This window comes from Bradyrhizobium sp. USDA 4472 (assembly GCF_054058595.1).
In genome coordinates, this window is sequence record NZ_JBSSAM010000001.1 from 3,227,499 (window position 1) to 3,451,915 (window position 224,417).

At 64.3% G+C, this 224,417-nt stretch carries 213 protein-coding genes, 1 tRNA gene, 5 pseudogenes and 1 riboswitch (1 of these 220 only partly in view); of the genes and pseudogenes, 114 read left to right on the forward strand and 105 right to left on the reverse strand.

The window, feature by feature from the left end; translation table 11 throughout:
* Positions 1–1,518: the 5' portion of an ATP-dependent DNA ligase gene (locus ACVWZ4_RS14825; RefSeq protein WP_456700046.1), read on the reverse strand. It extends 144 nt beyond the left edge of the window; the window shows 1,518 of its 1,662 coding nt (coding positions 1–1,518); it begins with the start codon at positions 1,516–1,518; its stop codon lies off the left edge, out of view.
* Positions 1,515–2,552, reverse strand: coding sequence for a ligase-associated DNA damage response exonuclease (locus tag ACVWZ4_RS14830; RefSeq protein WP_456742224.1), 1,038 nt, complete (start codon positions 2,550–2,552; stop codon positions 1,515–1,517). The genes ACVWZ4_RS14825 and ACVWZ4_RS14830 overlap by 4 nt, the downstream gene beginning before the upstream one ends.
* A gap of 54 nt (positions 2,553–2,606) precedes the next feature.
* On the opposite strand from ACVWZ4_RS14830, the gene ACVWZ4_RS14835 reads away from it, so the two are divergent.
* The 5 genes and pseudogenes from ACVWZ4_RS14835 to ACVWZ4_RS14855 all read left to right on the forward strand — a co-directional run.
* Positions 2,607–3,533 carry a methyltransferase domain-containing protein gene (locus ACVWZ4_RS14835; RefSeq protein ID WP_456740628.1) on the forward strand — a complete coding sequence of 309 codons (927 nt, stop codon included), beginning with the start codon at positions 2,607–2,609 and terminating at the stop codon, positions 3,531–3,533.
* Between the two features lie 115 nt (positions 3,534–3,648).
* A complete protein-coding gene (locus tag ACVWZ4_RS14840) occupies positions 3,649–4,878 on the forward strand; it encodes an ABC transporter substrate-binding protein (protein WP_456740629.1) in 1,230 nt (409 codons plus the stop codon).
* A 117-nt stretch (positions 4,879–4,995) separates the two neighbouring features.
* On the forward strand, positions 4,996–7,665 hold the full coding sequence (locus ACVWZ4_RS14845; protein ID WP_456740630.1) for a ligase-associated DNA damage response DEXH box helicase: 2,670 nt from the start codon (positions 4,996–4,998) through the stop codon (positions 7,663–7,665).
* A 53-nt stretch (positions 7,666–7,718) separates the two neighbouring features.
* A complete protein-coding gene (gene pdeM, locus ACVWZ4_RS14850; protein ID WP_456740631.1) occupies positions 7,719–8,390 on the forward strand; it encodes a ligase-associated DNA damage response endonuclease PdeM in 672 nt (223 codons plus the stop codon).
* Between the two features lie 152 nt (positions 8,391–8,542).
* Positions 8,543–8,653: pseudogene (locus ACVWZ4_RS14855) on the forward strand (ligase-associated DNA damage response endonuclease PdeM); the annotation flags it as partial.
* 137 nt (positions 8,654–8,790) lie between these two features.
* Here ACVWZ4_RS14855 and ACVWZ4_RS14860 read toward each other — a convergent pair.
* Complete coding sequence (locus ACVWZ4_RS14860) at positions 8,791–9,651, reverse strand: LysR family transcriptional regulator (RefSeq protein ID WP_456705095.1); 861 nt, start codon at positions 9,649–9,651, stop codon at positions 8,791–8,793.
* Positions 9,652–9,746: 95 nt separating this feature from the next.
* Here ACVWZ4_RS14860 and ACVWZ4_RS14865 point away from each other — a divergent pair, with 95 nt between their 5' ends.
* Positions 9,747–10,655, forward strand: a complete 909-nt coding sequence (locus ACVWZ4_RS14865; protein WP_456740632.1) for a DMT family transporter — start codon at positions 9,747–9,749, stop codon at positions 10,653–10,655.
* A gap of 12 nt (positions 10,656–10,667) precedes the next feature.
* The gene (locus ACVWZ4_RS14870; RefSeq protein WP_456740633.1) at positions 10,668–11,441 is read left to right on the forward strand and encodes an MBL fold metallo-hydrolase; all 774 of its coding nucleotides are present in this window, start codon (positions 10,668–10,670) and stop codon (positions 11,439–11,441) included.
* A gap of 109 nt (positions 11,442–11,550) precedes the next feature.
* Here the strand turns inward: ACVWZ4_RS14870 and ACVWZ4_RS14875 are convergent, their stop codons facing one another.
* Complete coding sequence (locus tag ACVWZ4_RS14875) at positions 11,551–15,057, reverse strand: hypothetical protein (RefSeq protein WP_456740634.1); 3,507 nt, start codon at positions 15,055–15,057, stop codon at positions 11,551–11,553.
* A gap of 375 nt (positions 15,058–15,432) precedes the next feature.
* Entirely contained in the window at positions 15,433–16,032 is a 600-nt protein-coding gene (locus ACVWZ4_RS14880; protein ID WP_456740635.1) for a PadR family transcriptional regulator, read from the reverse strand.
* Positions 16,033–16,208: 176 nt separating this feature from the next.
* On the opposite strand from ACVWZ4_RS14880, the gene ACVWZ4_RS14885 reads away from it, so the two are divergent.
* From ACVWZ4_RS14885 to ACVWZ4_RS14900, 4 genes are read left to right on the forward strand one after another with little or no spacing between them, the layout of a single operon-like run.
* Positions 16,209–16,592 carry a nuclear transport factor 2 family protein gene (locus ACVWZ4_RS14885; RefSeq protein ID WP_456700037.1) on the forward strand — a complete coding sequence of 128 codons (384 nt, stop codon included), beginning with the start codon at positions 16,209–16,211 and terminating at the stop codon, positions 16,590–16,592.
* A 19-nt stretch (positions 16,593–16,611) separates the two neighbouring features.
* Positions 16,612–18,402 (forward strand): acyl-CoA dehydrogenase C-terminal domain-containing protein, encoded by a 1,791-nt coding sequence (locus ACVWZ4_RS14890; protein ID WP_456740636.1) that lies wholly within the window; start codon positions 16,612–16,614, stop codon positions 18,400–18,402.
* Between the two features lie 48 nt (positions 18,403–18,450).
* Complete coding sequence (locus ACVWZ4_RS14895; protein ID WP_456700035.1) at positions 18,451–19,659, forward strand: acetyl-CoA C-acetyltransferase; 1,209 nt, start codon at positions 18,451–18,453, stop codon at positions 19,657–19,659.
* 18 nt (positions 19,660–19,677) lie between these two features.
* Positions 19,678–21,891: an FAD-dependent oxidoreductase gene (locus ACVWZ4_RS14900; protein WP_456740637.1), complete on the forward strand. Its 2,214-nt coding sequence runs from the start codon at positions 19,678–19,680 to the stop codon at positions 21,889–21,891.
* A 104-nt stretch (positions 21,892–21,995) separates the two neighbouring features.
* On the opposite strand, the gene gstA is transcribed toward ACVWZ4_RS14900, so the two are convergent.
* On the reverse strand, positions 21,996–22,610 hold the full coding sequence (gstA, locus tag ACVWZ4_RS14905) for a glutathione transferase GstA (RefSeq protein WP_456740638.1): 615 nt from the start codon (positions 22,608–22,610) through the stop codon (positions 21,996–21,998).
* Between the two features lie 126 nt (positions 22,611–22,736).
* Here gstA and ACVWZ4_RS14910 point away from each other — a divergent pair, with 126 nt between their 5' ends.
* The 3 genes from ACVWZ4_RS14910 to ACVWZ4_RS14920 all read left to right on the forward strand — a co-directional run bounded on the left by ACVWZ4_RS14910 (position 22,737) and on the right by ACVWZ4_RS14920 (position 25,415).
* Positions 22,737–23,234: a MarR family winged helix-turn-helix transcriptional regulator gene (locus tag ACVWZ4_RS14910; RefSeq protein ID WP_092238175.1), complete on the forward strand. Its 498-nt coding sequence runs from the start codon at positions 22,737–22,739 to the stop codon at positions 23,232–23,234.
* A 99-nt stretch (positions 23,235–23,333) separates the two neighbouring features.
* Positions 23,334–24,704: a glutamate--cysteine ligase gene (locus ACVWZ4_RS14915; protein WP_456763388.1), complete on the forward strand. Its 1,371-nt coding sequence runs from the start codon at positions 23,334–23,336 to the stop codon at positions 24,702–24,704.
* A gap of 132 nt (positions 24,705–24,836) precedes the next feature.
* Positions 24,837–25,415 carry a PAN domain-containing protein gene (locus ACVWZ4_RS14920; protein WP_456740639.1) on the forward strand — a complete coding sequence of 193 codons (579 nt, stop codon included), beginning with the start codon at positions 24,837–24,839 and terminating at the stop codon, positions 25,413–25,415.
* A gap of 7 nt (positions 25,416–25,422) precedes the next feature.
* Here the strand turns inward: ACVWZ4_RS14920 and ACVWZ4_RS14925 are convergent, their stop codons facing one another.
* From ACVWZ4_RS14925 to ACVWZ4_RS14945, 5 genes are all read right to left on the reverse strand, one after another.
* Positions 25,423–25,989 (reverse strand): nucleotidyltransferase family protein, encoded by a 567-nt coding sequence (locus ACVWZ4_RS14925; RefSeq protein ID WP_456740640.1) that lies wholly within the window; start codon positions 25,987–25,989, stop codon positions 25,423–25,425.
* A gap of 8 nt (positions 25,990–25,997) precedes the next feature.
* On the reverse strand, positions 25,998–26,345 hold the full coding sequence (locus ACVWZ4_RS14930; protein WP_456740641.1) for an MmcQ/YjbR family DNA-binding protein: 348 nt from the start codon (positions 26,343–26,345) through the stop codon (positions 25,998–26,000).
* A 10-nt stretch (positions 26,346–26,355) separates the two neighbouring features.
* Entirely contained in the window at positions 26,356–27,135 is a 780-nt protein-coding gene (gene lepB, locus ACVWZ4_RS14935) for a signal peptidase I (protein WP_456700028.1), read from the reverse strand.
* On the reverse strand, positions 27,132–28,559 hold the full coding sequence (gene tldD, locus ACVWZ4_RS14940) for a metalloprotease TldD (RefSeq protein ID WP_456700027.1): 1,428 nt from the start codon (positions 28,557–28,559) through the stop codon (positions 27,132–27,134). Before tldD ends, lepB begins: the two co-directional genes overlap by 4 nt.
* A 110-nt stretch (positions 28,560–28,669) precedes the next feature.
* The gene (locus ACVWZ4_RS14945; protein WP_456700026.1) at positions 28,670–29,230 is read right to left on the reverse strand and encodes an invasion associated locus B family protein; all 561 of its coding nucleotides are present in this window, start codon (positions 29,228–29,230) and stop codon (positions 28,670–28,672) included.
* 432 nt (positions 29,231–29,662) lie between these two features.
* On the opposite strand from ACVWZ4_RS14945, the gene coxB reads away from it, so the two are divergent.
* The 9 genes from coxB (at position 29,663) to ACVWZ4_RS14990 (ending at position 36,784) form a co-directional block, all read left to right on the forward strand.
* Positions 29,663–30,517, forward strand: a complete 855-nt coding sequence (gene coxB / locus ACVWZ4_RS14950) for a cytochrome c oxidase subunit II (protein ID WP_456700025.1) — start codon at positions 29,663–29,665, stop codon at positions 30,515–30,517.
* An 86-nt stretch (positions 30,518–30,603) separates the two neighbouring features.
* Positions 30,604–32,232 (forward strand): cytochrome c oxidase subunit I, encoded by a 1,629-nt coding sequence (gene ctaD / locus ACVWZ4_RS14955; protein ID WP_456700024.1) that lies wholly within the window; start codon positions 30,604–30,606, stop codon positions 32,230–32,232.
* A 64-nt stretch (positions 32,233–32,296) separates the two neighbouring features.
* Entirely contained in the window at positions 32,297–33,241 is a 945-nt protein-coding gene (locus ACVWZ4_RS14960; RefSeq protein ID WP_456737049.1) for a heme o synthase, read from the forward strand.
* A gap of 7 nt (positions 33,242–33,248) precedes the next feature.
* Positions 33,249–33,413, forward strand: coding sequence for a CoxF protein (locus ACVWZ4_RS14965; protein ID WP_148754405.1), 165 nt, complete (start codon positions 33,249–33,251; stop codon positions 33,411–33,413).
* A gap of 5 nt (positions 33,414–33,418) precedes the next feature.
* Positions 33,419–34,075: a cytochrome c oxidase assembly protein gene (locus tag ACVWZ4_RS14970; RefSeq protein ID WP_456700022.1), complete on the forward strand. Its 657-nt coding sequence runs from the start codon at positions 33,419–33,421 to the stop codon at positions 34,073–34,075.
* A gap of 64 nt (positions 34,076–34,139) precedes the next feature.
* On the forward strand, positions 34,140–35,036 hold the full coding sequence (locus ACVWZ4_RS14975; protein WP_092238211.1) for a cytochrome c oxidase subunit 3: 897 nt from the start codon (positions 34,140–34,142) through the stop codon (positions 35,034–35,036).
* Between the two features lie 98 nt (positions 35,037–35,134).
* Entirely contained in the window at positions 35,135–35,548 is a 414-nt protein-coding gene (locus ACVWZ4_RS14980; RefSeq protein WP_456700021.1) for a DUF983 domain-containing protein, read from the forward strand.
* Positions 35,545–36,309 carry an SURF1 family protein gene (locus ACVWZ4_RS14985; RefSeq protein WP_456700020.1) on the forward strand — a complete coding sequence of 255 codons (765 nt, stop codon included), beginning with the start codon at positions 35,545–35,547 and terminating at the stop codon, positions 36,307–36,309. Before ACVWZ4_RS14980 ends, ACVWZ4_RS14985 begins: the two co-directional genes overlap by 4 nt.
* Before the next feature lie 109 nt (positions 36,310–36,418).
* Positions 36,419–36,784 (forward strand): nuclear transport factor 2 family protein, encoded by a 366-nt coding sequence (locus ACVWZ4_RS14990; protein WP_456700019.1) that lies wholly within the window; start codon positions 36,419–36,421, stop codon positions 36,782–36,784.
* Here ACVWZ4_RS14990 and ACVWZ4_RS14995 read toward each other — a convergent pair.
* Positions 36,781–38,118, reverse strand: coding sequence for a histidine kinase (locus ACVWZ4_RS14995; RefSeq protein WP_456740642.1), 1,338 nt, complete (start codon positions 38,116–38,118; stop codon positions 36,781–36,783). The genes ACVWZ4_RS14990 and ACVWZ4_RS14995 overlap by 4 nt on opposite strands.
* 86 nt (positions 38,119–38,204) lie before the next feature.
* On the opposite strand from ACVWZ4_RS14995, the gene ACVWZ4_RS15000 reads away from it, so the two are divergent.
* The 5 genes from ACVWZ4_RS15000 (at position 38,205) to ACVWZ4_RS15020 (ending at position 43,488) form a co-directional block, all read left to right on the forward strand.
* A complete protein-coding gene (locus tag ACVWZ4_RS15000; protein ID WP_456700017.1) occupies positions 38,205–38,849 on the forward strand; it encodes a response regulator transcription factor in 645 nt (214 codons plus the stop codon).
* Positions 38,850–39,380: 531 nt separating this feature from the next.
* Positions 39,381–40,799: a threonine synthase gene (gene thrC / locus ACVWZ4_RS15005; protein WP_456700016.1), complete on the forward strand. Its 1,419-nt coding sequence runs from the start codon at positions 39,381–39,383 to the stop codon at positions 40,797–40,799.
* On the forward strand, positions 40,796–42,085 hold the full coding sequence (locus tag ACVWZ4_RS15010; protein ID WP_456737053.1) for a M16 family metallopeptidase: 1,290 nt from the start codon (positions 40,796–40,798) through the stop codon (positions 42,083–42,085). Before thrC ends, ACVWZ4_RS15010 begins: the two co-directional genes overlap by 4 nt.
* Before the next feature lie 36 nt (positions 42,086–42,121).
* Positions 42,122–42,709, forward strand: a complete 588-nt coding sequence (locus ACVWZ4_RS15015; protein ID WP_092238235.1) for a GNAT family N-acetyltransferase — start codon at positions 42,122–42,124, stop codon at positions 42,707–42,709.
* 131 nt (positions 42,710–42,840) lie between these two features.
* Positions 42,841–43,488 (forward strand): hypothetical protein, encoded by a 648-nt coding sequence (locus ACVWZ4_RS15020; protein ID WP_456700014.1) that lies wholly within the window; start codon positions 42,841–42,843, stop codon positions 43,486–43,488.
* A 121-nt stretch (positions 43,489–43,609) separates the two neighbouring features.
* Here the strand turns inward: ACVWZ4_RS15020 and ACVWZ4_RS15025 are convergent, their stop codons facing one another.
* From ACVWZ4_RS15025 to ACVWZ4_RS15045, 5 genes are all read right to left on the reverse strand, one after another.
* Complete coding sequence (locus tag ACVWZ4_RS15025) at positions 43,610–44,095, reverse strand: F0F1 ATP synthase subunit B family protein (RefSeq protein ID WP_456700013.1); 486 nt, start codon at positions 44,093–44,095, stop codon at positions 43,610–43,612.
* A 5-nt stretch (positions 44,096–44,100) separates the two neighbouring features.
* Positions 44,101–44,667, reverse strand: a complete 567-nt coding sequence (locus tag ACVWZ4_RS15030; protein WP_456700012.1) for a F0F1 ATP synthase subunit B — start codon at positions 44,665–44,667, stop codon at positions 44,101–44,103.
* Positions 44,668–44,728: 61 nt separating this feature from the next.
* Complete coding sequence (locus ACVWZ4_RS15035; RefSeq protein WP_092238250.1) at positions 44,729–44,956, reverse strand: F0F1 ATP synthase subunit C; 228 nt, start codon at positions 44,954–44,956, stop codon at positions 44,729–44,731.
* 53 nt (positions 44,957–45,009) lie between these two features.
* A complete protein-coding gene (locus ACVWZ4_RS15040; RefSeq protein WP_092238255.1) occupies positions 45,010–45,759 on the reverse strand; it encodes a F0F1 ATP synthase subunit A in 750 nt (249 codons plus the stop codon).
* Positions 45,760–45,871: 112 nt separating this feature from the next.
* Positions 45,872–46,246: an AtpZ/AtpI family protein gene (locus ACVWZ4_RS15045; RefSeq protein WP_456700011.1), complete on the reverse strand. Its 375-nt coding sequence runs from the start codon at positions 46,244–46,246 to the stop codon at positions 45,872–45,874.
* Between the two features lie 284 nt (positions 46,247–46,530).
* Here ACVWZ4_RS15045 and ACVWZ4_RS15050 point away from each other — a divergent pair, with 284 nt between their 5' ends.
* Both ACVWZ4_RS15050 and ACVWZ4_RS15055 read left to right on the forward strand, forming a co-directional pair.
* Positions 46,531–47,064: a hypothetical protein gene (locus tag ACVWZ4_RS15050; RefSeq protein WP_456700010.1), complete on the forward strand. Its 534-nt coding sequence runs from the start codon at positions 46,531–46,533 to the stop codon at positions 47,062–47,064.
* Between the two features lie 18 nt (positions 47,065–47,082).
* Entirely contained in the window at positions 47,083–47,556 is a 474-nt protein-coding gene (locus ACVWZ4_RS15055) for a secondary thiamine-phosphate synthase enzyme YjbQ (RefSeq protein WP_456700009.1), read from the forward strand.
* A gap of 66 nt (positions 47,557–47,622) precedes the next feature.
* Here the strand turns inward: ACVWZ4_RS15055 and ACVWZ4_RS15060 are convergent, their stop codons facing one another.
* Complete coding sequence (locus ACVWZ4_RS15060) at positions 47,623–49,308, reverse strand: MFS transporter (protein ID WP_456700008.1); 1,686 nt, start codon at positions 49,306–49,308, stop codon at positions 47,623–47,625.
* 302 nt (positions 49,309–49,610) lie between these two features.
* Between ACVWZ4_RS15060 and ACVWZ4_RS15065 the strand changes: the two genes are divergently transcribed.
* Both ACVWZ4_RS15065 and ACVWZ4_RS15070 read left to right on the forward strand, forming a co-directional pair.
* On the forward strand, positions 49,611–50,282 hold the full coding sequence (locus ACVWZ4_RS15065) for a response regulator transcription factor (RefSeq protein WP_456700007.1): 672 nt from the start codon (positions 49,611–49,613) through the stop codon (positions 50,280–50,282).
* Positions 50,283–50,680: 398 nt separating this feature from the next.
* The gene (locus ACVWZ4_RS15070; protein WP_456740643.1) at positions 50,681–51,709 is read left to right on the forward strand and encodes an alpha/beta fold hydrolase; all 1,029 of its coding nucleotides are present in this window, start codon (positions 50,681–50,683) and stop codon (positions 51,707–51,709) included.
* A gap of 4 nt (positions 51,710–51,713) precedes the next feature.
* Here the strand turns inward: ACVWZ4_RS15070 and ACVWZ4_RS15075 are convergent, their stop codons facing one another.
* From ACVWZ4_RS15075 to ACVWZ4_RS15100, 6 genes are all read right to left on the reverse strand, one after another.
* Positions 51,714–55,220 (reverse strand): PAS domain-containing hybrid sensor histidine kinase/response regulator, encoded by a 3,507-nt coding sequence (locus tag ACVWZ4_RS15075; protein ID WP_456737059.1) that lies wholly within the window; start codon positions 55,218–55,220, stop codon positions 51,714–51,716.
* A gap of 221 nt (positions 55,221–55,441) precedes the next feature.
* Positions 55,442–56,671 carry a 5-aminolevulinate synthase gene (hemA, locus tag ACVWZ4_RS15080; RefSeq protein WP_456740644.1) on the reverse strand — a complete coding sequence of 410 codons (1,230 nt, stop codon included), beginning with the start codon at positions 56,669–56,671 and terminating at the stop codon, positions 55,442–55,444.
* Positions 56,672–56,872: 201 nt separating this feature from the next.
* The gene (locus ACVWZ4_RS15085; RefSeq protein WP_456700003.1) at positions 56,873–57,934 is read right to left on the reverse strand and encodes an MBL fold metallo-hydrolase; all 1,062 of its coding nucleotides are present in this window, start codon (positions 57,932–57,934) and stop codon (positions 56,873–56,875) included.
* A gap of 112 nt (positions 57,935–58,046) precedes the next feature.
* Entirely contained in the window at positions 58,047–60,188 is a 2,142-nt protein-coding gene (locus ACVWZ4_RS15090) for a methyl-accepting chemotaxis protein (RefSeq protein ID WP_456700002.1), read from the reverse strand.
* Between the two features lie 166 nt (positions 60,189–60,354).
* Positions 60,355–61,074 (reverse strand): outer membrane protein, encoded by a 720-nt coding sequence (locus ACVWZ4_RS15095; RefSeq protein WP_456700001.1) that lies wholly within the window; start codon positions 61,072–61,074, stop codon positions 60,355–60,357.
* 222 nt (positions 61,075–61,296) lie between these two features.
* Positions 61,297–61,617: a hypothetical protein gene (locus ACVWZ4_RS15100; RefSeq protein WP_456700000.1), complete on the reverse strand. Its 321-nt coding sequence runs from the start codon at positions 61,615–61,617 to the stop codon at positions 61,297–61,299.
* Positions 61,618–61,832: 215 nt separating this feature from the next.
* Between ACVWZ4_RS15100 and ACVWZ4_RS15105 the strand changes: the two genes are divergently transcribed.
* The 3 genes from ACVWZ4_RS15105 to ACVWZ4_RS15115 all read left to right on the forward strand — a co-directional run bounded on the left by ACVWZ4_RS15105 (position 61,833) and on the right by ACVWZ4_RS15115 (position 65,315).
* On the forward strand, positions 61,833–62,123 hold the full coding sequence (locus ACVWZ4_RS15105; RefSeq protein WP_456699999.1) for a hypothetical protein: 291 nt from the start codon (positions 61,833–61,835) through the stop codon (positions 62,121–62,123).
* A gap of 461 nt (positions 62,124–62,584) precedes the next feature.
* On the forward strand, positions 62,585–63,946 hold the full coding sequence (gene pcaB / locus ACVWZ4_RS15110; RefSeq protein ID WP_456699998.1) for a 3-carboxy-cis,cis-muconate cycloisomerase: 1,362 nt from the start codon (positions 62,585–62,587) through the stop codon (positions 63,944–63,946).
* Between the two features lie 112 nt (positions 63,947–64,058).
* Positions 64,059–65,315 (forward strand): aminopeptidase, encoded by a 1,257-nt coding sequence (locus tag ACVWZ4_RS15115; protein ID WP_456699997.1) that lies wholly within the window; start codon positions 64,059–64,061, stop codon positions 65,313–65,315.
* Positions 65,316–65,339: 24 nt separating this feature from the next.
* Here ACVWZ4_RS15115 and ACVWZ4_RS15120 read toward each other — a convergent pair whose 3' ends face one another.
* On the reverse strand, positions 65,340–65,570 hold the full coding sequence (locus ACVWZ4_RS15120; protein ID WP_456740645.1) for a hypothetical protein: 231 nt from the start codon (positions 65,568–65,570) through the stop codon (positions 65,340–65,342).
* Positions 65,571–65,773: 203 nt separating this feature from the next.
* On the opposite strand from ACVWZ4_RS15120, the gene ACVWZ4_RS15125 reads away from it, so the two are divergent.
* Positions 65,774–66,229 (forward strand): cupin domain-containing protein, encoded by a 456-nt coding sequence (locus ACVWZ4_RS15125; protein WP_456740646.1) that lies wholly within the window; start codon positions 65,774–65,776, stop codon positions 66,227–66,229.
* Positions 66,230–66,347: 118 nt separating this feature from the next.
* On the opposite strand, the gene ACVWZ4_RS15130 is transcribed toward ACVWZ4_RS15125, so the two are convergent.
* The 5 genes from ACVWZ4_RS15130 to ACVWZ4_RS15150 all read right to left on the reverse strand — a co-directional run bounded on the left by ACVWZ4_RS15130 (position 66,348) and on the right by ACVWZ4_RS15150 (position 71,145).
* Positions 66,348–66,869, reverse strand: coding sequence for a hypothetical protein (locus ACVWZ4_RS15130; RefSeq protein WP_456699995.1), 522 nt, complete (start codon positions 66,867–66,869; stop codon positions 66,348–66,350).
* A 74-nt stretch (positions 66,870–66,943) separates the two neighbouring features.
* The gene (locus ACVWZ4_RS15135; protein ID WP_456740647.1) at positions 66,944–67,888 is read right to left on the reverse strand and encodes an EamA family transporter; all 945 of its coding nucleotides are present in this window, start codon (positions 67,886–67,888) and stop codon (positions 66,944–66,946) included.
* Between the two features lie 71 nt (positions 67,889–67,959).
* Positions 67,960–68,775 (reverse strand): MBL fold metallo-hydrolase, encoded by an 816-nt coding sequence (locus ACVWZ4_RS15140; protein ID WP_456699993.1) that lies wholly within the window; start codon positions 68,773–68,775, stop codon positions 67,960–67,962.
* Positions 68,776–68,872: 97 nt separating this feature from the next.
* Complete coding sequence (locus tag ACVWZ4_RS15145) at positions 68,873–70,399, reverse strand: permease (protein ID WP_456740648.1); 1,527 nt, start codon at positions 70,397–70,399, stop codon at positions 68,873–68,875.
* A complete protein-coding gene (locus ACVWZ4_RS15150; protein WP_456699991.1) occupies positions 70,396–71,145 on the reverse strand; it encodes an ABC transporter ATP-binding protein in 750 nt (249 codons plus the stop codon). Before ACVWZ4_RS15150 ends, ACVWZ4_RS15145 begins: the two co-directional genes overlap by 4 nt.
* 269 nt (positions 71,146–71,414) lie before the next feature.
* On the opposite strand from ACVWZ4_RS15150, the gene ACVWZ4_RS15155 reads away from it, so the two are divergent.
* The 6 genes from ACVWZ4_RS15155 to ACVWZ4_RS15180 all read left to right on the forward strand — a co-directional run bounded on the left by ACVWZ4_RS15155 (position 71,415) and on the right by ACVWZ4_RS15180 (position 78,128).
* On the forward strand, positions 71,415–72,290 hold the full coding sequence (locus ACVWZ4_RS15155; protein ID WP_456699990.1) for a branched-chain amino acid ABC transporter permease: 876 nt from the start codon (positions 71,415–71,417) through the stop codon (positions 72,288–72,290).
* Between the two features lie 4 nt (positions 72,291–72,294).
* Positions 72,295–73,446, forward strand: a complete 1,152-nt coding sequence (locus ACVWZ4_RS15160) for a branched-chain amino acid ABC transporter permease (RefSeq protein ID WP_456740649.1) — start codon at positions 72,295–72,297, stop codon at positions 73,444–73,446.
* A complete protein-coding gene (locus ACVWZ4_RS15165; protein ID WP_456699988.1) occupies positions 73,443–74,201 on the forward strand; it encodes an ABC transporter ATP-binding protein in 759 nt (252 codons plus the stop codon). The genes ACVWZ4_RS15160 and ACVWZ4_RS15165 overlap by 4 nt, the downstream gene beginning before the upstream one ends.
* A gap of 3 nt (positions 74,202–74,204) precedes the next feature.
* A complete protein-coding gene (locus tag ACVWZ4_RS15170; RefSeq protein WP_456699987.1) occupies positions 74,205–74,993 on the forward strand; it encodes an ABC transporter ATP-binding protein in 789 nt (262 codons plus the stop codon).
* A gap of 27 nt (positions 74,994–75,020) precedes the next feature.
* Positions 75,021–76,856: an AMP-dependent synthetase/ligase gene (locus ACVWZ4_RS15175; RefSeq protein WP_456740650.1), complete on the forward strand. Its 1,836-nt coding sequence runs from the start codon at positions 75,021–75,023 to the stop codon at positions 76,854–76,856.
* 72 nt (positions 76,857–76,928) lie between these two features.
* Entirely contained in the window at positions 76,929–78,128 is a 1,200-nt protein-coding gene (locus tag ACVWZ4_RS15180; RefSeq protein WP_456699985.1) for an ABC transporter substrate-binding protein, read from the forward strand.
* A 36-nt stretch (positions 78,129–78,164) separates the two neighbouring features.
* Here ACVWZ4_RS15180 and ACVWZ4_RS15185 read toward each other — a convergent pair whose 3' ends face one another.
* Both ACVWZ4_RS15185 and ACVWZ4_RS15190 read right to left on the reverse strand, forming a co-directional pair.
* A complete protein-coding gene (locus ACVWZ4_RS15185) occupies positions 78,165–79,289 on the reverse strand; it encodes a lysozyme inhibitor LprI family protein (protein ID WP_456740651.1) in 1,125 nt (374 codons plus the stop codon).
* A 91-nt stretch (positions 79,290–79,380) separates the two neighbouring features.
* Complete coding sequence (locus ACVWZ4_RS15190; RefSeq protein WP_456699983.1) at positions 79,381–80,112, reverse strand: transglutaminase-like cysteine peptidase; 732 nt, start codon at positions 80,110–80,112, stop codon at positions 79,381–79,383.
* A 626-nt stretch (positions 80,113–80,738) separates the two neighbouring features.
* On the opposite strand from ACVWZ4_RS15190, the gene ACVWZ4_RS15195 reads away from it, so the two are divergent.
* Both ACVWZ4_RS15195 and ACVWZ4_RS15200 read left to right on the forward strand, forming a co-directional pair.
* Complete coding sequence (locus ACVWZ4_RS15195) at positions 80,739–87,332, forward strand: VCBS domain-containing protein (protein ID WP_456740652.1); 6,594 nt, start codon at positions 80,739–80,741, stop codon at positions 87,330–87,332.
* 151 nt (positions 87,333–87,483) lie between these two features.
* Complete coding sequence (locus ACVWZ4_RS15200; RefSeq protein WP_456699981.1) at positions 87,484–89,718, forward strand: CHASE2 domain-containing protein; 2,235 nt, start codon at positions 87,484–87,486, stop codon at positions 89,716–89,718.
* A 154-nt stretch (positions 89,719–89,872) separates the two neighbouring features.
* Here the strand turns inward: ACVWZ4_RS15200 and ACVWZ4_RS15205 are convergent.
* Positions 89,873–91,469, reverse strand: a pseudogene (locus ACVWZ4_RS15205) (ABC transporter substrate-binding protein).
* Between the two features lie 199 nt (positions 91,470–91,668).
* Between ACVWZ4_RS15205 and ACVWZ4_RS15210 the strand changes: the two are divergent.
* From ACVWZ4_RS15210 to ACVWZ4_RS15270, 13 genes are all read left to right on the forward strand, one after another.
* Positions 91,669–93,324 (forward strand): ABC transporter substrate-binding protein, encoded by a 1,656-nt coding sequence (locus ACVWZ4_RS15210; RefSeq protein ID WP_456699979.1) that lies wholly within the window; start codon positions 91,669–91,671, stop codon positions 93,322–93,324.
* Between the two features lie 198 nt (positions 93,325–93,522).
* On the forward strand, positions 93,523–94,476 hold the full coding sequence (locus tag ACVWZ4_RS15215) for an ABC transporter permease (protein ID WP_456699978.1): 954 nt from the start codon (positions 93,523–93,525) through the stop codon (positions 94,474–94,476).
* Positions 94,477–94,722: 246 nt separating this feature from the next.
* Positions 94,723–95,625, forward strand: coding sequence for an ABC transporter permease (locus tag ACVWZ4_RS15220; RefSeq protein ID WP_456699977.1), 903 nt, complete (start codon positions 94,723–94,725; stop codon positions 95,623–95,625).
* A 183-nt stretch (positions 95,626–95,808) separates the two neighbouring features.
* Positions 95,809–96,870 (forward strand): ABC transporter ATP-binding protein, encoded by a 1,062-nt coding sequence (locus tag ACVWZ4_RS15225; protein ID WP_456740654.1) that lies wholly within the window; start codon positions 95,809–95,811, stop codon positions 96,868–96,870.
* Positions 96,867–97,064, forward strand: a complete 198-nt coding sequence (locus ACVWZ4_RS15230) for a hypothetical protein (RefSeq protein ID WP_456699975.1) — start codon at positions 96,867–96,869, stop codon at positions 97,062–97,064. Before ACVWZ4_RS15225 ends, ACVWZ4_RS15230 begins: the two co-directional genes overlap by 4 nt.
* Positions 97,061–98,476: an amidase gene (locus tag ACVWZ4_RS15235; protein WP_456740655.1), complete on the forward strand. Its 1,416-nt coding sequence runs from the start codon at positions 97,061–97,063 to the stop codon at positions 98,474–98,476. Before ACVWZ4_RS15230 ends, ACVWZ4_RS15235 begins: the two co-directional genes overlap by 4 nt.
* Positions 98,473–99,447 carry an ABC transporter ATP-binding protein gene (locus ACVWZ4_RS15240; RefSeq protein ID WP_456740656.1) on the forward strand — a complete coding sequence of 325 codons (975 nt, stop codon included), beginning with the start codon at positions 98,473–98,475 and terminating at the stop codon, positions 99,445–99,447. Before ACVWZ4_RS15235 ends, ACVWZ4_RS15240 begins: the two co-directional genes overlap by 4 nt.
* A gap of 222 nt (positions 99,448–99,669) precedes the next feature.
* Entirely contained in the window at positions 99,670–99,939 is a 270-nt protein-coding gene (locus tag ACVWZ4_RS15245; RefSeq protein ID WP_456737075.1) for a GlsB/YeaQ/YmgE family stress response membrane protein, read from the forward strand.
* Positions 99,940–100,191: 252 nt separating this feature from the next.
* Positions 100,192–101,940 carry a type I secretion system permease/ATPase gene (locus ACVWZ4_RS15250; RefSeq protein ID WP_456740657.1) on the forward strand — a complete coding sequence of 583 codons (1,749 nt, stop codon included), beginning with the start codon at positions 100,192–100,194 and terminating at the stop codon, positions 101,938–101,940.
* A complete protein-coding gene (locus ACVWZ4_RS15255) occupies positions 101,937–103,271 on the forward strand; it encodes an HlyD family type I secretion periplasmic adaptor subunit (RefSeq protein WP_456699970.1) in 1,335 nt (444 codons plus the stop codon). Before ACVWZ4_RS15250 ends, ACVWZ4_RS15255 begins: the two co-directional genes overlap by 4 nt.
* Before the next feature lie 122 nt (positions 103,272–103,393).
* Positions 103,394–104,863 carry an AMP nucleosidase gene (locus ACVWZ4_RS15260; protein ID WP_456740658.1) on the forward strand — a complete coding sequence of 490 codons (1,470 nt, stop codon included), beginning with the start codon at positions 103,394–103,396 and terminating at the stop codon, positions 104,861–104,863.
* 119 nt (positions 104,864–104,982) lie between these two features.
* On the forward strand, positions 104,983–105,603 hold the full coding sequence (locus ACVWZ4_RS15265; RefSeq protein ID WP_456740659.1) for a tetratricopeptide repeat protein: 621 nt from the start codon (positions 104,983–104,985) through the stop codon (positions 105,601–105,603).
* 103 nt (positions 105,604–105,706) lie between these two features.
* A complete protein-coding gene (locus tag ACVWZ4_RS15270) occupies positions 105,707–105,982 on the forward strand; it encodes a DUF1488 family protein (protein WP_456699967.1) in 276 nt (91 codons plus the stop codon).
* 21 nt (positions 105,983–106,003) lie between these two features.
* On the opposite strand, the gene ACVWZ4_RS15275 is transcribed toward ACVWZ4_RS15270, so the two are convergent.
* A complete protein-coding gene (locus ACVWZ4_RS15275; RefSeq protein WP_456737077.1) occupies positions 106,004–106,486 on the reverse strand; it encodes a CinA family protein in 483 nt (160 codons plus the stop codon).
* 138 nt (positions 106,487–106,624) lie between these two features.
* Here ACVWZ4_RS15275 and ACVWZ4_RS15280 point away from each other — a divergent pair, with 138 nt between their 5' ends.
* Genes ACVWZ4_RS15280 through ACVWZ4_RS15290 form a run of 3 tightly spaced genes read left to right on the forward strand, consistent with a single transcriptional unit; the run spans position 106,625 to position 109,231 of the window.
* A complete protein-coding gene (locus ACVWZ4_RS15280) occupies positions 106,625–107,683 on the forward strand; it encodes an amidohydrolase family protein (RefSeq protein WP_456740660.1) in 1,059 nt (352 codons plus the stop codon).
* A gap of 25 nt (positions 107,684–107,708) precedes the next feature.
* Positions 107,709–108,818 carry an amidohydrolase family protein gene (locus tag ACVWZ4_RS15285; RefSeq protein WP_456699964.1) on the forward strand — a complete coding sequence of 370 codons (1,110 nt, stop codon included), beginning with the start codon at positions 107,709–107,711 and terminating at the stop codon, positions 108,816–108,818.
* Positions 108,818–109,231, forward strand: a complete 414-nt coding sequence (locus tag ACVWZ4_RS15290; protein ID WP_456699963.1) for a Rieske (2Fe-2S) protein — start codon at positions 108,818–108,820, stop codon at positions 109,229–109,231. The genes ACVWZ4_RS15285 and ACVWZ4_RS15290 overlap by 1 nt, the downstream gene beginning before the upstream one ends.
* A 2-nt stretch (positions 109,232–109,233) precedes the next feature.
* Here ACVWZ4_RS15290 and tcuC read toward each other — a convergent pair whose 3' ends face one another.
* Positions 109,234–110,580, reverse strand: a complete 1,347-nt coding sequence (gene tcuC / locus ACVWZ4_RS15295) for a tricarballylate/proton symporter TcuC (RefSeq protein ID WP_456699962.1) — start codon at positions 110,578–110,580, stop codon at positions 109,234–109,236.
* Positions 110,581–110,686: 106 nt separating this feature from the next.
* On the reverse strand, positions 110,687–111,613 hold the full coding sequence (locus ACVWZ4_RS15300) for a transcriptional regulator GcvA (protein WP_456740661.1): 927 nt from the start codon (positions 111,611–111,613) through the stop codon (positions 110,687–110,689).
* Between the two features lie 110 nt (positions 111,614–111,723).
* On the opposite strand from ACVWZ4_RS15300, the gene ACVWZ4_RS15305 reads away from it, so the two are divergent.
* A complete protein-coding gene (locus ACVWZ4_RS15305; RefSeq protein ID WP_456699960.1) occupies positions 111,724–111,927 on the forward strand; it encodes a DUF1127 domain-containing protein in 204 nt (67 codons plus the stop codon).
* Positions 111,928–112,008: 81 nt separating this feature from the next.
* A complete protein-coding gene (locus tag ACVWZ4_RS15310) occupies positions 112,009–112,632 on the forward strand; it encodes an N-acetyltransferase family protein (protein ID WP_456737081.1) in 624 nt (207 codons plus the stop codon).
* Between the two features lie 66 nt (positions 112,633–112,698).
* Here the strand turns inward: ACVWZ4_RS15310 and ACVWZ4_RS15315 are convergent, their stop codons facing one another.
* Entirely contained in the window at positions 112,699–113,529 is an 831-nt protein-coding gene (locus tag ACVWZ4_RS15315; protein ID WP_456699958.1) for an enoyl-CoA hydratase, read from the reverse strand.
* A gap of 10 nt (positions 113,530–113,539) precedes the next feature.
* Complete coding sequence (locus ACVWZ4_RS15320) at positions 113,540–114,241, reverse strand: SDR family NAD(P)-dependent oxidoreductase (RefSeq protein WP_456699957.1); 702 nt, start codon at positions 114,239–114,241, stop codon at positions 113,540–113,542.
* Positions 114,242–114,485: 244 nt separating this feature from the next.
* Here ACVWZ4_RS15320 and ACVWZ4_RS15325 point away from each other — a divergent pair, with 244 nt between their 5' ends.
* Positions 114,486–116,270, forward strand: a complete 1,785-nt coding sequence (locus ACVWZ4_RS15325; RefSeq protein ID WP_456740662.1) for an acyl-CoA dehydrogenase family protein — start codon at positions 114,486–114,488, stop codon at positions 116,268–116,270.
* Between the two features lie 43 nt (positions 116,271–116,313).
* On the forward strand, positions 116,314–117,402 hold the full coding sequence (locus ACVWZ4_RS15330) for a Zn-dependent alcohol dehydrogenase (RefSeq protein WP_456699955.1): 1,089 nt from the start codon (positions 116,314–116,316) through the stop codon (positions 117,400–117,402).
* 53 nt (positions 117,403–117,455) lie between these two features.
* On the opposite strand, the gene ACVWZ4_RS15335 is transcribed toward ACVWZ4_RS15330, so the two are convergent.
* From ACVWZ4_RS15335 to mbfA, 4 genes are all read right to left on the reverse strand, one after another.
* The gene (locus ACVWZ4_RS15335; protein ID WP_456740663.1) at positions 117,456–118,928 is read right to left on the reverse strand and encodes an amidase; all 1,473 of its coding nucleotides are present in this window, start codon (positions 118,926–118,928) and stop codon (positions 117,456–117,458) included.
* Positions 118,929–119,017: 89 nt separating this feature from the next.
* Positions 119,018–119,548, reverse strand: a complete 531-nt coding sequence (locus tag ACVWZ4_RS15340) for a cytochrome b (protein ID WP_456737085.1) — start codon at positions 119,546–119,548, stop codon at positions 119,018–119,020.
* A gap of 29 nt (positions 119,549–119,577) precedes the next feature.
* The gene (locus ACVWZ4_RS15345) at positions 119,578–120,435 is read right to left on the reverse strand and encodes a hypothetical protein (RefSeq protein WP_456740664.1); all 858 of its coding nucleotides are present in this window, start codon (positions 120,433–120,435) and stop codon (positions 119,578–119,580) included.
* A 10-nt stretch (positions 120,436–120,445) separates the two neighbouring features.
* Positions 120,446–121,417: an iron exporter MbfA gene (gene mbfA / locus ACVWZ4_RS15350; RefSeq protein WP_092230623.1), complete on the reverse strand. Its 972-nt coding sequence runs from the start codon at positions 121,415–121,417 to the stop codon at positions 120,446–120,448.
* A 189-nt stretch (positions 121,418–121,606) separates the two neighbouring features.
* Here mbfA and ACVWZ4_RS15355 point away from each other — a divergent pair, with 189 nt between their 5' ends.
* Positions 121,607–122,338 (forward strand): hypothetical protein, encoded by a 732-nt coding sequence (locus tag ACVWZ4_RS15355; RefSeq protein ID WP_456699950.1) that lies wholly within the window; start codon positions 121,607–121,609, stop codon positions 122,336–122,338.
* 143 nt (positions 122,339–122,481) lie between these two features.
* Here the strand turns inward: ACVWZ4_RS15355 and ACVWZ4_RS15360 are convergent, their stop codons facing one another.
* The 7 genes from ACVWZ4_RS15360 to ACVWZ4_RS15390 form a co-directional block, all read right to left on the reverse strand.
* A complete protein-coding gene (locus tag ACVWZ4_RS15360) occupies positions 122,482–122,850 on the reverse strand; it encodes a hypothetical protein (protein WP_456699949.1) in 369 nt (122 codons plus the stop codon).
* A 111-nt stretch (positions 122,851–122,961) separates the two neighbouring features.
* On the reverse strand, positions 122,962–124,119 hold the full coding sequence (locus ACVWZ4_RS15365; RefSeq protein WP_456740665.1) for an alpha/beta hydrolase: 1,158 nt from the start codon (positions 124,117–124,119) through the stop codon (positions 122,962–122,964).
* Positions 124,120–124,145: 26 nt separating this feature from the next.
* Positions 124,146–125,015 carry an MBL fold metallo-hydrolase gene (locus ACVWZ4_RS15370; protein ID WP_456737088.1) on the reverse strand — a complete coding sequence of 290 codons (870 nt, stop codon included), beginning with the start codon at positions 125,013–125,015 and terminating at the stop codon, positions 124,146–124,148.
* Positions 125,012–125,641, reverse strand: a complete 630-nt coding sequence (locus ACVWZ4_RS15375) for a serine hydrolase (protein ID WP_456740666.1) — start codon at positions 125,639–125,641, stop codon at positions 125,012–125,014. Before ACVWZ4_RS15375 ends, ACVWZ4_RS15370 begins: the two co-directional genes overlap by 4 nt.
* Before the next feature lie 18 nt (positions 125,642–125,659).
* A complete protein-coding gene (locus ACVWZ4_RS15380; protein WP_456740667.1) occupies positions 125,660–126,271 on the reverse strand; it encodes a glutathione S-transferase family protein in 612 nt (203 codons plus the stop codon).
* A 161-nt stretch (positions 126,272–126,432) separates the two neighbouring features.
* Positions 126,433–127,275: a fumarylacetoacetate hydrolase family protein gene (locus tag ACVWZ4_RS15385; protein ID WP_456740668.1), complete on the reverse strand. Its 843-nt coding sequence runs from the start codon at positions 127,273–127,275 to the stop codon at positions 126,433–126,435.
* Positions 127,276–127,398: 123 nt separating this feature from the next.
* Entirely contained in the window at positions 127,399–128,250 is an 852-nt protein-coding gene (locus tag ACVWZ4_RS15390; RefSeq protein WP_456737092.1) for an MBL fold metallo-hydrolase, read from the reverse strand.
* 131 nt (positions 128,251–128,381) lie between these two features.
* Here ACVWZ4_RS15390 and ACVWZ4_RS15395 point away from each other — a divergent pair.
* Positions 128,382–128,813 (forward strand): annotated as a pseudogene (locus tag ACVWZ4_RS15395) (DUF3775 domain-containing protein).
* Between the two features lie 53 nt (positions 128,814–128,866).
* Here ACVWZ4_RS15395 and ACVWZ4_RS15400 read toward each other — a convergent pair.
* The 3 genes from ACVWZ4_RS15400 to ACVWZ4_RS15410 all read right to left on the reverse strand — a co-directional run bounded on the left by ACVWZ4_RS15400 (position 128,867) and on the right by ACVWZ4_RS15410 (position 132,234).
* The gene (locus tag ACVWZ4_RS15400; protein ID WP_092230649.1) at positions 128,867–129,649 is read right to left on the reverse strand and encodes an SDR family oxidoreductase; all 783 of its coding nucleotides are present in this window, start codon (positions 129,647–129,649) and stop codon (positions 128,867–128,869) included.
* A gap of 178 nt (positions 129,650–129,827) precedes the next feature.
* The gene (locus tag ACVWZ4_RS15405) at positions 129,828–130,340 is read right to left on the reverse strand and encodes a CvpA family protein (protein WP_456740669.1); all 513 of its coding nucleotides are present in this window, start codon (positions 130,338–130,340) and stop codon (positions 129,828–129,830) included.
* 301 nt (positions 130,341–130,641) lie between these two features.
* Positions 130,642–132,234 carry a GMC family oxidoreductase gene (locus ACVWZ4_RS15410; protein WP_456740670.1) on the reverse strand — a complete coding sequence of 531 codons (1,593 nt, stop codon included), beginning with the start codon at positions 132,232–132,234 and terminating at the stop codon, positions 130,642–130,644.
* Positions 132,235–132,604: 370 nt separating this feature from the next.
* On the opposite strand from ACVWZ4_RS15410, the gene ACVWZ4_RS15415 reads away from it, so the two are divergent.
* The 5 genes from ACVWZ4_RS15415 (at position 132,605) to ACVWZ4_RS15435 (ending at position 135,316) form a co-directional block, all read left to right on the forward strand.
* Positions 132,605–132,681, forward strand: a tRNA-Met gene (locus tag ACVWZ4_RS15415).
* A 199-nt stretch (positions 132,682–132,880) separates the two neighbouring features.
* The gene (locus ACVWZ4_RS15420; RefSeq protein WP_456740671.1) at positions 132,881–133,282 is read left to right on the forward strand and encodes a thioredoxin family protein; all 402 of its coding nucleotides are present in this window, start codon (positions 132,881–132,883) and stop codon (positions 133,280–133,282) included.
* 80 nt (positions 133,283–133,362) lie between these two features.
* On the forward strand, positions 133,363–134,091 hold the full coding sequence (locus ACVWZ4_RS15425; RefSeq protein WP_456699939.1) for a cytochrome c biogenesis CcdA family protein: 729 nt from the start codon (positions 133,363–133,365) through the stop codon (positions 134,089–134,091).
* Position 134,092: 1 nt separating this feature from the next.
* Entirely contained in the window at positions 134,093–134,656 is a 564-nt protein-coding gene (locus ACVWZ4_RS15430) for a sigma-70 family RNA polymerase sigma factor (protein WP_456737096.1), read from the forward strand.
* Positions 134,657–135,316, forward strand: coding sequence for an NrsF family protein (locus tag ACVWZ4_RS15435; RefSeq protein ID WP_456737097.1), 660 nt, complete (start codon positions 134,657–134,659; stop codon positions 135,314–135,316).
* Positions 135,317–135,450: 134 nt separating this feature from the next.
* Here ACVWZ4_RS15435 and ACVWZ4_RS15440 read toward each other — a convergent pair whose 3' ends face one another.
* The 4 genes from ACVWZ4_RS15440 to ACVWZ4_RS15455 form a co-directional block, all read right to left on the reverse strand.
* Positions 135,451–136,044 (reverse strand): DUF1349 domain-containing protein, encoded by a 594-nt coding sequence (locus ACVWZ4_RS15440; protein ID WP_456740673.1) that lies wholly within the window; start codon positions 136,042–136,044, stop codon positions 135,451–135,453.
* A gap of 126 nt (positions 136,045–136,170) precedes the next feature.
* Positions 136,171–137,094, reverse strand: coding sequence for a substrate-binding domain-containing protein (locus ACVWZ4_RS15445; protein ID WP_456738279.1), 924 nt, complete (start codon positions 137,092–137,094; stop codon positions 136,171–136,173).
* 37 nt (positions 137,095–137,131) lie between these two features.
* A complete protein-coding gene (locus ACVWZ4_RS15450) occupies positions 137,132–138,469 on the reverse strand; it encodes an ABC transporter permease (protein ID WP_456740674.1) in 1,338 nt (445 codons plus the stop codon).
* Complete coding sequence (locus ACVWZ4_RS15455; RefSeq protein ID WP_456740675.1) at positions 138,466–140,106, reverse strand: sugar ABC transporter ATP-binding protein; 1,641 nt, start codon at positions 140,104–140,106, stop codon at positions 138,466–138,468. Before ACVWZ4_RS15455 ends, ACVWZ4_RS15450 begins: the two co-directional genes overlap by 4 nt.
* 169 nt (positions 140,107–140,275) lie before the next feature.
* On the opposite strand from ACVWZ4_RS15455, the gene ACVWZ4_RS15460 reads away from it, so the two are divergent.
* On the forward strand, positions 140,276–140,989 hold the full coding sequence (locus tag ACVWZ4_RS15460; protein ID WP_456740676.1) for a GntR family transcriptional regulator: 714 nt from the start codon (positions 140,276–140,278) through the stop codon (positions 140,987–140,989).
* Between the two features lie 29 nt (positions 140,990–141,018).
* Here the strand turns inward: ACVWZ4_RS15460 and ACVWZ4_RS15465 are convergent, their stop codons facing one another.
* The 5 genes from ACVWZ4_RS15465 to ACVWZ4_RS15485 are packed head-to-tail and all read right to left on the reverse strand — an operon-like array spanning position 141,019 to position 144,999.
* Complete coding sequence (locus tag ACVWZ4_RS15465) at positions 141,019–141,786, reverse strand: ABC transporter permease (RefSeq protein ID WP_456740677.1); 768 nt, start codon at positions 141,784–141,786, stop codon at positions 141,019–141,021.
* Positions 141,783–142,547, reverse strand: coding sequence for an ABC transporter permease (locus ACVWZ4_RS15470; protein ID WP_456740678.1), 765 nt, complete (start codon positions 142,545–142,547; stop codon positions 141,783–141,785). Before ACVWZ4_RS15470 ends, ACVWZ4_RS15465 begins: the two co-directional genes overlap by 4 nt.
* Positions 142,544–143,350 carry an ABC transporter ATP-binding protein gene (locus tag ACVWZ4_RS15475; RefSeq protein WP_456699930.1) on the reverse strand — a complete coding sequence of 269 codons (807 nt, stop codon included), beginning with the start codon at positions 143,348–143,350 and terminating at the stop codon, positions 142,544–142,546. The genes ACVWZ4_RS15470 and ACVWZ4_RS15475 overlap by 4 nt, the downstream gene beginning before the upstream one ends.
* Positions 143,347–144,051: a GntR family transcriptional regulator gene (locus ACVWZ4_RS15480; RefSeq protein WP_456699929.1), complete on the reverse strand. Its 705-nt coding sequence runs from the start codon at positions 144,049–144,051 to the stop codon at positions 143,347–143,349. Before ACVWZ4_RS15480 ends, ACVWZ4_RS15475 begins: the two co-directional genes overlap by 4 nt.
* 12 nt (positions 144,052–144,063) lie before the next feature.
* Positions 144,064–144,999, reverse strand: coding sequence for an ABC transporter substrate-binding protein (locus tag ACVWZ4_RS15485; protein WP_456740679.1), 936 nt, complete (start codon positions 144,997–144,999; stop codon positions 144,064–144,066).
* Positions 145,000–145,099: 100 nt separating this feature from the next.
* On the opposite strand from ACVWZ4_RS15485, the gene ACVWZ4_RS15490 reads away from it, so the two are divergent.
* Entirely contained in the window at positions 145,100–146,089 is a 990-nt protein-coding gene (locus ACVWZ4_RS15490) for a fumarylacetoacetate hydrolase family protein (protein WP_456699927.1), read from the forward strand.
* Positions 146,090–146,136: 47 nt separating this feature from the next.
* On the forward strand, positions 146,137–146,913 hold the full coding sequence (locus tag ACVWZ4_RS15495) for a cyclase family protein (protein WP_456740680.1): 777 nt from the start codon (positions 146,137–146,139) through the stop codon (positions 146,911–146,913).
* 98 nt (positions 146,914–147,011) lie between these two features.
* On the opposite strand, the gene ACVWZ4_RS15500 is transcribed toward ACVWZ4_RS15495, so the two are convergent.
* Entirely contained in the window at positions 147,012–148,205 is a 1,194-nt protein-coding gene (locus ACVWZ4_RS15500) for an MFS transporter (RefSeq protein ID WP_456699925.1), read from the reverse strand.
* A 182-nt stretch (positions 148,206–148,387) separates the two neighbouring features.
* On the opposite strand from ACVWZ4_RS15500, the gene ACVWZ4_RS15505 reads away from it, so the two are divergent.
* From ACVWZ4_RS15505 to ACVWZ4_RS15515, 3 genes are all read left to right on the forward strand, one after another.
* Complete coding sequence (locus tag ACVWZ4_RS15505; RefSeq protein WP_456699924.1) at positions 148,388–149,191, forward strand: MBL fold metallo-hydrolase; 804 nt, start codon at positions 148,388–148,390, stop codon at positions 149,189–149,191.
* Between the two features lie 159 nt (positions 149,192–149,350).
* Complete coding sequence (locus ACVWZ4_RS15510; protein ID WP_456740681.1) at positions 149,351–150,370, forward strand: alpha/beta fold hydrolase; 1,020 nt, start codon at positions 149,351–149,353, stop codon at positions 150,368–150,370.
* Positions 150,371–150,385: 15 nt separating this feature from the next.
* Positions 150,386–151,339 carry a fatty acid desaturase gene (locus tag ACVWZ4_RS15515; RefSeq protein WP_456740682.1) on the forward strand — a complete coding sequence of 318 codons (954 nt, stop codon included), beginning with the start codon at positions 150,386–150,388 and terminating at the stop codon, positions 151,337–151,339.
* A 49-nt stretch (positions 151,340–151,388) separates the two neighbouring features.
* On the opposite strand, the gene ACVWZ4_RS15520 is transcribed toward ACVWZ4_RS15515, so the two are convergent.
* Together ACVWZ4_RS15520 and ACVWZ4_RS15525 are read right to left on the reverse strand one after the other, a co-directional pair.
* The gene (locus ACVWZ4_RS15520; RefSeq protein ID WP_456699921.1) at positions 151,389–151,622 is read right to left on the reverse strand and encodes a hypothetical protein; all 234 of its coding nucleotides are present in this window, start codon (positions 151,620–151,622) and stop codon (positions 151,389–151,391) included.
* Positions 151,623–151,720: 98 nt separating this feature from the next.
* Complete coding sequence (locus tag ACVWZ4_RS15525; RefSeq protein WP_456699920.1) at positions 151,721–152,740, reverse strand: helix-turn-helix transcriptional regulator; 1,020 nt, start codon at positions 152,738–152,740, stop codon at positions 151,721–151,723.
* An 83-nt stretch (positions 152,741–152,823) separates the two neighbouring features.
* Between ACVWZ4_RS15525 and ACVWZ4_RS15530 the strand changes: the two genes are divergently transcribed.
* On the forward strand, positions 152,824–153,468 hold the full coding sequence (locus ACVWZ4_RS15530) for a glutathione S-transferase family protein (protein ID WP_456740683.1): 645 nt from the start codon (positions 152,824–152,826) through the stop codon (positions 153,466–153,468).
* Positions 153,469–153,485: 17 nt separating this feature from the next.
* Here the strand turns inward: ACVWZ4_RS15530 and ACVWZ4_RS15535 are convergent, their stop codons facing one another.
* The 4 genes from ACVWZ4_RS15535 to ACVWZ4_RS15550 form a co-directional block, all read right to left on the reverse strand.
* The gene (locus ACVWZ4_RS15535; RefSeq protein WP_456740684.1) at positions 153,486–154,271 is read right to left on the reverse strand and encodes an enoyl-CoA hydratase/isomerase family protein; all 786 of its coding nucleotides are present in this window, start codon (positions 154,269–154,271) and stop codon (positions 153,486–153,488) included.
* A 12-nt stretch (positions 154,272–154,283) separates the two neighbouring features.
* The gene (locus ACVWZ4_RS15540) at positions 154,284–155,393 is read right to left on the reverse strand and encodes a cyclic nucleotide-gated ion channel (RefSeq protein ID WP_456740685.1); all 1,110 of its coding nucleotides are present in this window, start codon (positions 155,391–155,393) and stop codon (positions 154,284–154,286) included.
* Between the two features lie 167 nt (positions 155,394–155,560).
* Entirely contained in the window at positions 155,561–155,779 is a 219-nt protein-coding gene (locus ACVWZ4_RS15545) for a hypothetical protein (protein WP_456699916.1), read from the reverse strand.
* Between the two features lie 115 nt (positions 155,780–155,894).
* Positions 155,895–157,340: a TAXI family TRAP transporter solute-binding subunit gene (locus tag ACVWZ4_RS15550; protein ID WP_456699915.1), complete on the reverse strand. Its 1,446-nt coding sequence runs from the start codon at positions 157,338–157,340 to the stop codon at positions 155,895–155,897.
* Between the two features lie 405 nt (positions 157,341–157,745).
* On the opposite strand from ACVWZ4_RS15550, the gene ACVWZ4_RS15555 reads away from it, so the two are divergent.
* Together ACVWZ4_RS15555 and ACVWZ4_RS15560 are read left to right on the forward strand one after the other, a co-directional pair.
* Positions 157,746–158,093 (forward strand): DUF3307 domain-containing protein, encoded by a 348-nt coding sequence (locus ACVWZ4_RS15555; RefSeq protein WP_456705094.1) that lies wholly within the window; start codon positions 157,746–157,748, stop codon positions 158,091–158,093.
* 193 nt (positions 158,094–158,286) lie between these two features.
* Complete coding sequence (locus ACVWZ4_RS15560) at positions 158,287–158,685, forward strand: hypothetical protein (RefSeq protein ID WP_456737111.1); 399 nt, start codon at positions 158,287–158,289, stop codon at positions 158,683–158,685.
* A 54-nt stretch (positions 158,686–158,739) separates the two neighbouring features.
* On the opposite strand, the gene ACVWZ4_RS15565 is transcribed toward ACVWZ4_RS15560, so the two are convergent.
* Together ACVWZ4_RS15565 and ACVWZ4_RS15570 are read right to left on the reverse strand one after the other, a co-directional pair.
* Positions 158,740–159,063 carry a YkgJ family cysteine cluster protein gene (locus ACVWZ4_RS15565; protein WP_456699913.1) on the reverse strand — a complete coding sequence of 108 codons (324 nt, stop codon included), beginning with the start codon at positions 159,061–159,063 and terminating at the stop codon, positions 158,740–158,742.
* Between the two features lie 5 nt (positions 159,064–159,068).
* Positions 159,069–159,767, reverse strand: coding sequence for a helix-turn-helix transcriptional regulator (locus ACVWZ4_RS15570; protein WP_456699912.1), 699 nt, complete (start codon positions 159,765–159,767; stop codon positions 159,069–159,071).
* A 112-nt stretch (positions 159,768–159,879) separates the two neighbouring features.
* Here ACVWZ4_RS15570 and ACVWZ4_RS15575 point away from each other — a divergent pair, with 112 nt between their 5' ends.
* Together ACVWZ4_RS15575 and ACVWZ4_RS15580 are read left to right on the forward strand one after the other, a co-directional pair.
* Complete coding sequence (locus ACVWZ4_RS15575; RefSeq protein ID WP_456740687.1) at positions 159,880–160,155, forward strand: hypothetical protein; 276 nt, start codon at positions 159,880–159,882, stop codon at positions 160,153–160,155.
* A gap of 37 nt (positions 160,156–160,192) precedes the next feature.
* A complete protein-coding gene (locus ACVWZ4_RS15580; RefSeq protein WP_456699910.1) occupies positions 160,193–160,921 on the forward strand; it encodes a glutathione S-transferase family protein in 729 nt (242 codons plus the stop codon).
* An 81-nt stretch (positions 160,922–161,002) separates the two neighbouring features.
* On the opposite strand, the gene ACVWZ4_RS15585 is transcribed toward ACVWZ4_RS15580, so the two are convergent.
* From ACVWZ4_RS15585 to ACVWZ4_RS15625, 9 genes are all read right to left on the reverse strand, one after another.
* Positions 161,003–162,154 carry an ABC transporter substrate-binding protein gene (locus tag ACVWZ4_RS15585; protein ID WP_456737114.1) on the reverse strand — a complete coding sequence of 384 codons (1,152 nt, stop codon included), beginning with the start codon at positions 162,152–162,154 and terminating at the stop codon, positions 161,003–161,005.
* 89 nt (positions 162,155–162,243) lie between these two features.
* On the reverse strand, positions 162,244–162,663 hold the full coding sequence (locus ACVWZ4_RS15590; protein WP_092230816.1) for an acyl-CoA thioesterase: 420 nt from the start codon (positions 162,661–162,663) through the stop codon (positions 162,244–162,246).
* 11 nt (positions 162,664–162,674) lie between these two features.
* Complete coding sequence (locus ACVWZ4_RS15595; RefSeq protein ID WP_092230819.1) at positions 162,675–163,436, reverse strand: SDR family NAD(P)-dependent oxidoreductase; 762 nt, start codon at positions 163,434–163,436, stop codon at positions 162,675–162,677.
* A gap of 22 nt (positions 163,437–163,458) precedes the next feature.
* Complete coding sequence (locus ACVWZ4_RS15600) at positions 163,459–165,342, reverse strand: feruloyl-CoA synthase (RefSeq protein ID WP_456740688.1); 1,884 nt, start codon at positions 165,340–165,342, stop codon at positions 163,459–163,461.
* On the reverse strand, positions 165,339–166,148 hold the full coding sequence (locus ACVWZ4_RS15605; RefSeq protein WP_456740689.1) for a crotonase/enoyl-CoA hydratase family protein: 810 nt from the start codon (positions 166,146–166,148) through the stop codon (positions 165,339–165,341). Before ACVWZ4_RS15605 ends, ACVWZ4_RS15600 begins: the two co-directional genes overlap by 4 nt.
* A gap of 100 nt (positions 166,149–166,248) precedes the next feature.
* Positions 166,249–166,710 carry a DUF3237 domain-containing protein gene (locus ACVWZ4_RS15610; protein ID WP_456737117.1) on the reverse strand — a complete coding sequence of 154 codons (462 nt, stop codon included), beginning with the start codon at positions 166,708–166,710 and terminating at the stop codon, positions 166,249–166,251.
* A 12-nt stretch (positions 166,711–166,722) separates the two neighbouring features.
* Entirely contained in the window at positions 166,723–168,042 is a 1,320-nt protein-coding gene (locus ACVWZ4_RS15615; protein WP_456740690.1) for a TRAP transporter large permease, read from the reverse strand.
* 2 nt (positions 168,043–168,044) lie between these two features.
* A complete protein-coding gene (locus ACVWZ4_RS15620; RefSeq protein ID WP_456737118.1) occupies positions 168,045–168,581 on the reverse strand; it encodes a TRAP transporter small permease in 537 nt (178 codons plus the stop codon).
* A gap of 205 nt (positions 168,582–168,786) precedes the next feature.
* On the reverse strand, positions 168,787–169,803 hold the full coding sequence (locus ACVWZ4_RS15625; RefSeq protein ID WP_456699902.1) for a TRAP transporter substrate-binding protein: 1,017 nt from the start codon (positions 169,801–169,803) through the stop codon (positions 168,787–168,789).
* Positions 169,804–170,054: 251 nt separating this feature from the next.
* Between ACVWZ4_RS15625 and pobA the strand changes: the two are divergent.
* Together pobA and ACVWZ4_RS15635 are read left to right on the forward strand one after the other, a co-directional pair.
* Positions 170,055–171,225, forward strand: a pseudogene (pobA, locus tag ACVWZ4_RS15630) (4-hydroxybenzoate 3-monooxygenase).
* A 193-nt stretch (positions 171,226–171,418) separates the two neighbouring features.
* On the forward strand, positions 171,419–171,832 hold the full coding sequence (locus ACVWZ4_RS15635) for a PaaI family thioesterase (protein ID WP_456740692.1): 414 nt from the start codon (positions 171,419–171,421) through the stop codon (positions 171,830–171,832).
* 2 nt (positions 171,833–171,834) lie between these two features.
* On the opposite strand, the gene ACVWZ4_RS15640 is transcribed toward ACVWZ4_RS15635, so the two are convergent.
* On the reverse strand, positions 171,835–172,719 hold the full coding sequence (locus tag ACVWZ4_RS15640; RefSeq protein ID WP_456740693.1) for a LysR family transcriptional regulator: 885 nt from the start codon (positions 172,717–172,719) through the stop codon (positions 171,835–171,837).
* 122 nt (positions 172,720–172,841) lie between these two features.
* Between ACVWZ4_RS15640 and ACVWZ4_RS15645 the strand changes: the two genes are divergently transcribed.
* Positions 172,842–173,471, forward strand: coding sequence for a pyridoxamine 5'-phosphate oxidase family protein (locus ACVWZ4_RS15645; protein ID WP_456699898.1), 630 nt, complete (start codon positions 172,842–172,844; stop codon positions 173,469–173,471).
* Here ACVWZ4_RS15645 and ACVWZ4_RS15650 read toward each other — a convergent pair.
* Both ACVWZ4_RS15650 and ACVWZ4_RS15655 read right to left on the reverse strand, forming a co-directional pair.
* Positions 173,468–174,553 (reverse strand): AbrB family transcriptional regulator, encoded by a 1,086-nt coding sequence (locus tag ACVWZ4_RS15650; protein WP_456740694.1) that lies wholly within the window; start codon positions 174,551–174,553, stop codon positions 173,468–173,470. The two genes, ACVWZ4_RS15645 and ACVWZ4_RS15650, sit on opposite strands and share 4 nt — an antisense overlap.
* Positions 174,554–174,653: 100 nt before the next feature.
* Complete coding sequence (locus tag ACVWZ4_RS15655) at positions 174,654–174,929, reverse strand: PsiF family protein (RefSeq protein ID WP_456699896.1); 276 nt, start codon at positions 174,927–174,929, stop codon at positions 174,654–174,656.
* A 188-nt stretch (positions 174,930–175,117) separates the two neighbouring features.
* On the opposite strand from ACVWZ4_RS15655, the gene ACVWZ4_RS15660 reads away from it, so the two are divergent.
* Entirely contained in the window at positions 175,118–175,606 is a 489-nt protein-coding gene (locus ACVWZ4_RS15660; RefSeq protein WP_456699895.1) for a hypothetical protein, read from the forward strand.
* A 45-nt stretch (positions 175,607–175,651) separates the two neighbouring features.
* Here ACVWZ4_RS15660 and ACVWZ4_RS15665 read toward each other — a convergent pair whose 3' ends face one another.
* Entirely contained in the window at positions 175,652–175,843 is a 192-nt protein-coding gene (locus tag ACVWZ4_RS15665; RefSeq protein WP_456740695.1) for a hypothetical protein, read from the reverse strand.
* Between the two features lie 102 nt (positions 175,844–175,945).
* Here ACVWZ4_RS15665 and ACVWZ4_RS15670 point away from each other — a divergent pair, with 102 nt between their 5' ends.
* The gene (locus tag ACVWZ4_RS15670; RefSeq protein WP_456699893.1) at positions 175,946–176,617 is read left to right on the forward strand and encodes a DsbA family protein; all 672 of its coding nucleotides are present in this window, start codon (positions 175,946–175,948) and stop codon (positions 176,615–176,617) included.
* A gap of 72 nt (positions 176,618–176,689) precedes the next feature.
* Here ACVWZ4_RS15670 and ACVWZ4_RS15675 read toward each other — a convergent pair whose 3' ends face one another.
* The 3 genes from ACVWZ4_RS15675 to ACVWZ4_RS15685 all read right to left on the reverse strand — a co-directional run bounded on the left by ACVWZ4_RS15675 (position 176,690) and on the right by ACVWZ4_RS15685 (position 179,056).
* Positions 176,690–176,896 (reverse strand): hypothetical protein, encoded by a 207-nt coding sequence (locus tag ACVWZ4_RS15675; RefSeq protein ID WP_456699892.1) that lies wholly within the window; start codon positions 176,894–176,896, stop codon positions 176,690–176,692.
* An 82-nt stretch (positions 176,897–176,978) separates the two neighbouring features.
* Positions 176,979–178,049: a carboxylesterase family protein gene (locus tag ACVWZ4_RS15680; RefSeq protein ID WP_456699891.1), complete on the reverse strand. Its 1,071-nt coding sequence runs from the start codon at positions 178,047–178,049 to the stop codon at positions 176,979–176,981.
* A 35-nt stretch (positions 178,050–178,084) separates the two neighbouring features.
* Positions 178,085–179,056, reverse strand: coding sequence for a S1C family serine protease (locus ACVWZ4_RS15685; protein ID WP_456740696.1), 972 nt, complete (start codon positions 179,054–179,056; stop codon positions 178,085–178,087).
* Positions 179,057–179,341: 285 nt separating this feature from the next.
* Here ACVWZ4_RS15685 and ACVWZ4_RS15690 point away from each other — a divergent pair, with 285 nt between their 5' ends.
* The 7 genes from ACVWZ4_RS15690 to ACVWZ4_RS15720 all read left to right on the forward strand — a co-directional run bounded on the left by ACVWZ4_RS15690 (position 179,342) and on the right by ACVWZ4_RS15720 (position 187,957).
* Positions 179,342–180,760, forward strand: a complete 1,419-nt coding sequence (locus tag ACVWZ4_RS15690; RefSeq protein WP_456737126.1) for a M20 family metallopeptidase — start codon at positions 179,342–179,344, stop codon at positions 180,758–180,760.
* 259 nt (positions 180,761–181,019) lie between these two features.
* Positions 181,020–182,810: a peptide ABC transporter substrate-binding protein gene (locus tag ACVWZ4_RS15695; RefSeq protein ID WP_456699889.1), complete on the forward strand. Its 1,791-nt coding sequence runs from the start codon at positions 181,020–181,022 to the stop codon at positions 182,808–182,810.
* A gap of 29 nt (positions 182,811–182,839) precedes the next feature.
* Positions 182,840–183,799 (forward strand): ABC transporter permease, encoded by a 960-nt coding sequence (locus ACVWZ4_RS15700; RefSeq protein ID WP_456699888.1) that lies wholly within the window; start codon positions 182,840–182,842, stop codon positions 183,797–183,799.
* Entirely contained in the window at positions 183,765–184,682 is a 918-nt protein-coding gene (locus tag ACVWZ4_RS15705) for an ABC transporter permease (RefSeq protein WP_456699887.1), read from the forward strand. The genes ACVWZ4_RS15700 and ACVWZ4_RS15705 overlap by 35 nt, the downstream gene beginning before the upstream one ends.
* Positions 184,682–185,677, forward strand: coding sequence for an ABC transporter ATP-binding protein (locus tag ACVWZ4_RS15710; RefSeq protein ID WP_456740697.1), 996 nt, complete (start codon positions 184,682–184,684; stop codon positions 185,675–185,677). The genes ACVWZ4_RS15705 and ACVWZ4_RS15710 overlap by 1 nt, the downstream gene beginning before the upstream one ends.
* On the forward strand, positions 185,674–186,642 hold the full coding sequence (locus ACVWZ4_RS15715) for an ABC transporter ATP-binding protein (protein ID WP_456699885.1): 969 nt from the start codon (positions 185,674–185,676) through the stop codon (positions 186,640–186,642). Before ACVWZ4_RS15710 ends, ACVWZ4_RS15715 begins: the two co-directional genes overlap by 4 nt.
* Positions 186,643–186,769: 127 nt before the next feature.
* Positions 186,770–187,957 carry an MFS transporter gene (locus tag ACVWZ4_RS15720; RefSeq protein ID WP_456740698.1) on the forward strand — a complete coding sequence of 396 codons (1,188 nt, stop codon included), beginning with the start codon at positions 186,770–186,772 and terminating at the stop codon, positions 187,955–187,957.
* Between the two features lie 12 nt (positions 187,958–187,969).
* Here the strand turns inward: ACVWZ4_RS15720 and ACVWZ4_RS15725 are convergent, their stop codons facing one another.
* From ACVWZ4_RS15725 to ACVWZ4_RS15750, 6 genes are all read right to left on the reverse strand, one after another.
* Positions 187,970–188,620, reverse strand: a complete 651-nt coding sequence (locus ACVWZ4_RS15725) for an HAD family hydrolase (RefSeq protein ID WP_456699883.1) — start codon at positions 188,618–188,620, stop codon at positions 187,970–187,972.
* 49 nt (positions 188,621–188,669) lie between these two features.
* Positions 188,670–190,571, reverse strand: coding sequence for a sensor domain-containing diguanylate cyclase (locus ACVWZ4_RS15730; RefSeq protein ID WP_456740699.1), 1,902 nt, complete (start codon positions 190,569–190,571; stop codon positions 188,670–188,672).
* Between the two features lie 178 nt (positions 190,572–190,749).
* The gene (locus tag ACVWZ4_RS15735; RefSeq protein WP_456699881.1) at positions 190,750–190,971 is read right to left on the reverse strand and encodes a dodecin; all 222 of its coding nucleotides are present in this window, start codon (positions 190,969–190,971) and stop codon (positions 190,750–190,752) included.
* Positions 190,972–191,074: 103 nt separating this feature from the next.
* Positions 191,075–192,325, reverse strand: a complete 1,251-nt coding sequence (locus ACVWZ4_RS15740) for a glycosyltransferase family 87 protein (RefSeq protein ID WP_456740700.1) — start codon at positions 192,323–192,325, stop codon at positions 191,075–191,077.
* Between the two features lie 167 nt (positions 192,326–192,492).
* Positions 192,493–193,050: an HNH endonuclease gene (locus ACVWZ4_RS15745; protein WP_008142962.1), complete on the reverse strand. Its 558-nt coding sequence runs from the start codon at positions 193,048–193,050 to the stop codon at positions 192,493–192,495.
* A gap of 392 nt (positions 193,051–193,442) precedes the next feature.
* Positions 193,443–194,183 (reverse strand): DNA-3-methyladenine glycosylase family protein, encoded by a 741-nt coding sequence (locus ACVWZ4_RS15750; protein WP_456740701.1) that lies wholly within the window; start codon positions 194,181–194,183, stop codon positions 193,443–193,445.
* A gap of 185 nt (positions 194,184–194,368) precedes the next feature.
* Between ACVWZ4_RS15750 and gluQRS the strand changes: the two genes are divergently transcribed.
* Both gluQRS and ACVWZ4_RS15760 read left to right on the forward strand, forming a co-directional pair.
* Positions 194,369–195,241, forward strand: a complete 873-nt coding sequence (gluQRS, locus tag ACVWZ4_RS15755) for a tRNA glutamyl-Q(34) synthetase GluQRS (RefSeq protein WP_456740702.1) — start codon at positions 194,369–194,371, stop codon at positions 195,239–195,241.
* A 103-nt stretch (positions 195,242–195,344) separates the two neighbouring features.
* A complete protein-coding gene (locus ACVWZ4_RS15760; protein WP_456699877.1) occupies positions 195,345–196,610 on the forward strand; it encodes an ATP-binding protein in 1,266 nt (421 codons plus the stop codon).
* On the opposite strand, the gene ACVWZ4_RS15765 is transcribed toward ACVWZ4_RS15760, so the two are convergent.
* Positions 196,537–197,430 (reverse strand): YihY/virulence factor BrkB family protein, encoded by an 894-nt coding sequence (locus ACVWZ4_RS15765; protein ID WP_456699876.1) that lies wholly within the window; start codon positions 197,428–197,430, stop codon positions 196,537–196,539. The two genes, ACVWZ4_RS15760 and ACVWZ4_RS15765, sit on opposite strands and share 74 nt — an antisense overlap.
* A gap of 296 nt (positions 197,431–197,726) precedes the next feature.
* On the opposite strand from ACVWZ4_RS15765, the gene ACVWZ4_RS15770 reads away from it, so the two are divergent.
* From ACVWZ4_RS15770 to ACVWZ4_RS15795, 6 genes are all read left to right on the forward strand, one after another.
* The gene (locus tag ACVWZ4_RS15770) at positions 197,727–197,921 is read left to right on the forward strand and encodes a twin transmembrane helix small protein (protein WP_092230919.1); all 195 of its coding nucleotides are present in this window, start codon (positions 197,727–197,729) and stop codon (positions 197,919–197,921) included.
* 2 nt (positions 197,922–197,923) lie between these two features.
* A complete protein-coding gene (locus ACVWZ4_RS15775) occupies positions 197,924–198,496 on the forward strand; it encodes a cob(I)yrinic acid a,c-diamide adenosyltransferase (protein ID WP_456740703.1) in 573 nt (190 codons plus the stop codon).
* A 124-nt stretch (positions 198,497–198,620) separates the two neighbouring features.
* Positions 198,621–199,370 carry an electron transfer flavoprotein subunit beta/FixA family protein gene (locus ACVWZ4_RS15780; RefSeq protein ID WP_456699874.1) on the forward strand — a complete coding sequence of 250 codons (750 nt, stop codon included), beginning with the start codon at positions 198,621–198,623 and terminating at the stop codon, positions 199,368–199,370.
* Positions 199,370–200,314, forward strand: coding sequence for an electron transfer flavoprotein subunit alpha/FixB family protein (locus ACVWZ4_RS15785; protein ID WP_456740704.1), 945 nt, complete (start codon positions 199,370–199,372; stop codon positions 200,312–200,314). Before ACVWZ4_RS15780 ends, ACVWZ4_RS15785 begins: the two co-directional genes overlap by 1 nt.
* A gap of 209 nt (positions 200,315–200,523) precedes the next feature.
* Complete coding sequence (locus tag ACVWZ4_RS15790; RefSeq protein ID WP_456699873.1) at positions 200,524–201,405, forward strand: 3-hydroxybutyryl-CoA dehydrogenase; 882 nt, start codon at positions 200,524–200,526, stop codon at positions 201,403–201,405.
* A gap of 79 nt (positions 201,406–201,484) precedes the next feature.
* Positions 201,485–201,679 carry a hypothetical protein gene (locus ACVWZ4_RS15795; RefSeq protein WP_092230929.1) on the forward strand — a complete coding sequence of 65 codons (195 nt, stop codon included), beginning with the start codon at positions 201,485–201,487 and terminating at the stop codon, positions 201,677–201,679.
* Here ACVWZ4_RS15795 and tlpA read toward each other — a convergent pair.
* On the reverse strand, positions 201,676–202,341 hold the full coding sequence (gene tlpA / locus ACVWZ4_RS15800; RefSeq protein ID WP_456699872.1) for a thiol:disulfide interchange protein TlpA: 666 nt from the start codon (positions 202,339–202,341) through the stop codon (positions 201,676–201,678). The two genes, ACVWZ4_RS15795 and tlpA, sit on opposite strands and share 4 nt — an antisense overlap.
* Positions 202,342–202,438: 97 nt before the next feature.
* Between tlpA and argH the strand changes: the two genes are divergently transcribed.
* The 3 genes from argH to lysA all read left to right on the forward strand — a co-directional run bounded on the left by argH (position 202,439) and on the right by lysA (position 205,509).
* Complete coding sequence (gene argH / locus ACVWZ4_RS15805) at positions 202,439–203,836, forward strand: argininosuccinate lyase (protein ID WP_456740705.1); 1,398 nt, start codon at positions 202,439–202,441, stop codon at positions 203,834–203,836.
* Between the two features lie 93 nt (positions 203,837–203,929).
* Positions 203,930–204,220, forward strand: coding sequence for an LPS translocon maturation chaperone LptM (gene lptM, locus ACVWZ4_RS15810; RefSeq protein ID WP_456737139.1), 291 nt, complete (start codon positions 203,930–203,932; stop codon positions 204,218–204,220).
* 23 nt (positions 204,221–204,243) lie between these two features.
* Positions 204,244–205,509, forward strand: a complete 1,266-nt coding sequence (gene lysA, locus ACVWZ4_RS15815) for a diaminopimelate decarboxylase (protein WP_456699869.1) — start codon at positions 204,244–204,246, stop codon at positions 205,507–205,509.
* 28 nt (positions 205,510–205,537) lie between these two features.
* Here lysA and ACVWZ4_RS15820 read toward each other — a convergent pair whose 3' ends face one another.
* From ACVWZ4_RS15820 to ACVWZ4_RS15830, 3 genes are all read right to left on the reverse strand, one after another.
* Entirely contained in the window at positions 205,538–205,831 is a 294-nt protein-coding gene (locus tag ACVWZ4_RS15820; RefSeq protein WP_456740706.1) for a hypothetical protein, read from the reverse strand.
* A 48-nt stretch (positions 205,832–205,879) separates the two neighbouring features.
* Positions 205,880–206,797 carry an NAD(P)-dependent oxidoreductase gene (locus tag ACVWZ4_RS15825; RefSeq protein WP_456740707.1) on the reverse strand — a complete coding sequence of 306 codons (918 nt, stop codon included), beginning with the start codon at positions 206,795–206,797 and terminating at the stop codon, positions 205,880–205,882.
* Between the two features lie 139 nt (positions 206,798–206,936).
* Positions 206,937–207,320, reverse strand: coding sequence for a carboxymuconolactone decarboxylase family protein (locus tag ACVWZ4_RS15830; protein ID WP_456699867.1), 384 nt, complete (start codon positions 207,318–207,320; stop codon positions 206,937–206,939).
* 177 nt (positions 207,321–207,497) lie between these two features.
* Between ACVWZ4_RS15830 and ACVWZ4_RS15835 the strand changes: the two genes are divergently transcribed.
* A complete protein-coding gene (locus ACVWZ4_RS15835) occupies positions 207,498–210,116 on the forward strand; it encodes a TIGR02302 family protein (protein WP_456790264.1) in 2,619 nt (872 codons plus the stop codon).
* Positions 210,117–210,299: 183 nt separating this feature from the next.
* Here ACVWZ4_RS15835 and ACVWZ4_RS15840 read toward each other — a convergent pair whose 3' ends face one another.
* Together ACVWZ4_RS15840 and ACVWZ4_RS15845 are read right to left on the reverse strand one after the other, a co-directional pair.
* Positions 210,300–210,674, reverse strand: coding sequence for a response regulator (locus ACVWZ4_RS15840; protein WP_456699865.1), 375 nt, complete (start codon positions 210,672–210,674; stop codon positions 210,300–210,302).
* A 35-nt stretch (positions 210,675–210,709) separates the two neighbouring features.
* Complete coding sequence (locus tag ACVWZ4_RS15845) at positions 210,710–211,579, reverse strand: MJ0042-type zinc finger domain-containing protein (RefSeq protein ID WP_456699864.1); 870 nt, start codon at positions 211,577–211,579, stop codon at positions 210,710–210,712.
* A gap of 217 nt (positions 211,580–211,796) precedes the next feature.
* Between ACVWZ4_RS15845 and ftsE the strand changes: the two genes are divergently transcribed.
* The 4 genes from ftsE (at position 211,797) to ACVWZ4_RS15865 (ending at position 214,979) form a co-directional block, all read left to right on the forward strand.
* Positions 211,797–212,456: a cell division ATP-binding protein FtsE gene (gene ftsE, locus ACVWZ4_RS15850; protein ID WP_057746699.1), complete on the forward strand. Its 660-nt coding sequence runs from the start codon at positions 211,797–211,799 to the stop codon at positions 212,454–212,456.
* On the forward strand, positions 212,449–213,417 hold the full coding sequence (locus ACVWZ4_RS15855; RefSeq protein ID WP_456699863.1) for a cell division protein FtsX: 969 nt from the start codon (positions 212,449–212,451) through the stop codon (positions 213,415–213,417). Before ftsE ends, ACVWZ4_RS15855 begins: the two co-directional genes overlap by 8 nt.
* Before the next feature lie 72 nt (positions 213,418–213,489).
* The gene (locus tag ACVWZ4_RS15860) at positions 213,490–214,194 is read left to right on the forward strand and encodes a YdcF family protein (RefSeq protein ID WP_456699862.1); all 705 of its coding nucleotides are present in this window, start codon (positions 213,490–213,492) and stop codon (positions 214,192–214,194) included.
* Between the two features lie 11 nt (positions 214,195–214,205).
* Entirely contained in the window at positions 214,206–214,979 is a 774-nt protein-coding gene (locus tag ACVWZ4_RS15865; protein WP_456699861.1) for a lysophospholipid acyltransferase family protein, read from the forward strand.
* Here the strand turns inward: ACVWZ4_RS15865 and ACVWZ4_RS15870 are convergent.
* Positions 214,976–215,587, reverse strand: coding sequence for a gamma-glutamylcyclotransferase (locus ACVWZ4_RS15870; protein WP_456737144.1), 612 nt, complete (start codon positions 215,585–215,587; stop codon positions 214,976–214,978). The two genes, ACVWZ4_RS15865 and ACVWZ4_RS15870, sit on opposite strands and share 4 nt — an antisense overlap.
* Before the next feature lie 111 nt (positions 215,588–215,698).
* Here ACVWZ4_RS15870 and ACVWZ4_RS15875 point away from each other — a divergent pair, with 111 nt between their 5' ends.
* Entirely contained in the window at positions 215,699–216,883 is a 1,185-nt protein-coding gene (locus tag ACVWZ4_RS15875; RefSeq protein WP_456740708.1) for a DUF2125 domain-containing protein, read from the forward strand.
* A gap of 78 nt (positions 216,884–216,961) precedes the next feature.
* Here the strand turns inward: ACVWZ4_RS15875 and ACVWZ4_RS15880 are convergent, their stop codons facing one another.
* From ACVWZ4_RS15880 to ACVWZ4_RS15890, 3 genes are read right to left on the reverse strand one after another with little or no spacing between them, the layout of a single operon-like run.
* Positions 216,962–217,903 carry a prephenate/arogenate dehydrogenase family protein gene (locus ACVWZ4_RS15880; RefSeq protein ID WP_456699858.1) on the reverse strand — a complete coding sequence of 314 codons (942 nt, stop codon included), beginning with the start codon at positions 217,901–217,903 and terminating at the stop codon, positions 216,962–216,964.
* Complete coding sequence (hisC, locus tag ACVWZ4_RS15885; RefSeq protein ID WP_456737146.1) at positions 217,900–218,994, reverse strand: histidinol-phosphate transaminase; 1,095 nt, start codon at positions 218,992–218,994, stop codon at positions 217,900–217,902. The genes ACVWZ4_RS15880 and hisC overlap by 4 nt, the downstream gene beginning before the upstream one ends.
* A 37-nt stretch (positions 218,995–219,031) precedes the next feature.
* The gene (locus tag ACVWZ4_RS15890; RefSeq protein ID WP_456699856.1) at positions 219,032–219,880 is read right to left on the reverse strand and encodes a chorismate mutase; all 849 of its coding nucleotides are present in this window, start codon (positions 219,878–219,880) and stop codon (positions 219,032–219,034) included.
* Between the two features lie 160 nt (positions 219,881–220,040).
* Positions 220,041–220,120: riboswitch (SAM riboswitch) on the forward strand.
* Positions 220,121–220,213: 93 nt separating this feature from the next.
* On the opposite strand from ACVWZ4_RS15890, the gene metX reads away from it, so the two are divergent.
* Both metX and metW read left to right on the forward strand, forming a co-directional pair.
* Complete coding sequence (gene metX / locus ACVWZ4_RS15895) at positions 220,214–221,416, forward strand: homoserine O-acetyltransferase MetX (RefSeq protein WP_456699855.1); 1,203 nt, start codon at positions 220,214–220,216, stop codon at positions 221,414–221,416.
* Positions 221,417–221,431: 15 nt separating this feature from the next.
* Entirely contained in the window at positions 221,432–222,094 is a 663-nt protein-coding gene (gene metW / locus ACVWZ4_RS15900; protein ID WP_456699854.1) for a methionine biosynthesis protein MetW, read from the forward strand.
* Positions 222,095–222,219: 125 nt separating this feature from the next.
* Here metW and ACVWZ4_RS15905 read toward each other — a convergent pair.
* Positions 222,220–222,579 (reverse strand): annotated as a pseudogene (locus tag ACVWZ4_RS15905) (hypothetical protein); the annotation flags it as partial.
* 218 nt (positions 222,580–222,797) lie between these two features.
* Here ACVWZ4_RS15905 and ACVWZ4_RS15910 point away from each other — a divergent pair.
* A complete protein-coding gene (locus ACVWZ4_RS15910; protein ID WP_456699853.1) occupies positions 222,798–223,442 on the forward strand; it encodes a TIGR02594 family protein in 645 nt (214 codons plus the stop codon).
* 75 nt (positions 223,443–223,517) lie between these two features.
* Here the strand turns inward: ACVWZ4_RS15910 and ACVWZ4_RS15915 are convergent, their stop codons facing one another.
* Positions 223,518–224,306 carry an MOSC domain-containing protein gene (locus ACVWZ4_RS15915; protein ID WP_456699852.1) on the reverse strand — a complete coding sequence of 263 codons (789 nt, stop codon included), beginning with the start codon at positions 224,304–224,306 and terminating at the stop codon, positions 223,518–223,520.
* Positions 224,307–224,417: the final 111 nt, after the last annotated feature.

Below are 224,417 nucleotides of genomic sequence, written 5' to 3' on the forward strand. Positions count from 1 at the left end.
TTGCAATCCCTCGAACGCAACCTCCAGCACCAGCCCCTTGTCCGCTTCGTGCACGACATGGCGGACGGGGCCGAACTTTTCAGTGGTGTTGCGGCGGACGAAGCGGTCGATCTGCAGCAGCTCCTCGTCGGTGAAGCCGAAATAAGCCTTGCCGACCGGCACCAGCTCCTCGCCGTTATCGGTCCCGGTCCAGACGCCAAACGTGTAGTCGGAATAATAGGACGAGCGCTTGCCGTGGCCGCGCTGCGCATACATCAGCACGGCATCGATGATGTGCGGATCGCGCTTCCACTTCCACCACTGGCCCTTCGGCCGTCCCGGCAGATAGGGCGCATCGCGCCGCTTCAGCATCACGCCCTCGACGGCGTCGGCATCCTCGCCAGCGCCGGCACTCGCGGGATCGGCGCGCGCGGCGGCCAGCGCGTCCCAGCTTGCGAAGGCAACGGTGGGTGAGAGGTCGATGCGGGGATCGCCAAGCTTTGCGATGAACGCCTCGAGCCGTTCGCGCCGCTCGGCGAACGGCAGCTCCCGCAGATCGTTCTCGATATCGCCGAGCAGATCATAGGCACGCAAATGGATCGGAAAATCCTTGATCAGCTTCGGCGACACGACCTTGCGGTTCAGCCGCTGTTGCAGGACGTTGAAACTCTGCACGCGGCCTTCGCGCAGGATCAAAAGCTCGCCGTCGATCGCGCCGGGCAGGCGCAGCGACGGGACCAGGTCCGGAAAGCTGCCCGTGATGTCCTCGCCGGTGCGCGAATAAAGCCGCGCGGTGATCTGCCCGCGGTCGTCGCGGCCGGCGACCGCCTGCACGCGGATGCCGTCCCATTTCCATTCGGCGATGTAGTCGGCGGGATCGAGCGACGCGAAATCGCTGTCCTCGATCGCATGCGCCAGCATCACGGGGCGGAACGGCGCGGGATCGCGATTGACCGGCTTCTCGCCGCGGCCTTCCAGCCAGGCGAACAGGTCGAGATAGGGTGGCGCAAGTCCCGGCCAGATCAGCTCCACCTCATGCGGGTCCTTGTCGCCGAGCGCGGCGGCCGCGGTCTTCGCCAGCCGCGCGGAGATACCGATGCGCATCGCGCCGGTGACGAGTTTGAGGAGTGCCCAACGGCCGGTCTCATCGAGCTCATCGAGCCAGCGCTCCAGCTGCTTCGGCAGCTCGGTCTTGCCGAGGGTCCGGAGGGTGGTGACGACCTCGGTGAGGGTGGGGGGAGGTGGGTTGTTGTGGGCGGTCATTGCGGCTTTCGGCCACATCAGCGCGACCGTCTCCGAGAGATCGCCGACATAGTCGTAACTCAATCCGAACAGCACTTCGTCCGTGCGCGAGGCGATGAGGTCGCGGATCAGCGCCGGCTTGGCGTGCTTGAAGCTGAGCGCGCCGGTGAGGGCGGCCAGCGCGTAGCCGCGGTCGGGATCGCCGACCTCGCGGAAATAGCCGGTGAGCAGCCGCAGCTTGTTGTTGCGGCCGGGCTCGTAGGCGAGGCGGTCGAGAAGTTCGGCGAAGCGGTTCATGCTTCGGCCTCTTTGGTGGGCGGCGGCTCGCCTTCCTCCTCCTCGCCATAGCCGACGAGATCGAGCGGCCGCGCCCGCAGGCCGCGGCTCTTGCACCAATGCACCAGCGCATCCTCCTGGCCGTGGGTAACCCAGATCTCGCCGGCGCCGGTTGCGGCGATGGTCGCGGTGAGGCCGTCCCAATCGGCATGGTCGGAGATGACCAGCGGCAGCTCGATGCCACGCTGCCGCGCGCGGGCGCGCACGCGCATCCAGCCCGACGCGAACGCGGTGACGGGATCGGGGAAACGCCGCGTCCAGACATCTGAAGTCGCCGAGGGCGGCGCCAGCGTGATGGTGCCCGCGAGCGCCGCCTTCTTCACGCCCATCGCCGGCCTGAGTTCGCCGAGGTCGATGCCGCGGCCCTGATAGTAATGCGTGATCGTCTCCATCGCGCCATGCAGATAGATCGGCGCGTCGTAGCCCGCCTGTCGCAGCAGTGCGATCACGCGTTGCGCCTTGCCGAGCGAATAGGCGCCGACGAGATGGGCGCGCTCCGGAAACAGCGCGACCGAGGCCAGCAGCTTCTTCACCTGGTCCGCGGCATCGCCATGGCGAAACAGCGGCAGGCCGAACGTCGCCTCGGTGATGAAGACGTCGCATTGCACCAGCTCGAACGGGACGCAGGTCGGGTCGGGCGCGTCCTTGTAGTCGCCGGAGGCGACGATGCAGGTGTCCCTGGCGGTCACCGCGATCTGCGCCGAGCCCAGCACATGCCCCGCCGGATGAAACTTGACCTTGACGTCGCCGAGCCTGATCTCCTCGCCATAGCTGACGACTTGGGTCGATCCGGCAAAGTTCTCGCCATAGCGCAGCCGCATCATGTCGAGCGTTTCCTCCGTCGCCAGCACGGCGCCATGGCCGGCGCGGGCGTGGTCGGAATGGCCGTGGGTGATGACGGCACGCTCCACGGGACGCACAGGGTCGATATGGAAGCCGCCGGACTTGCAGCACAGGCCGTCAGCAGTTGGCAGCAGGATGTCTTGCGGGCGCATTTCTATCATATAGGCTGCGCCGCCAATTCTTCGAGTCATCCGTCCTGGTTCCCAATGCCGCTCCGCCTGTTCCTGACCTCCGGCGATCTCATGGCCGACCGCCGCTTCGAGTTCGCGCGCGACCTCCAGCTCAAGGGCGATCTGCCCGCTGCCGCTGACCTGATCGAGCAGGCGATCGAGCTCGCGCCAAACTTCACCTCGGCCTGGTTCACGCTCGGCGAGATCCGTCAGCAGCTCGGCGAGCGCGACAAGGCGATCGCGGCGTTCCGCAAAGCGCGCGAGTCCGATCCGGAGGATCAGCACGGCGCCGGCCTGCATCTGATGCGGCTCGGCGACGCCGAGATGGCGGAGATGCCCAAGGCCTATGTCCAGGCGCTGTTCGATCAATATGCGCCGCGCTTCGAGCACGCGCTCATCAACGATCTCGGCTATCGCGCCCCCGCGCTGATCTTCAAGGCCGTGCTGGCTGCCCGCGTCGCGGCGAAGAAGCCGGCGTTCTTCAAGCGCACCATCGATCTCGGCTGCGGCACCGGGCTTGCGGCGGCGGCCTTCGCCCGACAAGTCGACCATTTCATCGGTATCGACCTGTCATCAGGCATGATCAAGGAGGCGCGCGCCACCGGGCTTTATGCCGAGCTCGAAGTCGCCGAAATGATCGAGGGCCTGCGGGCCAGGGCAGACGGATGCGCGAACCTCGTCGTCGCCGCGGACGCGTTCGTCTATCTCTCGGAGCTCGCGCCCGTTCTCACCGAGGCGAGGCGCGTGCTCGCGTCAGGCGGCGTGCTCGCCTTCACGCTGGAGACGCATGACGGCGACGGCATCGTGCTCGGCGAAGGCCTGCGCTATGCCCACTCGGCGGAATATGTGCGCGGCGCAATCGCGAAGGCAGGGCTCAAGCTGCTGACGATGGAGCCGGCCTCGCCGCGCAACGAGAACAACGAGCCGGTGCGCGGTCTCGTCGTCGTCGCCGAGAAAACTTGAGTCCAGGCGCTAAACCCCCTGCAATCCAGGCGTCATTGCGTCGCAAAGCGACGACTTCCCACTTGCGAGCCGCTGCGTAGCCAGCACAATGCGCGCATTAGGGAGAGAGACAACAATGACCAAGAATCCATCGCGGCGCGATGTCAGCGCCGCCGCGCTCGCCACCATCGCCGCATCCGTTCTGCCCGCGCCTTACGTCTGGGCCGCGGAGAAAAAATACGATGCCGGCGCCAGCGACACCGAGATCAAGATCGGCCAGACCGTGCCGCATTCCGGCCCTGGCTCGCTCTACGGCGTGCTCGGGCGCATTGGTGAGGCCTATTTCCAGATGCTGAACGAGAAGGGCGGCATCAACGGGCGCAAGATCAAGTTCCTCACGATGGACGACGCCTACAGCGCGCCGAAATGCGTCGAGGCGACGCGGCGCCTGGTCGAGCAGGAGGAGGTGCTCGCGCTGTACGGCTCGCTCGGCACCGCGCCGCAGACCGCCGTGCACAAATACCTGAATTCCAGGGGCGTGCCGCAGCTGCTGCTCAACACCGGCGCGTCGAAGTGGAATAACCCGAAGGATTTCAAATGGACGATGGCGGGCCTGCCGCTTTATCCGACCGAAGCGCGCATCCTGGCGCGGCACGTCGTGACCGTGAAGCCGAATGCCAAGATCGGCATCCTCTACCAGAACGATGATTTCGGCCGCGACTTCCTCGCTCCGTTCAAGAAGGTCCTGGCTGATGCCGGCGGCACCGCATCGGTGATCATGGAGCAGACCTACGATCTCACCGATCCCACCGTCGATTCCCAGCTCATCAATCTCTCGAAATCGGGCGCGGATGTTTTCTACAACATCACGACAGGTAAGGCGACGTCGCAGTCGATCCGCAAGGTCGCCGAGCTCGGCTGGAAGCCGCTGCAGCTGCTCTCGGCCGGCTCGACCGGCCGCTCGATCCTCAACGCTGCGGGCCTCGAGAACGCCGCCGGCATCGTCGCGATCAGGTACAACAAGGAGGTCGGCCTGCCGAAATGGGAGAAGGACCCCGATGTGATGGCGTTCGAGGCGCTGCGCAAGACGTACATCCCGACCATCGATCCCGACAACACAATCGCCTTCGCCGGCTATGGCCAGGCCGTGACCATGGGCGAGATCTTGCGCCGCTGCGGCGACGATCTCACCCGCGCCAACGTGCTGAAGCAGGCCTCCACGCTGAAGGGCTTCCACTCGCCCTATTTCCTCGACGGCGTCACCTACGACTACACGCCCGACGACTACACGCCGATGAAGACGCTCTACATCTCGATCTTCAGCGGCACGGATTGGGACATCTCCGACAAGCCGATGTCGGAGTAGGGAGGTCTCTTACCCTCCTCCTCCAGGGGAGGGTAAAACGACGCGCCATCTCGCTCATCCATCCACAGCCTCGGCCCACCCCTCGACGAACCCATCCCCACGGCTTACCTCTACGCCGTGCCGCCCCGCATCCTCAAAATCCCGGCCGAGCCGGCCGCACTGCTGCCCGACCGCTTCCAGCAATGGTTTGCGGCGCGCGGCTGGGCGCCGCGCGCGCATCAACTCGCGCTGCTGCAGAAGGCAAGCGACGACGCCAGCGCGCTGCTGATCGCGCCGACCGGCGCCGGCAAGACGCTGGCGGGATTTTTGCCGACCCTGGTGGAGCTGTCGTCTTCTCCCTCCCCCCTTGTGGGGGAGGGGCAGGGAGGGGGGTGGCCACAAGCACCGCTCGCGGGGCTACCCCCCTCCGGGCAGCCTGCGGCCAACGACCTCCCCCACAAGGGGGCAGATAACAGCAACAAGCTCGTCTCTACCGGCCGCGATGTTCGCCGCAGCGGCGGCTTGCATACGCTCTATATCTCGCCGCTGAAGGCACTCGCCGTCGACATCGCGCGCAATCTGGAACGGCCGATCGCGGAGATGGCGCTGCCGATCAAGGTCGAGACCCGCACCGGCGACACGCCGGTGTCGCGGCGGCAGCGGCAGCGGCGCTATCCACCCGACATTCTGCTGACGACGCCGGAGCAGCTTGCGCTTTTGCTCTCGTCCGACGACGCGCCGTTCCTGTTCTCCTCGCTCAAGCGCATCGTGCTCGACGAGTTGCATGCGTTGGTGACGTCGAAGCGCGGCGATCTGCTCTCGCTGGGCCTTGCGCGCTTGTGGCGGCTGGCGCCGCAGATCCGCGCCATCGGTCTGTCGGCGACGGTGGCCGAGCCGGATCAGCTCGCGCGCTTTCTGGTGCCGCCGCCCGGGGGCAAGGAGCGCGCTGCTGATATCGTCGTCGCCGGCGGCGCGGCGCCGCCGGAGGTCGAGATGCTCGACACGCGCGAACGGTTGCCCTGGGCGGGGCATAGCGCGCGGCATGCGCTTCCGGAAATCTACCAGCTGATCAAGGCGAACAAGACGACGCTTGTGTTCGTCAACACTCGCAGCCAGGCCGAGATGCTGTTCCAGAACCTCTGGAGCATGAACGACGACAACCTCGCCATCGCATTGCATCACGGCTCGCTCGACGTCGCCCAGCGACGCAAGGTCGAGGATGCGATGTCGGCAGGCAAATTGCGCGGCGTGGTCTGCACCTCCTCGCTCGATCTCGGCGTCGATTGGGGCGACGTCGATCTCGTCGTCAATATCGGCGCGCCCAAGGGCTCGTCGCGGCTGATGCAGCGGATCGGCCGCGCCAACCATCGGCTCGACGAAGCCTCGCGCGCCGTGCTGGTGCCGGCGAACCGTTTCGAGGTGCTGGAATGCCGCGTCGCCATCGACGCCATCGCCGAGAATGCGCAGGATACGCCGCCGCTTCGCCTGGGTGCGCTCGACGTGCTGGCCCAGCATGTGCTCGGCTGCGCTTGCGGCGAGCCGTTTCTCTCGGATGAGCTCTATGCCGAGGTCCGCACCGCCGCGCCCTACGCGGGTCTGTCGCGTCAGGATTTCGACGACGTCGTCGATTTCGTCGCCTCCGGCGGCTACGCCTTGAAGACCTATGAGCGCTTCGCCCGCATCAAGCAGGACAAGGAAGGACGCTGGCGCGTCGCCAATCCGAAGGTGCGGCAGAGCTACCGGATGAATGTCGGCACCATCGTCGAGGACGACATGCTGAAGGTGCGGCTGGTGCGCTCGCGCGGTGGCGGTGCCGGCTCGACCGGCGTCATTGCGCGCGGTGGTCGGTTGCTCGGCGAGATCGAGGAGGCCTTCATCGAAGGCCTCTCGCCCGGCGATACGTTCGTCTTCAGCGGCGAGGTGGTGCGCTACGAAACCCTGGTCGAGGACCAGGTCTATGTCTCGCGCGCCAATGACAAGGATCCGAAAGTGCCCTCCTATATGGGCGGTAAATTCCCGCTCTCGACCTATCTCGCCGAACGTGTCCGCCGCCTCCTTGACGATGGGCGTGCGTGGAAGGCTCTGCCGGAACAGGTGCGCGACTGGCTGTCGCTGCAGAAGGATGTGTCGCGCGTGCCTGGGGTTCGTGAATTGCTCGTCGAGAGCTTTCCGCGCGCCAACAAGCACTACATCGTCTGCTACCCCTTCGAAGGCCGCCTCGCGCACCAGACCCTGGGCATGCTGCTGACGCGCCGGCTGGAACGGGCCCGCGCCCGGCCGCTCGGCTTCGTCGCCAACGAATACGCCGTCGCGATCTGGGCGCTCGGCGATCTCTCCTTCATGATCAGGGATGGCCGCATCGATCTCAACGCGCTGTTCGATCCCGACATGCTCGGTGACGATTTGGAGGCGTGGCTCGCCGAATCCGCGTTGATGAAACGCACCTTCCGCAATTGCGCGATCATCTCCGGCCTGATCGCGCGACGCCATACCGGCGAAGAGAAGAGCCGCCGCCAGGTGCTGTTCTCGACCGACCTCGTCTACGACGTCTTGCGCAAGCATCAGGCCGATCACGTCCTGCTGCGCGCCGCGCGCGCCGACGCCGCCACCGGCCTGCTCGACCTGCGCCGGCTGAGCGACATGCTGATGCGTATCCAGGGCCGCATCACCCACCGGGAACTCGACCACGTCTCCCCGCTCGCGGTGCCCGTGATGCTGGAAATCGGCCGCGAGTCAGTTTATGGCGAAGCTGCAGACGAGCTGTTGGCGGAAGCCGCCGACGAGCTGGTCAAAGAGGCGACGGGATAGAAGCAGGTTGTGACGTGACGTGGGGCGCGCTGGTTTCAGGGGATGACGAGGACATGCGCGTTTCCAGGGTCACCATCAGCGATGTGACCTTCTCGGCCGATCTCTCCGGCGCGCTGTTCTGGGACGAGCAGGGCCTGCTGGTCGTATCCGATCTGCATCTCGAAAAGGGCTCCAGCTTCGCCATGCACGGCGTGCTGCTGCCGCCCTACGACACGCTGGCGACGCTCAGCCGCCTCGCTGCTGTCATCTCCCGCCATAATCCAAAAACGGTCATCGCGCTCGGCGACAGCTTTCACGATCGCTCCGCGCATGAGCGGCTTTCCGCGGACGATCGCGACGCCGTCGCCGCGCTCCAGAGCGGTCGCGACTGGATCTGGATCTCGGGCAATCACGATCCGATGCTGCCCCGCGATCTCGGCGGCACCATCGCCGACGAAGTCGCTGTTGGACCGATCACCTTTCGCCACGAGCCATCAGGCGCGGCCGGCGAGATCGCCGGGCATCTCCATCCCAAGGCCCGCGTCTCCGCGCGCGGCCGTTCGATGGAGCGGCGTTGTTTCGCCAGCGACGGCCTACGCGCCGTGATGCCCGCCTTCGGCGCCTATGCCGGCGGCCTCAGCATCCGCGATGCCGCGTTCGCAAGGATCTTTCCGGAGACCGGCTTTGTCGCGCATCTGCTCGGCGACCGCCGCGTCCACGCGATCGCCGCGTCAAGGTGTTATTGAAGCGACGCTGCGTAGGGTGGGTTAGCGAAGCGTAACCCACCACGGTCCATCTCCGCGGAAACCAAAGAGGTGGGTTACGCCGAGCGATGCGTTGCGCAATCGCAGGGCTAACCGACCCTACGCATCTCGCGAGTTCACGCCGCCTTCGCCTGCTCAGCATCCGCGATGCCGCGTTCGCAAGGATCTTTCCGGAGACCGGCTTTGTCGCGCATCTGCTCGGCGACCGCCGCGTCCACGCGATCGCCGCGTCAAGGTGTTATTGAGGCGACGCTGCGTAGGGTGGGTTAGCGAAGCGTAACCCACCACGGTCCATCTCCGCGGAAACCAAAGAGGTGGGTTACGCCGAGCGATTGCGCGTTGCGCAATCGCAGGGCTAACCCACCCTCCGCATCTCGCGAGTTCACGCCGCCTTCGCCTGCACGTCCTCGCAGAACTCCGCCAGCCGATCCGCCAGCCGCAGCGTCGCCGAGCTCGCATTCGGCGCGGCCATCAGCGCCACCTCGGTGCGGTTGATCGGCGCAAATCCATCCTTCGCCGTCAGCACGCGATGATCTGGCTGGATCGACATCTCCGACAGAATGCTCAGGCCCATGCCGGCGGCAACGGCGGCCTGGATGCCGGCGAGGCTCGATGACGAATAGGACATGTGCCAGGCGCGGCCGGCGCTTTCCAGTGCATGGATCGCGCCGGCGCGGTAGAGGCAGCCGAGCGGAAATCCGATCAACGGCAGCGACGACGCGTTGACATCGATGGGATGGCTCTTGCTGGTGACCCAGTGCACCTCCTCGGGCCACACGGCAATCGCGTCCTTGCCACCGGCCTCGCGCTTGTAGAGCGCGAGATCGAGCTCGCCGCGTTCGAGATCGCGGGCGAGGTTCTTGCTCTGGTCGGCGCGCACATCGAGCCGCAGGTTCGGATGCGAGCGCGAGAAGGCGCCCAGCAGTTTCGCCAGGCGATACGCTGCAAAGTCCTCGGGAATGCCGAGCCGGACCGCGCCGCCGTCGGGCTCGCGCAGCACGTCGCGGGCCTCTTCGGCCAGCGTCAGCAGCCGCCGCGCATAGGAGAGCAGCCGCTCCCCGGCCTCGGTCGGGCGCACATCCTTGCCGTCCCGATGCAGCAGAACCTGGCCGACATCCTCCTCCAGCCGCTTGATCTGCTGGCTGACCGTCGATTGCGTGCGGTGAACGCGCTCGCTGGCGCGGGTGAAGCCGCCGGCCTCGACCACCGAGACGAAGCTGCGCAAGAGCTCCAGATCGAGCATCTCAGCCTCCATTCGAAAATCCACTGATTTGGAGTTAATCATTTAATTTCCAAATGGCAACCCGCCTCCCTAGATCGAGGGTTCAGGAGAATGCCATGTCCCTCGCCACTTCGCTTCCCGCCCCCCGCACCCGTTTCAACACGCTGCCGCTCGCGATCGGCCTGTTTTGCCTGCTCTGGAGCTATGCCTTCGTTGCCGGCAAGATCGGCGTCACCCATTGCCCGCCGCTGATCCTGCTCGCCGCGCGCTTCTCGCTCGCCGGCATCCTGATCCTCGGTGCTACTGCGATCCGCGGCGACTGGTCGCTGTCGTGGCGCGATGCCCTGATTTTCGCCGTGCTCGGCATCGCCAACAACGCACTCTATCTCGGGCTCGGCTACACCGGCCTGCAATCGGTCTCCGCCGGCCTCGGCGGCCTCATCGTCTCGGCCAATCCGGTGTTCACGGCCGCGCTCGCCGCACTCTTGCTTGGCGAGGGCATGACCTGGCGCAAGGCGAGCGGCCTGCTGCTGGGAATCATCGGCGTGACGCTGATCGTCTGGCACCGGCTCACGGTCGGAACCGACTCGTTGCACGGCATCATGTTCACGCTGGCCTCGCTCGCCTCCATCGTCGCGGGCACCATCCTGTTCAAGCTGTTCGCCCCGAAGGGCAGCTTGTGGATCGGCAACGGCGTGCAGAATCTCGCCGCCGGCATCGTGCTGACGCCGGTCGCATTCACCTTCGCCGATGGTCATGCCATCGATGTCACGCCCCGCCTGATCGGCGCCTTTGCGTTCCTCGTGCTCGGCGGCTCGATCCTCGCCTACTGGCTCTGGTTTCATCTCCTGAAAGTGTGTGGTGCGACCGCGGCCAGTGCCTATCATTTCCTGATGCCGCCGCTCGGCATGCTGTTCGCCTTCCTCGTGCTCGGCGAGCATGTCGAGGCGCGCGACTTGCTGGGGATCATTCCGGTGGCGCTCGGCATTTACCTGGTGACGCGCCCCGCAAAGCCGGCCGCGTAAGAGGAGTTCCTCATGCCTGTTTCCATCACCCTGATCGGCGGCCCCACCGCACTGATCGAAATCGACGGCTTTCGCCTGCTCACCGATCCCACCTTCGATGCACCCGGTGCTTACGAGTTACCGCACGTGAAGCTGGAGAAGACGGTCGGACCGGCGATGAAGGCCGACGCGATCGGTCCGATCGACGCCGTGCTGCTCAGCCACGACCAGCATTCGGACAATCTCGACAAATCCGGCCGCGACTATCTGCTGAAAGCGCCGCGCGCGCTGACCACGGAGGCCGGCGCAAAGCGCCTCGGCGGCCATGTCGAAGGTCTTGCGCCCTGGGCGACCGCGCAGTTGAGAGACGATGACGGTAACACGCTGACCATCACGGCCACACCGGCGCGTCATGGCCCTGCCGGTATCGAGCCGCTGTCGGGCGATGTCATCGGCTTCGTGGTGCAGTCGAGCCGCAAGGACACACGTCCCGTCTATATCAGCGGCGACACCACCTGGTTCGACGGCGTCGCCGAGGTCGCGCGCCGTTTCAAATGCGGCGTGGTGCTGCCGTTCGCGGGCGCGGCGCAAACGCGCGGGCCGTTCCATCTCACCATGAATACCAACGACACCATCGAGACCGCGCGCGCCTTCCCCGACGCGATGATCGTCCCCGTGCACACCGAAGGCTGGGCGCATTTCCGCCAGAACGGCGAAGACCTGCGCAAGACCTTCGACGTGCTGGGTTTCGGACCGCGGCTGCGGCTATTGGAGCCCGGCGTGCCGACGGTGATCGAGGCGCCCTAGTCGCCACATCGGTCATTGCGAGCGCAGCGGAGCAATCCAGACCATTTCCGCGGAGGGGATTCTGGATTGCGCAATGACGCGTGGAGAGATCGTGTTTGCCTGAGGCGCCTTAATGTGCCGCTGACGCCGACCTCTTCACCGCGACCGGCTTCGGCGCGGGCTTGGCGGCCGCTTGCGGGGCGCTGTCCCAGCCGCCGGCGGGCGCCGGGACGTTGACGGCGTCGTCGGGTTGCGGCTCGGCGCTGAAGGTCTGGATCGCGAGTTTGGCGGCGGCGAGCGATTGCGGGTCGAGGCGCTTGGCGACATCGTCGCGCTTGCCGGCCGAATCCGCGTCGCCCTGTGCAGCGGCGAGGCTGAACCATTTGTAGGACTCGGCGAGGTTCTGTTCGACGCCGATGCCGCGGGCATAGAGGATGCCGAGGTTGAACTGGCTGTCGGCGACGCCGCGATCGGCGGCTTTCCGGAACCACTGCGCCGCGCTCTGGTAGTTGGCCCCACGTCCGCCGCCATCGGCATCGAGCACCGCGAGATTGTGCATCGCCTTGGCGTTGCCGCGCTCGGCGGCCTGCGTGTAGTAGCGGCGGGCGATATCGGCGTCCCTTTTCACGCCCAAGCCCTTTTCGTAGAGCGTGCCGAGGCGGAAGGTGGCGGGCACCACGCCGGCCTGCGCCGCGCGGTCGTACCACTTCGCCGCTTCATCGTAATTCGCAGCCACGCCCTTGCCCTCGGCAAAGCGCAGGCCGATCTCGTAGGCCGCCGTCGCATCGCCCTTCATCGCGGCGGTGCGCAGGGCGGGGCCGGCGATGCCCTCAGGCAGCTTCTCGCTCGGCGGGATCTGGATGAGGCTCAGCCGGGTGCGGCTCGCGCCCGACAAGGCGCCGGTCACGTCGCTGTTCGGCGCGGGCGGCGTCGGCGCCGCCGTGACGGGCGCGGGCGGAATTTCGACCGAAGCCGTGCTGCCGGAACTCGTCGCTTGTGCCGGCGCGGCATTGTTCAGGGACTGCTTGCCGATCGGCGTCGGCGAGGTCATCGACGGTGTGACCTGTTCGGGCGCGGCGGGCTTGCTCTCGACCGGTGGCGGCGCCTGCGGCGCGGGCCGGCTCGACGTGTCTTCCATGGCCTGCGGCGCCGGCGGCGCGCTGCCGCCTTCGAGCAGGTTCATGGCCATCTTGAAAGTGCCGAGCACGATCACGACCACGCTCGCGCCGACCAGCAGCGAGCGGATTTTCGACGTGATGGTCGAGCCGCCTTCCTGACCCGTGGCCTGCGCTTTTGCCTGGCTCTTGTCCTTGACGCGGCCCGCGATCGCGGCCTTGGCGCCGCGGGCGGGCTTCTCCGGCGGTTGCGCGGCGGCAGCCTGCGCGGCGCGGCGCGCGGCAGCGATGAAGCTCGACGACGACACCGGCTCCTTCGGCGGGGCGGGGATTTCGCTGATCGCGCTTTCGGAGGCGGCAATGCGCTCGGACGGGGTGGCGAGGCGGCCGCCCGGACGCGTGCCGGGTTCGAGGGGATGATCCGGCGGCAGTTCGGGCGCGATCGCGGCACGCGCCGTGTGCGGCTCCAGGATCTCGCTGATCGCGCGCGGCGGCAAAGGCGGTGCGGCTTGCGCGGCCATCGGCATCGGCGGCGGTGCTGCTGCATGGAATTCGCGCGGCGCGGCAACGAACGCAGAATGCGACGGCTGCTGCGCGGCGGCCGGATTCGGCAGCTCGGGCTTCGGATCGTATTTCGGCTGCGGCGGCTGTGGCTGCCATTGCTCGCGCGCCATCGGCGCCGGCTCGACCGGAGCCGGCATCTGCATGGGCGCAGCCATCGGCACCGGGGCGGGGGCCGGAGGAGCCGTGCGCACCGCGCGCAGATCGCCCTCGATCATGGCAAGGCGATCGACGACATGGCCGAGCGTGTTGTGCACGGCCTCCAGCGAATCCTGCGTGCTGCGGTTGGTCTCGGCCTGGCTGTAGCGGATATCGGAGAGTTCGCGCTTGACGAGATCGACCACGCCGGAATCCGGCGACGGTGCCGAATTGCGGCTCTCGGCCAGTGCGGAATAGGTCGCCTGCTGCCGCTCCAGATGCCTGAGGATGTCGTGCAGCCCGTCCTCGACACGGCCCAGATTGCCGCCGCGCTGGTCGGAGGCGGCCTCTAACCGCTCCAAGAGATAGGAGACGCGTTGCTCGACATGCGCGAAGGTCGACGCCGAATCGTTGCCGACCTGCATGCGGTCGAAACGGTCGGACAGCGCGCGGATCGCGGCTTCCAGATGCTCGGTGCTCTCGGCGGGTTGCGGCCGCTCGCGGGTTTCCAGTGCGGCGGTGAGCGCAGCGATGCGCTGCTCCAGCACGGCAAAGCTGTCGCTGCGGTCCGAGGCGCGATCGATCTGGTCGACCTTGGACGACAGCAGCTGCACGTCCTCGGAGAGGCGTGCCAGCGCTTCATTGGAGGCGACGTTCGAGACGATGCCGCGCAGCGCCGAGATCGCGCCCTCGAGCTGGCGCACCGTCGAGGGATCGTCATTGGCGCGCAGGATCAGATCGAGCTTGGCGCCGAGATTGCGGATCGCCTCGTCATAGCCGGCGAGCTGCTCGGCCGGCGTCAGCGTGCGCAGCACCTGCTTGATGTCGGAGAGCGCGCGCTCGATGCCTGACAGCACCTGGCCGTCGGTGCCGTTGGAGCGGGTTTCGTCGATGCGACGATGCAGCGAGCGGATCTCGTTCTCGATCGATTCGATCGCGCGGCGCGGCATCGCCTCGGTGATGGCGTTGCGGATCTCGGCGAGCTCGGAGCGGAAGCCGTTGATCGCCTGCTCGGTATTATCTGGCCGCTGCAGCGACTCGATCTGGCTCGTGATCTTGAGCAGATGGCGCTCGAGCGACGAGAAGTCCGGCCCCGGGGGCGGCGGAGCGTAGGCAGCCGCCGGTTGTGCCATCGGCGGCGCCATCGGGGGGGCGTAGGGAGCCGCAGAGGGGGCGATCGAGGGCGCAGCGCGCGGCGGGATTTGCCGCGGTGCCAATCCGTCGAGCTCGCTCTGCCGCGCGGTGATCTCGGCGACGGCGACGTCGAACGAGGCGGGGCTCAAGGGAGGTGAGCTGCGATACACCTGCGCTGCCGCGCGCTCGACCGCATCGGCCTGGCGTTGGCGTGATTCGACGGGGCTCGGTGCCGATGGTGCTGGTGCGGGTCGCGGCTGAAGCTGCTGCGCTTGCGGCTGCGGCTGCTGTGGCCGCGAGATCTGCGACAAGCGGGCATCGAGCCGCGAGATCGCATCGTTGAGCTGGCGCGCGACGCCCTGCTCGCGTGACATGTCCGGACGCGGTGCCGCGGGCTTTGAAATCCGTTCGATCTGCTGGGTGATCGCGTCGAGCCGCTGATGGATGTCGGCGACCTCGCGGCTCGCCTGACCAGCTCCCTGGCTCAGCGCCTGCGCCGAGCGCGGATCGGGGCGCGGCTCTTGACGCGGCTGCTCGTAAGGCCCGCGAAAATTCGGCGGAGCAGTCTCGCCGAGCGTTGAATTCAGCCAGTCGTTGAGCGACATGCCGGCGCGGCGCGCAGCAGCTTCGGCCCGCTCCCGGACGGATGGATCGATCCCGTCAACACTCCACGATACGCGCGAATTCATGACTCTGTCCGGTTCCGACCCGCGCCCCACCCCGGCGCCTCCAGACTCCCCACGCGTGCCGGTTGTAAAGACAATCGGATTTGGCGCGGGTCGTCTGCCTCGAATTCCGACTTTTGTCCGTCACGGTAAATAACGCGTTAAGGAACGCCTCGCCGGTGTCTTAAAGTTGGGCGGCGGGAGGCCGGGGGACGCTCATACGCCCTCGGTGCGCTCCCGCCCCGCTTGTGGGGAGGGCCGGGGAGAGGGTGTCTCGGCAACGAAGACTCCCCCAGAGGAGAAAGCCCTCACCCGCGCGCGGGACGATGCTGCGCATCGCCCGGGACGCGCGACCTCTCCCCGCAAGCGAGAGAGGTGAGGGCCAATGCCGATGCCGATCTAACCCTTCTCGCGCTTGCCGTCATCCAGCGGCACCACCGTGCCGGTCCCCTTATCCTTGCCTGACATCGCCGACAACGCCTCGAGCGCCTCCTCGCAGAAATCGGCAACCAACTGCTCATGCCGCGCGCCGAGGCGAAGCAGCAGCAGGTTGCCGAGGTCGAGCACGCTCGATGCCGTGCCGTCGGGGAAACGCTTTTTCAGAATACGGACGTAGTTCTCGTGCCGGTCGCGGTGGTGCTCCAGGCGGTCCATCAGATCGGTGCGGATCGGCTCGATGTCGATGCTGTCGAGCGCATGCAGCCGCACCAGCAGATCGTCCTTGATCGAAGGTGGCGTGCTCGGTCGCGCGGCCCAGTGCTGCAGCGCTGTTCGGCCTTCGGGAGTGAGCGTATAGATGAGCTTGTTGGGTTTGCCTGATTGCACGACCTCGCGGCCCTGGATGTAGCCGCGGTCGCGCAGCTTGGACAGCTCGCGGTAGATTTGCTGGTGGTCGGCCTTCCAGAAGAAGCCGACGGAGGAGTCGAACGTCTTGGCGAGCTCGTAGCCCGTCATCGGACGTTCGGTGAGGCATGCGAGGATCGCGTCGCCCAGTGCCATGTGACCTTCCTCCCTGACCTTCTCGCCAAGCCGGCTTGACTTTATGCAAATCGGCGCATATGCGTCAATGTGCATATGAGGTGGGCGAGAGACCCCCCCGCGAAACAGGCCCTTCGCGCTACTGTGCATGGGGTTGTTTCCGCGTTTTGCCAAAGCTGTTTGGGAGGCACCTGACAATGACCGGCCTCGACTCCTGGTACGCTTACATGAAGTCCCACGATCGCACGGCACTGTGGGACCTGCTGCATCCCGAGGCCGTGTTCGAGAGCCCCGTCGTGCACTCGCCGCAGCGCGGGCGCGACATCACCTTCAAATATCTCGCCAGCGCCGACAAGGTGCTCGGCGGTCCCGGGTTCACCTATGTCGGCGAGTGGACCAGCGCCAACGGCGCCGTGCTCGAATTCAAGACCATGATCGACGGCATCGAGATCAACGGCGTCGACATCATCAGCTTCGATGCCGAGGGACGCATCACCAACTTCAAGGTGATGGTGCGTCCGCTCAAGGCCATCAACATGCTGCACCGCCTGATGGCGGAGCAGCTCGCCGCCCAATCCTAGAGAACTCCGGGAGACCGCCATGCCGATCTACAAAGCCCCCGTCGAAGACGTGAACTTCCTGCTCAACGACGTCTTCCAGATCGACCGCTACGACAATCTCGCCGGCTTCTCCGATGCCTCGAGCGACGTGCGCGAGGCGATCCTGGGCGAAGCCGCCAAGCTCGCAGAGGAGGTTCTGCAGCCGCTCAACCGGGTCGGCGATCTCGAAGGCTGCAAGCGCGCCGATGACGGCAGCGTCACCACGCCGAAGGGTTTCAAGGACGCCTTCAGGCAGGTCGCCGAGGGCGGCTGGCTCGGTCTGTCGGCACCGACCGAGTTCGGCGGCCAGGGCCTTCCGGTGACGCTCTCGCAGGCGGTCAACGAATTCCAGATCTCCGCCAACATGGCGTTCTCGATGTATGGCGGTCTCACCATGGGCGCGACCGCGGCGCTGATCGTTCATGGCTCGCCGGAGCAGAAGCAGACCTACGTGCCGAAGATGGTCGCCGGCGAATGGACCGGCACCATGAACCTGACCGAGCCGCATTGCGGCACCGATCTCGGCATGCTTCGCACCAAGGCCGTGCGCCAGGCCGACGGCAGCTTCCGGATCACCGGCACCAAGATCTTCATCTCCGCCGGCGAGCATGACCTGGCTTCCAACATCATCCACCTCGTGCTCGCCCGCATCGAGGGCGCGCCTGCCGGCATCAAGGGTGTGTCGCTGTTCGTGGTGCCGAAATTCCTGGTCAACGCCGATGGTTCGGTCGGTGCCCGCAATGGCGTCGTCTGTGGTTCGATCGAGCACAAGATGGGCATCCACGGCAACTCCACTTGCGTGATGAACTACGACAACGCGACCGGGTGGCTGATCGGCGAAGAGAACAAGGGCATGCAGGGCATGTTCGTGATGATGAACGAGGCCCGCCTCGGCGTCGCCGTGCAGGGCCTCGCGCAATCGGAGGTCGCCTACCAGAACGCGGTTGCCTATGCCCGCGAACGCATCCAGGGCCGTTCGCTCACCGGCGTGAAGGCGCCGGACAAGCCGGCCGATCCGATCATCGTGCATCCCGACGTGCGCCGCACGCTGCTCTCGATCCGCGCCTTCAACGAGGCCGCGCGCGCCTTCGTGATGTGGACCGCCCTGAAGAGCGACGTCGCCCATCGCTCCGACGATCCGAAGGACAGGCAGGCCGCGGACGATCACATGGGCCTGATGACGCCGGTGCTGAAGGGCTTCCTCACCGACCACGGCTTCGCCAACGCGGTGCAGGCGCAGCAGATGTACGGCGGCCACGGCTACATCGCCGAGCAAGGCATGGAGCAGTTCGTGCGTGATGCGCGCATCGCGATGATCTACGAGGGCGCCAACGGCATCCAGGCGCTCGACCTCGTCGGCCGCAAGCTGCCGCGCGACGGCGGCCGCGCCATCATGGCGTTCTTCGGCGAGGTCATGACCTTCGCCAAGGAAAACGGCGGCGACGAGGCGCTCAAGCCCTTCATCACCCCGCTCTCGACCTCGCTCGGCCATCTCCAGCAGGCCACGACGTGGCTGATGCAGAACGCGATGGCGAAGCCCGACAATGCCGGCGCTGCCGCGACCGATTACCTGCATCTTTTCGGTTTCGTCGCCCTCGGCTACATGTGGGCGAAGATGGCCAAGGTGACCCAAGCCAAGATTGCCGCCAGCGGCGCGACGCCCTATCTCTCCACCAAGCTCGTCACCGGCCGCTTCTTCATGGAGCGGATGCTGCCGGAGACCGCGGCCAATCTCGCGCGCATTCAGTCCGGCTGCGCCACCATCATGGAATTGCCTGCGGAAGCGTTCTGAGCCAGCTTCCGCGCTAACGAAATTCGACCAACAGATCAGGAGGGCATCATGCCTGAGGCATTCATCTACGATCACGTTCGCACCCCGCGCGGCCGCGGCAAGTCGGACGGCGCCCTGCACGAAGTCACCGCGCTCGCGCTCGCCACCGTGCCGCTGAAGGCGCTGAAGGACCGCAATCATTTGCCGGAAGATTCCGTCGACGACGTCGTGCTCGGCGTGGTCGATCCGGTCGGCGAAGCCGGCAGCGACATCGCTCGCTTCGCCGCGCTGAAGGCGGGTCTCGGTGAAGCCGTGCCCGGCGTGCAGATCAGCCGTTTCTGCGCCTCTGGCCTCGATGCCGTGAATTTTGCCGCCGCGCAGGTGATGAGCGGCCAGCATGAGTTGGTGATCGGCGGCGGCGCCGAATCGATGAGCCGCGTCGGCATCGGCGCCTCCGGCGGTGCCTGGCCGATGGATCCGTCGATGGCGGTCCCCGCTTACTTCATGCCGCAGGGCGTCTCGGCCGATCTGATCGCCACCAAATACGGCTTCTCGCGCGACGACGTCGATGCCTATGCGGTGCAGAGCCAGCAGCGCGCGGGCAAGGCGTGGGACGAAGGTCGCTTCAACAAGTCGGTCGTGCCGGTGAAGGACATCAACGGCCTCACCATTCTCGCCAAGGACGAGCATATGCGGCCCTCGACGACGATGCAGTCGCTGGCGCAGCTGCAGCCGTCGTTCACGATGATGGCGCAGATGGGCGGCTTCGACGGCGTCGCCGTGCAGTCGCATCCGGAGATCGAGCGCATCAACTACGTGCACCACGCCGGCAACTCCTCGGGCATCGTCGACGGTGCCGGCGCGGTGCTGCTCGGCAGCAAGGAGGCGGGCGCGAAGTACGGCCTGAAGCCGCGCGCAAAGATCCGCGCGTTTGCCAATGTCGGCTCGGAGCCGGCGATGATGCTGACCGGCCCGGTCGACGTCACCGAAAAGCTGTTCGCCCGCTCGGGCATGAAGAAGTCGGACATCGACCTGTTCGAGCTCAACGAGGCCTTCGCCTCGGTCGTGCTGCGCTACATCCAGGCCTTCGACATCGACAACGCCAAGATCAACGTCAATGGCGGCGCGATCGCGCTCGGCCATCCGCTCGGCGCGACCGGCGCGATGATCCTCGGCACCGTGCTCGACGAGCTGGAGCGCACCAACAAGTCCACCGCTCTGGTCACGCTGTGCATCGGCGGCGGCATGGGCACCGCGACCATCATCGAGCGCGTCTAAGGGTAGGGAGCAACCAACATGGCTTACAAGAACTTTGCGGTTGAGACCGATTCCGACGGCATCGCGCTCGTCACCTGGGATATCCCGGGACGTTCGATGAACGTGCTCGACGAGACCTCGACCAGCGAGCTCGACGCGATCGTCAAGGAGACCACGGCCGACGCCGCGGTCAAGGGCGTCGTCATCACCTCGGCGAAGGAAGCGTTCTGCGCCGGTGCTGACCTCTCCATGCTCGAAGGCATGAACCAGGCCTACGCAAAGGTCTTCAAGGAGCAGGGTGAGACCGCCGCGAACCAGATGCTGTTCGAGCAGAGCCGCCGCTTCTCGCAGGTGCTGCGCTCGATCGAGACCTCAGGCAAGCCGTGGGCGGCCGCGATCAACGGGCTCGCGCTGGGCGGCGGTTTCGAGATCACGCTGTGCTGCCACTATCGCGTGGCCGCGGAGAACCCCAAGACGCGTCTCGGCCTGCCCGAGGTCAAGGTCGGCCTGTTCCCGGGCGCGGGCGGCACGCAGCGCGTGCCGCGCCTGGTGCCACCGCAGGACGCGATGACGATCCTGCTCAAGGGCGATCCCGTTACGATCGAGAAGGCGAAGGCGCTGAATTTGATCCACGCCGTCGTTCCGGCTGCCGAGTTGATCAAGGCCGCCAAGGACTGGATCAAGGGCGGCGGCAGGGCCGTCGCGCCCTGGGACGAGAAGGGCTTCAAGCTCCCGGGCGGCCCGGTGTTCTCCAAGGCCGGCATGATGATGTTCCCGGCCGGCAACGCGATCTACCGCCGCGAGACCTACGACAACTATCCGGCCGCACGGGCGATCATGAGCTGCGTCTATGAAGGCTTGCAGTTGCCGATCGACGCGGCGCTGCGCGTCGAATCGCGCTACTTCACCTCGGTGCTGCGTTCGAAGGAAGCGGCCGCGATGATCCGCAGCCTGTTCCTCTCGATGCAGGAGCTGAACAAGGGCGCGCGCCGTCCGAAGGACGTGCCGCCGACGAAGGTCAAGAAGATCGCCGTGATCGGTGCCGGCTTCATGGGCGCGAGCGTCGGCTACGTCTCGGCCCGCGCCGGCCTCGACGTCGTGCTGATCGATCGCGACCAGGAGAGCGCGGACAAGGGCAAGGCCCATGCGCGGAAGGTGATCGAGGACCAGATCAAGAAGGGCCGCGCCAAGCCAGATGATGCCGAGAAGCTGCTTGCGCACATCACCCCGACCGCGGACTACGCCGCGCTCAAGGACGTCGACCTCGTGATCGAGGCCGTGTTCGAGGACCGCAGGGTCAAGGCCGACACCTTCGCCAAGGCCCAGGAATACCTGAAACCGGACGTGATCTTCGCGTCGAACACCTCGACGCTGCCGATCACGTCGCTGGCGGAGAGCTTCAAGGATCAGGGCAAGTTCGTCGGCATCCACTTCTTCTCACCGGTCGAGAAGATGATGCTGGTCGAGATCATCAAGGGCAAGAACACCGGCGATCTCGCGCTCGCGACCGCGCTCGACTACGTCCGCCACATCGGCAAGACGCCGATCGTGGTGAACGATAGCCGCGGCTTCTTCGCCAACCGCTGCGTCGGCCGCTACGTCGCCGAGGGCAACGAGATGTTCCTCGAAGGCGTGCCGCCCGCGATGATCGAGAACTGCGCCAAGATGGCCGGTATGCCCGTCGGTCCGCTCTCGCTGTCGGATGAAGTCGCGCTCGACCTCGGTCTGAAGATCATGAAGGCGACGGAAGCCGATCTCGGCCCCAACGCCGTCAATCCCGATCAGAAGAAGCTGATGGTCGAGATGGTCGAGAACCAGGGCCGCCTCGGCCGCAAGAACAGCAAGGGTTTTTACGACTATCCGGAGAAGGGCAAGGGCTCGAAGAGCCTGTGGCCGGGCCTGTCGGCCTTGCAGCCGAAGCAGCTCGATCCGGACACGCTCGACGTCGAGGAGCTGAAGCAACGCTTCCTGGTGGTGCAGGCCGTGGAAGCCGCGCGCACGGTTGAGGATCACGTCATCACCGATCCGCGCGAGGCGGATGTCGGCTCGATCCTCGGCTTCGGCTTCGCGCCGTTCACCGGTGGCACGCTGTCCTACATCGACTTCATGGGCACGAAGAAGTTCGTCGAGCTCTGCCACAAGCTCGAAGCCAAGTACGGCTCGCGCTTCACGCCGCCGAAGCTGCTGGAGGAGATGGCGGCGAAGGGCGAGACCTTCTACGGCCGCTTCGCGCCGAAGAAGGCGGCAGCTTAAGGCACTTGCAGCCCGGATTTCGCTGCGCTCCATCCGGGCTGCGCAGAAAACCAAAAAGGCCGGATCGTCGATCCGGCCTTTCGCATCTTCCGTCCGAGACGGGCTTACTTCGCCTGCGCCAGCCCTTCCTTCGTCAACGCCTCCTGCACCTTCGGCCGGGCCGCCACGCGGGCCTTATAGGCGGTGAGGTTCGGCATCGCGGAGAGGTCGAACTTCATCCGGTCGGCCCAGGTCAGCATCGTGAAGAGATAACCGTCGGCGACCGAGAACTGCTTGCCCATGAGGTAGTCCTTGCCGGCGAGCTGGCTGTCGATGTGCTTCAGCTTGCCCACGACGCGGTCCTTGAAGAACGCCTTGGCGTCGTCGTTCAGGGCCGGCGCGAACAGCGGGCCAAAGCTCTTGTGCACCTCGGAGGTCAGGAAGTTCAGCCATTCGAGCAGCTTGTAGCGCTCGGAACTGTCGCGCGCGGGGGCGAGTGCCTTGGCCGGGGCCTTGTCGGCGATCATCTGGACAATGACCGGGCCTTCGGTCACGATCTCGCCGCTGTCGAGGCCCAGCGCGGGGACCTGACCCTTGGGATTGACCTTCAGATAGTCTTCGCCGTTCTCGAGCTTCTTGGCCCGGAGATCGACCTTGACCAGCTCATACGGCAAGTCGGCCTCCAGGAGCGCGATATGGGGGGACAGCGAGCACGCACCGGGCGCGTAATACAGTTTCATGGAATTTTCTCCTCTTGACGCTTGGTTAGGGCGAAAGAACGCCTACATGCATCTGCATGCAATAGTCAAGATTGATGCAGGTGCATTGAGTAGGGTAAGAAGCGGACGACGACTTTGAGCGGGACCATGAAACGCAAACCATCGACTGAGGCAACCAGTGCCTGGATCCGTCTGATGCGGGTGCAGAGCCGTGTGCTTGACTGTGTCGAACAGGACCTGAAGAAGGCCGGGTTCCCGCCGCTGGCATGGTACGATGCGCTGCTCGAATTGTCGCGCGCGCCGAGCGGAGAGCTGCGCCCGGTGGAGCTCGAGCGGCAAATGCTGATCCCGCAATACTCCACCTCGCGCCTGATCGACCGCCTGGTCGACGAGGGGCTCGCATGCCGGCGCGAATGCAAGATCGACAAGCGTGGTCAATTCGTCGAGATCACGGAGGCCGGCCGCGAGTTGCAGAAGCGGATGTGGGGCGCCTACTCGGCTGCGATCGAGAAATACGTCGGCTCGAAACTCTCCGATGCCGATGCGGTCAAGCTCAGCGGTCTGCTCGACCGGCTGGGCTGCTCGTGCGGCGAGATGAAGCTGCCGCCCGTAGTCAACGTCACCGAACCTTCGCCGTCGCGATGATCGCGCGGCAAACCAGCACGTCTGCGCGCCCGGTGGGTTCGCGGACCATCCCCGCCACCCGCGCGCATTCGATCGAAGCGCTTTTGATTAGAGTTTGATATGGCGCGAGACCAGATCGATATGACGCCGCTGCAATCGCGCGACGAGCTCGTGGCGTGGTTCGAGGCCGGCAGCAAGGACCCGTCGGAATTCCGCATGGGTACCGAGCACGAGAAGACGCCGTTCACGCTCGAAGGCCATCGGCCGGTGCCCTACGAGGGCGCACGCGGCATCGGCGCGCTGCTCGAGGGCATGAAGCTCCTGCTCGGCTGGGAGCCGATCATGGAGAAGGGCAACATCATCGGGCTCTACGACGTCACCGGCGGCGGTGCGATTTCGCTCGAGCCAGGTGGACAGTTCGAACTGTCCGGCGCGCCGGTCGAGAACGTGCACCAGACCCAGAGCGAGCTGATGGCGCACCTGGCGCAGGTGCGCGAGATCGCGACCCCGCTGGGCATCGGCTTCCTTGGTCTCGGCATGACGCCCTCCTGGTCGCGCGCCGACATCCCTGTCATGCCCAAGGGCCGCTACAAGATCATGAGCAATTACATGCCGAAGGTCGGCCAATACGGCCTCGACATGATGTACCGGACCTGCACGGTGCAGACCAATCTCGACTTCTCCTCCGAAGCCGACATGGTCAAGAAGCTGCGCGTCTCGCTGGCGCTGCAGCCCGTCGCGACCGCATTGTTTGCCAATTCGCCGTTCACCGAGGGCAAGCCGAACGGCTTCCTGTCCTTCCGCTCGGAGATCTGGCGCGACACCGACAATGCGCGCGCCGGCATGATGCCCTGGGCATTCGAGGACGGCATGGGTTTCGAGCGTTATGTCGACTACGCGCTCGACGTGCCCATGTATTTCGTCAAACGCGGTGAAGACTACATTGATGTGTCGGGCTCCTCGTTCCGCGCCTTCTTCGAGGGCCGCAACAACAACCTTCCCGGCGAGCGTCCGACGTTGTCGGACTGGGCCAACCATCTCTCCACGATCTTCCCCGAGGTACGGCTGAAGCGCTATCTCGAGATGCGTGGCGCCGATGGCGGGCCATGGGGCCGGCTCCCGGCGCTGTCGGCGTTCTGGGTCGGACTGCTCTATGACGACGTGTCGCTCGATGCTGCCTGGGACATCGTGAAGCACTGGACCGCGCCTGAGCGTCAGGCGTTACGCGACGACGTGCCTCGCTTTGGCTTCAAGGCGCGGATCAAGGACCGCTATCTGTTCGAGATCGCCAAGGAGTGCCTCGTTCTCGCACATGCAGGCTTGCGCCGTCGGGGCCGCATCGACGCGATCGGCCGCGACGAAACGCGGCATCTGGAGCCGCTCGATCGCATCATCGATTGCGGCCGGACTCCGGCCGAAGAGATGCTCGAGAAGTTCAACGGCGCCTGGCAAGGCTCGGTGGAACCTGCCTACGCCGAATATGCGTTCTAGAACCATTTCCGTTCCGACAGGAACGGAGGCCAATGATCGGGATTTCGGCCGTTCATCGCCCGTACAGGTTTGCGGCGATCAAATGTCCGGCCGAAAAACCTGAGCGCCGTCAATAACTCGAAAGCTGTTCCGATGGGGAAGGGCCGCCTGTCCAGGGCCGTCATGGCCAAGGTCTTGGCAAGCGTCGTGGCCTGCGTCACGCTGCTGTCGCTCGTATTTGCGCGCGTACCCGCGCACGCCCAGACGGCGTTCGACCGGCCCGGCGGCGATTATTTCAACACACCCGTCACGTCGGGCGATCCCGAGGATTGCGCGCTGCTCTGCGAGCGCGATCGCCGCTGCCGTGCGTGGAGCTTCAGCTATCCTGATATCGACGGCGCCGCGGCGGTGTGCTGGCTCAAGAACACCGTGCCGCCGCGACAGCCCGCCAATTGCTGCATCTCCGGGGTGCGCGGTGCCGGTGTGATCGAGCCACGCGTCGAGGGCGTCGAGACCTCGATCGACCGTCCGGGGGGCGATTTGCGCAATTTCGACCTGAAGGACGGCGAAGGCGAGGAAGCCTGCAAGGCCGCCTGCACCGCCGACAACAAGTGCCGGGCCTTCACCTATGCCCGTCCCGGCTATACCGGGCGCGAGGCGCGCTGCTTTCTGAAAAAGGAAATCAAGCCGCCGCGGCGGAAAGCCGGGTTCACGTCTGGCGTGGTGAGGTAGGCCAGGATCACGGCGTCGCAATCACCGTGAGCTCCGGCCACAGCGCTTTCCATCGCTCGGCTTTCAAGGCGTAATTCGCGGCGGAGAAATTCGGGCCCGGATTGGGACGCACAATCAGCCCTGCGACGTCATTCAAGCCGTGCGGTGCATAGACGTCGAAACCGTCGTCCGTGCGCCTCACGCCCACTTGCGTATTCTGCGTCAGGAAGCGGTCGATGCCGTCAGTCGAGCGCGACAGGGGCGGATAGGGCAGGCCGTGCTTGGCTGGATACCACAGATGCACGCGTGCCTGATTGCGGGTCTCGATTTTGGCGTCGACATGATCGAGCCGTCCTTGCAACTGGCGGATCACAACGTCCTCCGCGTCCCAGGACGTGTCAGGGTCGAAATAGAAGACGTCGTAATCGGCAATGCCGTGATCGACGGCGCGCTTCGTGAGTACGTTCCACACGGTTTGCACCAGGCATCCCGAGACCAGCCAAGCGTCGGGGAGCGCGAGCCGGTGGAGTTCATCGATGATTGCGAGGTTGACCGGGTTCTTCAGAGCCAGCGCGAGGAAGCGAGCCTCGTCCATGGCATCAGTCACGCGCCGATACGCGCATCATAATCCGCTCGCGCGGCCTTCGACGCGAGAGCGCGCCAGCGCCGGCGGAGAAGCGGCTCTACGATCGCGCGCTTCGCCTTGGACAGGCGGATCAGCACGATCGGATGGTCGGCGTAATGATCGGTGAAATAGAAAATCTGCGGCTGGCTCCCGACCAGCATCGCGCGCTCGTCGATCGGGACATCAGGCACGACCAGGCTGTCGCCATCCTCCTTCAGGCGCGTCAGCATCGTCTTGCGCACCTTCAGCGCGGGCGTGCCGTAGGACGTGCCGTCGTCGACCTCCGGCCACGTCAGCGCAAATTTTCTGACGTCGTCGAAGGTCATGGCAGCACGCTCAGTGCACGGCAGTGAAGAACCGCGCGAGGCGGAAGCCGGAAAGCCAGGTCCAGACCGGCTGGCTGCGCATGCCGAGATCCCAGGAGCCGAGCACGGCGTCGGCACGGCCGACCAGATTGTCGACAGGCAGCAGGCCGACGCCGCCGGAGCGCAGCGGCACGCGGCTGTCAGCCGAGTTGTCCCTGTTATCGCCGAGCACGAACAGATGCCCTGGAGGCACGGTCACTTCCGGCGTGTTGTCCAGCGGCCCGTTGTCGCGCATCTTGAAGATCAGATGCTTGACGCCGTTCGGCAATGTCTCGACGTAGCGGTAGGCAGGCTCGCTGCTGCCATTGTCGTCCTCGGCGGCGCCAACGCCATCCGGCTTCAATTCGGCAGGACGATCGTTGATGAAGAGCTGACCCTGTCGCATCTGGATGCGGTCACCGGGCAAGCCCACGACGCGCTTGACCCAGGCCTGCGAGCGATCGCCGGGCCAGCGGAACACCACGACATCGCCTTGCTTCGGCATCTCCGCGAACACACGGCCGGTTTCCGGCAGGTTGATCTGGATTGGCAGCGACGAGGTGCCGTAGCCATAGGGGAATTTCGAGGCGAGCAGCGCGTCGCCGATCAGCAGCGTCGGCTCCATCGAGCCCGACGGCACGTAGAACGGCTCGGCCAGCGCGCCCTTGGCGATAAAGACGGCGGCGACGATGCCGGCGAGCTGCATGAGCTGTCCGGCCCAGCCGCTGCTCTTCCGCTTGGTGCTGACGGTTGCTTTGTCTTCCACGCTCATGCGCCTGTTCCACCCACCGTAATGCGTTCCATCAGAAGCGACGGCTGGCCGACGCCGACAGGCACGCCCTGACCGTTCTTGCCACAGGTGCCGATGCCGCTATCGAGCGCGAGATCGGTGCCGATCATGCGGATGCGATGCAGGTCGGTCGGCCCGTTGCCGATCAGCATGGCGCCCTTCAGGGGCGCACCGATCTTGCCGTTCTCGATCTTGTAGGCCTCGGTGCACTGGAACACGTATTTGCCCGAGGTAATGTCGACCTGTCCGCCGCCGAAATTCGCGGCAAACACGCCGTTCTTCACCGACGCGAGAATCTCGGCCGGGTCGCGGTCGCCCGCGAGCATGTAGGTGTTGGTCATGCGCGGCATCGGCACATGGGCATAGCCCTGGCGGCGGCCGTTGCCGGTCGGCTTCATGTTCATCAACCGCGCGTTCTGACGGTCCTGCATGTAGCCGACCAGGATGCCGTCCTCGATCAGCACGGTGCGATTGGTCGGGGTGCCCTCGTCGTCGATCGAGAGCGAGCCGCGGCGCGAGGCAATGGTGCCGTCGTCGACCACGGTGACGCCCTTGGCCGCGACCTGCTGGCCCATCAGGCCGGCAAACGCAGAGGTCTTCTTGCGGTTGAAGTCGCCCTCGAGACCGTGGCCGACCGCTTCATGCAGCATTACGCCGGGCCAGCCGGCGCCGAGCACGACGTCCATCTCGCCCGCAGGGGCGGGTATCGATTCGAGATTGACCAGCGCCTCGCGCAGCGCGCCGTCGGCGGCGTCGCGCCAGTTCTTGCTTTCGATGAATTCGGCATAGCCGGCGCGGCCGCCATAGCCCTTGCTGCCGCTCTCCTGGCGGTCACCCTGGCCGGCCACGACGGAGATGTTGACGCGCACCAGCGGGCGGATGTCGCGATAGCTCTCGCCGTCGGGCCGCAGGATCTCGACCACCTGCCAGGTCGCTCCCAGGCTGACGCTGACCTGCCGCACCCGCGGATCCTTGTCGCGCAAATACGCGTCGATCTCGGCGAGCAGCTTGACTTTGGTCTCGAAGCCCGGGGCATCGAGCGGGTTGTCGTCACCATAAAGCCGAACGTTGGTATGCGCTGGCGGCGCCGCGAAGCTGCCGGAATAACCGCCGCGCACGGCCGCGACCGCATCGGCCGCGCGAATCAGCGCCGGCAGCGACACGTCGGAGGAATGCGCATAGCCGACCGCATCGTCCTTGACGGCGCGCAGGCCGAACCCTTGCGAGGTGTCGTAGGTCGCCTGCTTCAGTCGCCCATTGTCGAACATCAGCGCTTCGGTCTGGCTGTATTCCAGAAACAATTCGCCGTCGTCGGCGCCGGCAAGGCCGCGCGCGACCTCGTTGCGAACCTGGTCACGGTCGAGATTGGCGCGGTCGAGCAGGGAGGTCGTGGCGGGGTTGGTCATGCGTCCGTCCATTATCGGGGGATGTGAGGCAAGATAATGGTTTCAGACCCGTTCCGCGAGAGCGCGACGCCTCACATTACGGAAACAATAGGTTCGCCGCGGGCCTGACCCTACGGCAGCTTGTCGTAGCCCTCGCCGAGGCCGTTCAGGCTGAGCGGGAAGCCGATGCCCTCTTCGGGCGTCTCGAAGATGATGAAGGTTGCGGTCTTGGCGCTGCGGAGCTGGCCCAGCAACTTGTCGTCCATGACGACCTCGGCGACGCAGCCATTGGGCAGGCAGCGGACGAAGCCGGCGCGGCCGACGTCCTGGTTGTCGAGCTTCAAGCCAAGGCCGGAGGGCAGCAGGACGCCCAGGGGAGCGACCACCCGCATCAGGCGGCTCTTCTGGTCGGCGGTCTTGAGCACGATCACGGTGAGGCCGGCATTGGAGCGGTCTTCCGCCACCACGCTCTGGATCAGGGCGCATTGCTCGGCCTGGGCACCCGGCGGGGTGTCGCAGCGGATCTGCCAGTCGCCATGGACGGAGCGCACCGCGCCCTGCGCATGGGCGAGGCTTGGCAGGAAAAGGCCGGGCAAGGCAAGGAAAACTGCGACAGCCAGGAGGCCGACCAGGTTCCTGAGGCGGTCAGCCGGCCCTAGAACCGATCCTGCCATGCATCTCGAATGCCCCATCGGGGTCGGTCCCTCCGCTCGCTCGCGCTGGACTGATACGGGAATGACGGCGTCTTGAAGGCAATTCACTAGCAAATTCCGCGCGGCCTTGGCTGCATGGTCGCCACGAATCAGGTTCCTGCGCGGCCCTGCGCCTGTGCCTACAGCGGGCAATCCGGCTGTCAAGCGGCGGCATCCCGGGAAGCGGTATTTTTGTCTGATGTTGCTTGGAGATATGTTGCGGGTCATGGCTCACAGAGGGGCCGAAGACTGCATTGCGATAGATCAAGAATTATGATTTGAGAGGCTTGATTTCGGCGTTCTAGCGATCCGGCCCGAATTCCTCCTTGAGGTATTCTTGCGCGGCGGTTGTCAGGCGGGCGGATCGAATAAGCGTTTCCCGCAAACAGGGGGGCGCACTTGGGGTGATTTCGTAAGGGGAGCGCGAACGGCATGAGGATGTCGATGAGTCGGGTGGGCCGGCAATTGCTGGGATTGGCCACCATCGCCTTGGTGGCGACTGGCATCACGCTGGTGACGGGCGGCACGGCATTCGCCGAGCTCGGGCAGCCGGCGCCGTGGGAATGGCACCTGCAGGGCTCGGGTTCCCCGGTGATGGACAACATCGTCTCGTTCCACAATTTCCTGTCCTACCTGATCATCGCGATCACGCTGTTCGTCCTGGCGCTGCTCGTGATCGTCGTCGTGAAATTCAACGCGAGGGCCAATCCGGTGCCGTCGCGGACCACCCACAACACGCTGATCGAGGTGGTGTGGACCTTGGTGCCGGTGCTGATCCTGGTCGGCATCGCGGTGCCGTCGTTCCGGCTGCTGTTCCTCGAGCTCGACGTGCCGAAAGCGGATCTGACCATCAAGGCGACCGGCAAGCAGTGGTATTGGTCCTACGCCTATCCCGACAACGGCAAGTTCGAGTTCGACTCGCTGATGGCCCAGGACAAGCAGCCCCGCCTGCTCGGCGTCGACAACGAGATGGTGGTGCCGGTCAACAAGGTGATTCGCGTTCAGGTCACCGGCGCCGACGTCATCCATGCGTTCGCGCTGCCGGCCTTCGGCGTCAAGATCGACGCCATTCCGGGGCGTCTGAACGAGACCTGGTTCAAGGCCACCAAGACCGGCATGTTCTACGGCCAGTGCTCGGAGCTCTGCGGCAAGGACCACGCCTTCATGCCGATCGCGATTCGCGTCGTGAACGACCAGGAGTTCGCCTCCTGGGTTGAATCGGCGAAGAAGAAATATGCGAGCGGCGGCACCAGCACCTTCGCCTCCGCGGCCGGCCCGACGCAGTAAGCGCCGGGCGACGGCTCAAGGGACTGAAAGCGACATAAAGGGCGGGACCTCCAGGGGTCCGAACGGACGCAAGGCAGGATTTGAAAATGGCAACCAGCGCAGCGGCACACGGCGATCACGCGCAAGACCACGGACATGATCACGAGCACGCCCATCCGACCGGATGGCGGCGTTACGTCTATTCGACCAATCACAAGGACATCGGCACGATGTACCTGATCTTCGCGGTCATCGCCGGCATCATCGGTGCCGCGATGTCGATCGCGATCCGTGCCGAGTTGATGTATCCGGGCGTGCAGATTTTCCACGAAACGCACACCTATAACGTGTTCGTGACGTCTCACGGCCTGATCATGATCTTCTTCATGGTCATGCCGGCGATGATCGGCGGCTTCGGCAACTGGTTCGTGCCGCTGATGATCGGCGCGCCGGACATGGCGTTCCCGCGCATGAACAACATCTCGTTCTGGCTGCTGCCGGCTTCCTTCGCGCTGCTCCTGCTGTCGTCCTTCGTCGAGGGCGAGCCGGGAGCCAACGGCGTCGGCACCGGCTGGACCATGTATGTGCCGCTGTCGAGCTCGGGCCATCCCGGTCCCGCGGTCGACTTCGCGATTCTCTCGCTCCATCTGGCGGGTGCCTCGTCGATCCTCGGCGCCATCAACTTCATCACCACGATCTTCAACATGCGCGCGCCGGGCATGACCCTGCACAAGATGCCGCTGTTCGTGTGGTCGATCCTGGTGACGGTGTTCCTGCTGCTCTTGTCGCTGCCGGTGCTCGCCGGTGCGATCACCATGCTGCTCACCGACCGTAATTTCGGCACCACCTTCTTCGCCCCCGACGGCGGCGGCGACCCGGTGCTGTTCCAGCATCTGTTCTGGTTCTTCGGTCACCCCGAGGTGTACATCCTGATCCTGCCGGGCTTCGGCATGGTCAGCCAGATCGTCTCGACCTTCTCGCGCAAGCCCGTGTTCGGCTATCTCGGCATGGCCTACGCCATGGTCGCGATCGGCGGCATCGGCTTCGTGGTGTGGGCGCACCACATGTACACGGTCGGCATGTCGAGCGCGACGCAGGCCTATTTCGTCGCCGCGACGATGGTCATTGCTGTGCCGACCGGCGTGAAGATCTTCTCCTGGATCGCCACGATGTGGGGCGGCTCGATTGAATTCCGCGCGCCGATGATCTGGGCGGTGGGCTTCATCTTCCTGTTCACCGTCGGTGGCGTCACCGGCGTCGTGCTGGCGAACGCCGGTGTCGACCGCGTGCTGCAGGAGACCTACTACGTCGTCGCGCACTTCCACTACGTGCTGTCGCTCGGCGCCGTGTTCGCGATCTTCGCCGGCTGGTACTACTGGTTCCCGAAGATGACGGGCTATATGTACAACGAGACGCTGGCCAAGGCGCATTTCTGGGTCACCTTCATCGGCGTCAACCTGGTGTTCTTCCCGCAGCACTTCCTCGGCCTGTCGGGCATGCCGCGCCGCTATGTCGACTATCCGGATGCGTTCGCCGGCTGGAACCTGATCTCGTCGATCGGCTCCTACATCTCCGGCTTCGGCGTGCTGATCTTCCTGTACTGCGTGCTCGATGCCTTCATGAAGAAGGTGCCCGCGGGCGACAATCCCTGGGGTGCGGGTGCCACCACGCTGGAATGGACGCTGTCCTCGCCGCCGCCCTTCCACCAGTTCGAAGTGCTGCCTCGCGTGCAGTAAGCAAGGAGACTCCGCGGCGTCCGAGACGGGCGCCGCGGCTCTGCAACGAAACGAGTAGGTTTAAGTGTCCGTCCTCGATCAGAACGCCATCGACATCAATCCCCGCATCTCCGAGGCGGAGGTTGGCGACTATCTCGCGCTGCTCAAGCCGCGGGTGATGTCGCTGGTGATCTTCACCGCGCTGGTCGGGATGGCGATGGCGCCGGGGCACTTCCACTGGGTTCTGGCGATCACCTCACTGCTCTGCATCGCCGTCGGCGCCGGCGCCTCGGGCGCGCTCAACATGGCGCTCGAGGGCGATATCGACTCCAAAATGTCGCGAACCGCGAACCGTCCGATCCCGCGCGGCCGCATCACCCGTCCCGAGGCGATGGCGTTCGGCATGACCCTCGCCTTCTTCTCGGTGATGACGCTCGGCATTCTCGTGAACTGGATCGCGGGCGCGCTGCTTGCCTTCACCATCTTCTTCTACGTCGTGATCTACACGATCGGCCTGAAGCGCTGGACCGCGCAGAACATCGTAATCGGCGGCGCTGCCGGCGCGCTGCCGCCGGTGGTCGCCTGGGCTGCCGTGACAGGCACGGTCGACGTCGAGCCGCTGCTGTTGTTCGCGATCATCTTCTTCTGGACGCCGCCGCACTTCTGGGCGCTGGCGCTGTTCCGCTCCGACGACTATGCCCGCGCCGGCATTCCGATGCTGCCCAACGTCGCCGGCCCGGACGCGACCCGTCTCCAGATCCTGCTGTACACCATCGTGCTGATCGCGGTCGCCGCTGCGCCCTGGGCGCTCGGTTATTTCGATGCCCTCTACGGCATCGTCTCGCTGATCCTCGGTGCCGGCATGCTTGTGCTCGCGATCAACGTCTATATCCGTCGCGAACGCAGCCAGTCGCTGCGCGCGACGCGAAAGCTGTTTGCCTTCTCGATCCTGTATCTGTTCGCGCTGTTCGCGACCTTGCTGGCCGAGGTCGTGTTCCGGGCGGTTGCTCCGATGGCATGGGGCGCATGAGGCAGGGATGGCTGACAAACCCGAGCCAGATGGAATCGTCCTCACCGAGGCGCAGAAGAAGAGCCGTCGTCAGCGCTCGATCGCAATCGCGCTCGCCCTCGGCGTCCTCGTCATCCTTTTCTTCGCCGTCACCATGGTCAAGGGCCCGGCGGTTCTAGTTCGCCCGATGTGACAGAGATGGATCAGAAGCCGACCATATCGCAGGATCAGAGCCGAACCGACGGGAAGGGCCGTTCAGGGGGCTTGGGCCGCGATGTGCTGGTCGCCTCGATCTGCGGCGGCGTGGTCGCGTTGATGGTCGGCGCGTCCTACGCCGCGGTGCCGTTCTACAACTGGTTCTGCCGCGCCACCGGCTTCAACGGAACGACCCAGGTCGCAACCTCGGCGCCTGCCACCGGTCCGATCGCCCGCAAGATCGCGGTCCGTTTCGATTCCAACGTCGCGCCGGGCCTGCCCTGGAAGTTCGTGCCTGAGCAGACCGAGATCGAGGTCAATATCGGCCAGGTCACGACCATCTATTATACCGTGACCAACCAGGCCGCCCGCACCACCTCCGGCCAGGCCGCCTATAACGTCGCACCGCTGACGGTCGGGTCCTATTTCGAGAAGATCAACTGCTTCTGCTTCTCCGAGCAGACCATGGCGCCCGGCGAGAAGCGCGAGATGCCCGTGGTGTTCTATGTCGATCCGTCGATCGTCGACGATCACGACAATGACGGGCTGAGCACGATCACGCTGTCCTACACGTTCTATCCGGTGAAGGATCCGGTGGTGAAGCCGCTCGCATCCGGTGACGACGACAAACGCAAGGGTAATCTCCAGCCGCCGGGTTGACGCTCAGGGGCTGGAATAAGGGGATAAGTGCCTGACAGGCACGGGATTGAGGAGACAGACCGCAATGGCTACCGCGCAAGGCAAGCATCACGACTACCATCTGGTCGATCCCTCCCCGTGGCCGGCGGTCGGCTCCGTCTCGGCCTTCATCATGGCGCTCGGTGCGATCTCCTGGATGCACCACATGTACGCGGCCGCGCCGATCGTGTTCGGTGTCGGCACCGTCGGCGTGCTGTACACCATGGCGAGCTGGTGGGGCGACGTGATCAAGGAAGCCCAATACAAGGGCGATCACACCCGCGTCGTGCAGCTGCATCACCGCTATGGCATGATCCTGTTCATCGCCTCCGAGGTGATGTTCTTCGTCGCCTGGTTCTGGGCCTATTTCAACGCAGCGCTGTTCCCGGCCGATGCCGTCCATGCCACCCGGGATGCCGTGTTCGGCTGCGGCCTCGGCACCGCGCCCGGCGCCTGCTCGGTGCCCGGCACCTGGCCTCCTCACGGCATCGAAACCTTCGATCCCTGGCATCTGCCGCTGCTCAACACGCTGATCCTGCTCACGTCGGGCACCACCGTCACCTGGGCACATCACGCCCTGCTCGAGAATGACCGTCAGGGCCTGAAATACGGCCTGATCCTCACCATCCTGCTGGGGGCGACCTTCACCTGCGTGCAGGCCTATGAGTACAGCCACGCTGCTTTCTCGTTCGCCGGCAACGTCTATGGCGGGACCTTCTTCATGGCGACCGGCTTCCACGGCTTCCACGTGCTGGTCGGCACCATCTTCCTGATCGTCTGCCTGGCGCGCGCCTATGCCGGCCACTTCACGCCGAAGCAGCACCTCGGCTTCGAATTCGCCGCCTGGTATTGGCACTTCGTCGACGTGGTCTGGCTGTTCCTGTTCCTGTGCATCTATGTCTGGGGACATGGTGCCGAGACCATGGCCCACGGCGCGCACTAGGGTCGCGACGGATCGATCTGGAAAGGGCGGCCGCAGGGCCGCCCTTTCGCTTTCCAGCGCCAGAGGCCCCGGCCAAAACTGTGATAGAAGTGTGCGTCATGAGCGAAACTGCCGGCCCCCCTGAACCAAAGCCGACTGCCGAGCCAACTGTCCTGCAAAGCGCGCTGCGCGGGCTCGCCTGCAAATGCCCGCGCTGCGGCGCGGGCAAGCTCTATGCGGGCTTCTTGACTCTCGCGCCGTCCTGCGACCGCTGCGGTCTCGACTACGCCTTCATCGATGCCGGCGACGGCCCGGCGATCTTCATCATCATGCTGGCCGGCGCGATCGTGGTCGGCTGCGCGCTCGTCGTCGAGGTCAAATATCAGCCGCCGTTCTGGCTGCACGCCGTGCTGTGGTTGCCGCTGATTCTCGCGACGACGCTGCTGCCGCTACGCGCCATGAAATCGCTGCTGATCGCGCTGCAATTCCATCACAAGGCGGCACCCGGCCGGCTGGTCGACCGCGCGAAATGAACGAGGCTGCGCGCACGCCCCGCGTGGCCGGCTTCGCGCTGTTCACGCTCCTGCTGACCGCGACTTTCGTGGCGCTCGGAGTCTGGCAATTGCAGCGCCGCACCGCCAAGCACGAGCTGGTCGCCGCGCTCACCGAGCGCCTCGCGGAACCGCCGGTCGCGCTGCCGCCGCCTGCGCAATGGGCCACGCTGACGCCTGCGCGCGACGAATTTCGCCGTGTCAGCTTCACCGCAACCTATGCAGCGATGCCGGATGCGATGGTCTATTCCTCCGGCTCCGCCGTGCGCAAGGATGCATCCACTCCGGGCACCTGGGCCTTCCTGCCGGCGCGGCTGCCGAGCGGCGAGATGGTCGTGATCGATGCGGGTTTCGTCGAGAACACGATGCAGGATCGCAGCGTCGAGGATCGCGCGGTGAAGAAGCTCGTCACCGGCGCCCCCGTCGTGCTCACCGGCTATCTTCGTTTTCCCGAAGCACCAAGCTGGCTCACGCCGGCGGCGAACCGGGACAAGCGGCTGTGGTTCGTGCGCGATCATCCGGCGATCGCAAGCGCGCTGGGCTGGGGTGCGGTGGCGCCGTTCTACGTCGATCTCGAGCAGCCGGTGCCCGAGAACGGCATTCCGCGTCCGGGGCCGCTCGATGTGCATCTGAAGGACGATCATCTGCAATATGCCGTCACGTGGTTCTTGCTTGCCGGCGCTGTGCTGGTCGCATTCGGCGTCTGGCTGAAGGGACGTCGGCACACGTACGCAAATCGGTAGGTTCCGGGCAGGACCCGGAATCGCCCGGGGTTTATTATTCAGTCCATATTCACGAGGGTGGCCTTAAGCCGCCTCTCGCCTTGTTCTCGCGGCAACAGGATTGCTGGCCTTGCGCGATTTCGATCAGATGGGACTCGTCGTCGATTGGGTGGATGCCTGCCGCAAAGGCGCCCTCGCGACGCTGCTCGACCTCTATGCCGATGACGGCGAGGTGGAATGCATGTGCAACGGCACGCATCTCTATCGTGGCCGGCGCGAGCTCGAGACGTATTGGGGACCGAAGCTCAGCGCCTTCTCCTCGGTGGGCTTCGGCCTCGAGGAAATCCATCCTGCGCAGAACGGCATCGATCTCGAATATTCGGTCGCCGGCGCGTTGCGCGTCCGCGCCTCGTTTCGCTTCAGTGCGGAAGGCAAAATCTACAGCACGGTGTGCGAGCCGGCCGAGCAGGGATCGCACGATTGCGCGGCGTGCTAGCCGGATATCGGGTTCCGGGCTTCGCCGAGCGGAAGGCTACAGCGCACGTAGGTCCGTTCTTCCGCGCGCAGAAGTGATAGCGATCCGCTCAGCGCGCGCACACGTTCATGCATGCCGGTCAGGCCGCGGCCAAAGACATTGTCGGCCGGAAAGCCGCCACCGTCGTCGGAAACCTCCACCGCAACCGCATCGCCTGATATCGCCGCCGCCACATGGACGTTCCGTGCTCCCGCGTGACGCAGCACGTTGGTCAAGCCCTCCTGGATCACGCGGTAGATGGTCTGGGCCAGCGGCCCCTCGATCTCGTCGATTGCCGGATCGATCGTCGCGGTGAGGCCGATATGCGGCGCCTGCCTGCGAAAATTGCTGAGCAGCGTCTGCACGCTCCCCTCGAGCCCCAATTCCGCGATGTAGAGCGGCCGCAACCGGTCGAGAATGCGACGGTTGGTCGACTGCAGGGTCTCGATCGATCGCATCACCTCCTGCGCGGAATTGCCGAGATGTCCTGCTTGCGCCGAGCCTTCGCTCAACGCGATCGTGCCGGCGCGGATGCTGAACAATAAAGGTCCGAGCTCGTCATGCAGCTCGCGCGCGAGATCGCGCCGCTCATCGTCCTGGAGCGACACAAGTCGGTGCAAGAGATTGCGATTGTCCTGGCTCAATTGCGCGAGCGTCATGGCCAGCGCATTGGCCTCCTCGCAGGCTTGCCGGATTTCCGGCGGCCCCGCGACAGGAATCGGCGTCGTATAATCGCCACGCCGGATGCGGGTCAGGCCTGCGCCGAGATTCTGCAGGGGGCCCAGCGCCGATGTCGCAAACAGATACGCGATCGTTCCGGTCAGCAGCATCAGCAGGGCGATCAGGCTCATCAGCGCCAGAAAGCCGATCCATTTCTCGAACAGGTCGGCCGACAGGTCGGGGATGAACACGATGTCGCCGACGGGCTTGTCATCGATGAGGACCGGAGACGCCGCCTCCATGGCGGGGATGCCGATCAGGTCCACGAACCATCGGGGCACGCCATGCACCTCGTGCAGGCCCTCCTTCATCGAAGGCGGGGGACCCGCTTGTAAGGGACGGAATTGGATATCGGAGGAGGTGCTCAAGGAACTGACGAATGCGTCGAGCATCTTCCGTGGATTGTCTGACGTCCTCAGAGTGCTGTTGAGCGCGACAGCGACGGCCCGCGCCGAACGTCCGCCAGGTTCGCTCTCGTCTGCCAGCTGGCCTGTCGCAAACGCTTGCAACAGCACGCCGCCCATGGCCAGCGCGGCCAGAAAGCTGAGGCCGAGCGGAAGAAACAGCCGGGTTCTGAACGAGAGTCGTTGCCACATTAGGTCAATTCTAACGTGCATTGGCGGATTTCTCTCTTTCCATTTGTTCCCGTCGGTCTATGAGTGCCACAACAAGAGAGTGCACGATGCAAGATACCGCCAAGCCGGGGACCCGGATCCTGATTGTTGACGACCATCCCGTGGTGCTGTCAGGTTGTCGCACCCTGTTTTCGTCCGACCATTCGATCCGGATCGACGAGGCGAGCGACGCCAAGTCCGGCCACCGGGCCTATGTCAGCAGGCGTCCTGACGTGACCGTTATCGACGTCAACCTGCCTGATGTCTCCGGCTTCGAGCTGATGCGCCGGATCCGCAAGGACGACCCGGATGCCAAGATCATCATGTTCAGCATGAACGACGATCCGGCTTTCGTGGTGCGCGCGGTCGAGCTCGGGGCGCAGGGCTATGTCTCCAAGGGCGACGATCCCCGGATCCTGCTCAAGGCGGTGCGCAGGGTGGCCGCAGGCGACCATTTCATTTCGCCACAGCTTGCTGAGGCCGTGACGTTCTCGGGCGCCGCGATCAAGGCCAATCCAGCCTCGCAGATGACGCCGCGGGAGCTCGAGATTCTCCGCCTGCTTGGACGCGGCAACAAGATCGTCGAGGTCGCCGAGGCGCTCGGCATCTCCTACAAGACCGTTGCCAACACCACCTCCCTGCTCAAGCAGAAATTAGGGGCCAAGAACCATTCCGACCTGATCAGGATAGCGGTGGAAATCGGGATGAACTGACATAGGGTCAGGGATCGAACCGGCTGCTCCAGGATGCTGCCGGTTCGGCCGACGGATCAATGCCGCCGCGCGTTCGGGCCATGTGTGGACGGCGGCTCGGTACGCTTCCACCGACACAATGGACGGATGCAGTGCTTGTTCCTGGTCCCACGCGGCGGGACAGGAAAAACGGTCATGGGGCGAGACTCCGGGGCGACCTGATCATCGGCTCTGCTGTGGCGCATCGGGAAAAACAGGAACATTTGGCGTCGCGCACCGTTTTTGCCCTTGACGATTCCGTGACGGCTGACGATAGCTCGAACGAGCAGTTTTTGGGGCAGGCGCCCCAGCGACGAAAACCGGTCTGCACATATCAACGACAGACCTTCCAAGAGAGGGCTGTGGCATCGCCGCAGCCCTTTTTCCTTGGGCATGGTGTGGCCCCGCAAAACACTCTATGGTGCCGGAAGCCTCTGGCTGAAGAACTAGGAACATCGTGAAATCAAAGGCTTAAGGCCAGAATTCGGCTCGGGCCGGCCTTTGGAGGGCAGTTTGACTCGTTATATCTCGACCCGGGGCGAGGCCCCTGAGCTTGGCTTCTGCGACGTGATGCTGACCGGGCTTGCCCGCGACGGCGGTCTCTATGTGCCGGTGACCTGGCCGCAGCTGTCGGCCGAGACCATCGCAAGCTTCTTCGGCCGGCCCTATTGGGAAGTCGCGGTCGAAATCATCCGTCCCTTCGTCGGCGGTGAGATTTCCGACGCCGAGCTCGGCCGCATGGCGAACGAGGCCTATGCCACCTTCCGACATCCGGCCGTGGTGCCGCTGCGCCAGATGTCGCCGCATCAATTCGTGCTGGAGCTGTTTCACGGTCCGACGCTCGCCTTCAAGGACGTCGCGATGCAGCTGCTCTCGCGGCTGATGGATCATGTGCTCGCCAAGCGAGGCCAGCGCACCACCATCGTGGTCGCAACCTCCGGCGACACCGGTGGCGCTGCAGTCGATGCGTTTGCGGGCCTGGAGAATGTCGATCTCGCCGTGCTGTTTCCGCAGGGCCGTGTCTCCGAGGTCCAGCAGCGCATGATGACGACGACGGGCGCGGCCAACGTGCATGCGCTCGCCATCGAGGGCAATTTCGACGACTGCCAGGCGCTCGTGAAGGGGATGTTCAACAACCACCGCTTCCGCGATGCGACGTCGCTGTCCGGCGTCAATTCCATCAACTGGGCGCGCATCGTCGCGCAAGTGGTCTACTATTTCACCTCGGCGGTCGCCGTCGGCGCGCCGGCGCGTGCGGTGGACTTCATCGTGCCGACAGGCAATTTCGGCGATATTTTTGCAGGTTACGTCGCCAAGCGCATGGGCCTTCCCGTGCGCACGCTGCGGATTGCGGCCAACGTCAACGACATTCTCGCTCGCACGCTCAAGACCGGCATCTACGAGGTGCGCGAGGTGCACGCCACCGCATCGCCCTCGATGGACATCCAGATCTCCTCGAATTTCGAGCGGCTGCTGTTCGAGGCGAGCAAGCGCGATGCGGCGAGCGTCCGCCGCCTGATGGACTCGCTGAAGCAGTCGGGCCGCTTCGTGCTGCCGGATGTGACGCTCGCCGCGATCCGCGAAGAATTCGACGCCGGCCGCGCCGATGAGACCGAGACGGCGGCTGCGATCCGCGCCGCCTGGCGTGAGGCCGGCGAGCTTGTCGATCCGCACACCGCCGTGGCGCTCGCGGTCGCCGATCGCGACACCACCGACACGACCGTCCCCAATATCGTGCTCTCGACCGCGCATCCCGCCAAATTCCCCGACGCCGTGGATGCGGCTTGCGGTCAGCGGCCGCTGCTGCCGGCCTGGCTCGACGGTCTCATGACCAGATCCGAGCACATGCAGGTGATGAAGAACGACCAGGGCGAAGTTGAGCGGTTCGTGCTGTCGGTCAGCCGCGCCGCAAAGCAGGGAGTTGCCGGATGAGCGTCGAGATTTCCAAGCTTGCGTCCGGCCTGACCGTCGTCACCGACAACATGCCTCACCTCGAGACCGCCGCGCTCGGCGTCTGGGCCGGCGTCGGCGGCCGCGACGAGAAGCCCAACGAGCATGGCATCTCCCATCTCCTGGAACATATGGCGTTCAAAGGCACCACCGGGCGATCCTCGCGCGAGATCGTGGAGGAGATCGAGGCGGTCGGCGGCGACCTCAACGCGGGCACCTCGACCGAGACGACGTCCTATTATGCCCGGGTGATGAAGGCCGACGTGCCGCTGGCGCTCGACGTGCTGGCCGACATCCTCGCCAATCCGGCCTTCGAACCCGACGAGCTCGAGCGCGAGAAGAATGTGATCGTGCAAGAGATCGGCGCGGCCCAGGACACGCCTGATGACGTCGTGTTCGAGCACCTCAACGAGCTCTGCTATCCCGACCAGCCGATGGGCCGCTCGCTGCTCGGCACTGCCAAGACGCTAAAGAGCTTCAACCGGGACTCGCTGCGCGATTATCTCTCGACGCATTACCGTGGCCCCGACATGGTGGTGGCGGCGGCCGGCGCCGTCGATCACAAGCAGGTGGTGGCCGAGGTCGAGAAGCGCTTTGCAAGCTTCGAGGCGACGCCAGGGCCGAAACCGCAGGCGGCCAAATTCGGCCAGGGCGGCACCAAGGTGGTGCATCGCGAACTCGAGCAAGCGCATCTGACGCTGGCGCTGGAAGGCGTGCCCCAAACCGATCTGTCGCTGTTCTCGCTCCAGGTGTTCACCAACGTCCTCGGCGGCGGAATGTCGTCGCGCCTGTTCCAGGAGGTGCGCGAGAAGCGCGGCCTCTGCTACTCCATCTACTCTTTCCACGCGCCCTATACCGACACCGGTTTCTTCGGCCTCTACACCGGGACCGATCCCGCCGACGCGCCTGAAATGATGGAGGTCGTGGTCGACATCATGAATGATTCGGTCGAGACCCTGACCGAGGCCGAGATCGCCCGCGCCAAGGCGCAGATGAAGGCGGGTCTGCTGATGGCGCTGGAGAGCTGCTCCTCGCGTGCCGAGCAACTGGCCCGGCACGTACTGGCCTACGGGCGGCCGCAAACGGTGCAGGAGCTGGTGGCCAGGATCGATGCCGTCAGCGTCGAATCGACCCGCGATGCGGCGCGTGCACTGCTTTCGCGCAGCCGCCCTGCAGTCGTCGCATTGGGCAGTGGGAGGGGTCTGGACACGGCGGTGTCTTTTGCGGAAGGATTGACCAAGGCGCGTGCCAAGGCGCGGCTGCACTAGGGAGCCGCGCACGACCCGCCTCCGGGAAGCATCACTATGGCCCTCTTTCGTTTGCCATCCAGTGGACCTGCTGCTCTCGCGCCGCGTGGCAACGGGTTGCTGCTGCGCGCGCCGCAGATGTCGGACTTTCTGCAATGGGCGCATTTGCGCGAGACCAGCCGCGATTACTTGACGCCCTGGGAGCCGATCTGGCCGTCGGACGATCTGACCCGGTCCGGTTTCCGCCGCCGCCTGCGCCGCTATTCCGAGGATATCGCCTCGGATCGCTCCTATCCCTTTCTGATTTTCCGCGAACTCGACGGCGCCATGGTCGGCGGCATCACGCTCGCCAATGTCCGGCGTGGCATCGTCCAGGCCGGTACCATCGGCTACTGGGTCGGCCAGCCCCATGCCCATCGCGGCTACATGACCGCGGCGCTCCGGGTGCTGCTGCCGACGCTGTTCGGCGAGATCAATTTGCATCGGGTCGAGGCCGCCTGCATCCCCACCAACGCGCCGTCGATCCGGGTGCTGGAGAAGTGCGGCTTCTCCCGTGAAGGGCTGGCCCGCCGCTATCTCTGCATCAACGGGGTGTGGCAGGACCACCTGCTGTACGGCTTGCTGCATGAGGATTTCCGCGGCTGAGCCGCGCTTGCTCGCGTGCCGAGATCACCCTCTTCCGACCTGGATTTCCCGCCTTGGGATCGCCGATTTTGGCGATATAACCCGCACGAGCCGGCGACAGGCCGGGATGTTGTCATGGAGTACTGGCGTTCATGAAGGAGCTTCGATCATTGCGGAATGCGCTGCGGCGGGGTCCGATGATCGCGCTGGCGCTGTCGGTGTTGTCGGCGACGGTCTCGCCGGTCGCGGCGCAATCGCTGACGGACCGCTTCAAGAGCCTGTTCGGCGGCAAATCCGACGAGCCTGCCCAGCCGACGCCTGCGCCGGGCCAGCCGGCCGCGGATGACGATCTCGATTGCCCGCAGGTCACGGTGCGCGCGGGAGCCTCTACCTATGGGGTCGGGGCGACGGGCAAGCCGGCCGTCGGCAACGACGTGCGCTTCCAGGCCTCGATCACCAAGATGGCGCGCGAATGTGTCCGCAACGGCGGCGAGATCACTGCGCGGGTCGGCATCCAGGGCCGCGTCATCGCAGGCCCCGCCGGCGCGCCTGCCACGGTCGAGGTGCCCCTGCGCGTTGCCGTGGTCCAGGGCGGGGTCGGCGAGAAGGTGATCGCCTCGAAGGCCTACCGGACCACGGTCGCGATGTCCGAAGGCGGGAGCGTGCCGTTCACCTTCGTCGCGGAGGATCTGTCGTATCCGGTGCCCTCGGCTGCGGTCGCCGATTCCTACATCTTCTACGTCGGGTTCGATCCCCAGGCACTGGCGCCCGAGCCGAAGGCGCGCGGGAAGAGGAAGTAGGTCTCAACCCCGGCTCTGCGGCGCAGCGTTGCACCGCACCGCGTCCGGGACACCACAGACCACCCAAACAAAAAAGCCGGCGCTCATCGCGCCGGCTTTTTGATGGGTGAGGCGTCTGCCCTCAGTTCAGCTTCTGGCGAACTTCGGTGATGCCTTTGGCGAGCAGATCGTCGGCGACCTGGCCCTTGACCGACTGCGACAGGATCGTCGAGGCGGCCTGGACGGCGGCTTCCGCGGCTGCGGCGCGGACATCGGCCAGCGCCTGAGCTTCGGCCAGAGCGATCTTGCTCTCCGCGGTCTTGGTGCGGCGGGCGACGAAGTCTTCCATCTTCGCCTTGGCCTCGGTCGCGATGCGCTCGGCTTCGGACCTGGCATTGGCGATGATGTCGGCGGCCTCGCGTTCGGCCGAGGCACTGCGCGCCTTGTAGTCGGCGAGCACCTTGGCCGCTTCCTGCTTCAGGCGCGTCGCGTCGTCGAGCTCGGCCTTGATGCGGTCGGCGCGATGGTCGAGCGCAGCCATCGCCTTCTTGAAGACCCCGAGATAGCCGAACACGACCATCAGGATCAGGAAGGCGACGGCGACCCAGGTTTCTGGTTCGAAGAACATATCGACTAACCCTTCAAGGACGCATCGACGGCGGCATTGACCGACGCCGTGTCAGGAACGACCCCGGTAAGCTGCTGCACGATGGTGCCTGCCGCATCGGCCGCGATGCCGCGGACGTTGCTCATGGCGGTCGCACGGGTCGAGGCGATGGTCTTTTCCGCCTCGGCGAGCTTGGCCGCCAGCTGCGCCTCCAGGCTCTTGCGCTCGGCTTCCGCCTGCGCATTCGCCTTGTCGCGGGATTCGTTGCCGATCGCCTGTGCCCGCGAACGCGCCGAAGCGAGCTCGCCCTCATAGGCCTTCAGCGCAGCCTCGGACTGATCCTTCAGCTTCTGCGCCTCGGCGAGGTCACCCTCGATCTTGTTCTGACGCGCTTCGATCGCGCCGCCGACCTTCGGCAGAGCGAGCTTGGACACGATCACGTAAAGCAAGACGAAGAAGATCGCGAGCGACACCAGCTGCGAAGCGAAAGTGCTGCTCTCGAACGGCGGAAACGCGCCGGCGTGATGACCGCCGTCGGCTTCGCTGTGGGCGTCAGTCGCCGGTGCTTTCGCTCCGCCAGGACTCTCGGCCATGGAGTACTCCTGTTGCTGTCACGCGCCGCTCCGGATGAAGCGGCGCGGAAGAAGTCGTCCTTTAGAAAACGAACAGCAGAAGCAGCGCGATCAGCAGCGAGAAGATACCGAGCGCTTCGGTCACGGCGAAGCCGAAGATCAGGTTGCCGAACTGGCCCTGGGCAGCCGACGGGTTGCGGACGGCTGCGGCGAGGTAGTTGCCGAAGATCACGCCCACGCCGACGCCAGCGCCGCCCATGCCGATGCACGCGATGCCCGCGCCGATAAGTTTTGCTGCTGTCGGATCCATTTTAGACTCCTTGGAAGAAAGATTGGGTTTTGGGTGGAAATTCCCCGGACCGCTTAGTGTCCCGGATGAATGGCGTCGTTGAGGTAGATGCAGGTCAGGATCGCAAACACATAGGCCTGCAGGAACGCGACCAGGATCTCGAGGGCGTACAGCGAGATCGTGAGCGCCAGCGGCAGCACGCCGCCGACCCAGCCGATGGCGCCGAGCGAGAAGCCCAGCATGGCGACGAAGCCCGCGAACACCTTCAGCGCGATGTGGCCGGCCAGCATGTTGGCGAACAGACGGACGCTGTGGGAGACAGGCCGCAGGAAGAAGGACAGGATCTCGATGAACATCACCAGCGGCAGGATGTAGCCGGGGACGCCGTGAGGAATGAAGATCTTGAAGAACTTCAGGCCGTTCTTGGCGACGCCGTAGATCAGCACCGTGAAGAAGACCAGCAGCGCCAGCGCCACCGTGACGATCAGATGGCTCGCGATCGTGAAGGTATAGGGGATGACGCCGACGAGATTCGACACGCAGAGGAACATGAAGATCGAGAAGACCAGCGGGAAGAACTTCATGCCTTCCGAGCCGGCGGTCGAACGGATGGTCGAGGCGACGAACTCGTAGGAAATCTCGGCGACCGACTGCAGGCGGCCCGGAACGAGCTGCGTGCCGCTGGCAAGCATCAGGATCGAGATGATCGCCACCGCCACCAGCATGTAGAGCGATGAATTGGTGAAGGCGATCGTGTGATTGCCGATATGGCCCAGCGTGAAGAGCGGCTCGATGTTGAACTGGTGGATCGGATCGATTTTCATCGGCGCGGCATCTCTTGGTCTGCCGGGCTAGCCGGCGTGTCTCGGTCTGCCGGCCGGGCCGGCCCGCACCGGCGAAACCGGCGCGATCAATTCCTCTCTTGTTCGGATTCGCTCAAGACCCGCCGCGCCTGTCCTGACCCGCGCCCGCCGTTCTCACCACATTCACCACGCCGGCTACGAAGCCCAGCAGCGTGAACACGATAAATCCGAAAGGCGATGTCGACAGCAAGCGGTCGAAACCCCAGCCAATCCCCGCCCCGACGACGACCCCGGCGATCAACTCGGAGGATAACCGGAAACCAAGCGCCATCGCCGAGGCTCTGGCCGCTCCGTCTTCACCGTCACCTGCGGGTTGCTCGGTCTTGATGTGGCGGCCGCGAATTTCGGACAACCGCTGATCAAGACTTCCGAGCCGTTCGGAAAGCGCAGCTTCCTCGGGCGATCTATCGCGATCTCCATTCCCGTTGTGTCCCGTGTCCTGAGCCATGCCACGAAGACCCGAAACGCCGCGGTTGAATGGAAATTACGCTCGCCACCCTCAAAAGCCGCGCGGACCATACTGACCGCACATAATCAAGTCAAGCCAAGTCACGATCGCGTCGTGATCCTTTATCCGTCTGATTTCATTGAGGATATTTCCTTGTACGCCAGCGCTGCACACAGCGTGACGCCGCACCGCAGCAGCTCTCCGCGCGATCCGCCGATGCGTCGTCGCCCGCCGGGGTGTAGAATTTGGCGGTGTGGCACCTGCGCGGCGTGGCGGAGAGCGCGATGAGACCTGCGAAATCATCCACAACATCAAGGCTTGCGGCCGTGGTCGTTGCGCTGACGGCGGTCAGCGGCACCCTGGCTGCGGCGCAATCGGCGCCCGACGGCGAAAACGGCCGGTACAGCATGACGCCGATCCCGGACGGCGTGCTGCGGCTCGACACCCGCACCGGCACGGTCTCGACCTGCACCAGGAATGATGCCGGCTGGGCCTGCTACGCCGTGCCCGACGAGCGCGCGGCGCTCGATGCCGAGATCGGCCGTCTCCAGGCCGAGGTCGAAAAGCTCAAGGGGCAGCTCGCGGCAGGGCCGGCGGTCCCCGGCAAGATTGAGGAGGCGCTGCCGAAATCCGATTCCTTGAAGAAGGCCGAGCCGCAAGCACGAGAACCAAAGTCCGCCGAGGGCGACCGCAAGCTCGAGATCCCGCTGCCGAGCGACCAGGACCTCGATCGCGCGATGTCGTTCCTGGAAAAGGCCTGGCGGCGGCTGATCGACATGGCCAATCGCGTGCAGAGGGACGTGTCGGGGAAGATATGACGTGACGCGAGACATGTCATGACATCGGCCAAATCAATCACACGCTCGGCGCCATCGTCGGTGCAGGCCACGACGATCGTCTCGTCGCAGCTCGCCGTGCAGACGAAGGGCCGCGGCTTCACCGATCTCACCAGCGAGCTCGTGAAATTCATCGCCGAGGCTCGCGCCCGCGATGGCGCGCTGACGCTGTTCATCCGCCACACCTCGGCATCACTGACGATCCAGGAGAATGCTGATCCCTCCGTCCTCGTCGATCTCACCACCGCGCTCTCTCGGCTCGCGCCGGAAAACCTGCCGTGGACACACGACACCGAAGGACCCGACGACATGCCCGCGCATATCAAGACGATGCTGACGCAGACGTCGTTGCACGTGCCGGTGCTGGGCGGCGGGCTTGCGCTCGGCACCTGGCAGGCGATCTATCTGGTCGAGCATCGCGCGCGCCCGCACCGCCGCGAAATCGTGCTGCAATTCATCGGCTGCAATCAATAGGCCTCAAAAGCAGACCGGCCGCGGATCGCTCCGCGGCCGGTCGTTTGTCGGTGTCGCGCGAGGCGATCAGGTCTTGGTGATGTCGACGTCCTTGGTCTCGGGCACGAAGATCAGGCCGACGATGAAGGTCATCGACGCGATCGCAATCGGGTACCAGAGACCTGCATAGATATTACCCGTCGCGGCAACCAGCGCGACCGCGATCGGGGGCAGCAGGCCTCCGAACCAGCCGTTGCCGATATGATAGGGCAACGACATGGAGGTGTAGCGGATCCGCGTCGGGAACAGCTCGACGAGAGCGGCCGCGATCGGGCCGTACACCATGGTCACGAGGATCGCGAGGTAGGTCAGCACGACGATCAGCAGCGGCATGTTGATCGCCGACGGATCAGCTCCCTTGATCGGGTAGCCGGCTTCGCCGACCGCGGCCGTCACGGCGGTCGTGAACGCGGCGCGGGCGGCCGCGAAGGCCTTGGGATCGGCGCCCGTTCCGTTCACGGACTCGAACGACTTGGTGCCGACGACGACCTTGGCGAGGCTGCCGGGCGCGGCGGGCTCCAGCCTGAAGTTCACCGATGATGCGATCAGCGCGTTGCGGGCGACGTCGCAGGAGCTGGTGAACGCCCTGCCGCCGACCGGGTCGAACAGCACATTGCAGTCCTTTGGATCGGCGACCACGGAGACCGGCGCAGTTGCCAGCGCCTTCTCGAGCGCCGGATTTGCAGCTGATGTCAGCAGGCTGAAGGCGTAGTGATAGGTCACCGCGCCGAGCAGACAACCGGCCAGGATGATTGGCTTGCGGCCGATCTTGTCCGAAAGCCAGCCGAAGAACAGGAAGCCGACGGTCGCGATCGCAAGCGCAATGATGAGCGCGATGTCAGCCGAGTTCGCCGGGACCTTGAGCGTATTGACGAGGAACACGCGCGCATAGAATTGCCCGCCATACCAGATCACGGCCTGACCGGCGGTGAGGCCGAGCAGGGCGATCAGCGCAACCTTCCCGTTCTGCCAATTGCCGAAGGCTTCCGACAGCGGAGCCTTGGAAGCCTTGCCTTCCTCCTTCATCTTCTGGAACAGCGGCGACTCCGAGAGCTGCATGCGGATCCAGATCGAGATGCCGAGCAGCAGGATCGAGAGCAGATAGGGGATGCGCCAGCCGCCCGAGAGGCCCGAATCGGCGAATGAGTCGGCGCTCATGCTGTTGCGGACGACGTAGACAACGAGCAGCGACAGGAAGAGCCCGATCGTTGCGGTGGTCTGAATCCAGGAAGTGTAGAATCCGCGGCGGCCCTGCGGTGCATGCTCGGCAACGTAAGTGGCGGCGCCACCATACTCGCCGCCGAGCGCGAGCCCTTGCAGGAGGCGCAAGCCGATCAGGATCGTCGGCGCCAGCCAGCCGATCGTCTGGTAGCCGGGCGTCAGGCCCACCAGGAAGGTCGACAGACCCATGATCGAGATGGTGACGAGGAAGGTATATTTGCGGCCGACGAGATCGCCGACCCGGCCGAACACCAGCGCGCCGAGGGGGCGAACCAGGAAGCCTGCCGAGAACGTCAGGAGCGCAAAGATGAACTGTGTGTTGGCGTCGAACGCCGAGTAGAACGCCTTGCCGATCTGGGCCGCAGTCCATCCGTAGAGATAGAAATCATACCATTCGAACACGGTACCGAGTGAAGATGCGAAGATGACCTTCTTCTCTTCGCCGGTCATTCCCCGCGTCCCGACGCCGCCGGCGGCCGCTGCCATTGTCATAGTTGGACTCCCCGAAGTTCGTTTCCTCGCGTCCCGGCTGTCCGGACATGCCGGATCACCCCAGGTCTTGCCCCCAAGGTAACATCGGCGTGAAACACGCCCATATACGACTTTCGGCCTTGCGCACTGACACCCAACTGACGGCGCCGAGTTATAGTGCAGCGCGCCGGCACGGTTTGAGGATTAACCCCTTTTCCAGCGCAGGAATAATGTGCCCTTGCATGCCACGGCCGACCGGGAAAGAATTGACCATCGCTCCGGTCCGGATTACTGGCGCTGATGTGAACGACAGCAAGAGAACGATGAACGCTCCCTCAACCCACCTCGTCATTGCCGACGATCACCCGCTGTTCCGTGATGCGCTGCGGCAGGCGGTGGCGGGCGTCCTGAGCACGGCGAAGATCGATGAGGCCGGGTCGTTCGAAGACCTGACGAAACTGCTGGAACAGTCCTCCGACGTCGACCTGGTCCTGCTCGACCTCTCGATGCCCGGCATCTCCGGTTTTTCCGGGCTGATCTATCTGCGTGCGCAATATCCGGCGATTCCGGTGGTGATCGTCTCGGCCTCCGACGACAGCGCCACGATCCGCCGTTCGCTGGATTTCGGCGCCTCCGGCTTCATCCCGAAGCGCTTCGGCGTCGAGACGCTGCGTGATGCCATCCTCAAGGTCATGGAGGGCGACGTCTGGGTTCCCGCCGACACCGACCTGACGACCGCCTCCGACCCCGACATGACCAAGCTGCGCGACCGCCTGGTGACGCTGACGCCGCAGCAGGTGCGGGTGTTGATGATGCTGTCGGAGGGACTGCTGAACAAGCAGATCGCCTATGAGCTCGGTGTCTCCGAGGCGACCATCAAGGCCCACGTCTCGGCCATCCTGCAAAAGCTCGGCGTCGAGAGCCGCACCCAGGCCGTGATCGCCGCGGCGAAAATCTCCGGCGGCCAGTGGAAGCAGGGCACGCCGACGGGGTAGGGCGCTTCCTCGCGATTTCGCGGATGTCCGTGGGGCACCTGATGGATCGCACGTGAACCGGACACGTGCGAATTGATCGGCGCCACGCGCGAGCGCACTCAGTTGTTGACGTTTTCCCAGAGCAGAAGAACCAAGCGCCATCCTCTGAGGATGGATGCGGACAAACCTCGCTGCGGCCGGAATTGACCCGCTCGGCCGTTCGACGATGTCAGCCTCCCCGGCAAGCTTTGTTGCAGAGTTTTGCAAACGAGTTCTGTGCCGGCCTCACAACGTCTTTTCACTCCAGACGTGCGTCCTGCGTCGCACGCTGATAGTCACTTACGTAGCTGCAGCGAGGCTCTCATAAGCCAAAAATGGATGCCCGGCAGCGACGTCAGTGACATCAAAGGACCAAGACCATGACAGAGATCATCGACCAGCATCGCCGCCGCTTCCTCGGCATCGCAGCCGGCACTGCCGCCGTCGGCTTTGGCGTGATCGACCTCGCGCGGGCCGAAACGGCAGCCGCGCCGTCTTCGGCAACGGCTTCGTTCGGCGCGATCAAGCAGATCAATGCGGGTGTGCTCGACATCGGCTACGCCGAAGCCGGTCCAGCGACCGGTCCGGTCGCCATCCTGCTGCACGGCTGGCCTTACGACATTCACAGCTTCGTCGACGTCGCGCCGATCCTGGCGCAGGCCGGCTATCGCGTGATCGTCCCCTATTTGCGCGGCTATGGGTCGACGAACTTCCTCTCCAGCGAGACGCCGCGCAACGGCGAGCCGGCCGCGCTGGCCGTCGACGTCATCGCGCTGATGGATGCGCTCGACATCAAGAAGGCGGTTCTTGCCGGCTTCGACTGGGGCGCGCGCACCTGCGATATCATTGCCGCGCTGTGGCCGGAGCGCTGCCGCGCGCTGGTCTCTGTCAGCGGCTATCTGATCTCCGGCCAGGCATCGGGAAGCGCGCCGCTGCCGCCTGCGGCCGAACTGCAATGGTGGTACCAGTTCTACTTCGCGACCGAGCGCGGCCGCGCCGGCTACGAGAAGTACACGCATGACTTCGCAAAGCTGATCTGGAAGCTGGCCTCGCCCCAGTGGAGGTTTGACGACGCCACCTTCGATCGCAGCGCCAAGGCGTTCGAGAACAAGGATCACGTCGCGATCTCGATCCACAATTATCGCTGGCGGCTCGGGCTCGAGAAGGGCGAGACGAAGTACGAGGAGATTGAAAACAAGCTCGCGGCGGCTCCCATCATCAGCGTGCCTGCGATCACGATGGAAGGCGACGCCAACGGCGCGCCGCATCCCGATCCTGGCGCCTACGCCAAGAAGTTTTCGGGCCGCTACGATCATCGCCTGATCACGGGCGGCATCGGCCACAATCTTCCGCAGGAAGCTCCGCAGGCCTTTGCCAAGGCGGTCATCGATGCCGACGGCAGCACCTGAGCCGTTACTCCGCCGCAACCATCTGCTGCGTGCGCCACTGCCCGAGCAGGGCACGCAGCGAAGCCGGCTTCACCGGCTTGTTGAGCACCGCGATCTTCTCGTCGCGCGCAGCCATCTGCACGGCGGGGCTGCGATCGGCCGTGATCAGGATCGCGGGGATGCTGTCGCCGAAGCGGCGGCGGATCTCGCGGATGGCGGCGATGCCGTTGCCGCGGTCGAGGTGATAGTCGACGAGCAGTCCGGTGACGCGCTTGCCGGCGGCCTCGATCGCCGATATCGCGCCTTCGGGATCTGCGACCGCGATCACCTCGGCGTGCCAGGCCTTCAACAGCGTCCGCATGCCGTCGAGGATCGCCGCGTCGTTCTCGATGCAGACGATCAGAGCGCCCGATATCGGCGCGCGCGCCAGCGGCGTTGCGCTTGTTAACGCCGCCGTCAGCGTCACGGCCTTGGCCGTCGGCACGATCACGGTGAACAACGAGCCGCCGCTTGCATTGGCGTCGATGGCGATGCCGTGGTTGAGCACGCGCGCCAGCCGTTCGACGATCGAGAGTCCCAGCCCCAGCCCGCGCGCGATCCGCGCACCCTGCTCGAGGCGGTGGAATTCCTTGAAGATCTCGCCGCGCTTGAGCGCGGGAATGCCGACGCCGGTATCGTAGACGCAGATCTTGAGCGAGGCGCCATGGCGCCGGCAGCCGACCAGCACGCGGCCGCGCGGGGTGTATTTGATCGCGTTCGAGATCAGGTTCTGCAACAGCCGCCGCAACAGCAAGCGGTCCGACTCGACCGGCAGCGAGCAGGGCACGAAGGTGAGCCCGAGGCCCTTGGCGCGCGCGATCGGCGCGAACTCGATCTCCAGCGAGCGCATCAGATCGGCCATCTTGAAGCTCGAGATCGAGGTCGTCATCGCGCCGGCGTCGAGCCTGGAGATGTCGAGCAGCGCGCCGAGGATTTCCTCGATCGCTTGCAGCGATTCGTCGATGTTCTCGACCAGCCGCATCTCCTCGCCATCGTGCTGGCGCTCCACCAGGCTCGTGACATAGAGCCGCGCCGCGTTCAGCGGCTGAAGAATGTCGTGGCTGGCGGCCGCGAGGAAGCGCGTCTTGGAGATGCTGGCGTCCTCGGCGATGCTCTTGGCTCGCGCAAGCTCCGAGTTCAGTCGCGTCAGCTCCTCGGTGCGGTCGCGCACACGCTTTTCCAGCGTCGCATTGGCGCGCTCCAGCGCTTCCGCCGCCTCGAAGGTCGGCGTGACGTCGGTGAAGGTGATGACGAAGCCGCCGCCGGGCATGCGATTGGTGAGCACCTCGATGACCATGTGGCGTTCCGGCAGGCGCTCCAGATAGGGTTCGCTGTCGGTGGTGTAGGCCACCAGCCGCTGCTCGATCATCGCTTCGCGGTCACCCTGGGAGGGATCGCTCACGCCCATGAATTCCAGGATTTCGCGCAAGGGCGTGCCGAACTGGATGAAATGCGGTGGCACGTTGAGGAGATCGCCGAACTGCCTGTTCGAGCAGATCAGCTGCAAATCGGCATCGAACACCGCGATGCCCTGGCGCACATGGTTGAGGGCTGTCTGCAGGATCTCGCGGTTGAAATGCAGCGCTGCGTGCGAATCGTCGAGCAATTTCAGCGCGGCTTTCGCGGACACCGTGCGCTTGCGCAGCAGCAGCGACATCACAAGGCGCGAGGACGCGGCCCCGATCGAGGAGGCGATCAGGTGCTCGGCATGCTGCAGCAGCTCGAAATCGGCGGGTGCTCCGGCCTCGAGCCGCATATTGCGCCGTGCCGAGAACGCATCGAACGACTGCCGGGCGCGATCGGGCCCGAGATATTGCGCGACGGTGCTCTGGATGTCCTGCACCGTGATGGTGGTGCGCCAGCGGCGGAAGTTCGGAGCGATCGGGGCGAGCGTGTTGGGGACGAACAGATCGGCCTGCACCAGCTCGATCGACGAGGGTTGACGTGCCAGCGACAGCAGCACGTAAGTGAGGATGTTGAGCGACAGAGACCAGACCACGCCATGCATCAACGGCGACAGGTCGGCGCCGAACAGCGCCTGCGGCCGCAGCGCCTCGATGCCGAACGGCCCATGCTGGAGCAGCAGGATGCCCGATGTCGAGGTGTCCATGAAGCTTGGGATGAACAGTGTGTAGAGCCACACCGCGAAGCCGACCAGCATGCCGCCGATGGCGCCGCGCGCGGTCGCGCGCCGCCACAACAGGCCGCCGAAGAAGGCAGGCGCGAGCTGCGCGATGGCTGCAAAGGACAAGAGGCCGATGGCCGCCAGCTGGGCGTTGCCGAGCGCGCGATAGTAGAAATAGGCCATCACCATGATGGCGAAGATGGCGAGTCGCCGCGAGCGCAGCAGGAAGTCGCCGAAGCCGGTGGCGGCTGCGCGTCCCTCGGGCCGTCGCTGCAGCACCAGCGGCACCACGAGGTCGTTGGAGACCATGATGGAGAGCGCGACGCATTCCACGATCACCATCGCGGTCGCCGCCGAGAGGCCGCCGACGAAGACTGCGACGCTGAGAAGTCCCGCACCGCCCTCCATCGGCAGGGCCAGCACGTACATGTCGGGGTTGACAGCGCCGAACGGGAAGATGACGAGGCCGGCGAGCGCGATCGGGATCACGAACACGTTGATCGCGACGAGATAAAGCGGAAACAGCCAGCGCGCGCGGCTGACCTCGGCATCCGAGGAGTTCTCCACGACGCTGACGTGAAACTGGCGCGGCAGCAGCATGATCGCGCACAGCGACAGCAGCGTCATGGTCAGGAAATTGCCGATCGACGGCGAATAGTCGATGGCGCGCACCGCCTCCGGGGTCCTCATCGCGCGCTCGATCAGTTCGTGCGGCGAAAACATCCAGAAGGTGACGAAGATGCCGGCGGTGAGGAAGGCGACCAGCTTGATGATGGACTCGGTCGCGACCGCGAGCATCAGGCCGTGCTGATGCTCGGTCGCGTCGGTCTGCCGCGTGCCGAACAGCACCGCGAAGGCCGCCATCGCCAGCGTCACCATCAGCGCCATGTCGCCGAGGATCGGGATGTGGGAGAACGCCTGGTCCTCGCTCAGGATGACTTCGAGCGAGGAGGCCACCGCCTTGAGCTGGAGCGCGATGTAGGGCACCGAGCCGATGATGGCGATCAGCGCTACGGTCGCCGCCACGGCCTGGCTCTTGCCGTAACGCGCACCGATGAAGTCCGCGATCGAGGTGATGTTGTGGGCTTTGGCAAGCTGGATCACGCGGCGGAGCACGCCGGCGCCGAGCCCGATCATCAGAATCGGACCGACATAGATCGCGAGGAAGTCGGTCGAGGTGCGGGTGGCAAAGCCCACCGAGCCGAAGAAGGTCCAGGACGTGCAGTAGATCGCCAGGGACAGCGGGTAGATCATCCCGGACGCGCGGCCGGGCCCGGCCTGCGAGCGGCGATCACCGTGGCTCGCCACCAGGAACAGGAACCCGATATAGCCGAAGGCGGCTGCGATCACGCCCCAGTCGTGCAGCATGGCGAGCGTGCTTCTCCCTGGGCGCAAAGGCGCCCGATCTCATTTTCCCTGCAAATCTAGCGCGTTGGCAGGGTAGAGGCGACAGCGAAATACCTGATAGAGGCGGGAACTGGGGGGCGTCGTTAAAGAGATATGGGCACGCTTCTGCGCTCCCTCCCCCTTGTGGGGAGGGGGTAGCTCAGGGGACGGTGCGGGTTGGATTCAAAGAGCAGCGAACACGCCTACTCCGCGGCCAGCGACTTCTCGCTCAGCGGTAGACCCAGACGATCCCACACCTGCAGCAGCGCTTCGGCGAGCTGATCGATCAGGCCGTCGTCGTGATAGGGCGAGGGCGTGATGCGCAGGCGCTCGGTGCCCTTGGCGACGGTCGGATAGTTGATCGGCTGGATGTAGATGCCGTGGTCCTCGAGCAGGATATCCGAGGCCTGCTTGCACTTCTCGGGATCGCCGACGAACAGCGGCACGATGTGCGTGTCGTTCGACATCACCGGGAGACCTGCGGCATTGAGGATCGCCTTGACGCGCGCGGCGCGGTCCTGGTGGCGCTCGCGCTCCCAGTTCGAGGTCTTCAGATGCTTGATCGCGGCGGTCGCGGCCGAGCAGATCGCCGGCGGCAGTGCGGTGGTGAAGATGAAGCCGGGCGCATAGGAGCGCACGGCGTCGACGATATGGCCGTTGCCGGCGATGTAGCCGCCGAGGCAGCCGAACGCTTTCGCCAGCGTGCCTTCGAGAATGTCGATGCGATGCATGACACCGTCACGCTCGGCAATGCCGCCGCCGCGCGGGCCGTACATGCCGACGGCGTGGACCTCGTCCACATAGGTCATCGCGTTGTACTTCTCGGCGAGATCGCAGATCCTGGCGAGCGGCGCGACGTCGCCGTCCATGGAATAGAGGCTCTCGCAGGCGATCAGTTTCGGCCGGTTCGCACCCGCAGCGTTCAGCAGCGCTTCGAGATCGGCGAGATCGTTGTGGCGGAACACCTGCCGCTCGCAGCCGGACTGGCGGATGCCCTCGATCATCGAATTATGGTTGAGCTCGTCCGACAGGATCAGGCAGTTCGGAATGAGCTTGGCGATGGTCGCGATGCCGGTCTGGTTCGAGACGTAACCGGAAGTGAACAGCAGCGCGGCTTCCTTGCCGTGGAGGTCGGCGAGCTCGGCCTCGAGCTGCACCAGCGGATGATGCGTGCCGGCGATGTTGCGGGTTCCGCCTGCGCCGGTGCCGACGCGGGTCGCGGTTTCGACCATGGCGCCGACCACCTTCGGGTGCTGGCCCATGCCGAGATAATCGTTGGAGCACCAGATCACGACGTCGCGCTTGCCCTTGGGCGAGTGCCAGACTGCATGCGGGAACCGGCCGGCCGTGCGCTCCAGATCGGCGAACACGCGATAGCGGCGCTCGCTGTGGAGGCGATCAAGGGCGGAATTGAAGAACTCGGCGTAATCCATCGGTGCAACCTGAGACGGAACTGACCAAAAGGGCGCATCTGTTTAGAGCTTTTCCAGCTCTAATGTCCATGCGCTATCGCCTATAGGGCCGTGAGGGGCATTGGGCAAAATGCCCTATCCGACCCGACCCAACTTGATCCCGATCAAGTTCGCGCGGGACATGATGCTGCCCTGCACCATCGGTCCAAGGGCTGGACGCCCTCACGTCGTCCTGAACTGCAGCACGCCGTCCTTGGTCTCGGCGGTCAGCCGGCCCTCGACGATCATGTAATTGACGTGAGCGACGAGCTCGCCGGCGGCAAAGCCCATCTGGTGCTCGTCAAGCACGTGCTTGTTGAACACGACAGGCACCAATGCGCGCGAGGTCTGCGGCACCTCGCGGCAGGCTTCCGCGATCAGGCGGCAGCGCTCCTCGTGGTGATCGGCGAGCTGCTTGATGCGGGTCTTCAGCCCGTAGAACGGTACGCCGTGACCCGGCAGCACCAGGAGATCATAGGGCAGGGTGGTGGTGAGGCTCGCGAGTGAGGCCAGATATTCGCCGAGCGAGTTCTGGTCGGGCTCGACCGCCCACACGCTGACGTTCGGCGAGATCTTGCTCAACACCTGGTCGGCGGAGAGAAACAGCTTGTCGTCGGCGCAGTACAGCATCACCTGGTCGAGCGCATGCCCGCCACCGGTGATCACCTTGAAGCGGCGCGGGCCGATCACGACCTCGTCGCCATGCGAGATACGGCGGTAGGACGGCGGCAGCACCGAGACGCGTTTGAGATAATCCTGGCCGCGGCCGAGCAGCTTCTCGGTGAGAGACTCGTCCATGCCGTGGCGGCGGAAGAACAGCCGCTGCGCCTCGCGCCGCTCCTCGGTGCCGCGGTTCTGGTGATAGACCGATTGCAGATATTCGACCTGCGACATCACCAGCGGACAGTTGAACCGCTCGACGATCCAGCCGGCGAGGCCGACGTGATCGGGATGCGAATGGGTGACGATCAGGCGCGTGATATTGACGCCCTTGAGCGGACCTTCGAACAGCTTGGTCCAGGCCTCGATCGTCTCCTCGTTGCCGAAGCCGGCATCGACCATCGCATAGCCGTCGCCGTCGGCGAGCAGGTAGATGTTCACATGGTTGAGGCGGAACGGCAGCTTCAGCCGGGCCCACAACACGCCGGGCCTGACCTCCACGACCTCTTCCGGGCCGGGATGCTGCTCCCAGGGGTAGCGCAGCGCCTCGGCGGAGGACTGCACGGTATCGGTTTTTGCGTTCATGCCACCGGCTTAAACCCAGCGCGGGCAGGGCGCCAGCCGAAAAAGAAGGCCGGCCGGTCGCCGCATGGCGGTCATTCCGGCCGTATTCCGTAGCCCGGATGGAATCGGCGTCCTACGCAGCCCGCATGTTGTTGAGGAACGCGTCGATCTCTCCGCGCAGCAAGTCGGCTTCGCGGCGGAGTGCATCCGATGCGCTGAGCACCTCCGTGGCCGCGGCACCCGCTTCGGCTGAAGCGGTGGAGACGCCGACGATATTGCTGGAGACTTCGCTGGTGCCGCCGGCCGCGTGCTGGATGTTGCGGGCGATCTCGCGGGTCGCTGCGCCCTGTTCCTCGACCGCGGCGGCAATGGTCGTGGTGACGTCGTTGATCTCGCCGATGATCCGGCCGATGCCCTGGATGGCGCCGACGGCCGAGGTCGTGACCTGCTGCATGCTGGCGATCTGGGTGCGGATCTCCTCGGTCGCCTTCGCGGTCTGGCTCGCGAGGCTCTTCACCTCGGAGGCAACCACCGCAAAGCCGCGGCCGGCCTCGCCCGCCCGCGCCGCCTCGATGGTGGCGTTGAGTGCGAGCAGGTTGGTCTGCGAGGCGATGGTCTGGATCAGGTCGACCACGACGCTGATGCGGCTTGCGCTCTCGGCGAGGCTCTGCACCGTGGCGTCGGTGGCGCCGGCTTCGTCGACTGCCTTCTTGGCGATCGCGGCCGAAGTGACGACCTGCTTGCTGATCTCCTCGATCGAGGACGAGAGCTGTTCGGTGCCGGACGATACGGTCTGCACATTGACCGAGGTCTCTTCGGCGGCGGACGCAACCGCGTTGACCAGTGCGTTGGACTGGTCGGCGGTGGTCGACATGCTCTGCGCCGTCGACTGCATCGAATTGGCCGATTGCGCGAGGTTATCGAGCGCGGTGCGCACGGTGCCCTCGAATTCGGCGATCTTGGCTTCCATTTGCGCGGCGCGCTCGGCCTTGGCGGTGCGATCCTTGTCCTGCTCGCTCGCGAGCGCGCGGGCCTCGATCATGCTGTCGCGGAACACCGTCAGCGTTTCCTTCATCGCGCCGATCTCGTCGTTCTGGCGGGAGCGGACGATCTCGGTGTCGAGGTCGCCGGCCGAGAGCAGCTGCATGGCGCGCTGAAGCTCGCGGATGCGGCGCAGGATGTTGCGGCCGACATAGAGCCAGACGAACAGCGCCGAGCCGATCAGGGTGAGCCCGCCGAGTGCCAGCATTGCGGTCGTGGCGAGCGAGATCTCGTGACGCGCCTGGAAGGTCGACGCGTTGGTCTCCTTCTGCACGCCGTCGACGAGCGCCTGCACGCTGATTCCGAGCCCGACATTGAGCTTGCGCGTCTCGTCCAGGATGGTCTGGCCATAGTCGATCGCGTCGAGCTCCTTCTGGCGGATCTTGAATACGCCGGTCTTGCCTTCACCGAAGACGAACAGCTTCTCGACGGCATCGCGCACGGCTTGCATCGAGGGGAAGTTCGGGAGGTCCTCGAGGTTGGACTTGACGCGGTCGCGGGTCGTCTTGAATTCCTTCTCGATCGCCTCGAGCGTGTCGCTGCTGTTGGCGGAGAGCGCCGCCATCATGTCGGCGGCCATCAGATTGCCGTTGGCGGAGATCGTCGAGATCTGGGCGACCGTGCGGGCGGCTTCGGTGGCATCGTCGGCCGACACCTCCGCCGCACCGAGGATCGCATTGAGGCGCGTCTGTGCATCGAGCATGGCCGGGCCGGCAGCGCCGACAAAGGAACGCTGGACCTTCCGGAGCGCTTCATACTGCTTGTCGTGCAGCGCGCCGGTGTCGAGCCGCTCACGGGCCGCCGACACCAGGCTCTGCGTGGCCTCATCGATGCTCTTGGTGGTGTCGCGCAGCGCGTTCGCGGTCTGCTGGTCCGCGCCGAGTTCGATGATCTCGCCGAGCTTGGCCATCGCGAGCTGCTGGATGTCCTTTACGTTCCTGGTGCGCTCGTTCAGCGCATCATCGGTGGGCGAGGCGAGCAGGCCCGGGCCCTGTGCTGCGAGCGTCGCACTCTGCGAGGCGAGCTGAAGGCTGGCGGCGAGGCGCGGGATGTCGCGGCCGCTCAAATCCATCATGGTCGAGCCGAGATGCTTGAACACGAAGCCGGCGCCGGCTGCGATCACGAGGGCCATGCCCGCGATCACGGCGAAGGCCGCGAACAGGCTGCCGCGCAGGCCCCATTTCGGCATTTTGAAACGAGGTTTGATACGGCCAACGCTCAGACGGATCGCCATCGAAATTCCCCCACACGCGTAATCTTTGTCATTTCGCTGCGGAGTATCCTTGGCCCGGGTTAAAAAATCGCAAGTTGCCCAAATGCTTGGCAGTTCCGCAGGGCGAAAAAAGAAAGGGCCGGCATCACGCCGGCCCTTGATCGTGGCGAGAGTTTTTCAGGCGCGATCAGTAGGACGCGACCGGGCTCGCCCAGTTGAAGCGGTAGTTGAGGCCGGCCTTGAAGGTGTGGTCGTCGGTGGTGAAGTTGCCGGTGCCGACCAGCGGCCCCGCGGTGAAGTGCGCATCGCCGAAATTGTAATACTGGTACTCGGCCTTGGCCGACCAGTTCGGGGCAAACATGTATTCGAGGCCGGCGCCGATGGTGTAGCCGCTGCTGTGATTGCCGTCGATGACGAAGGCTGCCGGCACGCCGCCGACCGTCACCTTCTCGTTGTTGTCGGAATAGGCGTAGCCGCCCTTCACGTAGAGCAGGCCCGGGCCCCAGGTGTAGCCGACGCGGCCGGTGATCGAGCCGAGGCCGCGCTGGTCGTTGGTGTAGGCCACGCCGCCCGGGAACACCGCGCCGACATTGCCGGAGAGCCAGGAATACTGGGCTTCGGCGCCGACCACGAAGTTCGGATTGAGCTGCCAGTCTGCTCCGGCCTGCAAACCCCCGAGGAAACGGCCGTTGCCGTTGTTGCCGGTGGAGAGGCCGTTGAAATTGCTGTCGCTGGAGAACGCGCCGCCGATGTGGCCGCCGATGTAGAAACCGGTCCAGTTGTAGATCGGCGCGGCGTAGGCCGGCGCCTTGTTGTAATAGGGGCGGGCGCCGAGATCGGCACCGAACGCCGGAACAGCCGCGCCCACCGCGAGCAGCGCAACCGTCGCAAACAGAATCTTCTTCATCGTCCTAACTCCAACACTAAGGTCCCCGGCAGGCGCGCAGTTCGCGCCGCTTTGGTTATGCAGATAGCTCGCTTTTGACGAAAATGCTGTCACATGCGTGGCATAACGGTGCCCAACCTAAGTTATTGGGCCACAAATGATTTTCGTGCTTAATGGCGGCTTAAGAAGTGGTGAAGGAAGGTTTAATTCGCGCTGACTGCGGTAACTTGCGCGCGTGTCCCGTTAACCAAGACGCCGCCGCACCTCCTCGCGCATCTGCGCACGGAACGCCGCGCGCTTCGCGGGCCGGTCTTCCTCGCGTATGTCGTGGCGATCGAAGATGTCGAACTTGTCCAGGATCGGATAGCGATCGCTCGCCATTGCGAGCACGCGCAGCACCTTGGTCGCGGCCAGCGTCGGGCCGCGCACCTCCCAGCGCCGGATCGTGTCCGCGCCGCCGTTCTCCGGCAACGCACACAACTTCGCCATGTCGGCCGCATTGAGCTTGCGCCCGAGCGCGTCGGAGAGATCGTCGCGCAGTTGCTTCAATTCGGGGCCGGTCATGCTGTTCGTTCCGAGAGTCTCTGAAAGCCTTGCACTAGCGCTGATTCGGGTCGATCCGAAGGCGACACGTTCGTGATAGTGTGTCCGCGCCGATCGTGCCATATCGCAGCGTTCCGGCACATTTGCGCGCACGGAATTATGAACGGCGACCTATGGGAATTCTCCGCCGGATGAACACATGACTTACCAGCCCGCAGCGAACGAAGGGAATGGTCATGACAACGATGAGAATCGCCGTAGCCGCGCTCGTCGCGGCCGGGTTGGTGGTGGCGCCTTTCGCGGCTGAAGCGAAGAAGCATCGGTCGAGCAGGCATTACAGCACGGACGTGATGGTCCCTACCTACGGAAGCTCCGTCGTGACCGCGACGCCGCCAAGGACCTATGGGTCGTCCGGTCCGTCGATTGGAACCGTCACGGCGCCCTCGATCGGAACCTATAATTGGCCGTCGGTCGGCGTCACCAATGCGGTGCCGACCTGGAGCAACACCAATCCGCCGCTCAGGTGATCAAAAAGCCCGTGACTGCTGCCTTCCCGAAGCGGAGCGGGATGCCGAAGGAAAGCGGCCTGCTCGGGCGAAAAACATACCGTGCGACGTCGCCGGATTCCGCGGCGCTGGCCGATCGGCGCAGCGGTCAATGTCGCAGCCGACAGGACCGGCAGACGAGCCCCGGCAAGCGGAACGATTTCAACATTGAGGTCTCCTCGTCATGCGAAGGCGTTCGCGCCGCGCGACAGTCGATAGTGCCATCGGAGCAGCGCGCTGATGTCTGGAGCTGCATCTGGGCCGTGATCCTTCGAGGCTCCGCGCACGCTGCTTCGCATCGTGCGTCTCGCACCTGCGGATGACGGGGCAGGCGAGGTGCTCGCAAGCCATCGAACGTGCGTTAAACAGCGAATGTCCGTTGCCCAACGTCCCGGCCCGCGTAAGCTATCCTCATACAAAACAACAGCCACAAAGAAGCGCCCATGCCCGCCTTTACCGCCTCGACCACCGTGCTCGATTCCATGCTGTTCCGCGATGCCTTCGGCACGCCGGAAATGCGCGAGGTGTTTTCCGATGTCGCGCTGGTGGCGCGTTACGCCGAGATCGAGGTGGCGCTCGCGAAAGCGGAGGCGCGATGCGGTGTGATTCCGCAACAGGCTGCCGACCAGATCGCGGCGAGGACCGATGTTGCCGCGTTCGATTTTGATCTGTTGCGGCAGGAGACCGACATCGTCGGCTATCCGATCCTGCCGCTGGTGCAGCAGATGGCGAAGCAATGCGGCGAGGCCGGCCGCTACGTGCATTGGGGTGCGACCACGCAGGACATCATGGACACCGCCGTGGTGCTGCAATTGCGCGCCGGGCTCGGGATCATCGAGCGCGATATCGCGGACTTGCGGAAAATTCTCGCCGACCTCTCGCGGCGCCATCGCGACACGCCGATGGCCGGACGTACCCATCTCCAGCAAGCGCTGCCGGTGACGTTCGGCTACAAGGCCGCGATCTGGCTTGCGATGTTCGACCGCCACGCCGAGCGCCTCGCGCAACTGAAGCCGCGTGTGCTGGTCGGGCAGTTCGCCGGCGCGGCCGGCACGCTGGCTTCGCTCGGCGACAAGGGCTTCGAGGTGCAGGAGGCGCTTTGCGCCGAGCTGAAGCTGGGTGTGCCCGCTTCGACATGGCATGTCGCACGCGACGGCTTCGCCGAGGCGGTGAATTTCCTTGCGCTCCTCACCGGATCGCTCGGCAAGATCGCGCTCGACATCATGATCATGGCCTCGACCGAATTCGCCGAAGTCTACGAGCCCTTCGTCAAGGGCCGCGGCGCCTCCTCGACCATGCCGCAGAAACGCAATCCGATCTCGTCGGAACTGATGCTTGCCGCATCGAAGGCGGTGCGGCAGCAGGCTGGTCTGATGCTGGACGCCCTGGTGCAGGATTTCGAGCGCGCGACCGGTCCGTGGCACGCCGAATGGATGGCGATCCCCGAAAGCTTCGTGCTGACCGCCGGCGCACTGCACCAGGCCAGGTTCGCGCTCGCGGGTCTCATCGTGGACGAGAAGAAGATGGACGACAACCTCGCCCTTAGTCGCGGTCTGATCGTGGCCGAAGCGGTCATGATGGGGCTCGCGCCGCAGATCGGCCGGCAAGACGCGCACGACGTGGTTTACGATGCCTGCAGGCTCGCCAACGAGAAGGGCATCAGCCTTGCCGATGCGCTGTCGGCCGATCAGCGCGTCGCGACCCGAATCGATCGCGCCAGCATCGAGGCCCTCACTTCACCGAAAAATTACCTTGGCCTTGCGCCTGCCATGGTCGATCGGGTGCTCAAATCGGCAACGCGTTGAAAACCAAACTGCACGAAACTCCGTATCTTTCACGTCGCGCAAGACGCTCGCGCACTTGTGCCTCGTGATGCTAGACTTAGATTGTACGTGAGAATTCGACAGAGGACCCGGCATGACCGATCAACGCAATTTCGCCTCTTCCATCGATCCCGCGAAGCTCGACCGGCTGGCCGAGGTCGCGGTGAAGGTTGGATTGGGTTTGCGGCCGGGACAGGACCTTCTGTTGACGGCGCCCGCGATCGCGCTGCCGCTGGTGCGCCGAATCGCCGCGCACGCCTACAAGGCCGGCGCCGGCATCGTGACGCCGATTCTTTCCGACGAGGAGACGACGCTGGCGCGCTATCGCCACGGCCATGACAATAGCTTTGATCGCGCCGCCGACTGGCTCTACGAAGGGATGGCGAAAGCGTTCTCGGACAACACCGCGCGCCTCGCCATCGTCGGCGACAACCCGATGCTGTTGTCGAACGAGGATCCGTCCAAGGTGGCGCGCGCCAGCAAGGCCAATTCCATGGCCTATCAGCCGGCGCTGGAAAAGATCGTCAATTTCGACACCAACTGGAACATCATCGCCTATCCGAGCCCGACCTGGGCGAAGCAGGTTTTCCCTGATGATTCCGAAGAGGTGGCGATCGGCAAGCTCGCGGATGCGATCTTTGCGGCCTCCCGCGTCGACCGCGAGGATGCGATGGCGAATTGGGCGGGCCACAACGCGGTGCTGCGCGAGCGCACCAACTGGCTGAACGGCCAGCGATTCCGCGCACTGCAATATTCGGGTCCCGGCACCGACCTCACCATCGGGCTTGCCGACGGCCATGAATGGGAAGGCGGTGCCTCGCTCGCCAAGAACGGCATCAGCTGCAACGCCAACATTCCGACCGAGGAGGTCTTCACGACTCCGCATTGCCGCCGGGTCTACGGCCATGTCGTGAGCTCGAAGCCGCTGTCCTACCAGGGCACGCTGATCGACAACATCGCGGTGCGCTTCGAGGACGGCAGGATCGTCGACGCAAAGGCCTCGCGCGGCGCGGAGGTGCTGAACAAGGTGCTCGACACCGACGAGGGCGCGCGGCGTCTCGGCGAGGTGGCGCTGGTGCCGCATTCCTCGCCGATCTCGCAGAGCGGGCTGCTGTTCTACAACACGCTGTTCGACGAGAACGCGGCGTCCCACATCGCGCTCGGGCAATGCTATTCGAAATGCTTCATCAACGGCGCGCAGCTCACGCCGCAGCAGATCGCAGCCCAAGGCGGCAATCAAAGCCTGATCCATATCGACTGGATGATCGGCTCGGGCGAGACCGACATCGACGGCATTTTGGCCGACGGCAGCAAGGTGCCGGTGTTCCGCAAGGGCGAGTGGGCGAAGTAACCGACGCGCGTGCGCGCGGGTTCTTCACCTCTCCCGTAGGGAGAGGTCGGGTCGCATCGCACCGCCGCGCAGCATCGGGCCGTAGTCATTGCTGAAGCGGTTGAACGGTGCCGTGAACGGGCTGCCGTCGGTGGCCGCACTGATGCCGTCGCAGGCCGCGACCGCCTCGCAGGGGCGTACCCACGGGAATCGCCCGCCTCGGGCAGGTCGAGGCCGGGCGCGGATTTCCTGTTTCGCCTCGTTGACGTCGCGCACTTTGTCGCACCCCTGAAAAGAAGGGTTCATGTGTGCGAATTTGCAGGAAATTGGGGCGCTAACAATTTCGCATCTGCAACTTGCGGCTGATTGTCGGGGCTCGTGTAAGAAAGAATTAAAAACAGGCTACTAGCGTTCCCCCATCTTTCGAAACAATCCGGGCCGAGACCCGGTCATACTTAATATATGCCCTGGGGAAACAGATGTCGGCCGCATTGATTGAAATCGCTAGTTGCAACGTGGACCTGGAGCTGCGGCCGATCGAGCCGGCCTGGATCATCGAGGGCAATCCGGTCTCCCGTTCGCACATCCTGTCGACCAGCTCGGACGGCACATCCTCGACCATTATCTGGTCCTGCACCGAAGGCCGCTTCAACTGGTACTACGATTTCGACGAGACCATCATGATCCTGGAAGGATCGATCGTTTTGGAAAGCGAAGGGCTCCCGCCCAAGCGGTATGGAGCCGGCGACGTCATTTTCTTTCGCGATGGCGCGCATGCCAAATGGCATGTCGAAGGCCACGTCAAGAAGATCGCTTTCTGCCGCAAGACAAATCCCGCCGTCATCGGCTTCATGATCCGCGTGGTCAACAAGCTGAAGCGGATGTTCCTCTCGCCCGGCGAACGCAGCCCCGCGCCCCTCATGGGCGCCGGCTAATCCTTTTGAAGGACGCTTCCCAGCGGCCACGACGGAAGAGGGGGCGGGACCAACATCCCGTCCCCTCTTTCGCGTCGTGACGGCGCTTGGCTCCGTGGCGAGCGCGGCGGTGTTCTCCTCAGCCCTTCCGCCGCGTCGCCCTCACATCGACCACCAGCCGCCAATCGGTTGTCGTGGCGGGCTTGACCTCGCCGAGCCAGTGGAACGAATCATGTGTGATGTCGACGAAGTTCCAGCGCGTGAGCTCGCCGGTTTCGGTCGTGCCTTCCTGCACGATGTCCTCACCACGCGCGCGGCCGATCTGCTGGCGGAATACCGATCGGGCCGGATCGAACCAGGAAATCCGCCACGCCGAAATGCCGGGATCGTAGACCCGAAGCGTCGTGCCGTACCAATTGCCTGCGACCGGAAAGGCGGGCGCGCCCGCAGGCCGCGGAATGATCCAGACGTCCTGAACGGCGCGTCCTTCCAGCACCCAGCCGAAATGAATTTCGCCGGGTGCGGTGTGCGTCGCGCCGTCAGGCCCGTGGGCGGTGATCTCGGCGTCCCAATCCCCGACGAAGCGGCCGTAGAGCTGCAGCTCCGCGGCGTGCTCGGGGTTGGGTCCGTCAGCGTGCAGCAATCTCTTGAAGTCGGTCATGTCGATCTCCTCTTGCCCGGAGATCAGCACGATCGGCCGATAGCCGACTTGGAGAAAATTGCCGTCCGACGTCGTCAGGTCTTGTGCAGGGAGAGATGTCCTACGCCCTGCCGGGTCTTGTCGATCGTCGGGCGGCTCTCCGAGCGTTCAGCGCGCCAGATGACGATGACGGAGATGATGACGAGACCTGCGCCAAGCAGCATCATGCGCGAGAACGGCTCGCCCAGCACGAGGGTGCCGAGCAGCACGGCGATGACAGGGTTGACGAAGGTGTAGGTCGACACCAGCGAGGTCGAGACATTTTCCAGCAGCCAATTATAGGCGACGAATCCGATCACGCTTCCGGAAACGATCAACCAGAGTGCGGCTGCAAGCGAGACCGGGGAGACATCCCGTGGCCTGAAGCTTGCGATCTCGCCCGTCAGCCAGCTGATCGCGAACAACACGAGGCCACCGATCGAAAGCTGCATGCCGGAAAGCAGAATGGCGGACGCTTGTTTCGACATGCTCCGGGACAGGACGGTGCCGACCGACCATGACAGCGCCGCAGCCAGCAGCAAGACGACCGGCAGGATGCTGATGCCGGCCTCCTCGACATTTTGCCATGCCACCAGCCCGACGCCGAAGAAGCCCGGCACGAGTGCGAGCAGGGCAAGGGGCCTTGGCCGCTGCGCGCCGGGGAACAACGAATCAATCAACAGGATCCAGAACGGAATGGTGGCGAGCACGATCGCGGCCACCCCTGAAGGAACCGATTGCTGTGCGAAGGCGAGCACACCATGGCAACCCGCAAAGAACAGCAGTCCGCACAGGCTCGCGCCGATCCAGGCCCGAGCGGGCACGCTGCCGATCTGCCGGCCGCTCATCGCCAGCAAAACGACTCCGCCGCAAAACGAGCGAAGCGCCATCAGCAGAAATGGCGGAAGCGATTTCAGTCCCAGCGTGATCGCGAAATAGGTGGAACCCCACAACAGATAAATGGCTGCGAATGCTCCGACAACCAGGAACCTTCTACTCATGATTGCTCCGATCCGAAGATGATCTCGAAGCCATCAAGTCGGAGCAGGTTCATGCGTTCCGGTTTTGCAGATCAGACGCCTTCGAGGATGATCACCGTCGGTGTCGACGGCAGCGTATCGCGCGAGATCCGCAACGAGCGCTCGGTGCGCCGATCGATCTCGAACTGCTGGCCGATGCGGCGCATGAACTCCTCGAGCGGGGTCGCGAAGCGGTGCATCGGCAGCACCACCGAAGCGCGCAAGCGTTTGGTGATCTCAGAGACGCCATCGAGCGACATCGTGTAGGTGCCATCGATCGGCACCATCACGATGTCGAGGCGCCCGATCTGGGCGAAATGGCTGTCGTCGAGCTTGTGGTGCAAATGGCCGAGATGACCGATGCAGAGCCCGGCGACCTCGAAGATGAAGATCGAATTGCCGTCGCGGATCATGTCCGTGCCGGAATCGTCGCCGAAGTAGCGGCGGATATCGGTCGTGACGTTGCGAATGAAAGTGTCGCCGATGCGCTCCGACACGACGGCCGGCTTGCCGTCCTCGCCCCAGCCATGCAGCACATGCGGAATGCGCTTGTCCGGATTGAGCGTGTAGTGCGTGCTGTGGGCCCGGTTCATGGTGACGACGTCAGGCAAACGCCCGACCTGATAGGCGCCGCTGTAATCGGTCGCGATCCGCACGCCACCGGGCGTGTCGATGAAATAGGTGGAGTGGCCGGCATAGGTGATCTCGACCTCCGGCGCCACGGCCGCCTGCCGCAAGGCGACCGGCATGGCGCGAGGTGCGGCATTCGCCAACGCCAGGCATTCGCCGCGCTGGGGCGGCTGCTGGGCGAGGGCGGGTGAGAGACATGCGCTCAACAGCGCAAATGCCGCCGAAACAAGTCGCCGCATGAATTCATCCCCGATGACTTCGAGGGAAAGTCTAGCGTGCAGAACGGCGTGTCGCCAACAGGACGCGATCAACAGCGCGTCAATGCCGCACCTGCCTTTACTCCCGCCTCGGGCTGAACTTCCAGGTCGTCGCAACCAGGCCCGCCGTGATCAGGCCGCTGACGATGCCGGCGGTCGGCAGCGTGAGCAGCAGCGCGGCGGTCGCGGCCCAGCCGATCGAGGAGAAGGCCTCGGCAATGGTCGCAAGCCGCGACGAGGTCTGACGGCGGCGGAACTGGCTGCGCCGGGCCTGGACGCGGAACCAGAGCTGGATCGCGGTCGCAGAGGCCGCACTGACGAGGATGATGGCGGCGGTGATCGCAGCCTGGGATGGTGAAGCGAAAATCAGCACCGCAACCAGCGGACTGAAGATGGCGGCGATCGCGATCAGCACCACCTCGATCTTGGCGCGGATGACGCTCGAGGACGTCAGGGGCGCGGTCGCGACCAGGTCGGGCGCGTCCTCGCCTGAGATCGTCAGCCAGGCGAGCCCGCCGGCGAGCTGTCCTGCCGCCATCACGATGACAGGCGTGATCAGCGTCAGGGCCGCGGAACTGTCGCCAAAACTGCGCCAGAGCAACAACGCCGGGGGCACCAGATAGAGCAGCTGCATCAGGGTCTGCGAGATCAGCCAGGGATCGCGCCAGAGCAGCATGAACTCCTTGCGCCGCAGCGAGTGTTGTCGGGAGCCGCCCCGGAACGGGCGCTCCTTTGTGCGCTTGCGGCTGGATGTGCCGTAAGCCGCAGCCTCGATCGCGGTGTCGGCGAAGCGGCCCGAGAACACGGCCATCACGCATCCGAGCAGCACCAGCCCGAGCGCGAGGAGCAGCAGCAGCGCCTCGCCGTCGCCCATGGCCGCCCGTGCCGGCCACCACCAGATGCTGTCGACGTCGGGCGCGTGGGCGGCGAGGGTGCTTGAGGTCAGGACGGTGAAGCGCGACAGCGTGCCATAGGAGATGATCGCGGCGACCTGGAGCGCGATCACGAAACCGGCGCCGATGATCGCGGCCAGGATCTGGGCGACGAAGCGCGTCCGCGACGGGCCGATCAGGCGGAACAGCAGAATGGTCACCCCGATCGCGATCGCCGCCGCCGACAGGCCCATCGCCACGACGACGCCGAACGCCGCAAGCCACCGTGCGCCGCCGCCGATGACAAGCACGTCGATGAAGGGCGTCGCGAACAGCAGCGCCATCACCGTCACGGTGAGTGCGATCGCGGCGATGCGCACGGAGAACAGATTGGCGAGCGTTGCGGGGGAGGACATGATCAGGTCGAGATCGGCGCGGGCGTAAAACACCCGCGTCACCGATTCGATCGCCTGCGACAGCATCAAGGTCCAGGCGAGCAAGATCGTCGCCGAGACCACGATCAGCGAGGATTTGTCGAGCGGCAATTGGAGATTGGCGAAGCGGCCGATCACCGCCCATGCCGGCACGTGCAGCAGTGCGGCGAAGAACAGCAGACCGATCACGGCTGCGCGGGCCCGCCGGCGCCGCCCGCCCGTCATCATGGCGAACCATTCGCGCCAGGCGAGCCGGAGCTCGTGACGGGCAAACCAGGAGAGCGCGGTTGCCGAGCTCATGCGGCTTCCGGAAGCGTGACCAGCGCAATGAAGAGATCTTCCAGGCTGGTGTCGGCATGGCCGTTCTGCTGGCGCAGCTCGGTCAGCGTACCCTCTGCAACCAGGCGTCCCGCGGCGATCACCCCGATGCGGTCGGCCATGCGCTCGGCGACCTCGAGAATGTGCGTCGTCATGATGACGGTGCAGCCGGCGCGCACGCGCTCGCCGAGCAGCCCCTTCACATGCCGCGCCGAGACGGCATCGAGTCCCGTCAGCGGCTCGTCGAGAATGATGAGGCGGGGATCGTGCACCAGCGCGCCGGCCAGCGCCACTTTCTGGCGCATGCCCTTGGAGAAGCCTTCGCAGCGCTCGTGCCGGTGCGGCTCGAGCCCGAGCGAAGTCAGAAGCTCCTCGGCGACCGGTTTCGAGACCGGCGGCGCAATGCCCCAGAGGCCGGCGACGAATTCGAGGTACTCAAGCGGCGTCAGCTTGTCGTAGATCATGGGCTCGTCGGAGACCCACGCCATGACCTGCTTGGCCGCCACGGGGTTTTGAAGCGCATCGATGCCGAAGATCGAGACGCCGCCGTCATCGGGCCGCAACAGGCCGGCTACCATGCGCAAAGTGGTGGTCTTGCCGGCGCCGTTCGGGCCGACCAGCGCATAGAACTCGCCGGCATGGATGGTGAGATCGAGGCTATCGACCGCCAAACGGTCAAAACGCTTCGTTAACCCTCGGACTTCCAGCGCCGAGCTGTCCCGCTTCATCACGGCTACCCCATCCGGTTCTGCATCGGTCGCGACCCTGACCTGAAGATGTTTCGGCCCGTGAATCGGGCCGACCCAATTCCGGCATCCACCTTGGACTAAAGGCAAGACACCTAGCAAGCCACCGTTTGTTGACAGCACTCGGGGGTTCAGGCTGAATTGGCGCCGGGACGAATGGCGCTCGCGGCCGAGCGACTGCGTAGCGGCTGGACACAAGATGCGGCAGGGCGGTCGTCAAGAACCGCTGGTTGCATCGGGAGGACGCGGCGATGCTGGATTTTGTTCAGCAGCTGGTCAGCGGTGTTGCGCTCGGCTGTGTCTACGGCCTGATCGCACTCGGCTTCGTGCTCGTCTACAAGGCCACCGAGGTCGTCAACTTCGCCCAGGGCGATCTGATGATGCTGGGCGGCTTCTTCGCTTTCACCTTCATCGGCATGATGGGCCTGAACTACTGGGTTGGCTTTGCCGGCGCGGTGGTCGCAATGGCGCTGTTCGGCATGCTGGCGGAACGGATCGTGGTGCGGCCGATCCTCGGCTATCCGCAATTCTCCATCATCATGGCCACGATCGGGCTTGGCTATTTCCTGCGCTCGGTCGCCGGCATGATCTGGGGCACCGACGATTTCAAGATCGAGACGCCCTTCAGCCAGGGCGTGCTGCGCATCGGCTCGCTGGTGCTCGCTCATGACAAGCTGTCGGTGATCGCGGCGACGATCATCCTCTGTGCGCTGCTCTGGCTGTTCTTCAACAAGACCACGCTCGGCACCGCGATGCGCGCCAGTTCCGAGAACATGCTGGCGGCCTACTACATGGGCATCCCGGTCAAGCGCGTGGTGTCCATCGTCTGGGCGATCAGCGCGGCGGTTGCGACCTGCGCCGGCGTGCTGCTGGCGCCGATCACCTTCATTCACTCCAATGTCGGCCTCGTGCTCGGCCTGAAGGCCTTCCCTGCCGCCGTGCTCGGCGGTTTCGGCTCGATCCCCGGCGCGGTCGTCGGCGGCGTCCTGATCGGGGTCATCGAGAGCATGGCCGGCTTCTATCTGCCCGAGGGCTGGAAGGACGTCGCGCCCTACGTCGTGCTGCTCGCGGTCCTGCTGCTGAAGCCCGAAGGCCTGTTCGGCCTTCATGCCCGCAAGAAGGTCTGAACGCATGCGCTTCCTGTTCAAGACCGACTATGATGACGACATCAGGCTGTTCCCGCATTCGGGCCATGTCGTCTCCTATGGTCTCCTGTTCGCGGCGCTGCTGATCGCGCCTTACATGCTTTCCAGCTATCTGATGAGCCAGCTCGTCTTCGTCTGCATCTATGCGACGGTCGGCGTGGCGCTGCTGATCCTGACCGGCTTTACCGGGCAGGCCTCGCTGGGACATGCGGCGTTCCTGGCGATCGGCGCCTACACGGCCGCCTACCTGCAGAAATACAACGTGCCGTTTCCGGTCTATTTCCTCGCCGCCGGCGTCCTGACCGGCTGCGTCGGCGCGCTGGTCGGCTTTCCCGCACTGCGGCTCCAGGGCATCTATCTCGTCATCGCAACCATCGCCTTCGCCTTCATCGTCGAGGAGATCCTGGCGCGCTGGGAGAGCGTCACCAACGGGAATGAGGGCCTGCGGGTCAAGGCGCTGTCGCTGCTCGGCGTGACGGTCTCACGGGACAGCCCGACCTTCTATTTCCTTTGTCTTGCGGTGCTGGTGCTGACCATCGTCGGCACGCTCAACCTGCTGCGATCGCCGACGGGCCGCGCCTTCGTCGCGATCCGCGACAGCGAGACGGCGGCGCGCAGCATGGGCGTCAATGTCGCGCTCTACAAGGTGAAGTCGTTTGCGATCTCGGCGGCGATAACAGGCTTTGCCGGCGTGCTGTTCGCGCACAAGCTCTCCTTCATCTCGCCGGAGATGTTCACGCTGCAGCTCTCGATCGAATTCATCATCGTGATCCTGATCGGCGGCATCTTCAGCCTGCACGGGGCCGTGCTGGGTGCGATCTTCATCGTGATGATCGATCCGTTCCTGACCTACCTCAAGGACGATATGCCCGGCATCATCGCCGGCATTGCCGCGACCTTCGGCGCAGGCCCGGCGACGGCAGGCAATGTCCAGTCCAAGGTCGCGGCCTTTGCCTCGCTCAACGGGCTGAAGGGCGCGATCTACGGCATCATCATCATGGTGTTCGTGCTGTTCGAGCCGCTCGGCCTCTATGGCCGCTGGCTGAAGATAAAACTCTTCTTCCAGCTGTTCCCGCTCTACAAGCGCGCGACCTTCAAGCGACAGAAGATCTACGTGAAGTCGGAGCGGAACCGATGAGCTATTTCCGCGCCGAGAACCTGTCGCTGCATTTCGGGGGCCTCAAGGCGGTCGACGCGGTGTCGTTCGCGGTCGAGAAGGGCGAGATCCTGTCGATCATCGGCCCCAACGGGGCGGGCAAAAGCTCGATCTTCAATCTGATCTCGCGGATCTACCGGCCGACCTCGGGCCGCATCTTCTTCGAGGATCAGGACATCACGGAACAGCCGCCCTACGACATCGCAAGGCTCGGCATCGCCCGCACCTTCCAGAACATCGAGCTGTTCGAGAACGCCACGGTGCTGTCGAACCTCCTGGTCGGGCGCCACCGGCACTCGACCACGCAGCTCTGGCAGGAATTGCTGTTTCTGCCCAGCGTGCGCGCCAACGAGAAGGTGCATCGCCGCCGGGTCGAGCAGGTGATCGAATTCCTCGATCTCGAGCCATACCGTGATAAATTGATCTCGGGCCTGCCTTACGGCGTCCGCAAGGTGATCGAGCTCGCACGTGCGCTCTGCTCGGAGCCGAAGCTGATCCTGCTCGACGAGCCGTCGTCGGGGCTCAACGTGGAGGAGACCGACGACATGTCGTTCTGGATCCGCGACATGAAGAGCGAGCTCGGCGTCACCGTGCTGATGGTCGAGCACGACATGTCGCTGGTCAACCGCGTCTCCGACCGCGTCATTGCGCTCAACTACGGCCGCGTGCTGGCGACGGGCTCCCCGGCCGAGGTGCAGCAGCATCCCGACGTCGTCGCCGCGTATCTGGGAGCCTGACGCATGGATGCGACCATGGCCCCGGATATCATCCTGAAACTCTCCAACGTCGAGAGCTATTACGGGCCGATCATGGCGATCCGCGGCATCTCGCTGGAGGTGCCGCGCGGCCGTATCGTCACGCTGCTCGGCGCCAACGGCGCCGGCAAGACCACGGTGCTGAAGACCATCTCGGGCATTCTCGATCCGCAGAAGGGCTCGATCGAGTTCATGGGCAAGCCGATCCAGCGCATGGAGGCCGACCGCATCGTGCGTTTGGGGCTTAGTCATGTCCCCGAGGGGCGCGAGGTGTTCCCGTTCCTCTCGGTGCGCGAAAACCTGATGATGGGCGCCTATCCGCGCAGCGATCGCGACGGCGTCGCGGAGGATCTGGAGCGGGTCTATGGCTACTTCCCGCGATTGAAAGAGCGCATCGACCAGCCGGCCGGCCAGCTCTCCGGCGGCGAGCAGCAGATGCTCGCGATCGGGCGCGCACTGATGAACCGGCCGACGCTCCTGCTGCTCGACGAGCCCTCGCTCGGCCTGTCGCCAATCCTGGTGAAGGAGATCTTCAACATCATCCGCCGCGTCAACGAGGAGCAGGGCATGTCGATCCTGCTGGTCGAGCAGAATGCCCGCGTGGCGCTGGAGACGGCGCATTACGGCTATGTCCTCGAGATTGGCCGCGTGGTCATGAATGACAGCTGCGACCGCTTGATGCATTCGAAGGACATCCAGGAGTTCTACCTCGGCGCCAAGGAGCAAGGCGCGCGAGGCGAGCGGCGCTGGAAAAAGAAGAAGACGTGGCGATGAACTGAAGATGACAAGGAGGAGACGTGCATGGCCCGACCGGTGCTGACGGTCGCCGATACGATCGCGAAGAGCTTCTTGCGCGCCGCGGAGGTACGCGGCGACAGGCCTGCGATCCGCGAGAAGACGTTCGGCATCTGGCAGCCGACCAGCTGGCGCGAATGGCTGCAGATCTCCAAGGAAATCGCCTACGGCCTTCGTGCCAGCGGCTTCATGCCCGGCGACGTCGCCTCGATCATCGCCAACGCCGTGCCGGAGTGGATCTACGCCGACATGGGTATATTGTGTGCCGGCGGCGTTTCGTCAGGCATCTATCCGACCGATGCGTCGGCCCAGGTCGAATATCTTCTCAATGATTCCGCGACGCGGGTGATCTTCGCCGAAGACGAGGAGCAGCTCGACAAGATTCTTGCGTGCCGGGCGCGCTGTCCCCGCCTGCAGCGGATCGTCGTCTTCGACATGGAGGGTCTCAGCGCCTTTTCCGACGCCATGGTGATGTCGATCGACGAGTTTCGCGCGCTCGGGCGTGACCACATGGTCGGCCGCGAGGCGCTGTGGCGGGAGATGATCGACAGCCGCAGCGCCGGCGATCTCGCCGTTCTCGTCTACACCTCGGGCACGACAGGGCCGCCCAAGGGCGCGATGCATTCCAATCGCAGCGTCACGCATCAGATGCGGCACGCCAACGATTTCATCCCGGCGCGCGAGGAGGAGGACCGGCTGATCTTCCTGCCGCTCTGTCATGTCGCCGAGCGCATCGGCGGCTACTACATCTCCGTTGCACTTGGCTCGATCATGAACTTCGCCGAGAGCCCGGAGACGGTGCCCGATAATCTGCGCGAGGTGCAGCCGACGGTCTTTCTCGCGGTGCCGCGGATCTGGGAGAAATTCTATTCCGCCATCACCATCGCGCTGAAGGACGCGACGGCATTCCAGCAATGGGCCTACCGCCGTGCCATCAAGATCGGCTATCGCATGGTCGATTGCCGCCTGCAGGGCCGGACGCCGTCGCTGGGCTTGCGCATCGCCAACCGCATCGCCTATCAGCTCGTTTTCCGCAACATCCGCCGCATGATCGGGCTCGACCGTTGCCACATCGCCTTCACGGGAGCAGCACCGATCGCGCCGGATCTGATCCGCTGGTACCTCGCGCTCGGCATCGACATGCACGAGGTCTACGGCCAGACCGAGAATTGCGGCGTCGCGACCATGATGCCGGCCGAACGCATCAGGCTCGGCTCGGTCGGCACGGCGGTGCCCTGGGGCGAGGTCGCGCTCTCTCCCGACGGCGAGATCCTGATCAAGGGCGACTTCCTGTTCATGGGCTACCTCAATCAGCCGGAGAAGACGGCGGAGACCATCGATGTCGGCGGCTGGCTGCACACCGGCGATATCGGCACCATCGATAACGAGGGGTTTGTCCGCGTCACCGACCGGATGAAGGACATCATCATCACCTCGGGCGGCAAGAACATCACGCCGTCGGAGATCGAGAACCAGCTCAAATTCTCGCCCTACATTTCCGATGCTGTCGTGATCGGCGACAGGCGGCCGTACCTGACCTGCCTGGTGATGATCGACCAGGAGAATGTCGAGAAGTTCGCGCAGGATCACGACATTCCCTTCACAAACTACGCCAGCCTGTGCCGTGCCGGCGAAATCCGGGACCTGATCTGGCGCGAGATCGAAGCCGTCAACGCCAGCTTCGCGCGCGTCGAGTCCATCAAGACGTTCGACCTGATCGAGCGCCAGCTCACGCCGGAGGACGAGGAGCTGACCCCGACCATGAAGCTGAAACGTAATTTCGTGAACAAGCGCTACGCCGCTGAAATCGACGCGATGTATCGCGAGCGGGCGGTCGCCTGACCCGCAAATCAACAGCGAGCGGTGATGGCCCCGCCGCTCGCGCAATACGGGCCTTAAGGAGAGGAGACGTCAATGTCGAAGTCGTTGAAAGCGTTCGGCCTTGCTGTGAGTGCGTTCGCACTCACCTGTCAGCCGTCCCTGGCGCAAACCAAAGTCACCAATGAGGGCATTTCGGCCAACGAGATCGTCATCGGTACCCATCAGGATCTGTCGGGTCCGATCAAGGTCTGGGGCGTGCCTGTTTCCAACGGCATGAAGATGGCAGTCGAGGAGATCAACGCCGCCGGCGGCATCCAGGGCCGCAAGATCAAGATGGTCCTGGAGGACAATGGCTATGATCCGAAGAAGGCGGTGCTGGCCTCGCAAAAGATGGTCGAGCGCGACAAGATCTTCGCGATGATCGGTCCAATGGGCTCGCCGACGGTGCTGGCCGCCCAGGACATCCTGTTCGATGCCGGTGTGCTCCAGCTGTTTCCGCTGACGGCGGCCGAGTTCACCTTCAAGTTCGATCCGGCCAAGCCGCAGGAGCGGCTCAAGTTCAACAATCTGCTGCCTTACGTCGAGAGCACGCGCGCCGCCCTGAAATACATGATGGAGTGGAAGAATTTCCAGAAGCCCTGCATCATGCATCAGGACGACGAGTACGGAAAAAACGTGCTCGACGGCTTCAACCAGCAGCTCGCGGCAATGAAGCTGCAGCCCGCCTCGATCACGAGCTACAAGCGCGGCGCGTCCGATTTCAGTGCGCAGGTCGCCAAGATGAAGTCGGACGGCTGCGACCTCGTCGTGCTCGGCACCGTGATCCGCGAGACCATCGGCGCGATGACCGAGGCGAAGAAGCTCGGCTGGGACGTCACTTTCCTGGGCGCCACGCCGACCAACGTGCTGGAGGTGCCGACGCTCGGCAAGGAGGCGGTCGAGGGCCTCTATGCGGCTTCGGGCTTCGAGATTCCCTATGAGGACACCGCCAAGGGCAAGGTCCACGACTGGCTGATCAACTACAAGAAGATGTTCGGTGCCGACGCCAACACCCAGGCGATCATCGGCTACAACGCGGTGATGACGTTTGCGTTCTACGCCGACAAGGCCGGCAAGGATCTGACCGGACAGAAGATGCTCGATTCACTGGAATCAGGCGAAAAGTTCCTCGACATCTTCAATTCGCCGCCGACCAAGTTCTCCAAGACCGACCATCTCGCCAACACCATCACCCAGGTGCAGCAGGTCAAGGGCGGCCGCTGGGTGCTGGTCAAGGACAATCTGATGTTTTGATCTTCGCCGACCCTCCCCTCCAGGGGAGGGTTAGCGCTACGACCCCCCGCCCGCCGTCCCCGAATTCACCGGCGCCAGCTCGTCTTCGCGGCAGCGCCAGCCGTCGGCCGCTTTGACGAAGGCAAAGGTGCGCTGGATGCGAAGGCGGCGCGTGACATTGAAAGCCGCTGCGGAGCGATCCTTGTTGGCGGCGGCCGGTTGCGGACGGCCGGTGCTGGCGTCCCAACAGGTGCCGGTGCACGCGGACGCGACCTTGCTGCAGGTGGTGAATGGCGCCAGAACCACCATCTCGATCTCGCCGGTGACCTGCGCCTCCTGATCGGTCATTTGGCTGTCGAGTGCGTAGACGCGATTGATGCGGAGAAAATTGCCGCAGGAATTGGCGGCGTGGATGCGCGCGGCGCAGAAGTCGACGGCGTCGGCGTCGGGCTCGCGGGCCGAGACCTGCCGGCCGAACACCTTCTTCGGATCGCCCCCGGCTGCGGCGATCTCGTCGGTCTTGCGCTTCAGATATTCGGCCAGGCAATCTTCCGCGGTGCCAATCTCCTGCGGCGGCACGTTCTCCTTGCCGATCAGATTGCATTTGCGATCGCGCTCGCGGGTCCAGCGGCCGTATTCTGCGAAAGCAAACCGTGCCGCGGTCGGGTCCAGCTTGCCGATCAGGCCGAGCACCTGGCTGTTGAGCTCGGTCTCGGTCAGCGCCAGCGACGGGTCCGCGCAGATCAGTGCGCCGGCCGCGGTGTTGGCGGCCAGACAGTCGAAATTCGTATCCCGCACGATGGTGGCGCGATCCTCGGTCACCTTGAGCAGGCAGGCCTTCACGCGGTCGAAATCTTCGACGCGAACGGCGGTCTGGCCGACGATGCCGCAGCCGAGATTGCGCTGGCGATTCCAGATCGCATTCTCCTCGATCGCAGGCAGACGATCGGGCAGGCGGGCGAGCCGCGCCTCGATGGCCGTGGAGAGCTTCTCGGCGGCTGCGGCAAGCTCGGCATCGCCGCAGAACAATTGATTGCCGGGATCGCGGATCTGCTGGCAGTTGTTCCTGGCGAATTGCGGCAGCCTGTCGGACAGGGAAGAAGCGGATGGACCGGATTGTGCGAAGCCTGATGCCGCCGGCAACGCCAGCAGCGCAAGTATGGTCAGTACGATCAACCGCATTCCGCTCGCCCCGCAGAGAATGCGCCATGCTAGCGCCGGGGATCACGCGGCGAAACGGGTTTGTGGCGGGCAGGTTCGGGCTGCGAGGCGATCAGTGCACCCCGGGGATCACCATCGAGAACTGGACGGGCTCGCCGACATATCTCAGCACGGCAGACTGGTAGAGCACGAACAGCGGCTGGTAGCTGCGTGCCTCGTCATCCGCGACCATGGCCATGCGGCGGTTGTCGAGCATCAGCCAGTGTCCGTCGAGCCTTGCGGCGACAACCGCATGCTCTCCCCCGGCCCTGGCATCGCGCACCACGACGATGCGGAGGTCCTCATCGGCAACGCCGGCGAGCCGCAGCGCGGCGACCTTGGCGATGGCATAGTCTTCGCAATCGCCGGCGCCGCGCGCAAAGGTCGCGAGCGGCGAGCTCCAGATATCTTCGGCGCCGTCACTTTCGGCGCGGATGGCGAGGTTGATGGCACGGTTGGTCTCGCCCAGCCGCGCGCGACCGTCGCGGGTGCGGACCTGGTCGACGATGGCCAGCAGCTTCAGCGCCGCGGGCGAGGCGCAATGGTCGCGATCGCCGTCGCACAGCGCGAGCTGCACCATGTCGTCGTCGAGCTGCTCCTTCAGTGCGAACCATTTCTGCCGCAGGCCGCCGCTGGAAACGGCGAAGGCGAACAGGCCGAATGGCTCGGCGGATTTGCGCACGAGCACGCCTGCGCCCGGCGACAGCAATGTGCCGGCACGAAGATCGGCCGCGGATCCGAGCAGCATCAACCCGCATAGAGCAATGACTGCGCGCCAGGCGCGCAGGCGAGCGGCGGACTCCATCTGACATCCCCTTCCGGCTTCGCAAGATGATGAGGAAGGATTCCCCTCGACCTCGACGTGCCGGCTTTGTTGCTTTCGCGGAGATGGTGCGGGACGGCCCGTTTTGTTCCGCTTAACGCGCGGCGGCGGGCTCCCAAAACCGCGGGACAGGCTGAAGCGGGCCTGCCCGAATTGCATAAAACTTTACGAATCGGGAGGTAGGAGAGGCTCGGCTGCCGCGAAATGGCATCGAATGCAGGCAAAAGTTGTGGTCGGTCAATTCTGCGCTTGTGGCTAATGACCCGCTACTTCACGGATTCTGTTAGTTGGTCGCAGATTGGGCCCCGTAATTGCCGCAGTATGCGGCGGCGCATCATGATGCAAAGATTGAGGTGAGCATTCATAGTTGAAATTATACTGCAGAGTACATGGAATGACCGGAAATGGGCTCCAATACCGACGCTTTACTCGCAAATCTCACAATGATGACTTCAGTTCATCTTTGAGTGTCGCCGCAGGCATAGTCGCGGGCCGCCAAGTCGTGCAAATCACACAAGCAATAGGTGGTTTCGCTAAGGACTTGGTAATGATATGCGAGCTTAGGCGATCGATTCTTTCATAAATATTAACCTTTTTTCGGTGCCCCGTTGAATTACGCTGGCAAATTTGACGCCGCGCTCTCCTTGGATGGACAGGGTTTCCGCTCGCCCGCATCCGGCCACGTCGTTCCCTTTACGGCCAATTCCTTTACCGCCAACTCCCATACCGCGGGCTCCTATACCGCCAAGGCACATGGCCACGTGCCCGATGGTGCGGTCGTCGTTGCCGACCCCAATCTGATCTTCCATGGCGATTTCAAGCGCACGGGGCTTGATCTCGTGCTGTCTCATGACGGCCACGCGTTCGTCGTTCACGATTATTTCAGGGGCGACAAGCGCGCGGCGATCGCCTCGGCGGACGGTGCGCATCTCACCGGCGATATCGTCAGCGCGCTCACGGGTTACGTTCAATATGCGCAGGCGGCGCCCGGCGCCGCTGCGGCACAGGTCATCGGCCATGTCACCAAGCTGACCGGGAGCGCCACCGCGATCCGCAACGGCGTCTCGGTCGTCCTGAACAACGGCGACAACGTCGAGAAGGGCGACGTGGTCTCGACCGGCTCGGATTCGACACTCGGCGTGACCTTCATCGACGGCACCGTGTTCGGCCTGTCCTCCAACGCGCGGATGGTGCTGAACGAGATGGTCTACGACCCGAACGGGTCGAACAATTCCTCGCTGCTCAGCCTGGTCGCGGGCACCATCACCTTCGTCGCCGGCGAGACCGCCAAGCACGGCGACATGAAGATCGACACGCCGGTCGCCACCATGGGTATCCGTGGCACGGCGGTGCTGACCGAGATCAACTTCGTCGTTCCCGCAGGTGGCGGCGATCCGCAGCCTCAGGCGAACTTCCAGGTGCTGGTCGAGCCGAATGGCACCACCGGCTCCTACATCCTGTTCGACAAGCTGACCTTGCTGCCGATCGCGACGGTCAACCAGGCCGGACAGATGATCCAGATCAGCGGTGGCAACGTCTCGGTCACCAATGCGCTGTTGTCACCCGATGTGCAGAAGCTGATCACGGACGTGTTCACGCTGAAGTTCACGGACAACAATACCAACACCAAGCTGACCACGAACTTCACCGACACCGTCACGCAGACCAGCGACGGCCTCACGATCAAGACGCCAGCCGGCTACGTCGCGATTCCGGTCTTCGTCAATCTCAGCCAGCAGAACGCTGCGCTGCAGGGGCCGACCGACCACGCGACCGCGGGCAGCCGTGTTCCGAACGCGCTGTCGCTGTTTTTGCAGAGCCTCGACCTCGCCAACAACGTCAAGCTCGCATTCAACCTGACCGAGGTCGCAGGTCAGACCGGCGTGTCGACGGCCGATCTGGTGATCGCCAAGGCCTCCTTTGTCGACTTCAATCTTGGCGACCGTCCGACCGTGAAGGTGGTGCTCACCGACGGCACCTATGTCTACCAGGACTCGGGCCAGCACGACGTGACGGCAGGCCTTTCGGCGCTCCAGAAGCAGGATATCCTGGCCACCGAGGTCAAGATCACCGTCGTTCCCGGCGCCGGCAACGACAGCAATGGAACCGCGGCCTGGACCTTCAGCGTCCCCGATAGCGCCTTCGATTTCCTCGCCGCAGGCGAGACGCTGACGCTGAAATACACCATCGTCCTCAACAACAACTTCGCCGACGATCCAGGGATCGTCACCAAAGACATCACCATCACCATCACCGGCACCAACGACAAGCCGGTGATCACCTCGGCCGTGCCGACCATCACCTTCTCGGGCGGCACCAGCGTGCCGGGTGGCCCGCTCACCACCGACGTCCCCACCTCGGGCACGCTGAGCTTCAGCGATGTCGATCTCACCGACACGCACACGGTGGCGGTATCCAAGTTCAGCGCGGTCCTGCCCGGCGGCACCGTGCCCCAGAGCATCTACGACTTCCTCGCCAAGGACCTCTCGGTCTCGATCGCGCCCGGTCACGACAGCACGGGGTCCGGCACGGGAACGGTGAATTGGTCGCTCGGAGATATCCCGGTCTACCTCGCCGACTTCATCCCGAAGGGCGAGGTGCTGACGCTGACCTACACCGTGACGGTCACGGACTCGCAGGGCGCCACGTCAGACCAGACCATCACGGTCACGATCACGGGCACCGATGCGCCTGCCGTGGTGTGGATCGCGACGAACAAGCCGGGAGCTCCGTCAGGCGGCTTCTGGGGGGACGGCGCCAACTGGGAAACCGGCACCGTGCCGACCAGCAGCGACGACGTCATCGTCATCACCGACCAGCTGCACGGCCTGACGCCGTCCTATCCGGTCACGATCGACACAGCCGCGTTCGCCAATTCGCTGACGATGAACGATTTCGACACCAAGGCGGACCACACAGCCCCCGAGGTGATCAACAAGAGCACACTGACGATCACCGGGACGCTCACGCTCGAGGCCGATTCGAGATTCACCAATCAGGCGACGGGCATCGTCTCGATTGGCGGCAAGGCCGAGTTTTCGGGGGCGAGCCTCCTGGCGAATGCCGGGGGGATGACGCTTGCAGGCGGTGGCGACTTCGCCGAGGCTACGTCGATCACCAACTCCGGCACGATCGAACTGTCCGGCGGCACGCTGACGACGCTCGCCGAGATTCACAATGCAGGCGGCATCCTCCAAGCGGATGTCGGTACGAGGCTGATCGTTGGTGCCGCGACGGTCGATGGCGGTGCCGTGACCATTTACGGCACGCTGGAGCTCGACGGCACCAGCCTGATCGAGAACGGCACGCTGAGCAATTGCGGTGTGGTCAACGTCAGGGGTGCAGCAGAGTTCAGCAGCGAAACCGTTGCCAACAAGGCCGGCGGCCTGATCGAGGTGTGGAGCGACAGCGCGCTGACGATCGACCATGGCTCCGTCGTCAAAAATTCCGGCAACCTCACGGTCGATGCCGACGGCAAACTGATCGTCAACGGCGCGACGATCGACGGCGGCACGCTGACCATATCAGGTACGCTGGAATCGACCGGCAGCAGCGCCATCACCGGCGTGGATATCACCAGCACCGGCACGGTCACGGTCGACGGAATGTCGAAGCTCCATTTGACCGACGTCTCGATCAACGGCGGCAGCCTGAACAATTTCGGCAATCTCTACGCCGTGTCGGGCGGCAACAATGTCACGGGTGCCGTGACCAACACCGGGATCATCGAGGTGCAGGCCGGCACCCTGAACCTGTCCGGCAAGCTCACCGGCGCCGGCCAGTTGATCATCGACGACGAGGCGACGCTGGAACTCGGCGGAGCCGATGCGCAGACCGTCACCTTCAGCGGTGGTTCCGATACGCTGCAGCTTGACAACACCAGCCATGGCTTCACCGGGACCATCACCGGCCAGGCGACGAGTGGTGGCAGCTTCGCGATCACCGGTAACGCCGACATCACGGCGTCTGAAGGCGATGCGCTCGACTTCACGGCATCGGGCGGGTCGAGCGACAGCCGCGGCGACATCGTGCTGACGCCATCAGGCACGCTGACCGGCGCGAACAATGGCATTGCCGTCAGCCAGAACGGCATCGGTACTATCTCGCTGATCACGGTTGGCGATGTCACCGGAACTGCCGGCGACGGCATCACGCTGCGGGACGGGGCGACCGGGGCGGGCGACATCGCCGCGACGATCGGCGGCACGGCGTCCGGTGCTGTCGGTCTCGACGTGCTCGCCAACCGCGATGGCGATGTCACCATCACCAATCACGGGCATATCATAGGCACGGGTTCGTACGGCATCAGTGTCGTCCAGGACGGCGACGAGGCGACGGGTTCGACGCACATCACCAATACCGGATCTGTGGCCGGTGCCGGCGACGTCGCCGCGATCTCCATTCACGAGAGCGCGACCGGCACCGCGACGATCGACAATTCCGGCACCATCGGCCGCGACGACGCCGGAAGCGTGACCGCGACCGCCTACGCGATCGTCGAGACCGGCGGCGCGGTCGCGATCAACAATAGCGGCCACATCAACGGCAACATCTCGGCTGCAAGCGCCACCTTCGACAACGAATCCGCCGGCACCTGGATCGTTTCCGGCACCAACGCGTTCGGCCCCTCGTCCACGATCGATAATGCCGGCGAAATCGATCTCCACGACGGCGCCTCTGTCGCGAGCGCGGACGGGCTGACCTTCGGCATCACCAACTCCGGCAGCATCGAGAGTTGGGGCACGACATCGATCACGGGCAGCATCACCAACACCAACACGATCGAGATCCATGCCGGCGGGGCCTTGTCGCTGTTCGGCTCGCTGTCCGGCTCCGGTTCGGTCACGATCGATGCCGGTGCGACGCTGGTGCTCGACGCCACGATGTCGCAGACGGTCACCTTCGCGGGCGAGGGCAGCGAGCTCTCCATCCAGACGACGGATTTCGGCGGCTCGATCGCGGGATTGATCGCGACCGACAAGATCGACCTGTCGAGCATCGGGTATGGTCTCGGAACCAGTGCGATCTACGTCGCCAATGACGACGCCAAAACCGGCGGCACGCTGACGATCACCGACGCTGCAGGTCATCACATCAGCCTGGCCCTGACGGGCGCCGACTACAGCAACACGATCTTCGCGGGCAGCGACGACGGCACGGGTCACACGCTGATCACCGTCAACGCCGCGGACGACGCGCCGAAATTCACCGCCGATGGCGCCGGGCTGAGCGCGAGCTTCTCCGAATTGGCGAACACCACCAATTCCCCGGCGCCCGACCCGGTACCGGCCGCCGCCGGCTCGATCGCCTTCACCGACGTCGATCTGACCGATCGTCCGCAGGCGAACGTGACCCACCAGGACGTGACCTGGCTCGACGCCGATGGCCATACCGAGCTCACGCCGACCTCGGGTCAGGCGAGTGCGCTGGAAAGCGCGCTTGCGGTCCTGACATCAGGCAAGAACAATGGTGCCGTCGACTGGAGCTATTCGATCGCTGACGGTGCGCTGGACTTCCTCGGCCAGGGCCAGACCGCGACCGTCGTCTCCACCATCGCGCTCGACGACGGCCATCACGGCACCGACACGACCCAGGTCACCGTCACGATCACCGGCGCCAACGATGCGCCCGCGATCACGACGGGCGCGGGCGACGTCGACACGGTGACCCTGCCCGAGACCAATGCTGGGCTCAGCAAGGGCGGCACGCTGACCGTATCCGACGCCGACGCCACGGACCACGTCACGGTGGCACTCGATCACCTCTCCGTCTATCTCGACGGCGTCCTGCAGACCGACGGCATCGACGGGCTGTCGAACGCGGATCTGGTGAACTATTTGGCGGTTCAGTCCGGCGACATCCTGAACGGCACGGCTGACCACGCCCAGTTCTCGTGGGACTTCAATTCGGGCGACCAGGCCTTCGACTTCCTCGCTGCCGGCCACACGCTGTCGCTGCAATACACCATCGTGCCCAATGACGGTCACGTCACCGGCACGGGCGACGTCGTCACGGTCAACATCACCGGCAGCAACGATTCGCCGATGCTCGACGACGCGACGCTGACCTCTGTCGCCGGCAATGACAGCAATCCGGCCGGAAGCACCGTCAGCGATCTCTTCGCGAGCAAGTTCCACGATGTCGACGACGGCGCGAGCTTCCAGGCCATCGCGGTCACATCGGACACGGCCACGACCGCCGAGGGCGTCTGGCAGTACGAAGTCGCCGGCACCAGCCAGTGGGTCGATATCGGATCGGTCAGTGACTGCCATGCGCTGGTGCTGGGCACCGACACGTCGATCCGTTTCGTGCCGGCCGACGGTTTTACGGGCACGCCGGACGCGCTCGGCGTCCAAGCGCTCGACGACACCTATGGCGGTGGCATCACGACGTCAGCGGCGCCAGTGACGACCGACATCGCGGCGATGGCCACCGACGGCACGGCGCCGGCGTCGAGCGAGGCTACCACGATCAGCACCAGCGTGACCGCGCCTGCCGGTGGGCCGCTCATCGGCACCGACGATTTCTACGTCTCGCATGATCGCGAGCTCGGCACCGACAGCATCCTCAATCTCTCGGTCAGCGACACCGATTCCAACGCGTCGGCGGATGACTTCACCGTCACAGCCGTCACTGCGCATGCGCCTGATAGCCACGTCGATCCGTCGGCCGCATCCGGCTCGCTCGATGACATCAATACGGCCTTCCAGGACGGCATCACTTACAATCCCGGAGACACGCCGCCCGACCAGGACCAGATCACGCTGACCGTAACGGACCAGACCACCGGCGCCGGCGACACGGTCAACTTCATCTTCAACGAGGGCGACGCCCGCAATGGCGTCACGCTGAGCGGCACCAGCGGCAAGGACGTCATCTTCGCGACGACGACCGGCGACACGCTGAGCGGCGGCGGCGGCAAGGATCAGTTCGTGTTCGCGCCGGGCAGGACCGGGGAAGATGCCACGCACACCATCGCCGATTTCATTGAGGGCCTCGACAAGATCGACCTGCGCCAGTTCTCGGGCGTTGCGTCCACTCACGATCTCCACATGACCCAGCTGTCCGGCGAAACGCAGGTTACGTGGCAGGAGCATATTGGTACGGGAGACGGCGCGGTCACCGAACATGAAACGCTGCTGCTGAAGAACGTGGTCGCCGCAAGTCTCAAGGCCAGCGATTTCATCTTCCACATCTCCTGATCGGCGCCCGATCCGGCCCGCCTGGCCGCGATCGATGCCCGGCTTGGCGCCGGCAAAAAATCCGCAATCCTCCGCCATCGGGGAATGGAAAATCACACGCTTAGGCTCCATGATCCGGGGGACGCGACGCGCGCCGGGAAGCTCGACTGACATGAAACGTCTCAAAATCCTGCGCCGGTGGTTCACGCGGAGACTCGGCATTGCGCGCCTGCTGGGGCTTGGGCTGCTGATCGTCTTCGCCGGGTTGCGCGTCTGGGATCCGCCGCCGGTGCAGGAATTGCGCGTGCGCACCTTCGACCTGTTTCAGCTGATCGATCCCCGCCACAAGACGGTGCGGCCGGTCACGATCGTCGACATCGACGACAAGAGCCTCGCCAAGTTCGGCCAGTGGCCTTGGCCGCGGACGCGGATCGCGGACTTGGTCATCAACCTCACCGCCGCCGGCGCGGTGGCGATCGGCTTCGACGTGGTGTTTTCGGAACCCGACCGGCTCAGTCCGGATCTGGTCGCCGGCCAGATGCGCTACCTCGACGACGTCACCCGCGCCAGACTGCGCGAGCTGCCGAGCAACGACCAGGTCCTCGCCGAAGCGATCAGGCGTTCGCACGTCGTCCTCGGCGAGACCGGCCTGCCGGCGGTCGAGTCCGAGCTTGACAAGACACTGCCCTTCACTGGCGTCGCGACGGTGGGCGAGGAAGGCGCCGAAAAATTTCTGTTCGAGTTTCCCGGCCTGCTCCGCAACGTGCCCGTCATCGAGAAGGTCGCCGCCGGCCGCGGCCTGTTCTCGATCAAGACCGAGCGCGATGGCCTGATTCGCCGTGTGCCGATGATCATGCGCACCCAGGGCAACATGATCATGCCCTCGCTGAGTCTGGAGATCCTGCGGATCATCACGCGAACGCCGACGCTGCTGGTCCGCACCGACAAGACCGGCATCCGCGCGATCCGCCTCAAGGGCGTCGAGATCCCGACCGATAAGAACGGCCAGCTCTGGGTGCACTACGCCCGTCTCGATCCCTCGATCTATGTCTCGGCGTCCGACGTGCTCGACAACACCGTGTCGCCGGACAAGATCAACGGCAAGCTGGTGTTGATCGGCACGTCCGCGGCCGGTCTGAACGACATCAAGACCACGCCGGTGTCCTCGACCATGCCCGGCGTCGAGATCCACGCCCAGGTGCTCGAAAGCGTGCTCAGCCGCGCGGTCATCTCCCAGCCGAACTACGCGCTCGGCGTCGAGCTTCTCGCGGCGATGATCATCGGCATCCTCGTCATCATCTTCACGCCGAATCTCGGCCCGGTCCGGCTGGTGCTGGCCGGGGCGTTGTTCGCCGCGATCCTGGTCGGCACGTCCTGGTTCTTCTACGCGCAGTATCGCTATCTGATCGACTTCACCTATCCACTGCTGTCGACCACCGCGATCTACCTCACTTTCATCTTCTGGAGCTTCGTGCGCGAGCAGCGCCAGCGCGTGCAGATCCGCGGCATCTTCGCCCAATACATGTCGCCGGTGCTGGTCGAACAGCTGGCGCAATCGCCGGAGAAACTCGTGCTCGGCGGCGAGGAGCGCGAGATGACGATCATGTTCTCCGACGTGCGCGGATTCACCACGATCTCGGAGAGCTACAAGCACGATCCGCAAGGCCTGATCACGCTGATGAACCGCTTCCTGACACCGCTCACGGACGTGATCATCGAACAGAAGGGCTATGTCGACAAATACATGGGCGACGCCATCATGGCGTTCTGGAACGCGCCGCTCGACGATGCCGAGCACCAGGTGCATGCCTGCGAGGCCGCGATCCAGATGCTGGAAAGGATCGACGTCGTGAACAAGGAGCGCGAGCAGGAAGCGGCCGATGGCGGCCATGTCTACATCCCGCTCAATGTCGGCATCGGCCTCAACACCGGCATCGGGGTGGTTGGCAACATGGGCTCCGATCTGAAGAAGAACTATTCTGTGCTCGGCGACAGCGTGAACCTCGCCTCGCGCCTGGAAGGCCAGACCAAGGAATACGGCTTCCCGATCATCGTGGGCTCGCGCACCGCACTCGCCGCCAAGGACAGATTCGCGATCCTCGAGCTCGACTTCATCACGGTCAAGGGCAAGAGCGAACCGGAGGTGATCTATGCGATCGCCGGCCGCGAGGATGTGTTGCAGTCGGCCGCGTTCCAGCGCCTGCGCAACGTCACCATCGAAATGCTCGCCTGCTACCGCAGCCGCGACTGGCACGGCGCACTGGACGCCATCGAACGCGGCCGTCGCAGCGAGGATGCCGACACGCTGGAGAAGCTGTTCAAGCTGTACGAAGCAAGGATCAACGAGTTCAAGGTCGATCCGCCGCCCGAGGGGTGGAACGGAGCGTTTGCGCTGCTGACGAAGTAGGGGCGCGAGGACGTAGCCTGTAGGGTGGGTTAGCTCAGCGGATGCGCGAAGCGCGTCTGCTCGGCGTAATCCACCTCTTCTGTCTCCGCGGCTGGGAGCAGAGGTGGGTTACGCCTGCGGCTAACCCACCCTGCGATGTCTGTGCTCGCCGCCTTCACTCCACCCCGATCGTCGTGAGATCCTGGAACCAGTGCTGCGCCTGCACGAACTGCTTGATCTTCGGCGACAGCGCATGCGGGTTGGTGTCGTGGACCACCCAGACCAGCGCGGCGTCGTCGACGATCAGCGCATGCGCCTGCGCGATCAAATCGTTCTGCCTGGCGGTGTCGAAGGTCTGCTTGGCCTCGTTGATCAGCGCGTCGACCTCGGGATTCCTGTAGCCGCCCCAGTTGACGCCGACAGGCGCGATCTGGTCGGAGGCAAAGAAGCGGACGATGGCATAGAGCGGGTCCGAGGTGACATAGGCGATGTTGTTGGCGGTGATGCCGGCGTTGATCTCGTCGGCGGCGCCCTTGCGCCAATGCGTATAGAGCGTTTCGAGCTCGACCACCTTGAAGTCGATGTCGATGCCGATCTCCTTGAAACTCTGCTGCAGGAATTCGTTCATCGGCAGCGACAGCATCTGGCCGGTGCCGCCCTGCGCGATGATGAAGGTGGTCTTCAGCGGCTTTTCTTTCGAATAGCCGGCTTCCTCCACCAGCTTCTTCGCTGCGGCAAGATCGTACTTCAATTCAAAGGTCGGCTTGCCGAACCACGGGCTCGAGGGGTCCACTTGTCCTTTCGCGGGCTTCGCAAGTCCGTTCATCAGGCCGACGACTTCGTCGCGGTTGATCGCGAGGTTCAGCGCCTTGCGCAGGCGGATGTCGGTCCAGGGCGAGCCCGGCAGCACGCTGAGATGATAATTCCAGACATGCGGCGTGACGTTGTCGACGATCTTCATGCCGGCGGCCTTCAGCTGCGGCACGGCATCAGGCGCCGGCGTCTCGATCAGATCGACCTGGCCTGCGAGCAGCGCGTTGGTGCGGGTCAACGCTTCCGGCATCGGCATCAGCACGATCTTGTCGACCTTCGGAATGCGCTTGGCGTTCCAATAGTCCGGATTCCTGCTGAGCTCGGCGAGCTCGCGCGGCACCAGCTTCGTCAGCTTGAACGGGCCGGTGCCGGAGGGCTGGCTGGCGAACTTGTCCCAATCCTTGCCGAGCTTCTCATACTGCGCCGGGCTCGACACCAGGAACCACAGCATCTGATAGGGAAAAAAGGAGTCCACGCGTCTTGGTCGTGATCTCCACGGTGAAGTCATCGATCCTGGCGTAGCTCGCGACCGAAGGAAGCCGCGTCTTCACCTGCGCGCTCTGCCGCTTGTCGAATTGCGGCGCCTTGTCGTTGAGCACCTTGTCGAGATTCCAGATCACCGCATCAGCGTTGAACTCGCTGCCGTCGTGAAACTTCACCCCCTTGCGAAGGGTGAAGCGCCATTTGGTCTTGTCTGAAACGTCGACCTTCCATTCGGTCGCGAGCCCCGGCACCAGCTTGCCCGGGCGTTCGGCCACGTCCATCTCCCACGCCACCAGCGGATCGTAGATCGTATAGGCCGTGAATTGATAGGCCCCGGCGCCGCGATCGGGCTGGCCCGTCGTCAGCGGAATATCCGCCATCGAGATGCCATAGCGCACCACGGTTTCGGCGCGCGCCGGGAGCGAGAATAATGCCAGTGCAAGCACCGCGAGACAGGTCGATTTGAGGATTCGCATGGCCCGAAGCTCCCAGAATAGGTGGGGCCTAACGTGCAATCTTGATGCCAGAATAGGCAGTTTTGGTTGCGCTGCATTCCCGCGATCACAAGGACTTGTCGTCGCAGAGCTAATTTGCAGAATAAGTTTCTCCTTGGCATAGCCATTGCATACGTTTGCATCAAAATTAATCAGCGATTTCATTGAGAGGACTGGGGTTATGCTTATCAAGACAACTGCGCGCGCAGCACTGATTGCTGCGCTGGCGCTGACGACTGCGGCGGCCTGGCCGCACGCGGCCAGCGCCGAGACCGTGCTGCGCATCGGCATGACGGCTGCCGACATTCCGCGCACGCTCGGCCAACCTGATCAGGGTTTTGAGGGCAACCGCTTCACTGGCGTCACCATGTATGACGCGCTCACCGGCTGGGACCTGTCCTCGGCGGACAAGGCCAGCGTGGTGATCCCCGGCCTTGCGACCGAGTGGAAGGTCGATGATGCGGACAAGACCAAATGGATCTTCAAGCTGCGCCCGGGCGTCACCTTCCATGACGGCACGCCGTTCAACGCCGATGCCGTGGTGTGGAACGTGGACAAGGTCCTGAAGCAGGACGCCCCGCAATTCGACGCCAGCCAGGTCGGCGTCACGGCCTCGCGCATGCCGACGCTGGCTTCTGCAAGGAAGATCGACGACATGACGGTCGAGCTCACCACCAAGGAACCCGACAGCTTCCTGCCGATCAACCTCACCAACCTCTTCATGGCGAGCCCGTCGAAGTGGCAGCATTTCTACGACAAGGCGGAAGGTGCTGACGCCAAGGCGAAGTCGCAGGCCGCCTGGACCGCCTTTGCCAAGGACGCCGCGGGCACCGGCCCGTGGAAGATGGCAAGCTTCACGCCGCGCGAACGGCTGGAGCTGGTCAAGAACGCTGACTATTGGGACAAGGCGCGCGTGCCCAAGATCGACAAGATGGTGCTCTTGCCGATGCCGGAAGCCAACGCGCGCACCGCGGCGCTGCTCTCCGGTCAGGTCGATTGGGTCGAGGCGCCCGCGCCCGATGCGCTGCCCGAGCTCAAGCAGCGCGGCTTCAAGCTCTACGCCAACGAGCAGCCGCATGTCTGGCCGTGGCAATTCTCGCGCGTCGAAGGCTCGCCCTGGAACGATATCCGCGTCCGCAAGGCTGCGAACCTCTGCGTCGATCGCGAAGGCCTCAAGGATGGCTTGCTGGCAGGGCTCATGGTGCCGGCGACCGGCACCTTCGAGCCCGGCCATCCCTGGCGCGGAAAACCGACCTTCGAGATCAAGTACGACAAGCCGGCCGCGCAGAAGCTGATGCAGGAAGCAGGCTTTGGTCCGAACAAGAAGCTGACGGTGAAGATCCAGACCTCGGCGTCGGGCTCGGGCCAGATGCAGCCGCTGCCCATGAACGAATATCTGCAGCAGGCACTCGCCGAATGTTATTTCGACGTGCAGCTTGATGTCATTGAGTGGAATACGCTGTTCACCAACTGGCGCCGCGGCGCCAAGGATCCCTCAGCCAACGGCTCGAACGCGACCAACGTCACCTATGCGGCAATGGATCCGTTCTTCGCACTGGTGCGCTTCCTGCAATCGAGCATGGCCCCGCCGGTCTCGAACAATTGGGGCTTTATCAACAATCCCAAGTTCGACGAGCTGGTGAAGAAGGCGCGGCAGACCTTCGATCCCGCCGCGCGCGACGCCGCACTCGCTGAACTGCACGCGGCCTCCGTCGACGACGCAGCCTTTCTCTATGTCGCCCACGACGTCGGGCCCCGCGCCATGAGCCCGAAGGTCACGGGGGTGATCCAGCCGAAGAGCTGGTTCATCGATTTCTCGCCGATTTCGATGCAGTAGTGAAGTGAGGCGAGCACGCTGGTAGGGCTCCCCTCCCCCTTGTGGGGAGGGGTTGGGGAAGGGGGTTCACACGGGCAGTCCCTCTGTGGCCACCCCCCCTCCCTGACCCTCCCCCACAAGGGGGGAGGGAACGCTCCCATCTCGCGCTCCATACGGAAGCCCGCGTTCGTATCGTGCGACATCACGTCAGGTAAGTCAGTGCTCGCCTACATCGCCAGACGTATCGTCTATGTCATCCCGATCGTCATCAGCGTCGCGCTGGTGTGCTTTCTGCTCGTGCACATCACACCGGGCGATCCGCTCGTTGCGGTGCTCCCCGCAGATGCCTCGCAGGAGCTCGCCGCGCAGCTCCGTGCCGCCTATGGTTTCGACCGGCCGTTGCCGGTGCAGTTCGGGCTGTGGTTGCTGCGTGCCCTTCATGGCGATCTCGGCAATTCCATCGCGACGGGCCGGCCCGTGCTCGCCGAGGTCATGCGCGCGGTCGGCAACACCGTCACGCTGGCGATTGCGGCGGCCATCATCGGCTTCACGATGGGCGTCCTGCTCGGGCTGATCGCCGGCTATTTCCGCGAAACCTGGATTGACAAGCTCGCGACGTCCTTTGCCATCGCCGGTGTCTCGGTGCCGCACTACTGGCTCGGCATGGTGCTGGTCATCATCTTCTCGGTGGAGCTGAACTGGCTGCCCGCGGTCGGCGCCGGGCCGAACGGCTCCAACTCCTGGGCCTGGGACTGGGCGCATCTGAGATATCTGGTGCTTCCGGCGATCACGACCTCGGTGATCCCGATGGGCATCGTCACCCGCAGCGTGCGCGCGCTCACCGGCGACATTCTCAGCCAGGATTTCGTCGAGGCGCTACGCGCCAAGGGTCTGCACGAACGAGGGGTGTTCGGTCACGTCATCAAGAATGCCGCGCCCACCGCGCTCGCCGTGATGGGGCTCCAACTCGGCTACATGCTCGGGGGCTCGATCCTGATCGAGACCGTGTTCTCGTGGCCGGGCTCGGGCTTCCTGCTCAATTCCGCGATCTTCCAGCGCGACCTGCCGCTGTTGCAGGGCACGATACTGGTGCTGGCGCTGTTCTTCGTCTTTCTCAATCTGCTGGTCGACATCGCCCAAGCTGCGATCGATCCGCGCATCAAGCGGGGCTAGCGCGATGAGCCGAGCCGTAGCTCCACGGGAGGTGCGCTCCCTCGTCCGCTTGCGGGGGAGGGTCGGGGAGAGGGTGTTTCCTCTCGCGAGAACCCCCAAGAGCAGAAAACCCTCACCCGCGCCGGAGCCTGTCATCGGGCGCGCGTTCGGCGCGACCCGTTGGGCGCGACCTCTCCCGCAAGCGGGAGAGGTGCACCGCCTCCTTGGCTTGCACCGACCGAACCAAAATTTTGCGGGGGCTAGCCGATGACCGAGCTCCCTTTGTCCGCCGCCACCGAAGCCGCGCTCCAGGCTGCGCCCGCGACCAAGGCGCGCGGCTATTGGGCGACGGTTGCCCGTCGCATCCTGCGCGACAAGGTCAGCATGGCCTGCGCCATCGTGCTGCTCTTGATCTTCATTTCCGCGATCCTCGCACCCTGGCTCGGGCTCGAGGATCCCTACAAGGGCTCGATGATCCGCCGCCTGCGCCACATCGGCACGGCGGGCTATCCGCTCGGCACCGACGAGCTTGGCCGCGATATGCTGGCGCGGCTGATCTATGGCGGCCGGCTCTCGCTCGTCATCGGCATCTTGCCCGTCATTCTCGCCTTCGGCATCGGCACCTCGCTCGGCCTCGTTGCCGGCTATGTCGGAGGCAAGCTCAACACCGCGATCATGCGCACGGTCGACGTGTTCTACGCCTTCCCTTCCGTGCTGCTGGCGATCGCGATATCAGGCGCGCTCGGCGCCGGCATCCTCAACTCCATCGTAGCGCTGACCATCGTGTTCGTGCCGCAGATCGCCCGTGTCGCCGAAAGCGTCACCACCGGCGTGCGCAACATGGATTTCGTTGAAGCCGCGCGCGCCTCGGGTGCGGGGCCATTCACGATCATGCGCGTGCACATCCTCGGCAACGTGCTCGGTTCGATCTTCGTCTATGCGACCAGTCTCATTTCAGTCTCGATGATCCTGGCGGCCGGTCTGTCCTTCCTCGGCCTCGGCACCAAGCCGCCGGAGCCGGAATGGGGCCTGATGCTGAACACGCTTCGTACCGCGATCTACGTCAATCCCTGGGTCGCAGCGCTTCCGGGCGCGATGATCTTCGCGGTGTCGATCTGCTTCAATTTGCTCTCGGACGGACTGCGCAGCGCCATGGACATCAGGAACTGAGACCATGAGAGACGATCTGAGCGCGGCGACGTCGGTGCCACACCTCTCCCGAAGGGAGAGGTCGGATTGCATCGCAACATGCAATCCGGGTGAGGGGTTACGCTCCGTCGAGTTTGCCGCGCCCCCTCACCCGCGCCTTCGGCGCGACCTCTCCCCGACGGGGAGAGGTGCGAGGCCGCGGCGATGAGCGAGACCAACACTTCCGTCGCCATGCTGGGGCAGGTCGAAGACCGCGGCGGCCTCGCGCAGCCGTTGCTGCAGGTCAGCGGTCTCACAAAACATTTTCCGGTGCGTGGCGGGCTGTTCGCCGCCAAGCGGACCGTTCGCGCCGTGGACAATGTGTCCTTCTCCGTCGCCAAGGGCGAGACGGTCGGCATCGTCGGCGAGTCCGGCTGCGGCAAGTCCACCACCGCGCGGCTGCTGATGCACCTGATGTCGCGCGATGACGGCGACATCATCTATGACGGCATGACCGTCGGACGGTCGTTGTCGCTGCGCGATCTGCGCCGCGGCATGCAGATGGTGTTCCAGGATTCCTACGCCTCACTCAATCCGCGCCTGACGATCGAGGAATCGATCGCGTTTGGGCCGAAGGTGCACGGCATGGCCCATGGTGCGGCGCACGCGCTGGCCCGCGAGCTGCTCGGCAAGGTCGGTCTGGTCCCTGCAAACTTCGCCAACCGCTATCCGCACGAAATCTCGGGCGGCCAGCGGCAGCGCGTCAACATCGCACGCGCGCTGGCGCTATCGCCGCGCCTGGTGATCCTGGATGAGGCCGTCTCGGCGCTCGACAAATCCGTCGAGGCCCAGGTGCTCAATCTGCTCGCCGATCTCAAGCGCGAATTCGGCCTGACTTATCTTTTCATCAGCCACGACCTCAACGTCGTCCGCTACATCTCGGACCGGGTGCTGGTGATGTATCTCGGCGAGGTCGTCGAGCTCGGCCCGGTCGACCAGGTCTGGGATGCGCCTGCGCATCCCTATACGCGCGCGCTTCTTGCAGCGATGCCGTCCTCTGATCCTGACAGGCGCACCGAGAAGCCGCCGATCTCGGGCGATCCACCCAATCCGATCGATCCGCCTGCGGGCTGCCGCTTCCACACCCGTTGTCCGTTTGCGGAGCCGCTCTGCGCAAATGCGACACCAAAGCTCACCGCGCTCGATAATATGGGGCACGAGGCCGCCTGCTACATGGCCATTCCGGAATCAGGCCATAGCCGTGCGCCCAAAGAGGAAACCGCATGACGAGACCGACGACAAAGGAAATCCAGGCAACGGCACGGATCGCCGGTATTCCCCTGGACGATGAGATCGCGACGCGCATCTCCAACTCCATCGGACCCGCCTTCGAAGGCTTTGCCGCCATCGCCGGCACGCTGCCGTTCGACCTCGAGCCCGCGCTCTATCCGCTTGCGCAGACCCGGAAGGTGTCGAAATGAGCGCTGAGCCTGCCTTGATGACGCTCACCGAGGTCGCGCGTGCGATCGCGATGAAGCAGGTCTCCTCGCATGAGGTCACACGCGCGCTGCTGCATCGCATCGCGCAGTGGCAGCCGCATCTCAACGCCTTCATGTCGGTCGAGCCCGAAGCCGCGCTGAAGGCGGCCGATGCCGCCGATGCCGAGCTTGCCAAGGGCGAGCTGCGTGGTCCGCTGCACGGCGTGCCGCTCGCCCACAAGGACATGTATTACGATGCGGGCAAGGTCGCGACCTGCGGCTCGCGGATCCGCCGCGATTTCGTGCCGACCGTGACGTCGACCGCCCTGCAGCGGCTCAAGGATGCCGGCCAGATCAGGCTCGGCACGCTGCATCTGGCCGAGTTCGCCTATGGGCCGACCGGGCACAACGCCCATTATGGTCCGGTGCGCAATCCCTGGAACGTCGCGCATATCACCGGCGGCTCGTCCTCTGGCTCGGGCTCGGCGGTCGCCGCGCGGCTTACTTTTGCGGCGCTGGGCTCCGACACCGGCGGCTCGATCCGCATGCCCGCGCATTTCTGCGGCGTCACGGGTCTGAAGACGACTTGGAGTCGCGTCAGCCGCGCCGGTGCGATGCCGCTGTCGCAATCGCTCGACACGGTCGGGCCGCTCGCGCGCACCGCCGAAGACTGCGCCTTGCTGCTGGCGCTGATGGCCGGCCCGGACCCCGAAGATTCGACCGCCAGCCACGAACCGCTGTCGGATTACGTCGGCGCGACCAGAGGCTCGCTGAAGGGCCTCAAAGTCGGCGTGCCCGCATCGTACTATGTCGACGATCTCGACAGCGAGGTCGCGCGCGTGCTGGACGAGACCATTGCGGTGCTCAAGCGTGACGGTGCCGACATCGTCAAGGTCGAGCTGCCGGACCAGCGGCAATTGTCTTCCGCCAGCCAGCTCGTGCTGGCAGCCGAGGCTGCCGCCTTCCACAAGCGCTGGATGATCGAACGGCCGCAGGACTACGGTTCGCAGACGCTGATGCGGCTCCAGAACGGCCTCGCGGTTCCCGCCGTCACCTATCTCGAGGCCATGCGTTGGCGTGGCCCGGCACTCGCGGCGCACAATGCGGCCGCCGCAGGTGTCGACGCGATCATCGCACCGGCATCGCCCGTCCCGGCGCCGACGATCGAGGAGAGCGACGTCGGCGGCGGGCCGAACGCACCGGCGCTGTTGCAGCGGCTGACGCTGTTCACCCGTCCGGTGAACTTTCTGGGCCTGCCGTCGCTGACCATGCCCTCCGGCTTCGCCAAAAGCGGCCTGCCGATCGGCATGCAGCTGATCGGCCGCTCCTTCGATGAGGCGACCCTGCTCACCATCGGCGCCGCGTTCCAGCGCGTCACCGACCATCACGAGAGGTTGCCCAAACTGCCGTCATGACAAAGCTCGTCGAGATCTCAGGGCTCAACATCCGCTTCACCGGCGAACGTACGGTCCACGCCGTGAACGACCTCAGTCTCTCGCTCGGCGATGGCGAGGTGCTGGGCCTGCTCGGCGAGTCCGGTTCGGGCAAGAGCGTGACCTTGCGTGCGCTGATGCGGCTGTTGCCGAAGAAGCGCACGCAGATCACGGGTCACGTCAACGTCATGGGTCGCGACGTGCTCGCCATGCAGGACGAGGAGCTGTCGTCGTACCGCGGCCGGGTCGTGTCGATGATCTTTCAGGAGCCGGCGCTCGCGCTCGATCCCGTCTACACCATCGGCGCGCAGATCGCCGAAAGCGTCGTGCGTCACGAAGGCAAGAGCTTTGCGGACGGGCGGGCGCGGGCACTGGAGATGCTCGAGGTCGTGCGCATCCCCTCGGCGAAACGGCGGCTCGATGCCTATCCGCACGAAATGTCAGGCGGCATGCGCCAGCGCGCCATGATCGCGCTCGCGCTCGCCTGCCGTCCCAAGATATTGCTGGCGGACGAGCCGACCACGGCGCTCGATGCCACCGTGCAGATCCAGATCCTGCTGCTGCTGCGCGAATTGCAGCGCGAGTTCGGCATGTCCGTCATTTTCGTCACCCACGACATCGGTGTTGCGATCGAGATCTGCGACCGCGTCGCCGTGATGTATGCGGGCCAGATCGTGGAACAGGCCAGCCTGCGCGACATCGTCCGTTCGCCGGTCCACCCCTACGCCAAGGGCCTGCTCGCCTCGACCATCCATGGCGCCAAGCGCGGCGCCCGTCTCGAAACCATCCCCGGTACGCCGCCGTCCCTGGTCGAAAAGCCCCACAACTGCTCCTTCGCCCCCCGCTGCAAGCTCGTCCAGCAGCGTTGTCTGGAGCGATTGCCTGACAGTGTCGAGGTCGGCCCGGGGAGGGCGACAAGGTGCGTGCTGGCCGGGCCGGTGGTCGTGACCTAGCCGAGAACGCGCTCGCGAACTGAGGCGCCTTCCTCCAAAAATCCTTCACGGCGGCATGGCGTTGTCAGAATCCATCCCGGGCCCGCCGTCGGATCCGTTGCTACTGTGCATGGGGTTGTTTTCGCCTTTCCGGCGCGAGCCGTCGCTCCGGGAACACCATTCAGACAGCATTCATCCCGGTTCCGGTTCCATGGCCCCGTTCACGGAGAGGGACGTCAACTTATGTACATTTCTGGTCAAAGCCTGGTCATCATCCTGTTCGTCGGCCTGGTTGCCGGCTGGCTCGCCGGCAAGGTCGTGCGGGGGAGCGGGTTCGGCATCATCGGCGACATCGTGATCGGCATCGCCGGCGCGTTCGTCGCGAGTTTCCTGTTCCCGAAGCTCGGCATCCACCTCGGCCTCGGGCTGGTTTCGGAGATCATCTATTCCGCCATCGGCGCCGTCATCCTGCTGCTGGTGGTTCGGCTGGTGCGCGGCGGCGGCCGATTCTAGCCAGGGAGCCGTTCGATCGACCTTGCGCCTCTCCCGTTGCCCGGGAGAGGCGCCGTCTTTGCCAGAAAAAGCCGCAAAGACTGTGAAAAACCGGACTTGCGCAACTGACGGTCCGGGGTAGATGTGGCGAAGGCCCGGATGAATTCGATTGCGTTACCCGCGGGGAGAACGCGATATTAGTCCGGGGCGAGCACGCCTCGATTTGCCTTTGAATTCAGGGGCTTTGCCCCTCACCCGAAAGAGATCAGACTGATGGCAGCCGTTCCCGGCCTCCGCCGTTCAGAGCTCGGTGACGCGCTGCGTGCCTGCCGCACGGCGTTCGTCGGCGTCGGCTTGATGAGCTGCATGATCAACCTGCTCTATCTGACCGGGTCGATCTTCATGCTGGAAGTCTACGACCGGGTGCTGCCGAGCCGCAGCATCCCGACACTCGTCGGCCTGATCGTCCTCGCCGGTGGCCTCTATATGGCACAGGGCGTGCTCGACATGATCCGCAGCCGCATCCTGGGACGGGTCGGCACCGCGCTGGACGAGGCGCTGAACAAGCGCGTGTTCGACACCATCGTCCGCCTGCCGCTGCGGGTCGGCAGCCGCAACGAGGGGCTGCAGCCGCTGCGCGACCTCGACAATGTCCGTTCCTTCCTCGGCAGCATGGGCCCGGGGGCATTCTTCGACCTGCCCTGGCTGCCGCTCTATCTCGGCATCTGTTTCGCCTTTCATGTCATGATCGGCCTGACCGCGCTGGTCGGCGCCGTCATCTTGGTCGGCCTGACGCTGGTCACCGAGTTCCTGTCCCGCCGGCCGGCGAAGGAGGCGATGAGCCTTGCCGCGCAGCGCAACGACCTCGCCCAGTCCAGCCGCCGCAACGCCGAAGTGCTGGTGTCGATGGGCATGACCGGCCGGCTCAACCAGCGCTGGAGCGAGGCCAACGAAAAATATCTCTCCGGCAATCAGCGTGCGAGCGACGTCGCCGGCGGCCTCGGCGCCATCGCAAAAGTGCTGCGCATGATGCTGCAATCGGCAGTGCTCGCGGTCGGCGCAACGCTCGTCATCCACCAGGAGGCGACCGCCGGTATCATCATCGCGGGTTCGATCCTGTCTGCCCGCGCGCTGGCGCCGGTCGATCTCGCGATCGCGCATTGGAAATCATTCGTCGCGGCCCGCCAGAGCTGGCATCGCCTCAGCCGCCTTCTGGAACAGATGCCGGCGCAGGCGATGCCGACGCAATTGCAGGCGCCCACCGGCCGCCTCTCGGTCGAAGGCGTCGCCATGGTGGCCCCGGGCGACCAGCGCCTCATCGTCCAGGACATCAACTTTGCGCTCGAAGCCGGCAACGGCCTCGGCGTGATCGGACCCAGCGGCTCCGGCAAATCCTCGCTGATCCGCGCGCTGGTCGGCGTCTGGCACCCGGTCCGCGGCAAGGTCCGGCTCGACGGCGCGGCGCTCGATCAATGGTCGTCCGACGTGCTCGGCCGTTACATCGGCTATCTGCCGCAGGACGTCGAATTGTTCGGTGGTACGATCGCGCAGAACATCAGCCGTTTTGATCCGGAGGCGACTTCCGACGGCATCATTTCCGCGGCCAAGGAAGCCGGCGTGCACGAGATGATCATCAAGATGCGCGAGGGCTACAATACGCAGGTCGGCGAGCAGGGCGCCTCGCTTTCCGCAGGCCAGGCCCAGCGCGTGGCGCTGGCGCGTGCGCTCTACGGCAATCCTTTCCTGATCGTGCTGGACGAGCCCAACTCCAATCTCGACACCGAGGGTGACGAGGCCCTGACGCGCGCGATCCGCAGTGTGCGCGAGCGCGGTGCCATCGTCATCGTGGTGGCGCATCGGCCGATCGGCGTCGAGGCGGTCGACCAGATCCTGGTGCTCCGCGACGGCCGGATGCAGGCCTTCGGTCCGAAGGAGCAGGTGCTCGCTCAGGTACTCCAGTCCCGCGTCGCGCCGTCCACGCCCATCAAGGTCGTCAGCGAAGGCGGAGTGGCGAAAGCATGAGCACGATGACGGTTGGCGGGACAAAGCCTGCCGCGAAGAAGGGCGTGCGGGACTCGATCAAGTTTCATCTGGTCCTCGGCCTCGGTATCGTGGCGTTCCTGGGCGTCGGCCTCGGCGGCTGGGCGTCGACGGTGCAGATCTCGGGAGCGCTGATCGCGCCGGGCCAGATCGTGGTCGAGTCCAACGTCAAGAAGGTGCAACACCCGACCGGCGGCGTGGTCGGCGAGGTGCGCGCACGCGACGGCGACGTGGTCAAGGCTGGCGACATCGTGGTGCGGCTCGACGACACCGTCACCAGGGCCAATCTCGCCATCGTCACCAAGAATCTCGACGCCGCGCAGGCGCGCGCGGCGCGGCTTCAGGCCGAGCAGCGCGGCCTCGACAAGATCGAGTTCCCTTCATCGCTGCTCGAGCGTGCCAACGATCCCGATGTCAAGGTGCTGATCGACAGCGAGAGCAAGCTGTTCGACGTCCGCGTCAACGGCCGCGCCGGTCAGAAGGCGCAGCTGCGTGAGCGCATCCAACAGCTCAATGAGGAGATCGAGGGGCTCGTCGCACAGGAGACGGCCAAGGACAAGGAGATCTCCCTGGTGCAACAAGAACTCACCGGTGTGCGCGATCTCTATGACAAGCACCTGGTGCAGATCTCGCGCCTGACCACGCTGGAGCGCGACTCTGCCCGCCTCAACGGCGAGCGCGCGCAATACATCGCCTCGCGGGCGCAGGCCAAGGGCAAGATCACCGAGACCGAGCTGCAGATCATTCAGGTCGACAAGGATATGGTGAGCGAGGTCTCCAAGGATCTGCGCGAGACCAACGACAAGATCGGCGAGCTGATCGAGCGCAAGGTCGCGGCCGAGGACCAGCTCCGCCGAGTCGACATCCGCGCCCCGCAGGACGGCATGGTGCTGCAATCGACGGTGCATACCGTCGGCGGCGTCGTCACCGCCGGCGACACCTTGATGCTGATCGTGCCGCAGACAGACGACCTCCAGGTGGAAGCCAAGGTCAATCCGGTCGATATCGACAAGCTGCAGATCGGCCAGAAGACGCTGCTACGCCTCTCCGCCTTCAATCAGCGCACCACACCCGAGCTCAACGGTGTCGTCAGTCGCGTCTCGCCCGACGTCACGACGGACCAGCGCACCGGCCAGAGCTATTATACGATCCGCGTGTCGATGTCCGCCGAAGAGGTCGCCCGGCTCGGCGATTCCAAGCTGATCCCCGGCATGCCGGTCGAAGCCTTTGTCCAGACCGGCGACCGCACCATGCTGTCGTACCTCTTGAAACCGCTGCACGACCAGTTCATGCGTGCCTTCCGCGAGAAGTGACGGGCGAAAGGCACGTCATCCTTCTTTCGTCACCGCTTGGCGCATCGCTGCACGCGCGATGACGACGCGGCTCCGATCTTGCTATAGTTCGACTCAGGTGCCTAAAACCCGACGGTCGAACCATGCAATCTCCGCCCTCCATCGCCACCAAATCCTTCACCGACGCCGGTCTCGCCGTGGCCCGTCTTGAGGAGATCTACGAACGCAACACCAAATTTCTTCGCGACCGGTTCGAGGCTTATGTCGCCGGCGAGGCGATCACGACGCGGGTGCGGGCTTATTATCCCTTTGTCCGTCTCACCACTTCGACGCATGCGCGGCTGGATTCGCGTCTCGCCTATGGCTTCGTCGCCGGCCCAGGCGTGCATGAGACCAGCGTGACGCGGCCGGATCTGTTTCGCGCCTATCTGACCGAGCAGATCGGCCTGTTGATCCAGAACCACGATGTCCCCGTCGAGATCGGCGAGTCCGCCGAGCCGATCCCGATTCACTTCGCCTATCGCCGCGACATCAACATCGAAGCCGCCATCACCACCAGCGAGAATTCGCCGGTCGCACGATCGCTGCGCGATGCGTTCGACGTGCCTGACCTGGCCACCATGGACGATTCCATCGCGGACGGCACCTTCGAGCTTCAGCCCGGCGCGCCGGAGCCGCTGTCGCTGTTCCGCGCCGCCCGCGTCGATTATTCGCTGCGGCGGCTCTACCACTACACCGGCACTGATCCCGAGCATTTCCAGAATTTCGTGATCTTCACCAACTACCAATTCTATGTCGATGCTTTCGCGCAGCTCTGCCAGCAGCGGCTTCAGTCCGGCGAGACCGGACTCGAAGCATTCGTCGCGCCCGGCAACATGATCACGCATAGCGGCGGCGCAACGACCGGAGACGCGCCCGCGCGTACGCCGCAGATGCCGGCCTTTCATCTGAAGATGCCCGGCTATCGCGGCATCAGCCTGATCAATATCGGCACCGGTCCGTCCAACGCGCGCAACGTCACCGATCATGTGGCGGTGCTGCGGCCGCATGCCTGGCTGATGCTCGGACATTGTGCCGGCTTGCGCAACACGCAGCGGCTCGGCGACTACGTGCTCGCGCATGGTTACGTGCGCGAGGACCACGTGCTCGATCGCGAGTTGCCGCTGTGGGTGCCGATCCCGGCGCTGGCCGAGATGCAGGTCGCGCTGGAGCAAGCGGTCGAGGACGTCACCGGCCTCGAGGGGTTCGAGCTCAAGCGCCTGATGCGCACCGGTACTGTCGCCAGCGTCGACAACCGCAATTGGGAGATTTCCGGGCCCGAAGTGATCCGCCGCTTGTCGCAGTCCCGCGCGGTCGCGCTGGACATGGAATCGGCCGCGATCGCCGCCAATGGTTATCGCTTCCGCGTACCCTATGGCACGCTGCTTTGTGTCTCCGACAAGCCGCTGCATGGCGAGATCAAGCTCGCAGGCATGGCCAGCGAATTCTATCGCCGCCGCGTCGGCCAGCATCTCGATATCGGGCTGAAGGCGCTGGAACGGCTCAAGCAGCAGGAATCCGAGCGGCTGCATTCGCGCAAGCTCCGCAGCTTTGCCGAAGTCGCATTCCAGTAAGGGACAATACGACTGTCATACGAACGCTGACGTGTCCATGCGTCCACCGTCCCGGAATAATGCTGCCGAGGCAGGGTTATCAATTCGTCCGGGGCCGCTTGAACGCACAGGAGACGGAGATGTTCACGAAAATGATCAGGCGCGTCACGCTGGGTATATTTGCGGCAGCCTTGTTAATCACGCCGGCGTTTGCCGCGGGAGGTGGAGGCGGCGGCGGTGGTGGCGCTGGAGGCGGAGGCGGCATGGATCCCTTCGCGCACCCGGCTGCCAGCCAGAGCACGCCAGCTCCAACCTATCCGGCGCGCACCGGCACCAAAGCCACCCAGAAGGGCAAGAAGGCCAACCACCAATCCAGTATCGATGATCCGGCGTTTGCAGCGGGCTACCGCGTGGCCTACGACACCATCTACGAGCGTAAGGACTACACCGCCGCGATCGCGCAGTTGAAGGCACTCGGCCACGACGACAGCGCGAATGTCGCGAACCTGATCGGTTACTCCTATCGCAAGCTGGGTGACTACAAGCAATCACAGGTCTGGTACCAGCACGCACTGAAGATCGACCCGAACCACGTGCTGACCTGGCAATATTATGGTCTATGGCAGCTCGAGCAGGGCAATCGCGAGCAGGCGATGTTTCATCTCAGCCGGATCGCGGCCATTTGCGGGACGGATTGCGAGGAGTACAAGTCATTGGCCGCCGCGTTGGACAAAGCCACTGGAACAGCTCTCGCGTATTGAAGCCGGCCGGGGAGTCCGGTCGTGAGACCGCCGCCACCTGAGGGGTGACAAGTCGCGCGAATTTCAGCATTGTCCCGTTCGGGGGCGCGAACGGGACAGTTGGATGCCGCTTTTGCGCGACAGTATCATCGGCCACGACCTCGAACGGCTGGCCTTCCGCTTCACCATGCTGAATGATGGCGAGCCCGTGCAATGCCAGATCAGCGATGCCGCGATGGACGAGCTCGCAGGCATGCAGGGAACCGAGAGCAGCGCGCGGCTGGCGCAGTTCACGTCACTGCGCGAGAGCATCGAGCGAATCGCGTCGGACCTCTACGACGAGGCCCCGCGGTTCAAAGGCTATGTGGTGCGGATTTTTGTGCGGCATTTGGGAAGGTGATTGCTGCCGGCGGTCGAAAGCTCACCCCTCCAGCTTCCTCAGCAACAGCTTCAACGCAGTCGCCGCGAACACCTGCATGTTGGCGAACCTGTCGTTGCTCCCGGTCTCCAGCGTCATCACCTCCGCTGCCGGCCCGGCAACGGCCATGCAGCTATGGCCGGCGGCATCGCCGTAGCGGTTGCCGGTGGGGCCGGCCGCGCCGGTCTCGGACAGGCCCCAAACGGAGCTGAAGCGGCCGCGCATCTGCTCGGCGAGTAGCTTCGCGTAGGGTTCAGACGAAGAACGCAAGCCCTTCATTCCTTCATCCGTAATATCCATCAGCACGCGCCTGGCATCGCGGGTATAGACCACGGCGCCGCCGAGGAAATAGGCGGAGGCGCCGGGGACCGCGAGCAGGCTTGCCGCGATCAGGCCGCCGGCTGAGGACTCCGCGACCGCGATGGTTTGCTTGCGCGCGATCAGTTTTGCCGCGACCTGTTCCGCAACTCCGATGAGCTCTTTCATGCCTGCACCTCTGTTCCTCGCAACCGAGCTGTGTCTTCCTAGCATATGACAGAAGCCTTGGCCGAGTTGCGGGCGAGGAGCAGGCCTGCTTGAATGGCGGACGGGAGACTTGAGAGGAAACGTGAGAAGGGAGACGTGATGGCGTCCCTGATCGCGGGTGGCGTGGATTGCGATGTGCATCCGGCCGTGCCGCATCTGACCAGCCTGCTACCTTACCTGAACGACTACTGGCGCGACCAGGTGACGACGCGCGGCATGGTCGATCTCGTCTCGCAATCCTACCCCAAGAATTCGCCGATCGTGGCGCGGCCCGATTGGCGCCCAGAGAATGGCAAGCCGGGCGAAAGCCTGGAGGACATGCAGCGTCATGTGCTCGATCCCTTCCAGCTCAAGCATGCCATCTGCAATCCGCTCTATGGCGTGCAGATGGTGTTTTCCGAAGACATGCAGACTGCCTTCTGTCGCGCGCTGAATGAGTGGCTGGCAAAGGAGTGGCTCGATCGCGATTCCCGGCTGCGCGGCTCGATCGTGATCCCGACGCAGAGCGTCGAGAAGTCAGTCGTCGAGATCGAGCGCTGCGCGCAGGACATGCGCTTCGTGCAGGTGCTGATGCTTGTCATGGGCGACACGCCGCTCGGCAAGCGCGCGCTGTGGCCGATCTATGAGGCGGCGGAACGGCTCGATTTGCCGATCGGCATTCACGCCGGTTCTGCCTATCACAATCCGCCGACTGCGGTGGGCTGGGGTTCCTACCATATCGAGGATTATGCCGGTCAGGCCCAGGCGTTCCAGACCCAGCTCACCAGCCTGATCGTCGAGGGCGTTTTCGCCAAATATCCGCGGCTGAAGATGGTCATGCTGGAGTCCGGCGTCTCCTGGCTCTCGCCCTATCTCTGGCGCCTGCACAAGTTCTGGCGCGGGGTGCGGATGGAGACGCCCTGGGTCGATCGCGCGCCGCTCGAGATTGTGCGCAGCAACATCCGTTTCTCATTACAGCCATTTGATGCGCCGCCGGACGAGGCGACATTAATTCGCCTGTTTGATCATATGCAGTCCGACGAATTGGTCCTATTCTCCACGGACTATCCACACTGGCAGTTCGACGGCCAGGACGCGCTGCCCGCGGGGCTCACCCCCGATCTCGTGCGCAAGATCATGATCGACAATCCGTATGCAACCTATCCCCGCCTGACGTGAGCCCGCTGCCAAAGGAGGCAAGGCGATGAATATCCAGTTCCGCGAGAGCCAAGAAGCCGCTTCCCCTCTGACGACAAAGACCGCGATTGCGGACTGCGACATCCATCCGGCGCGCGCGACCCGGACCGAGCTCTATCCTTATCTGGCCAAACGCTGGCAGCATCACCTCGAAGTCTACGGCGTTCACGCCTATCAGGGCATGATGGAAGGGCCGCCCTATCCGAAGGCCCAGCCAAACGCGTCGCGCCGTGACGCCTATCCGCCGGAAGGCGGGCCGCAGGGATCGTCGCTCTCCTTCATGCAGAAGCAGCTGCTCGATCCGAACAATGTGCAGCTTGGCGTGCTCAATCCACTCAACACCGGGCAGGGCATCCGCAATCACGACCTCTCGGCGGCACTCTGCTCGGCGATCAACGACTGGCAGATCGACAAATGGACCAGCAAGGACAAGCGGCTGAAAGCTTCGATCGTCGTCGGCAATGAAGACGGTTTGTCGGCTGCGGCCGAAATCCGCGAGCGCGCAGGCGACAAGAACTTCGTGCAGGTGCTGCTGCTCAGCCGCAATGTCGAGCCGCTCGGCCAGCGCCGCTACTGGCCGATTTACCAGGCCGCGGAGGAGGCGGGCTTGCCGGTCGGTGTCCACGCTTTCGGCTTCGGCGGCAACCCGATCACGCCGTCAGGATGGCCGTCTTATTACATCGAGGAGATGGTCGGCCATTCGCAGTGCCAGCAATCGGCGCTCGCGAGTCTCGTGCTGGAAGGCGTGTTCGAGCGCTTCCCGAAATTGAAGATGGTGATGATCGAGGCCGGATTCGGCTGGGCGCCGTCGCTGGGTTGGCGGCTCGACAAGGTCTGGCAGCGCTTGCGCAGCGAGGTGCCGCATGTGAAGCGGCCGCCGTCGGAATATATCCGTGAGCAGGTGTGGTGGACGACGCAACCGATGGAAGATCCTGAAAGCCGCGAGGACCTGTTCGATGTGATCAAATGGATCGGCTGGGATAGGTTGTTGTTCGCGACCGACTATCCGCATTGGGATTATGACGAGCCGTCGCGCGTGCTGCCGGCGGGCGTGAGCGAGGCCAACCGCGAGGCGTTTTATCTCGGGAATGCACGCGCGCTCTACGGGATCAATTGATGGCTCGGCATGTGATTGCCGCGGTCGATGAGCTTCCGCCCGGCACGCGAAAATTTCTGGAGATCGACGGACGGCCGATCGCGGTCTTCAACATCAAGGGCGAGTATTTCGGCCTGATGAACCGTTGCCCGCACCAGGGCGCGGCGCTGTGCGAGGGACCCCTGATCGGGCTCGCGCAGTCAAAGGACCCCGGCGAGATCGCGTATACGAAACTCGGCGAGATCATCCGCTGCCCCTGGCACGGCTGGGAGTTCGACATCCGCACCGGCCAATCCTATTGCGATCCCCGCCGTTTTCGCGTGAAAGCCTACCCGGCGCGTGCTGAGTCGGGCGCGGCTGTGGTGAAGGGGCCGTATGTCGCGGAGACTCTCGCGGTGAAGGTCGAGAGCGATTACGTGGTGGTTGAGTTGTAAGCCTAGTGTCCTGCCGTCGGCTCCGCTGCCGTATCGTATGCCGGCACCGCCTGCTTGCCTCCGCGATAGACGATCAGTGCGGCGATGATGCCGAGCGCCGCGCCGAACATGAGCCAGTATGCCGGTGAGGCTTTGTCCCCGTTGGTCGCGCTGATCAGTTTGGTCGCGATGGCGGGCGTGGACGTGCCGAAGATGCCCGCGGCCAATGCGAAGGCGATCGAGAAACAGGTGGTTCGGACATGTGCCGGCACGATCTCGACCAGGCATCCCAGCATGGTGCCGCTGTAGACGCCAAAGTAGAACGAAAACATCATCTGCACCGCCAGCAATTTGCCGAGAGTCGGCTCCGCTGCGAGCCAGTGCAACGCCGGATAGGCGGTGAGCAGCGAGAGGATGGCGATGGTGAGCAGGACCGGCTTGCGGCCGATCCGGTCGGACACCGCGCCGCCGACCGGATTCCAGATGAAATTGGTTACCGCGACCAGAAGCGTCACCAGCAACGTCCCCGTCGGCGAGAGGTTCAGCTGCTTGCCGAAGCCGGGGGCGTAGACCGTGATGAAGTAGAAGGTTGTCGTGGTCAGCACGGCGATCATCATGCCGAGGACGACGATGCGCCAGTTCGCGATCGCCGAAGCAAAGACTTCGCGCGCGGTCGGATGCTTCTTCATGGCCAGGAAGGCCGGCGTTTCCTCGAGCGAGCGCCGCAACATGAAAATGACGGGGATGATGATGCAACCGACGAAGAACGGGATCCGCCACTTCGCGATTCCCCCGAAGACATCCAGGAAGGTGTCGCCCGGCATGGCTTCTCTCAGGATGAAGCCGATGATCGCCGCGACGAAGATCGCGACCTGCTGACTGGACGACTGGAACGAGGTGTAGAAACCGCGATTGCCTGGTGTCGCGATTTCGGACAGGTAAACAGAGACGCCGCCAAGCTCCACGCCGGCCGAGAACCCCTGGATCAAGCGGCCAATCAGGACGATGACCGGTGCGGCAACACCGATCGCCGCGTAAGACGGGCAGAACGCGATCACCACGGTGCCGAGCGCCATGAGCGCCAGCGTAACGATCAGGCCCTGGCGTCGACCGATGCGATCGATGTAGGAGCCGAGCACGATGGCGCCGACGGGGCGCATCAGCGCGCCGAGCCAGAACACGCCATATGCGTTGAGCAGCGCGGCGGTCTCGTCGGCGGCGGGGAAAAACGCCTTCGCGATGTCCTGCGCATAGAAGCCGAACAGGAAAAAGTCGAACTGTTCGAGGAAATTGCCCGATGTTGCGCGCAGGATCGCGCCGATGCGAGACTTGATCTGGGGCGGATTGGTTGATGCGGCTGGTCCGGCCATGACGCTATTCCCTCAAGACGTGGCCGGACCGAAGCTGGTTTCGCAGCATGCGACAGATATGTGGTGCGGCAATCCGACATACCCCTGCGGGCTGCCAATTCCGGTGTCAATGAATTTCAGGCTCCAGGCTGTTGATTCCGTGAGCCTTATTTTGCGTCGCAGCAATCAGCCATTGCCGGAACGCAGTGAGCTTCGCTGACTCGCGGCGGCCGTCCGGTGAGACGAGATAGAAACCGGCATTCGATGGCAGCGCGATTCTGAAGGGCACCACGAGACGGCCTTTGGCGATGTCGTCCTGCACGTAGGAGGTCCGTCCCATCGCGACCCCCATGCCATCGATGGCCGCCTGCACGGTCATGAACGTCATGTCGAAGGTGATGCCGGGTTGCTGCGACATGCCCGTCGCGAGGCCCGCCGCGGTCAGCCAGAGCCGCCAATCGTCGCTGTTGTTAGTGTGGAGCAGCACGTGGTCTTTCAGATCCGCGGGTGTCCGCAACGGCTTGTCGCCACGCAGCAGCGACGGGCTGCATACGGGAAACAACTCATCCGCCATCAACCAGTCGGCTCGCACGCCCGGCCATTGGCCGCGCCCGTAGCGGATGGCTGCGTCGACATTGTCGCGCTGGAAATCGACGAGGCTGGTCGATGTGGTGATGCGGACGTCGATGCCGGGGTGGCTCTCCTGGAAATCGGTCAGCCGCGGCAGCAGCCACTTTGCGGCGAGCGATGCTATCGTCGAGACCGTCAGCACCTTGTCGTCGTCCTTGCGCAGCAGACGGTCGGTGGCCAGGCGAAGGTCATTGAAGGCGGCGCGCACGCCCGGCAGGTAGTCGCGCGCTTCCGGGGTCAGCGCCAGTGCGCGGTTCTGCCGGATGAACAGGCGGAAGCCGAGTTCCTCCTCCAGCCTGCGGATCTGATGGCTGATCGCGGTCTGGGTCACGTTCAGTTCGCTAGCCGCCAGCGTGAAGCTGAGATGGCGCGCCGCAGCCTCAAACGCCCGCAATCCGTTCAGGGAGGGTAATCTGGCAGTCATCTGGCAGCATGATGCATGATACTATATCATGCGAAAGGGTACAAAATGTCGTTTGTGGCAGCGCACTGAGAAGCAGATATTAGCCTGCAAGTTAGCTCAAGGAGCTGAAGATGTCCACTTTGACCCACAATTCAATGACAAATCGTCATGCACCGGGCCTGATCCAGCAGATCGGCGAGACCCTCCATATCTGGCATGAGCGCTACCGGACCCGACGTGAGCTGACCAACTGGACCGCTCGCGACCTCCATGACGTCGGCCTGTCCTGGACTGACATTGCCTACGAGGCCGACAAACCCTTCTGGCGGGCCTGACTGGCCGCCAGGCCGGCGCCGCCTGATCACAGGGGCGCCGGCGGTCCCTTCTTCCGACATTCTCCCGTCAAGGCTCATGTCATGAGCACCTATCGCCTGGAAGACCTGACGCAATATTCGGACACGCTGCGCACCCGGCAAGGCGAGGCTCTCAACGTCCGCTTCGTCGAGCCGGGTGACACCGACGAGCTTCAGCATTATTTCCGTTCGCTCTCGACCCGCTCCCGCTACAACCGCTTCTTCGGCGCGATCAGCGAACTACCGAAGGGGCTGTTGCACGACTTCCTCGCGGTCGGCGAGCGCGAACGTTTCACCGTGGTTGCGACCAAGGTGGTCGATGGCTTCGAGACGATCGTTGCCGAGGCGCGCTATGCTCTCCATGAGGAGACATCGACGCTGGAGTTCGGCCTCTCGGTCGACGACCGCTGGCAGGGTCACGGCATCGCGACTGCGCTTCTGAAAAATCTCGAATGCCGCGCCGCCGCACTCGGCGCCCAGCATATCTTCGGCGATACGCTGCGCTCCAACCAGACCATGATCTCGCTCGCGCGCAAATCCGGGTTCGCTTTCGTCAATCATCCCGACGACTGGAAGCTGGTGCGCTTCGAAAAGGAGATCCACCTCGCGCCAAAGGACGTACCGTGCGCGAGTTGGCGTCTCGCCGCACTTTCCCGTCAGGCCGAACGCCCCTCAGCCTCGGCCTGACACCACTCCAAGCCCGGCCTGGCCAAGCCAGAGCCGGGCTTTTTTTGCTTTCACACGATGCCGCGCCTACTTCCCCGTGAATACCGCTTTCCGTTTCTCGATGAATGCCTGCACCGCCTCCTTGTGATCGGCTGTCGTGGTCAGGCGGATCAGGCGTTCGGCTTCGTGATCCCTGGCGGTCTCGAAATCGAACAGCAGGGCCTCGTCGAGGTTGTCTTTCATGTAGCGCAGCGCCAGGCGCGGGCCCTCGGCGAGGGATTTTGCCAGGGCGACCGCCTCGGCTTGCAGTTTGTCGTCGGGCACGACACGGTTGACGAGGCCGATCGTCTCGGCGCGCGCGGCATCGACGCGATCGCCGGTGAACAGCAGCTCGCGCGCCCGCGCGGTGCCGACGAGGCGCGTCAACAGCCAGGCGATGCCGTAATCGCCCGAGAGCGCGATGCGGGCATAGCCGGTGGCGACGAAGGCCGACTGCGCGGCAATGCGGAGGTCGCAGGCCATGGCGAGGGCCAGCCCGGCGCCGACCGCGGGGCCGGGCAGGGCTGCGATGGTCGGCTTGCGCACCGACACCAGCGCGCCGGTCAGCAGCCGCTGCCGCTCCTGGAGATCGGCGACACGATCCTCCAGCGACATCTGCTGCTTCTTGGGGTCGCGATGCGCACCCATGCCCTTGACGTTGCCACCGGCACAGAACGCCCCGCCGGCGCCGGTGATGAGCAGTGCGCCGACATCGGGATTCTCGCCGCAGCTGCGGATCATCGTGCGCAGGGCCGGCGTCAGGGTGTCCGACAGCGAATTGCGCGCCTCCGGCCGGTTCAGCGTGATCACGGCGACACGGTCGCGAATGACGCAGAGCAGTTCGCTGGTGCCGGTATCGATGGTGGTTTCGGTGGTCATGCTACCTCCCTCAAAACTTCTCCACCCAGGGACGCAGCTCCAGCTCCCAGCTCCAGGCGCTGCGCGGTTGCTGCAACACGTTCCAATAGCTCTCCGCGATCGCATCGGGATCGAGCATCGAATCCGGCCTGTCTGCCGCCTCCGCGCGTGCCGCGCTGCGGATGCCCCCGTCGATCACGAAATGCGCAACGTGGATGCCCTGGGGCGAGAGCTCACGCGCCATGCTCTGGGCCAGCCCGCGCAGCGCGAACTTGCCCATCGCAAATGGGGCGGATTGCGCATAGCCCTTGACGCTGGCCGAAGCGCCGGTGAACAGGATCGCGCCATGCTTGCTCGGCAGCATGCGCTTCGCCGCCTGCTGCGCCACCAGGAAGCCGCCATAGGCGCTGACCGCGATCGCGTTCGCGACGTCGGCCGGAACGAGGTCTACGAACGGTCCGCGGGCGCGGCCACTGGCATTGTAGACGACGAGATCGGGTGTGCCGATCTCGCGCTCGACCAGGCCGAACAGGCGTTCGACCTCCTCGGGCTCGGTGGCGTTGCAGGCGTAGGCCTTGGCGCCGGTCTCGCTACAGAGCGCGCCAAGCTTCTCGATCTTGCGCGCGGCCAGCGCGACGCGGATGCCTTGCGCGGACAGCAGCCGCGCCAGCGAGGCGCTCAGGCCTTCGCCGGCGCCGACGATGAGGGCAATCTTGTATGTCGGGTGTTCCATGATGTGGTCTCTGGCGTGATCTCTCGGGGACGGGAGCCGCTGATCTATGCATCCGCTACGCGGGCAACCAGCCGGGACGTTGGAGCAGTCGATCACAATTCCGCAGAGCGAATTGCTGCTTCAGGGCGATCATGCCTCCTTGACAATTTGCGGCTTTATCGCTGCTCGCGACGGGAGCATGATCGACATCATCTCAAGCGGCAAGCGTCAAGAATGCCGCCGGGCGGAAGCGAAGAGGACGATCATGCACAAGCCGGTCACAGCGCAGCCAAATAACGTCGCGGCCGCACCTTCGGGTCTGCTGGCGCCCGATACATCAGGCATGAACTTCTATCGTGCCGATCAGGCGCTCACTGATCTTCTGCGCATCCATCTGCCGGACAACCTCTTCCGCCATATCGAGCCGCATCTCGATCGCCTCGGCGAACTGGCCGGCGGCCGTCTCGACGAATGTGCGCGGCTCGCCGACCGGCACACCCCGGTGCTGCACCAGCGCGACAAGTTCGGCCGTGACGTGCAGTCGATCGAATATCATCCTGCCTATCGTGAGCTGGAGAACGCCGCCTTTGGCGAGTTCGGCATCCATGCGCTCTCGATCCGCAAGGGCATCATGGGCTGGCCGGACAAATATCCTGTTGTGGCCAAGCACGCCTTCACGTTTCTGTTCAACCAGACCGAGTTCGGCATGGGATGCCCGATCAACGTCACCGACGGCTGCGCCAAGCTGCTGGCGAACTTCGGCAGCGAAGCGCTGAAAGCGAAATATCTCGATGGCCTGACCCAGACCGACATGAGCAAGCTGACCCAGGGCGGCCAGTTCATGACCGAGAAGGAAGGGGGCTCCGACGTCGGCACACTCACCACGCGAGCGGTGCAGGAGGGTGATCATTGGCGCCTCTATGGCGAGAAATGGTTCTGCTCGAACGCCGATGCGAAGGTCGCGATGCTGCTGGCGCGGCCCGAGGGAGCCGGCCCCGGCACGCGCGGTGTCGGGCTGTTCCTGATGCCGCGATTCCTCGACGACGGCTCCCAGAACCATTATCGGATCGTGCGTCTGAAGGACAAGCTCGGCACGCGTTCGATGGCCTCCGGCGAGATCAAGCTCGAAGGCGCGATCGCTTATGCCGTAGGCCGGCTCGACCGCGGCTTCGTACAGATGGCCGAGATGGTCAATTCGTCGCGGCTCTCCAATGGCGTGAAATCGACGGCGCTGATGCGGCGCGCCTATCATGATGCGCTTGCCGTGGCGAAGAACCGCGTCGTGTTCGGCAACCGTATCATCGATCTGCCGCTCGGCCGGCGCCAGATGCTGAAGATCATGCTGCCGGTCGAGCAGGCGCTGTCGATGAGCTTTCTGACGGCCGACGCGCTCGATCGCGCGGAAGCCGGTAGCCAGGATGCGGCGGTGCTGCTGCGCATCCTGACGCCGACGCTGAAATTCCGCGCCACCCGCGACGCGCGGAAAGTCTGCGGCGATGCGCTCGAGATGCGTGGCGGCATCGGCTATATCGAGGAATTCGCCACGGCGCGTCTGCTGCGCGACGCGCATCTCGGCTCCGTCTGGGAAGGTACCGGCAACATCGTCGCGATCGATGCGCTGCGGCGCGCGGTCGGCCGCCACGGCGCGGAATCCGCGCTGGCAGCCGATCTGCATGCACGGCTGGACGACAGCGTCTCCGTGCCGCAGGTCTGGCGCGACAAGCTGCGCGGCTTTGTCGATCGGGCGGTCGGCTTTGCGCGCGAGGTCGCGGGCAAGTCCGAGAACGAGGCCGATGCGCGGCGCGCGACCAGCATGCTTTATCATATCGCCAGCGCCGTCGCGCTGGCCTGGGAAGCGCACCGCGTCCACGAGATGCGCGGCGACGCGCGCCGGCTGCTCTTGTCGCGGCTGGTGATCGACCATCGCGTGACGCCGAGCGATCCGTTCCGGCTGACGGAAAATGCCACGCAAGCGAAGATCGCGGAGCTGCTGCTTGGCGATCGCGATGCTTCTATGAGTGACATTGGCGAACTGATTGCGGCGGCGTAGGCTGCGCGCCACCAAACCAAAGAAAAGCGATAGGGAGCACTCGATGAAGGCCGCCGTCCTTTATGAAGTCAACAAGCCGCTGGTCATCGAGGATGTCAGCCTGCCGAAACCCGGCCCGCGCGAGGTGTTGATCCGCACCGCGGTTGCGGGCCTTTGCCACTCCGACCTGCATTTCATGGAAGGCCTTTATCCGCATCCGCTGCCCGCGGTGCTCGGGCATGAATCGGCCGGAATCGTCGAGCAGGTCGGCTCGGATGTCACCTATGTCAGGCCCGGCGACCACGTCGTGACCTGTCTGTCGGTGTTCTGCGGCACCTGCGACAATTGCACCACCGGCCGCACCGTGCTCTGCACCGACACAACCGTGAAAATGTTGCCGGGCGCGTCGAACCGGATGCAGTGGAACAGGCCGGAGAAACTGAACCAGTTCCTCAACCTGTCGTCCTTTGCCGAGCAGATGCTGGTGCACGAGAACGCGATCGTCAAAATCCGCGAGGAGATGCCGCTCGATCTCGCGGCGTTGATCGGCTGCGGCGTCATCACCGGCTACGGCGCAGTGGTGAACACCGCGAAGGTGACTGCGGGTGAGACCGTCGCCGTGATCGGCTGCGGCGGCGTCGGCATGGCCGCGATCAACGGCGCGCAGATCGCGGGCGCCGGCCGCATCATCGCCATCGACACCAATCCGGCCAAGCTGCAACTCGCGACCAAGCTGGGCGCGACCGACATCATCAATCCCGCCGACGGCGATGTCGTGAAGCAGGTGCGCGATCTCACCAACGGCGGCGTGCATCATTCGTTCGAGGTGCTCGGCCGCAAGGAGACCGCCGAGCAGGCCTTCGGCATGCTCGCCTCTGGCGGTACCGCGACCATCGTCGGCATGATCCCGTTCGGCCAGAAGATCGAGCTGCACGGCTTCGACTTTTTGCGCGAGCGCCGGATCCAGGGCTCGTCCATGGGCTCGAACCACTTTCGTGTGGACATGCCGCGCCTGGTCGATTTCTACCTGCGCGGCCGGCTGCACCTGGAGGACTGGATTTCGGCCAAGCTGAGGCTCCCCGAGATCAACGAGGGTTTTGCCAGCATGAAGGCGGGCAAGACGCTGCGCAGCGTGATTGTGTTCGATAGCTGAGCCACGAAGCGCGGACGAGGCTCTGCGCTCTCAACGACGGGCGCGGGCGAACGTCAATCCTCAAACATCTTCGGCGGCACGAAGCCGCCGAAATCGCGTTCGATCAGCTCGGCGAGCTTCAGCGGCGTGCGGTCTTCCAGCCATGGGCCGACGATCTGGACGCCGACCGGTAGTCCATCGGGGGCAAAGCCTGTCGGAATCGCGGTCGAGGGCAGGCCGGGCAATGTCGCGATGCCGGGCCAGGCGAGCTGGTCGGTATAGACGTGCTCCTTGCCGTCGATCACGACGCGGCGCTGCTCCTGATCTTCCGAGTGATCATGAGGATAAGCCGGCGTCGGCATGATCGGGCAAATCACGGCATCGAAGGATTTGAACAGCTCGTGCCATTGCGCGCGCAGCCGCGTCCGGCCGCCGCGCGCGATCAGCCAATCGCGATGGCTGAGCGCGATACCGCGCAGGCGTTCGGCCTGCAGGCTGTTGTCGTCGGCCGGCAATTTGGCTGCTGCTGCAACTGCGCCGTCGTAGAATTCGGGCAAAAAGCTGGCACCGAGGAACGACAGCAGCATCCGCATATAGAGGCGCGAGGACGCCGCGAAATCCGGCAGCAGCGGACTGCTGCGCTCGATCTTGACACCAGCCCTGGCGAGGTTGTCGGCGAGCGTGTTGATGCTGCCGCGCACGGCGGCGTCGGTCGGTAGCACCGGATCGGTGTCAATCACGAGGACACGGAATTCTTTCAGCGAGCCGTGACGCGCGGCAGGCAGTTCGAGCCGGTAGGCCTTGCCGTTCTCGAGCGGATCGGGGCCGGCCATGACGTCGAGCAGCAAGGATAGATCGCCGGCGCTCCGTGCCATCGGGCCGATCACCGCGAGATCGCGCTCATAGGCCAGCGGCGCAGCAGGCGGTGGCGTATGGCCGCGCGATGGCAACAGATCGAAGCTCGGCTTGTGCGCGTAGACGCCGCAATGGAACGCCGGCACGCGCAGCGAGCCACCGATGTCGGAGCCGATCGAGAGCGGACCATAGCCCGCGGCCAGCGCCGCAGAGGAGCCGCCGGAGGATCCGCCGGGCGTGCGGCCGAGATCGTAGGGGTTGTTGGTCGTGCCGTAGACGTCATTGTAGCTCTGCCAATCGGCGAGCGCGAGCGGCACGTTGGTCTTGCCGAGCACGATGGTGCCGGCGTCCTTCACGCGCGTGACCGGCAGCGCGTCTTCCTTGGCAATGAAGTCCCTGTGCGCGGGATTGCCCCAGGTCGTGGGCAGGCCGGCGATATTGTAGGATTCCTTCACCGTCATGGGCAGGCCGAGCAGCGGTTTCCGCTCGCCCCGGGCTAAGGCGGCGTCAGCGTCGCGTGCGGCGTTCAGCGCCCGGTCGAAATCGCGGACACAGATCGCGTTGACCTTGCCGTCGTGACGTTCGATGCGGTGGATCGCATCCTGCGTGAGCTCGACCGAAGAAACCTTCTTCGCCGTCAATGCGGCCGACAGCTCGACCGCGCTCTTGAAACTCCATTCCGATCTCGCCACGGCATGCTCCTGCGCTTCACTGAGGAATGATGCGCAGTTTTATCCCATGCCGCAACCGCCGTTTGATCGTGGTTGATCTGTCTGGAATGTCATCCGGGCAGCATTCGCTCCATCACGCGGTCGCGATAGATGAAGATATGTACGAGCGCGGACGCGATGTGAATGCCGATGGTGACGAGCAACGCCCATTCCATGGCCTGGTGGAGGCCGTCAATGGTCCGCCCGGCCGCCGCATTGTCGGACGCGAGCATCGGCAACGGCACGAGATAGAAGAACGATACGGACCAGCCGCGGAACGACGCGAACAGCCAGCCAGAGACCGTCGTCGCCAGCACCAGCGCGTAGAGCAGCCAGTGGACCGCCTCGGAGGACATGCGCTGCCAGGCAGGAAGAGAGCTCTCGGGTGCGACGGGATGGGTGAGACGCCAGAGAAAACGGAGCGCCGTGAGCCCCAGGATCGTAATTCCGGTCGAGACGTGGAACGTCATGCCGGCGCCTGGATTCATACCTCGATGGATGTCCGGCATGAACCAGCCGATCGGGTATTGCACCGCGAGCAGTGCGACGATGAGCCAGTGGAAGACTTTGGCAGGTGCGCCGTATCGAAGGTGGGTGGTCATGAGTTGACTGCCGTTGAATATCGCACCGATCAGGGCTGGAAGTTTCGCGCTGCGGAATGAACGAACGGGTTGAAGGGCCCACTGCTCATCCGCGTGCTGGCGTCCGTTGCCTGCCCCGGCACCGGGAAGGCGTAGCCGATGATGGTCTTGACCACGAGCCGGTCGGACGCCGGGGTCAACCCGTAGCCGACGCCGAAGTTCACATCGAACACGCCTGCCTTGAAGTCGGTGACGGCAAACAGCATGTGCTGCTGTTCGGGGAGCTTGCTGAAATTCCCGATCTCGCCGAAGTCGGCGTAATATTCGAAGCCGGCGAACACGTCGTTGCCGAAGTTACGCGCCAAGCGGGCGGCGGGTGCGAAATCGACTTCGCCCCTGCGGCCGAAGCCGATATCCACGATCGGGTTGACGATGAACTCATATTGCGTGTTGCGCACGCCGATAATGGGGCGGATCTCCAGCCCCCATCGTGTCTGCGCGAATTTGGGCATTTCGTAGCTCAGCTCGAAATTCACGCCATAGAAGAAATTCCGCTGCTCGGCATGCGGCGAGACGAACAACGTGCGCAGCTTGAAAGCGTCGGACAGGAACTGCTGGTCCTGCACGGCAAACGGCAGATAAAGCCCGAGCTCCCACCAGTCGGTCATGCCGTAGGCGAATTCCGGCGTGCCGTTGACGCTGTGGTTGGACGGAAAGCCGCCGGGAAATGGCGGGTCTTTCTGTCCGAGCGCAACATAATTGAGGTGCTGCTGGATCGTGAACTGGCCGACCTCGGCGATGCCGGCGTTGTAGACCTGGATCTCGTCGGTGGCGTGTGCGTTCGAGGCAAACACGACCAATACGGCCAGGAGGCTTGCGAGCGCAGTGTATGGAAGATTCCGCTTCATCCCGCTCGCCTCAGGCCGCACCAATCAAGATCCCCACCGCCAGCACGATCGCGCCGCCGAGCACGATCTGGAAGACGGCCTGCAGGAACGGCGTATCCATATAGCGCGCGCGGATGAAGGCGATCGCCCACAATTCGAAGAACACGACGATGCCGGCGATTCCGGTCGCGATCCAGAATGCGTTGGCCCAATGGTCGGGCACAAGATAGGGCATGGTGTGGCCGAGCCCGCCGAGCGTCGTCATCGCGCCGCAAGTGATGCCGCGCAGCCAGGGCGAGCCGCGTCCCGTCAGCGAACCATCGTCTGACAGCGCTTCCGCAAAGCCCATGCTGATGCCCGCGCCGATCGAGGCGGCGAGGCCGACGAGAAACGTCTGCCAGTTCTGGTGCGTGGCGAAAGCCGCCGCGAACAATGGTGCCAAGGTCGAGACCGAACCGTCCATCAGGCCGGCAAGGCCCGGCTGCACATATTGCAGCACGAACATCCGCCGCCGCGTGCGGTCTTCCTCCGCGCGCACATCGGGTTTCAAGATCTCGTCGGTGAGCGCGACCGCGCGGTTCTCGTGATGTTTTTCTTCCTCGGCGAGATCGCCGAGCAGGCGGCGCACGCCGACATCCTCGGCCTGCTCGGCGGCCCGCGCGTAAAAGCGCTCGGCCTCGAGCTCCATGGTCTCGACCTCTTTCCGGATCGTGTCGAGCGGCAGGTTCTTGGTCAGCCAGATCGGGCGCCGGCGCAGAAAGCCTTTGACGTCCTCGCGGCGGATCGGCGGCAGATGCGCACCAAACCGTTCTTCGTAGAGCTTCAGCAGGCGGTGCCGGTGTCCGCGTTCCTCCTCGGCCATTTCCTCAAATATTTTGGCGGTATCGGGGTAGCGCTCCCGGAGGTCCTCGGCGAAGCTCATATAGATGCGGCTGTCCTCCTCCTCGGAGGCAATCGCGACCGCAAGCACCTCGCGCTCGGTCAAATCAGCAAAGCTCTTCACCTGATCGCCCCGTTTGGGTAGTTTAGAATTGTTCTAAATGCATATAGGCCGCAATTCGTTCAGGGTCAATTCACGCCTCCTGCGCAAACGCTTGCATCCGAAGGGCCGTGACAATGTTACTTCAATGCATTGAGACGGGGCCCGGCTTACGGCTTCGAAACTTTGCAAGTGTGGCTGGACGGGTGAACGATGGACAAGGTCAAGTTTCGTCTCAACAATCCGCGGCTGGCACCGCGGCGCACCAAGCTCGAAATCCCCGGGTGGGCCGGCAAGCGTGAGCCTCGTGCGGATGGTTCGCGAGAGCAGGTCTGGCATTGCGTGCCTTTTTCCGAGGGTGCGCAATACGGCATCGAGCTGTTCTATCCCTATGACTTCGAGCTTCACGTCACGACCAAAGACGGACACTTGCTGCTCGAGGCCGATTGGGGTGAACCGCCGGAAGGTGGCGCGGAATGGCCGCCGTTTCGCAGATTTGGTGATGCCTTCTACACCTATCAGATACTGCTCGATCTGAAGGTCGAAAAAGGCCTGGCGGTTCGTACCGAGCCGCATCCGCGATTCTACACGGATCCGACTGATACGGTGCCGATCGCCGTCCCTGCGCTGATCCGCAATTGGTGGCCTATGATGTTCTTCTGCGTCTTCAAGGCCCCGGCGGAGGGCCGAACCCACGTCTTCCGGCCGAACGAGCCCTTCGCGCAAATCATCGTCATTCCCGAGGAAGCCAATTTCGAGCTCGAGCACATGGGCGAAGAGGAAGCGGCAGAGCGCGAGCTGCAGGCGCGCCGCATCTACCACAATCGGCCCAAACTAGCGGCCGGGACCGAGTGGACCTCCTCGTCGGATACGGTGTTCGACGGCACTTACCGCCACCTGCACCGCGCGGCAAAGGACAAGGCTCGCAACGAACAGGGCGGATGACGTTTCTGGCCCTGGGGCATTCCTTCGTCTGGAATAAGTGTTCCGGCGCTGATGCCGATTCTGCTTGAATTTCCCGGTTTTCGGCCACCGAAAGCAAAACAGGACCCGGAGGTCCTGTTCGTCTCATTGCTGACGTCGCGCCTTCAGTAGTCGCGGCGATAGAAGCTGTGGTGATGATGGTGGTGATGATGGTGGTGATAATACCGGCGATAGCGCGGCACCACCACGACGGGCGCGTCGTCGTAATAGCGATAGCGCCGATAGAAGCTGTGGTGATGATGGTGATGATGGTGGTGGTGGTAGAATTGAGCCACCTGAACATTTTCGTTGGCTTTTGGCCGGGGCGCCTCATCGATGGCTTGCAGAATGGCGCCGGCGTTTGCGATCGGCTCCAGCAAATCGGCGTAGGAATTCGCCTGTAGGACGTCCGTCGGTGCAGGCGCCGCTTGGGCGGTGCCGAGCGTTCCGAGCGTTGCCACGGCTCCCAATAACCCGGCGATCTTCTTGTCCAATGTCGTTCTCCATGGTCGCCGGATCCAATTCCGGTATCTCGCAACGTCAGATGTTGCCGGATGTTCCCTGAACCGCAGATTAATCCCTCGTGGCAAGAGCATGGCGTCGCTTCAGCCGAAAGAGGCTGTTGCGGTGCGGTGGAGAAATTGTAACAACAGGGTGCTCACCTCGGCCGGCTGCTCCTGCTGCACCCAATGGCCGGCGCCATCGACGAGATGGCAGCCGAGCATCTTCGTGCAGCCTCGCCCCTGCATGGCCTCAAAAACGCCGGGGCGCTGATAGGTGCCCCAATCCTGTTTGCCGGAGATGAAGCAGGAGGGGACGTCGATGCTGCGGCCTGAGAACAGCTGCATCTCGTCGTTGAGCATGCCTGAGGTTACGTAACGGTACCATTGCAGTCCGCCCTGGAATCCGGTGCGGCCATATTCGGCACTGTAGAAAGCGAGATCGCTGTCCGGCAGCCATTGGTTGGCCGCGATCGCGGCGGGCGAGGGCATTTCCTTCGCAACCGTCTCGGCCATCGTCTTGCCGAGGTCCATCACGTAATAGGTCGGCAGCTTGGCGAGTTCGTCCGCCGACCATGATTTCAGCGGATATGGCTCGTTGCCGGGCCAGTCCGCGCTCTTGTGATGATAGTAGGCGCGCAGGAAATCGTGCACACCTTGCGGTGCATGCTGCATGTCGGCATTGGCCGGGCGTGTCGCATAGTACCATTGATAGTGAATGCGCGGGCGCGGTAACGCGGCGAGCTCGCGATGCACGGGGTCTTCGACCGCCGGCTTCGCTGGCGCATCGGCGGTGTTGAACGGCAACGGCGGTGCTCCGCCGAAGGGCGCGCTCATCAGCGTCACCGAACGAAACACGTCGGGCCGGATCAGCGCGCACCAGGCCGCGACCGGACTGCCGAAATCGTGTCCGGCGAGATCGACCTGCTTGTAGCCGAACGCCGATACCAGTGCGAGCGCGTCGCGCACCAGGTTCAGGAGCGAGAACGGCGTGAGATCGCCGTCGTAATCCGCTCGCCATCCGGTGGTGCGGCCATAGCCGCGCTGGTCGGGCGCGAGCACGTGATAGCCTGCAGCCGCGAGTGCCGGCATCACCTTGCGCCAGGAGAAGGCGAGCTCCGGAAAACCGTGCAGCAAGAGGATGCAGGGTCGGCCCTTGGTCTCGAAGCCGGCTTCCAGCACATGCATGCGCAAGCCGTTGATGCCCTCGACATAGCGCGAGCGGATACCGGCGGGCAGGGGGATATCAGGGAGTGTTGTCATCGTTTCTGTCTACCTACGGCATCTGGCTAAACAGCCGCGCACACGAACGCCCTGCCCTTGCGCTTGATCTTGCCGACCGAGGGCGAAGGGAAATGCGCGGTGCAGCACAGCGTGTCGGTGTCGCAATAGCGCTCCAGAAAACTGCGGCGCGTCGTGGCCGCCTTGACCGGATCGACGTCGAATTTGATCGACAGCTCCGGATAAAGCGTCTGCAACGGCGAGTGCATGAGGTCGCCGGAGAACACCGCGTCGTCCTTGCCGCGTCCCATCGCGATCGCGACGTGGCCGGGCGTATGGCCAGGCGTCGGCACGACGCGGACGTGGTCGCCGATCTGGTGATCATTGCCGACCAGTTCATGCCTGTTGGCGTCGACCACCGGCAGCACGCTATCGACGAAGGGCGGGATCGCCGTCGTCGCATTCTGCTCGAACCAGTGGTCGTATTCCTGCTTGGCGAAAAGGTAGCGCGCCCTGGGGAAGGTTGGCACCCAGCGGCCGTTCTCCAGCCGCGTGTTCCAGCCCACGTGATCGACATGCAGGTGCGTGCACATCACGAAATCGATGTCATCAACCGAGACCCCGGCGGCATTGAGTGCGCGCAAATATGTGTCGTCGGTCTTCATGTTCCATTTCGGACGATTGGGTCGCGGCTTGTCGTTGCCGATGCAGCTGTCGATCAGGATGGTGTGATGCGGCGTCTTCACGACATAGGACTGGAAGCAGAGCATCAGGACGTCCTGCTCATCCAGCGCGCGTGCCTGCCGCATCCAATTTCGGTTCTCGGCCAGCACCTCGGGCGTCAATCCCGGCAGCATCTCCAGCGCCGGGACGAACGACGTCTCCTGCTCGATGACGCGCTGAATGGTGAGATCGCCGACCGAATATTTCAGGCTCATGCTCGCTTTCCTTCGTGATCAGCGCGCGTCGCGCACGGATGGCATGACGAGATTGGTAAGAATGTCGATCGCGGCCAGGCCTTCCTTCGGTTGGCCGTATTGCGCGGCGGCAGATGGCGCAGCGTGATGGCGTCCCATCCCGGCTGCTTCACCGCTGCGTAGTCGTGGAAGAATTTCAGGACGGGCTCATCGACGCCTGCGATGAGCTTGCGGTCGATCGCGATTCCCACCAGCCGCGAGGTCACGCTCTTGGTTGCCGAGCGCATGTCGTGCTTCGTCGTTGCGGTGAATTCGTGCTGGCCGTCGGGCTGTCCCCAGGGTTGGTCGTAACCGGGAAAATATTGCTCGAAGACGAGCTTGCCACGCCTGATGACGACGACCGAATGGACCGCGGTTGCCCGCTGCGCGAGTCGCGCGGCGATGCTGCAAAGCTTCGCGGCGTCCATGCCGACATTGTCGGGCGAGGCGATCTCCCAGCCATCCTCGATCGCTGCAGGCGCTCCGCACTGATCGGTCGGTCCAGGCGGCATGCTCTCCGCCCATAGATTGGTGGCCGAGACGGAGAGCGCGAGCACGAGGCGGCCACTGAGGCTTGTGAGGCGGGAGAAGCGATCGCGCACCGTCATTCTCCCCGCCTGTTCCTACTACGCCGCTGGCGGCACCGAGATCTTCACCGAAGGTCGCTCCAGCATCTTCTGGTGGAAGGCGTCGAGTTTCGGATAGGCCTTGCGCCAGCCGCAATCGGCGAAGCGGAAGTCGGCATAGCCGAGCACGCAGACGAGGCCGATCTGCGATATGTCGAACGGACCGTTCAGCACCTCGGGCATGTTCTCGAAGCGCGCCATGCCGGTCCAGGCCCGGTTCCAATGGTCATCCGACCATGCCTGCCATTGCAGGCCCTGCGGCCGCACCATCTTCTCGTAGCGGCACAGCAGCATGGAATCGAGCATGCCGTTGATGAGCGAGTGATTGGTCTTGGCCTTCCAGCGCCGCGGACCATAGTCCGGGATCAGGCTGCCGCCGGCCAACTCGTTGAGATATTCGACGATGACGTAGGAGTCCAAGATCACATCGCCGTCATCAGTGATCAGCACCGGCAGCTTCTTCAGCGGCGTGATCTTCGAATAGTCCTCGTTGACCGTGCCTGGCGTGACCGTTGCCGGCGTGAATTCGATCTTGTCGATCAGCCCGAGCTCGATCGCGGCGATGCGCACCTTGCGGGCGAAGGGCGAGGCGGGGGAGAAGGAGAGTTTCATGGGAAATTGTCCTGCGGGATGATCGGCGTTCGTCATTGCGAGCGAAGCGAAGCAATCCAGTCCGTTTCCGTGGAAATAGTCTGAATTGCCTCGTCGCCAGCGCAAAATTGCTTCGCAATTTTGTCGCGGGCTCCTCGCAATGACGAGGAGAGAGCGCAGCCTTACGCCGCCACGATCTCCTGGCGCTGTTCGCCGAGGCCTTCGATGCCGAGCGTGATGACGTCGCCGACGTTGAGGAAGGTCGGCGGCTTCATGCCGAGGCCGACGCCGGGCGGGGTGCCGGTCGTGATGATGTCGCCCGGCAACAGCGTCATGAACTGCGAGACGTAGGAGACGCACTTGGCCATCGAGAAGATCATGGTCTTGGTCGAGCCGGTCTGGCGGCGCTGGCCGTTGACGTCGAGCCACATCGACAGGTTCTGCACGTCCTTGATCTCGTCCTTGGTGGCGAGCCAGGGGCCGAGCGGGCCGAACGTGTCGTGCGACTTGCCCTTGGTCCACTGACCCAGGCGCTCGGTCTGGAAGTTGCGCTCGGAGACGTCGTTGCAGACGCAATAGCCGGCGACGTGGTTCAGCGCGTCGGCTTCCGAGACGTATTTGGCCCGGGTGCCGATGATGGCCGCGATCTCGACCTCCCAGTCGAGCTTGGTCGAGCCGCGCGGCTTTTCGACGTTATCGTTCGGGCCTGACAGCGAGGTGTTGGCCTTCATGAAGATGATCGGCTCGGTCGGGATGGCCGCGCCGGTCTCCTTGGCGTGGTCGCTGTAATTGAGGCCGATCGCGACGAATTTCGAGATGCCGGTGACGGGCGCGCCGAAGCGCGGCTTGCCCGAGACGGCGGGCAACGAGGCCGGGTCGATCGCGGCGAGCTTCTTCAGAGATTCCGGCGAATAGGCCTCGCCGGTGAGGTCCTTGAGATGCGCCGACAGGTCGCGCAATTGGCCGGATTTGTCGATCAGGCCGGGCTTTTCCGCACCCTTTTCGCCGTAACGAACAAGCTTCATTCTCGTCTCTCCCTGAGTGGACTGATCGGTTGAACAGCTTCATGGAACAGGGCCGCGGGAAATTCAACCGCCGAAAAGGCGTGCATTGCAGCCCTTCATTCGCGGGTGGGCGGGCCACGAACCCTATCGCCCCAACGCTACAAACCGGAACGCATCGCCCTCCCGCCGGACATGTCCGGCCGAGAAATGCCCGCCGATCACCAATGTCGGCGTATCGGCAAAGCGCGAGAACACCTTGTAGCGGCTCGCGACCGCCCCGGCGGGATCGCTGTCCACGACGGAGCACCAGTCGGGATGCGCCATCTGGCAGGGGTGATGGGCGACGTCGCCGCCGAGCAGCCCCTGTTCGCCGTCGGATTCGATCACGACGCTCACGTGGCCCGGGCTGTGGCCCGGGGTTGGGATCAGGCTGATCTCCTCGCAGAGCCGGTGGTCGCTCCGGATCAGTTCGGCCAGGCCCGCATCGACGATCGGCTTTACGGAATCCTTGAACACCGCGACCTTGTCCGGCTCCGCCGTATAGTCGCGCCAATACTCATATTCGGTCCTGCCGAACAGGTAGCGCGCCTTGGGGAACGTCGGCACCCAATTGCTCCCGACCAGCTTCGTGTTCCAGCCGACGTGATCGACGTGAAGATGCGTGCATAGCACGGTGTCGATGCTCTCGGGCGGAAAGCCGGCTGCGATCATGGTTTCGAGAAACGGCGTGTTGCGGTTATTCCAGGTCGGGACGCCGCGGCCCTGCTTGTCATTGCCAAGGCCGGTGTCGACCACGATGCGCCGCGTCGGCGTCTCGACCACCAGCGAATGGATCGACATTTTCAGCCGGCCTTCTTCGGTGGCGAAATGTGGGATCAGCCAGGGAAGCTTCCGAATTTCATCATTGGTCGCGGCCGGCAGGATGAACCGGGTCGAGCCGACTGTCTCCATCTCAACCACCTGGGTGATCTTGACCCTGCCGACCTTCCACTGCATCGGGCGTCCCTCATTTCTTGCTTTCGCGAAAGATGCGGCGTCGCGCCGTCGAACGCAATGGATCATCTGCCGTGATGTCGCGTTGTCTCGGGAACCTGAAATCAGTCACGCCACGAGCTGAGGGGAAACCCATGCCAGAGCTTGCCATTTCTGCCGACAAGATCGCCTTTATCATCGAGAAGGCCCGCGAATTCGACGTCAAGGAATCCGCGACCGATGAGGATTCCGGCTCGAATGCCACCGATGACGACGAAATCGACGTGCTGGAGGACACGGCCTCCGACCCGGTCGCAGCCGAGCTCACTGGATTCATCCGGGCGCTGAACGAAGACGAGCAACTTGACCTCGTCACGCTGATGTGGCTCGGCCGCGGCGATGGCAACGTGGACGAGTAGGACGATCTGCGTAGTCGGGCGATCGAGGCCCGCGCCGGATACAAAGCGCCGCGGCGCGAAGTGGTGCAATATCTGCTGGGCGAGCCGATGCTCGGTGATCTGCTCGCCGACGGCATGGACGAGCTCGGCATAAGCTGGACCGACGAGCGAACCACGCCGGCGTCATAGCGCGTTCTGCTGTCACCTCTCCCGCAAGCGGGAGAGGTGACAGCATCAAGCTCTCACAGGGTGCCGGGGAAAGCGCCGCCGTCGAGCAAGATGTTTTGCCCGGTGATGAAGCCGGCCTTGGCGCCGCAGAGGAAGGCGCAGGCATAGCCGAACTCGTCGGGCTGGCCGAAGCGGCCGGCCGGATTGAGCTTGGCGCGCTCGGCCAGGATCTGCGCCGGCGTGACGCCACGCTTGTCGGCTTCGCCCTTCGCGGTGCTGGTCAGGCGATCTGTTTCGAACGGGCCCGGCAACAGGCCGTTGATGGTGACGTTGTTGATCACGGTCTTGCGCGACAGGCCGGCGATGAAGCCGGTGAGGCCGGCGCGCGCGCCGTTGGAGAGGCCGAGAATGTCGATCGGCGCCTTGACCGCCGCCGAGGTGATGTTGACGATGCGGCCGAACTTGCGCGCCATCATGCCGTCGACGGTCGCCTTGATCAACTCGATCGGGGTGAGCATGTTGGCGTCGATCGCCTTGATCCAGTCGTCGCGAGTCCAGTTGCGGAAATCGCCGGGCGGCGGGCCGCCGGCATTGTTGATGAGGATGTCGGGCTCGGGGCAGGCTTTCAGCACGGCCTCGCGGCCGGCTGGCGTGGTGATGTCGCCGACGATCTCGGTGACCTTCACCGCGGGAAAGGCCTTGCGGATTTCGTCCGCCGTCTTCTTCAGCGCCTCGGCGCCGCGTGCGGTCAGCGTGACGTCAACGCCGGCGTCGGCCAACGAGAAAGCGCAGGCGCGGCCGAGGCCCTTGCTGGATGCGCAGACGATGGCGCGGCGACCTTTGATCCCAAGATCCACTGTTTCACTCCCATGGTGTCAGGCAAAGTTTTTGGATGACGGCACTCTAGCCAACTGCGGTGCCCCTGATAAGGGACGGGCCCGCGTCAAAATGCATGGCGCGGCGCTTGGCGATGCAAATGCGCAGATATGATCCGAAATCCTGTGGGTTTTCCGAAAAGATGGTGCCCGAGAACGATCAGATGCGCCGCTCCTGCTTGAGGCGATCGATTGCCTCGGCCGCCTCTGGAGGGAGTGACTTGAAGCCCATCTGCCCGACCGCCGAGAACAACGGCCGCAGATGCGAGCCCGCGAGGAAGGACGGCTGGCGATTGGCCGGCACGATCTGGTCGAACACCAGCACCAGCGAGGTCGCGACAAGCCCGACCCTGACGGCGCCGAGCGCGGCGCCGCCGAGGCGGTCGCCGATCCCGGCGTCACGGATGGTGTCGTCCAGGACGAAGCGACCGATATATCCCAGCAACATGCCGACCACCACGAAGATGCCGAAGAACCAGATCCAGCTCTGGACCAGCGGGACATTCGGATTGCCCGCAATCTGCGGCGCAATCATCGGCATCAGCGAGACCGCGATCGGGGCGGCAAGGAGATAGGCGAGAATGGTCATGGCGCTGCGGAGCAGGCCGGTTTTGAAGCCGAAGCCGATCGCGATTGCCAACGCGGCATAGACCGCGAGATCGAAGCTGTTCATGAGCGAAACCCTGCCGATCGAACCAATGAACGGCGAACCGGTCATTCGGTTTCAGATCGCTAAAATCGTCTGCGTTTTCGTTGGCTCCACAGGAACGGATACTGCGCCTTTCAGGATTATTCGAGACAGGTAAAGAAAACATCTTCTGGTTGCGGTCTCGGCGTGCACAATTTGAATGCGGGGGGCTGCGACCCATAGTCCCGGGTGTGGTTCGGCGAAGATTCGGAATTGCCAGCTCTCGCCACAATCGCTTCCCGGCGCTTGCCCGGGATCACGGCGGAGTTTGAGGGTGAGCTTCGCCCTACCGCATCTCCGCCCGGATCATATCCGCGGCCTTCTCCCCGATCATGATGGTTGGCGCATTGGTGTTGCCGCCGATCAGCGTCGGCATGATCGAGGCGTCGACGATGCGCAAACCGTCCACGCCATACACCTTCAGCTTCGGATCGACCACGGCCATCGCATCCGTGCCCATCTTGCAGGTGCCGACGGGATGATAGACGGTGTCGACCCGGTTGCGCAAAATGTTGCGGATGTCGTCGTCGGTGCGCACATCTGATGTGAACATGTCCTTCTTCTGCAATGCGCGCAGCGCAGGCGTCTCCATCAGGCGCCGCGTGGTCTTGAAGCCCGCGACCATCGACTCGAGGTCTTCCGTCTCCCCCAGGAAGTTCGGATCGATCATCGGCGCGGCGAGTGGATCGACGCTTTTCAGCCATACGCTGCCGCGGCTTTTCGGCCTGAGCAGGCAGACGTGGCATGAGAAGCCTGCCTCCTTGTGCTTCTTGCGGCCGTGATCATCGAGCATCGCAATGACGAAGTGCAGCTGGATGTCAGGCACCTCGAGGTCGGGCCGCGTCTTCAGGAAGCCGCCACACTCGGCGAAGTTGGTGGTCATCAGGCCGCGTCTCGCCTTGCGGTACTGCTGGATGCCCCGGAGCAGGGAAGGCAGCCGACCGAGCGAGGCGTGCACGAAGTGCGGATAGTCGGAGGCGTAGACGAACACGAAATCCGGATGGTCCTGCAGATTGCGCCCGACGCCCGGCAGATGATGCGTGACGCCGATACCGTGCTTGCCAAGTGCCTCACCATCGCCGACGCCTGACAGCATCAAGAGTTGCGGCGATTGGAACGCGCCGCCGGCGAGGATCACCTCACGACGTGCGCGCAGCTGCTTCTTTTGCTTGCCCTGTACATATTCGACCCCGATCGCGCGCCCACCTTCGAACAGGATCTTCGTGGCATGCGCCCCGGTCTCGACGCGAAGATTGGTGCGCTTGTCCAGATGGGGATTCACATAGGCCCGCGCCGCGCTCCAGCGCTCGCCCCTGTGCTGCGTCACCTGATAGCTGCCGAGGCCTTCGTGATCTTCGGCGTTGAAGTCCTCGCGGATGCGGAATTGCGCCTCGCGTGCGGCCTGGTGGAAGATCTCATGGATCGGATTGTCCGAGCGCAGCCTGTTGACATGCAGCGGGCCGCCCTTGCCGTGATACTCGTCGTCGAAATCGCTGTTGTCTTCCGAGCGCTTGAAATAGGGCAGCACGTCCGCATACGACCAGCCCTCATTGCCGAGCGCGGCCCAGTGGTCGTAGTCCCATTTGTGGCCGCGGATATAGACCATGGCGTTGATGGCCGAGGAGCCGCCGAGGCCCTTGCCGCGCGGTTGATAGCCGATGCGGCCATTCAAGCCCTTTTGGGGCACGGTATCGAAGGCCCAGTTGGCCGTCTTGTATGGCAGAGCGAGCCCGAACGGCGTGGTGATGCGCCAGTTGTCGTTGCGCCCACCCGCATCGAGCAGCGCCACCGATGTCGCCGCGTCCTCCGACAGCCGCCCCGCCACCGCGCAACCGCCGGAACCCGCGCCCACGACGACGAAATCGAATGTGTCAGCCACTTGTGTTTCCCCCATTTTTTTCTCGTCATTCCGGGGCGCGCGCAGCGCGGACCCGAAAATCCATTGCGCCCCCTGTGACACGGTTGGCCGCTGTTTTGTTGCCCCAAGCTGGCGCTTTGTGGAACTTCTGGCAAGTGTGCGGCAAATCGGCCGGAAACCGCGCCCGCTAGCTGTCACAAAGTCGAAAAAAACGTCCCCACAGCCCTTTCCAAAGGCGGTCCGGGTTGGTACATACCGCCCGCACCCAACGGGTTTTGCCCGGGGTTGCCTTCCAGGAAGCCTTCGGGACGGGAGAAGCAAGCCGCGCGCACAGCGTCGGCCCTCAATCCACCGTCCCCGGCCTTTTCACGAAGGCAAAGCAATAGTTTAACGCGGGGTGGAGCAGCCCGGTAGCTCGTCAGGCTCATAACCTGAAGGTCATAGGTTCAAATCCTATCCCCGCAACCAAATTGATAACCCCGGCAATGTGATTTGCCGGGGTTATTTTTTGCGTCCGCATTTGGTCTTCGCCAGGTGTGCCCAGCATCGCGATGCCGCGACGCGAATTTATCTTCGACGGCTGTAACTCTTTCGCACCTGTATCCGAACCTTGGAGCATGAACCCGGCGGCGTTTGCCGGGATGTCATCAGCCACCAGGAGATTGGGATGCGCTTTTCGAGAACGATGGCTGCGGCCGTGCTGGCCCTGGGCCTGTCTGCGGGACTGGCGCCCGCTGCTTTAGCTGCGACGGAGATGCCGTTCACAGCGCAGGCATTCGATTCGGCCCAACACGAGGGCAAGCCGATCCTGGTCCACATCACCGCACCCTGGTGTCCCTATTGCGCCAAGCAGAGGCCGATCCTGGACAGCATCGAGAGTGAGGCGGCGTTCAAGGATCTCGTCGTCTACAACGTTGACTTCGACACGCAAAAGGACATCGTCCGGAGTTTGGGCGCCCAGAAGCAAAGCACGCTCATCGTATTCCACGGCGCAGCCGAAAAGGGGCGCTCGACCGGCGATACCGATGCCAACTCGATCAAGACGTTGCTGCGGAAGGCGAACGACTAGCTCGCCTCGTTGGTTCCGGCGCGTGCTCGTTCGTGCCAGCGCTGGTTTCGCCAGGACGCGCTGCTTGAAGAAATATCGGAGTGACCTTGTCATTCGTCAGCGTGGGATTCGGCTTTATCGCCGGCATGCTCTCGACCTTGTCTCCTTGCGTCCTGCCGTTGCTGCCGCTCGTGCTCGGGCCTGCGCTGGCCGCGCATCGTCTGGGTGTGCCGGCACTGCTGGCAGGTCTGGTGCTGTCTTTCACCGGCATCGGAATCTTCGTCGCCACGATGGGTTTCGCGATCGGTCTCGATGGTGACGTGTTCCGCGACATATCTGCCGTTCTGCTCGCCGGATTGGGCGGCATCCTGCTCAGCGACGTCCTGCAACAGCGGTTCGCGTTGGCTGCCAGCGGTGTGAGCAATGCCGGGAGCCGGCTGATCGCCCGTATGAGTCCGACCGGCCTCAAGGGGCAGTTCGTGGTGGGCATCCTGCTGGGAGCGCTCTGGAGTCCCTGCGTGGGACCCACGCTCGGAGCCGCATCGGTGCTTGCGTCCCAGGGCCAGAATCTCGTCAGCGTGACGGCCGTCATGATTGCCTTCGGGCTGGGAACGGCGGTCCCCTTGCTCATCGTTGGGGCGCTGTCCAGAACGGCGTTGATGCGCTGGCGGGGCAGAATGATGAATGCTGGAAAGGGCGGCAAGTTCTTGCTCGGTGCCAGCGCGGTGACAGTGGCTATCCTGATCCTGACCGGCGCGGATCATGTCCTGGAAGGCGCGCTGGTCGCCGCGTCGCCGGCTTGGCTGGTCGATTTCACCACGCGGTTCTGAAATGTCCGGCTTGCGCGCGGCGGACCCACAGGAATGGACGGCGCTCATGGTTGAGGGGCAACGCGGCGATACACAGGCCTATCACCGGCTGTTGCTCGGCATCACACCTTATCTGCGGGCCATTGCTAACCGGGTGCATCGCAACCCGAGCGATGCGGAAGATACTGTTCAGGATATTCTGCTGACTCTGCATGAGGTTCGGCACACCTACGACCCGGCACGCCCGTTCAAGCCCTGGCTGGCCGGCATCGCGAGACATCGTGTTGCCGATCGCTTGCGCGCGCTCGGACGGGTGGCCGCAGGGGAAGTGATGTTGGACATCGAACATGAAGCCTTTGCGGCGGTCGACAAGAGCGGCGACGCGGCACTGAACAGCCGGGCCGTGGAAGCAGCGCTGCTGGCGCTTCCGGCGGGCCAGCGCCAGGCCATCACGCTGTTGAAGCTGCAAGAACAATCGTTGAAGGAGGCCGCCGCGCAGAGCGGGATGTCCATTGCATCTCTGAAGGTGTCTGCTCATCGGGGGATCAAGGCGCTCAGGCGTCTTCTGGGCGACGGAGACGCGTAGATGGAGACCTCCGATCTCATTCAGTCCCTTGCGAATACGGCGCGGCCGATCCGCGTCATTCGCCCTCCGCTGCTTCGCGCGGGCTGCTGGTTGCTGATCACGCTCGTCGCTCTGGTTTTGCTGGCCCTCGAACATGGTCTTCGGTCGGATATCGCGAACCAGCTGCGCAACCCGTCTTTCCTCGTTGGGACGACGGCCTCTTGCCTCACCGGCGCGCTGGCCGCCCTCGGTTGCCTGATGGCGAGCCTGCCGGACCGTTCGCGCTATTGGCTGCTGCTTCCACTGCCGCCGCTCGCGGTGTGGACGGCGACCCTTGGATATGGTTGCCTGACAGATTGGGTGAGCTACGACGCCGGTGGTCTGCGGATGGGCGCGGCGTTTCAGTGCTTCGCCACGGTTCTCCTCGTCAGCTTGCCGCTTTCGGCGTCCATTTTCGTGATGCTGCGTCATGCGGCCCGCCTGCGTCCGACCTTGGTGACGCTGGCGGCAGGATTGGCCGTTGCGGGCATGACGTCGACGGCCATGTCGCTGCTCTATCGCCTCGATGCGACGGTCATGAACCTGATCTGGAATCTTGGAACGGCCACGCTGATCGTGCTCATCGAGGCCATTGTTGGACGGCGGGTTCTGACGCGGATGGCGAAGGCGGCGGGACGCTGATCCGACCGGATGCAACGCACGGAAGCGGTCTGCTCCAAGGCGCGATGAGCTCGCGATGAATCGTCATCGCGCTTTAGGTTATTGTTTGCGCATATCATTTCGGAAAGCCGCTGCACATTTTTCTGGAACATGCTTTAGCTGAGATCGTGCAGATCCTTGCCGAGCGGCGCTTTCAGGGAAAATCCAGTGAAGGTGACCGGCAATCCCGCGCGTTCGGGTGTGCAAGCCATGGGACCGACGAGATAGGATGGCGCTCTCGTGAAAGAAGCCAACCGCACGAGCGGCCAGCTTTTACCGTCAGCCGAGGCCTGCACTCGAACGACGCCGTCCGAGACGGTGACGCGCATCCGGAAATCGCGGGCATCGTGCTGATACGGGGCCGTTGCCCAATCCGACTGCCCAATGGTCAGTACGCTCGACAGCATGGCGCGGCCGTCCGAAAACTCGATTCCGGCCTTGATCCAGTGCTCGGCGTCGATGCGCACCATGATGCCGGCCTGATCGTAGAGTTCCTTAAAATCGCACTGGACGCGAAGCTCGGCCGTAAACGCCTCCGCGGTCCGAAAGCCCAGGAAGTGGCCGTTGTCGCGGCAGAACCCGTAATGCGTCTTCTGCCAGAAATCGGTGGCGTTGTCGGTGACGATCTCGAGCCTGTCGCCCTGCGCGGTCCACCGCTCCGGTTCATTCAGCCAAACTCCATCGTGCCTCGCGAAGGTGGCAGCGCTCATGTCAAACCTCGGTGAAAGTTTTTGATTCCGCCTGACGTCGATCTGGCGCGCAAGCGCAGGGCGAACGGAGAGCCGGGGTCGCGATGGCGACCCCGGCTCTCCGAGACGCATGTCAGGGCGTTCAAATCACAGCAGCCCGTTCTTCTTCAGGATCTCAGGCGCGTTCTCCTTGGTGATCAGCATGGTCGGCAAGGTGATGACGGGCTCGAGCTTCTCGCCTTTGAGCAGCTTTGCCGCCTGCCTCAATCCTTCCGCGCCGGGCGTTGCGTAGAGGAAGGTCGCGGTGAGCTGGCCCTTGGAGACCCAGGTGACGCCTTCGTCCGGCAATCCGTCGATGCCGATGATGAACTTGATGTCCTTGTCGCGGCCGGCGTCCTTGGCGGCGAGATAGGCGCCGTAGGCCATCGGATCGTTATGGCCGTAGACCATGTCGATCTTCTCGTTGTTGCGCAGCGCCGTCGTCATGATGTCGTAGGCCTTGTCCTGCTTCCAGTCGCCCGACTGGTTGTTGAGCAGGTATTTGATGCCAGGCTCCTTGTCGGTGAAGGCATGGAAGCCGTCGTGCCGGTCGTGAGCCGGTTGGGTGCCCATGCCGCCCCAGATTTCGACGACGTTGCCGGCCGCCTTGCCGGGGCCGCCGAGCAGCTTCACCGCGTGCTCGCCGGCCGCCTTGCCGATCGCTACGTTGTCACCGCCGATGAACTGGGTGATGCGCTTGGTGTCGACATTGCGGTCGAGCACGATGACGGGAATCTTGGCGTCGATCGCCTTCTCGACCACGCCGGTCAGGCCGGCCGATTCCTTGGGTGAGATCAGCAGCACGTTGACCTGCTGCACGATCAGATTGTCGCAATCGGCGACCTGTTTCTCGGTCTTGTCCTGGCCGTCCGTGATGATGAGGTCGATATCCGGATGGTTCTTGGCCTCGGCCAGGATGTCCTTGTTGAACTGCACGCGCCACGGCTCCAGCGTGGTGCACTGGCTGAAGCCGACTTTCGACTTGCCGGCGGCCTTCGCGGGCGTCCAGCCGGCCGGCAGATAGATGGTCATTGCGGCACCTGCCGCGGTGGTCGACAACTTCAAGAACTCACGACGCTTCATCGAGATCCTCCCTTGCGAGTTGGGCCTTTGCGGCGCTTGGCAGCCGATGGGGCTCGGCTGTTTTCGGATCGGCCTCTGCCCCGCCCGATCGGCGGAACCGCCATCGCGCGACGAGCTGACCGAGATTCTGTTCCTGCACCAGCACGGTGCAGACGATGATCAACCCCTTCATCACGAGCTGGACGTTGGAGTCGATGTTCTGAAGCTGCAGGATGTCGGAGAGCAGGCCGAAGATCAGGACGCCGACGAAGGTGCCGGCGAGGCCGCCGCGGCCGCCCATCAGGCTGGTGCCGCCGATCACGACGGCGGCGATCGCATCGAGCTCGAGGCCGGTGCCGGCGTCGGGCTTGCCCTGCCGGTATTGCGCGACGAACAGCACGCCGGCGATGCCCGCGAGCAGGCCCGACAACAAATAGGCGGTGAGTTGCACCTGCGCGACCTTGACGCCGGAGAGCTTGGCGGCCTCGACATTGCCGCCGATCGCATAGGCATAGCGCCCGAACGTGGTGAAGCGCAGGATCGCGCCGAACAGGCAGATGGCCGCGAGGAAGAACACGCTCGGCACCGGCAGCACGCCCCACAGCATCGAGCGCAACAGCTCGAAGGCCTCGGTCGCATTGGTCCCGGTGTAGACAGGGACCACGGCATTGTCGGACCCGGCTGTCAATCGCGCGATGCCGAGTGCGCTGACCATCATCGCGAGCGTCGCGATGAAGGGCTGCAGCCGGCCGGTGACGATCAGGAGCCCGTTGACGCCGCCGAGCACCATCGCGAGGCAGGGCGCGATCAAGAGGACACCGAGCACGCCGAATTTCGCCGGCACCTGGTTCATCGTCCACCAGCCGATGGCGATGGCGACGACAAGGCCGAGCAATCCCGGAATGCCCATGCTCTGCCAGCGCGTCAGCGCGATCTCGCGCCGCCGTCCGGCACTGACATCGCGGCCGCGCGCGAGACCAGCGAACACGAAGCGCGCAGCCAGCGCCACGGCCGCGCCGCCGACGAGGATCGCGGCCGGCACGCCGATCACGGATGCGGAGGTCCAGCCGCGTTTGGTCAGCAGCATCGCGCAGATCACCGTCGAAAAGCCCATCACCGAGCCGACCGATAGATCGATGCCGCCGAGCAGGATGACCATGGTCATGCCGGTCGCGACCAGTCCGGTGATCGAGACCTGGCGCAGCACGTCGCTGAGATTGCCGTAGGACAGGAAGATGTTGTGGCCGGATGAGGTGTGCGGCGAGGTGAGGGCGCCGACCAGGCAGATCAGCAGCAGACCCCAATAGAGCTTGGTGCGGGAGAGCAGGCGGAACAGTGCTTTCATGACGCGGCTTCCTGCGACCATCTCGCCATCCCCGGTGCCGCAAGGCGCATCACCGTCTCCTGCGTCGCATTCTCGCGCGCCAGGATGCCGGTCTGCCGTCCCTCGCACATGACGAGGATGCGGTCGGACAACAGCAGCAGCTCGGGCATCTCCGAGGTCACCACGATGATGCCGAGCCCCTGCGCGGCGAGATCGAAGATCAACCGGTAGATCTCCTGCTTGGCGCCGATGTCGATGCCGCGGGTCGGCTCGTCGAGCAGCAGGATGCGCGGTTCGGTCGCCAGCCATTTGCCGATCACGACCTTTTGCTGGTTACCGCCGGACAACGCGGCGGCCTCCTGACCGATGCCGGTGCAGCGAACCGAGAGCCGCCTGACCATGTCGGCCGCGAGTGCGCGTTCGCGGGCGAAGGCTCGCAGGCCAAATCGCGACAGCGCGCCGATCGAGGGCAGCGCGACATTGTCGCAGATCGAGGCAGCCAAATGCAGGCCGCGCTCCTTGCGGTCCTCGCTGACGAGCGCGACTCCGTGATGGTAGGCGTCGGAGGCAGAGACGATGTCGACCGCCGCACCGTCGATCGCGATGCTGCCGGTGCGCCAGCCGCGCGCCACGCCAAAGATCGATTCCAGGATCTCCGTCCGCCCGGACCCGAGCAGGCCGCCGATGCCGAGGATCTCGCCGCGCTTCAGCTCGAAGCTGACACCGTGCAGCGTCCTTCGCCATCCGTGCGGCCCGAGCGTATCCAGCGTCAGGCCCTGCACCGAGAGGACGACCGCGCCGTCCCGCGCCGTCGCGCCGCGCTCGTTCGCCGTCATCTCGCGGCCGACCATCGCCGAGATGATGGCGCCGCGCGAGAGCTCGTCGATGGGCGCGGTCACCACGCGCCGGCCGTCGCGCAGCACGGTGACGCGGTCGGCAAGCTCCAGCACCTCCTCGATGCGATGCGACGTATAGATGATCGCGACGCCTTCGCGCGCGAGCTGGCGCACGATCTTGAACAGCGTGTCGCATTCCGACGACGACAGCGCCGAGGTCGGCTCATCCATGATGAGGATGCGCGCGTTCAGTGACAGCGCCTTGGCGATCTCGACGAGCTGCTGCTCGCCGACGCGCAAGCCCGCGATCCTGGTATCAGGCGCGATGCTGACGCCGAGGCGCGCCAGCAGACGTCCGGCCGCTCTGATCATCCGGCGCCGGTCGATCAATACGCCACCGATCAGCGGCTCCCGGCCAAGGAAGATATTGTCGGCGACGCTCAGCTCGGGAACGAGGTTGAGCTCCTGGTGGATGATGGCGACGCCGGCCTCTTCGGCATCGCGTACGCCGCTGAAGGATGCAGCACGGCCCTCGACCAGAATGGTGCCGTCGTAGCTCGTGTGCACGCCGGCAAGAATCTTCATCAGGGTGCTCTTGCCGGCACCGTTCTCACCCATCAGCGCATGCACTTCGCCGTGGCGCAGATCGAAGTCGACGTCCTGGAGCGCCTTCACGCCGGCAAAGGATTTGGAGACCCGCTCCGCGCTGAGCACGGCATGTCCAGCCGGCACGCCGGGGCGGCTACCAAGCTCGACCACGCGAGAGGAGCGCGGCGCGCCACGCTCGTCATCTGCCCCGAGCGCGCCGAAGCGTGTGTCCATTGGCTTTCCTCCCGGCGTGCCGTCAGTCCCTGGGAAGACATCGAGCCGCAGGTGATGGTTTATTAGTTGACTGATATGCTAGTTATATCAGTTGATGCTCGTCAAGCCTTTTGGTCAGCGCGATTGGCGTTGCGGCATGGAAATGTGTAGATCGGCTGGGGATCAAAGCATGCATTCAGTCGGTGGTTTCAGTGGCGGCACACGGCCAGCGCGCGGGCGCAGTGCAGGCGGATCAAAGGTCGACCAGGCCTATGTTGCGCTGAAACGCGCCATCGTCTCCGGCTTGCTCGCGCCCGAAACGCCGATCGACAAGAACGAATGGTGCGCACGCTTCGAGGTGTCCAAGCTGTCGATCACGACGGCGATCAACCGGCTCGCCTTCGAAGGACTGGTCGTGGTCGAGCCGCAGCGCGGTTCCTACGTCGCCCGGATTCATCTCGAGGACGTCAGGCAGTGGATGCTGATGCGCCGCGCGCTGGAGGTCGAGGTCGTCGGCGTCTGCGCGGCCGGCTTGTCCGACGATTCGATCGGCGCGCTGAGCCAGAACCTCGCTTATCAAAAGGCTGCGATCGCGAGCGGAGACCTCGAAGGCTTCCATGAGCTCGATACCCGGTTTCATCACCAGATGACCGAGAACCTGAGCCTCGCGCGCGTCGGCGAAGTGCTCGATCCGATCCGCACCCATCTTGAACGCGTTCGCCGCACCCTGCTGCCGGAGCCTGGCCGGCTCAAGGGAACGTACACGGAGCACGAGGCGATCTACCGCAGCATTGCCGATCGCGATCCTGAAAGGGCCAGAAGCGAGATGGCCAACCATCTCGATCGCGTCGCACGCGAGTTGCACGCGTTCGTGGAGAAGCACCCTGGGTTCTTCGAGAATTAGGCTTGGGTGTCGTCCAAATCGCTGCCGCGCTACCGGGCGGCAGTTTGCCAGGCGAGCAGTCGCTGCTCGACGAGCGACATTGCAATCGACGTCAGATATCCGGTCGCACCGAGCAGGATGACGCCGGCGAAGAGGTCGGCGGACCGGAACGCACGTGCCGAGAGCAGAACCCACTGACCAAGGCCGTCGAGCCCGGCCAGGATCTCGCAGACCACCGAGAGGATCAGCGCGACCGTCAGGCTGAGCCGCATGCCGGCGAGGATATCAGGCAAAGCCGACGGCAGTGCGATCTTGCCGATCACGGCGGCGCGCGACATCTGCAGCGAGCGGGCGACCTCGTAGAGCCGCGGCTCGACTGCGGCAAAGCCATGAATGGTTGCGAGCATGATCGGCCAGATCGCGCCGAAGGCGATCACGAACAGTGCCATGCCTTGCGTCAGCCCGAGCATCGCGATCGCAACCGGGATGATCGCCGAGACCGGCAGGGGCCGCAAGAATTCCAGGGACGGCGCGACATAGGCGCGCATCACCTTCGACGATCCGATCAGCGCACCGAGCGCAATACCGGCGATCGAGGCGGCGAGCCACCCATAGGCCATGTGCTCGAGCGTCCCGATGAGCTTGCCGGCGAGATCTCCGCTCGAAAAGCCGCGCAGCAGCGCGGCCCAGGCCCTATCGGGACCGGGCAGGAACACCGGCGAGACCACGCGCAGATTGGCGATGAGTTGCCAGGCCGCGAAGACGCCGGCCGCGACGAGGACGCTTGCGACACGCCAGAGGATCTCCGCGCGGTTCATGCATTGTTTCCGGCAAGCGCGGCACGGCCGAATAGTCGGCGCTGGATCGCAATCAACAGGATGTTCAGCGCGTAGCCGATCACGCCGATCCACACGAGGTAGGCGAGCATCAGATCGGCGCGCAGCGCCTGCTGCGCCAGCATGATGCCGGCGCCGAGGCCGATCGGATTGATCGCAATCTCGACGGTGACGGCGACGATCAGGGCGATCCCAGCCGACAGGCGAAAGGCGATGAAGATCCGCGGTAGCGCCGCCGGGATCACGATCTTCGCGATTCGTTGCGTCGCGCTTAGCCGCAGGGCGCGCGATACTTCCATCAATCGCGGCTCGATGCTGCGCACCGCGCTGCGCGTCAGGATCAGCATCGGCCAGACGCAGGCGAACGCCACGATCACGATCTCCATCCGGTAGCCGAACCCCAGCGCGATCAACGCGATCGGCAGCAGCGCGATCGAGGGAATGGGACGGATTGCCTCGACCGTCACCTCCATCAGCCGGTCGATCGGGCGCGAGATGCCGAAGGCGATGCCGAGGGCAAGTCCGATTGCGCCACCGATCGCCAGCCCTGCAAAGGCGGCGAACAGTGTGTCGCGGGTCGCGATCGGAATCGAGAGATCGGCAAGCGCCGCCGCCAGTGCTGCGAGGATCGCGCTCGGCGGGGCCAGGCTGTCGCTTTGCAGATGGGTGAGGCGCGCCCAGAGCTCGAACGCCAGCATCAGCGCCAGCGGTAGCAGCAGGGGCCTGGTGCGATCGAGGCTCAATGTTCGGTCGCCTTGATGAAGTCGAACAACTGCCGGCGCAGCCGCAGGAATTCGGGGAGCTCGCGGGTGGCGAGCTGGTCGCGCGGGCGCGGCAGGTCGACATCGAGCTCGATCCCGATCCGGCCCGGATGCGGCAACAAGCCAATGACCCGGTCGCCGAGATAGATCGCCTCGTCGAGATCGTGAGTCACGAAAATGACGGTCGTCTGGCTCGCTTGCGTCAGCGACAGCACCTCGTCCTGAAGGCCCTGGCGCGTCATCGCATCCAGCGCGCCGAAGGGTTCGTCCATCAGCAGCGTCGTCGGCTCCTGCGCAAGGCAGCGCGCGATTTGCAGACGCTGCTGCATGCCGCCCGACATCTCGGTCGGATATTTGTCGGCATGGCCGGGCAAACCGACCTTGCGCAACAGCGCCTCGATGCGCACACCGCGCTCACGCGCCGGCACACGAGAAGCCTCCAGCGCCAGCGAGATGTTTCCGGACGAGGTCCGCCACGGCAACAGCGCCTTGCCATAATCCTGGAACACGATCGCGACCTCGCGGCGCGGCCCGGTGATCGACTCGTCGTCGAAAGTCACTGTACCGCTCGTGGGGCGATAGAGGCCCGCGGCGAGCCTCAGCGCCGTGGTCTTGCCGCAGCCGGAGGCGCCGACGATGCAGAGGAATTCGCCTGGCCGCACCTCCAGGTCGAGATTCTCGATGATGGTCTTGCCGCCAAGCTGCAGCGTCGCGGCGTTGAACGCAATCAGCGTTTTTTGACGTCGCGCGGCGCGCGCCTCGTCGAGCCTGGCAACGACGCTCATGATTGCTCCCTGCTATCAGGCGGATAGACGAAATTGATGGTCGAGTGCAGATGCGCCGTCAGCATTTTTTGCGCGGCGGCAACGTCGCGGGCGAGCACGTGGTCGGCGAGCATCTGGTGGCTCCGGATAAAGCCCTCGCCGCTGTCGATGACGCCCATCATCACGCGGCGGTAGCGATAGGCCTGGTCGTAGAGGTCGGAATGGGCGGCCAGCATGCGCTGTGAGCCGCAGGCGGCGAGCAGCGCGGTGTGAAAGCCTTTGTGCAGCCGGTCGAAATCGGCCGCGCCTTCGCGGAATTCATTGCCGGTGCGCTCGATATGCCGACGCATCTGATGCAGTGCACTGACGATGTTGGCCTCCCAGGCGACGTCGCCGCGGAGGATGGCGAGCCTGACGGCCTCGATCTCAACCGCTGTCCGCATACAGGTGATGTCGGCGAGATCCTCACGGCTGACCTCGGCGACACGGAAGCCGCGCTGGCCGATGCCGACGATCAGGCCGCGCGACATCAGCCGCGACAAGCCCTCGCGCAGGGGCGTGGCGCCGATGTCGTAGCGCTGCACGAGATCGACGATGCCGAGCCGCGATCCCGGCGCGAGATGTCCGGCCAGGATGTCCTGCTCGATGAGGTTTGCGGCGCGCTCGCTCAAGGTGCCGGCCTCAGTCGGCAGGCGTTCGAGAGTGCGCTCAGGAGCAGGCATCGTCGATATCCTTCAGTTCAGCACCAGTTTCGCGGTGTCGAGCTTCGATTGCAGCATCTTTTGCGAGGACATCACGTCGATCCACCAGGCGAGGTCTTCCGGCTTCAGGCTCGGCTCGGACCGGTTCGGCGGCGTCGCCTTGACGAGCTGAAGCGGCTGCTTGGTGAACTTGGCGATCGAGGCGGAGGCCTTCTCGCGATCGCTGTTGACGATGACGGCGGCCTCCGCGATCGCTTCGCGGAATCTTTTCACCGTCGCCGTATTCTTCTCCGCCCAGTCGCGCGATGCGGCGTAGAAGATGATCGGATCGGTGCGGCCGAGCTCGGCGCCATAGCGCGCGCCAACCGAGCCGAGCCCCGCATCGGTCATGCGCGTGACGAACGGCTCGGCGGTGAGTACGGCATCCACACCGCCTGATTTGATGATGTCGGCCATGGTCGGGAAGGTGACTTCGACGAAATTGACGCTCTTGGGATCGACGCCTTTCTCGACCAGCCATTTCACGAACAACACGTGCAGGAAGGCATTCAGGCCGGGGGCGCCGACCTTCTTGCCGACGAAATCCTTCGGCGCCTTGATGGTGATGCCGTTGCGGACGAAGGCGGCGATCGCGGTGTTCGAAGTCGTGTTCATGACCGAGGCGCCGGCGATCGCGACGAGGTCGAGGCCGCCGTCGACGGCCTGGAGGAAGACGGTGGAGGTTGGGCCGCCGACCTGAATCGAATTCGACAGGATCGCCGCCGGGATGTTGGAGTTGATTGCGATCGGCGTCATCTCGACGTCCAGCCCGTGCTTTTTGAAGATGCCTTCGTCGACCGCGACCATGGCCGAGGCGCAGTCGGAGGTCGCGGTGCAGCCGATCTGGATCTTGGCCTGCGCCAGCGCTGGTGCCGTCAAGGCAATGGACATCCCAAGCACGAGACCCGCCCGCATCACCCTATTGTGCATTCGCCCCACCACGCGCTCTCCCCAAATCTGTATTTTTTTGGGTTGTGTATCGATATTTTATCTGATCATATATTCTTCACGATAGCAAGAAGGATCCGAGGTGAAGCTCGCAACATTCAGATCGGCCGGTCAGGAGAAGATCGGCGCCGTCCATGCCAATGACAGCCAGATGTTCGATCTCGCCGCCGCCGCCGCGCGAGACGGCGAGGCCAATCCGGCCTTCCGCTCAATGCTGGCGCTGATCGACGCCGGGCCCAGCGCGCTCGATCAGGCCCGGGCCCTGTTCGACAAGCGCGGCGAGGACGCGACGCTGTCAACGGCGGTCAGCGCCGTCGATATCCTCGCGCCGGTGCCGGAGCCCAGGCAGATGCGCGACGGCATGTCGTTCGCGCTGCACATCCTGCAAGCGCCGCGCGGGCAGCGGAAGCTCGCCGCGCGCGCCAAGGGTGACATGGCGGAGTTGGCGCGCATCGATGCCGAGCCACTCGGCGAGCTGCCCGAGGTCTATCGCAAGCAGCCGATCTTTTACATCACCAACCGTTTTAGCGTCCGCGGCACAAACACCACGGTGAAATGGCCGCGCTACAGCAAGGTCATGGACTACGAGCTCGAATTCGGGATCATCACCAAGAACAAGGGCGCCAACATCTCCGCCGCGAAAGCGAAGGATCACATCTTCGGCTACACGATCTTCAACGATTTCTCCGCGCGCGACGCACAGCGCATCGAGATGGAGGGGCGGCTCGGCCCGGCCAAGGGCAAGAGCTTCGATGGCGGCAACGTGATGGGCCCCTGGATCGTGACGCCAGACGAGATCGGCGATCCCTACAAGCTGAAGATGGAAGCGCGCGTCAACGGCGAGGCCCGCTCGAAAGGCGTCTCCGAGGGCATGCTGTTTTCCTTCGAGGAGATCATCGCCCACGTCACCCAGGACGAGACGCTGATGCCCGGCGAATTCATCGGCTCCGGCACGGTCGGCAATGGCTGCGGCCTCGAGCTTGGATGGTATCTCGAGCATGGCGATACGATCGAGCTCGAGGTCGAGAGGATCGGTATCTTGAAGAACCGCGTCGAGCGGCAGGAAGCCTGAACGGACGCCTGACGGCCGCCAACCAAAACAATCAACGAGGAAGCGTCATGACGACCAAGCTGATCGACATCTCCGTCCCTCTCCAGAACGACGTGCCGGCCGATCCGCCCGGCAATCATCCGACGATCCAGTATATCGATCATCAGCAGGGCCTGCCGCGCATGCTGCAGTTCTTCGACGGACTGAAAGCCGAGGATCTGCCGGACGGGCAGGGGTGGGCGGTGGAACAGGTCACCCTCTCGACCCACAACGGCACGCATCTCGACGCGCCCTGGCATTTCCATCCGACCATGAATCGCGGCGAGCGGTCCTGGACCATCGACGAGGTGCCGCTGGAATGGTGCTTCCAGCCCGGCGTGAAACTCGACTTCCGGCACCTGCCGGACGGCTATGTCGCAACGGCCAAAGATGTCGAGGCCGAGCTCAAGCGCATCGGTCATGAGCTGAAGCCGCTGGAGATCGTCGTGGTCAACACCAGCGCCGGCGCCAAATATGGCCGGCAGGACTACGTCACCTCGGGCTGCGGCATGGGCTATGAGGCGACCATGTATCTGCTCGAGCGTGGTGTGCGTCTGACCGGCATCGACGGCTGGAGCTGGGACGCACCGTTCGTTCATACCGCGAAGAAATACGCCGAGACGAAGGACGCCAGCCTGATCTGGGAAGGCCACAAGGCCGGCCGCCACATCGGCTATTGCCATCTCGAGAAGCTGCACAATCTCGACCTGCTGCCGTCGACCGGCTTCAAGGTGTCATGCTTTCCCGTGAAGATCGAGCGCGCCTCGGCGGGTTGGACACGCGCTGTCGCGATCCTAGAGGACTAGCTTCTCCGGCCTTCGCGCGCGCCGGACAGATGTGGAATGGGCATCACCGGCAGATTGGTCCGCATCGCGGCGCGCGGAAGGAAGGAGAGCGATGCGCCTCAGTACTTCTTCACGTGCGCGCCGAACACCAGCCACAGCGCCATCGAGGCGAGACCGAAGCTGCCGAGTAACAGGAAGGTCGGGCCATAGCCGATCCACTGCGCGATCCAGCCGCCGAGTGCGGGGCTCAGGCTCGCGCCTACGCCTTGGACCGTGATGACAGCGCCTTGGCCGAGATTGATGCGGCCGGTGCCGTCGAGCGAGCGCGCGACCATCCCGGGCACCGCAACTGTTTGCAATCCGGTTCCGATGCCGTCGAGCACCTGCATCGGAACGACGCCCCACCACCCTGTCACGAAAAACGCCAGCACACCGCGGATCGGCAGAAACATGAAGGATACCAGGATCACCGGCCAATAATTGCGCTTTCCTGCGACCTGCATGGCAATGAGCGACGTCACGACCATGACGCCCTGTGCGATGACGACCGTGGTTGCAACGAAGCTCGGGCCGTTGGCCTGTCCCTGAGCCACCGCCGCAAGGCCATAGAGCGGAACGATCGCCGCATTGCCGAGATGAAAGATGGCGAGCGCGAGCGCCAGCACCAGCAGTGGCTTGTGCTTGAGGAGGACGGACATGGCATCCGGCGGGTTCTTGCTCTCGTCCTCCTTGCTGCCGCGGGCCTGGCGATCGTCGATGGATTTGGCAGGGATCATCAACACGCAGGCGATCGCGATGGCGCCGAACACCGCCGCCAGCACGAACACGGCGACGTAACCGAACTTGTAGCCGAGATATCCGGACAATGCCGCGCCAACCATGTTGCCTGCATGGTTGAAGGCCTGATTGCGCCCGTTCAGCGCGTTGAAGCCTTTTTGCTTGCCGATGCCGAGCGTGATGCCGGTGACCGCTGGAACGATTGCAGCACTCGCCAGCGACTGGGCCACTTGCGAGAAGGTCACGGCCCAGAAATTTTGCGAGACCAGGATGATCGTGGAAGCAAGGACGACGCAGATTCCGGGGATGATGACCCACAGCCGCTTGTTGCGACTCGAATCGATGAAGCCGCCGATCGGCGTCGTGACCAGCATGCCCGCGACATTGCCGATCGTCAGCGCCGTGCCGATCAACCCGGTCGCCCAACCGCGCTCTTGAAGGAATACGCCGACGAATGGTCCGATGCCGGACTGCATGTCGGCCATGAAGAAATTGACGGCGAACAAGGGCCAGATTCGGGAAGGGCGCGACATCATCGAGACTCTGAACGTGATGCTGCGGATCGCATGGGGTCTCGTGCAAGCGGAGATGGCTGACCAATCGCGCCCAAGGCGGACAGAAAAGTAACCTGCGCTAATCGCGTTGGTTCCTTCGGGCTTGCGATTGGAGGGCTGCGATGCCACCTCACAGGTATCCCGTTCTCCTCCGGATCACAGCCATGCCTCTCTGGACCTGCGAAACCTGCGGCGCGCAATTCCCGAACAGCGGGAAGCCGGCCGCATCCTGTCCGATCTGCGAAGACGAACGGCAGTATGTGAATTGGAAAGGGCAGACCTTTCTGACCCGCGAGACGCTCGCCGAGCGCCATCGCCTCGTCTGGCGCGACGATCTCGGCCTCACCGGTATCGCACTCGATCCGAGTTTTGCGATTGGCCAGCGCGCGTTGCTGATCCCCGATGGCAGGGGATGCGTGATGTGGGACTGTATTCCGCTGGCAACCTCGCAGGCGATCGCACACGTCAAATCGCTCGGCGGCCTGACGGCGATCGCCATCTCGCACCCTCATTACTATGGCGCGCTCGCCGACTGGAGCGAGGCCTTTGGCGGCGTGCCTGTCTATCTTCATGCCGATGACCGTCAATGGGTAACGCGTCCGCATCCCTCGATCGTGCACTGGACCGGCGATCAGCATCGCATCTCTGAAGATGTTCTGCTGCTCCGCACCGGCGGGCATTTTGCTGGCGCCACCGTGCTGCACCATGCGCGCGGTGCCGAGGGCAAAGGCGCGCTGCTCACTGGCGATATTGCGCAGGTGGCGATGGATCGCCGCTTCCTCAGCTTCATGTATTCCTATCCGAATTATATCCCGCTCGACGCCGCCGCGGTGCGGCGGATCGCGGCGGCTGTTGAGCCGCTCGCCTTCGACCGCATCTATGGTGCCTGGTGGGGCCGCAACATCGCCGCAGGCGCCAAAGCAGTCTTCGCGGCGTCGGTGGAGCGATACATCGCAGCCATCGCCTGAGCCGGGAAGGCGAGACTCCCCCATTGCCTTTTCCAAATAAGTGGACTAAAAGTACAGTTATTGAGCGCGACGCAACGATGCGTTTGCTGGTCCGGCATGATCGATGCATCGTCGTCGCGGCGGGGCGCACTCTGCGCCGCGTGAGCGGGAGTTGGACAAGTGACCGGGCATCGCGGCTACGAGATCTTTGAGGCCGGCGACGTTGTGCTTCAGTCGGGCACGGTGTTCCCCGCGATGAAGCTCGCCTACGAGACTTACGGCACGCTGAATCAGGCGAAGGACAATGTCATCCTTTATCCGACCTCATTCAGCGCGCAACATTTTGATACCGAATGGTTGATCGGGCCCGATGGCGTGCTCGACCCCCTCAGCTATTTCGTCATCATCCCGAACCTGTTCGGCAACGGACTGTCGTCCTCGCCCTCGAACTGCGGCGCCAGGCCCTTTCCGCAACTCACCTATCACGACGCAGTTGCGGCCCAGCATCGCCTGTTGACCGAGCACTTCGGCATTACGAAGCTCGCGCTGGTCTATGGTTGGTCGATGGGCGGCATGCAGACCTATCACTGGGCCGCGCTACATCCGGATATGGTTGAGCGCGCCGCGGTGGTCTGCGGCAGCGCGCGTTGCTCGCCTTACAACCATGTTTTTCTCGAAAGCGTGAAGGCTGCGCTATCGGGCGATCCCGGCTTCCGCGACGGCCGCTTTGTCGAGAAGCCGACAGCCGGCTATCGCGCCATGGGTCGCGTCTATGCCGGCTGGGCCATGTCTCACGGCTTTTACCGCGACGAACTGTGGCGCGAGGCGGGTTTTACGTCGCTCGAGGATTATCTCGTCCGAACTTGGGATTCGACCTTTGCCCGGCGCGACGGCAACGATCTGCTGGCGCAGGCCGGCATCTGGCAGCGCGGCGACATCAGCGCTTGTGCAGCGTTCGGCGGCCATCTCGATCGCGCACTGGCGGCGATCAAGGCGCACATGCTGCTGATGCCGGGCGCGACCGATCGCTATTTCGACGTCCGCGACAACGAGGACGAACTCGGCATGCTGATCAATGCGAAATCGGCCGTGCTGCATCCGATTCCGTCGCTGCACGGCCATCGCGCCGGCAACCCCGTCAGCAATCCGCGCGACCGGGCTTTCCTCAAAGCCGAGATCGCCGAGCTCCTCAACAAATAGTGCAGGTCCCCGCTCATGACTGACGCGACCATTTCAGAACCCGGCGACCGCGTGAAGCCGTTGACACCGGCGATGCTGCGCGAACTGTCCGTTCGCTCCGATCTTAGGGGGGCCCTGCGCAGCCTCTGCCACTACGCCGTGGTCGTGCTGGTCGGATCGTTGATCTGGACGGTGAGCTCAAGCTATGGGGTCCTTTGGGCCTCACCGCTGATGGTGATACAGGGCTATTTCATCGCCTTTCTGTTCATGGCGCTGCACGAGACTGCGCACAAGACCGCGTTCAGGAGCCGCGGCCTCAACCTCGCGGTAGGCTACCTCTCGGCCTTCATCATCGGGCAACCCTACGAATATTACTGCCTGTTCCACTGGGACCATCATCGCTACACCCAGGATCCCGAGAAGGACCCGGAGCTGATCGTCGGCGTGAAGCCCAAATCCGACACCCAGATCGCGCTTGCCTATAGCGGCCTGCTCCAGGTTGCGGGCCGCCTCCGGCTGATGCTCGGCCATGCCGTCACCGGCAAGGTCACGGTGCCCTGGATTCCCGAGAACAAGCGCGCCACTATCGTGACCGAGGCGCGCGTCTATGCCGCCCTCTATGTCCTGCTGCTCACGCTCTCGCTGTGGTTTTCCTCCGCGCTGCTGCTCAAGGTCTGGATCGTCCCGTTCATCATCGGGCAATTCTTCCTCAGGCCCTATCTCCTGGCCGAGCACACCGGCTGTGAGCGCAGTCGCAACGCCTTCCAGAATACCCGCACCACCTATACCGGCATGATCGTCAAGTGGATCGCGTGGAACATGCCCTACCATGTCGAGCATCACGCGTACCCGTCAATTCCGTTTCATGCGCTGCCAAAGCTGAACAGCATCGTCGACGGCGAGATCGTCTATCGCGGCCGCGGCTACATCAGAACGACGCGCGAGACCTGGGCGTGGTTTCGTCGGAATCGACAGAGCGCCCAAGACTGACGCAAAACTCCGGCCGCGGCGCGACCGGAGCTTTGTCGAAGGCGCGATATCAGTAAACGGTGTACCCGCAGACATTCACGACGCGCACGCGTGCGCCGTGGCGGGTCTGGATCACGCGCTCCTGGTAGCAATTGTCGAAGCCGGTGTTGACGTAGATGCCGCCATAGCCCCAGCCGGGACCCCAGTAGTGGTGGAAGCCGTGCGCCGACGCGGCGGTGGGCGCGAGAGCGGCAGCGCCGAGCGAGCCGGCGGCGATCAGACCGAGTGCAAGCTTACGAAACATCTTCATTCTCCAGTGTGGCGCGAAGCCGTTGTTGTGTCCCTGCTTCTCGGTCGAGGCGAAGCGCGGTTACGTTCACAGGGAAGCAGGAGAATCGTGTTTCAGGATTGTTTCGCCGGCCGCGGCGGGATCCGCCGCGATCCGGCTTTACGCGCCGTGCGATAGCGCGCGGCCATCGCCTGCGTCATCTCGGCCATCTTCTCGCGGAGATCGGCGGGCTCCAACACTTCAGCTTCGGCCCCGAGCCGTAGCAACTCAGAGGCGGCATGCCATGACGTTTTCCCCGTCGGCACTCTTGCAATCCGCCAGCCGTCGGCATCGGCGGTCTCGTCGAGCTGCGTGCGCGCCCTCACGTAAGGCTGGGTCAGCGCATCGAGCAACTTCACGCCGAACGGCGACAGCCGCACGATCGCGACATTGGGATGCATCTCGGCTTCCAGCCGCAGCGTCGCGTCCTGCCAATAGGCGGCGAGATCGAAATCGCCGGGACGGTCGAAGCGGTCATCGAGAGCCGTGCAGTCGAGCACGCGCGCGACGCGATAGGTGCGCACGGTACCGTCGACTTGACCGGCGAGATACCAGCTGCCTCCCTTCAGCACCAGACCGAGTGGGGCAACACGGCGCTGCTTCTCGGCACGCCAGCTCTGGTAGCGGATCTTTATGAGGGTCCCGCGCAGTGCTGCGCCGGCGATGGTGCGCAGATGTTTCGGCTCTTCCGTCTCGCCGAACCAGCCAGGAGCATCGAGATGGAAACGCTCTTGCATCCGCCCGGCATCTTCGCGCAAATTCGCGGGCAACGCCGCCATCAATTTGTTCTGCGCGGCGATCATTGCCGCATCCAGCCCCAGCGCCGCCGCCGGGCCGGGGAGCCCGGCTAGGAATAGCGCGCCGGCCTCGCTCTGCGACAAGCCGTTCAGGCGCACGCGATAGCCGTCGAGCAGGCGATAGCCGCCCTCAGCACCACGGTCGGCATAAACGGGGACGCCGGATGCGGCGAGCGCATCGATGTCACGATAGATCGTGCGAACCGAGACTTCGCAGGCATCCGCAAGCTCAGGCGCAGTGACCTGTCCCCTGGCCTGCAGAGTGGTGAGGATCGACAACATTCGGCTCGCGCGCATAACCTCTTAAACCATACCTGACACAGGATGTCAGGTATGCTCGGCTACAAGGCGAGCCATCGCCAGCCAGATGGAGCCTAGCCATGACCGATCCAAACCGCGTCACGTTGTATTACTCGCCCCAGAGCCGGGCCACCGGCACGCGGGTGCTGCTGGAAGAGCTTGGCGCGCCCTATGATCTCCATATCCTCAACATGAAGGCCGGCGAGCAGCGGCAGCCCGCCTACCTTGCCCTCAATCCGCTCGGCAAGGTGCCGGCCGTCAGGCACGGCGAGGCGCTCGTGACCGAGCAGGTCGCCATCTACATCTATCTCGCCGATTTGTTTCCGGAGGCGGGGCTTACGCCCGCCTTGAACGATCCGCTCCGCGGTCCTTATTTGCGCTGGACCGCCTATTACGGCTCCTCGTTCGAGCCAGCCCTGATCGACAAGTTCATGCAGCGCGAGCCCGCGCCGATCACGCAGTCACCCTACGCCGATTACGACACAATGCTGGGTGCGCTCGAGGCGCAGCTGTCGAAAGGACCATATCTGCTCGGCGAGCGCATGACCGCCGCCGATGTGCTGTGGGGCGTCGCGTTCAACTGGACCATGATGTTCGGCATCGTGCCGAAGAAGGATGTGTTCGTCCGCTATTCGGAGCGCATCAGCTCCCGGCCGGCGTTCCAGCGCATCAATGCAGCGGACGACGAGATGGCGGCACAGCATGCCAAGGCTCTGGGTGGTTAAAGGCTATCGGTGGGTGATCAGAACCTCGGCAGCCGCTTCTCCGCGAACGCCCTGATGCCTTCCTTGATCTCGTCGCCGCGCATGCTGTCGCGGTGACGCTGGTCGGCGGCCTGTTCATCGAGCGCGCCACGGGCGAATTCGTTGATGGCGCGCTTCATGCCGCGCATCGCGTTCGGAGCATTGCCGGCGAGGAGGTTGGCGAGCTTGTCGACCTCCTCGTCGAGGGTTTCCACCGGCACCATCGCGGTGAGATAGCCGATCCGCAGCATCTCCGGAGCGGTGATCTTCTGCGCTGTCAGGAACAGCTTTTTGGCGTTGTCCACGCCAAGCCGGGTCACGTAGCGTTTGATGCCGCTCCTGTAGTAATGCAGCCCGAGCCGGGCCGCCGGCATGAACATCTCGGCGGTGTCGACGCCGATGCGGAAATCGCAGGCGAGCGCGAGATCGGTCGAGCCGCCATAGACCCCGCCGTTCAGCCGGCAGATCGTCGGCACGCCGAGATCCTCCAGGCGGTTGACGACGACCTCGAAGGCCGAGCCCGCGCTCTGCTGCTCGTTGGCGCTCACCGCGCGCTCGGCGACAGAATTCAGATCATAGCCTGCGGAGAACGCTCGTCCCGTGCCGGTCAGCACCAGCACCCGGATATCAGGATCGCTTTCCACCCGGTCGAACAGCTTGACCAGTTCACCGAGATCCTCCGCCTCGAGCCGGTTGAGATGTTTTGGCCGGCTCAGGCGGATGGTGGCGCGTGCACCGCTGATTTCGAGCACGGGGGGACTTGCCGCGTCGGCTATATCCGACATTCTTGCCTCCATTTACTTGTTTTCGAGCGCGCGGCGCTTGGCTTCGGCGTCGATGGTCTCGGCGAGATCAGGGTGCCGCGCCATCAGCACGCGGAAATCGACGAGGTCGAGCACCAAAAGCCGCGACACTTTCGTGGTCGAGACGTTGGCGCCGCGCATGTTGTTGCCGAGCAGCGCCATCTCGCCGAAGAAGGCGCCTTCGCCGAGCTGCACCTTCTTGCCGGGGAGATCGACCTCGACGGCGCCGGCCGCGATGAAATACATGCAGTCGCCCTGGGCACCCTTGCGGATGATCATGGTGCGCGCCGGCAGCTCCATTGTGCGCAGCATGTGGGTGACGTCGGCGATGGCCGCTGGACCCAGCGCCGCGAAGAATGGCACCTTGCTGACGGACTCCCAGGTCTTGAGGAAATTGTCACGCCGGGTTTCCGCTGCGAACCCGGTCGCCAGAATACCGGTCCACAGGCCGAACACGCCGAGGCCGGAGATCATGACCAGGGCTGCCACCATGCGGCCGAGCGGCGTGACCGGCACGACGTCGCCATACCCGGTCGTGGTCAGCGTGACGACCGCCCACCACAGGGCGGCTGGGACGCTGCCGAACGTTTGCGGCTGCACGTCCCGCTCCAGGAAATATTCGGCGACGGAGGCGAGGAAAACCACCATCAGGAAGATGACGAGCACGCTGATCAACGGCCCGGATTCAAGCACCAGCACGCGGCGGAGCTGGCGCAGGCCAGGAATGCCTGGCACCACTTTCAGCACCCAGAGCACGCTCAGCAGCCACGCGGTCTTGGGTTCGGCTCCGAGGATCAGCGCGACCGGCACGGCCAGCGCCCCCAGCGCGTCGACCACCCCCGCGGAGGAGGACATGTAGAGCCCCAGCCGCTGCTGCCGCGCCATGTGGCGCAGTCGGACGAGCCATTCGAACACGAAATAGATCAGACAGGCCCACAGCAGGACATCCACCCAACGGTGCGTAGTGTCATAGGCCGGGTCGACCGTCAGCAACACCATGCTGAGCACGCCGACGGTCACGGCCACATAGGCCGCCTTGGTCATGTTGCGGCCGGCGGTCGCGGCCATGAGTTGGGCCAGAGCGGAAAACATCGGCTTTGACATACGGGACGGTGGCTCGGTCTGGTTCCTGCGGTCCCGGTTGGGACTTCGGTGCCAAGGTGCCCGCCCGCACCGGGGCCGTCAACGACGGGACGGGCAGCGGCGCCATCCGCTCAGATCAGGACGGTCAGGATGCTTCGGGGGAGCCAGCCGGCTACCGGGGGTGGTCGTTATTTGAAATGCGGAGGCTCATCATAGCCGCGACGGCTGCTCCAGAACAGCAGCATCATCAAGCCGACGCCGACGACCACGGAGAACCCCGCCCCCAGCGCCAGTGCCACATAGCCTTCGGTCGGGATCGGGTCGCCTGCAACCGACATGGCTGAATAGGCGAAGTAGCCGACCGCAACCAGCATTCCCAGCAGGATGATGAGAAGGAGGATACGCATCGTGCGTTCTCCGGTTGTGCCGGTAACCAACGGTTGCGCCAGCGAAACGGTTCCGGAGCGGGACGCGATTCGCCCGAAATGCGAGAGCCCGCGGCCCAAAGCACGAATCGATAGGTCAGGCACTCTGAGCTGTTTTCACCACCACGACGTTGGTGTCGTCATGCGGGGGAGGGAGCGCCCCGATGGCGACCTTCTCGATCTCGCTGGCATGACGTTTCAGGAAGTCGCGACGCATGCTGATTTCGTCCCGGACGAACTCGTAGCCCAGCTTGAAAGTGTCGAGCCCGTCTGTGCTGATCGTGCCGTCGCGCAAGCCGATGACCGCGCCGCGCAAGATGGTCTCGAGCTCGTCCTGCAGACATTCGAGCTGATCCAGCGAATGCGCATGCTCGATGCGTTCGCCGATGTCGAGAATGGCGGTGGAGAGCTCGCTCGCCTTCTCCGGCGCGATGCGGGTGATCTTGGCGTAGATGGCGGCGAAGATCGAGCCGATGACGCTGAGCGCGGCGGCGCCCAGATACATCATGTCGCTATACTTATCCATGAACGACTTGGTGTCGTCGTTGATGTAGTCGGCCGCCCCCTGATGCGCCATCACGTAGGCGTCCTTCTCGACGGAGGCGGGTTCGATGTGCGTCGCAAAGCCGTTGTCGAGCCCGAGCGCGGACTTGTTCTCGTAGACGATGCGCGCAATGTCGCCCGCGGTGGTCGCCGACATCCTGGATTGCGCGACGAGCAGCCATTCCAGTCCGATCGTGTCGAGATCGTCATCGGGAATTTCGGGCGATGCGGACAGCGTGCCTGCCGACAGCGTCTCATCGGAGATACCGGGGAACTTGAGCGCCAGTGCCTTGGCCTCGTCGATCGCATTCAGCGTGAAGCCGCCGTGCCTGGCGACCTGCTCGTAGGCCTTGTCACGCACGGCCTTGGAGGCATGGACGATCGCAATCACCGCGCTGAAGCCGGTGGCCGGCGCGAACAACTTGTCCAGCGTCGCGCCCTGCGGCGCCATCTGGATCTTCGCCGCGTCGGGACCGTCGGGCATGTCGAGCAGGCTGCGGACGAATGCGAGCGAAGAATCGTTCTCGGCGAGAACCGCGACCCTCTTCTTTTTCAACTCGGCCAGGGATTTGATCTTCTTGTTGCCGGCACCCAGCAGCAGCACGAGGTCGTGCTCCAGGATCGCCAGCGTGCGTGCTCGCAGCGGCACCTTGGCGTCGGTGCGGAGGACGGCAAGATCGGCCTGCCTGCGATCGAATTGCGCGAGCGCCTTGGCGTTATCGGTATTGTTGACGATCTTGATCCGGAAACGGGAGGCGTTGTTCTTCAGCAGCGTGGCAAGCTTGGTCGCGAACAGCGCCTCGTCGCTGTTGGGAGCACCGACGGCAAAGGTCAGCGTCTCCGAATTGTGCAAGAGGGAGCGGCCGGCCCAGACGGTCGCAAGCGACAGCAGCAGGGTGAGCACGACATACAGCAGGACCTGCTGCTGATTGGTCTTGATGACCTTGGGGCGGCGCGGCGGCGGGAGCTCGGTCGACGAGGTCGAGCCTTCAGTACCCATGGCAGCCCCCTGGCCTTATTCCTGAAACGGCGGGCTGCGCGCCCATCGCCGGCGGCCCGCGAAAAATTTGCAAGCGTCTGAAAAATAAGAACGACAATCCGCAGCTTGGAAATGATAGCGCGCCGGCGAGAGAATGCAAATTCCGCGCCGGAGGTAACCTTACTCGACCGATCCCACGCCGCTTGCCCATCCTATCACCCTTTAGCCACAGTTCTCGATTTTCCGGTTCCCCTAGCTGCATTCCGGCCCGGGAGGTGCCATAAATCATGGGTCCCGATGATTTGACGGGTCCAAGAAGAAGTTGCGCTGAACGCTCCATTTTTTCTTTTCGAGTCAACGAGGGCGTCAGCTTTGTCGTTTCCACCCCTGTCATCGGCGGTTCCGGTCGAAGCGCTTATTGGCTGGATGTTGCTGCTCACCTTCAAGCACATCATCGCCGATTTCGTCTTGCAGACGGCCTGGATGGCGCAAGGCAAGGACCAGAAGCACGGCTGGGCATTGCCGCTTCTGGTGCATTGCCTGATTCATCTTGCGGTTGCGTTGCCGCTGATCCTGATCGCAGCGCCGAGGTTCTGGTTCGTGGCGCTGATCGATTTCGTCATCCACATCACGATCGACCGGGCCAAGGGACTCGTCTCGGCCAATTTCGGCGTCAACCAGGAGCACCCCTGGTTCTGGACCCTGATCGGCGTCGACCAGGCGCTGCATCACCTGACCGGCTTCGGCCTCTCGATTTTCATGGCGGCGAACTGAGACTCAAGGCTCATCCTGAGAGCCCGCCGAATGCCGGCCTCTCGAAGGACGGCTGCAACCCCGTATTCAACCCGATAGGGCTCCCCTTCGCTTCGCGGCAGAATGGCAAGGACCCCGGGTGACTACCGCCGAGGGTGGTTAACCTTTCATTAGAGAATTGCGCTGCATCTTCCCTTCACGAGGGAGAACTGCAATGTTTTCAAGCCGCGACGCTTATGAAGGCGATTTCTGCCCGGTTCGCGACGAGCTCCTTGGCGAGATGTACCGCGCCAGCGAGAGTGGCCTGCCGAGGCTGATTGAGAGTGTTTCCCCTGACGCGCGCGCCAGACTGGCGCTGTTTTGCTATCGCCGCAGCCATCTTCATTCGCTGGCTGTCGCGATCGCAGGAAGCTGCAGCGAGCGCGACCTGATCGAGAACGGCGGTCGTGTCGGCTCGACACTCTATGCGCTGTCGCGCGCGAGCACGGCCAAATCGTCACCGTCGCTGTCGGGAGGCCGCAAGCCGATCACGCTGTCGACCAAGCCGCTCTCGGTGCTCGCACCGCTGGACGACGAAATCGACGACGAGATCAGCCAAGCCGTTCCGGCCTAAGGCTCTATGGTTTGGGCATGATCCCGGCGGAAAACCGCTGCACAGTTTTCCTGGTCATACGCTCTCGATCACAGGCAGCCCGAACTTTCGCCGCGCCATCGCGCATTCGGCATCGCCCGGCATGCAGGTGCGGCACACTTCCGGCCGCACCGCGTAGATGCTGCACGCGGTGGCCTTTCCAATTTCGCCCTGCAAAGCCGAACAGCGATCGCCCTCGCAGCGCATCCCGGATTGACGCTCGTTGACGAGCGCCTCAGGGATCGCAGCGAGCTCCTCGTCGCTCTCGATCGAGAATCGTGGCCAGTTCTGCGAATAGCCGCAGCAGGCGCCGCAGCTCTGGCAACAGCTCGACAGATCGATGGTGGATGTCTCGTCCATCGCCGTCACGTGTCCTTTGGCGGGCCCCAGACCAGGCTCTGCCGCCATTTGGCGCGCAGCACGTCGCGCCTCTCGGGATATCTTTCGTCGAGATAGGTGGCGTCCACGACGCGGTCGGTGCGGAAGCTGCGGAAGTCGCTGCGCAGCTCGCACCATGCCGCAAGCAAACGTACGGCTTCGAGATAGCCGACCGAGATCGGCCAGATCGTGCGCTCGCTGGAGCGGCCCTGCTCGTCGCGATAGCGCAGCATGATCTTCTTGCCTTCGTGGATCTGGGTGCGCGTGCGCGCCATGTCCAGCCGGTCCGGCTCCCTGTTCCAGCTCGGCCGTGCGCGGCTCGCCGGCTCCAGCACGAAGGGCCGCAGCCGCTCGGGCACGGTGTCGGCGATTTTGGCCATCAGATCTTCGGCCGCACGCGCCAGCGTGGAATCGGCATGGCCGGCGACCCATTGCGCGCCCAGCACCGCCGCCTCGATCTCGTCAGGTGTCAGCATCAAGGGCGGCAGGTCAAAGCCCTTTTCCAGGATGTAGCCCATGCCGGCTTCGCCGCGGATCGGCACGCGCTGGCCCATCAGCGTTGCGATGTCGCGATAGATGGTGCGCTTCGACGTCTCGAGCTCGGCGGCAATCGCGTCCGCCGTCAGCGGCTTACGGGTGCGCCTCAGCACCTGGATGATCTGAAACAGCCGGTCGGCGCGTCTCATGACAATTCTCTCATCGGGGGCGGATCAGAAAATGCCGCGTGGCTGCTGACAGGATGTTGGCAGCAGGGGAGTTCTATACCGGGACAACACATCGACTGAAGAGGATTTGTCCATGATCATTCCAAGCCATTTCGGTCCGGCCGGTCCGCTGTGGCGGGCACAGGCTCCATTGCATGCGTTGCTGTACGCCCGGGCCTTCAGCCGGCTGATGTTTTTCGATGTCACAATCGTCGACCTCCGCATGGCGCTCACGACCATGCTGGCACGCTCGCTAACCCAGGCTGCGGACTTGGTGGTCCGCCATGTCATGAGCCGCGCCTGGCAGGGGGCCCGTTTCGCAGAAGATATCACGGCTGCTGCCACCATGGTGGCAGCAGCGCGTCATTAGGTTCCGTCAACTCTTTCGCTCGTTCAGGAGAGCCCGCATGATCACGCTTTATGGCTTTGGCGCCGGCTTCGGCCTGCCGGAAATCAGCCCCTTCGTCACCAAGACGGAGGTGCAGCTCAAGATGGCGGGCTTGCCCTACCGGAAGGAGCGTGCGATGCCGCCGGCCTCGCCGAAGGGGCAGCTGCCCTTCATCGACGATGGTGGCGAGGCGGTGGCCGATTCCACCTTCATCCGCGCCCATCTCGAGCGCCGCTACGGCTTCGATTTCGATGCCGGACTGTCACTGGCCGAACGAGCGCAGGCCTGGGCGTTCGAGCGCATGATCGAGCATCACGTCTATTGGGCGCTGGTCGGCGCACGCTGGGTCGATCCGGCCAATTTCGCCAAGGGCCCTGCCCACTTCTTCGACGGCGCGCCGGAACACAATCGCGAAAAATTGCGCGAGGACGCGCAATTCCGCGTCGCCGAGAACTATCTGCTCTCCGGGCTTGGTCGCCATGGACCCGACGACGACGTCGAGCTGGCGGTGCGTTCGTTGTTCGCATTGTCCGTGCAGCTCGGCGACAAGTCCTATCTGATGGGCAACAAGCCCAGTGGGGTCGATGCCACCGCGTTCGGCGCGCTGGCCGGCATTTTGACGCCGTTCTTCGAATCGAGCCTGCGCGAGCGCGCGGAAGGATTTCCGAACCTCACCGCTTATGTCGACCGGATGATGGACATCTACTATCCCGAATTCGCCTGGACGCCGCTGAGGCAGGCGGCCTGACGCGTACGCGGGACGCAACAATAAAATAAAAGAGCCGGCCCTCTGTGGGCCGGCTCTCGTGGTCTCGGAAACTGCGGCTGCTTATTTCGCGAGCGTGTATTTGCCGTCCTTGACCGTAAGCAGAATACGCGAGCGGTCGTCGAGGCCGTACCGATCCTTTTCGGTGAAGTTGTAGACGCCCTGGCTGGCGGCCATCTCCCGCTCCGACAGCAGTGCCTGACGGATGGCCTCGCGGAATTCCGGCGTGCCGGGCTTTGCGGTCTTCAGCGCAACAGGGATGACGCGCTTGAGGATCTCAAACGCATCGTAGGAATGGCCGGCGAACTGGCTGCGGCTGTTGGGGCCATATTTGGCCTCATAGGCGGAGTTCAGCGCCAATCCCGGCTTTTTGGTGAGGGCGCTGTCAGGCTGATCTTCGGGATCCATGACGGGGCCCGACGCCATCAGCACGCCTTCGGCGGCCTTACCCGCGATACGGATGAAGTCCATGCTGGCCGCGCCGTGGGTCTGGTAGATCAGGCCCTGATAGCCGCGCTCGCGCAATTCGGTCTGCGGCAGTGCTGCGGCAGTGCCGGAGGCGCCAACCAGAATCGCGTCGGGATTGGCGGCGACGAGCTTCAGCACCTGCCCAGTGACCGAGGTATCGGGACGTGCAAACCGCTCTTCGTCCGCGAGCGCGAGGCCCAGCGGCACGCCCTGGGCCTTGAAATCATTGAACCAGAGATCGCCGTAGGAGTCGGAGTAGCCGATGTAGCCGACCGTCTTCACGTTATGCGCCTTCATGTGCTCATAGAGCACCTTGCCCATGATCGGGATCGGCTGTGGCATCGCCACGGACCACTTCATGCGCTCCGGGGTGATCGGAAAAGGCGCGAGCCCGAAATGCGGAATGCCGGCTTCATTGGCGACGTTTGAGACGGCGATCGTCGGCGGCGTCAGCGCCGAGCCCATGATGATGTCGGCCTTGGATTCGGTCACGAAACGGCGGGCGTTGGTGGTCGCGGTGGTCGGATCGCCGCCGTCGTCGAGCACGATCACCTTCAGCGGCACGCCGCCGATTTCCTTCGGCACGAATTCCAGCGCGTTGCGCTCGGGGATTCCGAGCGCGGCGCCCGGACCGGTCGTTGTGGTGGTGATGCCGATGGTGATTTCGTTCGTCTGCGCCAGCGCGGGCAGAGCCGGCAGCGCCAGCGTCGCCGCCGCGATCGCGGCGGTCAGGTAAAAGCGTTTCATCTGTTCCTCCCTTGACGATTTTCCTTGAAAGCAGAAACCGGGGTTGAGTTCAGCCCCGTCTTTTGTCGATGCGGCGAGTTGGCTCCGGACTAGCTTCCCGTGAATTTGGCGACCATTTCCGGAGGGAATGGCGCCGATTTCAGTCTGTCGGGGTTATCCGGGTCGCGGCCGACCAGAACACGCGTCTCGAACCCTTCGATGGCGAGGGCCTCGCCCTTGTAGACGTTGTGCTTCACCTCAAAGCTCGAGCGTTTGATGCTCTCGATCTTCGTCTCGATGGTGATCCAGTCGCCATAGGTCGAGGGGATGTAGAACTTGGACCTGGTATCGACCATGGGGATGCCCACCAAGCCGTATTTGCGGACCAGGTCCTGCTTGGAGAAGCCGGCGACTTCGAACAGGGTCGACGTCGAATCGTCGAACATCGCGAAGTAACGCGGATAGTAGACGATGTTGGCGGGGTCGCAGTCGCCCCACTGGATCTGGACGTCGCGCCGGTTCACGAACATGAGTTGCGCGCCTATTTCGGCGCCATGCGCAGCGAACCGTCGAGGCGTACCACTTCGCCGTTCAGGTAGGAGTTCTCGACCATGTGCAGCGCCAATGCCGCGAACTCGTCTGCGTGGCCGAGCCGGCGCGGGAAGGGGATCGCCGCGGCAAGCGAGTCCTGAGCTTCCTGCGGCAGGTTGGCCAGCAGCGGCGTGAGGAACAGGCCGGGCGCGATGGTCAGCACGCGAACGCCGAACTGGGCGAGCTCGCGCGCGATCGGCAGCGTCATGCCGACGATGCCGCCCTTGGAGGCCGAATAGGCTGACTGGCCGATCTGGCCGTCATAGGCGGCGACGGAGGCCGTGTTGATGATGACGCCGCGCTCGCCGGTCGCCTGCGGCTCGAGTTTGGACATCTCGGTCGCAGCGAGGCGCAGCATATTGAAGGTACCGATCAGATTGACCTTGATCACCTTGTCGAAATCCGCGAGCGCCATCGGGCCGTCGCGACCAACCACGCGCTTCGCCACGCCGATGCCGGCGCAATTGACCAGCACGCGGGCCGGGCCATGGGCCTTGGTCGCCTGCGCGATCGCAGCCTCAGCCGATGCCGCATCGGAAACGTCGCAGGTCACGGCCACGCCCTTGATCTCGGCGGCAACGGTTTCCGCGAGCTTGGCATTGAGATCGCATACCGCGACCTTGGCGCCCTGCGCCGCCAGCTTTCGCGCGGTCGCCGCGCCAAGCCCCGATGCGCCGCCGGTGACGATGGCTGCCTGATCCTTCAACAACATGGCGTTCTCCTTCGATGAATTCTTAGCCGACCGATATCACACGGTCAGATGGATTGGCAGCGTAGAGCTCCTCGATCAGAGCGGTGCGATGCTCGAGCACCGCGCGCTGGTTGATCGAGCCCTTGTCGGTGACCTCGCCCATGTCGATCGAGAGTGGCGTGTCCATCAGGATCGCGCGTGTGACCCGCGTCGAGGACCCGGTGGCCTGGCTGAGGAAGTGCGTCAGGCGCTCGCGGAAGGCTTCGCGCACCAGGCGGTCGCGTGCGGTCACGGTGAGATCGTCGGCTGGCAGTGTCGGGTTGACCAGGCGGCAGCCGTCGAGATCGAGCAGCACGAGCGCGGAAACTTCGTCGCGGTTGATGCCGGCGATGACGACGTCGCGCACCAGCGGCGCGCAGGCCGCGGTGAGGCGCGCGCGCAGCGGGCCGACGCTGACCCAGGTGCCGCTCGCGAGCTTGAAATCCTCGCTGACACGGCCGTCGAAGTCGAAGCCGGCGTTGAGATCATTGGGGTCAGCGGGCTTGAGCGCATCGCCCATCTTGTAAAATCCTTCCTCGTCGAAGGATTTCGCGGTGATGTCGGGTTGACGCCAATAGCCGGGCATCACGTTCGGCCCCTTGGCTCGGACTTCCATCTTGCCGTTGTTCGGCACCAGCTTGGCGTCATTGCCGGAAACGGGAAGGCCGACATGGCCGGAACGGCTGGTGCGCGGATTGACCGACATGAAGAACGGCGCGGTCTCGGTCGCGCCAAGTCCGGTCAGCATCGGCACGCGATAGCCCTTCTCCTTCACGGCCAGTTCGTCGAGGTTATCCCAGACGAAGGGCGATAGCGCCGCGCCGGAGAAGAACATCGCGTGCAGGCGGTCGAAGAATTTGGCGCGCAGCCCCTGGTCGTCGCGCAGGTAAGGCAGCAACGATTCGTAGCCCTTCGGCACGTTGAAATAGACCGTCGGAGAAATCTCCTGGAGATTTCGCACGGTCTCCTCGATGCCGCCGGGCACCGGCTTGCCGGCGTCGAGAAACATCGAGCCGCCATTGTACAAGGTCAGCCCGATATTGTGGTTACCGCCAAAAGTGTGGTTCCAGGGCAGCCAGTCGATGATGACGGGCGGCTCGTCCTTGAGAAAGGCGAGCGTCTCGCGCAGCATCACCTGGTTGGCGCAGATCATGCGCTGGGTGTTGATGACGGCCTTGGGGTTGCCGGTCGAGCCTGACGTCAGCAGGAACTTTGCGATCGAGTCGGGGCCGATGTTGCCGTGCACGGCATCGAGGTCGTCACGGATCGGAGTTGCCATGAGGTCGGCGAGCAAGGTGACGTCGCGGCCCGGCACGCTGCCGTACGACGCGGCGATCTCGGTGCCGAGCGAGACATTGGCGGCGAGCGCATCCGCGAACTTGCCGGCATCGTCTGCGAAAACCAGGCCGGGCGTCAGCAGCTTCATCAAGTAAGAGAGCTTGCCGTAATCCTTCGACACCAGCGAATAGGCCGGCGACACCGGGCAGAACGGAACACCGGCATAGAATGCGCCGAAGGCGAGCAATGCGTGGTCGATCGAATTGCCCGACAGGATGACGACCGGCCGCTCTGCCGAGAGGCCGCGCTGGATTAATCCCGAGGCAATATGCCGGCTCGCGGTGAGCAGCTCGGCATAGGTGATCTTGCGCCAGCCGCGGCCGCCTTCGCGCTCCGCCATGAACACGCGGTCCGGCGTCGTGGTCGCCCAGTGATGCAGGCGGTCGGTGATGCGGACCGGATAGTCGCCGAGCGGCTGTTTGGGTCGCAGATAGATCGTGCCATCGGTGCGACGCTCGATGTCGACGACGGGATCGCCGAACGAAATGGGCCGCAGCGGAGAATTGCTCACGCCGCGCTCTGTGCTGGAAGAGGACGGCTGTGCGCTCATGATTTCGGCTTCACCTTGGCGGTCTTGTGCTCGAGGAACTCGCGGATCCTGCGTTTTGCCTCTTTGTCGCTCTGCGCAACCGTCGCCATCAGCGATTCCATGAGCAGGCCAGTCTGCGGATTCGCCTCCGCGATCATCGGCAATGCCTGGAGCACGGCGAAATTCGTCAACGGCGCGTTGGACGCGATCTTGGACGCGAGCTCCAGCGCCCTGGAGAGGCCGTGACCGGCCTCCGTGACATATTGGGCAAAGCCGTAGGATGCGCCTTCGGTCGCGGAGTAGACGCGCCCGGTCAGCATCATGTCCATCATGCGGGCGACGCCGATCAGCCGCGGCAGCCGCACCGAGCCGCCGCCGCCGACGAAGATGCCGCGCTGCCCTTCCGGCAGTGCGAAATAGGCTGTGGGCTCCGCGACGCGAATATGGGCGGAGCAGGCAAGCTCGAGCCCGCCGCCGATCACCGCGCCCTTGAGCGCCGCAATCACGGGCACGCGGCTATATTGGATGCGGTCGAACACCCGGTGCCACATCTGCGAGTGCAGCAGGCCCCCGGTGGCGTCGTGATCCTGCAGTTCGGAGAGGTCGAGACCGCTGGAGAAATGGTCGCCAATGCCGTGAATGACGACCGCGCCGATGTCCTCGGGCAGGGACGTAAAGCATTCGCCGATTTCGAGGATGATGCCGTCGTTGAGCGCATTGCGCTTGGCCGGCCGGTTCAGACCTACCGTCAGAACCCGGTCCACCCTCTCGATCTGAAGCAACCCGGAGGCGCCCGCGCCAGCGGTCTCGGCGTTTCCCTGTGTCATTTGCGTCCTTATCAGAATAGTTATGTTGTATAACGAATTCTGGAGGAGTCAAGGAGGGGGTCTGCGGTGTTTCACCCCGCCGGACGACAGCGGAGTGTATTCACAGCACCTGATGCACGTCGATCACCACCCGGTCGGCATGCCGTGCGGCCGAGCCCACAAAGATGTGCTCCATCAGCCAGCGATAGTTCTCGTGTCCCGTCTCGAATCTCGGCACGGTGCGGAAATAGATCAGCTTCGGATCCACGGGTTCGCCGCGTTTGAGCTTTTGCAGGAGTTCGACAGGGCCGAAGCGCATGCCCTTGTTCTCGACGTAGACGATTGCGCCGTCGTCGGTCTCGAACGCGTATTTGGCTTCCAGGTCGATCAGCTCGTTGGGGCGGATGGTCTGGAAATCGGCGCCGAACGGCAGCACCCTGCCTGATATCGCGCCCGTCACCGCGCCGCCGACGATGGGGATGATGCGGCGGACGCCGATGCCGGTCTCGCCGGCGGTGATGACGTCGCCGATCTCGGCGGTGATGGTGAAGACGTATTTCGTCTCGAGCGTCGGCGTGGTCATCGCTTCATCTCTCTAGTGTGCCATCATCCGCGTCGGCAGCCATGTCGCCAGTAGCGGGAAGGTGATCAGGATCACCAGGCGTACGAGATCGGTCGCTACGAACGGGATGACGCCCTTGAAGATGGTGGCGAAGGAGACGTCCTTCACCACGCTCTTGATGACAAAGACGTTCATGCCGACAGGCGGATGGATCAGGCCGAGCTCGACGGTCATGACGATGATGACGCCGAACCAGATCGGGTCGAAGCCGAGATGCATGATGACCGGGAAAATGATCGGCACGGTCAGGATGATCATCGCCATTGCGTCCATCAGGCAGCCGAGCACCAGATACATTATCATGATCAGTGCCAGTACGCCGTAGGAGCCGAGGCCGAGACCGGTGAGGAATTCCGTCACCTTCTGCGGCGTCTGAGTCACCGTGAGGAAGTAGCCGAAGATCAGCGCGCCGATCAGCACGGTGAAGACCGCGGCGGCCGTGCGCGTTGCCTGCAGCAGCGAGACCAGCACCTTCTCGCGGTCGAGCCGCCCGGTGACGATGCCGATGATAAAGGCGCCGGTGGCGCCGACGCCGCCGGCTTCGGTCGGCGTGAAACGCGGCAGGAAGGGCAGGCCGTAAAGGCCGCCGATCACGAACATGAACAGCAGCACCGGCGCCCAGATCTCCTTCAGGCCCGCGAAACGCTCGCGCCAGGGCAGCACCTTGCCCTTGGGCAGGAAATCCGGGCGGAAATAGCCGATCAGGAAAATCGTGATCATGTACATGGTCATCGCCAGCAGGCCGGGGATGATGCCGGCGATGAAGAGTTTTCCGATGTCCTGCTCGGTGATGATGCCGTAGACCGCGAGCACGGTGGAGGGTGGCAGCATCGCACCCAGCGTGCCCCCGGCGGCGATCACGCCGGTCGCAAAGGACTGCGGATAGCCGAAGCGGCGCATCTCCGGATACGCAACGGCGGAGAAGGTCGCCGCGGTGGCGACCGAGGAGCCGCAGATCGCGGCGAAGCCGCCGCAGGCGCCGACCGTGGCAATGCCGAGGCCCCCGCGCAAGTGGCCGACAAAGCCGTTGGCGGCGCGGAACAGCTCGCGGCTCATGCCCGAATTGCTGACGAACGACCCCATCAGCAGAAACATCGGGATCACGCCGAACGTGTAGTCGGTGACCGTGCGCATCGAAGTCTGGCCGACCAGCTTCAGTGCAGGGGTCGGACCGACGAGATAGGCGAAGCCGGAGACGCCGACCAGGCCCATGGCCATGCCGACAGGCACGCGCAGCAGCATCAATGTGAAAAGGGAAACGAAGCCGAGAACGGCGACGACATCGGTGCTCATGACTACTCCGTCGCCTTCAGCTTGGGGTCGTGCATCTCTTCGGGATGGAAGATCAGTCGGTAAGTGCGAATTGCGATCAGCAGCACGGCCGAGACGTCCCCGATCCATGCAATTGCGAAGAATGGCCAGGTCGGCATGTGCATGTCGAAGGTCTGGACGTTGTCCCTGTAGGTGCCGCGGACCTTGTCGAACAGCGTCCATGTCTGCACGGTGACGACGAACAGCAGCACCAGCGTCGCGAACACGTCGATCCAGCGCTGGTAGCGCGGGCCGACATTGCCCCAGACCAGGTCCACCGTGATGTGCGTGCCGCGATACGAGGTCGCCGCAATGCCCCAGAAGATGAGGATGCCGAGCAGCATGCGGCCGATGTCGAAACTGTCAGGAATTGAATAATTCAGCGTGTTCCGCAGCAGCACCGACAAAAAGATGTCCAGCGCGACGAGGCCGACGAACGCGGCCGCGATCCATTCGATCGTGTCGATGATGCGGTCCATCCAGGAGCGCTTTGTTGGGAGTGCCTCGTCGTGTGCCGTCATTGCTTTGATCCGGATCTCGCCGCGCCCGCCGCCTCTCCCCGCGTGCGGGGAGAGGCCGGAATGCGCGCGTAAGGGCGGATTCCGGGTGAGGGGGACTCTCCGCGAGAGTATCTGTCACCATCTTTGCGGAAGCAGCCCCTCACCCCGATCCTCTCCCCGTTAGCCGGGGCGAGGGGCAAGAAGGAAGCCGCTGCATCAGCTGGCCTCACTCCGCCAGCGCGTTGTACTTCTTCAGCGATGCCTTGAGATCCGCCAGCGCGGCGTCGGGATCGACGCCGGCCTTTCGGGCGCCTTCACCCCAGGTCTTGACCAGCGGGTCGGCCGCCTTCTTCCAGGCGGCGGTCTGCTCCGGTGTCAGCTTGTAGATCTCGTGACTTTCTTCCGCCTTCACCTTGTCGATTCCGGCATCCTCGAACTTGCCCCAGTGCTCGCCAACCACGCCGGCCATCTCGGTCGTGCAGTTCTTGTCGATCGCGGCCTTCTGCTTGTCGGACATCGCATCGTACTTGTCCTTGTTCATCACGAACACGAACGTGGTCGTGTAGAGTGGCGCGTCCATGTCGTACTTGGTCACCTTGTCGATGCCGAACAGCACCAGCGAGCCCCAGGGGAAGGTCACCGCATCGGCGACGCCGCGCTCGATGATGTCGCGCACTTCAGGTGCGGAGGACTGCACATTGGTGCCCCCGAGCGCGGTCACGAAATTCGCCATGGTGGCATGGGCGGGCCGGATCTTCATGCCCTTCACGTCCTCCGGCACCACGATTTTCTTGGTGCGGGAGTGGAACGAGGAAGGTGAGTGGACGAAGGCGAGGCAGTATTTGACGTCCTTCATCTCCTTCGCGGCATATTTGCGATACCAGGCGTCCAGCCCCTCCGATCCGCCCTTGGCGTCCGAGACCAGGAAGGGCAATTCGCCGGCGCCGATGATCGGGAAGCGACCGGGCTGGTAGCCGGGATTGACATAGGTGACATCGGCGATGCCGTCGCGCGCCATGTCGTAATGGTCGAACGCCTTGCCGAGTTGCTGGGCCGGGAACACCTTGCCCGTGATGGTGCCGCCGGAGTCCTTGTTCACCGCGGCCACCCAGTCTTCCAGCGACTTTTGCAGCGGGTGCGAGGCCGGCACCCAGTGCGAGACCTTTAGATCGACGGTCTTGTCCTGCGCGAACGCTGGCGTCGCGCTTGCGGCCAGCAGCAAAGCCAGACAGGCTTTCCTCATCACGTGTCTCTCCCTCTTTGTGACGGCGGGCTTCGACGGCCCGGTCTCGTTAATTAACATGTTATCTAATTGGCCGGCGCGTTCAAGCCGGAACTGCTGCGTCATCTACGTCAGGGATGCTGCATGGATTTGTCGCTTCCCAGGCGACCGGCCTCCCTTTTTTCCAACCGTTATATGATATAATTATCCTGGGCGGATCAACGCGACAAGCGGGCCGCGACGAAAGCCTACAGGATCGGGAGGAGCAAGTATTGCGGACAAAAGTCGCAATCGTCGGGGCCGGGCCGGCAGGATTGTTGCTCGGGCAACTTCTGCGTCAATACGGCGTCGACAACGTTATTCTCGAGCGACAGAGCCCGGATTACGTGCTCGGACGCATCCGGGCCGGCCTTCTGGAGCAGGGAACGGTTGGACTGCTCGACCAGATCGGCGCCGGCGCGCGGGCGCATGCCGAAGGGCTGTTGCATGAAGGCATCGAGCTTGCCTTCGCCGGCCGTCGGCATCGCATCGACATGAAGGCCGCGACCGGCAAGACGGTCATGATCTATGGCCAGACCGAGGTCACGCTCGACCTGATGGACGCGCGGAAAGCGGCTGGCCTCACCACCGTCTACGAGGCCAAGGATGTGCAGCCGCATGATTTCGATGGCAATCACCCGCGCGTAACCTGGGTCAAGGACGGGCGTCACCCAAACGCTCGATTGCGATTTCATCGCTGGCTGCGATGGCTTTCACGGTGTCAGCCGCGCCAGCGTACCCGCTTCGGCGATCGAGCAGTTCGAACGGGTCTATCCGTTCGGCTGGCTCGGTATCCTGTCGGAGACACCGCCGGTCAGTCACGAACTGATCTATTCCAACCATGCCCGCGGCTTTGCCCTCTGCACCATGCGATCGATGAAGCGCAGCCGGCATTATCTGCAGTGCTCGCTCGACGACCATGTCGATCAGTGGTCCGACGACCGCTTCTGGGACGAATTGAAGCGCCGGCTCGACCAGGAGGCGGCCGACAACCTGGTGACGGGCCCCTCGATCGAGAAGAGCATCGCGCCCTTGCGCAGCTTCGTCGCCGAGCCGATGCGTTTCGGCAAGCTGTTCCTGTGCGGCGATGCCGCCCACATCGTGCCGCCGACCGGCGCCAAGGGGCTGAACCTCGCGGCCAGCGATGCGCATTATCTGTCGAGTGCGCTCCGCGAGTTCTACGACGAGAAATCGAGCGCCGGCATCGATGGCTATTCCGCCAAGGCGCTCGCGCGCGTCTGGAAAGCCGTGCGCTTCTCCTGGTGGATGACCTCGATGCTGCACAAATTCCCTGACAATGGCAGCATCGGCGCGCGCATCCAGGTCGCCGAGCTCGACTACGTCACGCAGTCCCGGGCCGCGATGACGTCGCTGTCGGAGAACTATGTGGGGCTGCCGTTTTAGCACGACGAAGTCGGTGCCGTAGGGTGGGCAAGGTCGCGAAGCGCCGTGCCCACCATCTCTCTAGCTCCCCCACTGGGACGCCATCCGTTTCAAACATCCGCGCAAATCCCGTTTAAAACTTTGTAATTGATGCGTCCGTCACGTCCATCGCGTTCAATGTGGCAACAATCATTGCGACGCGCACGAGACTGACATGACCGATATCCCCGACGGCTTCGAGCCGCTCTCCCGCAAGAGTCCGCTGACCGAACCCTGGGAGCCGCTCTACGCAAAGAAAACGGAGAGGACCGTTGTCATCGGTCTTCGGTTGGCAAGGCCACACACCAACGGCCGTGGTCTGATCCATGGCGGGCTGATCACGGCGCTCGCCGACAACGCCATGGGCTACAGTTGCGCGCAGGCGACGGGCTGGACCATTTCGTTCGTGACGGTTTCGCTGTCTATCGATTTCGTCGGCTCCGCCGAGATCGGTCAATGGTGCTCGATCGAGAGCGACGTGATCAAGACCGGCAAGACAATCTGCTTCGCGCAGAGCTTGATCAAGGCCGACGGCGTCGTGATCGCGCGGGCGAGCGGGACGTTTCGGGTGGTGCCCAAGAAAGGCTGAGCCTACCCAAACCGCCAATCCGCCTTCTCCACCACGAGATCGATGAACGCGCGCACCTTGGCCGAGAGCAGGCGCGAGGTCGGGTAGACGATGTGAATCGGCAGCGCCGGCTGCTCGTATTTCGCCAGCAGAATCTTGAGCCGTCCGCGCTTCAGCCCCTCTGCGGCCTGATAGGCCAGCACGCGCGTGATGCCGCCGCCGGCCTCGGCATATTGCAGGGCGGCATCGGCGCTGTTGCTGGTGAAGCGCGGCAATGGCGTCACCTCGAGGTCGCGGCCGCCTTGCGCGAAGCGCCACGCCGTCGCGGGACCGAACAGGATGGTCCGATGCTCGGTCAGCGCCTCCGGCGTCTTCGGCTCGCCATGGCGCTTGAGATAGTCCGGCGCTGCCACCGTGATCCGCCGCATCTCGCCGACGTGGCGCGCGACCAGGGAGGAGTCGGCGAGGTGGCCGATCCGTACCGCGGCGTCGACAGCGTCTTCCACGAGGTTGACGAGGTTATCCGACAGCCGGAGTTCGCAGGCCACGCCGGCATAACGCTTCAGATAGGCGGTCATGACCGGACTGACATGCAGCCGGCCGAAGCCGACCGGCGCCGACACCACCAGGCGCCCGCTCGGCCGGTTGCGCTCCTCCCGCGCGGAGCCGTCGGCTTCCTCGACATCGGCGAGGATCCGCCGGACGCGCTCCAGATAGCGCGTCCCGACGTCGGTCAGTCTCACCTGCCGCGTGGTCCGTTGCAGCAGCCTTGCGCCGAGATGCTCTTCAAGCGAGGCGATCAGTCGCGTCACCGCGGAGGGCGACAGCCGCAATTTTCGCGCTGCCGGCGCGAAGCCACGCAGGTCGGCGACGGTGACGAAGACGTGCATGGCTTCCAGCCGGTCCATGCGCATTATTGCATATAGTGCAATGATGAAGTGTCAACAGGCCAGATTGTTTTGATAGATGGAAGGTCCATCTTGGTTGCCGACAGACGCAGCATTGCGCCGGAATTCCAGGAGATGTTCCGATGACGGCAACTCACGCCTACGCCAGCGACGTCGCCTTCTCGCCGGCAGTAAAATCGATCCAGACCCGAAAGGGATCGCGGGAAGGCTATGCCCTGGCCGAGCAGCGGGGGTGGCGCACCGAGGTCGATGAGAATCTCGCGGCTTTTCTTGCTGATGCCAACAGCTTCTATTTCGCCACGGCCTCGGCCGACGGCCAACCCTATATCCAGCATCGCGGCGGGCCGAAGGGCTTTTTGAAGGTCTTGGACAAGCAAACGCTCGCCTTCACCGACTACGCCGGCAACCGGCAATACGTCACTCAGGGTAATCTCTCCGAGAATTCCAGGGCCTACATTTTCGTGATGGATTACGCCCATCGCCGCCGGGTGAAGATCTGGGGCGAGGCACGGGTGGTCGAGGATGACGATGCACTGACGGATGCGCTGATGCCGAAGGGCTATCGCGCCCGGCCCGAGCAGGTGATCGTATTCAAGATCGCCGCGTGGGACACCAACTGCCCGCAGCACATTCCGCAAAAGTTCGACGCCCCCGATGTGGCGGCGGCGCTGGCGGCAAGAGACCAGCGGATTGCGGACCTCGAGGCGCAGATTGCCGAGCTGAAGGGGCAGGCAACGGCAGGACAGGGCTAATCGTCGACGTCGTCCTGCGTGCGGCCGAACAGGTGGACGATACCAGGTGTCGCGATGGTCACGAACACGAAGCGCGAGAGGTGGTGGGCGCCGACGAAGATCGGGTCGATGTGCAGCGTGAGCGCCAGGGCCAGCATTGCGTCCATCGCGCCGGGTGCGAAGGCGACGACGACGTCGGACAACTTCACCTGCGTCGTGAGCGCGACGATGCCGACGAAGACCGCGGAAACGGCGATGGCCACGGCAAACGAGCCCAGCGCGGCGTTGATGTGGCCGGCCAGCGTCTTGATCCGCATCCGGGCGAAGCGGCTGCCGATCAGCGCGCCAATGCCGACCAGCGACACGCCGCGGACCCAGTTCGGAAGACCGCCGTCGATCCAGCCGGCGCCGTGCAGCACGCTGGAGGCGATCATCGCCCCGAACATCCAGCTTGCCGGAAACCCGATGAGCCGCAGCACCAGCGATGCCGCCAGCGAAGCGGCGAGCAGTTCGAGAAGATCGCGCGGTGAAGCGATCGTCGTCGTCAGCGACGGTCCAACAGAGGGCGCCACGCCCGCGATTGCCAGCACCATCGGCAGCGCCGCCGTGAGGATGATCACGCGCATGGTCTGCACCACCGCGATTCCCGGCAGATCGGCCCCGCGCTCAACTGCCAGGATGGAGATCTGAGACAGTGCGCCGGGGCTGCCGGCAAGGAAGGCCGAGGTGCGGTCCCAGCCATGGACGCGCTGAAGGTAATAGCTCGAGCCGAAAGTCGAGCAGAAGGTGGCGAGAGCCAGGAGCCCGATGGTCAGCGGGTAGGCACTGACCTGTTGGATCAGGTGACGCGAGACCACGGAGCCCAGCGAAATGCCGAGTAGCACCAGCACTGTCTGGGTCAGGAGCGGCGGCACGGACAACTGGCGTCCGGCAATCGCGGCGACGCCGACTGCAATCATCGATCCCGAGATCAATCCGCCCGGCAAGCCCGCGGCCAGAAAGGCCAATCCGCCGGCGGCGCCGATGACGAGCGTCTCCGCAGTGCTCAAAACCTTGGCACGGCTCGGCCATTCGAACGGAAGGGAGGCGGTGATTTGCTTCACACCACCTTATCGCAAATCGGCGAGAGGCGCACAATTGCGGGCTCGTCATGCCGCAATGCGCGCGCCTCTCGCCAAAGGCGAGGAGAGGATTGTGACGGATTTACTTCTTGTCGGCGGCGGGGGCAGGCGCGGCGCCGCCCTTGGCGGTCTTGATGCACTCGGAGCGGAATTTCTTGCGCTCCTTGCCGTGCAGCCCCTTGGCGTCCGCCTGCTTGGAGCATTCGAGGGATTCGGCCGAGTGCTCCTTGGGCGCCTTCTTGTCGGCGGTCGTGGTGGCATCGGTCTTGGCGGCCGGCGCCGCGGTCTGGGCGAACGCCGTGCCGGTGGCGAACAGGGAGGCAATAGCAACGACGGCGAGGCGGGAAGCGATGGTCATGGTGTTGCACTCTTCTTGCGGGAATTGCGAAGGGACGCAAACCTCGGCCCGCGTTGCTGAACGCGACATGAATAATCTGAACGGCGCGAGCACTATATTTTGGCCCCGGCCCCCATCGCTTCCTTGTCGGAAGGCGTCGACACGCTAGGATAGCAACCCTCGTTTTGCTTCCCCGAGGGAGACCAAGGATGACCATTCAAGCCAAATTGTTGTGTGCAATTGCGGTATCGGGCGTTGCCGCGCTGGTGGCGAGCGCGCCGGCTCAGGCGCTGACCTCGCAGGAGTGCAGCGCGAAATATCAGGCGGCCAAGAAGGACGGCTCGCTCGGTACCATGAAGTGGAATGAATTCCGCAAGGCCCAGTGCGGCGCCGATGCGACGCCGGCCGCTGCACCGGCTGCGGCCGCGCCTCCGCCTGCGGCCGAGCCGAAGCAGGCCAAGAAGGAGGCCGCGCCCGCTGCTGCTCCGGCGCCCACCCTGCCGGCCGGCCCCGCGATCTTCCCGAACGCGGTCGATCCGAAATATGCCAAGGAGACGGCCGGCAAGGCGCGCCTGCACACCTGTGTCGACCAGTACAACGCCAACAAGGCCACCAACGGCAATGGCGGCATGAAGTGGATCGAAAAGGGCGGCGGCTATTACAGCGAATGCAACAAGAAGCTGAAAGGCGCCGCCTGAGTTTCGCGATGACGCCGAGGCCGGAGCCAAGCTCCGGCCTCTTGTTCAGACCAATAGCCTCTCGGCCAGTTTCGGCGCCATCTGCGATCGCTTTCGCGGGTCCACTGCCGGATCGCGAGCTCGGTAACCGGCCTCGACCCAGACGTCGCCCGTGCCGTCATTCATGAAGGAAGCCTCGCTTTTGAGCCGGCGAATACGATCCAGGCCTGGCCTGAGCGGCCCGATGCGCTCGGTCACGCGGCTGGTGCGATGACATCGTCCCCGCGACGCTCTATAGGGGTGTAACATCTTCCGGTTCCGACGCGTATCTGCAGAGATGGGACCGAAACGGGACGAGATATGGCTGGATTTAGGAATAAGGGCCTTGATGGAGGCCTTCGGCCGACGCGCCGTACGGCGCTGACGTGGATCGGCGTGGGCGCCTTCGCGGCTGGCGGTATGAGCCTTGCGCGTGCGGCTGCCGACGATGGCGAGGTGCTGACCGAAGCCAAGGTACTGCGTGATCCCGACGTTCCCGTCGCCGGCAATCCCGATGGCAACATCTCTATCATCGAGTGGTCCGACTATAACTGTCCCTATTGTCGCAAGCTCGAGCCGGAGCTGCGCCAGGTCATCCAGGACGACGGCAAGGTCAGGCTGGTCTTGAAGGACTGGCCGATTCTCGGGCCTGTCTCGGTCACGGCCGCGCGGATCGCGCTGGCCGCGAAATTCCAGGACAAGTACCATCAGGCCCACGACGCCATGATGGGCGTCAGCTCGCGCCTGACCGAGTCGCGCGCCAACGAGCTGCTGGCTTCCGTCGGCGTCGACATGGATCGCCTCAAGAGTGATCTCACCGCGCACGGCAAGGACATCGAGGCGATCCTCAAGCGCAACAACGACCAGGCTGAAGCCTTCGGCTTCCGCGGCACGCCGTCCTTCATCGTCGGCAAGTACCGCGTGCCGGGCGTGCTCAGTATGGCCGAGTTCGAGCAGGTCATCGCCGATGCCCGCAAGGCCAAGATGAACTGACCTATCGCAGACAAGACCAAGGCGCCGTCGCGGACCCGCGACGGCGCCTTGTTCATGTCTGGTCCACCGAGATTACTTCGACGAGATCCGGACCCAGTCCTTGTGCGCACGATCGCGCAGCAGATCCCAATCGGCCTTCGCGACATCCCAGTTCACGATGGTGCGATTGTTGGTCGCGACCTCGCCATTGGCGACTGAGGACGTCTGCATGGAGTCATAGACATAGACGCCACAAGCGAGCAGCAGGGCGCCTAAAATCATTCCGAAAAAAGTCTGCATGGCGAACCTCCGGTGACGGGCGGATAACGTCAGCCCGGAGTGATGGTTCCGCGACAGTGCGGCGCAGGTAAGGACATCCGGTTCATCCCTCGTTCAGCCAATGAAGCAGCTCCGCGTTGATCTCGCGCGGATAGGTGTGACTGAGGTCGTCGATCTCGCGATAGGTGACGTCAGCACCGGCCGCCGTCAGTGCGGCTTGCGTCTGCCGCGCGCTCTGCACGGGAAACATCCAGTCGAGCTTGCCGTGGGTGATGAAAACAGGCAGCCCTTGCAGGCGCGTGGCGTCGGCCATTTCAGCCATCAGCGGATGGAAGGTCGCCGACACCGGGGCGAGATGAGTGAAGGGTGAGGCGCCATCGAGCCCGCTGACATAGCAGAAGGTGCCGCCGTCGCTCATGCCGGTCAGCAGCATGCGTGAGGGGTCGATGCTCCAGCGGCTGCGCACCATTTCGAGGATGCGCATCAGGTTCGGCGTGTCCGTGTCGTCGCCCATCAGCGCCCAGGTCTGTCCTGTCGCCGTTGGCGCGACCAGGATCGCGCCAACGCTGCGGGCATCGCGCAGCCAACTCCACAGGAAACCACGTCCGTTGCCGCTGCCGCCATGCAACGCGATCACCAGAGGCCAGGCTCGATCGGCTGTGTAATACTCGGGCACATACACCGAGAAGCCGCCGCGGCTGCCGGGCTCGTTGTGATCGTGCAAGATACCGGTGTCATCGCCGGCGCCCGTTTCGAGTCGCGCCAGCACATCGCTGTTGTCGCGATTGGCTGAGTTCAGGAAGAAATTGCTGACCGGCGGAAACTGCAGCGACAGCGGATAAAGCGCCTCCTGGGCGCGCGGCAGATGGCGCAGCGCGCGGAACACCGCGACGAGATCGCCATTGCCGCGCTCGACGCCGCGGATGCCGGCAAAGGCGGCGAGCGTCTCCTTGCAGCTGCGATCGAGCCGTTCGCGCAGGCCGGCGAACTGCTCCGGCCATTCTCCGATCGCAGCGTGTGCCGTCTGTAGCGCATTATCGGGCGCGCCGATTGCGGTCATCACCGAGCCGAAAGCCGGCGGATGCAAATGCCGGGCGAAATCACCGAGCGCTTCGAGCGCATTGAGCAGCGGCGGCAGCACGGCCACGATGTCGTCAATGACGGCCTCGGTCATCGCCGCTTCCTTTGTTTGGCGTCAGTTCGGTCCGGTCAGTGCAGCTTCGGTGCCTTCAGGAGCTTGAAGCGGTCGGTCGACGTCACCGTGACGTCGAAAGTGACGCCTGCATGATGCACGGTGAGTGGCACGTCGACCCCGGCGGCGCCGAGCGCCCACAACTTCTTGTAAAAGGCCGTCTGGCTCGTGACCTTGTCGCCGTCCACGGCCAGGATGATGTCGTCGGTCTTGAGTTCGGCACGGGCGGCCGGACCGTTGGCGGAGGTGCCGATCACCACCACGCGGTTGTCGATTTCGGTCGAGTAGAGTCCGAGCCACGGTCGCGCCGGCTTGTTGACGCGACCGAATTTGCGGAGATCGTCGAGGATCGGCTTCAACAGGTCGATGGGAACGATCATGTTGACGTGCTCGGCCCTGCCGTCGCGTTCACGTTCGAGCTGGAGCGAACCAATGCCGATCAATTCGCCCCGGTCGTTGAGCAGCGCGGTGCCGCCCCAATTCGGATGGGCGGGGTAGGTGAACAATGCCTCGTCGAGCAGATACTCCCAGTAGCCGGCAAATTCCTGCTTGGCGACGATCTGGCTCGCAACCGATCGCGTGCGCCCACCGGCGCCGCCGACCACGACGCGGTCGCCGAGCCGGGTCTCTGCCGAGGAACCGAGCGGGAGCGGTTCGATCTCGAGCTGGCCGAGCGCTTGGACCAGGCCGAAGCCGGTGACGGCGTCGAATCCGAGGACGTGTCCCGCCACCACGCGGCCGTCGCCGAGATGCAGCCACACCGACTCGGCCTCTGTGATGAGGTAGCCGATGGTGAGAACCAGCCCGTGATCGATCACGACGCCGTTGCCGGCGCGTTCGGTGCCGAGAGTTTCGGCGCTGAAGGCATCCGACGGGATGATGGCGTGCAGGCCAACGACGGATGCAAGCGCGCGGTCGAGATCGAAACCGTAATCGGTCGCACGCGGCTGATTGGCCGGCGGCACTCTCCATTCGGTCAGGGCGGGCATGGAGTTCTCCTGGCTGAGAGCATCGCTCCGCCGTGGCTGCGGAACGACGCGCGAAGCAAGCATAATTTAGGCCGGAGGAGGCCGTCTTGAAAGACTTGAGCGCAACTATTCCGGACTCGTGACGGCGATTTGCGAAGATGACCGGAATTGTTGGCCTAAAGCCGGTTGACGATTGCCTGATCCGGCAGCGGTCGCATGGCTGGTGTCCGGCGAGGTGCTAGGCGGGGTCCGGTGAAGCTGCTAACCATTGCCGCTTCGTTTGACCAAGAGATCACGGACCGAACCATGGACAATCGCAGCGACATTTGGCGTGGCATCGACACCATCAAGGGACGTTTCATCGACCTGAGCGACAAGGTCTGGGGCATGCCCGAAGTCTGCTACACCGAGGCGCGTTCCGTGGCCGAGCATCTCGCCGAGCTGCGCCACCAGGGTTTCCGCGTCACCGAGAAGGTGGCGGGCATTCCGACCGCTGTCATGGGCGAATGGGGCGAAGGGGGTCCGGTCATCGCCTTCATGGGTGAGTATGACGCGCTGCCGGGCCTGAGCCAGGAGGCGGGCGTTGCCGAGCACCGTCCGGTCGAGACCGGCGGGCACGGCCATGGCTGCGGTCACAATCTGCTCGGCTCTGCGGCGCTACTGGCTGCGACCGCGGTCAAGGACTGGCTCGCCGAGAACAAGGTGCCCGGCCGCGTGCGCTATTACGGCTGCCCGGCCGAAGAAGGCGGTGCGGCCAAGGCCTTCATGGTGCGCTCCGGCGCGTTCGAGGACGCCGATATCGCCATCACCTGGCACCCGCACAGCTTTTGGGAAGTCGCTGTCACCCCGTCGCTCGCCAATACGCGCGCCGACTTCATCTTCACCGGCCGTACCTCCCATGCGGCGGCTTCGCCCCATCTCGGCCGCTCCGCGCTCGATGCGGTCGAGCTGATGAACGTCGGTGTGAACTACATGCGCGAGCATATGCCGAGCGACGCGCGCGTGCACTACGCGCTGCTCGATACCGGCGGCATCGCCCCCAACGTGGTGCAGGCCCATGCCCGCGTGCGTTATTCCATTCGTGCCCGCGACCTTCCCGGAATGAACGAACTGGTCGGGCGTGTCAGCAAGATCGCAGAGGGCGCTGCCCTGATGACCGAGACCAAGGTCGAGATGAAGATCATCTCCGCGGTCTCCAATATCCTGCCGAACACACCGCTGGAGCAGGCGCTGCATCGGGTCATGGAAGAGCTCGGACCGCCGCATTTCGACGATACGGACAACGACTTTGCCAGTCGGATACGCGCGACGCTGACCGACAAGGACATCGCGTCGGTCTATTACGCGATCGGCATGGAGCCGACCGATCGGCCGCTCGCCGACTTCCTGGTGCCGCTCGATGCCAAGCGCAACCCGCTGGTCGGCTCGACCGACGTGGGCGATGTGAGCTGGGTGGTGCCGACCGTGCAGGTTCACGCACCAACGGTTGCAATCGGCACACCTTTCCACACCTGGCAGGTGGTGGCACAGGGCAAGAGCCCGCATGCCCACAAGGCCATGGTGCAGGCGGCCAAGGCCATGGCCGGCCTCGGAATCAAGGCGTTGACCGAACCGGAACTGATCAAGGCTGCGAAGGCCGATCTGACGAAGCGGACCGCCAAGACGCCTTATGTCTGCCCGCTGCCGGACCATGTCGCGCCGCCGCTCACGATGTCCGTGGCGTAGAATTCCATCTCGATACTTCGTCTGATCTCGCGAACAAATTTTTCGCAGTGCAACTTGGTTTCCGGCGGATTTTGACGCCGGAATGCCGAACTGTTGGGCTTGGAAGCGAAGTTTTGCTCAACCGGCAGCCAGAACACCGTTTGCATACACACGGTCGCAGTTGACGTGCGGCCTATTCAGTGTGCCATCTACCGCCAGCCAAAATCAGGCGGCCTCCCGCGGCTGCCTGCATCCATCCGGGACCAGACGGGGGACAACCATGCTGGACAAAGAACTGCGTTCGATGATCGGTGACGTGAAGGACGGGCGGATGGATCGCCGCGCCTTCGTCAAACGTCTGGCCGCGGTCGGCCTGACCGCGCCCCTCGCCAACCAGATACTTGCCCTCGGCGGCGTAGCCATGGCCCAGAGCCCGTCTCCGTATCCTCCGACCAAGCGCGGTGGTGGCGGTCCGCTCAAGCTGTTGTGGTGGCAGGGCCCGACCTTGCTCAATCCGCATTTTGCCACCGGCACGAAGGATCAGGACGGCTCGCGCCTGTTCTACGAGCCGCTCGCAAGCTGGGACATCGACGGTCACCTCAATCCGATCCTAGCCGCCGAAATCCCCTCGGTCGCGAATGGCGGCCTCGCAGCCGATGGCAAGTCGGTGACCTGGAAGATCAAGCCGGGCGTCAAATGGCATGACGGCAAGCCCCTGACGGCCGATGATTTCGTATTTACCTGGGCCTATGCCAGCGACCCCGCTACCGCGGCCGTCTCCATCACGGCCTACAGTGACTTGACCGTCGAAAAGGTGGATGACCTGACCATCCGCCTTCTGTTCAACAAGCCTACGCCATTCTGGGCGAATGCGTTCGTCGGCGCTTACGGCTGCGTCATTCCGAAACATCTGTTTGCCGACTACAAGGGATCGAAATCCCGCGAGGCGCCGACCAACCTGGCTCCTGTCGGGACAGGCCCTTACAAATTCGTCGAATTCAAGCCGGGCGATCTGGTCCGCGGCCAGCTCAATCCCGACTATCACATGCCCAACAGACCGTATTTCGACACAATCGACATGAAGGGCGGCGGCGATGCCGTCTCCGCAGCACGGGCCGTGATCCAGACCGGAGAATTCGATTTCGCCTGGAACATGCAGGTCGAGGACGAGGTGCTGCTGCGTCTCGAGAAGGGCGGTAAGGGCAAGACCACCTATGCCGTGGGCGGCGACATCGAGTTCATCGCCATCAACTTCACCGATCCCAACACCGAGGTCGACGGCGAGCGGTCGTCGATGAAGACCAAGCACCCGACCCTGTCGGATCCCGCGGTGCGCCAGGCGCTCGCGCTGCTGGTCGATCGCGCCTCCGTCAAGAAGGCCATCTACGGCCGTGCCGGACGCACCACCTCGAATTACCTCAATGGCCCCGACGACTTCGTGTCGAAGAACACCAAATGGGAGTTCAACGTCGACAAGGCGATCGCGTTGCTGGAGCAGGCCGGCTGGAAGGCCGGTGCGGACGGCATCCGCGAGAAGGACGGAAAGAAGCTGAAGCTTCTCTACCAGACCTCGACCAACGGTCCGCGGCAGAAGACCCAGGCCATCGTCAAGCAGGCCTGTCAGAAAGCCGGGATCGACGTCGAACTAAAATCCGTCGTCGCCTCGGTGTTCTTCTCTTCCGACGTAGCCAACCCCGACACCTACTCGAAGTTTTACGCCGACATCGAGGAATTCCAGATTCCGATGACGCAGCCGGATCCGGCGCTGCACATGAAGCGCTACATCTCGAGCCAGGTGGCCAGCAAGGACAACAAATGGCAGGGGCAGAACTTCCCGCGCTGGGTCAACAAGGACTACGATGCCGCCATCGATGCGGCCGAGACCGAGATCGACCCGGTCAAGCGCGCCGCGCTCTACATCAAGTGCAACGACATGTTGTGGCAGGACACCGTGTTCATCCCGGTGATGCACCGTCTTACGGTCGATGCCTGCGCCAATACGCTGCGACCGGTCATCTCGGGCTGGGCCAACCGGACTGACAACATCCAGGACTGGTATCGCGAGGGCTGAGCACGGGCGTCTAAGCGGATTATTCGCTCATGAGTCAGTACGTCCTGCGTCGTCTGATGATCGCGATTCCGAGCCTGCTCGGAATCTCGCTGGTCCTGTTCGTCGTCCTGGCGCTTGCGCCAGGCGATCCCTTCAGCGAACTCGCGACCAATCCGAACGTGCCGCCCGAGGTGCAAGCCGCGCTTCGGGCGAGGTTCGGCCTCGACGATCCGATCTACCTTCGCTATTTGCACTGGCTCAACGCCATGCTGCACGGCGACTGGGGCTTCTCCTTCGTCAGCCGGATGAATGTGGACACGCTCATCCTGCAGCGCCTGCCGGCCACGCTTTACGTGATCGGCTCGGCGCAGATCCTGGCGCTGCTGATCGCGATTCCCGTCGGCGTCTATGCCGCCACAAAACCCTATTCGCTGTTCGACCAGGTCGCGAACACGCTCGCCTTCGTCGGCTTCTCGCTGCCGACCTTCTTCACCGGCATCCTGTTCATCCTGATCTTCTCGGTGACGCTGGACTGGCTGCCGTTCGTCTATACCGCCGACATCAAGGCCACCGGTATCCACTATGTGCTGGAGATGATCCGGCAGGCGATCATGCCGGTGGCCGTGCTCGGCCTGTTCCAGGCGGCCTCGATGACGCGTTTCGTCCGCTCGGCGATGCTCGACGTCATCAGGCTCGATTATGTCACCACGGCGCGGGCCAAGGGCCTCGGCCAGACCAAGGTCATCGTCAAGCACGTGATGCGCAACGCCATGATCCCGGTCGTGACGCTGATCGCGCTGCAGATGCCGGCGGTGTTCGGCGGCGCCCTCGTCACCGAGCAGATCTTCCGCATTCCCGGCATCGGCTCGCTCCTGATCTCTTCCATCCTTTCCAACGACACGCCGGTGGTGATGGCCGTCACTTTCGTCTTCGCGTGCCTCGTGGTGCTGTTCAATCTCATCGCGGACGTCCTTTATGGCTGGCTTGACCCTCGCATCTCCTTCCGCTGAGCGGCGCGTCTACTCGCCCTCGCGCGAGACGTGGCGGCGCTTCAGCCGGCACAGGCTTGCTGTGGTCAGCGCGTTTCTGCTCCTCATCCTGATTCTGGCGGTGCTGGCCGGCCCCTTCGTCTGGCCCGTCAAGATCGACGACATCGATATCGTGGCGGGCCTGCAGGGGCCGTCGCTCGCCCATCCCTTCGGCACCGACGATCTCGGTCAGGACATCCTCGCCCGCATGATCTATGGCGGCCGTATCTCGCTCGCCGTCGGGCTCGCCGCGATGCTGGTGTCGGTGTTCATCGGCACGCTGATTGGTTCGCTCGCCGGCATGTCCCGCGGCGCGCTCGGGTACGGATTGATGTGGCTGACCGACCTGTTTCTGTCACTGCCGCAACTGCCGCTGCTGCTGTTGTTGATCTATCTGTTCCGCGACGGGCTGAAGCAGGTGTTCGGCCCGGAGGGCGGCATCTTCATCCTGATCGTGCTCGTGATCGGCGGCCTGCGCTGGATGCCGGTGGCGCGTCTCGTCCGCGCACAGTTCCTGTCGATCCGCGAGAAGGAGTTCGTCGAGGCCGCGCGCGCGCTCGGTGCGAGCCCGGTGCGTCAGGTGGTGAAGCACATCCTGCCCAATGCGCTCGGTCCAGTGATCATCGCCGGTACCATCGACGTTGCCGCCGCGATCATCGCGGAATCGACGCTGTCCTTCCTCGGCCTCGGCTTCCCGCCTGACACCCCGACCTGGGGCCGGCTGCTGTACGACGCCAAGGACTTTCTCGACATCGGGCCGCATTGGGCCCTGTTTCCCGGCGGTGCGATCTTCATCGCGGTCGTCGCCATCAACTTCATCGGCGACGGTCTGCGTGACGCGCTGGATGCGCGACGGGTGATCTGATGGCGGCGCTGCTCGAGATCAAAGGTCTCAAGACCCACTTCTCCACCGATGACGGCATCCTCCAGGCTGTCGACGGCGTCGACATCACCATCAACAAGGGCGAGACGCTCTGCGTCGTCGGCGAATCGGGCTGCGGCAAGACCGTCACGGCGATGTCGATCCTGAAGCTGATCGCGATGCCACCGGGCCGCATCGCGGCCGGCGAGATCATCTTCGAGGGACGCGACCTGGTGCCGCTGACGAGCAACCAGCTCGACGACATCAGGGCCAAGGAGATCGGCTTCATCTTCCAGGAGCCGATGACCTCGCTCAATCCGGTGCTGACGGTCGGCGAGCAGATCGCCGAGAGCCTGCGCCGGCACGAGGCCGTGACCAAGAAGCAGGCGCTCGCGCGTACCATCGAGATGCTGAAGTTGGTGCAGATCCCGAACGCCGAGGGCCGCGTGCACAATTATCCGCATCAGTTTTCCGGTGGCATGCGCCAGCGCGTGATGATCGCGATGGCGCTCGCCTGCAAGCCCAAGCTGATCATCGCCGACGAGCCGACCACCGCGCTGGACGTCACCATCCAGGCGCAGATTCTCGATTTGCTCCAGGACATGAAGGAGCGCTTCGGCATGGCGGTGATGCTGATCACCCATGCCATGGGTGTCGTCGCCGAAACGGCGCAACGTGTCGTCGTCATGTATGCCGGCAAGGTGGTGGAAGAAGCCGGCGTCGACGCGCTCTTCGCCGATCCGGGCCATCCCTATACGCAGGGCCTGATCCGCTCGATCCCGCGCATCGATCTCGACAGCGCGCACAAGACGCGGCTCGAGGCGATCGGCGGCTCGGTGCCGATCCTGATCAATCCGCCGGTCGGCTGCCGCTTTGCGCCGCGCTGCAAGTTCGCCATGAACGTCTGCACAGCGAAGGAGCCGCTGCTGCGCGAGATCGCGCCCGGTCATCGCATGGCTTGTCACCTCGGCGATCCGCAGTTGGGAGGCGCGGCATGAGCGAGCCCTTGCTGCGCGTCAGCGGCCTGAAGAAACATTTCCCGGTACTTGGCGGCCTGATGTCGCGCCAGGTCGCCACCGTCTACGCCGTCGACGGCGTGTCGTTCTCGGTCGACCGCGGCGAGACGCTCGGTCTCGTCGGCGAGTCCGGTTGCGGCAAGTCGACGACGGGGCGCTGTGTGCTGCGCCTGATCGAGCCGACTGAGGGCGACGTCGTGTTTGACGGCCAGGACGTCGGCAAGCTCGACGGCAACGACCTGCGCGCGATGCGGCGGAACATGCAGTTGGTGTTCCAGGATCCGTTCGCCTCACTCAATCCGCGCATGACGGTCGGCTCCATTCTCGGCGAAGCCTTTACCATCCACAAGCTCGCAGCCAACGCCAAAGAGCGCGAGGAGCGCGTGGCTGGCCTGCTGATGAAGGTCGGCCTCAAGGCCGAGCACATGCGCCGCTATCCGCATGAATTCTCCGGCGGCCAGCGCCAGCGCATCGTGATCGCGCGTGCGCTCGCGGTCGAGCCGAAGCTGATCGTCTGCGACGAGCCGGTCTCCGCGCTCGACGTTTCGATCCAGGCGCAGGTCATCAACCTGCTGGAAGATCTCCAGGCCGAGCTCAACCTCACCTATCTCTTCGTGGCGCACGACCTGTCGGTGGTCGAGCACATCTCCGACCGTGTCGCGGTGATGTATCTCGGCCGTATCGTCGAACTGGCCAAGGCGAGCGATCTCTATCGCAATCCGCAGCATCCCTACACCAAGGCGCTGCTCTCCGCGGTGCCGGTGCCCGATCCCAAGCTCAAGCGCAACCGCATCCGCCTCAAGGGCGACGTGCCGAGCCCGATGAAGCCGCCCGCGGGTTGTCACTTCCACACCCGTTGTCCGATTGCCCAGCCGCGCTGCGCCGAATCCGCGCCTGAGCTGAAGGAAGGCGCGGGCGGGCATTTTGTGGCGTGTCATCTCGTCTAAGTTGCGCGGTGCGTAGCTCTTCGGGGGTCTTGATCGCAAGGGATCGGCTGGCGTAGGGGGATGCATGAGCCAGGTACAGGATGTGACTCTCGGCGCGGTCGAGATTGCGCGTGGGAGCGGTCGGGACGTGGAAGCACGTCGGGCGCTGTGGGGATCGGCGCTCGGATACGCCATGGACGGGTTCGACCTGCTCATCCTCGGCTTCATGTTGACGGCGATTTCGAAAGACCTTCACCTGACGCAGCCGCAGGCGGCCTCGCTGGTGACCGGCACTCTGGTCGGCGCGGTCGTCGGCGGTCTCATCTTCGGTGTGCTGTCGGACCGGCTTGGCCGCGTGCGGGTTCTGACCTGGAGCATCGTTCTGTTCGCGGTCTTCACCGGCCTCTGCGCGCTGGCGCAGGGCTATTGGGACCTGCTGGCCTATCGGGCCGTCGCCGGTATTGGACTCGGCGGCGAATTCGGCATCGGCATGGCGCTGGTGGCCGAGGTCTGGCCAGCGAGCAAACGCGCGCGGGCCACCTCCTATGTCGGGCTGGGCTGGCAGTTCGGCGTGCTCACGGCGGCGCTGGTGACACCGGTCCTGTTGCCGATCATCGGCTGGCGCGGGATGTTTGCGCTCGGCGTGTTTCCGGCAGTAATCGCCTACGTGATCCGGCGCAAGCTGCACGAGCCTGACGTCTTCATTGCGCACAAGGCAAAGGCGGAGAGTGCAGGCTCGTCACTTCGCGCGCTCGTGGCCGATGCGGAGACGACCCGGATCGGCATCGGGTTGATCATCCTCTGCTCGGTGCAGAATTTCGGCTATTACGGCATCATGATCTGGCTGCCGAACTATCTCTCGATGCAGTTCGGCTATGGCCTGACGCAATCGGCCGTCTGGACATCAGTCACCATCGCAGGCATGGCGCTCGGCATCTTCCTGTTCGGTCATGCGGCCGACCGTTTCGGCCGCCGGGCGACGTTTCTGACCTATATGTTGGGTGCGGCTGCCATGGTGGTGGTCTATTCGCAGCTCACGACCGCTGCTGCGCTCTTGATCGGCGGAGCCGTGATGGGCTTCTTCGTCAATGGCATGCTCGGCGGTTACGGCACGTTGATGAGCGAGCTTTATCCGACCGCAGCGCGCGCCACTGCGCAGAACGTGTTCTTCAACATCGGTCGGGCGGTGGCCGGCTTCGGTCCGCTGGTCGTCGGCATCGTCAGTGCCGCCTATGGCTTTCCGACCGCGATCGCAGGACTTGCACTGCTCTACCTCATCGATATCGTGGCGTTGCTCGCGCTGATCCCGGAGCGGCGTGGCGTCGATCTGGCCTGATGTCGAATTCGCTCATCGCTGGCCAAGCAGGCCGTGACCCGAAAGGGCTTGCCTGAACGTGTCCACGGACGTGTGGTGATGCGCAAGCAGGCCGGCTTCCCTGGCGCCGGTGACATTGGCCGGGAGGTCGTCGACAAAGAGGACGGTCTCGGGTCTGACTTCGAGCTCCGAAACGCAGCGCCGGTAGCAGAGCGGATCGGGCTTCGCCGTCTTGAACTGCGCCGAGGTGTAGATCTTGATTCCGAACAGCGGTCGCAATTCAGGCAGCAGCGTATCGATGTGATCGGCAACCAGCGTGGTATTGTTGGTCAGGACCGCAATATCGACGGTTCGGCGCAGCTGCCCGACAAGCTCCAGCATCGCGCGATCGGCCCGCATCGAGCAGCGCCGCGCCTCCACCCATTGATCGAGCGACAGCGGATAGCCGATGCGCTCGCCGAAGCCCCGCAGGTAGTCGACGGCATCGAGCGTGCCGGAATCGCCGAGCAGCTCAAAGCCGCTGCCCCAGATCGCCTGGTGAACGAATTCGTCGGTCGATCCCGCAAGCTCCGCCAGGCGCGCCACGCGCTTGCTCCTGTCGTAGTCGCAGAGGACGTTGTCCATGTCGAAGAGGACGAGCTTTATTTCGTCGGTCACTGCTGCGCTCGCGGGTAGGCCGAACATTCGGCGACGACTGCAGTCATATCCCGTCAGGACGTGACCGACAATTCCGTCAGGCGCTCTTCGCGGGCCAGGGGACGACCTGCCCCGACATCACCAGCCGGTCACGGCCGCTGTCCTTGGCCGCGTAGAGTGCGCGGTCGGCGGCGGCGAGCAGCGTATTTGAGTCCGGGGCCTGGGATGGAAGGCTCGTCGCGGCGCCGACGCTGACAGTCACCAGACGGGAGGGTGGATTTTGCGCGTGCAGCATGGCGAGGTCGTGCAGGGCCTGGCGAATCCCTTCGCCGACCTCGACGCAGCCGTCCGGACCGGTGTTCGGCAACAGCACGGCGAACTCCTCGCCGCCGTACCGCGCCGTGAGGTCGGCGGGGCGCCTGGCGGTGGCGGATAGAATCCGGCCCAGCGCGCGCAGGCAACCATCGCCCGCCAGGTGTCCGTAATGGTCGTTGAATTTCTTGAAATGATCGACATCGATCAGCAGGAGCGACAGCTGCGTTCCGTCGCGCCGGGCGCGCGCCCATTCGTCGGCCAGGCGTTCGTCGAATGCCCGTCGGTTGGCAAGCCCGGTGAGGCCGTCGGTCGTCGCAAGCGAGGCAAGCTTGTCCTGAAGGTCCTTCTGCTCGGTCATGTCGCGCATGACGGCGACGACGCCGTCGATCTCGCCGCTGTCAGACGCTAGCGTCACGTGCAGAGCCGCCTCGGCCCAGATCTCGCCCTTGTCGCGATGGCGCTGGCGATAGATGAACCGCGCTTCCTCGGCCTCGCCGTTCTTCAGCGCGGCGATGGCCTGCTCGACCCGTTCCATGTCATCCTCGTGGATGCCGGCCAGGGCCGACGTATCGAGCAGTTCGTCGGCCGACCACCCGGTGATGCGTACGCACGAGGGCGAGACGTAGAGCAGCCGGTTATCCAGCCCGATCCGGGTCACCATGTCGCTGGATTGCTCGGCCAGCAGGCGAAAATTTGCTTCCTTGGCAACCAGGACCTGTGCCATGCGCTGCCGTTGCAGCAACTGACGGACCAGATAGAAGCCGATCACGGCGATCAGCAGCACGAGACCGAGGACGAAGATCATGCGCGTGCCCGCCGCGCGTCGCCAGGGGGCCAGCACGTCCTCCTGAGACTTGCTCGCCAGCACCATCAGGGGATAGCGGCTGCTGCGCTGATAGTAGCTTAGGCGCTGCAGGTTATCGAGCGGCGACTTGAAGTAATAGACCGCCGCTTCGGGCCGGCTTGCCCAATCCCTGAACAAGGGCGTTTTGGACAGGTCCCGGCCGACGAAAGCTTCGCTCTTGTCGCCGGTCCGGGCCAGCAGGATGCCGGCGTCGTTGAGCAGCGATGCCGAGCCATTCGGTCCGAGGTCGAAACGTTCATAGAATTTCGAGAAATAGGCGACGTCGATCGTGAGCAGCGCGACGCCGGCGAAACTGCCATCGGGATGGTTGATCCGGCGGGACGCCGTGATGATCCACTGGCCGCCGGAGCGGCTCCTGACGGGCCGACCGATCAGCGTGCCCTTGTCCGGGGAGGCGCGATGCTGCTGGAAATATTCGCGGTCGCTGTTGTTGAGCCCGGAGAAGTCGACATGCTCGGTTGTGGCGAGCCAGCGGCCGGTTTCGTCGTAGACGAAGATGCCGCGGATACGGTCCGATGATTTCCGGGTCGGCAGATAGGTCTGGAGCTTTGAGATCGTGTCCGGACCCAATCCGTCGAGCTCGAGCCGGTGCACCAATCCGACCAGAATCGTATCGGCGAGCTCGAACGTATCGTCCGCGTGCTGGATCAGCGAATGCGCCAGATTGGTGACGTCGATCTCGGCGTTTCGGAGTTCTGCATTGCGCGTTTCCCATTCGCGCCAGAGGCTCAAGCCCAGAATCGTGACGCAGATCAGCGCAACGAATCCCGCCGCCCAGAGCGGAAGGTGGGTCTTGCCGAGTTCGCGGCTCGTGACCATCGGGTTTGCTCCAATTCTGGGCAAACCTCTCACTTTGGTCTTAACGGCCTGTTGCAGGAACTGTGATGATTGCGCGGGGCCGTACTGAACCGGTGAGGTTTCTCGACATTTGATCGACCCTCGTACGCGGATGTTAACCACGCAGCCGTGGTGTAATGGTCACCTCGCGCTCGGCGCTTCACTCATCGAGCGTGAACCCGACGCGCAGCGTGACCTGGTAGTGCCGTACCGCGCCGTTCTCGATGTGGCCCCGCGTCTGTACCACCTCGAACCATTTCATTTCGCGAATGGTCTTGGAGGCCCGGCCGATCGCGTTCTTGATCGCATCCTCGATCGAGGCCTCGGACGATCCGACCAGTTCCAAGATCTTGTAGACGTGATCCCTCTCGGTTGCGGGCATGGTGGACCTCCGTTGCTGGCACCACGGCCCTCGCCGCGGCTTGGCCTCTCATCTGAACGGGCGCCGGCCATTCCGGTTCCCTCGTGCGCGAGCGGGAGGAAAGTTAGGCAGGCTCGCCGTGCAGGCGAACCGCGGCGGGGCCCGCCTGGCGCAGCAGGACCCACAGCAGCATCACGAGCACGGCCATGAGGGCGAAGCCTCCGACGGCCGGCGTCATGGTGCGCCCAAGGCTGTCAGCCTGGGCGTTTTCCGCGGACAGCCGCGCCGATTGCAACAATCCGTAGGCGTTGGCCAGCAGCAGGAGAGCATAGATGGCGCCGCGTTCGCGCCGGCAAGCCAGCCGGGCAAGATCGGGAAGCAGCAGCGCGAGACCGATCCCCACGATCGGCAAGTCATAGTCGTAGGCATAGGGGCTGATCATCACGGAGGTGACCGCGACGACGCCGAGCGCGAAGCGGGGGGACGGTCCGCGCGCAACCGCGAGTGCGACGGTGACGAGCGCCAATGCAGCCATGGCCATTTGTCCCCAGAACGCTCCGGCTGGCGGAAGTCCGGCATTGTACAAGGCCGCATAGGCCGAGATCATCCGAAACAGCTGATAGCGGCCTTCCTCCAGATAGCTCGCGGCTTCGCGGATGCTGCCGAGCCACGCGCTCCAGATTTGCGGGCCGAAGGCGAGCGCGCAGACGAGCGAGCTCGCGATCACCACGATCGCGGCGGTCAGCACCGCCGTCCAGCGGCGCGTCATCAGCACGTAGATGCCGGCCGTAACCGCCAGGTGAGGCTTGATGACCATGATTCCGAGGGCGATGCCCGATAGCACCGGGCGCCGCTCCGCGTTGATGCAGATCAGTCCGATCAGGGCCCCGGTCAGCAGACCATTCTGCCCGATGGCGATGGTGATCGCGATCGCCGGGAAAAACACGACGAGCACGAGCGCAAGGTTGTTTCCAGCAATCACGCGGAGCGTCATCAGATAGGCCGCCAGCGTGACGGTCGTGAACAGAGCATAGGCGGCCCAGCCCGGGAGGAACGCCAGGGGGGCGAGCAACAGATCGAATTGCGGTGGGTAGGTCCAGGGCATGACGGCGGTGGCGCCGCCGGCTGCTGCCATCTGCATCTTCGTGAACGCAGCCAACCGGTAGGTCAGGTCGAGGTCACCGAGCCAGATCCGCTGCGCGACAATGTGGAAGGCTGCGAAGTCGACGGTCTGGCCGCCATACCAGAGGCCGCCGTCGAAAAAGCGGATCGCCTTGAAGATGAGGATGGCTGCCAGCAGTGTGACGATGATGCAGACATAAATCGTCCGCTTTCGCGGCGAGGCCTGGATCTGCTCCAATGTTGCGGTGAGCATCCGTTCGCTAATCTCTACTGGGCACATGGCCGGCCGATCTGTCGGCGAGATTGCGGACGGAGAGTTAAGGTCCGGTAACGAAAGGATAGGGGTTGGCCGGCACGGCCGGACCTTGCCCGCGTTCTGTCGCCGCCGGGGAGGGCGACGAGACGGGACGCAGCGATGCCTTACGGATCCAGCTCCGTATCCCAGTACAGGTAGTCCAGCCAGCTGTCGTGCAGATAGTTTGGCGGGAACAGCCGGCCGTTGCGGTGGAGCTGGTGCACGGTCGGCGCGAACGCGCTCTGACGCGGAAACATCTTGGCTTGTGCAGGCGTCAGATTGCCCTTGCGCAGATTACAGGGCGAGCACGCCGCAACCACATTTTCCCAGGTGGTCTGGCCGCCCTTGCTGCGGGGAATGATGTGATCGAAGGTGAGGTCTTCGGGCGAGCCGCAATATTGGCAGGCGAAACGATCGCGCAGGAAGACGTTGAACCGTGTGAAGGCGGGATGGGTGGTCGGCTTGACGAAGGATTTGAGCGAGACCACGCTCGGCAGCTGCATTTGCAGCGTGGGACTGTGAACCGCCTGATCGTAATGCGCTACGATATTGACGCGGTCGAGGAACACCGCCTTGATCGCGTCCTGCCACGACCACAGAGACAGTGGGTAGTAACTCAGCGGCCGGAAGTCCGCGTTCAGGACCAGCACCGGCCAACTGCCTTGCGAGACATGTGCGTTCAAGTAACGCTCCTGGCCTCCAATATACGCTGCGAAGCAGCATGTACTGACATACTACATGCAGCGTGACGGGATTGTGAAGCCCGTCGAGCGACTTATTCAGGCGCAAGCAATGCGGCGGCGGGGTGGCGAAACGCGCAAAAACGCCGCGATTGGGAGGGCTGCGCGTTGAGACGCGCCCAGGCGATCACCTCGCCAAAGTCCCACACACGAGTGTTGCCGAACCCTGCGACGCCGGTAGGATCTGCCAGGATTTCAGCTCGTCGCCCATCGCGGCACACGTGACGTTGTTGGCACTGAATGCGAAGCGGTCGGTGCGGCCGCATCCGGAAGGGGAGTGTCGATCAGCTTGCATCGCTCGAGATCGCTGCGTGCGACGACGCAGTCGATCGGCGTCATGGTGAAGATCCCCGTTTTCCCCGCGCCGGCACCTTCTTCTTGAGGGCTCTGCGCTTTGCAACAGCAACATTGTCTGAAACAGGGTTCGCTTCGCCCGCGATGATGCCCTCGCGCTTCTTGACCGCGCGGTAGTAGCTCCACCACAGATGCGCGGCGGCACCACGCAGCGGGCGCCAGGGCTCGGCGAGCGGGGCCATCTGTTTTTCCGTCGGCCGCGCCTGAAGGCCAAGGCCGATCTTGATGCCTTCCTGCACGGCGAGGTCGCCGGCCGGCCACGCATCGCCATGACCGAGGCAAAACAGAAGATAGACGTCGGCGGTCCACGGGCCGATGCCGGGCAGCGAGACCAGCGTGTGATGCGCGGCATCTGCATCTTCCTCCGCGAGCACGTCGAGGTTCAGCCGTTCCTCGATGATCTCGCGCGCGAGATGCTTCAGGGTCTTGATCTTGGCCGCGGACAGGCCGAGCCGCCCCAGCCGGTCGGTCCGGGCGCGGCGCACGGCCTCGTGGTCGAACGGATCGAAGGCGGCTGACAGCCGTCCCCAGATCGCCGCCGCGCTCGCGGTGGAAAGCTGCTGCCCGCAAACGATGTGCGCAAGCCCCGCAAAGCCCGGCTCGCGCCGCCGCAATGCCGGCATCCCGGCGATATCAAGCACCGGCTTGAGCCGCGGATCGCGCTTGACCAGCGTGCGAACAGCTTCTTCGAGATCGGATTGGGTTTCGAGGTGGATGGTCATGATGGCTCGGCAAACTCTCTCGGCGTCATGGCCGGGCTTTCCCGGCCATCCGCGTCTTTCCAACCGCGCGTTATTGTTAGCATGGGCGGGGACATCGTGTTCGTTCGCGACCTTGACACGGTTGGTAAGTCGCACCGAAGAACGTGGATGGCCCGGACAGCCCGGCCATGACGAGATCTTTGCCTATGCCGCCACCCGTTTTCCGATTTGCCCCCAGCCCGAACGGCCATTTGCATCTCGGCCATGCCTATTCGGCGCTGCTGAACTTCGATCGCGCGCGGGGCAGCGGCGGGCGTCTGTTGCTGCGGATCGAGGACATCGACGCGACGCGCTGCCGGCCGGAATATGAGGCCGCGATCTACGAAGACCTTGCCTGGCTGGGCATCACCTGGGAAATGCCGGTACGGCGACAGTCGGAGCATCTTGCCGACTATCGCGCCGCGCTGGAAAAACTCTCGGCGCTCGGTCTCGTCTATCCCGCGTTCGAAAGCCGCGCCGAGATTGCCAGGCTGGTGACCGCGCGCGCGGCGGACGGGCCATGGCCGCGTGATCCCGACGGCGCGCCGCTCTATCCTGGTAACGCCCAATTACTGTCTGCCGGCGAGCGGTCGCGCTTGATCGACAGCGGCGTGCCTTACGCCTTGCGCCTCGACATGGCAGCGGCCCGCCGGCGCGTCTCCAGCCTGACCTGGAACGAGCTGGGCGAGGGACCCGATGGCGAGCGGGGCGTGGTCGCAGCGCGGCCTGACGCCTGGGGCGACGTGATCCTGGCCCGCAAGGAGACGCCGACCAGCTATCACCTGTCCGTGGTGGTCGACGACGCGCTCCAGGGGACGAGTGAGATCGTGCGCGGTCAGGACCTGTTTCACGCCACCTCGGTCCACCGCCTGCTCCAGGCTTTGCTCGGCCTGGCCGAGCCGGCTTATCGCCACCACGCCCTGATTCGAGACAGTGACGGAAGGAAGCTGTCGAAATCGGATCGCTCGACCGGGCTGCGGCAGTTGCGCGCAATCGGAGCCTCGCCCGCCGGTATCCGCCAGCTGGTGGGATTAGGTTAGATTTCTCTGGGGTTTAGCCCAACACCGCCGTGACTCCACCTATTCCGTCGTGCCATGCTGCCTGACAGGCTGGGGTTCGAAGGTACTGCTTCGAAGGGGACTTATGGCGGCAGAAACGCGCCCGGCGCGCACCACGCGGACGTCTAGGCGGTCGCCTCGGAAGCGACCCGGGCCGGCCGCCAAGGTGCGCAAGCGCAGCACCAAGGCGGTCGCTCCGGACGTGGTCCAGGCTGCCCTCGCGGCCTTTGCCCATGAGGTCCGCACGCCCCTGACCGGCATTCTCGCGATCAGCGACCTGCTCGCGACCTCCGATCTCGGCGAGCGGGAACGGCGCTGGGCCGACACCATCAAGGCTGGCGCCGAGCATCTGGCGAGCCTTGCGACTCTGTTCGTGGACGCCGCCAGGACCGGCCAAGGCAACGGGAGCGGCGGCAGCACGCTGCGGGAGGATTTGTTCGATTTGCGTGCACTGGCTCGCAGCGCCGGCGATTCGCTCGCCGGGCGTGCTGCAGCCAAGGGCCTTCAGGGACAGGTCGATATCTCAGAGAAGCTGCCGGGGCTGGTGGTTGGCGATCCCGTGCGTCTGCGCGCCGCGCTCGAGAACCTGATCGATAATGCGGTCAAATTCACCGACCAAGGGGGTGTGGCGTTCGCAGTCAAGCCTTGGCGTGCCGCCAAGAGCAGGAAGAGCGACAAGCGCCGGGTGGGCGTTGCCTTTGCGGTCTCCGACAGCGGCATCGGCCTGACCATGGCCGAGATCAAGCGACTATTCCGCCCGTTCACCCAGGCCAATGTCACCATCGCGTCACGCTTCGGCGGCGCCGGGCTCGGCTTGTCCTCGGTGAAGCAGCTGGCGCGCGCGATGGGCGGCGACATCACGGTCGCGCCGCGCCGTGGTGGCGGTGCGACCTTTACGCTGACAGTCACGCTCGACGCGGCGGGGCCGGTGAAGAGGCGCAAGCCTGCTGGTGACGCCGCGGATGCGCTGGCCGCGTTGCGCGTGCTCAGCGTCGAAGACAATCCGTTCGGCCGTGTCGTGCTCAACACGATCCTGACCGAGCTCGGCCATCATGCCGAGTTCATCGGGCGCGGTGAGGACGCGGTGAACCGGCTCGCGCAGGGCGGCTTCGATGCCGTGCTGATGGACATGGTGCTGCCCGGCATCGATGGCGTCGAGGCGATCAGACGGATCCGCACGATGCAGGCGCCGCTGGCTCAGATTCCGATCATCGGCGTGTCCGGTCGCGGCGAGGATGAGGCGGCGTCGCGCGAGGCCGGCGCGGATGCTTTCCTGGTCAAGCCTGTGTCCCCGCGTGCTCTAGCGACTGCGCTGCTTGAAGCGACACGCCGTGAGGAAGCCGTGACTTGATGATCGCGGCGTTGAGCTCGCCGCCGTAAACGAAGATCGCAGCGATAAAATACAGAAACACCAGGGCGATGATCACCGAGGCGAGCCCCGCATACATCGTCACGTAATTGTTGGCGAAGCGCGCCAGATATTGTCCGAACACGATGCCGGAGATCAGCGATGCCACCATCGTGAAGACGATTCCGGGCAGGATCTGAAGGAAGCTGCGCCGCCCCGCCGGCAACCAGGCATGCAGGATGAAGAGCGCGACGACCAGCGCGGCGATCGTGATGCCGTAGCGCAGCGAGGTGAGGATGCTTTCGTTGGATTCGACGAAGAGTGGAATATGGCGCCGCGCAGCTTCGATCAGCAGCGGCCCGAGTACGATCAGGAATGCCATGGCGAGTGCGGTGACGGCCGCCACCAGCGTGTAGCCGATCGATTCCAGCCGCAGCCAGTACCAGCGCCGCATCTCCACCACCGCATAGGCGCGGTTGAGCGCGACCCTGAGCGCCTCGACGCCGTTCGAGGCGAAATAGACCGACAGCACCGCGCCGATCGTCAGCACGCCGGAGCGGGTCGTGGTGAGCACGTCGTGGACCTCGCCCGAAATCGAATCGGACACCTGCTTGGGCCAAACCTGAAGCATCAGGCTGGCGGCCTGATCGGCGAGCTCCTTGGAGCCGAAGAAGCCGGCGAGCGAAGTCAACACGATCAGGAACGGGAACAGCGCCATCAGGGTCGATAGCGCGATGTGGCTCGCGATCGCCCAGCCGTCGTCGGCCAGGAAGGTGTAGAAGGCGTCCTCTACGACGACGTAGATGGTACGGATTGCTCTCACTGCTTGCTCCGACGTCGCCTCTGCCCGCGTGCGGGGAGCGGCCGGAAGGCGCGCGTAGCGCGGATTCCGGGTGAGGGGGAGTCTCCGCGAAGCCCTCCGTCATCATCCTTGCGGAGAGCCCCCGTCAGCCACCGCGCGTTCCGCGCGTCGGCCTCTCCCCGCAAGCGGCGAGAGGCGAACAGGGCCAGGGATGGGCGCGGATCGGAAATCATCTCATGAGTTTCTGACATTATCGTCTCAAAGGCCAGATTGGGAACGCCATGGCGGAGCGCCGCACACGGTGTTATCACCCCCAAATGGCATCTCTCCTGAGTACTTTCATCCTGCCGGTCGCAGCCGGCGCCGTGGCCTTGGTGCTGCTGCTTGGTCTGGTCAACATGATGCGCGGCGGCTCGCCCAACACCTCGCAGAAGCTGATGCGTCTGCGCGTGCTGCTGCAGTTCGTCGCGATCGTCATTGCCATGCTCGCCGTCTGGATCATGGGGCGCTGACCATGGTTATCCTGAACCGCATCTACACGAAGACCGGTGACGACGGCACGACAGCGCTCGGAACCGGCGAGCGCCGCCCGAAATACGATCTGCGCATCGCGGCCTATGGCACGGTCGACGAGACCAATGCCGCGATCGGCGTGGTCCGCCTCCACACCGAGGATGCTCCCGAGCTCGATGCGATGCTCGGCCGTATCCAGAACGATCTGTTCGATCTCGGTGCCGACCTAGCTGTGCCTGAGCGCGAGGGTAAAGCCGAGCGGCTGCGGGTGGTGGCAGGCCAGGTCGAGCGGCTCGAGCACGACATCGACGCGCTCAATGACAAGCTCGCGCCGCTGACGTCCTTCGTGCTGCCGGGCGGTACGCCGGCCGCCGCCCACCTCCACGTCGCCCGCACGATTTGCCGCAGGGCGGAACGCATGATCGTGGAACTGGCCGCCCAACCCGGAGAGCCGGTCGGTGCAGCTGGCATTCAATATATGAATCGACTGTCGGACTTCCTGTTCGTGGCCAGCCGCGCTGCTAACGGGAATGGCGCCGGCGACGTGCTCTGGGTCCCGGGCCAGAATCGCTGACCCATTGAGGTCGGCATTTCAGGGAGCTAAAATTAGGCCCGACGCGCGTTGACCGGGCCGGATCAGGCCTTTAGGTTCCGCGCCAGTTGAATAACCCCCTCCCAAGTTGAGTGAAAGAGGATCGATGAAGGTCTTAGTGCCGGTAAAGCGGGTGGTCGATTACAACGTCAAGGTCCGCGTCAAGGGCGATGGATCGGGCGTCGAACTCGCCAACGTGAAAATGTCGATGAACCCCTTCGACGAAATCGCGGTCGAGGAAGCGCTGCGCCTGAAGGAAGCCGGCAAGGCGACCGAGGTCGTGGTGGTCTCCATCGGACCCGCGCAGGCGTCGGAGACGATCCGCACCGGTCTCGCCATGGGTGCCGATCGCGGCATCCTGGTGAAGGCCGAAGGCACCGTCGAGCCGCTCGCGGTTGCCAAGATCCTGAAGAAGGTTGCGGACGAAGAGCAGCCGGGGCTGATCATCCTCGGCAAGCAGGCGATCGACGACGACAGCAATCAGACCGGCCAGATGCTGGCCGCGCTGCTGGGCTGGTCGCAGGCGACGTTTGCCTCGAAGCTCGAGGTCGACGGAAGCGACTTCAAGGTCACCCGCGAAGTCGACGGCGGTCTCCAGACCGTGAAGTTGAAGGGACCGGCGATCGTCACCACCGACCTTCGTCTCAACGAGCCGCGCTATGCGTCGCTGCCCAACATCATGAAGGCGAAGAAGAAGCCGATCGCGGAGAAGACCGTCGCCGATTACGGCGTCGATGTCGCCGCGCGCCTCGAGGTTCTCAAGACGACTGAACCGGCGGGCCGCAAGGCGGGCGTCAAGGTCAAGGACGTCGCCGAGCTGGTGTCGAAACTCAAGAACGAAGCCGGGGTGCTCTGATGACGACGCTGCTGATTGCCGAACACGACAACGCGTCGCTCAAGGATGCAACCAACAAGGCCCTGACCGCGGCCGCCGCGCTCGGCGCCGATGTCGAGGTGCTCGTCGCCGGCGAGAACGCAAAGGCCGCGGCGGACGCCGCTGCCAAGCTCGCCGGCGTCAAGAAGGTGCTGCTCGCCGACGGCGGGACCTACGCGCACGATCTCGCCGAGCCGCTGGCCGCGCTGATCGTCTCGCTGGCCCCGTCCTATGACGCGATCGTCGCGCCCGCGACCTCGCGCTTCAAGAACGTGATGCCGCGCGTCGCCGCGCTGCTCGATGTCATGCAGGTCTCGGAGATCATCAAGGTCGTTGCCCCCGACACCTATGAGCGTCCGATCTATGCCGGCAACGCCATCCAGACGGTGAAGTCGAAGGATGCCAAGAAGGTCATCACGGTCCGCACCTCCACCTTCGCCGCAGCCGGCGAAGGCGGCAGCGCGCCGGTCGAGGCCGTCGCGGCGGCGGCCGATCCCGGCCTGTCGACCTTCGTCGGCGAGGAGGTCGCCAAGAGCGACCGTCCCGAGCTGACCTCGGCCAAGATCATCGTCTCCGGTGGCCGCGCCATGCAGAGCCGCGAGAACTTCGCAAAATACATCGAGCCGCTCGCCGACAAGCTAGGGGCCGGTGTCGGTGCCTCGCGCGCGGCGGTCGACGCCGGCTATGCGCCGAACGACTGGCAGGTCGGCCAGACCGGCAAGGTCGTGGCCCCCGAGCTCTATGTCGCGGTGGGCATTTCCGGCGCGATCCAGCATCTGGCCGGCATGAAGGATTCCAAGGTGATCGTCGCGATCAACAAGGACGAGGACGCGCCCATCTTCCAGGTCGCCGATTACGGCCTGGTCGCCGACCTCTACCAGGCAGTTCCGGAACTGGCGGCCGAACTCGGCAAGCTCGGTAAGTAAAACGCGTTAAAAACACCGGCCGGAGGCATAAACTCCGGCCGGTGTTGCATTTCTCACCCCTTTTCTTTGGCGTGGGGCACGCCTTCGAAGCGATCCAATCTAGGTTTCGAGCCAGGATTCTGATCTAATCGGGTTTCTGATGAAATCAGACCTCCCGGCTCAGGGGATAGGCAGGGCGCGATATGCGCGCCGTTCCGGTGGATGACATTATGGCGGCAGTAATCAAGAAGGTCGGCGTGATCGGCGCGGGGCAGATGGGCAATGGCATCGCGCATGTCGCGGCCCTGGCCGGTTTCGACGTGGTGCTCAACGACATCTCGGCCGATCGTCTCAAGTCAGGCATGGCGACCATCAATGGCAATCTGGCCCGCCAGGTCTCCAAGAAGGGGGTCACCGAGGAGGACAAGTCCAAGGCGATCGGGCGCATCAAGCTCGCCGAGAAGCTCGACGACCTCGCCGACTGCGATCTCGTGATCGAGACCGCGGTCGAGAAGGAAGAGGTCAAGCGCAAGATATTCCACGACCTCTGCGCGATCTTGAAGCCGGAGGCGATCGTCGCCTCCGACACGTCATCGATCTCGATCACCCGCCTTGCCGCCGCCACCGACCGGCCGGAGCGCTTCATCGGCATTCACTTCATGAATCCGGTGCCGCTGATGGAGCTGGTCGAGCTGATCCGCGGCATCGCCACCGATGATTCGACCTTCGAGGCGTCCAAGGAATTCGTCGCCAAGCTCGGCAAGCAGGTCGCGGTCTCCGAGGATTTCCCGGCCTTCATCGTCAACCGCATTCTGCTGCCGATGATCAACGAGGCGATCTACACGCTGTATGAAGGCGTCGGCAACGTCGAGGCCATCGACGCGGCGATGAAGCTCGGCGCGCACCATCCGATGGGCCCGCTGGAACTCGCCGATTTCATCGGTCTCGATACGTGTCTGTCGATCATGCAGGTCCTGCATGAGGGGCTGGCCGACTCCAAGTACCGGCCGTGCCCGCTGCTGGTGAAATACGTCGAGGCCGGCTGGCTCGGGCGCAAGACCCAGCGCGGCTTCTACGACTATCGCGGCGCCAAGCCGGTTCCGACGCGGTAAGGCCGCCAATACGCCCCGTGACAATTCATGGCGCGTTAACCCGCTCCGCCTAGGCTGTCGCCGGTACGAGGGTTGCGTAATGGACACGATGGCGATGGTCAGCACCATGCTGGCCTCTCAGCAAGGCGCGCTGCAGTCGAACATCGCGGCGACGCTGATGAAGCAGAACGCGGATGCGGAGAAGTCCGCCGTCCTGACGCTGATGGGCGCCGGTCAGCCTTCGCTGGCCAATGTCGGCCCTGGCGTCGGCGGCAACCTCAATATCTCTGCTTAAAAGGACGCAGCCGCCGGTCCCAGCGCGGCCCGCAGCAGCTTGAGCGCGTCGTCGCTCGCCCATTCCGCCGGCCCCGCGATCGTCGCGATCTCGCAGCCCTGCGGATCGACCAGCACCGAGGTCGGCATGCCCAGGGCTCGACCTATTGATTTAAGATCCTGAAAAACCTTGGCTTTCTGATCCGTGAAATAGCCGAGACGGGTCAGGTTGGCGTCCTTCAGGAAGTTTTTGGGCTTCTCCGGGTCGCGGGTGTCGATGTTGATCGCCACCACCTCGAAGTCAGGGCCTGAAAGCTTGGTCTGGAGCTGGTTCAGCGCCGGCATTTCCTTGCGACAGGGCACGCACCAGGTGGCCCAGAGGTTCACCAGCAGCGTCTTGCCGCGGAAATCCGACAGCTTCCTCGGCTTGCCGTCGGCATCCTCGAAGGTCAGATCCGGCAGCTTGAGGGGCGCGCTCGCCATGGTTAGCGCCGCCACCTCGCCTTGGGCGAGCGGAGCGATCTTCTGAGCCGTGGCGACAGCGGCCTTGCAGGCCGGATCGCCTGACGGGGCCCGGCTCCGGCCCAGTCCGTACAGCGCCGCAAAGCCGGCCAGGCCGCCAACCAGCACGGTGGCGATCACGATGGGGATCCGGCGCGTGGCGGAGGGCTTGGGGTCGAGCATATCGTTTGTCATCCGGTCGCAGATATGGCTATCAGGGGCCTCTTAATACGGCTGGCTTGCGCCAGCAAACATGCGGCAAAGGCGTGAGCAGGGGATCATGAGCAACAAGATGTGGGGCGGCCGGTTCTCGGAACGTCCCGATGAGATCATGGAAGAGATCAACGTCTCCATCGACGTCGATCGTCACCTCTTTGCCCAGGACATTGCCGCGTCCAAGGCCCACGCCGCGATGCTGGCCAGCCAGGGCATCATCACGGCCTCTGATGCGAAAATTATCGGCAAGGGTCTAGACACGATTTTGTCAGAGATCGGCAAGGGCGGCTTCGAATTCAAGCGCGCGCTCGAGGACATCCATATGAATGTCGAGAGCCGCCTGTCGGAGCTGATCGGTCCCGCCGCCGGCCGCCTGCACACCGCACGCTCGCGCAACGATCAGGTCGCGACCGATTTCCGTCTCTATGTCCGCGATATCGTCGACGAGACCGACGCCGCGCTCGCCGCGTTCCAGCAGGCGCTGGTGGATCGTGCGCTTGAACACGCCGGCACCGTGATGCCTGGCTTCACCCATCTCCAGACCGCGCAGCCCGTGACCTTTGGCCACCACCTGCTCGCCTATGTCGAGATGGCCGCGCGCGACCGCGGCCGTTTCCAGGACGCGCGCAAGCGGCTCAATGAATCGCCGCTGGGCGCAGCCGCGCTCGCCGGCACCTCGTTCCCGATCGATCGCCACGCCACCGCGAAGGCGCTCGCCTTCGATCGACCGATGGCGAATTCGCTGGACGCGGTGTCCGATCGCGACTTCGTGCTGGAGACGCTCTCGGCCGCCTCGATCTGCGCCGTGCATATGTCGCGTTTTGCCGAGGAGATCGTGATCTGGACCTCGCCGCTGGTCGGCATGATCCGCCTCAGCGACAAGTTCACCACCGGCTCCTCGATCATGCCGCAGAAGCGCAATCCTGACGCGGCCGAGCTCGTGCGTGCCAAGACCGGTCGCGTCATCGGCGCGCTCAACGGTCTCCTGATCGTGATGAAGGGCCTGCCGCTCGCCTATCAAAAAGACATGCAGGAGGACAAGCAGGGGGCGATGGAGGGCTTTGCCGCGCTGTCGCTCGCGATCCGCGCCATGACCGGCATGGTCCGCGACCTCGTGCCTGACGAAGCCAGGATGAGGCTTGCTGCCGGCGAGGGTTACGCCACCGCGACCGATCTTGCCGACTGGCTGGTGCGGACGCTGAAGATGCCGTTCCGCGAGGCCCATCACGTCACCGGCCGCATCGTCGCCAAGGCTGCCGAGGGTGGTGTGGCGCTGCACGAGCTGCCCCTGAAGGAGATGCAGGCGATCGAGCCCAAAATCACCAGGGACGTGCTCGGCGTGCTCTCGGTCGAATCGTCGGTGAAGAGCCGCACCAGCTTCGGCGGCACCGCGCCGAAGAACGTGGCGTCACAGGCCAAAGCCTGGGCCAAGCGGCTGGAAAAAGAGCGAAAATTGGGCTGAGGGCCGAAATTTGACCGACCTTCCGTGGCCTTCCTGCACTCGCCAGACCGGGCCAACCTCTGTATGGTGCGGCCGCGTAGTGGGGATTTCGTCGTGACGTCAAAGTTTCGCCCGGCCGGCTCGGGGTGGGCCATCATCGTCTTGAGCCTGAGCGCGCTTGCGCTCGCCGGTTGTGGCCGCCGGGGCCCGCTCGACCTTCCGCCGACCGCCTCCAACGCGTCCACGGCCAATATCTCCGCGCCTGGTGATACCGAGACCGAAGCCCAGAAGACGCCGAGCGTGTTCAATCCGACCTATGGTTCGGAGGCACCCCCGGCGGCGGCCAAGGGCAGGAAGAAAACGTTTATCCTTGACCCGCTCCTGGACGAAACGCCCGGCCGGTAGGCTGGGCCAATCGAGCTGACGTGATGAACCATTTCGACTACCGCAACGGCGTGCTGCACGCCGAGGCGATCAACCTGTCCGAGCTGGCCGCGGCCGTCGGGACGCCGTTCTATTGCTATTCGACCGCGACGCTGGAGCGCCATTACCGCGTCTTCGCCGATGCCTTTGCCGGCGAGAAGGTCCTGGTCTGCTACGCCATGAAGGCGAACTCCAACCAGTCGGTGCTGCGCACGCTGGCCAGGCTGGGCGCCGGCGCTGACGTGGTTTCGGGCGGCGAACTGAAGCGCGCACTGGCGGCCGGCATCCCCGCCAGCAAGATCGTGTTCTCCGGCGTGGGCAAGACCGAGACCGAGCTGCGCGCGGCGCTGGCCGCCGACATCCTCTGTCTCAATGTCGAATCCGAGCCCGAGCTGGAGCTGCTGTCGCGGCTTGCGACCGACATGGGCAAGACCGCGCGCATCTCCATCCGCGTCAATCCTGATGTCGATGCAGGCACCCACGCCAAGATCTCCACCGGCAGATCCGAGAACAAGTTCGGCATTCCGATCGTGCACGCGCGCGAGGTCTATGCGCGCGCCGCAAGGCTTCCCGGCATCGAGGTAACAGGCGCCGACGTTCACATCGGCAGCCAGATCACTGACCTTTCGAAGATGGAGATCGCGTTCCGCATCCTCTCCGAATTCGTGCAGACACTGCGCGCCGATGGCCACAACATCAGCCACGTCGATTTCGGCGGCGGGCTCGGCATTCCCTATTACATGGATCGCGAGGCACCGCCGGCGCCCGATGCCTACGCCGCGATGGTCAAGCGCGTCAGCCACAATCTAGGCTGCACCCTGATGTTCGAGCCGGGCCGCATGATCGTCGGCAATGCCGGCATCCTCGTCGCCAAGGTGATCTATGTGAAGCACGGCGACGGCAAGAACTTCGTCGTCATCGATGCTGCCATGAACGACCTCATTCGGCCGACGCTGTACGAGGCGCATCACGACATTCTGCCGGTGATGCAGCCGGCGAAGGGGGCGGCGACCATCACCGCCGATGTCGTTGGCCCGGTCTGCGAGACCGGCGACTATCTCGCGCTTGATCGCACCTTGCCGACGCCGAAGCCGGGCGATCTCGTCGCCATCATGACATCAGGCGCCTATGGCGCGGTGCAGGCCGGCACTTACAACACCCGGCCGCTGGTGCCGGAAGTGCTGGTGAAGGGCGACCAGTATGCCGTCGTGCGCCCTCGCATCGAGGTCGAGCAGCTCATCGCCATGGACACCCCGGCGCCGTGGCTGTGAGTGGTTCGATGAGTCTCAGGCGCGCGATCTAAGCAGTGAGCGCAAGCATTGCGATGACCGCAAGTACGACAGTAACAGCCATTGTGATTGTTTCGAATCCAATGCCCCACTGATTATTGCCTCCTGAGACGGCCCACCAAAGCAAAACGAAGCCAAAAAAGAAACACGTGCCAACGTTTACTGGTACGGCGTAGTCCTTGATCTTGAATTCGTTACCTGTGAGGTGTTGAAGGCAGATCACAGTCCCGAGCACGACGAGCGCGATGCCCATTGCCATTGCGAGCGCAACTGAACCTCGTTTTCTTCGCGCTTGCCCGTTCATGACTGTTCAATCACCACCACCTGAAGTAGTTTATGATATACATGCAATCTAAAATGTAAATAGGTTGCCGTCTTGATTGGCCTTTCCGCCAACCACGACGCCAGCCTTCTTCTCGATCGGCTTGATCGCCGCGGTGAAATCGGACTCAGCGCCTTCCGCAGCTATCACCGCTTCCCACAGCCGTCCGACGGCGTCGGCAACCTCCATCGACAGGCCGAGCTGCTTCATCTCCTCCAGCGCGAGCCGGACGTCCTTCACCATCAATCCGGTGGCGAAGCCGAAGTCGAAGCTGCGCGGCAGCACCGAGCGCGGAAACTTGTCGCGGCTCGCGGTGTTCATGCCCGAGCCCGCATTGATGACGTCGATCATCACGGCCGGATCGAGCCCGGCTTTCACGCCCATCACCACGGCTTCCGATGTCGCCACGATGGCGGTGGCCGAGAGGAAATTGTTGGCGAGCTTCATGGTCTGCGCCGCGCCCGGCTTCTCGCCGATGAAGAACACTTTTCCGATCACGTCAAGAACAGGCTTGAGCAGCTCGAAGTCGCCCTTCGGCCCCGACACCATCACCGCGAGCGTGCCCTTCTCGGCGCCGCCGACGCCCCCGGACACCGGGCAGTCGATCTGCACGATGTTGCGTTGTGCGAGCAGGTCGTGAATTTTCGCCGCCATCTGCGAGCCGACCGTCGACAGATCAATGAAGCGTTTTACCCGGCCGCCCTCGATCACGCCGTTCGCGCCGGTGGCGACCTCGAGCGAAGCCTTGAGCGACGGCAGGCTCGCCATCACGGTCTCGACCTTGTCGGCGACGTCCTTCGGCGACATCGCAGCGGTCGCGCCGCGTGCGACCAGCTTGTCGACGACCTCCTTGCGGGTGTCGAACACGACGAGCGTGTGGCCGGCCTCGATCAGCCGCCGCGCCATCGGAAAACCCATGTTGCCGAGGCCGATGAATCCGATGTCCATGGTGTTGATTCCTTCCACGCCGTAGCAATTTTGCGCTGAAGCGACGAAGCAATCCAAGCTATTTCCGCGGAGGGAGTTCCGGATTGCTTCGCTCCGCTCGCAATGACGGAGCAATAAAGTTGAGAGCCGTCAGCTTCGTTCACGCCTTCGCATCGATCTCGGCGAACACCTCGCGCGCCATCCGGAAACTGTCGACCGCGGCCGGCATGCCGCCATAGATCGCGACCTGCATCAGGATCTCGCGGATCTCGTCGCGGGTGACGCCGTTGGTGAGCGCGCCCTTCAGATGCGCGCGGAATTCGTGCTGTCGGTTGAGGATCGCGATCATCGCGATGTTGAGCATGCTGCGGGTCTTGCGCGGCAACTCCTCGCGGCCCCACACCGTGCCCCAGCAATATTCGTTGAGCATCTCCTGGAACGGACGGTTGAAATCGTCGACGTTCTTCAGGGCGTTGTTGACATAGGCCTCGCCCAGCACCGCCTTGCGGACCTCAAGGCCCTTGTCGTGCATCTTCTTGTCCATGACGTTTCCTCTTCTTCGCTTGCATTCCCCGAGGGGATGCCGCGGAAAGTTACGGGGTTGCGCCGGGCCAGTCACGTCCCCGTGTTATGCGGGAAAAGGGGGCTCTCCCGTACAGGAACGGATGCCTCAGTGCTGCCGTTGTGGTACGCTTCTCTACCGGGCAACCTGGAGAGTTGATTGAACGGCGCCCCCCCAGACCCGTCGGACCCGATCCGTGATGGCGATGCTGTGTCGCGCTTGAAGCTGGCGCAGGCCCTCGAGCGGTCCACCTACGCTATCGCCTGGGAGCGTGCCTGGCCCGGTCTGGCGCGCGTCCTCACCGTTATCGGCCTGTTTCTGGTGGTGTCCTGGGCGGGCCTCTGGCTGGCGTTGCCCTCCGTCGCGCGCGCCATCGGCCTCGTCATCTTCGCGGGCCTTGCAGTCGCCGCGCTGTTCCCGCTGGTTCGTTTTCGCTGGCCAAGCCGCGAAGAGGCGCTCGCACGGCTCGATCGCGGTTCGGGCATCCGCCACCGCCCCGCCACGACACTCACGGACACACTGACCTCGCAAGACCCGGTCGCGCAGGCGCTCTGGCGGGCTCAGCGCGAGCGCACGCTGGCCTCGCTCAAGCGCATCCGGGCCGGTCTGCCTCACCCGCGCCTCGCCATCCACGACCCCTGGGCCCTGCGCGCGCTGGTCACGGTGATGCTGGTCGCGACCTTCTTTGCCGCCGGCGACGAGCGCGCGATGCGGCTGGGCGCGGCCTTCGACTGGAACGGCGTACTGACGCCGACTGTCCGCGTCGACGCCTGGGTGACGCCGCCGCTCTACACCGCAAAGCCGCCGGTCATCCTGTCGGCCGCCAACAAGGAGGCGGCGGCGCTGCCGGTCTCCGGCCCGCTCGCCGTTCCCGCGGGTTCGACCCTGATCGTGCGATCGTCCGGCGGCAGCCTGGATGTCGTCACCTCCGGCGGCCTGAAGGAAGTCGCGCCGACCGAGGCCGCACCGAAGGGCACCAACGAAAAGCATTTCACCATCGCCGGCGACGGCACCGCGCATGTCCGCGCGCCCTCGGGCCAGCCGCAATGGGCCTTCGCAGCGACGCCGGACCGTCCGCCGACCATCGCGCTCGCCAAGGATCCGGAGCGTCAGGCGCGCGGCGCGCTCCAACTCGTCTACAAGATCGAGGATGATTACGGCGTCACCGGCGCCGAGGCGCAGGTTGCGGCGCGCACCAATGATGCCGCCAAGGGCGGTGATGGCAAGGCCGATAACAAGACCGCGGCGCGACCGCTGTTCCAGCCGCCGCAATTCCCGCTCGTGCTGCCGAACGCGCGCACCCGTAACGGCGTCGGCCAGACGGTGAAGGATCTTAGCGAGGATCCCTATGCCGGCGCCGACGTCACGTTGACGCTCACCGCCAAGGACGAGGCCGGCAACGAGGCTCGAAGCGAACCCTTCAACATGCGCTTGCCGGAGCGTCTGTTCACCAAACCCTTGGCGCGCGCGCTGATCGAGCAGCGTCGTATCCTCGCGCTCGACGCCAACAGGAATTCCGACGTCTACACCGCGCTCGACGCGCTGATGATCGCGCCCGAACTGTTCACGCAGGAGACGGGACAATATCTCGGCCTCTACAGTGTCACGCGCCAGCTCGAGGCGGCGCGCACCGACGACGCGCTGCGCGAGGTGGTGGCGAGCCTGTGGGCGCTCGCGGTGACGATCGAGGACGGCAACATCTCCGACGTCGAGAAGGCGTTGCGCGCGGCGCAGGACGCGCTCAAGCAGGCGCTGGAGCGCGGCGCCAGCGACGAGGAGATCAAGAAGCTCACGCAGGATCTGCGGGCGGCGCTGGACAATTTCATGCGCCAGCTCGCCGAACAGTTCCGCAACAACAAGGACGCGCAAAATCTCGCGCGACCGCTCGATCCGAACACGAAGATCCTGCGCCAGCAGGACCTCCAGAACATGATCGATCGCATGGAGCGCCTGTCGCGCTCCGGCGACAAGGATGCGGCCAAGCAGCTGCTCGACCAGCTCCAGCAGATGCTGGAGGGCCTCCAGATGGCGCAGCCGGGACAGTCCGGCGAGAGCGATATGGAGCAGGCGCTGAACGAGCTCGGCGACATGATCCGCAAGCAGCAGCAATTGCGGGACAGGACCTACAAGCAGGGCCAGGATTCGCGCCGCGACCGCATGCGCGGCAAGCAGCAGGGCGACCAGTCGATGTCGGACCTGCAGCAGGACCAGCAGGCGCTGCGCGACCGCCTCAAGAAGCTCCAGGACGAAATGGCCAAGCGCGGCCTCTCGCAAAGGGGTCAGAAAGGCCAGCAAGGACAGAAGGGCCAGCAGCAGGGTCAGCAAGGCGACCAGGGCCAGGACGGCGATCAGGACGCCGACCAGGGTGATGATGACGGCGGGCTCGACTCCGCCGACAGCGCCATGGGTGACGCCGGCTCGAAGCTCGGCGAAGGCAATGCCGACGGTGCGGTGGATTCCCAGGGCAAGGCGCTGGATGCGATGCGCAAGGGTGCGCAGAAGATGGCTGAGGCGATGCAGCAGGGCGACGGCGACGGCCAGGGAGATGGTCCCGGCAATCGCGCCGGCCGCCAGCAGAGTGGCGGGAATCAGACCGATCCGCTCGGCCGTCCGCTTCGCCGCGGCGATCTCGGTGACGATTACACGGTCAAGATTCCCGGCGAGATCGACGTGCAGCGCGTCCGCCGCATTCTCGAAGAGCTGCGTCGCCGCCTCGGCGACCCCTCGCGCCCGCAGATCGAGCTCGACTACATCGAGCGGCTGCTGAAGGATTTTTGAGGGCTGGACTCGTTGCGCAAATCCTGACCGGCTTGTGCAGCCCCCCACTCCAATCTCGCCGTCATCGCCCGACTTGATCGGGCGATCCAGTTTTCCAGAGACAATTGTGTCTAGACCGAGAGGCCGCGGCGTTCTGGATGCCCCGGTCAAGCCGGGGCATGACAGCGGAATATGGAGCCGCCGCTACCCCTTCTTCGCCGCGAGCGCGTCCGCGACCGCCGTGCGGATATCCGCGACCGAGAACGGCTTGGTCACGACATCATGCACCAGCGCATTGAGGTTCGAGGCGCGCTCGCGCTGGTCGGCAAAGCCGGTCATCAGCAAAATGGTGAGCTGAGGAAATTCGCGCGCGGCGGAGAGGGCCAGCGCGATGCCATCCATGACGGGCATCTGGATGTCGGTGAGCAACAGGTCGAACGCGCCGTCCTCGCGGGTCAAAATTTCCAGCGCCTCGGCGCCGTCCTGTGCGGTGACGGTCTGGTGGCCGTCCATGGCAATCGCGCGCGCCACCAATTGGCGCATCGAATCCTCGTCATCGGCGATCAATATCTTGGGCATGGGACAGCCTCCCGTGCGGACTCTACAAGGCCGGATTATATGCTGCCGCCGGCAATGTCGCGCCGGTTGAAGAAGCGAACGTCGATATTGCGGCCTTCCGGCGGTGGCGAGGCCAGACGCGAGCGGAAGAAGGCGCGTTCGCCGGGTTGCAGCACGGTCTGCTCCAGCACCGAATTCCAGGCGTAGATCTCAGCGCCCTGCGCATCGCGCACGGCAAAACGCAAGCGCGGGATATCGAGCGGCTTCTTGCCCTGGCCAACGATCACGCCCTCGATCACCAGCACCTGCTTACCATCCACGGTCTCGGTCGAGAGCTTGACGTCCTTGAAGGCGAGGCCGCGCAGGTTCACCTCGAGCCCGACCAATTTGTAGAAGGCCGCCGTCTGCGGCAGCAAGCGCACCATGTCGCCGCGCCAGATCACCAGCGCCAGCACCAGCGCGCCCATGGCGGCGCAGGTGGTCGGCAGGCCGTAGTAGGATTTGCGTGGGGCCACGGCCGGCTTCGGCCGGCTCACCTTCGCGCCGCGGCGGCGGAACAGCCCTCGGAACCAGGATTGGTGCTGTACCCCGGCGACTTCCTCCTCGGCCCGCCGGGCTGCTGCTGACCATTCGTCCTCAGCGGCATCCTCGGTCGGCCAGTCGCTGGCGATCGAGGGGCTTTCGACCACCGGCGTCTCGGCGGTCGCGTCCGAGGCGTAGGAGTTCCACTGGGCGGCGAGGTCGGATTGGTCGTCGGTCCGGCTGGCCGCGGCCATGGCCGGTACGGTCGCCTCCTCGATGGCATCTGCGGGATGCGCCATCCAGGTTTCCTTGCAGCGCGAGCAGCGGACCGTCCGCCCATTGGCGCCAAGGCTAGCAAGCTTGATGGCGTAGGAAGTCGTACAATGGGGGCAGACGATATGCATGGACGGCCTCGACGATGACCTTGTCGCGGGGAACCTGGCGCCAAGATTCTCCTGAGGCAGGGTTCTCCCGAGAAGGGACTTCTAAGGATGCAGCCGGGGATGCTACACGGCGACCGTTAACGAACCGGAAACCATAACGGTCGCACAACCCCTTGCTCGCATGCGGCGATACCTCGCCCGCGATGCGGCTTACGTCCCCTCTCGAACGGAGCTGAGCTTGGTTCGGTTCGAAAATGTCGGATTACGCTACGGTCTGGGGCCGGAGATCCTGCGCGACCTCAGTTTCCAGATTCCGGCGCATTCCTTCCAGTTCCTCACCGGACCGTCCGGCGCCGGCAAGACGTCGTTGCTGCGCCTGTTGTTCCTGTCGCACCGGCCGACGCGGGGCCTCGTCAACCTGTTCGGTCACGACATCTCCACCCTTGGCAAGGACGAGATCGCCGATTTGCGCAAGCGCATCGGCATCGTGCTCCAGGATTTCCGCCTGCTCGACCACATGACGACCTACGAGAATGTGGCACTGCCGTTCCGCGTCATGGGCCGCAGCGAATCCAGCTACCGCAAGGAAGTCATCGATCTCCTGCGCTGGGTCGGGCTCGGGGACCGCATGGATGCGCTGCCGCCGATCCTGTCGGGGGGCGAGAAGCAGCGCGCGGCGATCGCGCGCGCGGTGATCTCCCGGCCGCAGCTGCTGCTCGCGGACGAGCCGACCGGCAGCGTCGACCCGACGCTCGGGCGACGCTTGCTGCGGCTCTTCATCGAGCTCAACAAGTCGGGCACGGCCGTGATCATCGCAACCCACGACATTGCGTTGATGGACCAGTACGAAGCGCGCCGCTTCGTGCTGCATCAGGGACGGCTGCACGTCTATGAGTAGGACCGACGAGCGCGGCGTATTGGTCGATCTCGGGCAGGAGCGTCCGCAGCTTCCGGCCAGGGCCCGCAACATGTCGCCGATCGTGCCGCGCGCCTCGATCCACGGCCGCGCGCTGGTTGCCGTCGTCGCCATCATGACCTTCCTCGCCTCGATGACGACGGGCGCGGTGCTGCTGGTCAGCGCGTCGGCAGCGGAATGGCAGTCGGATGTCGCGAGCGAGATCACCATCCAGGTCCGTCCGCAATCCGGGCGCGACATCGAGCGCGACACGGCTGCGGTCAGCGAGGTGGTACGCGCGCAGCCCGGTATCGTCGACGTCAAGCCGTTCACCAAGGAGGAGAGCGGCAAGCTGCTCGAGCCCTGGCTCGGCACCGGGCTGTCGATGGACGATCTGCCGGTGCCGCGCATGATCATCGCGCGCGTGCAGCCCGGAACGGTGCTCGATCTCGGCGGCTTGCGCGCGCGCGTGACGCAGGTCGCGCCGAACGCCAGCGTCGACGATCACCGCGCCTGGATCGAGCGGATGCGTTCGATGACCAATGCCACCGTGCTCGCCGGAATCGGCATCCTCGCGCTCGTCATCGTCGCGACCATCATCTCGGTCTCGTTCGCGACCCGCGGCGCGATGGCGGCCAACCGGCCGATCGTCGAGGTCCTGCATTTCGTCGGCGCGGGCGACCGCTACATCGCCAATCACTTCCTGCGGCACTTCCTCCGTCTCGGTCTCGAAGGGGGCGTCATCGGGGGCGGCGTCGCCATGTTGCTGTTCGGCTTCTCGGAGTCGATCGCCGGCTGGTTCTCCGGCACCCCGGTCGGCGACCAGTTCGCAGCCCTGCTCGGCACCTTCTCGCTGCGGCCATCAGGCTATGTCGTGCTCGCAGTGCAGGCCGTCCTGATCGGTGCGATCACCGCGGTCGCCTCGCGCCAGACGCTGTTCGCAACATTGAATGACGTTGATTGAGCCCGATAAACCGGACTCCACTTCGCCTCAAAACGTCCTAAAATCATTCGGGAAGGGACTACCGACATCATAATGACCTCGCCGACCGACGATCGATCGCCGAAACTGCCGCGCGGCTGGCTGCGCGCGACGGTCGTATCGACGATCGCGTTCGCCTTTGTCGCCGCTGCGGCGGGATTCGTCGCGTTCCTGTCGCAACTGCGCGGCGCCGAGATCGCCCCTGATCGCAAGGCCGACGGAATTGTGGTGCTGACCGGCGGCTCTTCGCGGGTGCCGGACGCGATGGAGCTGCTGGCGGCCGGCTACGGCAAGAGGCTCCTGATCTCGGGCGTGCACCCGACCTCAACCGCCAATGACATCTCCCGGACGCTGCCGGAGAACCAATCCTTCATGGCCTGCTGCGTCGATCTCGACCGCACCGCGCTCACGACCCGCGGCAACGCGGCAGAGGCGCGGCGCTGGGCCGAGGGACGAGGCTTCAAATCGTTGATCGTGGTCACCTCGAACTACCACATGCCGCGCGCGCTGGTGGAATTCTCGCATGCGATGCCGGAAACGGTGCTGGTCCCGTTCGCGGTGGTGGGTGACAAATGGCGCGAGGAGCCGTGGTGGACCTCGGGCTCGACGCTGCGGCTCTTGCTGTTGGAATACGTCAAGTACATCGCCGCCGAGCTCAGGGTTCGGCTGGAGGATTTCGGGATTGACCTTTCGCCCGAGATGTCGGAGCAGCCTGCGGGTCTGCAATCCAGGCGGCCTGCAACGGCGCAGGCCAATTGATCGGATTTTCGATGTTCCTGATTTTCCTCCGTTCGCTCCTGTTCAACGTGCTGTTCTACGCGGTGCTGGTATGCCTCGCGATCGTGGCGCTGCCAACCTTCGCCTTGCCGCCGCGTGCCATGCTGACGGTGGCCGAGTGGTGGGCAAAGGCCACACTGGTGCTGATGCGCGTGGTCTGCAACATCAAGGTCGAATTCCGCGGGGTCGAGAAGATTCCGCAGGGACCGCTGGTGATCGTGGCGAAGCACCAGTCGTTCTGGGAAACCTTCGTGCTGCCGGGCTTCTTTCACCGGCCGATCTTCATCCTCAAGCGCCAGCTCATGCAGATTCCGGTGTTCGGTCAGTTCCTGGTCAAGACCGGGATGATCGCGATCGATCGCAATGCCGGCGTGAAGGCTCTGCTGGACATGACGCGGCGCGCGCGCGAGGCCGTGCGCGCAGGCGGTCAGCTCGTCATCTTTCCCGAAGGCACCCGTCGCGCGCCGGGGGCGCCGCCGGATTACAAAACCGGCTTTGCGCAGATCTATTCGTCCTGTGGCGTGTCGTGTCTGCCGATCGCGCTCAATTCCGGCCTGTTCTGGCCGCGCCGAACCTTCATGCGCTATCCCGGCACGTTGGTGGTGGAGTTTCTCGATCCGCTGCCGCCGAGCCTGCCCAAGGACCAATTTCTCACGCGCGTGCAGACCGCGATCGAAGATGCGACCGCTCGCCTCGTCGAGGCCGGCCGCAAGGAGCAGGAGCAGTTGATCGGCAGCGCGCCGAGTTATGCTCCGTCGGGCAGCTAGCGACTGTCTCTGTTTTCGTCGGGCGCCGGCGCGTGCGAAGTATGCGCGTCACCATGCAGCATCATCGCGAGCTGATGCAATTGCGTGTCGCGAAAGCCCTCGGCCTCGATCGCCTTCACGGTCGCGGTCACGTAATCGCGGTTGGCGCCGGACTGGCCGTGGCCTTGCAGCACATGGCGATGCTGGTCGGCGAGCGACAGCCGCCCGGCATATTGGACATGGCCGCGGTCGACGACGTAGGCGAGCGCCGAGACGCGCTCGCGCGCTTCATTCTCCAGCCACACCGAGCGCATCACCTCGCGATAGACCGACGTCACCTGCTCGCGCGCGCGCAAGTAAGCGACGACGTCGGCGCGGTTCTTTTCAGCGACGCGGAAAGCGATGCCGCGGCAGGCGCCGCCGCGGTCGAGCCCCAGCACCAGGCCGGGCTGTTCCGGTGTGCCGCGATGCACGAAGGAATAGACGCAGAGCGCACGATGCTCGCCGACCAGCCGCGCCGGGACGCGCTCCTCGAATTCGAAGCCCGGCCGCCACATCAGGGAGCCGTAGCCGAACACCCAGAGGTCGCCCTTGGCTGATGTGACGGAGGGGAGGGTGATTTCCGACATTTCGGGCACCGCTACCAGAAGTGGTTGCCCAAGCGAAGCGAATTCTCCGCCTTTTGTCCCGGGCCTGCCTCGCTTACATTTTGACAAAATCTGGGACCAAAGGGTCGCCGCATGTCCGATATGACCATTGCCGTACGCCGGCGCTCCCGTTGGGGGCTTTTCATTGCTCCCGTCCTCCTCCTGATCCTTGCAGCCGCCTGGAGCGGCTTCTGGTTCTATGCGGCCTCGCAGGCCGGGGTGGCGGTCGATGCCTGGCGCGCGCAGGAGGCCAAGGCCGGGCGCATCTATGATTGCGCCAGGCGCTCGATCGCGGGATTCCCGTTCCGCTTCGAGATTCAGTGCTCCGGCGCCAGCGTCGCCTTGGTCTCGCAGAATGCGAGCAAGACCCCCTTCACGGCCAAGCTCGACAACATTCTGGTCGTGGGACAGGTCTACGATCCCAAGCACGTCATCGCCGAGTTCTCGGCGCCCGCAAAGCTGGTCGACGGCGTCACGCAAAACACCTTCGTGGTGAACTGGAGCAAGGGCCGCTGCAGCGTGATCGGCCTGCCGGCCATCCCGGAGCGCGCCTCGATCGTGTTCGACGATCCCAGCATCGTCAGGGTCGACGGCGCCGTGCAGGTACCCCTTGCGCGCGCCAAGGAAATCGAGCTGCATGGACGTCTCGCGGACGGATCGTCGGCAGATCATCCTGTCATCGAGACCGTGCTCCAGATTTCGCAGGGCAGTATTCAGGGCGTCCATCCGTTGCTCGCCGAGCCGTTCGAGGCCGACACGCGCGCGAAGATCACCGGGCTTTCCGATCTCACACCGAAGCCCTGGCCGCAGCGCTTCCGGGAGATCCAGGCCGCCGGCGGCCATATCGAGATCGTGCAGTCGCGGATCCAGCAGGGCGAGATGATCGCGGTCGCAGCCGGCACGCTGGGCCTCTCGGCCAATGGCCGATTGGACGGCGAATTGCAGATGACCGTGACCGGCCTCGAGCGCATCATCCCGGCGCTCGGCATCGAGAAGATGCTGGAAGACGGCGTGCCGCAGGCGACGCTCGATCGCGTCGCGCCCGGCGTCAAGTCGCAGGATCTCAACAATCTCTTCGGCGCACTCGACCGCGCCGTTCCCGGCCTCGGCAAGGTCATCAAGCAGAACGCCAATGCCGGTGTTGCCGCCGGCATCAATTCGATTGGCGCCGAGAGCACGCTCGAGGGCAAGAAGGCCCGTACCTTTCCGCTCAAATTCGCCGATGGCGCCGTGATGCTCGGCCCCATCAAGGTCGGCCAGATTCCCCCGCTGTATTGATCCGCGCTCACGGCGCCTTCGCGCCATGATGATGAAGCGCCGGCCGGACGCCGTCGCATCGCACGGATCAAGGATTGGTTAGCCCGGCTTCTTGTCGAGCTGCCCGTGCTGGCGGCCGAAGTCGGCTGCGGCCGAATCCTGGCCGATCTCGACGATTCCGCGACGGATGGCGCGGGTGCGGGTGAAATGGTCGAACAGCGCCTCGCCGTCGCCACGGCGGATCGCGCGGGTGAGCTTGGCGAGATCCTCGGTGAAGGTGCCGAGCATCTCCAGCACGGCGTCCTTGTTGGCGAGGAAGACGTCGCGCCACATCGTCGGATCGGAGGCTGCGATGCGGGTGAAGTCGCGGAAGCCGCCGGCGGAGAACTTGATGACCTCCGATTCCGTCACCTGCGCCAGCTCGTCGGCGGTGCCGACGATGGTGTAGGCGATCAGATGCGGCAGATGGCTGGTGATTGCGAGCACGAGATCATGGTGATCCGGCGTCATCACCTCGACTCTGGCGCCCATAGCCGCCCAGAAAGCGCGTAGGTGCGCGGTGGCCTCGGCGTCGGTGCCTTCAGGCGGCGTGAGGATGCACCAGCGGTTGATGAAGAGCTCGGCGAAGCCGGAATCCGGCCCCGAATGCTCGGTGCCTGCGACCGGATGTGCCGGCACGAAATGAACGGTCTCCGGCAAATGCGGCGCCATGTCCCTGACGATGGCGCCCTTGACCGAGCCGACATCCGAGATCACAGCGCCGGGCTTGAGATGCGCCGCAATCTCCTGCGCCACCGGCCCGCAGGCGCCGACGGGGATGCAGAGGATGACGAGATCGGCGTCCTTCACCGCTTCCGCATTTGTCGCCACGACCCGGTCGACGATGCCGAGCTCCAGCACCCGCGCACGCGTCTTCTCCGAGCGCGCGGTGGTGACGATCTCGCCGGCCAGACCCTGGCGCTTCGCAGCGCGTGCGATTGAGCCGCCGATCAGGCCGAAGCCGATCAGCGCGATGCGCTGGAAGTGCGGATCCACACTCATTTGCCGGCCATGAAGTCGCGCAAGGCGTCGACGACGAGGCGGTTGGCCTCCTCGGTGCCGATGGTCATGCGCAGCGCATGCTGCAGGCCGTAGTTCTTCAACGCCCGCAGCACCAGGCCGCGCTTGGTGAGGAAGGCGTCGGCGGCGTCCGCCGTCTTGCCCTCCTGCGGAAAGTGGATCAGCACGAAATTGGCGACGCCCGGCGTCACCTTCAGCCCGAGCTTGCCGATCTCCTCGGTGAGCCAGTTGCGCCAGGTCTCGGTGAACTGCTTCGACATCGCCTGGTGGGCGGTGTCCTCGATCGCCGCGACCGCGGCATACATCGCCGGCGTGGACACGTTGAAGGGTCCGCGGATGCGGTTGACCGCGTCGACGATGTGTTCGGGGCCGAACATCCAGCCGACGCGCAGTGCCGCAAGACCGTGGATCTTTGAGAAGGTGTGCGTCACCACGGTATTCTCCGTGGTGGCGACGAGCTCGATTCCCATCTCGTAATCGTTGCGCGAGACATAGTCGGCATAGGCGGCATCGAGCACCAGCAGCACGTGCGAGGGCAGGCCGGCGCGCAGGCGCTTGACCTCGTCGAACGGCACATAGGTGCCGGTCGGGTTGTTTGGATTGGCGAGCCAGACCAGCTTCGTGCGCGGCGTCACTGCGTTGAGAATGGCGTCGACGTCGCAGGTCAGGTTCTTCTCGGCCGCGACCACGTTCTTGGCGCCGACCGCCATGGTTGCGATCGGGTAGACCAGAAAGCCGTGCGTGGTCGAGATCGCCTCGTCGCCGTGGCTGAGATAGGTGTGGGCGAGCAGGTTGAGGATTTCGTCCGAGCCGGCGCCGCAGATGATGCGGTTCGGGTCGAGCCCGAACGAGCGGCCGATTGCCTCGCGCAGCACGCGCGAGGTTCCCTCGGGGTAGTCTTCCAGATGCTCCGCGACATGCTTGAAGGCCTCGATCGCCCTGGGCGAGGGTCCGAACGGCGTCTCGTTGGCCGAGAGCTTGAACACCTTGCGGCCCGGCTCGGCGACCGGGCTCTTGCCGGGCGTGTAGGGCGCAATATCGAGAATGCCGGGATTCGGCACGGGGCGGGACATCTTCAACTCCGAAAATGGTCTTGAGGCGGTTCTCGATCTACGATTTCGACCCGGTCGGGGGCACCGTATAGCGCGTTGCGTGGCTGCCGACGAGGGCCGTGGAGCGCACGGAGGCCCCCGCTGCGATCAGGGCCGCCCTGATCTTGTCGATGCTGGCGGCGCCCGCGACTGAGACCAGCAGCGCCGCGCCGTCGAAGGCGGTATCGGGCACCGCCACGATCTCGGCGAGCGGCGACAGCGCCCGCGCGACCTCGGCGTTCCACCCCGAGACACGCACGCTGAACGTTTCGACCTCCGTCACCACGGCACTGTCGGCAACGCGGGACACCGCGAACACGGGCAGCGCGGCCGGATGGTCGGCGCGCTCGACGAAGGGCATGCGCGCGATGATCTTCGGCGCGCCGTCGGCTTCTAGCTCCAGCCACCACGGCGTGCGGCTCGAGGTCGCCGAGACCAGCGCCAGATCACCCTTGGATTTCGCCACCGCCTCCACCGCTGCCTGTGCACTGAAATGTGCGACGTAAGGAACGGTGAAGCCGAAATGGAAGCGCACGGAATCGCGCATCGCGGGCTCGCTCACCGAGATGTCGGCATGCACGGAGAACGGCGCCTGGACATAGGTGAAGGTCGAGATGATGACGCGCCAGATGCTTTCGACCGTGTCGAGCGGCAGGATGCCGCGATGGCGCTGCACGATCTCGCGCATCATCGAGGCCTCGCGCGCCGGGCGGAACGCGGAGCCGACCTCCTGGGTCTGCTTCACCTGGATCAGCCGGTCGATGATGTCGCCGCGCTGCATCAGCAGGCGGTGCATGCCCTCGTCGATCGCGTCGATCTCCTTGCGCAATTCCTGGAGCGATGGTGGCGCGGGCGGGCGTTGGGACATGTCTGACAGGACTGTTGGGAAGCTGCGGGCAATGTCCTGATTAGGCAGTCAGGGCGGCGAAAGCAAAGAGAAATGACGTCCTGCAGAGCTGCCCAGTGAGAGACGATTTTGGTTCATCCGGAGCGCGACTTGACGAAATGGGCCCAAGCCGGTAGGTTTTTGCCTGTTCCGTGGTCATTTGAGCCGGCCGGCTTGCAGCCACGTTAAAAAACTCGCTAAACAGGCCGGGGACGCTTTCGATCCCGGCCGAACCTATCGTTCAGGCCGGGTTTTTCATGGCCTGATGTCAGTCGCGATCTGAAGTCCGATCGCAAACGAGGTCGATGGTCAGAGATGGTTGGCGTCAAGTCCGTACCCAGTCCCGCGATCAGTGCCGACGACCGGTCGCATGAGGTCGATCATCCGAGTTCGGAAGTCGCGCTGTTCGGCGCGGACCAGCCGCTGCGGCTGGATTGCGGCGTCGATCTCACCCCGTTCCAGATCGCCTACAAGACCTATGGCGAGCTCAACGCCGATCGCTCCAACGCGGTTCTGATCTGCCATGCGCTGACTGGCGACCAGCACGTCGCCAATGTGCATCCCGTCACCGGCAAATCCGGCTGGTGGGAGACGCTGGTCGGTCCCGGTCGGCCCCTCGATCCTGCCAGGTACTTCATCATCTGCTCCAACGTGATCGGCGGCTGCATGGGCTCTACGGGTCCAGCCTCGATCAATCCCGCGACCGGCAAGGTCTGGGGCCTCGATTTCCCCGTCATCACCATCCCAGACATGGTGCGCGCGCAGGCGATGCTGATCGACCGGCTCGGCATCGATACGCTGTTTGCCGTGGTCGGCGGCTCGATGGGCGGCATGCAGGTGCTGCAATGGACCGCGGCGTACCCTGCGCGCGTCTACTCCGCGCTGGCGATTGCCTGCTCGACGCGGCACTCCGCGCAGAACATCGCCTTCCACGAGCTCGGCCGCCAGGCCGTGATGGCCGATCCCGACTGGCACAACGGCGCCTACGCCGATCAGGGCATCCATCCGCATCGCGGCCTTGCGGTCGCGCGCATGGCGGCGCACATCACCTATCTCTCGGACGCCGCGCTGCATCGCAAGTTCGGCCGCCGCATGCAGGACCGCGAGCTGCCGACCTTCTCGTTCGACGCCGACTTCCAGGTCGAGTCCTATCTGCGCTACCAGGGCTCGTCCTTTGTCGAACGCTTCGACGCCAACTCCTATCTGTATCTGACCCGCGCGATGGACTATTTCGATATCGCCGGCGACCATGGCGGCGTGCTGGCGAAAGCGTTCGCCGGGATCGAGACGCGCTTCTGCGTGGTCTCCTTCACCAGCGACTGGCTGTTCCCGACGTCGGAATCGCGCGCGCTGGTGCACGCGCTGAACGCCTCGAGCGCGCGGGTGTCATTCGCCGAGATCGAGACCGACCGCGGCCACGACGCGTTCCTGCTCGACGTGCCCGAATTCTTCGACATCTCGCGTGCCTTCCTGCAATCGGCGGGCAAGGCGCGCGGGTTGACCGGCAAGAACGACTGACGAGGACGGCTGGCGATGTCTGTACAGGAACTGCTGCCGCTCAATGGCCTCGCGTCCGAACAGCCCGGTCCATTTCGCGCCGACCATCTGCTGGTCGCCGAAATGGTCAAGCCCGGCTCGAAAGTGCTCGACGTTGGCTGCGGTGACGGCGATCTGCTGCAGCTCTTGGAGACCCGCGGCATCGACGGCCGCGGCATCGAACTGTCGCGCGAGGGCGTCAACCGCTGCGTGGCCAAGGGCCTCGCGGTGGTGCAGGGCGATGCCGATACCGACCTCGTCAACTATCCCGACGATGCCTTCGACTACGTGATCCTGTCGCAGACGCTGCAGGCGACGCGGCAGCCCAAGGTCGTGCTGGAGAACCTCCTGCGCATCGGCCGCCGCGCCATCGTGTCGTTCCCCAATTTCGGCTTCTGGCGCATGCGCCTGCAGCTCTTGATCGGCGGCCACATGCCGCGCACGGAGAACCTGCCGGCGAGCTGGTACGACACCTCCAACATCCATTTCTGCACGATCAAGGATTTCGTCGAACTCTGCGACGAGATCCACGTCAAGATGGAGCGCGCCGAGGCGCTCGACCTCTACGGCCGCCCGCTGCGGCTTCGGCTGCCATGGTGGGTGTGGAATCTGTTCGGCGAGCAGGGCGTGTTTCTGCTCACGCGCGGGCAGGGGAAGTAAAGATCGCCTTGCCCCAAGGAACTCAGCTCGATCCGTCGTCACTGCGAGGAGCTCTTGGGACCAAGCAATCCAGAGTGTCCGCGGAAGGATTCCGGATGGCTTCGCTGCGCTCGCAACGGACGGAGTCCCGACTTCGGAAACATCGCGAGGCCGGTAGATGCTTTTCGAAACAGTCTCGCGCCCGATGCAAGGGTCATCCTCGTCGCCGCAGATGACCAGCGCGGGCGTCGCAGCGCCCCTGATCGCATCAGTCATCGCAAAGATCGACGGCCGCGAGCCCTGAAAACCGCGCGGGCCCTTCACCAGCAAGGGATCCGGCTCGGCGCCTCGCGCGTGACCTTTGCGACTCCCGCCGAGCCCAGCGTCTCGAATTGATCGGCATTGGCGCGGCACTGCTTGAACTCGTGCAGAAAAAGTATCGGCGTTGCCTGACCCGCTTCCTCGAACGGGAGGCGGACGCCGTCCCTGATCGTGGCGTGGGGCATTAACTGTTTCCCTCTCTTCAAGCCGCGACTTGAGAATTGCGGTTAATGCAGATGTCGGCAATGAGGCGGCTTCACACCAACATTGCCGCAAAATCATCGCAGCTATTCACGGGCCATGGTGTCTTTTTCTCGCCACATCGGGCGGCTTAACGGCCTCTGTCGATGTCGGCCACCGCACGGGCCGACTTGGGAAGTGGGGGTGTCAACGAGGATGAAGTATGGTTGAGTTGTTTGCGTCTCGCCTGTCGCGTTGTGTTGTCGCGCTGGCGTTCATCTTCGCGGCTTGTGCCGCGTTCGTTTCTCCGGCCTCAGCGCGGCCCCATCATCGTCACAGCGCGGAGCGGCACGCCTACGTGCATCACGCCAGGCATCATCATTATCGCCACCATGCAGGCAGCTCGCGCTTCGAGCGCAGCGCGGCGCAGTTGCAGGGGAGTGGATTCGCCAACACGCAGGCCAGCTATGATCCGAGCGCCAATGGCGGCGGCGCGGTCGCGAGCGGCGGCTTCGGCGGTGGATCGGGGCTCGTGTCCGAGGCGCGCCGTTATCTCGGCGGCAATCCGACTGGGCGCGGCAGTCTGTGGTGCGCGCGTTTCATGAACATGGTGCTTCAGAAGACCGGCCATCAGGGCACCGGGTCCGACATGGCGAGCTCGTTCGCGCATTACGGCACGCGCGTCTCCGGCCCGCAGGTCGGGGCCATCGCGGTGATGTCGCGCGGCCGCCGCGGCGGGCATGTCGGCATCATTACCGGCATCGACGCGCACGGCAATCCGATCATGATCTCCGGCAACAACGGCAATCGCGTCCGCGAGGCCCCGATCTCGCGCGGCCGCATCTATGCGTATGTGATGCCGAATTGAGGTGACGGTGCGTAGGGTGGGTTAGCTAGCGGATTGCGCCTTGCGCATCCGCTTCGCTAACCCACCCTACGAAGCTCACACCAATCTCGGTTGTTCCACGGCGACCGCATCGCCCACGCCGATCTCGCCGTCGGCCATTACCTCGGCATAGATGCCGCAGTCCATGTGGCCGAGATGGCGCGACAACGTCGGCGGTATCTCGAGATCGCGCTTCGCCGTCACCGGATCCACATTCGTGGCCGGGCAGCGGACGATGCGCTTCACCACCTTCAGCCGCGCCTGCCCGATCGCGAGCGTCTGGCCGACGAGGTCGAGCTCGGACCAGGCTGGCCAGCCCGTCACGTAGAGATTGGCGCGGAAGCGCAGGGGATTGACGGCGATGCCATCGAGCATGGTCTCGATGGCGCGGACGCTCTCGATGTTGATGATGGACACGACCTTGCGGGCCACGTCGGAAAAACTGTGGCCACGGCCGGACAGAACTTTTGGCGGCCCCTTCAGCTCCGCATGAAAATTCTCCGCGAAATAGGCCTCGATGGCGGCGCGGCCGTCGGCGGTCTCGAGATCGCCGCTGGCGACGATCTGGCCGTTCTTGCGAAGGGTCAGGCGATTGGTCGCGTCCTCGAACCGGCTGTCCAAGGAGGCCAACCGCTCATTGCGGGCCAGCATCAGAAACTGGATTTTGGGCTGCCATCCCGGGGCTTCCGGGTCAAATCCGCTGGGTCCGTTCTCGATCGCGTAGCGGCGATCGGAGGGCAGGGTCTGGCCTGAGCGCAAGGGCACCCGGGACAGGGGTTCCGGCGTCAGGCCTTTGATCGGGTAGCGGTAAAGGCCGGTGATCTCGGCCGTCTGATTGGCGGTCATGCGGCTACTTAGGGGATTCGCTCTGTCCTCGCCAAGTGGGCCGATCTGCGCACGAAATTGTGAACTTGCCTCTTCCGATCCGAGGGCACGCTTCCCACATCTGGTTCAGGC

Bases quoted from the DNA above. Each gene is read 5' to 3' on its own strand.
- ACVWZ4_RS15250 (WP_456740657.1), top strand. From the start codon at position 100,192: ATGGCAGCCGTTCCCGGCCTCCGCCGTTCAGAGCTCGGTGACGCGCTG.
- ACVWZ4_RS15595 (WP_092230819.1), bottom strand. From the start codon at position 163,436: ATGTTGTTGAAGGATCAGGCAGCCATCGTCACCGGCGGCGCATCGGGG.
- ACVWZ4_RS14865 (WP_456740632.1), top strand. From the start codon at position 9,747: ATGTCCCTCGCCACTTCGCTTCCCGCCCCCCGCACCCGTTTCAACACG.
- ACVWZ4_RS15515 (WP_456740682.1), top strand. From the start codon at position 150,386: ATGACTGACGCGACCATTTCAGAACCCGGCGACCGCGTGAAGCCGTTG.
- ACVWZ4_RS15520 (WP_456699921.1), bottom strand. From the start codon at position 151,622: ATGTTTCGTAAGCTTGCACTCGGTCTGATCGCCGCCGGCTCGCTCGGC.
- ACVWZ4_RS15245 (WP_456737075.1), top strand. From the start codon at position 99,670: ATGTACATTTCTGGTCAAAGCCTGGTCATCATCCTGTTCGTCGGCCTG.
- ACVWZ4_RS15725 (WP_456699883.1), bottom strand. From the start codon at position 188,620: ATGTTCGGCCTACCCGCGAGCGCAGCAGTGACCGACGAAATAAAGCTC.
- ACVWZ4_RS14870 (WP_456740633.1), top strand. From the start codon at position 10,668: ATGCCTGTTTCCATCACCCTGATCGGCGGCCCCACCGCACTGATCGAA.
- ACVWZ4_RS15225 (WP_456740654.1), top strand. From the start codon at position 95,809: ATGAGCGAGACCAACACTTCCGTCGCCATGCTGGGGCAGGTCGAAGAC.
- ACVWZ4_RS15255 (WP_456699970.1), top strand. From the start codon at position 101,937: ATGAGCACGATGACGGTTGGCGGGACAAAGCCTGCCGCGAAGAAGGGC.
- ACVWZ4_RS15150 (WP_456699991.1), bottom strand. From the start codon at position 71,145: ATGAAGCGGGACAGCTCGGCGCTGGAAGTCCGAGGGTTAACGAAGCGT.
- ACVWZ4_RS15790 (WP_456699873.1), top strand. From the start codon at position 200,524: ATGGCGGCAGTAATCAAGAAGGTCGGCGTGATCGGCGCGGGGCAGATG.
- ACVWZ4_RS15825 (WP_456740707.1), bottom strand. From the start codon at position 206,797: ATGGACATCGGATTCATCGGCCTCGGCAACATGGGTTTTCCGATGGCG.
- ACVWZ4_RS15210 (WP_456699979.1), top strand. From the start codon at position 91,669: ATGCTTATCAAGACAACTGCGCGCGCAGCACTGATTGCTGCGCTGGCG.
- ACVWZ4_RS15220 (WP_456699977.1), top strand. From the start codon at position 94,723: ATGACCGAGCTCCCTTTGTCCGCCGCCACCGAAGCCGCGCTCCAGGCT.
- ACVWZ4_RS15590 (WP_092230816.1), bottom strand. From the start codon at position 162,663: ATGTTCGTGAACCGGCGCGACGTCCAGATCCAGTGGGGCGACTGCGAC.
- ACVWZ4_RS15910 (WP_456699853.1), top strand. From the start codon at position 222,798: ATGGTTGAGTTGTTTGCGTCTCGCCTGTCGCGTTGTGTTGTCGCGCTG.
- ACVWZ4_RS14860 (WP_456705095.1), bottom strand. From the start codon at position 9,651: ATGCTCGATCTGGAGCTCTTGCGCAGCTTCGTCTCGGTGGTCGAGGCC.
- ACVWZ4_RS15495 (WP_456740680.1), top strand. From the start codon at position 146,137: ATGACGACCAAGCTGATCGACATCTCCGTCCCTCTCCAGAACGACGTG.
- ACVWZ4_RS15280 (WP_456740660.1), top strand. From the start codon at position 106,625: ATGGCGTCCCTGATCGCGGGTGGCGTGGATTGCGATGTGCATCCGGCC.
- ACVWZ4_RS15135 (WP_456740647.1), bottom strand. From the start codon at position 67,888: ATGAGTAGAAGGTTCCTGGTTGTCGGAGCATTCGCAGCCATTTATCTG.
- ACVWZ4_RS15075 (WP_456737059.1), bottom strand. From the start codon at position 55,220: ATGCTGCACGACTGGGGCGTGATCGCAGCCGCCTTCGGCTATATCGGG.
- ACVWZ4_RS15695 (WP_456699889.1), top strand. From the start codon at position 181,020: ATGCTGGACAAAGAACTGCGTTCGATGATCGGTGACGTGAAGGACGGG.
- ACVWZ4_RS15265 (WP_456740659.1), top strand. From the start codon at position 104,983: ATGTTCACGAAAATGATCAGGCGCGTCACGCTGGGTATATTTGCGGCA.
- ACVWZ4_RS15775 (WP_456740703.1), top strand. From the start codon at position 197,924: ATGGTTATCCTGAACCGCATCTACACGAAGACCGGTGACGACGGCACG.
- ACVWZ4_RS15315 (WP_456699958.1), bottom strand. From the start codon at position 113,529: ATGACCACCGAAACCACCATCGATACCGGCACCAGCGAACTGCTCTGC.
- ACVWZ4_RS15505 (WP_456699924.1), top strand. From the start codon at position 148,388: ATGCCTCTCTGGACCTGCGAAACCTGCGGCGCGCAATTCCCGAACAGC.
- ACVWZ4_RS15545 (WP_456699916.1), bottom strand. From the start codon at position 155,779: ATGCGTATCCTCCTTCTCATCATCCTGCTGGGAATGCTGGTTGCGGTC.
- ACVWZ4_RS15640 (WP_456740693.1), bottom strand. From the start codon at position 172,719: ATGGACCGGCTGGAAGCCATGCACGTCTTCGTCACCGTCGCCGACCTG.
- ACVWZ4_RS15700 (WP_456699888.1), top strand. From the start codon at position 182,840: ATGAGTCAGTACGTCCTGCGTCGTCTGATGATCGCGATTCCGAGCCTG.
- ACVWZ4_RS15375 (WP_456740666.1), bottom strand. From the start codon at position 125,641: ATGACGGTGCGCGATCGCTTCTCCCGCCTCACAAGCCTCAGTGGCCGC.
- ACVWZ4_RS15050 (WP_456700010.1), top strand. From the start codon at position 46,531: ATGAGACCTGCGAAATCATCCACAACATCAAGGCTTGCGGCCGTGGTC.
- ACVWZ4_RS15240 (WP_456740656.1), top strand. From the start codon at position 98,473: ATGACAAAGCTCGTCGAGATCTCAGGGCTCAACATCCGCTTCACCGGC.
- ACVWZ4_RS15580 (WP_456699910.1), top strand. From the start codon at position 160,193: ATGATCACGCTTTATGGCTTTGGCGCCGGCTTCGGCCTGCCGGAAATC.
- ACVWZ4_RS15040 (WP_092238255.1), bottom strand. From the start codon at position 45,759: ATGAAAATCGATCCGATCCACCAGTTCAACATCGAGCCGCTCTTCACG.
- lepB (WP_456700028.1), bottom strand. From the start codon at position 27,135: ATGAGCGTGGAAGACAAAGCAACCGTCAGCACCAAGCGGAAGAGCAGC.
- ACVWZ4_RS15585 (WP_456737114.1), bottom strand. From the start codon at position 162,154: ATGAAACGCTTTTACCTGACCGCCGCGATCGCGGCGGCGACGCTGGCG.
- ACVWZ4_RS15840 (WP_456699865.1), bottom strand. From the start codon at position 210,674: ATGCCCAAGATATTGATCGCCGATGACGAGGATTCGATGCGCCAATTG.
- ACVWZ4_RS15025 (WP_456700013.1), bottom strand. From the start codon at position 44,095: ATGTTCTTCGAACCAGAAACCTGGGTCGCCGTCGCCTTCCTGATCCTG.
- ACVWZ4_RS15115 (WP_456699997.1), top strand. From the start codon at position 64,059: ATGACCGATCAACGCAATTTCGCCTCTTCCATCGATCCCGCGAAGCTC.
- ACVWZ4_RS15045 (WP_456700011.1), bottom strand. From the start codon at position 46,246: ATGGCTCAGGACACGGGACACAACGGGAATGGAGATCGCGATAGATCG.
- ACVWZ4_RS15085 (WP_456700003.1), bottom strand. From the start codon at position 57,934: ATGAACGCAAAAACCGATACCGTGCAGTCCTCCGCCGAGGCGCTGCGC.
- ACVWZ4_RS14925 (WP_456740640.1), bottom strand. From the start codon at position 25,989: ATGGACGAGGCTCGCTTCCTCGCGCTGGCTCTGAAGAACCCGGTCAAC.
- ACVWZ4_RS15405 (WP_456740669.1), bottom strand. From the start codon at position 130,340: ATGAACAGCTTCGATCTCGCGGTCTATGCCGCGTTGGCAATCGCGATC.
- ACVWZ4_RS15860 (WP_456699862.1), top strand. From the start codon at position 213,490: ATGACCTCGCCGACCGACGATCGATCGCCGAAACTGCCGCGCGGCTGG.
- ACVWZ4_RS15320 (WP_456699957.1), bottom strand. From the start codon at position 114,241: ATGGAACACCCGACATACAAGATTGCCCTCATCGTCGGCGCCGGCGAA.
- tldD (WP_456700027.1), bottom strand. From the start codon at position 28,559: ATGACCAACCCCGCCACGACCTCCCTGCTCGACCGCGCCAATCTCGAC.
- ACVWZ4_RS15260 (WP_456740658.1), top strand. From the start codon at position 103,394: ATGCAATCTCCGCCCTCCATCGCCACCAAATCCTTCACCGACGCCGGT.
- ACVWZ4_RS15095 (WP_456700001.1), bottom strand. From the start codon at position 61,074: ATGAAGAAGATTCTGTTTGCGACGGTTGCGCTGCTCGCGGTGGGCGCG.
- ACVWZ4_RS15235 (WP_456740655.1), top strand. From the start codon at position 97,061: ATGAGCGCTGAGCCTGCCTTGATGACGCTCACCGAGGTCGCGCGTGCG.
- ACVWZ4_RS15575 (WP_456740687.1), top strand. From the start codon at position 159,880: ATGATCATTCCAAGCCATTTCGGTCCGGCCGGTCCGCTGTGGCGGGCA.
- ACVWZ4_RS15270 (WP_456699967.1), top strand. From the start codon at position 105,707: ATGCCGCTTTTGCGCGACAGTATCATCGGCCACGACCTCGAACGGCTG.
- hisC (WP_456737146.1), bottom strand. From the start codon at position 218,994: ATGTCCCGCCCCGTGCCGAATCCCGGCATTCTCGATATTGCGCCCTAC.
- ACVWZ4_RS14900 (WP_456740637.1), top strand. From the start codon at position 19,678: ATGGCTTACAAGAACTTTGCGGTTGAGACCGATTCCGACGGCATCGCG.
- ACVWZ4_RS15100 (WP_456700000.1), bottom strand. From the start codon at position 61,617: ATGACCGGCCCCGAATTGAAGCAACTGCGCGACGATCTCTCCGACGCG.
- tcuC (WP_456699962.1), bottom strand. From the start codon at position 110,580: ATGGCCGGACCAGCCGCATCAACCAATCCGCCCCAGATCAAGTCTCGC.
- ACVWZ4_RS15875 (WP_456740708.1), top strand. From the start codon at position 215,699: ATGTCCGATATGACCATTGCCGTACGCCGGCGCTCCCGTTGGGGGCTT.
- ACVWZ4_RS15000 (WP_456700017.1), top strand. From the start codon at position 38,205: ATGCAAGATACCGCCAAGCCGGGGACCCGGATCCTGATTGTTGACGAC.
- ACVWZ4_RS15180 (WP_456699985.1), top strand. From the start codon at position 76,929: ATGTCGAAGTCGTTGAAAGCGTTCGGCCTTGCTGTGAGTGCGTTCGCA.
- ACVWZ4_RS14995 (WP_456740642.1), bottom strand. From the start codon at position 38,118: ATGTGGCAACGACTCTCGTTCAGAACCCGGCTGTTTCTTCCGCTCGGC.
- ACVWZ4_RS15670 (WP_456699893.1), top strand. From the start codon at position 175,946: ATGGCTGGATTTAGGAATAAGGGCCTTGATGGAGGCCTTCGGCCGACG.
- ACVWZ4_RS15055 (WP_456700009.1), top strand. From the start codon at position 47,083: ATGACATCGGCCAAATCAATCACACGCTCGGCGCCATCGTCGGTGCAG.
- ACVWZ4_RS15200 (WP_456699981.1), top strand. From the start codon at position 87,484: ATGAAACGTCTCAAAATCCTGCGCCGGTGGTTCACGCGGAGACTCGGC.
- ACVWZ4_RS14835 (WP_456740628.1), top strand. From the start codon at position 2,607: ATGCCGCTCCGCCTGTTCCTGACCTCCGGCGATCTCATGGCCGACCGC.
- ACVWZ4_RS15750 (WP_456740701.1), bottom strand. From the start codon at position 194,183: ATGACCATCCACCTCGAAACCCAATCCGATCTCGAAGAAGCTGTTCGC.
- ACVWZ4_RS15460 (WP_456740676.1), top strand. From the start codon at position 140,276: ATGCATTCAGTCGGTGGTTTCAGTGGCGGCACACGGCCAGCGCGCGGG.
- ACVWZ4_RS15190 (WP_456699983.1), bottom strand. From the start codon at position 80,112: ATGGAGTCCGCCGCTCGCCTGCGCGCCTGGCGCGCAGTCATTGCTCTA.
- ACVWZ4_RS15855 (WP_456699863.1), top strand. From the start codon at position 212,449: ATGAGTAGGACCGACGAGCGCGGCGTATTGGTCGATCTCGGGCAGGAG.
- metW (WP_456699854.1), top strand. From the start codon at position 221,432: ATGTCTGTACAGGAACTGCTGCCGCTCAATGGCCTCGCGTCCGAACAG.
- ACVWZ4_RS15370 (WP_456737088.1), bottom strand. From the start codon at position 125,015: ATGAGCCTGAAATATTCGGTCGGCGATCTCACCATTCAGCGCGTCATC.
- ACVWZ4_RS14945 (WP_456700026.1), bottom strand. From the start codon at position 29,230: ATGGGGCATTCGAGATGCATGGCAGGATCGGTTCTAGGGCCGGCTGAC.
- ACVWZ4_RS15365 (WP_456740665.1), bottom strand. From the start codon at position 124,119: ATGACAACACTCCCTGATATCCCCCTGCCCGCCGGTATCCGCTCGCGC.
- ACVWZ4_RS15125 (WP_456740646.1), top strand. From the start codon at position 65,774: ATGTCGGCCGCATTGATTGAAATCGCTAGTTGCAACGTGGACCTGGAG.
- ACVWZ4_RS15680 (WP_456699891.1), bottom strand. From the start codon at position 178,049: ATGACCGAGGCCGTCATTGACGACATCGTGGCCGTGCTGCCGCCGCTG.
- ACVWZ4_RS15070 (WP_456740643.1), top strand. From the start codon at position 50,681: ATGACAGAGATCATCGACCAGCATCGCCGCCGCTTCCTCGGCATCGCA.
- ACVWZ4_RS15690 (WP_456737126.1), top strand. From the start codon at position 179,342: ATGGACAATCGCAGCGACATTTGGCGTGGCATCGACACCATCAAGGGA.
- ACVWZ4_RS15145 (WP_456740648.1), bottom strand. From the start codon at position 70,399: ATGAGCTCGGCAACCGCGCTCTCCTGGTTTGCCCGTCACGAGCTCCGG.
- ACVWZ4_RS15020 (WP_456700014.1), top strand. From the start codon at position 42,841: ATGAAGGAGCTTCGATCATTGCGGAATGCGCTGCGGCGGGGTCCGATG.
- ACVWZ4_RS15185 (WP_456740651.1), bottom strand. From the start codon at position 79,289: ATGCGGTTGATCGTACTGACCATACTTGCGCTGCTGGCGTTGCCGGCG.
- ACVWZ4_RS15345 (WP_456740664.1), bottom strand. From the start codon at position 120,435: ATGAAGCGGAATCTTCCATACACTGCGCTCGCAAGCCTCCTGGCCGTA.
- ACVWZ4_RS15735 (WP_456699881.1), bottom strand. From the start codon at position 190,971: ATGCCCGCAACCGAGAGGGATCACGTCTACAAGATCTTGGAACTGGTC.
- ACVWZ4_RS15030 (WP_456700012.1), bottom strand. From the start codon at position 44,667: ATGGCCGAGAGTCCTGGCGGAGCGAAAGCACCGGCGACTGACGCCCAC.
- ACVWZ4_RS15845 (WP_456699864.1), bottom strand. From the start codon at position 211,579: ATGCATATCGTCTGCCCCCATTGTACGACTTCCTACGCCATCAAGCTT.
- gstA (WP_456740638.1), bottom strand. From the start codon at position 22,610: ATGAAACTGTATTACGCGCCCGGTGCGTGCTCGCTGTCCCCCCATATC.
- ACVWZ4_RS14830 (WP_456742224.1), bottom strand. From the start codon at position 2,552: ATGCGCCCGCAAGACATCCTGCTGCCAACTGCTGACGGCCTGTGCTGC.
- ACVWZ4_RS14910 (WP_092238175.1), top strand. From the start codon at position 22,737: ATGAAACGCAAACCATCGACTGAGGCAACCAGTGCCTGGATCCGTCTG.
- ACVWZ4_RS15865 (WP_456699861.1), top strand. From the start codon at position 214,206: ATGTTCCTGATTTTCCTCCGTTCGCTCCTGTTCAACGTGCTGTTCTAC.
- ACVWZ4_RS15625 (WP_456699902.1), bottom strand. From the start codon at position 169,803: ATGAGGAAAGCCTGTCTGGCTTTGCTGCTGGCCGCAAGCGCGACGCCA.
- ACVWZ4_RS14875 (WP_456740634.1), bottom strand. From the start codon at position 15,057: ATGAATTCGCGCGTATCGTGGAGTGTTGACGGGATCGATCCATCCGTC.
- ACVWZ4_RS15550 (WP_456699915.1), bottom strand. From the start codon at position 157,340: ATGGGTACTGAAGGCTCGACCTCGTCGACCGAGCTCCCGCCGCCGCGC.
- ACVWZ4_RS14880 (WP_456740635.1), bottom strand. From the start codon at position 16,032: ATGGCACTGGGCGACGCGATCCTCGCATGCCTCACCGAACGTCCGATG.
- ACVWZ4_RS15890 (WP_456699856.1), bottom strand. From the start codon at position 219,880: ATGTCCCAACGCCCGCCCGCGCCACCATCGCTCCAGGAATTGCGCAAG.
- ACVWZ4_RS15770 (WP_092230919.1), top strand. From the start codon at position 197,727: ATGGCATCTCTCCTGAGTACTTTCATCCTGCCGGTCGCAGCCGGCGCC.
- ACVWZ4_RS15795 (WP_092230929.1), top strand. From the start codon at position 201,485: ATGGACACGATGGCGATGGTCAGCACCATGCTGGCCTCTCAGCAAGGC.
- ACVWZ4_RS14840 (WP_456740629.1), top strand. From the start codon at position 3,649: ATGACCAAGAATCCATCGCGGCGCGATGTCAGCGCCGCCGCGCTCGCC.
- ACVWZ4_RS15035 (WP_092238250.1), bottom strand. From the start codon at position 44,956: ATGGATCCGACAGCAGCAAAACTTATCGGCGCGGGCATCGCGTGCATC.
- lysA (WP_456699869.1), top strand. From the start codon at position 204,244: ATGAACCATTTCGACTACCGCAACGGCGTGCTGCACGCCGAGGCGATC.
- ACVWZ4_RS15065 (WP_456700007.1), top strand. From the start codon at position 49,611: ATGAACGCTCCCTCAACCCACCTCGTCATTGCCGACGATCACCCGCTG.
- ACVWZ4_RS14890 (WP_456740636.1), top strand. From the start codon at position 16,612: ATGCCGATCTACAAAGCCCCCGTCGAAGACGTGAACTTCCTGCTCAAC.
- ACVWZ4_RS15560 (WP_456737111.1), top strand. From the start codon at position 158,287: ATGTTTTCAAGCCGCGACGCTTATGAAGGCGATTTCTGCCCGGTTCGC.
- ACVWZ4_RS15430 (WP_456737096.1), top strand. From the start codon at position 134,093: ATGTCCGGCTTGCGCGCGGCGGACCCACAGGAATGGACGGCGCTCATG.
- ACVWZ4_RS15155 (WP_456699990.1), top strand. From the start codon at position 71,415: ATGCTGGATTTTGTTCAGCAGCTGGTCAGCGGTGTTGCGCTCGGCTGT.
- ACVWZ4_RS15380 (WP_456740667.1), bottom strand. From the start codon at position 126,271: ATGAAACTCTCCTTCTCCCCCGCCTCGCCCTTCGCCCGCAAGGTGCGC.
- hemA (WP_456740644.1), bottom strand. From the start codon at position 56,671: ATGGATTACGCCGAGTTCTTCAATTCCGCCCTTGATCGCCTCCACAGC.
- ACVWZ4_RS15485 (WP_456740679.1), bottom strand. From the start codon at position 144,999: ATGCACAATAGGGTGATGCGGGCGGGTCTCGTGCTTGGGATGTCCATT.
- pcaB (WP_456699998.1), top strand. From the start codon at position 62,585: ATGCCCGCCTTTACCGCCTCGACCACCGTGCTCGATTCCATGCTGTTC.
- ACVWZ4_RS15325 (WP_456740662.1), top strand. From the start codon at position 114,486: ATGCACAAGCCGGTCACAGCGCAGCCAAATAACGTCGCGGCCGCACCT.
- ACVWZ4_RS15660 (WP_456699895.1), top strand. From the start codon at position 175,118: ATGACCATTCAAGCCAAATTGTTGTGTGCAATTGCGGTATCGGGCGTT.
- ACVWZ4_RS15340 (WP_456737085.1), bottom strand. From the start codon at position 119,548: ATGACCACCCACCTTCGATACGGCGCACCTGCCAAAGTCTTCCACTGG.
- ACVWZ4_RS15465 (WP_456740677.1), bottom strand. From the start codon at position 141,786: ATGAACCGCGCGGAGATCCTCTGGCGTGTCGCAAGCGTCCTCGTCGCG.
- ACVWZ4_RS15445 (WP_456738279.1), bottom strand. From the start codon at position 137,094: ATGACCATCTATCTGCCGGCCGGCTGGACGCCCGCGAAGGCCGCCGGC.
- ACVWZ4_RS15475 (WP_456699930.1), bottom strand. From the start codon at position 143,350: ATGAGCGTCGTTGCCAGGCTCGACGAGGCGCGCGCCGCGCGACGTCAA.
- ACVWZ4_RS15385 (WP_456740668.1), bottom strand. From the start codon at position 127,275: ATGAAGCTTGTTCGTTACGGCGAAAAGGGTGCGGAAAAGCCCGGCCTG.
- ACVWZ4_RS15330 (WP_456699955.1), top strand. From the start codon at position 116,314: ATGAAGGCCGCCGTCCTTTATGAAGTCAACAAGCCGCTGGTCATCGAG.
- ACVWZ4_RS15635 (WP_456740692.1), top strand. From the start codon at position 171,419: ATGACCGATATCCCCGACGGCTTCGAGCCGCTCTCCCGCAAGAGTCCG.
- ACVWZ4_RS15530 (WP_456740683.1), top strand. From the start codon at position 152,824: ATGACCGATCCAAACCGCGTCACGTTGTATTACTCGCCCCAGAGCCGG.
- ACVWZ4_RS15605 (WP_456740689.1), bottom strand. From the start codon at position 166,148: ATGACACAGGGAAACGCCGAGACCGCTGGCGCGGGCGCCTCCGGGTTG.
- ctaD (WP_456700024.1), top strand. From the start codon at position 30,604: ATGGCAACCAGCGCAGCGGCACACGGCGATCACGCGCAAGACCACGGA.
- ACVWZ4_RS15570 (WP_456699912.1), bottom strand. From the start codon at position 159,767: ATGAGACGCGCCGACCGGCTGTTTCAGATCATCCAGGTGCTGAGGCGC.
- ACVWZ4_RS15015 (WP_092238235.1), top strand. From the start codon at position 42,122: ATGGCCCTCTTTCGTTTGCCATCCAGTGGACCTGCTGCTCTCGCGCCG.
- ACVWZ4_RS14915 (WP_456763388.1), top strand. From the start codon at position 23,334: ATGGCGCGAGACCAGATCGATATGACGCCGCTGCAATCGCGCGACGAG.
- ACVWZ4_RS15105 (WP_456699999.1), top strand. From the start codon at position 61,833: ATGACAACGATGAGAATCGCCGTAGCCGCGCTCGTCGCGGCCGGGTTG.
- ACVWZ4_RS15290 (WP_456699963.1), top strand. From the start codon at position 108,818: ATGGCTCGGCATGTGATTGCCGCGGTCGATGAGCTTCCGCCCGGCACG.
- ACVWZ4_RS14885 (WP_456700037.1), top strand. From the start codon at position 16,209: ATGACCGGCCTCGACTCCTGGTACGCTTACATGAAGTCCCACGATCGC.
- ACVWZ4_RS15435 (WP_456737097.1), top strand. From the start codon at position 134,657: ATGGAGACCTCCGATCTCATTCAGTCCCTTGCGAATACGGCGCGGCCG.
- ACVWZ4_RS15565 (WP_456699913.1), bottom strand. From the start codon at position 159,063: ATGGACGAGACATCCACCATCGATCTGTCGAGCTGTTGCCAGAGCTGC.
- ACVWZ4_RS14970 (WP_456700022.1), top strand. From the start codon at position 33,419: ATGGATCAGAAGCCGACCATATCGCAGGATCAGAGCCGAACCGACGGG.
- ACVWZ4_RS15645 (WP_456699898.1), top strand. From the start codon at position 172,842: ATGACGGCAACTCACGCCTACGCCAGCGACGTCGCCTTCTCGCCGGCA.
- ACVWZ4_RS14930 (WP_456740641.1), bottom strand. From the start codon at position 26,345: ATGACCTTCGACGACGTCAGAAAATTTGCGCTGACGTGGCCGGAGGTC.
- ACVWZ4_RS15675 (WP_456699892.1), bottom strand. From the start codon at position 176,896: ATGCAGACTTTTTTCGGAATGATTTTAGGCGCCCTGCTGCTCGCTTGT.
- ACVWZ4_RS14895 (WP_456700035.1), top strand. From the start codon at position 18,451: ATGCCTGAGGCATTCATCTACGATCACGTTCGCACCCCGCGCGGCCGC.
- ACVWZ4_RS15525 (WP_456699920.1), bottom strand. From the start codon at position 152,740: ATGCGCGCGAGCCGAATGTTGTCGATCCTCACCACTCTGCAGGCCAGG.
- ACVWZ4_RS15880 (WP_456699858.1), bottom strand. From the start codon at position 217,903: ATGAGTGTGGATCCGCACTTCCAGCGCATCGCGCTGATCGGCTTCGGC.
- coxB (WP_456700025.1), top strand. From the start codon at position 29,663: ATGAGGATGTCGATGAGTCGGGTGGGCCGGCAATTGCTGGGATTGGCC.
- ACVWZ4_RS15705 (WP_456699887.1), top strand. From the start codon at position 183,765: ATGGCTGGCTTGACCCTCGCATCTCCTTCCGCTGAGCGGCGCGTCTAC.
- ACVWZ4_RS15060 (WP_456700008.1), bottom strand. From the start codon at position 49,308: ATGACAATGGCAGCGGCCGCCGGCGGCGTCGGGACGCGGGGAATGACC.
- ACVWZ4_RS15455 (WP_456740675.1), bottom strand. From the start codon at position 140,106: ATGGACACACGCTTCGGCGCGCTCGGGGCAGATGACGAGCGTGGCGCG.
- ACVWZ4_RS15160 (WP_456740649.1), top strand. From the start codon at position 72,295: ATGCGCTTCCTGTTCAAGACCGACTATGATGACGACATCAGGCTGTTC.
- ACVWZ4_RS15830 (WP_456699867.1), bottom strand. From the start codon at position 207,320: ATGGACAAGAAGATGCACGACAAGGGCCTTGAGGTCCGCAAGGCGGTG.
- ACVWZ4_RS14980 (WP_456700021.1), top strand. From the start codon at position 35,135: ATGAGCGAAACTGCCGGCCCCCCTGAACCAAAGCCGACTGCCGAGCCA.
- ACVWZ4_RS15785 (WP_456740704.1), top strand. From the start codon at position 199,370: ATGACGACGCTGCTGATTGCCGAACACGACAACGCGTCGCTCAAGGAT.
- ACVWZ4_RS15730 (WP_456740699.1), bottom strand. From the start codon at position 190,571: ATGGTCACGAGCCGCGAACTCGGCAAGACCCACCTTCCGCTCTGGGCG.
- ACVWZ4_RS15010 (WP_456737053.1), top strand. From the start codon at position 40,796: ATGAGCGTCGAGATTTCCAAGCTTGCGTCCGGCCTGACCGTCGTCACC.
- ACVWZ4_RS15130 (WP_456699995.1), bottom strand. From the start codon at position 66,869: ATGACCGACTTCAAGAGATTGCTGCACGCTGACGGACCCAACCCCGAG.
- ACVWZ4_RS15535 (WP_456740684.1), bottom strand. From the start codon at position 154,271: ATGTCGGATATAGCCGACGCGGCAAGTCCCCCCGTGCTCGAAATCAGC.
- ACVWZ4_RS15710 (WP_456740697.1), top strand. From the start codon at position 184,682: ATGGCGGCGCTGCTCGAGATCAAAGGTCTCAAGACCCACTTCTCCACC.
- ACVWZ4_RS15685 (WP_456740696.1), bottom strand. From the start codon at position 179,056: ATGCCCGCCCTGACCGAATGGAGAGTGCCGCCGGCCAATCAGCCGCGT.
- ACVWZ4_RS15655 (WP_456699896.1), bottom strand. From the start codon at position 174,929: ATGACCATCGCTTCCCGCCTCGCCGTCGTTGCTATTGCCTCCCTGTTC.
- ACVWZ4_RS15480 (WP_456699929.1), bottom strand. From the start codon at position 144,051: ATGCCTGCTCCTGAGCGCACTCTCGAACGCCTGCCGACTGAGGCCGGC.
- ACVWZ4_RS15870 (WP_456737144.1), bottom strand. From the start codon at position 215,587: ATGTCGGAAATCACCCTCCCCTCCGTCACATCAGCCAAGGGCGACCTC.
- ACVWZ4_RS15285 (WP_456699964.1), top strand. From the start codon at position 107,709: ATGAATATCCAGTTCCGCGAGAGCCAAGAAGCCGCTTCCCCTCTGACG.
- ACVWZ4_RS15300 (WP_456740661.1), bottom strand. From the start codon at position 111,613: ATGACTGCCAGATTACCCTCCCTGAACGGATTGCGGGCGTTTGAGGCT.
- ACVWZ4_RS15615 (WP_456740690.1), bottom strand. From the start codon at position 168,042: ATGAGCACCGATGTCGTCGCCGTTCTCGGCTTCGTTTCCCTTTTCACA.
- argH (WP_456740705.1), top strand. From the start codon at position 202,439: ATGAGCAACAAGATGTGGGGCGGCCGGTTCTCGGAACGTCCCGATGAG.
- ACVWZ4_RS15760 (WP_456699877.1), top strand. From the start codon at position 195,345: ATGGCGGCAGAAACGCGCCCGGCGCGCACCACGCGGACGTCTAGGCGG.
- ACVWZ4_RS15715 (WP_456699885.1), top strand. From the start codon at position 185,674: ATGAGCGAGCCCTTGCTGCGCGTCAGCGGCCTGAAGAAACATTTCCCG.
- ACVWZ4_RS15355 (WP_456699950.1), top strand. From the start codon at position 121,607: ATGGACAAGGTCAAGTTTCGTCTCAACAATCCGCGGCTGGCACCGCGG.
- ACVWZ4_RS15740 (WP_456740700.1), bottom strand. From the start codon at position 192,325: ATGCTCACCGCAACATTGGAGCAGATCCAGGCCTCGCCGCGAAAGCGG.
- gluQRS (WP_456740702.1), top strand. From the start codon at position 194,369: ATGCCGCCACCCGTTTTCCGATTTGCCCCCAGCCCGAACGGCCATTTG.
- ACVWZ4_RS14975 (WP_092238211.1), top strand. From the start codon at position 34,140: ATGGCTACCGCGCAAGGCAAGCATCACGACTACCATCTGGTCGATCCC.
- ACVWZ4_RS15090 (WP_456700002.1), bottom strand. From the start codon at position 60,188: ATGGCGATCCGTCTGAGCGTTGGCCGTATCAAACCTCGTTTCAAAATG.
- ACVWZ4_RS15140 (WP_456699993.1), bottom strand. From the start codon at position 68,775: ATGCGGCGACTTGTTTCGGCGGCATTTGCGCTGTTGAGCGCATGTCTC.
- tlpA (WP_456699872.1), bottom strand. From the start codon at position 202,341: ATGCTCGACCCCAAGCCCTCCGCCACGCGCCGGATCCCCATCGTGATC.
- ACVWZ4_RS15305 (WP_456699960.1), top strand. From the start codon at position 111,724: ATGTCCACTTTGACCCACAATTCAATGACAAATCGTCATGCACCGGGC.
- ACVWZ4_RS15390 (WP_456737092.1), bottom strand. From the start codon at position 128,250: ATGCAGTGGAAGGTCGGCAGGGTCAAGATCACCCAGGTGGTTGAGATG.
- pdeM (WP_456740631.1), top strand. From the start codon at position 7,719: ATGCGCGTTTCCAGGGTCACCATCAGCGATGTGACCTTCTCGGCCGAT.
- ACVWZ4_RS15555 (WP_456705094.1), top strand. From the start codon at position 157,746: ATGTTGCTGCTCACCTTCAAGCACATCATCGCCGATTTCGTCTTGCAG.
- ACVWZ4_RS15275 (WP_456737077.1), bottom strand. From the start codon at position 106,486: ATGAAAGAGCTCATCGGAGTTGCGGAACAGGTCGCGGCAAAACTGATC.
- ACVWZ4_RS15780 (WP_456699874.1), top strand. From the start codon at position 198,621: ATGAAGGTCTTAGTGCCGGTAAAGCGGGTGGTCGATTACAACGTCAAG.
- metX (WP_456699855.1), top strand. From the start codon at position 220,214: ATGGTTGGCGTCAAGTCCGTACCCAGTCCCGCGATCAGTGCCGACGAC.
- ACVWZ4_RS15230 (WP_456699975.1), top strand. From the start codon at position 96,867: ATGACGAGACCGACGACAAAGGAAATCCAGGCAACGGCACGGATCGCC.
- ACVWZ4_RS15170 (WP_456699987.1), top strand. From the start codon at position 74,205: ATGGATGCGACCATGGCCCCGGATATCATCCTGAAACTCTCCAACGTC.
- ACVWZ4_RS15610 (WP_456737117.1), bottom strand. From the start codon at position 166,710: ATGACCACGCCGACGCTCGAGACGAAATACGTCTTCACCATCACCGCC.
- ACVWZ4_RS14920 (WP_456740639.1), top strand. From the start codon at position 24,837: ATGGGGAAGGGCCGCCTGTCCAGGGCCGTCATGGCCAAGGTCTTGGCA.
- ACVWZ4_RS14965 (WP_148754405.1), top strand. From the start codon at position 33,249: ATGGCTGACAAACCCGAGCCAGATGGAATCGTCCTCACCGAGGCGCAG.
- ACVWZ4_RS15420 (WP_456740671.1), top strand. From the start codon at position 132,881: ATGCGCTTTTCGAGAACGATGGCTGCGGCCGTGCTGGCCCTGGGCCTG.
- ACVWZ4_RS15915 (WP_456699852.1), bottom strand. From the start codon at position 224,306: ATGACCGCCAATCAGACGGCCGAGATCACCGGCCTTTACCGCTACCCG.
- ACVWZ4_RS15175 (WP_456740650.1), top strand. From the start codon at position 75,021: ATGGCCCGACCGGTGCTGACGGTCGCCGATACGATCGCGAAGAGCTTC.
- ACVWZ4_RS15310 (WP_456737081.1), top strand. From the start codon at position 112,009: ATGAGCACCTATCGCCTGGAAGACCTGACGCAATATTCGGACACGCTG.
- ACVWZ4_RS15820 (WP_456740706.1), bottom strand. From the start codon at position 205,831: ATGAACGGGCAAGCGCGAAGAAAACGAGGTTCAGTTGCGCTCGCAATG.
- ACVWZ4_RS15500 (WP_456699925.1), bottom strand. From the start codon at position 148,205: ATGATGTCGCGCCCTTCCCGAATCTGGCCCTTGTTCGCCGTCAATTTC.
- ACVWZ4_RS15620 (WP_456737118.1), bottom strand. From the start codon at position 168,581: ATGACGGCACACGACGAGGCACTCCCAACAAAGCGCTCCTGGATGGAC.
- ACVWZ4_RS15540 (WP_456740685.1), bottom strand. From the start codon at position 155,393: ATGTCAAAGCCGATGTTTTCCGCTCTGGCCCAACTCATGGCCGCGACC.
- ACVWZ4_RS15165 (WP_456699988.1), top strand. From the start codon at position 73,443: ATGAGCTATTTCCGCGCCGAGAACCTGTCGCTGCATTTCGGGGGCCTC.
- ACVWZ4_RS14985 (WP_456700020.1), top strand. From the start codon at position 35,545: ATGAACGAGGCTGCGCGCACGCCCCGCGTGGCCGGCTTCGCGCTGTTC.
- ACVWZ4_RS15450 (WP_456740674.1), bottom strand. From the start codon at position 138,469: ATGAAAGCACTGTTCCGCCTGCTCTCCCGCACCAAGCTCTATTGGGGT.
- ACVWZ4_RS15600 (WP_456740688.1), bottom strand. From the start codon at position 165,342: ATGAGCGCACAGCCGTCCTCTTCCAGCACAGAGCGCGGCGTGAGCAAT.
- ACVWZ4_RS15440 (WP_456740673.1), bottom strand. From the start codon at position 136,044: ATGAGCGCTGCCACCTTCGCGAGGCACGATGGAGTTTGGCTGAATGAA.